This window comes from Rhodococcus sp. IEGM 1381, assembly GCF_030056795.1.
Classification (GTDB): domain Bacteria; phylum Actinomycetota; class Actinomycetes; order Mycobacteriales; family Mycobacteriaceae; genus Rhodococcoides.
Window position 1 is genome coordinate 1 of record NZ_JASHKQ010000008.1, and the last position, 180,531, is coordinate 180,531.

Annotated in this window: 165 protein-coding genes, 4 tRNA genes and 3 pseudogenes; 112 read left to right on the plus strand and 60 right to left on the minus strand. The window is 64.5% G+C overall.

Going from position 1 to position 180,531, the window contains the following annotated elements; all coding sequences use genetic code 11:
- Window positions 1-76 precede the first annotated feature (76 nt).
- Genes QM797_RS17475 through QM797_RS17490 form a run of 4 tightly spaced genes read right to left on the minus strand, consistent with a single transcriptional unit; the run spans window position 77 to window position 4,033 of the window.
- A complete protein-coding gene (locus QM797_RS17475) occupies window positions 77-1,474 on the minus strand; it encodes a DUF2252 domain-containing protein (RefSeq protein WP_283276943.1) in 1,398 nt (465 codons plus the stop codon).
- A 22-nt stretch (window positions 1,475-1,496) separates the two neighbouring features.
- Window positions 1,497-2,333: a siderophore-interacting protein gene (locus QM797_RS17480; protein WP_283276944.1), complete on the minus strand. Its 837-nt coding sequence runs from the start codon at window positions 2,331-2,333 to the stop codon at window positions 1,497-1,499.
- A 51-nt stretch (window positions 2,334-2,384) separates the two neighbouring features.
- A complete protein-coding gene (locus tag QM797_RS17485; protein ID WP_283276945.1) occupies window positions 2,385-3,449 on the minus strand; it encodes an AbrB family transcriptional regulator in 1,065 nt (354 codons plus the stop codon).
- Window positions 3,446-4,033 (minus strand): flavin reductase family protein, encoded by a 588-nt coding sequence (locus QM797_RS17490; protein ID WP_283276946.1) that lies wholly within the window; start codon window positions 4,031-4,033, stop codon window positions 3,446-3,448. The genes QM797_RS17485 and QM797_RS17490 overlap by 4 nt, the downstream gene beginning before the upstream one ends.
- A gap of 62 nt (window positions 4,034-4,095) precedes the next feature.
- Here QM797_RS17490 and menD point away from each other — a divergent pair, with 62 nt between their 5' ends.
- Both menD and QM797_RS17500 read left to right on the plus strand, forming a co-directional pair.
- Entirely contained in the window at window positions 4,096-5,706 is a 1,611-nt protein-coding gene (menD, locus tag QM797_RS17495) for a 2-succinyl-5-enolpyruvyl-6-hydroxy-3-cyclohexene-1-carboxylic-acid synthase (protein ID WP_283276947.1), read from the plus strand.
- Window positions 5,707-5,721: 15 nt separating this feature from the next.
- A complete protein-coding gene (locus tag QM797_RS17500; protein ID WP_283276948.1) occupies window positions 5,722-6,453 on the plus strand; it encodes a class I SAM-dependent methyltransferase in 732 nt (243 codons plus the stop codon).
- Here the strand turns inward: QM797_RS17500 and QM797_RS17505 are convergent.
- The 3 genes from QM797_RS17505 to QM797_RS17515 form a co-directional block, all read right to left on the minus strand.
- On the minus strand, window positions 6,429-6,662 hold the full coding sequence (locus tag QM797_RS17505) for a hypothetical protein (RefSeq protein WP_283276949.1): 234 nt from the start codon (window positions 6,660-6,662) through the stop codon (window positions 6,429-6,431). The genes QM797_RS17500 and QM797_RS17505 overlap by 25 nt on opposite strands.
- A gap of 131 nt (window positions 6,663-6,793) precedes the next feature.
- Window positions 6,794-8,182, minus strand: a complete 1,389-nt coding sequence (locus QM797_RS17510; protein ID WP_283276950.1) for an FAD-binding oxidoreductase — start codon at window positions 8,180-8,182, stop codon at window positions 6,794-6,796.
- Between the two features lie 115 nt (window positions 8,183-8,297).
- A complete protein-coding gene (locus QM797_RS17515) occupies window positions 8,298-9,206 on the minus strand; it encodes a LysR family transcriptional regulator (RefSeq protein WP_283276951.1) in 909 nt (302 codons plus the stop codon).
- A gap of 45 nt (window positions 9,207-9,251) precedes the next feature.
- On the opposite strand from QM797_RS17515, the gene QM797_RS17520 reads away from it, so the two are divergent.
- A complete protein-coding gene (locus QM797_RS17520; RefSeq protein WP_283276952.1) occupies window positions 9,252-10,145 on the plus strand; it encodes a LysR family transcriptional regulator in 894 nt (297 codons plus the stop codon).
- Window positions 10,146-10,165: 20 nt separating this feature from the next.
- Here the strand turns inward: QM797_RS17520 and QM797_RS17525 are convergent, their stop codons facing one another.
- On the minus strand, window positions 10,166-10,669 hold the full coding sequence (locus QM797_RS17525) for a DUF2505 domain-containing protein (protein WP_283276953.1): 504 nt from the start codon (window positions 10,667-10,669) through the stop codon (window positions 10,166-10,168).
- 54 nt (window positions 10,670-10,723) lie between these two features.
- On the opposite strand from QM797_RS17525, the gene QM797_RS17530 reads away from it, so the two are divergent.
- From QM797_RS17530 to QM797_RS17545, 4 genes are all read left to right on the plus strand, one after another.
- Window positions 10,724-11,185 (plus strand): DUF3592 domain-containing protein, encoded by a 462-nt coding sequence (locus tag QM797_RS17530; RefSeq protein ID WP_283276954.1) that lies wholly within the window; start codon window positions 10,724-10,726, stop codon window positions 11,183-11,185.
- Entirely contained in the window at window positions 11,178-11,603 is a 426-nt protein-coding gene (locus QM797_RS17535; protein WP_283276955.1) for a glutaredoxin domain-containing protein, read from the plus strand. Before QM797_RS17530 ends, QM797_RS17535 begins: the two co-directional genes overlap by 8 nt.
- Window positions 11,604-11,666: 63 nt before the next feature.
- Entirely contained in the window at window positions 11,667-12,806 is a 1,140-nt protein-coding gene (locus QM797_RS17540; RefSeq protein ID WP_283276956.1) for a glycosyltransferase family 4 protein, read from the plus strand.
- 14 nt (window positions 12,807-12,820) lie between these two features.
- Window positions 12,821-13,516 (plus strand): demethylmenaquinone methyltransferase, encoded by a 696-nt coding sequence (locus QM797_RS17545; protein ID WP_283276957.1) that lies wholly within the window; start codon window positions 12,821-12,823, stop codon window positions 13,514-13,516.
- A gap of 38 nt (window positions 13,517-13,554) precedes the next feature.
- On the opposite strand, the gene QM797_RS17550 is transcribed toward QM797_RS17545, so the two are convergent.
- Window positions 13,555-14,802, minus strand: a complete 1,248-nt coding sequence (locus QM797_RS17550) for a geranylgeranyl reductase family protein (RefSeq protein WP_283276958.1) — start codon at window positions 14,800-14,802, stop codon at window positions 13,555-13,557.
- A 126-nt stretch (window positions 14,803-14,928) separates the two neighbouring features.
- Between QM797_RS17550 and QM797_RS17555 the strand changes: the two genes are divergently transcribed.
- The 8 genes from QM797_RS17555 to htpX all read left to right on the plus strand — a co-directional run bounded on the left by QM797_RS17555 (window position 14,929) and on the right by htpX (window position 21,998).
- The gene (locus tag QM797_RS17555) at window positions 14,929-15,615 is read left to right on the plus strand and encodes an HAD family hydrolase (RefSeq protein ID WP_283276959.1); all 687 of its coding nucleotides are present in this window, start codon (window positions 14,929-14,931) and stop codon (window positions 15,613-15,615) included.
- Window positions 15,612-16,625 carry a phosphate/phosphite/phosphonate ABC transporter substrate-binding protein gene (gene phnD, locus QM797_RS17560; protein ID WP_283276960.1) on the plus strand — a complete coding sequence of 338 codons (1,014 nt, stop codon included), beginning with the start codon at window positions 15,612-15,614 and terminating at the stop codon, window positions 16,623-16,625. The genes QM797_RS17555 and phnD overlap by 4 nt, the downstream gene beginning before the upstream one ends.
- A gap of 5 nt (window positions 16,626-16,630) precedes the next feature.
- Complete coding sequence (gene phnC, locus QM797_RS17565) at window positions 16,631-17,419, plus strand: phosphonate ABC transporter ATP-binding protein (RefSeq protein WP_283276962.1); 789 nt, start codon at window positions 16,631-16,633, stop codon at window positions 17,417-17,419.
- Between the two features lie 53 nt (window positions 17,420-17,472).
- Window positions 17,473-18,210, plus strand: coding sequence for a phosphonate ABC transporter, permease protein PhnE (gene phnE, locus QM797_RS17570; RefSeq protein WP_283276963.1), 738 nt, complete (start codon window positions 17,473-17,475; stop codon window positions 18,208-18,210).
- Window positions 18,207-19,043, plus strand: a complete 837-nt coding sequence (gene phnE, locus QM797_RS17575; protein WP_283276964.1) for a phosphonate ABC transporter, permease protein PhnE — start codon at window positions 18,207-18,209, stop codon at window positions 19,041-19,043. Before phnE (QM797_RS17570) ends, phnE (QM797_RS17575) begins: the two co-directional genes overlap by 4 nt.
- Window positions 19,044-19,050: 7 nt before the next feature.
- Window positions 19,051-19,908, plus strand: a complete 858-nt coding sequence (locus QM797_RS17580) for a MurR/RpiR family transcriptional regulator (protein WP_283276965.1) — start codon at window positions 19,051-19,053, stop codon at window positions 19,906-19,908.
- 126 nt (window positions 19,909-20,034) lie between these two features.
- A complete protein-coding gene (locus tag QM797_RS17585; protein ID WP_283276966.1) occupies window positions 20,035-21,054 on the plus strand; it encodes a polyprenyl synthetase family protein in 1,020 nt (339 codons plus the stop codon).
- A 74-nt stretch (window positions 21,055-21,128) separates the two neighbouring features.
- Window positions 21,129-21,998 carry a zinc metalloprotease HtpX gene (htpX, locus tag QM797_RS17590; RefSeq protein WP_283276967.1) on the plus strand — a complete coding sequence of 290 codons (870 nt, stop codon included), beginning with the start codon at window positions 21,129-21,131 and terminating at the stop codon, window positions 21,996-21,998.
- A 71-nt stretch (window positions 21,999-22,069) separates the two neighbouring features.
- Here htpX and QM797_RS17595 read toward each other — a convergent pair whose 3' ends face one another.
- The gene (locus tag QM797_RS17595; protein ID WP_283276968.1) at window positions 22,070-22,570 is read right to left on the minus strand and encodes a YajQ family cyclic di-GMP-binding protein; all 501 of its coding nucleotides are present in this window, start codon (window positions 22,568-22,570) and stop codon (window positions 22,070-22,072) included.
- Window positions 22,571-22,745: 175 nt separating this feature from the next.
- On the opposite strand from QM797_RS17595, the gene QM797_RS17600 reads away from it, so the two are divergent.
- The 11 genes from QM797_RS17600 to rplA all read left to right on the plus strand — a co-directional run bounded on the left by QM797_RS17600 (window position 22,746) and on the right by rplA (window position 27,447).
- Window positions 22,746-22,828: transfer RNA gene (locus QM797_RS17600), tRNA-Tyr, on the plus strand.
- 147 nt (window positions 22,829-22,975) lie between these two features.
- Window positions 22,976-23,048, plus strand: a tRNA-Thr gene (locus tag QM797_RS17605).
- A gap of 62 nt (window positions 23,049-23,110) precedes the next feature.
- Window positions 23,111-23,183, plus strand: a tRNA-Met gene (locus QM797_RS17610).
- Between the two features lie 81 nt (window positions 23,184-23,264).
- Window positions 23,265-23,432 carry a 50S ribosomal protein L33 gene (gene rpmG / locus QM797_RS17615; RefSeq protein ID WP_027498281.1) on the plus strand — a complete coding sequence of 56 codons (168 nt, stop codon included), beginning with the start codon at window positions 23,265-23,267 and terminating at the stop codon, window positions 23,430-23,432.
- 139 nt (window positions 23,433-23,571) lie between these two features.
- On the plus strand, window positions 23,572-24,084 hold the full coding sequence (gene hadA, locus QM797_RS17620) for a (3R)-hydroxyacyl-ACP dehydratase subunit HadA (protein ID WP_283277101.1): 513 nt from the start codon (window positions 23,572-23,574) through the stop codon (window positions 24,082-24,084).
- Window positions 24,071-24,496, plus strand: a complete 426-nt coding sequence (hadB, locus tag QM797_RS17625) for a (3R)-hydroxyacyl-ACP dehydratase subunit HadB (protein WP_283276969.1) — start codon at window positions 24,071-24,073, stop codon at window positions 24,494-24,496. Before hadA ends, hadB begins: the two co-directional genes overlap by 14 nt.
- 188 nt (window positions 24,497-24,684) lie before the next feature.
- Window positions 24,685-24,757, plus strand: a tRNA-Trp gene (locus tag QM797_RS17630).
- A gap of 30 nt (window positions 24,758-24,787) precedes the next feature.
- Window positions 24,788-25,255 carry a preprotein translocase subunit SecE gene (gene secE / locus QM797_RS17635; protein WP_283276970.1) on the plus strand — a complete coding sequence of 156 codons (468 nt, stop codon included), beginning with the start codon at window positions 24,788-24,790 and terminating at the stop codon, window positions 25,253-25,255.
- Window positions 25,256-25,315: 60 nt separating this feature from the next.
- On the plus strand, window positions 25,316-26,152 hold the full coding sequence (gene nusG, locus QM797_RS17640; protein ID WP_283276971.1) for a transcription termination/antitermination protein NusG: 837 nt from the start codon (window positions 25,316-25,318) through the stop codon (window positions 26,150-26,152).
- 65 nt (window positions 26,153-26,217) lie between these two features.
- Entirely contained in the window at window positions 26,218-26,652 is a 435-nt protein-coding gene (rplK, locus tag QM797_RS17645; protein WP_075839252.1) for a 50S ribosomal protein L11, read from the plus strand.
- 75 nt (window positions 26,653-26,727) lie between these two features.
- Window positions 26,728-27,447, plus strand: coding sequence for a 50S ribosomal protein L1 (gene rplA / locus QM797_RS17650; protein ID WP_283276972.1), 720 nt, complete (start codon window positions 26,728-26,730; stop codon window positions 27,445-27,447).
- A 71-nt stretch (window positions 27,448-27,518) separates the two neighbouring features.
- Here rplA and QM797_RS17655 read toward each other — a convergent pair whose 3' ends face one another.
- Together QM797_RS17655 and QM797_RS17660 are read right to left on the minus strand one after the other, a co-directional pair.
- Window positions 27,519-28,430, minus strand: coding sequence for an alpha/beta fold hydrolase (locus QM797_RS17655; RefSeq protein WP_283276973.1), 912 nt, complete (start codon window positions 28,428-28,430; stop codon window positions 27,519-27,521).
- A gap of 10 nt (window positions 28,431-28,440) precedes the next feature.
- Window positions 28,441-30,387, minus strand: coding sequence for a CocE/NonD family hydrolase (locus tag QM797_RS17660; RefSeq protein WP_283276974.1), 1,947 nt, complete (start codon window positions 30,385-30,387; stop codon window positions 28,441-28,443).
- A 239-nt stretch (window positions 30,388-30,626) separates the two neighbouring features.
- On the opposite strand from QM797_RS17660, the gene QM797_RS17665 reads away from it, so the two are divergent.
- The 5 genes from QM797_RS17665 to QM797_RS17685 are packed head-to-tail and all read left to right on the plus strand — an operon-like array spanning window position 30,627 to window position 36,241.
- A complete protein-coding gene (locus tag QM797_RS17665; RefSeq protein WP_283276975.1) occupies window positions 30,627-31,865 on the plus strand; it encodes an SDR family oxidoreductase in 1,239 nt (412 codons plus the stop codon).
- A gap of 1 nt (window position 31,866) precedes the next feature.
- Entirely contained in the window at window positions 31,867-32,064 is a 198-nt protein-coding gene (locus QM797_RS17670) for a serine/threonine protein phosphatase (RefSeq protein ID WP_283276976.1), read from the plus strand.
- Entirely contained in the window at window positions 32,064-32,789 is a 726-nt protein-coding gene (locus QM797_RS17675; RefSeq protein ID WP_283276977.1) for a phosphatidylserine decarboxylase, read from the plus strand. Before QM797_RS17670 ends, QM797_RS17675 begins: the two co-directional genes overlap by 1 nt.
- 12 nt (window positions 32,790-32,801) lie before the next feature.
- Window positions 32,802-33,977 (plus strand): hypothetical protein, encoded by a 1,176-nt coding sequence (locus QM797_RS17680; RefSeq protein ID WP_283276978.1) that lies wholly within the window; start codon window positions 32,802-32,804, stop codon window positions 33,975-33,977.
- Window positions 33,974-36,241: an MMPL family transporter gene (locus QM797_RS17685; protein ID WP_283276979.1), complete on the plus strand. Its 2,268-nt coding sequence runs from the start codon at window positions 33,974-33,976 to the stop codon at window positions 36,239-36,241. Before QM797_RS17680 ends, QM797_RS17685 begins: the two co-directional genes overlap by 4 nt.
- On the opposite strand, the gene QM797_RS17690 is transcribed toward QM797_RS17685, so the two are convergent.
- Complete coding sequence (locus tag QM797_RS17690; RefSeq protein ID WP_283276981.1) at window positions 36,223-36,948, minus strand: hypothetical protein; 726 nt, start codon at window positions 36,946-36,948, stop codon at window positions 36,223-36,225. The two genes, QM797_RS17685 and QM797_RS17690, sit on opposite strands and share 19 nt — an antisense overlap.
- Window positions 36,945-37,514 carry an RNA polymerase sigma factor gene (locus QM797_RS17695; protein ID WP_283276982.1) on the minus strand — a complete coding sequence of 190 codons (570 nt, stop codon included), beginning with the start codon at window positions 37,512-37,514 and terminating at the stop codon, window positions 36,945-36,947. Before QM797_RS17695 ends, QM797_RS17690 begins: the two co-directional genes overlap by 4 nt.
- A gap of 107 nt (window positions 37,515-37,621) precedes the next feature.
- On the opposite strand from QM797_RS17695, the gene QM797_RS17700 reads away from it, so the two are divergent.
- The 16 genes from QM797_RS17700 to QM797_RS17775 all read left to right on the plus strand — a co-directional run bounded on the left by QM797_RS17700 (window position 37,622) and on the right by QM797_RS17775 (window position 55,312).
- Complete coding sequence (locus tag QM797_RS17700; RefSeq protein WP_283276983.1) at window positions 37,622-38,371, plus strand: CHRD domain-containing protein; 750 nt, start codon at window positions 37,622-37,624, stop codon at window positions 38,369-38,371.
- Window positions 38,372-38,448: 77 nt separating this feature from the next.
- Window positions 38,449-38,964, plus strand: coding sequence for a class F sortase (locus QM797_RS17705; protein ID WP_283276984.1), 516 nt, complete (start codon window positions 38,449-38,451; stop codon window positions 38,962-38,964).
- 339 nt (window positions 38,965-39,303) lie between these two features.
- On the plus strand, window positions 39,304-39,885 hold the full coding sequence (rplJ, locus tag QM797_RS17710) for a 50S ribosomal protein L10 (RefSeq protein ID WP_032380459.1): 582 nt from the start codon (window positions 39,304-39,306) through the stop codon (window positions 39,883-39,885).
- A 93-nt stretch (window positions 39,886-39,978) separates the two neighbouring features.
- Complete coding sequence (rplL, locus tag QM797_RS17715) at window positions 39,979-40,365, plus strand: 50S ribosomal protein L7/L12 (RefSeq protein WP_032380460.1); 387 nt, start codon at window positions 39,979-39,981, stop codon at window positions 40,363-40,365.
- Window positions 40,366-40,809: 444 nt separating this feature from the next.
- Window positions 40,810-41,985, plus strand: coding sequence for an ABC transporter ATP-binding protein (locus QM797_RS17720; protein ID WP_283276986.1), 1,176 nt, complete (start codon window positions 40,810-40,812; stop codon window positions 41,983-41,985).
- 5 nt (window positions 41,986-41,990) lie between these two features.
- Window positions 41,991-42,785, plus strand: a complete 795-nt coding sequence (locus QM797_RS17725) for an MlaE family ABC transporter permease (protein ID WP_283276987.1) — start codon at window positions 41,991-41,993, stop codon at window positions 42,783-42,785.
- Window positions 42,786-42,790: 5 nt separating this feature from the next.
- Window positions 42,791-43,651: an MlaE family ABC transporter permease gene (locus QM797_RS17730; RefSeq protein WP_027498223.1), complete on the plus strand. Its 861-nt coding sequence runs from the start codon at window positions 42,791-42,793 to the stop codon at window positions 43,649-43,651.
- Window positions 43,648-45,003 (plus strand): MCE family protein, encoded by a 1,356-nt coding sequence (locus tag QM797_RS17735; RefSeq protein ID WP_283276989.1) that lies wholly within the window; start codon window positions 43,648-43,650, stop codon window positions 45,001-45,003. The genes QM797_RS17730 and QM797_RS17735 overlap by 4 nt, the downstream gene beginning before the upstream one ends.
- A complete protein-coding gene (locus QM797_RS17740) occupies window positions 45,000-46,067 on the plus strand; it encodes an MCE family protein (RefSeq protein WP_283276992.1) in 1,068 nt (355 codons plus the stop codon). The genes QM797_RS17735 and QM797_RS17740 overlap by 4 nt, the downstream gene beginning before the upstream one ends.
- The gene (locus tag QM797_RS17745) at window positions 46,064-47,062 is read left to right on the plus strand and encodes an MCE family protein (protein ID WP_283276993.1); all 999 of its coding nucleotides are present in this window, start codon (window positions 46,064-46,066) and stop codon (window positions 47,060-47,062) included. Before QM797_RS17740 ends, QM797_RS17745 begins: the two co-directional genes overlap by 4 nt.
- Complete coding sequence (locus tag QM797_RS17750) at window positions 47,062-48,342, plus strand: MCE family protein (RefSeq protein ID WP_283276995.1); 1,281 nt, start codon at window positions 47,062-47,064, stop codon at window positions 48,340-48,342. The genes QM797_RS17745 and QM797_RS17750 overlap by 1 nt, the downstream gene beginning before the upstream one ends.
- A gap of 29 nt (window positions 48,343-48,371) precedes the next feature.
- On the plus strand, window positions 48,372-49,646 hold the full coding sequence (locus QM797_RS17755) for an MCE family protein (RefSeq protein WP_283276996.1): 1,275 nt from the start codon (window positions 48,372-48,374) through the stop codon (window positions 49,644-49,646).
- On the plus strand, window positions 49,643-50,890 hold the full coding sequence (locus QM797_RS17760) for an MCE family protein (protein WP_283276997.1): 1,248 nt from the start codon (window positions 49,643-49,645) through the stop codon (window positions 50,888-50,890). Before QM797_RS17755 ends, QM797_RS17760 begins: the two co-directional genes overlap by 4 nt.
- An 84-nt stretch (window positions 50,891-50,974) precedes the next feature.
- Window positions 50,975-51,652 (plus strand): hypothetical protein, encoded by a 678-nt coding sequence (locus tag QM797_RS17765; protein WP_283276998.1) that lies wholly within the window; start codon window positions 50,975-50,977, stop codon window positions 51,650-51,652.
- A 58-nt stretch (window positions 51,653-51,710) separates the two neighbouring features.
- On the plus strand, window positions 51,711-52,523 hold the full coding sequence (locus QM797_RS17770) for a hypothetical protein (RefSeq protein WP_283276999.1): 813 nt from the start codon (window positions 51,711-51,713) through the stop codon (window positions 52,521-52,523).
- Window positions 52,524-52,735: 212 nt separating this feature from the next.
- Window positions 52,736-55,312, plus strand: a complete 2,577-nt coding sequence (locus QM797_RS17775) for an aminotransferase class III-fold pyridoxal phosphate-dependent enzyme (RefSeq protein WP_283277000.1) — start codon at window positions 52,736-52,738, stop codon at window positions 55,310-55,312.
- A 220-nt stretch (window positions 55,313-55,532) separates the two neighbouring features.
- On the opposite strand, the pseudogene QM797_RS17780 reads toward QM797_RS17775, so the two are convergent.
- Window positions 55,533-57,191: pseudogene (locus QM797_RS17780) on the minus strand (MMPL family transporter); the annotation flags it as partial.
- A gap of 670 nt (window positions 57,192-57,861) precedes the next feature.
- On the opposite strand from QM797_RS17780, the gene rpoB reads away from it, so the two are divergent.
- From rpoB to QM797_RS17795, 3 genes are all read left to right on the plus strand, one after another.
- Window positions 57,862-61,368 carry a DNA-directed RNA polymerase subunit beta gene (gene rpoB / locus QM797_RS17785; RefSeq protein WP_283277102.1) on the plus strand — a complete coding sequence of 1,169 codons (3,507 nt, stop codon included), beginning with the start codon at window positions 57,862-57,864 and terminating at the stop codon, window positions 61,366-61,368.
- Window positions 61,369-61,464: 96 nt separating this feature from the next.
- Entirely contained in the window at window positions 61,465-65,421 is a 3,957-nt protein-coding gene (locus QM797_RS17790) for a DNA-directed RNA polymerase subunit beta' (protein WP_283277001.1), read from the plus strand.
- A gap of 137 nt (window positions 65,422-65,558) precedes the next feature.
- Window positions 65,559-65,963 carry a VOC family protein gene (locus QM797_RS17795; protein ID WP_283277002.1) on the plus strand — a complete coding sequence of 135 codons (405 nt, stop codon included), beginning with the start codon at window positions 65,559-65,561 and terminating at the stop codon, window positions 65,961-65,963.
- A gap of 4 nt (window positions 65,964-65,967) precedes the next feature.
- On the opposite strand, the gene QM797_RS17800 is transcribed toward QM797_RS17795, so the two are convergent.
- On the minus strand, window positions 65,968-66,339 hold the full coding sequence (locus QM797_RS17800; RefSeq protein ID WP_283277003.1) for a nuclear transport factor 2 family protein: 372 nt from the start codon (window positions 66,337-66,339) through the stop codon (window positions 65,968-65,970).
- A gap of 76 nt (window positions 66,340-66,415) precedes the next feature.
- On the opposite strand from QM797_RS17800, the gene QM797_RS17805 reads away from it, so the two are divergent.
- On the plus strand, window positions 66,416-66,913 hold the full coding sequence (locus QM797_RS17805; protein ID WP_283277004.1) for a MarR family winged helix-turn-helix transcriptional regulator: 498 nt from the start codon (window positions 66,416-66,418) through the stop codon (window positions 66,911-66,913).
- 67 nt (window positions 66,914-66,980) lie between these two features.
- Here QM797_RS17805 and QM797_RS17810 read toward each other — a convergent pair whose 3' ends face one another.
- Complete coding sequence (locus tag QM797_RS17810) at window positions 66,981-67,403, minus strand: VOC family protein (protein WP_283277005.1); 423 nt, start codon at window positions 67,401-67,403, stop codon at window positions 66,981-66,983.
- A 121-nt stretch (window positions 67,404-67,524) separates the two neighbouring features.
- On the opposite strand from QM797_RS17810, the gene QM797_RS17815 reads away from it, so the two are divergent.
- Window positions 67,525-69,138 carry an alkaline phosphatase D family protein gene (locus QM797_RS17815; RefSeq protein WP_283277006.1) on the plus strand — a complete coding sequence of 538 codons (1,614 nt, stop codon included), beginning with the start codon at window positions 67,525-67,527 and terminating at the stop codon, window positions 69,136-69,138.
- Window positions 69,139-69,169: 31 nt separating this feature from the next.
- Here the strand turns inward: QM797_RS17815 and QM797_RS17820 are convergent, their stop codons facing one another.
- A complete protein-coding gene (locus tag QM797_RS17820; protein ID WP_502942358.1) occupies window positions 69,170-70,810 on the minus strand; it encodes a GMC oxidoreductase in 1,641 nt (546 codons plus the stop codon).
- 133 nt (window positions 70,811-70,943) lie between these two features.
- Between QM797_RS17820 and QM797_RS17825 the strand changes: the two genes are divergently transcribed.
- Window positions 70,944-71,912 carry an endonuclease/exonuclease/phosphatase family protein gene (locus QM797_RS17825; protein ID WP_283277007.1) on the plus strand — a complete coding sequence of 323 codons (969 nt, stop codon included), beginning with the start codon at window positions 70,944-70,946 and terminating at the stop codon, window positions 71,910-71,912.
- 11 nt (window positions 71,913-71,923) lie between these two features.
- Here the strand turns inward: QM797_RS17825 and QM797_RS17830 are convergent, their stop codons facing one another.
- Entirely contained in the window at window positions 71,924-72,298 is a 375-nt protein-coding gene (locus tag QM797_RS17830) for a VOC family protein (protein ID WP_283277011.1), read from the minus strand.
- A 42-nt stretch (window positions 72,299-72,340) separates the two neighbouring features.
- Window positions 72,341-72,985, minus strand: a complete 645-nt coding sequence (locus QM797_RS17835; RefSeq protein ID WP_283277012.1) for a type 1 glutamine amidotransferase — start codon at window positions 72,983-72,985, stop codon at window positions 72,341-72,343.
- 10 nt (window positions 72,986-72,995) lie between these two features.
- On the opposite strand from QM797_RS17835, the pseudogene QM797_RS17840 reads away from it, so the two are divergent.
- A pseudogene (locus QM797_RS17840) lies at window positions 72,996-73,986 on the plus strand (MsnO8 family LLM class oxidoreductase).
- Here QM797_RS17840 and QM797_RS17845 read toward each other — a convergent pair.
- A complete protein-coding gene (locus QM797_RS17845; RefSeq protein WP_283277013.1) occupies window positions 73,962-74,870 on the minus strand; it encodes a LysR family transcriptional regulator in 909 nt (302 codons plus the stop codon). The pseudogene QM797_RS17840 and the gene QM797_RS17845 sit on opposite strands and share 25 nt — an antisense overlap.
- A 131-nt stretch (window positions 74,871-75,001) precedes the next feature.
- Between QM797_RS17845 and QM797_RS17850 the strand changes: the two genes are divergently transcribed.
- Window positions 75,002-76,324: an NAD(P)/FAD-dependent oxidoreductase gene (locus QM797_RS17850; protein WP_283277014.1), complete on the plus strand. Its 1,323-nt coding sequence runs from the start codon at window positions 75,002-75,004 to the stop codon at window positions 76,322-76,324.
- Here QM797_RS17850 and QM797_RS17855 read toward each other — a convergent pair.
- The 3 genes from QM797_RS17855 to QM797_RS17865 are packed head-to-tail and all read right to left on the minus strand — an operon-like array spanning window position 76,321 to window position 78,933.
- A complete protein-coding gene (locus tag QM797_RS17855) occupies window positions 76,321-76,983 on the minus strand; it encodes a response regulator (protein WP_283277015.1) in 663 nt (220 codons plus the stop codon). The genes QM797_RS17850 and QM797_RS17855 overlap by 4 nt on opposite strands.
- 13 nt (window positions 76,984-76,996) lie before the next feature.
- On the minus strand, window positions 76,997-78,325 hold the full coding sequence (locus QM797_RS17860; RefSeq protein ID WP_283277016.1) for a sensor histidine kinase: 1,329 nt from the start codon (window positions 78,323-78,325) through the stop codon (window positions 76,997-76,999).
- A 17-nt stretch (window positions 78,326-78,342) separates the two neighbouring features.
- The gene (locus tag QM797_RS17865) at window positions 78,343-78,933 is read right to left on the minus strand and encodes a hypothetical protein (protein ID WP_283277018.1); all 591 of its coding nucleotides are present in this window, start codon (window positions 78,931-78,933) and stop codon (window positions 78,343-78,345) included.
- Window positions 78,934-79,098: 165 nt separating this feature from the next.
- On the opposite strand from QM797_RS17865, the gene QM797_RS17870 reads away from it, so the two are divergent.
- Window positions 79,099-79,299 carry a hypothetical protein gene (locus QM797_RS17870; protein ID WP_283277019.1) on the plus strand — a complete coding sequence of 67 codons (201 nt, stop codon included), beginning with the start codon at window positions 79,099-79,101 and terminating at the stop codon, window positions 79,297-79,299.
- 17 nt (window positions 79,300-79,316) lie between these two features.
- Here QM797_RS17870 and QM797_RS17875 read toward each other — a convergent pair whose 3' ends face one another.
- The 3 genes from QM797_RS17875 to QM797_RS17885 are packed head-to-tail and all read right to left on the minus strand — an operon-like array spanning window position 79,317 to window position 81,051.
- Window positions 79,317-79,856, minus strand: coding sequence for a SixA phosphatase family protein (locus QM797_RS17875; protein WP_283277020.1), 540 nt, complete (start codon window positions 79,854-79,856; stop codon window positions 79,317-79,319).
- Complete coding sequence (locus QM797_RS17880; RefSeq protein ID WP_283277021.1) at window positions 79,843-80,385, minus strand: GtrA family protein; 543 nt, start codon at window positions 80,383-80,385, stop codon at window positions 79,843-79,845. Before QM797_RS17880 ends, QM797_RS17875 begins: the two co-directional genes overlap by 14 nt.
- A 60-nt stretch (window positions 80,386-80,445) precedes the next feature.
- Window positions 80,446-81,051, minus strand: coding sequence for a TetR/AcrR family transcriptional regulator (locus QM797_RS17885; RefSeq protein ID WP_283277022.1), 606 nt, complete (start codon window positions 81,049-81,051; stop codon window positions 80,446-80,448).
- Window positions 81,052-81,117: 66 nt separating this feature from the next.
- Here QM797_RS17885 and QM797_RS17890 point away from each other — a divergent pair, with 66 nt between their 5' ends.
- The 3 genes from QM797_RS17890 (at window position 81,118) to QM797_RS17900 (ending at window position 83,137) form a co-directional block, all read left to right on the plus strand.
- Window positions 81,118-81,774 carry a GAP family protein gene (locus QM797_RS17890; protein WP_283277023.1) on the plus strand — a complete coding sequence of 219 codons (657 nt, stop codon included), beginning with the start codon at window positions 81,118-81,120 and terminating at the stop codon, window positions 81,772-81,774.
- A gap of 35 nt (window positions 81,775-81,809) precedes the next feature.
- Entirely contained in the window at window positions 81,810-82,076 is a 267-nt protein-coding gene (locus QM797_RS17895) for a hypothetical protein (RefSeq protein WP_283277024.1), read from the plus strand.
- 113 nt (window positions 82,077-82,189) lie between these two features.
- Window positions 82,190-83,137, plus strand: coding sequence for a CPBP family intramembrane glutamic endopeptidase (locus tag QM797_RS17900; protein ID WP_283277026.1), 948 nt, complete (start codon window positions 82,190-82,192; stop codon window positions 83,135-83,137).
- Here the strand turns inward: QM797_RS17900 and QM797_RS17905 are convergent.
- Window positions 83,127-83,639 (minus strand): GNAT family N-acetyltransferase, encoded by a 513-nt coding sequence (locus QM797_RS17905; protein ID WP_283277027.1) that lies wholly within the window; start codon window positions 83,637-83,639, stop codon window positions 83,127-83,129. The genes QM797_RS17900 and QM797_RS17905 overlap by 11 nt on opposite strands.
- A 93-nt stretch (window positions 83,640-83,732) precedes the next feature.
- The gene (locus QM797_RS17910; protein ID WP_283277028.1) at window positions 83,733-84,338 is read right to left on the minus strand and encodes a TetR/AcrR family transcriptional regulator; all 606 of its coding nucleotides are present in this window, start codon (window positions 84,336-84,338) and stop codon (window positions 83,733-83,735) included.
- A gap of 76 nt (window positions 84,339-84,414) precedes the next feature.
- Here QM797_RS17910 and QM797_RS17915 point away from each other — a divergent pair, with 76 nt between their 5' ends.
- From QM797_RS17915 to QM797_RS17950, 8 genes are all read left to right on the plus strand, one after another.
- Window positions 84,415-85,266, plus strand: a complete 852-nt coding sequence (locus QM797_RS17915; protein WP_283277029.1) for an alpha/beta fold hydrolase — start codon at window positions 84,415-84,417, stop codon at window positions 85,264-85,266.
- 101 nt (window positions 85,267-85,367) lie between these two features.
- Window positions 85,368-87,518 carry an HNH endonuclease signature motif containing protein gene (locus QM797_RS17920; RefSeq protein WP_283277030.1) on the plus strand — a complete coding sequence of 717 codons (2,151 nt, stop codon included), beginning with the start codon at window positions 85,368-85,370 and terminating at the stop codon, window positions 87,516-87,518.
- A gap of 102 nt (window positions 87,519-87,620) precedes the next feature.
- Window positions 87,621-88,223 (plus strand): biotin transporter BioY, encoded by a 603-nt coding sequence (locus QM797_RS17925; protein WP_283277031.1) that lies wholly within the window; start codon window positions 87,621-87,623, stop codon window positions 88,221-88,223.
- Window positions 88,220-89,365: a class I adenylate-forming enzyme family protein gene (locus tag QM797_RS17930; protein WP_283277033.1), complete on the plus strand. Its 1,146-nt coding sequence runs from the start codon at window positions 88,220-88,222 to the stop codon at window positions 89,363-89,365. The genes QM797_RS17925 and QM797_RS17930 overlap by 4 nt, the downstream gene beginning before the upstream one ends.
- A gap of 11 nt (window positions 89,366-89,376) precedes the next feature.
- Complete coding sequence (locus QM797_RS17935; RefSeq protein ID WP_283277034.1) at window positions 89,377-90,495, plus strand: thiolase family protein; 1,119 nt, start codon at window positions 89,377-89,379, stop codon at window positions 90,493-90,495.
- 10 nt (window positions 90,496-90,505) lie between these two features.
- On the plus strand, window positions 90,506-91,186 hold the full coding sequence (locus tag QM797_RS17940; RefSeq protein WP_283277035.1) for an energy-coupling factor ABC transporter ATP-binding protein: 681 nt from the start codon (window positions 90,506-90,508) through the stop codon (window positions 91,184-91,186).
- Entirely contained in the window at window positions 91,183-91,833 is a 651-nt protein-coding gene (locus QM797_RS17945) for an energy-coupling factor transporter transmembrane component T family protein (protein WP_283277036.1), read from the plus strand. The genes QM797_RS17940 and QM797_RS17945 overlap by 4 nt, the downstream gene beginning before the upstream one ends.
- A complete protein-coding gene (locus tag QM797_RS17950; protein WP_283277037.1) occupies window positions 91,823-93,286 on the plus strand; it encodes an AMP-binding protein in 1,464 nt (487 codons plus the stop codon). Before QM797_RS17945 ends, QM797_RS17950 begins: the two co-directional genes overlap by 11 nt.
- Here QM797_RS17950 and QM797_RS17955 read toward each other — a convergent pair.
- From QM797_RS17955 to aroQ, 5 genes are all read right to left on the minus strand, one after another.
- Complete coding sequence (locus tag QM797_RS17955) at window positions 93,190-93,981, minus strand: acyl-[acyl-carrier-protein] thioesterase (RefSeq protein WP_502942359.1); 792 nt, start codon at window positions 93,979-93,981, stop codon at window positions 93,190-93,192. The genes QM797_RS17950 and QM797_RS17955 overlap by 97 nt on opposite strands.
- 21 nt (window positions 93,982-94,002) lie before the next feature.
- Complete coding sequence (locus tag QM797_RS17960) at window positions 94,003-95,547, minus strand: NlpC/P60 family protein (RefSeq protein ID WP_283277038.1); 1,545 nt, start codon at window positions 95,545-95,547, stop codon at window positions 94,003-94,005.
- A 134-nt stretch (window positions 95,548-95,681) separates the two neighbouring features.
- A complete protein-coding gene (locus QM797_RS17965; protein ID WP_283277039.1) occupies window positions 95,682-96,266 on the minus strand; it encodes a vitamin K epoxide reductase family protein in 585 nt (194 codons plus the stop codon).
- 20 nt (window positions 96,267-96,286) lie between these two features.
- Entirely contained in the window at window positions 96,287-97,039 is a 753-nt protein-coding gene (locus QM797_RS17970) for a DsbA family protein (RefSeq protein WP_283277040.1), read from the minus strand.
- Between the two features lie 111 nt (window positions 97,040-97,150).
- A complete protein-coding gene (gene aroQ, locus QM797_RS17975; protein WP_283277041.1) occupies window positions 97,151-97,585 on the minus strand; it encodes a type II 3-dehydroquinate dehydratase in 435 nt (144 codons plus the stop codon).
- Between the two features lie 88 nt (window positions 97,586-97,673).
- Between aroQ and QM797_RS17980 the strand changes: the two genes are divergently transcribed.
- The 3 genes and pseudogenes from QM797_RS17980 (at window position 97,674) to QM797_RS17990 (ending at window position 103,053) form a co-directional block, all read left to right on the plus strand.
- Complete coding sequence (locus QM797_RS17980; protein WP_283277042.1) at window positions 97,674-98,963, plus strand: MFS transporter; 1,290 nt, start codon at window positions 97,674-97,676, stop codon at window positions 98,961-98,963.
- 92 nt (window positions 98,964-99,055) lie between these two features.
- Window positions 99,056-100,750 (plus strand): annotated as a pseudogene (locus QM797_RS17985) (MDR family MFS transporter).
- Window positions 100,751-100,989: 239 nt separating this feature from the next.
- Entirely contained in the window at window positions 100,990-103,053 is a 2,064-nt protein-coding gene (locus QM797_RS17990; RefSeq protein ID WP_283277043.1) for a glycosyltransferase family 39 protein, read from the plus strand.
- A gap of 44 nt (window positions 103,054-103,097) precedes the next feature.
- On the opposite strand, the gene QM797_RS17995 is transcribed toward QM797_RS17990, so the two are convergent.
- The 3 genes from QM797_RS17995 to QM797_RS18005 all read right to left on the minus strand — a co-directional run bounded on the left by QM797_RS17995 (window position 103,098) and on the right by QM797_RS18005 (window position 106,646).
- Window positions 103,098-104,945: an HNH endonuclease signature motif containing protein gene (locus QM797_RS17995; RefSeq protein WP_283277044.1), complete on the minus strand. Its 1,848-nt coding sequence runs from the start codon at window positions 104,943-104,945 to the stop codon at window positions 103,098-103,100.
- Between the two features lie 236 nt (window positions 104,946-105,181).
- Window positions 105,182-105,586 carry an ASCH domain-containing protein gene (locus QM797_RS18000; RefSeq protein WP_283277045.1) on the minus strand — a complete coding sequence of 135 codons (405 nt, stop codon included), beginning with the start codon at window positions 105,584-105,586 and terminating at the stop codon, window positions 105,182-105,184.
- A gap of 7 nt (window positions 105,587-105,593) precedes the next feature.
- On the minus strand, window positions 105,594-106,646 hold the full coding sequence (locus tag QM797_RS18005; RefSeq protein WP_283277105.1) for an endonuclease/exonuclease/phosphatase family protein: 1,053 nt from the start codon (window positions 106,644-106,646) through the stop codon (window positions 105,594-105,596).
- A gap of 100 nt (window positions 106,647-106,746) precedes the next feature.
- Between QM797_RS18005 and QM797_RS18010 the strand changes: the two genes are divergently transcribed.
- The 17 genes from QM797_RS18010 (at window position 106,747) to QM797_RS18090 (ending at window position 127,869) form a co-directional block, all read left to right on the plus strand.
- On the plus strand, window positions 106,747-107,559 hold the full coding sequence (locus QM797_RS18010) for a TIGR03084 family metal-binding protein (protein WP_283277046.1): 813 nt from the start codon (window positions 106,747-106,749) through the stop codon (window positions 107,557-107,559).
- Window positions 107,556-109,250, plus strand: coding sequence for an acyclic terpene utilization AtuA family protein (locus QM797_RS18015; protein WP_283277047.1), 1,695 nt, complete (start codon window positions 107,556-107,558; stop codon window positions 109,248-109,250). The genes QM797_RS18010 and QM797_RS18015 overlap by 4 nt, the downstream gene beginning before the upstream one ends.
- On the plus strand, window positions 109,247-110,395 hold the full coding sequence (locus QM797_RS18020) for an acyl-CoA dehydrogenase family protein (RefSeq protein WP_283277048.1): 1,149 nt from the start codon (window positions 109,247-109,249) through the stop codon (window positions 110,393-110,395). The genes QM797_RS18015 and QM797_RS18020 overlap by 4 nt, the downstream gene beginning before the upstream one ends.
- Complete coding sequence (locus QM797_RS18025) at window positions 110,392-111,990, plus strand: acyl-CoA carboxylase subunit beta (protein WP_283277049.1); 1,599 nt, start codon at window positions 110,392-110,394, stop codon at window positions 111,988-111,990. The genes QM797_RS18020 and QM797_RS18025 overlap by 4 nt, the downstream gene beginning before the upstream one ends.
- 4 nt (window positions 111,991-111,994) lie before the next feature.
- Entirely contained in the window at window positions 111,995-113,983 is a 1,989-nt protein-coding gene (locus QM797_RS18030; RefSeq protein WP_283277050.1) for an acetyl/propionyl/methylcrotonyl-CoA carboxylase subunit alpha, read from the plus strand.
- On the plus strand, window positions 113,980-115,140 hold the full coding sequence (locus QM797_RS18035) for an acyl-CoA dehydrogenase family protein (RefSeq protein WP_283277051.1): 1,161 nt from the start codon (window positions 113,980-113,982) through the stop codon (window positions 115,138-115,140). The genes QM797_RS18030 and QM797_RS18035 overlap by 4 nt, the downstream gene beginning before the upstream one ends.
- Complete coding sequence (locus tag QM797_RS18040; RefSeq protein ID WP_283277052.1) at window positions 115,140-115,892, plus strand: enoyl-CoA hydratase family protein; 753 nt, start codon at window positions 115,140-115,142, stop codon at window positions 115,890-115,892. The genes QM797_RS18035 and QM797_RS18040 overlap by 1 nt, the downstream gene beginning before the upstream one ends.
- Before the next feature lie 26 nt (window positions 115,893-115,918).
- A complete protein-coding gene (locus QM797_RS18045) occupies window positions 115,919-116,545 on the plus strand; it encodes a TetR/AcrR family transcriptional regulator (RefSeq protein ID WP_283277053.1) in 627 nt (208 codons plus the stop codon).
- Window positions 116,546-116,605: 60 nt separating this feature from the next.
- On the plus strand, window positions 116,606-118,009 hold the full coding sequence (locus QM797_RS18050; RefSeq protein ID WP_349307210.1) for a guanine deaminase: 1,404 nt from the start codon (window positions 116,606-116,608) through the stop codon (window positions 118,007-118,009).
- A gap of 72 nt (window positions 118,010-118,081) precedes the next feature.
- Window positions 118,082-118,603: a DUF3558 domain-containing protein gene (locus tag QM797_RS18055; RefSeq protein ID WP_283277055.1), complete on the plus strand. Its 522-nt coding sequence runs from the start codon at window positions 118,082-118,084 to the stop codon at window positions 118,601-118,603.
- Complete coding sequence (locus tag QM797_RS18060; RefSeq protein WP_283277056.1) at window positions 118,600-119,127, plus strand: DUF3558 domain-containing protein; 528 nt, start codon at window positions 118,600-118,602, stop codon at window positions 119,125-119,127. The genes QM797_RS18055 and QM797_RS18060 overlap by 4 nt, the downstream gene beginning before the upstream one ends.
- Window positions 119,128-119,421: 294 nt before the next feature.
- Entirely contained in the window at window positions 119,422-119,796 is a 375-nt protein-coding gene (rpsL, locus tag QM797_RS18065) for a 30S ribosomal protein S12 (RefSeq protein WP_072805599.1), read from the plus strand.
- Window position 119,797: 1 nt separating this feature from the next.
- Window positions 119,798-120,268: a 30S ribosomal protein S7 gene (rpsG, locus tag QM797_RS18070; RefSeq protein ID WP_003941856.1), complete on the plus strand. Its 471-nt coding sequence runs from the start codon at window positions 119,798-119,800 to the stop codon at window positions 120,266-120,268.
- Between the two features lie 95 nt (window positions 120,269-120,363).
- Complete coding sequence (fusA, locus tag QM797_RS18075; RefSeq protein ID WP_283277057.1) at window positions 120,364-122,466, plus strand: elongation factor G; 2,103 nt, start codon at window positions 120,364-120,366, stop codon at window positions 122,464-122,466.
- 102 nt (window positions 122,467-122,568) lie between these two features.
- Entirely contained in the window at window positions 122,569-123,759 is a 1,191-nt protein-coding gene (tuf, locus tag QM797_RS18080; RefSeq protein ID WP_283277058.1) for an elongation factor Tu, read from the plus strand.
- Between the two features lie 277 nt (window positions 123,760-124,036).
- Window positions 124,037-125,347 carry a 3' terminal RNA ribose 2'-O-methyltransferase Hen1 gene (locus QM797_RS18085; protein WP_283277059.1) on the plus strand — a complete coding sequence of 437 codons (1,311 nt, stop codon included), beginning with the start codon at window positions 124,037-124,039 and terminating at the stop codon, window positions 125,345-125,347.
- Window positions 125,344-127,869 (plus strand): polynucleotide kinase-phosphatase, encoded by a 2,526-nt coding sequence (locus QM797_RS18090; protein ID WP_283277060.1) that lies wholly within the window; start codon window positions 125,344-125,346, stop codon window positions 127,867-127,869. Before QM797_RS18085 ends, QM797_RS18090 begins: the two co-directional genes overlap by 4 nt.
- Window positions 127,870-128,010: 141 nt before the next feature.
- On the opposite strand, the gene QM797_RS18095 is transcribed toward QM797_RS18090, so the two are convergent.
- The 3 genes from QM797_RS18095 to QM797_RS18105 are packed head-to-tail and all read right to left on the minus strand — an operon-like array spanning window position 128,011 to window position 129,917.
- A complete protein-coding gene (locus tag QM797_RS18095) occupies window positions 128,011-128,400 on the minus strand; it encodes a hypothetical protein (RefSeq protein WP_283277061.1) in 390 nt (129 codons plus the stop codon).
- 24 nt (window positions 128,401-128,424) lie between these two features.
- Window positions 128,425-128,976: a hypothetical protein gene (locus tag QM797_RS18100; RefSeq protein WP_283277062.1), complete on the minus strand. Its 552-nt coding sequence runs from the start codon at window positions 128,974-128,976 to the stop codon at window positions 128,425-128,427.
- A complete protein-coding gene (locus tag QM797_RS18105; RefSeq protein ID WP_283277063.1) occupies window positions 128,976-129,917 on the minus strand; it encodes a DUF6286 domain-containing Asp23/Gls24 family envelope stress response protein in 942 nt (313 codons plus the stop codon). Before QM797_RS18105 ends, QM797_RS18100 begins: the two co-directional genes overlap by 1 nt.
- A 182-nt stretch (window positions 129,918-130,099) precedes the next feature.
- Here QM797_RS18105 and ilvA point away from each other — a divergent pair, with 182 nt between their 5' ends.
- The 5 genes from ilvA (at window position 130,100) to QM797_RS18130 (ending at window position 137,063) form a co-directional block, all read left to right on the plus strand.
- On the plus strand, window positions 130,100-131,263 hold the full coding sequence (gene ilvA / locus QM797_RS18110; RefSeq protein WP_283277106.1) for a threonine ammonia-lyase: 1,164 nt from the start codon (window positions 130,100-130,102) through the stop codon (window positions 131,261-131,263).
- Between the two features lie 74 nt (window positions 131,264-131,337).
- Window positions 131,338-134,469 carry an arabinosyltransferase domain-containing protein gene (locus QM797_RS18115; RefSeq protein ID WP_283277065.1) on the plus strand — a complete coding sequence of 1,044 codons (3,132 nt, stop codon included), beginning with the start codon at window positions 131,338-131,340 and terminating at the stop codon, window positions 134,467-134,469.
- Between the two features lie 55 nt (window positions 134,470-134,524).
- Window positions 134,525-135,493, plus strand: coding sequence for an ATP-binding cassette domain-containing protein (locus QM797_RS18120; RefSeq protein ID WP_283277066.1), 969 nt, complete (start codon window positions 134,525-134,527; stop codon window positions 135,491-135,493).
- On the plus strand, window positions 135,490-136,284 hold the full coding sequence (locus QM797_RS18125) for an ABC transporter permease (RefSeq protein ID WP_121873348.1): 795 nt from the start codon (window positions 135,490-135,492) through the stop codon (window positions 136,282-136,284). Before QM797_RS18120 ends, QM797_RS18125 begins: the two co-directional genes overlap by 4 nt.
- Window positions 136,284-137,063, plus strand: coding sequence for an endo alpha-1,4 polygalactosaminidase (locus tag QM797_RS18130; RefSeq protein ID WP_283277067.1), 780 nt, complete (start codon window positions 136,284-136,286; stop codon window positions 137,061-137,063). Before QM797_RS18125 ends, QM797_RS18130 begins: the two co-directional genes overlap by 1 nt.
- A 64-nt stretch (window positions 137,064-137,127) precedes the next feature.
- On the opposite strand, the gene greA is transcribed toward QM797_RS18130, so the two are convergent.
- Both greA and QM797_RS18140 read right to left on the minus strand, forming a co-directional pair.
- Window positions 137,128-137,622: a transcription elongation factor GreA gene (gene greA, locus QM797_RS18135; RefSeq protein ID WP_008714076.1), complete on the minus strand. Its 495-nt coding sequence runs from the start codon at window positions 137,620-137,622 to the stop codon at window positions 137,128-137,130.
- Window positions 137,623-137,845: 223 nt separating this feature from the next.
- Window positions 137,846-138,286 (minus strand): DUF4307 domain-containing protein, encoded by a 441-nt coding sequence (locus QM797_RS18140; RefSeq protein ID WP_283277068.1) that lies wholly within the window; start codon window positions 138,284-138,286, stop codon window positions 137,846-137,848.
- A gap of 103 nt (window positions 138,287-138,389) precedes the next feature.
- On the opposite strand from QM797_RS18140, the gene mca reads away from it, so the two are divergent.
- The 4 genes from mca to QM797_RS18160 all read left to right on the plus strand — a co-directional run bounded on the left by mca (window position 138,390) and on the right by QM797_RS18160 (window position 142,591).
- Window positions 138,390-139,265: a mycothiol conjugate amidase Mca gene (gene mca, locus QM797_RS18145; protein WP_283277069.1), complete on the plus strand. Its 876-nt coding sequence runs from the start codon at window positions 138,390-138,392 to the stop codon at window positions 139,263-139,265.
- Window positions 139,262-139,531 (plus strand): hypothetical protein, encoded by a 270-nt coding sequence (locus QM797_RS18150; protein ID WP_283277070.1) that lies wholly within the window; start codon window positions 139,262-139,264, stop codon window positions 139,529-139,531. Before mca ends, QM797_RS18150 begins: the two co-directional genes overlap by 4 nt.
- A complete protein-coding gene (locus tag QM797_RS18155; protein WP_283277071.1) occupies window positions 139,531-141,555 on the plus strand; it encodes a thioredoxin domain-containing protein in 2,025 nt (674 codons plus the stop codon). The genes QM797_RS18150 and QM797_RS18155 overlap by 1 nt, the downstream gene beginning before the upstream one ends.
- A 97-nt stretch (window positions 141,556-141,652) precedes the next feature.
- Window positions 141,653-142,591: a sensor domain-containing diguanylate cyclase gene (locus QM797_RS18160; protein WP_283277072.1), complete on the plus strand. Its 939-nt coding sequence runs from the start codon at window positions 141,653-141,655 to the stop codon at window positions 142,589-142,591.
- Window positions 142,592-142,598: 7 nt separating this feature from the next.
- Here the strand turns inward: QM797_RS18160 and trhA are convergent, their stop codons facing one another.
- Window positions 142,599-143,264 carry a PAQR family membrane homeostasis protein TrhA gene (gene trhA / locus QM797_RS18165; RefSeq protein WP_283277073.1) on the minus strand — a complete coding sequence of 222 codons (666 nt, stop codon included), beginning with the start codon at window positions 143,262-143,264 and terminating at the stop codon, window positions 142,599-142,601.
- 147 nt (window positions 143,265-143,411) lie between these two features.
- Between trhA and QM797_RS18170 the strand changes: the two genes are divergently transcribed.
- Both QM797_RS18170 and QM797_RS18175 read left to right on the plus strand, forming a co-directional pair.
- Complete coding sequence (locus QM797_RS18170; protein WP_283277074.1) at window positions 143,412-144,194, plus strand: isoprenyl transferase; 783 nt, start codon at window positions 143,412-143,414, stop codon at window positions 144,192-144,194.
- Between the two features lie 127 nt (window positions 144,195-144,321).
- Window positions 144,322-145,092, plus strand: a complete 771-nt coding sequence (locus tag QM797_RS18175) for an AfsR/SARP family transcriptional regulator (RefSeq protein ID WP_283277075.1) — start codon at window positions 144,322-144,324, stop codon at window positions 145,090-145,092.
- On the opposite strand, the gene QM797_RS18180 is transcribed toward QM797_RS18175, so the two are convergent.
- Both QM797_RS18180 and coaA read right to left on the minus strand, forming a co-directional pair.
- Window positions 145,061-147,706 (minus strand): helix-turn-helix transcriptional regulator, encoded by a 2,646-nt coding sequence (locus QM797_RS18180; protein WP_283277076.1) that lies wholly within the window; start codon window positions 147,704-147,706, stop codon window positions 145,061-145,063. The genes QM797_RS18175 and QM797_RS18180 overlap by 32 nt on opposite strands.
- 14 nt (window positions 147,707-147,720) lie before the next feature.
- Window positions 147,721-148,656, minus strand: coding sequence for a type I pantothenate kinase (gene coaA, locus QM797_RS18185; protein WP_176457345.1), 936 nt, complete (start codon window positions 148,654-148,656; stop codon window positions 147,721-147,723).
- Window positions 148,657-148,779: 123 nt separating this feature from the next.
- Between coaA and QM797_RS18190 the strand changes: the two genes are divergently transcribed.
- The 3 genes from QM797_RS18190 to phoH2 all read left to right on the plus strand — a co-directional run bounded on the left by QM797_RS18190 (window position 148,780) and on the right by phoH2 (window position 153,071).
- On the plus strand, window positions 148,780-149,976 hold the full coding sequence (locus QM797_RS18190; protein ID WP_283277077.1) for a DUF885 domain-containing protein: 1,197 nt from the start codon (window positions 148,780-148,782) through the stop codon (window positions 149,974-149,976).
- A gap of 47 nt (window positions 149,977-150,023) precedes the next feature.
- The gene (gene glyA / locus QM797_RS18195; protein ID WP_283277078.1) at window positions 150,024-151,307 is read left to right on the plus strand and encodes a serine hydroxymethyltransferase; all 1,284 of its coding nucleotides are present in this window, start codon (window positions 150,024-150,026) and stop codon (window positions 151,305-151,307) included.
- 438 nt (window positions 151,308-151,745) lie between these two features.
- A complete protein-coding gene (gene phoH2, locus QM797_RS18200; protein ID WP_283277079.1) occupies window positions 151,746-153,071 on the plus strand; it encodes an RNA 5'-3' helicase PhoH2 in 1,326 nt (441 codons plus the stop codon).
- A gap of 52 nt (window positions 153,072-153,123) precedes the next feature.
- On the opposite strand, the gene QM797_RS18205 is transcribed toward phoH2, so the two are convergent.
- Window positions 153,124-153,531 (minus strand): limonene-1,2-epoxide hydrolase family protein, encoded by a 408-nt coding sequence (locus QM797_RS18205; protein ID WP_283277080.1) that lies wholly within the window; start codon window positions 153,529-153,531, stop codon window positions 153,124-153,126.
- 189 nt (window positions 153,532-153,720) lie between these two features.
- Between QM797_RS18205 and QM797_RS18210 the strand changes: the two genes are divergently transcribed.
- Window positions 153,721-154,578, plus strand: coding sequence for an acyl-ACP desaturase (locus QM797_RS18210; protein WP_283277081.1), 858 nt, complete (start codon window positions 153,721-153,723; stop codon window positions 154,576-154,578).
- Between the two features lie 105 nt (window positions 154,579-154,683).
- On the opposite strand, the gene QM797_RS18215 is transcribed toward QM797_RS18210, so the two are convergent.
- A complete protein-coding gene (locus QM797_RS18215; RefSeq protein WP_283277082.1) occupies window positions 154,684-156,087 on the minus strand; it encodes a class II fumarate hydratase in 1,404 nt (467 codons plus the stop codon).
- Window positions 156,088-156,119: 32 nt separating this feature from the next.
- Window positions 156,120-157,160: a class II fructose-bisphosphatase gene (glpX, locus tag QM797_RS18220; RefSeq protein ID WP_032402963.1), complete on the minus strand. Its 1,041-nt coding sequence runs from the start codon at window positions 157,158-157,160 to the stop codon at window positions 156,120-156,122.
- 135 nt (window positions 157,161-157,295) lie between these two features.
- On the opposite strand from glpX, the gene QM797_RS18225 reads away from it, so the two are divergent.
- Window positions 157,296-157,868: a DUF4245 domain-containing protein gene (locus QM797_RS18225; protein WP_283277083.1), complete on the plus strand. Its 573-nt coding sequence runs from the start codon at window positions 157,296-157,298 to the stop codon at window positions 157,866-157,868.
- Here QM797_RS18225 and QM797_RS18230 read toward each other — a convergent pair.
- The 3 genes from QM797_RS18230 to QM797_RS18240 all read right to left on the minus strand — a co-directional run bounded on the left by QM797_RS18230 (window position 157,865) and on the right by QM797_RS18240 (window position 159,995).
- Entirely contained in the window at window positions 157,865-158,089 is a 225-nt protein-coding gene (locus QM797_RS18230) for an exodeoxyribonuclease VII small subunit (protein ID WP_094620203.1), read from the minus strand. The two genes, QM797_RS18225 and QM797_RS18230, sit on opposite strands and share 4 nt — an antisense overlap.
- Window positions 158,090-158,121: 32 nt before the next feature.
- Window positions 158,122-159,300, minus strand: coding sequence for an exodeoxyribonuclease VII large subunit (gene xseA, locus QM797_RS18235; protein WP_502942360.1), 1,179 nt, complete (start codon window positions 159,298-159,300; stop codon window positions 158,122-158,124).
- Window positions 159,301-159,395: 95 nt separating this feature from the next.
- Window positions 159,396-159,995: a lipid droplet-associated protein gene (locus QM797_RS18240; protein WP_283277085.1), complete on the minus strand. Its 600-nt coding sequence runs from the start codon at window positions 159,993-159,995 to the stop codon at window positions 159,396-159,398.
- An 88-nt stretch (window positions 159,996-160,083) separates the two neighbouring features.
- On the opposite strand from QM797_RS18240, the gene QM797_RS18245 reads away from it, so the two are divergent.
- Window positions 160,084-161,091, plus strand: a complete 1,008-nt coding sequence (locus QM797_RS18245) for a 4-hydroxy-3-methylbut-2-enyl diphosphate reductase (protein WP_283277086.1) — start codon at window positions 160,084-160,086, stop codon at window positions 161,089-161,091.
- A gap of 38 nt (window positions 161,092-161,129) precedes the next feature.
- Here QM797_RS18245 and QM797_RS18250 read toward each other — a convergent pair whose 3' ends face one another.
- Entirely contained in the window at window positions 161,130-162,296 is a 1,167-nt protein-coding gene (locus QM797_RS18250) for a DUF6542 domain-containing protein (RefSeq protein WP_283277087.1), read from the minus strand.
- Between the two features lie 20 nt (window positions 162,297-162,316).
- Window positions 162,317-163,483, minus strand: a complete 1,167-nt coding sequence (locus QM797_RS18255; protein WP_283277088.1) for a DNA recombination protein RmuC — start codon at window positions 163,481-163,483, stop codon at window positions 162,317-162,319.
- A gap of 124 nt (window positions 163,484-163,607) precedes the next feature.
- Between QM797_RS18255 and QM797_RS18260 the strand changes: the two genes are divergently transcribed.
- Together QM797_RS18260 and QM797_RS18265 are read left to right on the plus strand one after the other, a co-directional pair.
- Window positions 163,608-164,792: an exonuclease SbcCD subunit D gene (locus QM797_RS18260; protein WP_283277089.1), complete on the plus strand. Its 1,185-nt coding sequence runs from the start codon at window positions 163,608-163,610 to the stop codon at window positions 164,790-164,792.
- The gene (locus tag QM797_RS18265; protein WP_283277090.1) at window positions 164,789-167,797 is read left to right on the plus strand and encodes an AAA family ATPase; all 3,009 of its coding nucleotides are present in this window, start codon (window positions 164,789-164,791) and stop codon (window positions 167,795-167,797) included. The genes QM797_RS18260 and QM797_RS18265 overlap by 4 nt, the downstream gene beginning before the upstream one ends.
- Here the strand turns inward: QM797_RS18265 and QM797_RS18270 are convergent.
- The 6 genes from QM797_RS18270 to QM797_RS18295 form a co-directional block, all read right to left on the minus strand.
- Window positions 167,779-169,020, minus strand: coding sequence for an AI-2E family transporter (locus QM797_RS18270; RefSeq protein ID WP_283277091.1), 1,242 nt, complete (start codon window positions 169,018-169,020; stop codon window positions 167,779-167,781). The two genes, QM797_RS18265 and QM797_RS18270, sit on opposite strands and share 19 nt — an antisense overlap.
- Before the next feature lie 95 nt (window positions 169,021-169,115).
- Entirely contained in the window at window positions 169,116-169,616 is a 501-nt protein-coding gene (locus QM797_RS18275) for a methylated-DNA--[protein]-cysteine S-methyltransferase (RefSeq protein ID WP_283277092.1), read from the minus strand.
- Window positions 169,613-171,079 carry an AlkA N-terminal domain-containing protein gene (locus QM797_RS18280; protein WP_283277093.1) on the minus strand — a complete coding sequence of 489 codons (1,467 nt, stop codon included), beginning with the start codon at window positions 171,077-171,079 and terminating at the stop codon, window positions 169,613-169,615. Before QM797_RS18280 ends, QM797_RS18275 begins: the two co-directional genes overlap by 4 nt.
- A 57-nt stretch (window positions 171,080-171,136) precedes the next feature.
- Window positions 171,137-171,307: a YbdD/YjiX family protein gene (locus tag QM797_RS18285; RefSeq protein ID WP_072692145.1), complete on the minus strand. Its 171-nt coding sequence runs from the start codon at window positions 171,305-171,307 to the stop codon at window positions 171,137-171,139.
- Window positions 171,308-173,581, minus strand: a complete 2,274-nt coding sequence (locus QM797_RS18290; RefSeq protein ID WP_283277094.1) for a carbon starvation CstA family protein — start codon at window positions 173,579-173,581, stop codon at window positions 171,308-171,310.
- A 135-nt stretch (window positions 173,582-173,716) separates the two neighbouring features.
- Entirely contained in the window at window positions 173,717-174,898 is a 1,182-nt protein-coding gene (locus QM797_RS18295; protein ID WP_032380540.1) for an ROK family transcriptional regulator, read from the minus strand.
- 142 nt (window positions 174,899-175,040) lie between these two features.
- Here QM797_RS18295 and edd point away from each other — a divergent pair, with 142 nt between their 5' ends.
- The 3 genes from edd (at window position 175,041) to QM797_RS18310 (ending at window position 177,894) form a co-directional block, all read left to right on the plus strand.
- Window positions 175,041-176,864: a phosphogluconate dehydratase gene (edd, locus tag QM797_RS18300; protein ID WP_283277095.1), complete on the plus strand. Its 1,824-nt coding sequence runs from the start codon at window positions 175,041-175,043 to the stop codon at window positions 176,862-176,864.
- A 30-nt stretch (window positions 176,865-176,894) separates the two neighbouring features.
- Window positions 176,895-177,512, plus strand: a complete 618-nt coding sequence (gene eda / locus QM797_RS18305; RefSeq protein WP_283277096.1) for a bifunctional 4-hydroxy-2-oxoglutarate aldolase/2-dehydro-3-deoxy-phosphogluconate aldolase — start codon at window positions 176,895-176,897, stop codon at window positions 177,510-177,512.
- Between the two features lie 85 nt (window positions 177,513-177,597).
- Window positions 177,598-177,894 carry a CD225/dispanin family protein gene (locus tag QM797_RS18310; RefSeq protein WP_283277097.1) on the plus strand — a complete coding sequence of 99 codons (297 nt, stop codon included), beginning with the start codon at window positions 177,598-177,600 and terminating at the stop codon, window positions 177,892-177,894.
- A 22-nt stretch (window positions 177,895-177,916) separates the two neighbouring features.
- On the opposite strand, the gene QM797_RS18315 is transcribed toward QM797_RS18310, so the two are convergent.
- Complete coding sequence (locus tag QM797_RS18315) at window positions 177,917-178,687, minus strand: SDR family NAD(P)-dependent oxidoreductase (RefSeq protein WP_283277098.1); 771 nt, start codon at window positions 178,685-178,687, stop codon at window positions 177,917-177,919.
- Between the two features lie 102 nt (window positions 178,688-178,789).
- Here QM797_RS18315 and QM797_RS18320 point away from each other — a divergent pair, with 102 nt between their 5' ends.
- The 3 genes from QM797_RS18320 to QM797_RS18330 form a co-directional block, all read left to right on the plus strand.
- The gene (locus QM797_RS18320; protein ID WP_283277099.1) at window positions 178,790-179,626 is read left to right on the plus strand and encodes a helix-turn-helix domain-containing protein; all 837 of its coding nucleotides are present in this window, start codon (window positions 178,790-178,792) and stop codon (window positions 179,624-179,626) included.
- 34 nt (window positions 179,627-179,660) lie between these two features.
- Window positions 179,661-180,455 (plus strand): TIGR03620 family F420-dependent LLM class oxidoreductase, encoded by a 795-nt coding sequence (locus QM797_RS18325; RefSeq protein WP_283277100.1) that lies wholly within the window; start codon window positions 179,661-179,663, stop codon window positions 180,453-180,455.
- Between the two features lie 12 nt (window positions 180,456-180,467).
- The coding region (locus QM797_RS18330) for a GTPase (RefSeq protein WP_283277107.1) at window positions 180,468-180,531 on the plus strand (64 nt) is incomplete at its 3' end.

The window sequence follows — 180,531 nt, forward strand, 5'->3', positions numbered from 1 at the left end:
ATTGCAAACATCCCTAATGATCAGGCACGTTGCAACCACCGCTCGAATCCGCCCGTAGCCTGCTACGAATTTCTACTCACATGCGCGTAGCGCTCAATCGCTCCCAATCGGCTTCGGTTTGATCTGCATACAGCCGCGCGAATCGGCCCAATGCGAGGTCGAGTTCATCGGAATCGCCCGTGTATCCCGAGATCATCGACGCGCCGCTCGTGCGGGCATGTCCCTTGGCCAGGAGGCGTCCAACCACTCGCGCGTAGTCGACGAGAGCAGGCGCGTCGATCGACGAGAGATCGATCGTCCCCTTCATGTTGCGGAACTGCCGCACGTAGTACTGCCGGCCGGCGATGGTGGTCCATCCGAGCAACGGATCGCTGACCGTCTGTAGATCCTGTTGATACTCGACGACACGTTGCCCCTGGTGATCGTGCCAGGCCGATTCTCCGTGCACGTACGGTGCGAGCACCGATCGTCTGGCCTGCTTGAGCTGCAGGAACACCACATCGTCCTCGCTGGTGCCCTCGAGTAGCGCGACGTACGCCCGAAGCCCGACACTGCCGACTCCGACGACGCGATGCGCGACGTCGATCAGCGTGTATCCCCCCAGCACCCGACGCCAATGCGGGGTGAGGGTGAGCAGGTATTCGTCCAGCCCGACGGCGAGGAGCTCTTCGTCCTTCGCCGAGATACGCGTCGTGATAAGCGGCTCCTCCACGATCCTGCGCTTGCCCTCGTGCTCCTCGGTGAATCGAGGTAACACGCGGTCACTGGTGCGTCGACGCGCTTTCTTGGTGGCGCGCTTGATCTCTTTGCGCAACGATCCGGCAGTGGCGTCCCGTTGCAATTTCTCCGCCGTCAGACGCTGGAACGAACGTGACATCAGCGGCTCGTCCGCCAGCCTGGCCACCTCGATCCGATACGAGGACACACAGGCGGTGACGGCATCGCGGCACTGATCCTCGCTGCGTCCGTTCTGCCGCCCGGCCACCCAGATGCTGGCGGCGAGGCGTCGTAGATCCCACTCCCAGGCTCCCGGATGCGCCTCGTCGAAATCGTTGAGGTCGATGACGAGGTCACGTTCCGGTGAGGCGTAGAAGCCGAAGTTGCCGAGGTGGGCATCGCCGCTGATCACCGGGTTGATCCCGGTCGAGGGCAGCATCGCGACGTCCCGAGCCATGACGATGGCCGTTCCGCGCAGAAATCCGTAGGGGGATTCGGCCATCCGCTCGAGGCGAGTAGGGATCAACCATTCGATTCGACCCTGGTGCGAGTACTCGATCTGTTTGACCGGGTCGGGGCGATCGTGTGGCGCTGTCCACTCCCCGAGCGAGGCGATCGGCACCTTCTCGCGCAGGCGTCGACCCAGTTCGTACCGTTCGGCCCGGGGGAGCGGCCGAGCGCGTAGCGATGCGTACGGTGCGCCGTCGACCCCTACCGAGTCGGTGACGACGGTGTGACCTTTTCCGGAGCCGGACATGTGAGATCACACTAATCGAGCGCTACGGGGCGGCTTTACCGAACTTCCAGTATCCGGTGAAGCAGATCTGCGACTTGGGCACGGAACGCTCGTTCACCAGGTACCGGCGCAGGCCCGTCGCCAGTCCCTGTTCACCCGCCACGTAGACGAAGGGATCCACGTCCGGAAGCTCGGCCTTCTGCACCGCAGCCAACGCAGCCTCGCCCGGCTTGGCAAGGTGGTGCGGGCGCACGATCCACTCGATCTCGACGCCTGCCTGCATGTCCTGCTTCGCAATGTCGGCCTCGGTGGGGACTTCGATGAACGCCTTGGCCAGTACGTCTTCCGGCAACGACCGCAGAATGCCGAGAATGGCCGGGGCCGCACTCTCGCCGCCGACGAGCAACTGCCAGCTCGATCGTCCGTCCACGGTGTGGATGCGCCCTTCGTCGAAGATCGCGACGCGATCGCCCGGAGCGGCCTTCTGGGCCCACGCCGACGCGGGGCCACTGCCACCGCCCGTCCCTCCACTCCCGTGCACCACGAAGTCCACATCCAGCTCCGGGCCGTCGCCGTGCTCGCCCTGTCCCGCAGCCCGGTACCGGCTGATGGTGTAGTTGCGGACCACTGGCCTGGTGTCCTTGGAGAACGCCAGATACTGCGCGTACCAGAGCATCGAAGTAGCGCTGGGAACGCGCGGCTCGTCCTGGCCCGGCTGCGGCAGAAACAGGCGAAACCAATGGTCGTAGCCCATGTAACGGAAGTTCGACAACGAATCGCCGCCGAGGGTGACCCGGATGAAGCTGGGGCTGAGTCGGTCGCTTTCGAGCACGGTGAGGCGGTAGAAAGCGGGCGTGTCCGGCTTGAGGTACTTGCTCATTTCGCAGAGGTTAGCCGACCCTAATCAGTGATGGGGTTGCGTCGATTTCTCTCAGTCGGTCCTGCCGCGTCGGTAGCGCTGGACCACCTTGGCTCCGACGGGTACTGCGAACAACATCATGAAGACCCGGATGACCTGTGCCGCGACGACGAACGTCACGTTTGCGCCGGTCGAGGCAGCGATGGCAAGTACCGCGTAGACCCCGCCTGGAGTGGTCGCGAGGTAGCCCTCGTATCCGCTCGTCCCCGTTGCCGACGCCAACCACAATCCGAGCATCGCGCAGCCGACCGTGACGGCGATGATCAACATCAGCGATGCAGGCAGCACCCGTGAGATCGACTTGAGGCTGGCGACGGTGAAGCGCAGTCCGGCCTGCCATCCGATGACGATGTACGCGGCCCACAGCGACAGCGTCGGGACGGACGCGTCGAAGGAGAAACCCAGGACGTCGGCGCCGGTAGCGATTATCAGCGGGCCCAACAACGCCGGGGCCGGGAATCTCAGAGCAGTCGCGAGCAGCACGCCGACCCCGCCGCAGACCAGCACGAAGGCCAGATCCACGTACAGCGGAGCTCCGGAATCGGCAAGCATCGTCGACTGCCCGGGCTGCGCACGGAACACCAACGTCGACACCAGGGGCAGGGTGGTCGTGACCAGAACGACGCGCATGTACTGCACCACCGCGACGACCCGTTCGTCGCCGCCGAGTTCCTGGGTGATCGCCACCAGGCCCGATGCGCCGCCTGCGACCAGTGCCAGCGAGCCGGTCAGCGAATCGATGTCCTTGCGTAGGCCGAGCAGCGCACCGGCGGCGATGGACAACACGAGCGTGCCCACGCACGCCAGCACCACCGGAATCCAGGCGTCGCCGAGTGAGGTCAACGTGTCGCGCTGTACGAGTGTCCCGATCTCGACGCCCAATACGGCTTGAGCGATCATGCCGAGTCGGCGCGGCAGCGGTGCGCGTTCGGTGCCGGTGGTGGGTGCCCAACCGGCAAGCGCGAAGATCACCGCCACCAGCAGAGCAACGAACAGCGCTGCCGACGGAACCCCCAGGGAGTCCGCGCCGACCGTCAGTCCGACAGTGACGGCAATCAGCAGCAGCCAGCGAATCAAGAAGGTCGCTCGATCTCACGAACCTCGGGCGGCAAGCCCCACTCGGTGCGGCCGAGACGACTGAGCGGAGCAATGGCCTCGAACTCGGGCAGGCCGTCGTCGGCGAGGAATTCGGGACGTATCGACAGCGCGACGACGGTGCCCATGACGACGAAGCAGTTGCCCACCTCGACGACGCGATGCAGCCTCGCTTCGATGGCGATCGGTGCGGCTGCCACTCGCGGCGGCGTCACGATCGCACTGGGTTCGCTCTCGATGCCGACAGCCTCGAACTCGCTGACACCGTGATCGAAGCTCGCCGAGCTGTCGTTGACCTGATCCACCAACGGTGCCGTCGCCAGATTGACGACGAACTCGCCGGTGGCCTCGATGTTGCGCAGACTGTCCTTTCGGCTCACCGACGTGAATTGCACGACCGGCGGCTCCACCGACGAGACCGTGAAGAAGCTGTAGGGCGCGAGGTTCGCCACACCGTCGGCGGACACGGTGGACACCCACGCGATGGGCCTGGGCACCACCGACGCAGTCAGGAGCTGGTAGAAGCGACGTGGGGTGACCTCATCGGGTCGGAAGACTGTACGCACCCCTCAATACTGTCAAAGCCCGGTTGCGGCGGCCGACCGGAGCATCTGACACTCTGGAAACTGTGAACCCGTCCACCGCTCAGGCCACTGCTGTCGTCGACGAACTGGCGCGCAGCGGGATCGAAGACGTCGTGCTCTGCCCCGGCTCGCGGAACGCCCCGCTGGCGTTCGCGTTGCAGGAAGCCGATTCGGCCGGACGTCTGCGGTTGCACATGCGTATCGACGAGCGGACCGCCGGATTTCTGGCCATCGGACTGAGCCTGGGCAGCGGCCAACCCGTACCGGTGGTGATGACGTCGGGAACGGCGGTGGCCAACCTCGGGCCCGCCGTACTCGAAGCGAACTACGCCCGCATCCCGTTGATCGTCATCAGCGCCAACCGGCCGTACGAGATGCTCGGTACCGGAGCCAATCAGACCATCGAGCAGCTCGGCCTGTTCGGATCCCAGGTTCGCGCGACCATCAGCCTCGGGCTCGCCGAGGAAGGTCCGAAGCAGAACAGTCAGTGGCGCAGCGCGGTCTCCCGCGTCATCGCGGCAGCCCGCGGCGCGCGGTCCGGCAACGCCGGGCCGGTGCAATTCGACATCCCCTTGCGTGAGCCCCTCGTGCCTGGAATCGGCGATTCGGCCGGCCGTCCCGAGGGTCGGCCCGGTGGGGTGCCGTGGACGTCGACCACCCAGGCGACACTCGACGTGCCGGTCGAGCTGGACCTGACAATCGACACCGTGGTCGTCTCCGGGCACGGCGGCGGCGTCCGTCCGGAGCTCGCCGGCTTGCCGACAGTCGCCGAGCCGACCGCGCCGCTGCACGGAATTGCGTTGCACCCCTTGGCGCTTGCTCAGTTGAAACCGCGTCAGGCCGTCATCACCGGTCGTCCGACACTGCACCGACAGGTCTCGGCGCTCCTGGCCGACCCCGCCGTCGACGTCATCGCGCTCACCACCGGGCCGCGTTGGCCCGACGTCTCGGGCAACGTATTGGCCACCGGCACTCGAGCGGTCACCACCGGTGCGCCCGACCCCGCCTGGATCGCCCGTTGCGCCACTCTGTCCGATAAGGCCGAACTGGCTGTGCACGAACAACTTCGAGAGCATGCCAAGCCGACGGGGTTGCACGTGGCCGACGTCGTGATGTCCGCGTTGGAGCCCGGAGACCAGCTGGTGCTCGGAGCGTCAAACCCCGTGCGCGACGCGGCCCTGGTCTCGACTCCGATCCCGGACGTGAAAGTTTTGTCCAACCGCGGCGTTGCCGGCATCGACGGCACCGTCTCGACGGCCATCGGTGCCGCGATGGCCGGAAAGCGGCGCACCATAGCGCTTCTCGGGGACCTGACGTTTCTGCACGACGCAGCGGGCATGCTCATCGGAACCGGCGAGCCGCGTCCTGACGATCTGACGATCGTGGTCGCCAACGACGACGGCGGTGGCATCTTCGAGCTGCTCGAGCAGGGGGATCCGCAGTATGCGGGCGTGTTCGAGCGAGTATTCGGTACGCCACACGGAATGGATCTCGGAGCGTTGTGCGCGGCCTACCGCGTGGAGCATCGCTTGGTCGAGTTGTCGGAGCTGGCAACCGAACTCACCGCGCATGCCGTGGGAATCAGGGTGTTGGAAGTGACCACGGAGCGATCGGGATTGCGGGATCTGCACGCGGCAATCCGCGCCCGGCTGTAGCAGCGGTCCAAGACCGTGCCCGACGACATTTTCGAGCATCCGCGGCTGACGGCCATCTACGATGTGCTCGAGGGTGATCGCTCCGACCTGGACGTGTACGTGTCGGCGGCCCTGGATACTCAGGCCCGGGATGCACTGGATATCGGCTGCGGCACAGGAAGTTTGGCGCTGCTCCTCGCCTCTCGCGGGATAGTGGTGACCGCACTCGACCCAGCGGCTGGGTCACTGGACGTGGCCCGACGCAAACCGGGTGCCGAACAGATTCGGTGGGTTCAGGGGTATGCCGAGGACATACCGGAGCTCCAGGTCGATCTGGTGACGATAACGGGCAACGTGGCGCAGGCCATCGTCGACGACGACGCGTGGTCGCGCACGCTGGCGCGAATCCACGACGTACTGCGTCCGGACGGATCTCTGGTGTTCGAGACTCGCATTCCCGCACGCACTGCCTGGACCGAGTGGAACAGGCGAGATTCTTTCTCGGTGCGCGATATTCCAGGTGTGGGCCGGGTCGAAAGCTGGGTGGAGACCACCGGGGTCGACGGGCCCCTCGTCAGCTTTCGGTGGACCTACGTCTTTGCCGGCGACGGGGAAGTTCTGACCTCGGATTCGACGGTGCGTTTCCGCGAGCGTGAGGAGCTCGAAAGCGCGCTCGTCGAGCACGGATTCACGGTCGCCGACATCCGCGATGCTCCCGACCGGCCTGGCCGCGAAATGATCTTCTACGCGCGACCGGCCATGTCCTGAGAAAGTTCCTGATTCAGTCGCTTGTGCGAGAAGTACGCCTGTACGACCCAATATGCAAAGCAGCCCATCAGGATCAGCGGTATCCAGAAATCATGACCGTAGTCGCCGTCCACCGCCGACCAGACGGCGTTGACTGCTGAAACGACCATGAGCAGCGCCAAGCCGAACAGCCGAACACCGAACGGGATGCGATTCTTCGACGACCACATGGTTACTCCTTTTCCGGTACGGGGTTCGTCCCGACCGTTGTTGTGTGGGGGCGATGACATCTTCATCGCGGAAAGATCCGGTTTCGAGCGCCGCCGTCCGCAGCGTGAAACCGTTTGCAGCGGAGGGGGTTCTATGCCCGATGTGTCCGGACGACGTGACCGACTCTAAGCACGCCGGCTGGATCGTGGTCCTCGGCGAGTGCCGCCAGTCGTTCGGTCGTGTCTTCGTCGTAGCACCGCGCCAACCCCTCGGGATCGGCTGCGGGTGAGAAGTTGGGGAGCTCTCGTCCGGTCGACCACGGTGCCATCGCGTCCATGACTGCCGCCGAGTGCACAGGCACAGCGTCGGCCACCGCCGGGGCGAGGACACCGATCAACAGCAGAGAGTAGGCCGCTGTGCGATGACAGAACGCGCTCGGCCGATCAGACCTCGACAAGGCTCCGCCCAACAGTCGCACCTCGGTGATGGCCTGGGGTGATCCCGAATCCGGTCCTGCGGCCGCCAGCAGCGTCTCGACACCGTCGACTGTCAGATCCGACAGCACGGTGTGCCGCTCGTGGGCGGGCATCGGATCGACCGGATCGGAATGGACACTTCGGATCTCGGAATACGGCGTCGGTCCGATGGTGTCGACTATCGGCTCGGCCACCGCCCGTATCGGAGCCAGGGTGCGCTCTGCGCGCTGCTGATCGGTCAGCGTTGCATAGCGGACAGCAACGGTGAATTTCCCGGCCAGCGGCGGCGGGACGTCCGGGATGTCCGGTAACTGCAAGAACGCGATGGAGGTATTCGCATCGGTCGGGAGGTTCGCGGACCACTGCTGCCACGCGCGCAGTACCGACGCTGCATCGGCACCGTCGAAATACAGTGCACCACCGTAGAAGTGCGCGATCGGCAGCAGTTCGATCTCGACCTCGGTCACGATTCCCAGAGTGCCCTTGCCGCCGCACAGCCCCCAGAACAGGTCGGGATGTTCGACGGGGGTGACGTGCAGTTGTTCACCGGTTCCGATGACCAGATCGAACGACCGGACCCGGTCCGAGGCCAGTCCGACCGACCGCGCCAAGGGTCCGACACCGCCGCCGGTGAGGAACCCGACAACGCCGACGTCGGGGGCCGATCCGACGATGGGAGCCAAGCAGTGGGGTGCGGCCAGATCGATGACCTCTTGCCAGCGGACACCCGCGCCGATCCGTGCCGTTCGAGCCTGCGCGTCCACAGTGCACCCGTTCAACGCAGACGTCAGCACCAGGATCGACGACTCGTCGATCGGCAGCGCGCCGTGGCCGGTCGAGGCAACTGCGACGGTGAACCCGTACGCGGCTGCGACGCGCATCGTCGCGCTCACATCGGCTGCCGTCGTCGCGACCACCACCGCGCGCGGCGCGACAGGAATATCCAATCGCCATGGGGTCGCCCTGTCGTAGCCCGGCTCTCCCGGACCGGCAACGATGCCGGTGACGGCGTCGCGCAGGGCAGGTGTCGGATCGGTTCCGGGTGGTGCGTCGAGAATGCTCACGATCGTCCTCGGTGTTGGGGATCAAGGTCGTTCCCGACGCTAAAGGTCCGCGTTCGGTCGAGACCACCGACTTAGCCGAACGTCCGAGAAGCCATAGCCGAAATGCACGAGCCGATCAGACAGCGCCGGAAATGTGAACGGCCGCAGCGCCGCCGCCGTGAAGTTGCTCCAGGAAGGAGGCGAGCAGTGGTGGAATGTAGGTCGCCGAATACACGAGTGTGGCGCGCGCCAGCAGTGGTGGTTCGAGCGATAGTGCCTTTCCGCCTGCGGCGACGACAGGACGGGACATCGGTTCGGTCATGACCGCAGCGCCGACTCCGCCGGCAACCAGACCTGGAAGTGCGTTCAGGGGAATTCCCGACAACACGATCCTCGGTTCGATCGCGCTGGTCTGAAGAGCCACCAGTGCCTCGTCGCCGCCGATCGTGCGAGCACTGGTGACCATCCGCAGCGGACCCGTCGAAGCCAACTCGACGAAGTCGGCTATGTGACCCAGATTCGGAGGTAAGGCAAGTACCAATACCTGATCGGACAGCCACTCTTGTTCGAGGTCGTCGGGGGCGTCGCCGTCCAGGACGATCGCCGTCTCCACCAGGCCCGTGCGGACCGCGTCGATCGCCTCGGCCGGATCGACGATGGGAACGATGTCGATACGCGCCTCCGGGCGGGATTCGGTGAACGAAAGCACGAGATCCGGCATCACCAACCCGTACGAGACACCCACCGTGACAGCGAGAGTCATCGGTCCGGACCGACCCTCCCGCAAGCCGTCGACAAGCCGCTCGAGAGTGCGATGATCGACGACTGCCTGTCGCGCGAGGGGAAGGACCGCGGCACCCTCGGGAGTCAGCGCCAGTGCGTTGCCGGTGCGGTGAAACAGGGTGATTCCCAATTCGGTTTCGAGATTCTTCAGCGTTGTCGACATCGTCGGCTGGCTGACCCCCATCGCGCGTGCCGCATTGCCCAGACCCTGCTCATCGGCGATAGCGACTAGGCACTCGAGCATCGACGTGGTTACGTTCACTGCACAATTGTGATCGGTTGTGTACGACGACGACAGGGGGACCCTATGGAGATCTCGTCTCGACTGGTGCGCCAGTGCGTGGCGATCGCCGACTTCGGAACGATCAGCGCAGCGGCTGAGCAGCTCGGGCTGACCCCGTCGACTCTCTCGCGTGCGCTCGCGCGGTTCGAGGAGCAGACGCAACTGACTGTCTTCCGGCGCAGCGGCTCACGACTGGAACCCACCGAGGTCGGCCGCGACCTTCTCCGGGCTGCTCGACGCGTAGTCCTCGATCTCGACCTCGTCGCATCCGTGGCGGCCGACGCAGCAGGGGGCCGGGCGGGCACGATCACGATCGCGGCTCCGCCCGGCGCAGCCGGGTCTCCCCTTGCCGCGCTCGTCGCCGCTGCTGTGCGGGGACGACCACAGCTCAAGGTCGATATCGAGCGGGCGCAGTCTTCTACCGAGGCAATCGAGTCGCTGCGCAACGGTCACTGCCAGCTGGCCCTCGTTCCGCGTCTGGCCACTCCGCCCGATCTCGCCGGGGTACACATCGGTCGTCACGAGCTCGCCCTGATCATCCCGTCCGCGTGGGTTCGGAAGGGACTCAACATCACCGATGACCACGAGTTGCGGTGGTTGGGGGAGTTCCCCTACGTCGAAGGCAGACCGGGTACGTCGTCGACTCATGCCATGGCACGACTGCGACGCGCGGGGGCTCGTCCGCGCGCCGTCGTCACCAACGCCCCCCTCGCTTCTCTCAACGGACTCGTCGCGGCCGGGGTCGGGGCAGCAATCATCACCAAGACTTCGGTGCTGCAATCAGATTCGCGCATTCGCGTGGTCGACCTTCGGCCATCGTTGAACTATCCCCTGACATTGATGCACCGTCCCGGTGAACAGTCGCCCGTAACTCGAGTAGTTCTCGATCAGGCGGCAGAGTTGGACACGAGTGCCTAATCCGGTATGAGCGAGGCGGGTCAACCTTTTTGCGCCGCAACCCATTCGAGAGTTTCGCCGGTTTCCTGATCGATCATGTCCTTGATCATCTTGTTGATCAGGTCCTCGATCTTGCCGCCGACGAGGGGGATTTTCACGGTCGATTCACCCGTGATGAGCAACTTCGCACCGGTGCCGTCGGGCTGCAGTGACAACGTGCCGGTGATCTTGGCCGGTAGGCCGGTGGTACTGCCGGTCAGCGTTCCTTCGGCGTGGTCGCCCTCGAGCGGTCCCCAGTGATCGGTGCGGGAGACGATCAGCTTGCCTTTGATGACCTTGGTGACGAATCCGGGGAGCTCGTTGGTGCCGACCTCTTCGGAGATGTCGACCGTCAGGCCGCCGTCGGCGTGCTTGTTCAGCTCGTACCCGTCTGTCTTCTTCGCTTTGGCGAAGCGAGCCATCCACTGGTCCTCACTGGTCAATGCTGCGTGCACTTCAGCGGGAGGATTGGACGCGCGGAGTGTGTGTTCGAAGCTGCGAGACATGAGAGCAGACGCTACCCGAGCCGAGCAGAATCGGCTGCGAAGTAATCTGTCGAAGTGACCGACACAGCCCGAGGCAGCCGAACCCTGCGCAGGACCCGGCTGATCGTGCTCGTGGTGGCCACTGCGATCTCGGTGCTGGCCGTGTTGCTGGTGGTCGGAGCCTGGCGAAACGACGTCACTATCGATTCCGACAAGGGCACCGCCACCGCCGAAGTACTGTCGGCAGGCAAGCTGCGGTCGGCCGTCAGCTTCATCACTCCGGACGGCGTGACGCACAACCCGGCGCTCGGCGTCCTGTATCCCACCAACCTCGTCGCGGGCCAACGCATCGAGGTCGAGTACTACAAGGCCGACCCCGACGACGTCGAACTGCTGGTGCGGGTCGCCGGCCGTGACGCCTCCGTCGCCATCGTTCCGGCCGGATCGGTTATCGTCGTCACCTGGTTGATCGCCGGACCCGTGTTGTTCTGGCTGCGTCGCAAGGAGACCCAGCGCAAGGAGGCAAAGTATGCGTAACGCCAAGCAGTGGGGCATCGCCGTGCTCGCCGCGGTGGCCGGGTTCGCGTTGGTGAATTTCGGCAACATCGCGTCGTCGATCGTCGTGATGGTGCTTGCCGTGGTGTTCCTTCTCGTTCTGACGACTCCGTTGCTGTATCCACGTTCTCTGTCCGACGCCGCCTCGCGGACTCTCGCGGCCGAGAAATCGGTGCCGTTGGTCTACTGGCGGCCTGGCTGCATCTTCTGCCTGCGGCTGCGGGTGGCGCTGCTGCTACGCGGCAAGAAAGCGGTGTGGACGAGCATCCGCCAGGATCCGGCTGCGGCAGCGCGGGTTCGGTCGGTCAACGACGGCAACGAGACAGTTCCGACTGTGTTCGCCGCGTCCGAGCACCGCACCAACCCCGATCCGTCGTGGGTGCTCACGCAATTCGTGTGACGTTGGCCCACACGTAACGTTGTCCATACCTTGTCGACGGCGAGGCCGCCCACACTGAGGATCGTGCGAGTAGCCATCGTTGCGGAATCGTTCTTACCCAACATGAACGGCGTCACCCACTCGGTGATCCGTGTCCTCGAACACCTCGACAAGACCGGGCATGACGCCATCGTCATCGCCCCGGACAATCCGTCCGGCCCCAAGGCTGCGACGTGGCACGACAATGTTCCGGTGCATCGGGTGCCGTCCGTGATGGTTCCGAAGGTGAGCTCGTTGCCCGTCGGAGTCCCCGGACTCGGCATGGTGTCGGCATTGCGCGAGTTCGCCCCCGACGTCGTGCATCTAGCTTCGCCGTTCCTGCTCGGTGCCGGAGGCCTGGCCGCCGCCAACCGGTTGGACGTGCCCGCAGTTGCCGTTTACCAGACCGATGTCGCCGGTTTCGCCGCGAGCTACGGACTCGGACTGACCTCGAAAGCGGCGTGGCGCTGGACCAGAAGATTGCACCGCGGGGCGGTCCGCACCCTGGCACCCTCCACCTCCGCCGTCGACGCATTGGAGCTGCACGGCATCCCGCGCGTCCATCGGTGGGCCAGGGGAGTGGACGCCGTCCGGTTTGCGCCCTCGGCGAAGTCGCAAACGCTCAGAAGCCAGTGGGGAGCGGGCGAGAAGCTGATCGTCGGATTCGTCGGCAGGCTCGCACCGGAGAAGCATGTCGAGCGGCTCGCCGTCCTGGCCGCAGACCCGTCGATCCAGCTGGTGATCGTCGGCGGCGGACCCGACACGGCAGCACTGCAGGCCCTGATGCCGAACGCCGTTTTCACCGGGCAACTCGGCGGCGACGAACTGGCCCAGGCATACGCCAGTTTCGACGTCTTCGTCCACCCAGGCGAACACGAAACCTTCTGCCAGGCAGTTCAGGAAGCACTTGCCAGCGGAGTGCCCGTCATCGGACCCGACGCCGGTGGTCCGCGCGATCTGATTTCGCATTGCCGCAACGGCTATCTGCTGCCGGTCGAGAGGTTCACCGAACTGCTACCCAGCGCCGTCGGAGCCCTGGCCGAACCCATTGCCCGCGCCCGCTTCGGCGACGCCGCCCGCAAGTCGGTTCTGCACCGCACCTGGCCGGCCATCTGCGACGAGCTGATCTCCCATTACTACGACGTGCAAGGCATCACAGCGCCGCAAGCAGCGAACGTTGCTTGAGTAGTCTGGACCTCGTGGCCCAGACATCGCGCGCAACCCTGGCAAAAGAGCCCCACGAGGTGGCGTCGATGTTCGACGGCGTCGCCCGGCGGTACGACATCACCAACACGGTTCTCTCGTTCGGGCAGGACCGTAGTTGGCGCAAGTTGACGCGTCGAGCGTTGGCTCTCGAACCCGGCGAGCGGGTACTCGACCTCGCCGCAGGCACTGGCGTTTCGACCGTCGAACTCGGCCGTAGCGGAGCCTGGTGTGTGGCCACCGACTTCTCCAAGGGCATGTTGCAGGCCGGCCTGCAACGCGGAGTTCCGATGGTCGCGGGCGACGCGATGGCACTGCCCTACGCCGACGCCAGCTTCGACGCCGCCACCATCTCGTTCGGCCTCCGCAACGTCTCGGATTTCGACGCCGGACTGCGCGAGATCGCCCGCGTCACCAAGCCCGGTGGCAGGCTGGTCGTCTCGGAGTTCTCCACCCCGGTCTTCGGCCCGTTCCGCACCGTGTACATGGAGTACCTGATGAAGGCGCTGCCCAAAGTTGCGAGCGCCGTGAGCAGTAACCCCGATGCCTACGTCTACCTCGCCGAGTCCATCCGCGCGTGGCCCACGCAGGAACAGTTGGCCCAGCGCATCGCCGACGCCGGCTGGACCGACGTGCAGTGGCGCAACCTCACCGGTGGAATCGTGGCGCTGCACAAAGCAGTTCGACCGTAGAGCAGTTCGACCGTAGAGCAATTCGACCGTAGAGCGGTTCACGAAAACGGCGGCCGGGAATCGATTTTCAGTGAACCGGTTCCCGATGCCCGCCAGGTGCGGGCGACGAGGTCGCTGTCGGCTTCGGTGATCAGGTTGCCCATGCATCGGACGGCAACTTTCATCAGGGCCCGCGAGCGCATTCCCACCGGTCCCGCTGCGGGCAGGAACCTCGGCACGGTGAGTAGCCCCGCGAGGCGTCGTGCAATGGAGAATGCCTGTCCGTAGTGCTCGCGCAGGAGGTTGGGCCAGGCGTCGGTGAGGTCGGGGTGATCGAGCAGGCCGACGACCATGCGGCCGCCCTCGAGTCCGTAGTCGATGCCCTCGCCGTTGAGTGGGTTCACACACGCTGCGGCATCGCCGATGATGGCCCAGTTGGTACCCGCGACTCCCGAGACTGCGCCGCCCATCGGCAGCAGCGCAGACGCCACCGCACGCAATTCGCCTGTCAACGCCCATTCCGGACGTCGCTGCTGGGTGTAGAGGTCGAGCAACGGGCGCAACGCGCCCGGTGCCGGTTTCTTGGCGGTGGCCAGTGTGCCGACGCCGATGTTGATGTTCCCGTCGTTCAGCGGGAAGACCCAGCCGTAACCGGGCTGCAGAGTGCCTGCGGCGTCGCGCAATTCGAGGTGCGAGCTGATCCACTCGTCGTCGCTGCGTCCCGAGGTGATGTATGCGCGAGCCGCGACGCCGAATGCGGTGTCCCGATGCCACTGCCGCCCCAGTTGCTTGCCCAGGGTGGAGCGGACGCCGTCGGCGACGATCAGCGTGCGGCAGGAGATCTCGTGGGTTCCTGCTGCGGTCTGCAGGGTCACGGACCGGACGGAGTTGCCCTCGCGGGTGACGGCAACGGCCTTCGAGCCCTCCGCCATGACCGCCCCGGATTCGACGGCAACCGCGCGAATTCGATCGTCCAATTCGGTTCGGGGTACGGCACTTCCGACGGTCGGCAGGGATTTGCTCGGCCACTCGAGCTGCAGTTCCTGACCGAATCCACTCAGCCGCAGCCCGCGATTGCGTGCTTTACCGCGCACCCACTCGCCCAGGCCGAGCTGATCGAGTTCGGCGACGGCGCGAGGCGTCAGGCCATCGCCGCAGGTCTTGTCCCGAGGGAAGACGGCTGCGTCGACGAGGACGACATCGCGGCCCGATCGTGCTGCCCACGCCGCTGCGGACGATCCTGCGGGGCCCGCGCCCACGACCAGAACGTCGGTCGAGGTGGGTGGGGCCGGGCGGGGAGTGCTCACGTACTCCAGTATCCCGATTTCTGCGAACGGTGCGTCGAGGGCCTCCGGTTAACGCCGTGTGAACGCTTGTTTCATAGATTCAGAATCTATGGACGGATCGTTCATGACGGGTCTAGCGTCTCTCACGTGCACCGACCGATCCTCCTACTCGACTTCGACGGCACCGTTTGCCTCGGCGACGACCCCGTGCGGGCTTACGCCGACGCTGTCGCCGACGACCTCGACACGGCCTCTGCCGAAACACTGCGCGCCGGGTTGACGGCTTTCCTGGCGACCGGTGCGGGGGAGTACCTCGACGGCTACTCCGCCGTCCAGCACCTGTCGATGGGCGTCGATGCGGCCACCCTTGCCGCTGCGTACGCGCACTCCCGCGAACGACTGGCGACGGGGGAGCTCGAGGTGTGGGCTCCGGCCGGGCTCGCGGAATTCCTCGGCCGTGTGTCCGCCGAGGTCGTGCTGGCCACCAATGCCCCACAGCACGGCGTGATGGAAACCCTCGAGCGTCTCGGTCTGACGGGGCACATGGACCGTGTGTTCACCGATGCAGGTAAGCCCGAGAAAATGCCCGAGCTGGTGGACTCGTTACTCAACACGCGGCCACCGCACCTACTGGCCAGCGTCGGCGACATCTGGCGCAACGATCTCGACGCGCCGCATCGACGCGGCGCCGTCACCGCCTACATCGACCGTCACGGTCATCCTCGGCCCGAGGCGACGTTCTCCGCCTCGACGTTTCCGGCCATGTACGACGAACTCCTCGAATGGTCCACCGATCCAGCAGCATTCGCACTCACCCACGAAGGACAGTCATGAGAATTCGTACGCCCTTGCTCGCGGTGGTTGCCACCGGACTGCTCACCGCCTCGTTGGCCGGATGCGGTGCCCGCGACGAGTCCACCACCGAGTCCTCGGCTGCGTCGCCCTGCACCGGGTTCAGTGCTACAGATGCAGCCGACCCGTCCGAGCTGACGCTCGCTCTCGTCCCCTCGGGGGATGCCAACAAGCTCGTCGAAACCGTCAAGCCGCTGCAGGACGCACTGACCGAGCGCCTCGGCATCCCCGTCCGCGGCGTCATCACCCAGGACTACCAGGCGGCGGTGGAGGCCATCGGTGCGAACCAGGCCCAGATCGGCATGCTGCCACCGCTGCAGATGGTGCAGGCCTGCAACAAGTACGGAGCCGAGCCGGCACTGCAGACCGTGCGCAAGGGCAAGACCACGTATGCGGCGCAGTTCTACACCAACAATCCCGACAAGTACTGCGACGACGCACCCGTCACCGGTGCCAACGGCCTGCTGTACTGCAACGGCACCGAAGGTGGCACGGGCCCAGCAGGACTCGACTCGCTGAGCAAGATGAAAGATGCCAAGACCGTCATGCTGCAGTCCGCTTCCTCGGCCGGATTCGTCTTCCCCTCCGCCGCGCTGAAGGCGGTGGGCATCGACTCGACCACCGACCTCGACCTGACGCAGGTCACCTCGCACCCGGCAGCGGTGCTGTCGGTCAACAACGGCGACGACGAGGTGGGCGTGTCGTTCTGGGACGCCCGCGAAACCGTCGTGCAGGACACCCCCGATGTGGCGAAGAATCTGGTTGTCTTCGCGCTGACCAACGAGATTCCCAACGACGGTGTCTCGATCAGTAGTTCGCTGAGTCCAGCACTGCAGCAACGTATCTCGGACGCGATGGAGGATTACGCGTCCACCTCCGAAGGCGTCGAGGCTCTGACGGCGATCTACCAGATCACCGGGCTCGACAAGGCCGATCCCGCCGCGTTGCAGCAGGCGCAGACCGAGGCGGACTCCATCGGCCTGGGGAACTGATTCAGATGAGCGGCGACAGCATCGCATTCGACAACGTCTCGGTCACCTATGCGGGCGGCCACACTGCGCTCGACGGCGTGACGCTGGAGATTTCGGCGGGCCAGATGGTTGCCGTCGTCGGATTGTCGGGCGCAGGAAAGTCCACGCTGATTCGCACCATCAACGGCCTCGTTCCGGTCACCTCCGGCACCGTGACGGTCGGTGATCGCGCCGTGAACAACCTGAGCAGCAAAGGGTTACGGGATCTGCGCGGCGACATCGGAATGATCTTCCAGGGCTTCAATCTCGCCAAGCGCACCAGCGTGTTGAACAACGTGATGATGGGCCGACTGCACAGCTCGCCGATGTGGCGAACGCTGCTCGGTGCGTGGTCGGCCGAGGACACCGAATTGGGAATGCAGGCTCTCGAACGCGTCGAGATCGTCGGCAAGGCCTACGAGAAAGCGTCGTCGCTGTCCGGTGGGCAACAGCAACGTGTTGCCATCGCACGGGCATTGGCGCAGCAGCCGCGGGTGATCCTCGCGGACGAACCGGTGGCCTCGCTCGATCCGCCGACCTCGCACGTCGTCATGCGGGATCTGCAGCGCATCAACGCAGATCTAGGCATCACCGTCGTCGTCAACCTGCACTTCCTCGATTTGGCCAGGCGCTACGGCGACCGGTTGATCGGACTGCGCGATGGCAAGGTCGTGTTCGACGGCCATGGCCGCGACGCCGACGAATCGGTGTTCGAGAGCATCTACGGCCGCTCGCTGACCGCCGAGGACGTGCTAGAGGCCAAGGCCGAACTGTGACGAGTTCGGTATCGGAGAGGCCGCAGAAACCTCGATACGCATGGAAAACTGTTGTGGCCCTTGCTGTTATCGCGATCATCACAGTCTGGGCCGGAATCGGTGTCGGTGCCGACCTGGGCGACATCATCGACAACTGGGGCAACGCGACCGGCAAGCTCGTTCAGCTGATGCAGCCCGACTACTGGTTCTTCCCCGAGACCGTCGACGCGATCCTCGAGACGCTGCAGATGGCCGTCATTGCGACGGCGATCGGAGCCGCGATCTCCTTTCCACTCAGTTTTGCGGCCTCCCATGTCACCAACCCGAATCGACCGTTGCTGACGGTCGTGCGAGGAATCATGAATGTCGTACGCGCCGTGCCGGATCTGCTGTACGCGGCGGTGTTGGTCGCGGTGGTCGGCACCGGAGCGTTGTCGGGGATTCTGGCGCTGATCGTGTTCAACGTCGGCATCATCGTCAAGCTCGTCTCCGAGGCACTCGACTCCGTCGATCGTGGTCCGCAGGAAGCGGCCCTCGCTGCCGGGGGCACCTGGATCGCGGCCGATCGCAGCGCTGTTGCGCCGCAGATCTTTCCGGCGTTCGTCTCGCAGAGTCTCTACACGTTGGAGCTGAACGTCCGCGCCTCGGCGGTCATCGGACTCGTCGGCGCAGGAGGCCTCGGCATGCTGATCGACAACGTCCGCACCTTCTACAAGTATCACCAACTCAGCCTCATCATCCTCGAGATTCTCGTCATCGTCCTGGCGCTGGAACTGATCTCGTCCTGGGCCCGTCGAAAGTTGGTCGGATGAGCGTCATCGACCGCACCACCCGCGTCACCCCGCCTCGGCCGCGGAAGCCGCGGAGCATCCTGCGCAATGTCGTGTGGGTCGGAATCGTCGCACTGCTCGCACTGTCGTTGTACGGCATCGAGATTCGCTGGGACAGGTTGCTGGATCTCCCGCAGAACCTGGTGCGTTACGCAGGACTGATGTTCGTGCCGCCGGACGTATCCGCGCTGGGCAAGGCCGTGTCGGCCACCATCGAATCGGTCCAGATGGCATGGTTCGGAACGGTGCTCGGCATCGTCGTGTCGTTTCCGTTGAGCTTCCTCGCGGCCGCGAACATCGGGCCGCTCTGGCTGCGATGGCCGCTGCGTGTGGTGTTCGCCGTCATCAGGGCGGTGCCCGAGGTCGTCATCGCGATTCTCATCCTGTCGGTCACCGGGCTCACCGCGTTCACCGGAGCGCTCGCCATTGCCATCGGCTCGGTGGGCACCCTCGGCAAATGGGGATACGAGGCCATCGAAGGTGCCGAGAAGGGTCCGATCGAAGCGGCCCGGGCTGCAGGAGGTTCGACGGCGCAGATCGTGCGGTGGGGACTGTGGACCGACGTCGCCCCCGAGGTGTTCGCGTTCTGGCTCTATCGCTTCGAGATCAATGTTCGTGCGTCGGCCATCCTGGGTTTGATCGGTGCAGGCGGTATCGGCAGCATGTTGGTCGACAACGTGCAATACCGGCAGTGGGGTGCTGTGGGCATGCTGCTGATCGTCGTTGTGGTCATTACCGTGATCATCGATCAGATCTCCGGGCGGGTGCGTCGTCGCATCATCGACGGACGCTGGGGCCGGCAGAGAAAAGTATGAGCAAGATATGAGCATGGATCTCGCGCCGGGTGGAGTCGTCCCGCACATCAGATCGGTCATTCCGTCGATGCTGCCGGCCGAGCGGGCCGTTGCCGAGGTCTTTCTCTCTCGTCCCGCCGATATCGTCGAGATGTCCTCGCAGCAGGTCGCCGACGCGGCAGGCGCATCGCGAGCCTCGGTCGTGCGTACCTGCCAGAGTCTCGGTTTCGGCGGGTATCAGCAGTTGCGGGTGTTGCTCGCGCGTGACGCGGCACGCGCGCTACCCACCCAGGAGCGCTCGGCAGACGGCCCGTTCGCGATCGTGACCGAGACGTTCGCCCACGTCGGTGACTCCATAGCGGCGATGACGGCTCTGCTCACCACCGAGGACGTCACGCGCGCCGTCGACGCGCTCGCCGGTGCAGAGTCCATCGTGGTCATCGGGAACGGACTTTCGGCTGCCTTGGCTGCCGATACCGATGCCCGGATGCGCTCGCTGGGTCTGCGCTCGCACGCGCCCACCGACTCGATCGCCCAACAGGTAGCCGTTCGGCTTCTCACCGACCATGACGTCGCCCTCATCATCAGCGGGTCAGGCGCGACGAGTGCATCGACCAAGGCCGCTCAGGCCGCGCGGGAGCGAGGGGCCACCGTGGTGTCGGTGACCTCGTTCGCTCGCTCGACTCTGGCGGCCGCGTCGGACATAGCCTTGGTGGTGGGCATGCGAGATCTCAGTTTCCAGCGTGAACTCGCTGTCACCAGCCGCATTCCGCACGTGATCCTGCTCGAGGGACTGATGGCGGCGCTGACCGACGCGTTGGGGGACAGGGCGTCGGCAGCGATGGCCGCGACCCTCGAAGTCATTTCCGGCAACCTGGGTGAGTGAAGCGTCACCTGTGGTCGGTGACACCGTCGCACCGGTGTGCACGCTAGGTTCACTACGGTAGAAGGCGAGCAGCGGCGCTGAAGCTGCTCCCGCGGGCACGTCGACGACAGGACAGGGACCAACATCGTGAGTACAGACGACGCTGCCATAGCAACGGTCGTTGCCGGAGTCGACCTGGGTGACCCGGAACTCGCGCGATCCGTCGCCGACGGCCTCGCACGCGTCGAAGAGCTGATGATCAGCGAACTCTCCGATGGAGAAGACTTCCTGACCGAGGCCGCGCTGCACCTGGCCAAGGCCGGCGGAAAGCGATTCCGGCCTCTGTTCACGGTGCTCACCGGCCAGCTGGGACCGTCACCGACCGATCCGGCGATCGTCACCGCCGCCACGGTCGTCGAACTGGTTCATCTCGCGACGCTCTATCACGACGACGTCATGGACGAGGCCTCGATGCGCCGAGGTGCGGAGAGCGCGAACTCACGCTGGGGCAACAGTGTGGCGATTCTCGCGGGCGACTACCTGTTCGCGCACGCGTCGCGGCTGGTGTCCACCCTCGGTCCCGACGCCGTGCGCATCATTGCCGAGACGTTCGCCGAGCTGGTCACGGGGCAGATGCGCGAGACGATCGGAGCCAAGGGCACCGAGGATCCCGTCGCGCACTACCTGAAGGTCGTGTGGGAGAAGACCGGTTCGTTGATTGCGTCGTGCGGACGGTTCGGCGGAACGTTCAGTGGCGGCGACGCCGAGCACGTGGGACGCCTCGAGCGCCTCGGTGACGCCGTCGGAACCGCTTTTCAGATCTCCGACGACATCATCGACATCTCCTCGGCCACCGAGCAGTCCGGCAAGACCCCCGGCACCGACCTGAGGGAGGGCGTACACACTCTCCCGGTGCTCTTCGCGCTGCGCGAGGAAGGTGCCGACGGCGACCGGCTGCGCGAGATCCTGGCCGGCCCGGTCACCGAGGACGCCCTGGTCACAGAGGCCCTCGAGCTGTTGCAGCGCTCGCCAGGAATGGTCTCGGCCAAGAAGACGCTCGGGGAGTACGCAGCTCGGGCCCATGCAGAGCTCGCGCAGCTGCCGCAGGGACCGGCCAACGATGCACTCGGACGGTTGGTGGACTACACCGTCGAACGCGTGGGCTGACGACCGGGGAACTGCTGCTCGGGGTGTGTTCGTTGATCGGGTAGCGATACCCGGTACGAGGAGGCACCCCAAAGATGAACGGTTACGCGAACGGCGCGAAGACTTTCGGCCTGCTGGTCGGAATGTCCGCACTCATCGTCTTCATCGGCTCGCTGTTCGGTAACGCGACCATCCTGATCGGCTCCGTCGTCTTGGCCGTCGGCGTGAACGGCTATGCGTATTTCAACAGCGCGAAGATGGCCTTGCGGTCGATGCACGCGGTGCCGGTGACCGAGCTGGAGCAGCCGGCGATGTATCGGATCGTCCACGAGTTGGCTACGGCCGCTCATCAACCGATGCCCGCGTTGTACGTGAGCCCCACCAACAATCCCAACGCTTTCGCCACCGGGCGAAACCCGCGTAACGCGGCCGTGTGCTGCACCGAAGGCATCCTGCGGATCCTCGACGAGCGGGAACTGCGCGCCGTGCTCGGCCACGAGCTGTCGCACGTCTACAACCGCGACATACTGATCTCGTCGGTTGCCGGTGCGATGGCTTCGGTCATCTCGGGTCTGGCGAACCTGGCCTTCTTCGCCAACGTGTTCGGCGGACGCGGCAACGGGGGAGCGAACCCGCTCGCGCTGCTGCTGGTGTCGATGCTGGGGCCCATTGCGGCCAGCCTGGTTCGCCTCGCGGTCTCTCGCTCGCGTGAGTACCAGGCCGACCAGTCGGGAGCCGAATTGACCGGTGATCCGCTGGCGCTCGCGTCGGCGCTCCGCAAGCTCGAGCAAGGTGTGCAGCTGGCACCGCTGCCGCCCGAGCCGCGGCTGGCGGCGGAGTCACATCTGATGATCGCCAATCCGTTCCGAATCGGCGACAAGGCCGGCGCGCTCTTTGCCACCCACCCGCCGATGGCCGACCGCATCGAGCGACTCGAACGGATGGCCGGCCACCGGCCCTATTGAGCGGCTGCGCCGCATGTGAACGGAACTTCGTAGCCCACTACGAACTTCCGCTCACGTGCAGCGCAGCTGCTCTACCGGTAGTTGACGAACTGCAGTGCGATGCCGAAATCCTCGTTCTTGAGCAACTGCTGGATGGCCTGGAGGTCGTCGCGCTTCTTGCTGCTCACGCGCAGCTCGTCGCCCTGGATCTGCGCTTTGACACCCTTGGGTCCGTCGTCGCGGATCTTCTTCGAGATCTTCTTGGCGTTCTCGGTGCTGATGCCCTGCACGAGCTTGCCGGTCACCTTGTAGACCTTGCCGGATGCGGCCGGGTCGTTGGCCTCGAAGGACTTGAGCGAGACGTCGCGTCGAATCAGTTTTTCCTTGAACACGTCCAGGGCGGCTTTGACCTTCTCCTCGGATTCGGACGTGATGACGATGGTCTCGGCCTCGCCGCTGCCGGACCATTCGATGCTGGTGTCGGATCCACGGAAGTCGAAGCGGGTCGCCAGCTCCTTCGCGGCTTGTCCCAGAGCGTTGTCCACTTCCTGGCGGTCGACTTTGCTCACTACGTCGAAGGACGAATCAGCCACTTCTCACACTCTCCAGTCGAATCGAAATATTTGATGTGGCGATGGTGTGGCCCACATCCTGCAGGGACTTTATCGGCCCGCTACCGACCGTATCCACCCGGTTTGCGTTCCGGGGGGACGTTCGTTGTATTCTTCTCACCGCGCCGAAGAGCAGGACGAGCTTCGATCGCAGCACGGCAGATTGCCCGAGCGGCCAATGGGAGCGGACTGTAAATCCGTCGGCTTATGCCTACGTAGGTTCGAATCCTACATCTGCCACACCTGGAACCCCGGCGAGTGTTTCTCTCGCTGGGGTTTCCATGTGAAGAGGACATGGAAGGGTCGCTGACCACGTAATTTGGTACTGGGCGCTCCGAATGTGTAACCTCTTGAAGGCTTCAGCGCACGGCAACGTGAACTGATCCCGCCCCCTTAGCTCAGTCGGTAGAGCGTTTCCATGGTAAGGAAAAGGTCAACGGTTCGATTCCGTTAGGGGGCTCGCTGGATTGGATTGCTCGACGTCGCGTTCCTTACGTGGGATGGTAGACGATGAGCACCTGAGGCGGTGTAGCTCAGTTGGTAGAGCAAACGACTCATAATCGTTGCGTCGCCGGTTCAAGTCCGGTCACCGCTACACAGTAAGCAAGCACGACCAGTAGCACCCATGAACAGTCCTGATTGACCCAGATCAGATTTACCCGAAAGTAGGCGTCCAGTGGCCTCCTCCACCGATGTGCGGCCCAAGATCACCTTGGCCTGCGAGGTTTGCAAGCACCGCAACTACATCACCAAGAAGAACCGTCGGAACGATCCCGACCGTATCGAGCTGAAGAAGTTCTGCTCCAACTGCGGAACACACCGGGCTCACCGCGAATCTCGCTAGATTGCACGGCTCGCTGGTTCGCAGTTCCGATCTCTAATCGGCGCCCGGCGTTAGGTCGCATTTTCTTTCCCTAACGGCTCTTGCGTCCAGGGTAGAAAAGGTCTCCACCGTGTCACAAGCTCCACATGACGTCCCGGCCATGGATGCATCCGCACACGCGGCGTCCATGGTCGGTTCTCATTTTCGCGTCGACGACTTCTACGAGGTCGGCCGCGAGAAGATTCGTGAGTATGCGCGTGCCGTCCAAGATTCTCATCCCGCGCACCACGACGAGGACGCAGCGAAGGGCCTCGGTTACGATGGTCTCCTCGCGCCCTTGACCTTCATTTCGCTGCTCGGCATCATGTCGCAGACCCGGATGTTGCAAGAGTTCATCACCGGTTACGACCCCAGCCAGATCCTGCAGACCGATCAGCGGCTGGAATTCCATCGCCCGATCCAGGTCGGCGACCGGATCTTCTGCGACGTCTATCTCGAGTCGTTCCGGCAGATGAGCGGCAGCGACATCATGACCACCAAGAACATCATCACCGATCAGAATGGTGACCTCGTGCAAACCACGTGGACGACCATTGTGGCTCGTACCGGTGGCGAGATCGACGAGAACATCGCGCACGCGGTCAAGGAAGTGATCAGGCATGGCGCTTCGTAACTTCGACGACGTGTCCGTCGGCGAAGAGCTACCCGAGCGCATCGTGTCTCTGACCCGTGGCGACCTGGTGAATTATGCGGGCGTATCCGGCGATCCCAACCCGATCCACTGGAGCGACGAGGTAGTCGAACTGGCCGGACTGGACAACGTGATCGCGCACGGCATGCTCACGATGGGTCTCGGCGCAGGCGTCGTCACTTCGTGGCTCGGCGATCCGGGTGCGGTCACCGAATACAACGTGCGCTTCTCCAACCCGGTGTATGTCTCGGCAGATTCCGCAGCGCAGGTCGAGTTCACCGGCAAGATCAAATCGATGGACGCCGAAGCGCGAACTGCGACCGTTGCCATCGTCGCGAAGTCCGCGGGCAAGAAGATTTTCGGGCGAGCGACCGCAACGGTACGTTTGGCCTGAGCATGTCGATCCGGCCGCGGAGGTTCGTGGGCGTGACGACGGGATTTATCTGTTCCGAAGGGTGTGCAGTACACTGAGATTTCTGGGGTAATCCGGCGCTCTGCGCTGCCCGCGTCCTCTTCCTGAGGTTGTGTGGGTGGCTCGCAGGAGTCGGATGGACACCAGAGCGGCCGAGAAGATTCGGCCGAAGGGGCGTAGCTCAATTGGTAGAGCAACGGTCTCCAAAACCGTAGGTTGCAGGTTCAAGTCCTGTCGCCCCTGCCCAAGGTGTCAGCAACTGAGAGGAACGACGTGAGCGAGGAGCGCGGTAAGCGCGACGGTCGATCGGGGGAGTTCGAGGACTCTTCGGCCCCAGACGACGTCGTACCTGGCTCCGAGGGCCGTCTCTCCGACACTGACACGTCCGCCGGTGAATCTGCTGCGGAGGCAGTTGTGCCCACCGGTAAACGATCGTCGAGCAGGTCACGCAGCGGTGCCGCGGGTGTGTCTATGACGAAGGCCCCGACCCCGCCGGCGAATGCCAAGTCCGGCAAAGCACGTTCGGGCAAGACCAAGGCAGACAAACGGCCCAACGTTTTTCTGCGGCTGCTCCAGTTCTTCCGCGAAGTCGTTGCCGAACTGCGCAAGGTCATCTGGCCGAACAAGAAGCAGATGGTCACCTACACCACCGTCGTGCTCGTCTTCCTGGCGTTCATGGTCGCGTACATCAGCGGTCTCGACGTGTTGTTCCTCAAGGGCGTCGGCTGGCTGTTCGGCTGACCGACACGGCTGACATTTCGACGATCGAACCGAGCAGGAAACTAGAGAAAGGGTGCTGACGTGAGCACGCCGCACAACGACGCCACCGAAGTGGCCGCATTCGACGCCGATGTCGAGGCGACCAAGCAGGGCCTCGAAGCGGAGCAGGCCGCTCAGGACCGCGAGACCGACGAAGCAATCAAGGCCGATGTCGCCGCTGCCGCCGGGGACGACGTTCCCGCCGAAGGCGACGAGGTGGCCGATGCCGCAGCTGACGCCGACGTCACGGCAGAGCCCGAGGATCCCGTCGCCGAGATGAAGGCGGCTCTGCGTCGCGCGCCCGGCGACTGGTACGTCATTCACTCGTACGCCGGATACGAGAACAAGGTCAAGGCCAACCTCGAGACCCGTGTTCAGAACCTCGACGTCGGCGACTACATCTTCCAGGTGGAAGTCCCCACCGAAGAGGTCACCGAGATCAAGAACGGTCAGCGCAAGCAGGTCAACCGCAAGGTTCTGCCCGGCTACATCCTGGTCCGCATGGAACTCAACGACGAGTCCTGGGGCGCGGTGCGCAACACCCCCGGCGTTACCGGATTCGTCGGCGCCACGTCACGTCCGTCACCGTTGACCATCAACGAGGTCGTCAAGTTCCTCATGCCGCAGGAAGGCGCCAAGAAGGACGCGAAAGCGACCGCAGGCGCAGGCGACCAGAGCGGCGACACCACGTCGAAGCCGACCATCGAGGTCGACTTCGAGGTCGGCGAGTCGGTCACCGTCATGGACGGCCCGTTCGCGACTCTCCCCGCCAGCATCAGCGAGGTCAACGCAGAGCAGCAGAAGCTCAAGGTGTTGGTATCGATCTTCGGCCGTGAAACCCCGGTCGAGCTCGGCTTCACCCAGGTCTCCAAGATCTAGAAGCCGCGCGCACAGACTTGCAGTAGCAACCGCAAGAAAACCCGAGCGAATACAAGGAAAAAGAAATGCCCCCGAAGAAGAAGAAGCTAGCCGGGATCATCAAGCTTCAGATCCAGGCCGGTGCCGCCAACCCGGCACCGCCCGTCGGCCCCGCATTGGGCCAGCACGGCGTCAACATCATGGAGTTCTGCAAGGCGTACAACGCCGCGACCGAGTCGCAGCGCGGCAACGTCGTGCCGGTCGAGATCTCGGTCTACGAAGACCGCACGTTCGACTTCAAGCTCAAGACTCCTCCCGCTGCCAAGCTGCTGCTCAAGGCTGCAGGCGTGGCAAAGGGCTCCGGCGAGCCGCACAAGACCAAGGTCGCCAAGGTGACCATGGATCAGGTGCGCGAGATCGCCAAGACCAAGGCCGAGGACCTCAACGCCAACGACATCGATCAGGCCGCGAAGATCATCGCCGGCACTGCTCGCTCGATGGGCATCACCGTCGAAGGCTGATTTACCCAGAAATACACGTGGGAGAGCCGGCCAGGCTCGTCAACCACACTGAACTCGAACGAAGGACAGCAAGACATGGCAAAGCGCAGCAAGGCATATCTCGAACACGCCGCCAAGATCGACCAGGACAACCTCTACTCGCCTCTCGAAGCCGCAAAGCTGGCCAAGGAGACCGCGTCGAGCAAGTTCGACCCCACCGTCGAGGTTGCAGTGCGACTCGGCGTCGATCCCCGCAAGGCCGATCAGATGGTGCGCGGCACCGTCAACCTTCCCCACGGCACCGGCAAGACCGCTCGGGTTATTGTTTTCGCCGCTGGTGAGAAGGCCGCAGAGGCCGAGGCAGCAGGAGCCGACGTCGTCGGCGCAGAAGATCTGATCGAGCGCATCCAGGGCGGATTCCTGGACTTCGACGCGGCGATCGCCACCCCGGATCAGATGGCCAAGGTCGGCCGTATCGCCCGTGTCCTCGGACCGCGTGGCCTGATGCCGAACCCGAAGACGGGCACGGTCACCAACGACGTGACCAAGGCTGTCAACGACATCAAGGGCGGCAAGATCAACTTTCGCGTCGACAAGCAGGCCAACCTGCACTTCGTCATCGGTAAGGCCTCGTTCGACGAGACCAAGCTGGTGGAGAACTACGGCGCAGCGCTGGACGAGATCCTGCGTGCAAAGCCGTCGTCGGCCAAGGGTCGTTACGTCAAGAAGGTCACCGTCTCGACCACCACTGGACCCGGCGTCCAGGTCGATCCGAACCGTACGCGCAACCTCCTCGAGGACGACGCGAACGCGTAATTCGACAGCTCCGAACGAAGGCCGGTCTCCCTGCGGGAGGCCGGCCTTCGTCGTGTGGTCCTGGCGAAAATCTAGGCCGCGTTCGCGCGAGCGAAGTTGGCCAGGATGATGCCGCTGATGCGGTCGAGCAACGCTGCGGGTAAGTCGTGTGCCATGCCGTCGATCAGCGTGAGCTCGGCACCCGGGACGGCGCGGGCGATGGCCTTGCCACAGGACGGTCGGACCAGTCTGTCGGCGGTGCCGTGAATGACCGTGGTCGGTGCGGTGATCTTCTTCGCGTAGGGCCGCAAGTTTCCGGTGCCGGTGATCGCAGCCATCTGACGCACGACGCCGGACGGGTTGTAGTTCCGCTCGTACATCACCTGCGCGATTTCGAGTTGCTCCTCGAGTGGAGTGCGGAAGCCGGGGGAGCCGATGGTTGACAGCGTCTTCGCCGAATGCGCGATGATCTCCTCTCTCGTGGCGTCCTTCCCGACGCCACCGAGCAGGGGCAGCAGGGCGCGTGGGTCCGGCGGAGGCAGGAACGGCTCGTTGGTGCTCGAGAAGAGAATGCCCACCGATTCGGTTCGTTCGGGGTAGCTACCGGCGAAGACCTGAGTGATCATCCCGCCCATCGACGCACCGACGACGTGCACGGTATCGATGCCGAGGTGATCGAGTACTCCGACGGCGTCGGAGGCCATGTCGACGATCGTGTACGGAACGTCCGAGGACATCCCGAGCTCGTGTCGGATCATTCGAAGGATCGTCGATCCCCGCACCTTCTGCCCGGTCATCTTCGTGGACAGTCCGATGTCGCGGTTGTCGATCCGGATCACTCGGTATCCCGCATCGACGAGGCGGGTACAGAAATCCATGGGCCACAACGTCAATTGCGCGGACAGGCCCATGATCAGCAGGACCGCGGGATCATCGACCGAACCCATGTCTTCGTACGCGATCTCGACGGAGTTCGCCGGCGCGATGCCTTGTTCGATTCTCATGATGTCGTTCCTACCAGCCCGGCTCGCCGAGTATCGGCACCACCAGGTAGCTCGGGCTCTCCGGGTCGATGCTGATGTCCTGTTTGCGCAGCCGAGTACGCAGTAGATCCGGCAAGATCGGGATGAACCGTGGTGTGTCGGTAGCGAATACGTCGACTCGGAGTCGGTGGCCAGTCGCGATGACGGCCTCGGTGGTGAGGATGTCTATGTCGAGAACCATGGGTTTGCCGACGGGCACCGGGAGCAGCGCCGCTTCGGTGAGCGGGTGGTACGGCCGGGTGTAGTCGCCGTTCGGGGCGAACAACGAACGCTCGTCGTCCACGGCTCGGCGCGAGGCGAGAAGTGCGCCGTTGCTGAGCACCGTCGAAGTCCCGTCCGGAGCGACGTCGCAGATCATGATGGCCCACAGCGCTTCCCGCGCGTGGCAGACCACGCGCAGGTGCAGATTCATCGGACCGGACAGAACGGCGTCCGACTCGGCCGGACCGGTGGTGAAGGTAACTGCGGCACCTTCGGCGAATCGGTTGTCGTAGGTGAATCCACCGCCCAACACGGCCGTCACGCCGGCGAGCACCTGGGTGGTGTCACGCGAGACGACGGCCCGCAACGAGGGCCGCACCGTCAGGACATCGCGGTCTGTGGCGGGTGCGGTGGTGAGGCTGCCGTCGGCGACGGCATGGGCTGCGGTGCCCGAGGGCGCAGCCGACAGGTAGAGTCTCCGGGGCTGCGCCATGGGAGCTGGAAAGCGCCCGTGCGCAGTCCAATTGCCACCCTGCTGACGCAGGGTGACGGGACCGTAGTTCTCGATTCCGTTGTCCACGTCGCGCAGCCACTTGTCGAACCAGGCCCGTTCGAGCACGTCCAGGCGAGGCGGGAAGCCCGGTTCGCCGAAGCCGATTCCCGGGTTTCCGTGGTATCCGTCGCCGACGAGCAGCTGCTTGAATCCGCGTTCGAGAGCGAGCCGATTGTAGATGTCCGGTGCGGAGCCGCCGAAGATGTCGTGCCAGCAGCCGTACAGAAATGTCGGTGCCGAGATGTCTTCGATGACGGCATCGATGGTTTCGTAGTACTCGTTGTCGTAGATTCGCGGATCTCTACCTGTGACAAAGCCTTTGGCCAGATCGAGCAGATTTGTCGCCGGGGATCGAGCGCGATCGCGGAGCCAGTCGAGCGTGTCGATTCCGCCGACCGCAGGCGCCCATTTGAGCCCGTTGACGGCCGCGAGCCACAGCGGAATGAACGCCGAGGTGGCACCTCCGGTGGCGAAGATCTCGCGCACGATGTCCACCGACCCTTCGACCGCGAACACCGCGTCGAGGCCGGCAGGCTGCTTGGCTGCGGCCTGCAGGGCGTTGATGGCGGAGTACGAGATTCCGGCCATCCCGATCCTGCCGTTGCACCACTGCCTGCGTCGGGCCCACTCGATCACCTCGAGCGAGTCGAGCTGTTCTCGGGGGCCCAGCACGTCCCAGGTGCCCGAGGAGCTGCCGGTGCCGCGGACGTCGACGATCATCTGCACGTACCCGCTGCGCACGAGATGACGGTTGACCGAGAGCAGGTCGGCCGCCCCGCCCGCCACCACTCGGGTGATCTCGGTGATGCCGTCGAATCTGGTTCCGGTCAGGTCGAATGCGGACGAGAACGCTCTGATCGCACGGCCGAGGACCGGGGTCTCGAGGACGGTGTCGATGCCCTTGATCAGCAGCTTGTTGTACGGCGTGAGGTTCAGGACGGTGGGAAACGTGCCCTCCACCGCCCGTCCCGACGCGTCCGCGGGGCGAAAGACATAAGCGCGCAATGCCGTTCCGTCGCTCATCGGAATGCGCACGTTCGCCGTGACGGACACCCGCGGGTAGCGCGGTTGCTCGCGCACGATGGCCGCCCATGCCGCCGCTGCGTCGCCGCCGCTCGGATCGCGTACGGGTTGCAGGAGGGGGTGTGGCTGTACTGCCGTCATGGGAAACGATTAGACCGTCGAAGGGCCCCGTTTGTCATGCGGAATGGAAATCACCCGTGATCCCGCCGGGTCGGTCGGTCGATCGGACTACATCTATTGGGAGTGTTCTCAACGGCGGTTGAGTGTCGCTGTGGGTCCTACCAGAGATTCTCGAAACCACGTATTTCGCCACCGACCCCGTTGCTAGCGTCTTCCTCGACGTCAGGTTGATTCGAGCTATTTGCTGCAGGGGAGCACACATGAATTTAGAGGCACTGTTCGGGGACGGATCGCTTCGACCGCTATGGCCGCATGCGGATGCGCTGATCACCAACGAATGCCCGGGGCTCCGCTTCGCCGGGAAGTACGCCGACGTCGTCGCTGTGAGCAACGGTGATCCGACCGCGCTGCGTCCGTTCATCGACGAGGACACTCGTCGGCGCGTGGCCGAAATGGCGCCACCACGCACCGACACCGCGCTCGTGCTGGGAGCCAACGGCTTTCTCGGTGCGCACCTGATCGGCCGTCTCACTCGTGATGCCGCTGTCGAGGTCGTCTATGCAATGGTGCGTCCCACCGAAGAGGAATCGGCACTCGAGCGTCTGCAGCGCACGTTCGATCTGTACGAGATCACCGTGGATGCCGACAAGATCCGCATCGTCGAGGGCACTCCGACGAAGTTCCGTTTCGGTCTCGACAAGGCGGCCTACTACGAGCTGGCTGCCGGAGCGGGGCAGATTTTCAACTGCGCCAGCTCGACCGATTACACGGAGAGCTACGCCGATCTGCGCGACGACTGGTTCGTGAGCGTGCTGCGCATCCTCGAATTCAGCATCACTTCCACCCGCAAGCACCTGACCTATGTCGGCAGCATCGGCGCTCACCTCTACCAGAAGCCGGAGGACTTCCGCCGCGCCGATTCGTGGTGGTACTCCGGGTACGCGCAGATGAAGTGGGTCAACGCGACGCTGCTCGGATGGCTGTCGATGTCGGACACCTACTCGGTCACCCTGTGCGAGGCTCCCTACATCCTCGGCAGCACCGAACTGGGGCGTGATCCGGGTCGGGTCTACAGCTTCTGGCGCATCATCGAACTGGCGATCGCCGCCGGTGCCATCTGGGACGGGCCGGGAATGAACTACGTTCCGGTCGACGTGATGTGCGACGTCATGGCGAGCAATGCGCTGCGGAGTCATCCTCTGACGCGGATGTTGCCGAGCAATCCGACCGGCTACGGCCATGACCTCTACGCCGAGCTCCTCGGCCTCGACCTGGTGAGCTGGGAGGAATTCAAGGAGCGTGTCAGTGTGCGCATCTCGCCTCGTTTCGCCGAGACGATGCTGGCCGACAACATCGACAAGCTGATGCGACTGGTGCACAAGCCCGAGGCGATTCTGCCTGTCGACCACGACATCTCCTGGTGCGATCACCGCCGGCTGTTCGAGCTCTACTTCGACAAGGCTCAGCTCAAGACGCTCACGCCCACTGCCGCCAACTGACGTGGCGGACGGATTCGAGCCAACGTCGGTACGCCTGCGAGACGTACCCATCGGCCGCGAGGTGACCAACGGCGTTCTCTCGCTGGGCTTCTACGTGGTGTGCGGGCTGATCGGGCTGCTGCCCGGCTCGCTGCGGAATCGGGCAGCCGATGCCTTCGTGACGTGGTCGGAGAGCGTCGACGAACAGCGGCACAGCTGATGTCGTGGGTTCGGTGGGCAGTCGGCCTCGGTGCGGTGCTGGCAGCTCCGTTCGCGTTGTTCGTGTACTGGCGGACTCGGTTCTTCTTCCGCGATCCGCACCGAGTACCGCCTGCCGATCCGCGGGCGGTACTAGCCCCGGCCGACGGGTTCGTCACGTACGTCAAACGCGTGGAGGCGGGCAGTACCGCGTTCGCCGTCAAGAAGGGGCGGACGATCGTCCTCGACGAGATCGCGGGAGTCAGCTCGACCGACAGCGGTTACCTGATCGGCATCTACATGTCCGAATACTCGGTGCACCGCAATCGAATTCCGGTGTCGGGCACCGTCGGCATGCGTCGCCACCGGTCCGCCGCACCGTTCAACAAGTCGATGGCCAGGGTCGGCGCGAACCTGTTGACCCGACGCACTCCCTACGACGAGGGCTGCGACTATCTGCTCACCAACGAGCGGCTCACCATCTCGATCGAGCACGAGTCCGGTGCCGTTGTCACGGTGACGCAGATTGCGGATCTGTGGGTCGACCGCATCGTCGCGCACGTCGCCGTCGGTGACAGCGTCGAACGCGGCGAGCAGTACGGGATGATCCGGTTCGGGTCGCAGTGCGACGTGTTCGTGCCGGACTCACTCGTCGATGAGATCAGCGTTCGGCCAGGGAAATACGTGTTCGCCGGGGAGACGACAGTGGCCCGTTCGCCGATCCCAGTCAACGGCAGTCAACGATAACGAAGAGGGACAATGATCACGATCGAAGAGGTCGCCGGTAAGGCTGGCTGGCGCGAGTTCGAGGCCGTCGCGGACCTGGTCTACCACGGTGATCCGTATCGTCTCCCCGACGAGTCCATGGATCTGCGTCGAGTACTGATCGCACCGCCGCCCTCAGTCGCCGCCACCCGCATCACGCAGGCATTTCTGGCGCGCGAGAACGGAATCGTCGTCGGTCGCGTCGTGGCAATCCACGATCTGTCGTTCACCGAGTACACGGGGGAGTCGATCGGCTTCTTCGGCTTCTACGAGGCCGTCGACGACCACGAGGTCGCGACAGGTCTGCTCGACGCCGCTGCGGCATGGGTCTCCGGCCGCGGCCTGGCCACGATGTCCGGACCTTTCGGACCGTCGATGTTCTACAGCGCAGGCATCGTCGTGGACGACGCACCGGCACTTCCTCTGGTGGGTATGCCGCACAATCCGCTGTACTACGCGGCCCACTTCGAGAAGTGGGGCCTCGTCGGAATCAAGGATTTCTACAGTTATCTGTTCGATGATCCGTGCGTGATCTTCAACCGTCCCGAATATGCCCGTCACATCCAGATATTCGAGAAGGTCAAGGCCCGGTCGGAGGTGACGATCCGGTCGATGAAGTATCGGACGCTGCGTCGCGACGCACGTGTCGTCCGGGACCTGTACAACAAGACGTTCGTGAATTTCTGGGGCTTCTCGCCTCTGTCGTTCGTCGAACTGTACGAGTTGCTGAAAATGATGCTCCCCGTTCTCGATCGCCGGCTGACCCTGATGGCGGAGTTGGACGGAAAGCCGGTCGGCTTCCTCATGGGAATTCCGGACGTCAACCAGGCGGCGGCGAAGGCTGCGCATCTGAAGTCTCGGTTGCTCCGTGATCTCGTGACCCTGTGGCATGTCAAGCGCTCCGGCCGAACCGACGTCATCGACGGCGTACGGGTCGACATGCTGTTCGTCGACCCCGACTGCCCGGACAAGGCGGTGTCGTCGTTGCTCATCCTGGAAATGTCCGTGCGGATGCGCGATCTCGGCTTCACCCGAGTCGAAGCTGCACCGGTACTGGACGACAGCCCTTGGATGAAGGGGTCGATTCTGACGCGGATGGATCAATCACCGCATCGGACGTATCGCATCTTCAACCGGGAACTCTCCGACTTCGGGTCACAGCCGGCATGACCGCGGACACGGCAGTTCGCGAACCCGACTTGGCTTCCCGCAGCGTCGGCTACCGCTGGGGCCGGGTGATCGCTCGGCATCGTTGGGTCGTGCTCGCGGTGTGGGTCATCCTTGCCGCGGGCTCGGCGTTCCTCTACCCAGGTCTACAGCACTCCCTCGTCGGTGCGAACTTCTCGGTTCCCGGTACCGAATCGAGCCGGGTCGACGAATTGATCGAAGAGAACTTCGACTCGTTCGGGTCCGAGCAGATGGTCGTGACGTTCACGTCGGAGACATCGACGGTTCAGAGCCCAGCGTTCCGAGATCGGGTATCGGAGGTCATCGCGTCTCTCCGGCAATCACCTGATGTGCTGCGCGTGGTGGCTCCCTACGAGACCGCAGGTCTGGTGCCACAGCTTTCCGAGGACGGCACTTCGGCACTGGCACTGATCGGAGTGGGAGGGGATGCACGCGATCGAATCGGTGTTGCCGAGCGCATTCAGGAGTTGATCGCTGGAGCATCGAGCGACGGCGTCGAGGTGTCGGTCACCGGCTACTCTCCCATGACCGTCGACTTGACCAGGGTTCAATCGGACGACGCGGCGCGCGCAGAGAGCATCGGTCTTCCGGTGGCGTTGGTGCTCCTGACTCTCGCACTCGGATCTGTTGTCGCGGGAATTGTTCCGCTGGTCACGATCGGGATCGGCGTGCTGACCGCGTTCGGTGTATTCGCGTTGCTGTCCAATGTTCTGACGTTCGACGTGCTCGTGACCACGGTCGCGGCCATGTTCGGGCTCGGACTCGGTATCGACTACGCACTGTTCATCGTGAGCCGGTTTCGGGAGGAGATGGACCGCACGGCGGGAGTGCCGCGAACGGGCAGCGAACGAGAGCGAACCGACGAGGCCGTCGGTACCGCGCTGGGGACAGCCGGCCACACGATCGTCATTTCGGGGTTGGTCATTCTCATCGCGCTGGGTGCGCTGACCATCGTCGACGTTCCCGCAGTGCGCAGCATCTCGTTGGTCGTGGCACTGACGGTCACTTGTGTGGTCGTTGTGGCGTGGACGTTGTTGCCCGCGATACTCGCCGTCCTCGGCACCCGGATCGGAAAATGGTCGCTGCCGAAGCGGTTCCAGCCGTCGTCGGTCGGCGAGCACGCAGCGGCCATCCCCACGTGGTGGTCGCGCTGGGCCCGGCACGTCATCGAGCGACCCTGGCGCTATACCGCCCTGCCTGCGGCACTGTTCTTCGTCTGCCTGATTCCGATCGGCTCGATTCAGTACGGAGTCGATCTGGGAGCCGACGCGCTGAGCGCCGAGCCCAGCGGACGTGCCAACGCCGTTCTCATGGACAAATTTGCACCAGGAACAATTTCTCCCATCAACGTTGTGTTCACCGGGGAGAACGATCAACCGCTCGATTCTGTGCAGGCGGAGACCGTCACGTCCGTCGCCGACGATATTCGAGCCGACGATCGCGTCGCGTATGCAATTGCCCAGCAGGAGGGCGGCCGCGCGCTGCTGATTGTGGTGCCGTCGGTACCGATCGACTCGACCGAGGCCACCGATCTGGTTGGTTCCATTCGAGATCAGGCGGTTCTCGCGGGCTTGCGTGACGGAACGATCGCTTCGGTCGGCGGCACAACAGCGTTGGTCGTCGACGCCTCGCACGAGATATCGAGCAAGTTCCTGTGGGTGGTCCTGGCAGTACTTGCGTTCTCCCTGGTGTATCTCGGGGTCGTCTTCCGCAGCGTGGTGATCCCGATCAAGGCGGTGGCAATGAACGTCTTGGTCACCGGTGCCGCGCTGGGAGCTACGGTCGCGGTGTTCCAATGGGGTTGGGGCTCTGCATTACTGGGCTTCGAGAGCCCCGGATACATCCAGGTCTACCTGCCGGTGACAGTGTTTGCCGTGGTGTTCGGCCTCTCGATGGACTACGAGGTGTTCCTGATCGGCCGCATGCGTGAGGTGTTCGTACGCCTGTCGAGCAGGTCCGACAGTCCCGACACCGACACCGACACCGCGAACGACACCGCCGTCGTCGACGGGCTGGAGCACACAGCGAGACCGATCACGGCTGCGGCAGCGATCATGATCGCGGTGTTCGCGAGTTTCCTCACCGCCGATGTCCTCGAACTGCAACAGTTCGGCTTTGCCCTGGCAGTAGCCGTTCTGTTCGACGCCGTACTGGTCCGCATGATGTTGGTGCCCGCGATGATGAAACTGTTCGGTGCCCGCAATTGGTGGCCCGGAGTGCGTCGGACTCAGTCGGTCGGCAACTGAGCCGACGCCAGCACGGAGCCGTCGGAACCGCGGATCTCGATCTCGGTCACGTCCTGGCGCAGCACCGCGGCGTTCATTCGGCATTCGATGGTGACGTCGCTACCGAGAAAGGTGCCGGATGGGCGCTCGACACCCGACCGGTCGACGAGAACCACCTCGTACGGGCCGCGGTCGGAGACACCGTCCATCTCCAGGACGGTCTCGGTGCCCCACGTGTGGGCCACCAGGCCTCCTTCGATGTCGACGCTCGGCGTGCTCGTCGTGAAGGCGATTTCTTCGTAGGCACCGAGGGTTCCCGGCGGTCCGGTGATCGCGGCCGGTGGATTCTCGGGCTGCTGGTGGTAGGCGTCGACTCCGAGTACGGCCCCGCTGCCGACCACCAAGCCCACGATCGCGGCCGCAGCGGCCACACCAGCTGATCGGCGCTGCATTCCGAATCGTTGTGTTCCGAATCGCTGCCGCTCGGTGTTGACCGTCGCCGCGAGGATGCGCTCGCGTAGTTCGGGTGCCGTCGGTGGTTCGAGCCAGGGCTCGGTCGGTCCACGCCGGCCCAGGATGTCCGTCATCGCGCGCAATTCGGCGATCTCGGTGTCGATCGTGAGGTCCGCCGCAGCGAGCTCGCGCAGTTCGGAGGTTTCGGCGTCGTCGAGATCGTCGCCGACTGCAGCGGCGATCAACTCGGCTCGGCGATCGTGTGATGCGCTCATGTTTCCTCCTTTCCGTCGAGGTGGTCTCGTAGGGCTCGCATTGCGTAGAAGGTGCGGGTGCGCAGTGTTCGTACGGCAACCCCGGTCGCTTCGGACAGCTCCGCGTAGGTGCTGCCGCTCAGGTGCACTGCGACGACGACCTGCCGATGCTCGGGGGAGAGCAGGGCCAGCGCGGCGATGATGCGGAGCCGTTCGTCGACATCGGGGCTGGTGTCGCGCGTGACCCCGCCCGACCCCCGATCGATGTCCTCGATCCGGTCCGAGGCCGGCATCGGCATCCTCGTCAGCGATCGCTGAACATCGACGATCACGTTGCGTTCGATGGCGAACAGCCACGTTCGCAGCGACCCGCGCCGCGGCTCGAATCGGGACCGCGCTCGCCATGCCCGAAAGAAGGTCTCCTGAACGCAATCCTCGGCCAGAGTTCTGTCGCGGAGAGCGTTGACGGCGAACCCGAGCATGGCCGACGCGTGCTCGTCGTACGCGGCAGCGACGTCGAAGTCCAGTTCGATCACGCTCCCGATGCTCATGACAGTGGATACGTCGGTGGGCCCCCGGACGTTCATATCCAGGACTGAAATATTTGTTTACCGAGCTTTGAACATTCTGGCATCGGCGCTCGTACACCTTCCACGGGCTCGCCTGCCCGATACTCCCACGGAAGGCACACGAGATGACCAGACGCTCGATCCCACGCCCGGCAATGTCGATCCGATCCACCGCCACAGCGCTCGTCGGTGGTACCGCGGCCCTGATGCTGTTCGCCGTTGCCCCGGCCGGTGCCGATACGCCTGTCGCCGAACCGGACTCCTTCACCAGCGCATTCACGGCCATGGCCACTCCCGAACAGGTGCTCAACGGTGAGGGCGTCGCCACTCCGGGGCAGCCCGGCGCGATGGGTACCTTCACGCTGCGCATCAACTCCGACCTCGACATCGTCTGCTACGACATCACTCTCGAAGGCGTGACCGGCGACTACATGAGCCCGGCCAAGACCGCCACGCACATCCACCAGGCGGCGGCAGGCGCAGCAGGACCTCCGCGTCTGGCATTCCCGAACCCGACCCCCATCGGCGACGGCCCGCGTACCAGCAGCGGCTGCATGCAGGGACCGTTCACCACCGGCCTCACTCCGGCCGGTGCCACCGCCGACAGTGGTACCGGATTCACCCTCGATCAGATCGAAGCCGATCCCGCGGCCTTCGCCGCCGACACCCACACCGTCGACTTCGCGGCGGGAGCGGTGCGCGGCCAGCTCACCCAGATTCCGGTCGGGTCCGTTGCGACCGGTGGCGGTGGGTCGGCGCTGGCGGCGTCCGACTCGGCGTCGAGCTCGGTGCTGCCCGTCGTCGGCGCGGTGGCTCTGGGTGCGATGGTCGTCGCGGGCGTGACGTTCGCGGCTCGACGCGAGGTGCGGAGCTGAGATATTCGGTCCTGATCGCGGCCGCGGCCGCGGCTTTGGTGGTGGTGGGCTGTTCCCCGCCACCACCAACGCCACCGGTGCCGGCCGCCCCCGTGTCCTCGCAGCCGTCGTCGGGCGCTGCCCCGACTGCGCCTGCCGTGGACTCGGTCAGACCGGCCCCGACGCGGGTGAGCGCCGTGGACATCGGTCTCGACGAGCCGTTGATCGGCCTGGGTCTCACCGAATCGGGGGAGATGCAGGTGCCCACCGACTACGACGACGTCGGATGGTTCACCGGAGGTGGCAGACCCGGCGCGATCGGAAGTCCGACGGTGATAGCCGGGCACGTCGACTCGACGACCGGTCCCGCGGTGTTCGATCGTCTGTCGGAACTCGGAACCGGCGATGTCGTCGCGGTCGAGGACGAGGCGGGTGGTCGAGCCGAGTACCGCATCGACGAGATCGGTGACTACGGCAAAGTCGAGTTCCCGACGGCGCTGGTCTTCGGGGCGGTGCCTGCCGACGAGATCCGGCTCATCACCTGTTCGGGTGACTTCGATGCAGCCGTGGGCAGCTACGAGCGCAACCTGGTTCTCTACGGGGTGCGCATATGACAGTGCGAACGGCGAACGTTTTGGAGTTGACGCCGAACGTGTTGTAACCTGGTCGACGGTTCGGATCACGAGTGCTTGCACTGGTGCCCTGACCGCCCAATCAAGTTCTACCCAAGACCGTTGGTCACCGCCTTCTCGAAGGATTCACTTCCGGGAGTTGCGCGGTTGAAGGTCCGAGATCGCTTCGGACGGCCCACGCAGGAGAACGAGGTAGGGAACCTGTATGCAGTCCTCGCGGCTGCCCGCTCGTTCACGCCCCGTGTGCTTCTTGCGCCGGGGCGTTCGTCGTTTTCCGGCCCTCTCGCGATCGACACAACTTCCCACGAGAGGAGGCGAAGTATGGCAAAGCCCGAAAAGGTCTCAGCAGTATCGGAGATCACCGAACAGTTCAAGGGTTCGACGGCTGCCGTCGTCACGGAATACCGTGGCCTGTCGGTGTCCGGTCTGACTCAGCTCCGGCGTGCGCTCGGCGAAGGTGCCACGTACTCCGTCGCCAAGAACACCCTGGTCAAGCGCGCAGCAGCCGAGGCCGGCATCACCGGCCTCGACGACTTGTTCGTCGGACCGACCGCCATTGCATTCATCAAGGGCGAGCCGGTCGACGCAGCGAAGGCCATCAAGGCCTTCGCGAAGGACAACAAGGCCTTGATCGTCAAGGGCGGCTACATGGACGGCGCAACGCTGTCCGTGGACGAGATCAACAAGATCGCAGACCTCGAGTCGCGCGAAATCCTGTTGGCCAAGCTCGCCGGCGCCATGAAGGGCAACTTGTCGAAGGCTGCAGGCCTGTTCAACGCTCCCGCATCGCAGTTCGCGCGTTTGGCGTTCGCGTTGCAGGAGAAGAAGGCTGCCGGCGCACCCGCCGCAGCCGAGGCACCTGCAGAAGCAGAAGCACCGGCGGAAGCTCCCGCCGAAAGCTGATCCGCTGGTATCGGCGAACAGCTCAGCTCCACACCATCACCGAACACCAGTCGCGGATCAGCGACCAGGTACTTACAGGAAGGACCCGCCACCATGGCGAAGCTCAGCACCGAAGAATTGCTCGACCAGTTCAAGGAGCTCACCCTCCTCGAGCTCAGCGAGTTCGTGAAGGCATTCGAGGAGACCTTCGAGGTCACCGCAGCCGCTCCCGTCGCAGTTGCAGCAGCAGGCGCAGCCGGTGCTCCGGCTGAGGCTGCCGAGGAGCAGGACGAGTTCGACGTCGTCCTCGAGTCGGCCGGCGACAAGAAGATCCAGGTCATCAAGGTCGTCCGTGAGGTCGTCTCCGGCCTCGGCCTGAAGGAAGCCAAGGACCTCGTCGAGAGCGCTCCGAAGGCAATCCTGGAGAAGGTCGCCAAGGATGCAGCCGAGGCTGCCAAGGAGAAGCTGGAAGCTGCCGGCGCAAAGATCTCCGTCAAGTAAGACCGCTTCGTTGCAGTCGTACTTCACGCTCTGAAATCGAGCGAGTCGAGGGGTCGTTCCCACTTCGGTGGGGACGGCCCCTTTTCGGTGTTTTCGGTGGCACCGGATGACTCGTCGTTGTGATCGGTCACGGACTCCGCCGGATCGCGTGACACTCGCTCTGCGCCACTGTTTACTCGACCTCGCCGAAGTCCGAAGCGTTCCGAAGGGTTTCGGCCGTCATTGCTTGTGGCGTGTCACAGCTTTGTCGCGCAGGGACTTGTCACAGTTCCGGCGAGTCGGCGACCGTGTCGCGTGAGATGAGCCACACTGATGCGAGCTCTACAGCCTGACTCGGGGAAGTTCTTACTGGGCGGTAAGCTCCTGTGTCGGAGCGGACACGTGCATGGGTTACAGTGACGCAACCCACATCTGGGTCGATGTGTACGAATTGTGGAGGTCAGCGTGGGAGTCGAGGTTTCGGTCGAAGGATTGACCAAGTCTTTCGGTGTACAGAAGATTTGGCAGGACGTGACATTGACGCTGCCGAAGGGTGAAGTCAGTGCTCTCCTCGGTCCGTCCGGTACCGGTAAGTCGGTCTTCCTGAAGTCGCTGATCGGTCTGCTGCGTCCCGAACAGGGCAAGATCTTCATCGACGGAACCGACATCCTGCAGTGCTCCTCGCGTGAGCTCTACGAGATCCGCAAGCTCTTCGGGGTGCTGTTCCAGGACGGTGCCCTCTTCGGGTCGATGAACCTCTACGACAATGTCGCGTTCCCGCTCCGCGAGCACACGAAGAAGTCCGAGTCCGACATCCGCAAGATCGTCATGGAGAAGTTGGAACTGACGGGTCTGCTCGGTGCCGAGGACAAGCTGCCCGGCGAGATTTCCGGCGGTATGCGCAAGCGCGCCGGACTCGCCCGCGCTCTGGTTCTCGATCCCGAGATCATCCTGGTCGACGAGCCGGACTCCGGCCTCGATCCCGTTCGTACCACCTACATTTCGCAGACCCTGATCGACATCAACGCCGAGATCGACGCCACGATCCTGATCGTGTCGCACAATATCAACCTCGCTCGGACGGTGCCCGACAACATCGGCATGCTCTTCCGTCGCCAGCTGGTCATGTTCGGCCCGCGTGAGGTGCTGCTGACGAGCGACGAGCCGGTGGTCAAGCAGTTCCTCAACGGAACGATGATCGGTCCGATCGGCATGTCGGAGGAGAAGGACGAGGCGCAGATGGCGCAGGAGCAGGCCATGGTCGACGCCGGGCACCACGCCGGTGGCGTCGACGACGTCGAAGGGATCGTCCCGCAGATGAAAGCCACCCCGGGTACTCCGGTGCGCCAAGCCGTCGGACGCAGGCAGGAACGCGTCCGCCAGATCATGCACACGCTGCCGCACAGTGCGCAGGTCGCGATCCAGGAAAGTCTCGACACCACCGACCCCGGTCAGCGGTACCCCGCGTACGCGGACCAGCAGCAGGGCTACGACCAGCAGGGCTACGACCAGCAGGGCTACGACCAGCAAGGTTACGACCAGCAGGGCTATGGCCAGCAAGGTTACGACCAGCAGGGTTACCGCGGGCAAAGTCATGACCAGCCGGGCTATCAAGCTCCGACACAGGGTCGGGGTCAATAGCAGACATGGGGGGATCGAAGAAGTCCGCGTTCGCTCCGGCGAATGCCGCGCTGGCTCAAGCCGGCAATATCGTCGAACTGTTCGTCGAGGTGGTTCGGAACACCTTCCGTAGGCCGTTCCAGTTCCGTGAATTCATCGAGCAGGCCTGGTTCATCGCCAGCGTCACGATTCTGCCGACGGCGCTCGTAGCGATTCCGTTCGGCGCGGTCGTGTCGCTGCAGACCGGATCGCTCATCAAGCAGCTCGGCGCCGAGTCGTTCACCGGCGCGGCCAGCGTGCTCGCGGTCATTCAGCAGGGCAGTCCGATCGTGACCGCGCTGCTGGTGGCCGGTGCCGCCGGTTCTGCTGTCACGGCCGACCTCGGCTCGCGCACCATTCGCGAGGAGATCGACGCCATGCGGGTGCTGGGCATCGACCCGGTGCATCGTCTCGTCGTTCCGCGAGTGCTCGCGATGATCCTCGTCGCGCTGTTGCTCAACGGTCTGGTCTCGGTCGTCGGCATCGCCGGCGGTTACTTCTTCAACGTGATCCTCCAGGGCGGTACCCCCGGTGCGTACCTGGCATCCTTCGGGGCGCTGGCGCAGCTCCCGGATCTTTATGTCGCAGAAGCCAAAGCGGCGATCTTCGGACTCATCGCGGGCATCATCGCCTCCTACAAGGGGCTCAATCCCAATCCCGGACCGAAGGGCGTCGGCGAGGCAGTGAACCAGACGGTTGTCATCACGTTCCTGCTGCTCTTCTTCGCCAACCTCATCCTGACCCTGGTGTATCTCCAGGTCGTCCCAGCGAAGGGAGCGTAACCGCGATGACGATCGCAAGAGGTCGCGGTGACCGCACGCTGATGCGCGTCAAGCGCGTCGGCAATGCCCCGCTCAACGTGCTCGACCGTGCAGGCGAGCAGATGTCGTTCTACCTGCGGGCCATCGGGTGGATTCCCAAGACCGCGGTGCACTACAAGAAGGAGGTGCTCCGCCTGCTGGCGGAGGTCACCTTCGGCAGCGGTGCGCTCGCCGTCATCGGCGGAACCATCGGAGTGATCGTGATGATGTCCGGCTTCACCGGCATCGTCGTCGGTCTGCAGGGCTACGCCGCACTCGAGCAGCTCGGTAGCTCTGTGCTCACCGGCTTCCTGTCCGCGTACGTCAACACCCGTGAAATCGCGCCGATCGTCGCAGGACTGGCACTGTCGGCCACCGTCGGCTGTGGCTTCACGGCCCAGCTCGGTGCCATGCGGATCTCGGAGGAGATCGATGCCCTCGAGGTGATGGCAGTACCCAGCGTGCCGTTCCTGGTGACCACCCGCATGATCGCCGGCTTCGTGGCCGTCATTCCGCTCTACATCGTCGGACTGCTGGCGTCGTACGTCGCGTCCCGAGGGATCAGCACCATCTTCAACGGGCAGTCCACGGGGTCCTACGACCACTACTTCAACCTCTTCCTACCTCCGGAAGACGTGCTGTATTCGTTCCTGAAGGTGCTGATATTCGCCTTCGTTCTGATCATGATCCACTGCTATTACGGCTACCACGCCTCCGGCGGACCTGCCGGCGTCGGTGTGGCCGTAGGCCGTGCCGTTCGTACCGCGATCGTCACGATCGCGGTGCTGGACTTCTTCTTGAGCCTCGCCATCTGGGGCACGACCACCACAGTGAGGGTTGCGGGATGATCGACTCGCCGTCGCGACTGAAGCGAGTACTGCTCGGTTTGGCGTTCTTCCTGGTGCTCATCCTGTTCTTGGGATGGAGCATCACGTCCTACAACAAGACGTTCAAGTCGGTGGTGAACGTCAGCCTCGAAACCGACTCGGTCGGAAACGCTCTGCCGATGAACGCGGATGTCAAGGTGCGCGGAATGATCGTCGGTGAGGTGCGCTCGGCGTCCACCGTCGACGGTGTGGTCACCTCTCGGCTCGCCATCGACCCGGACAAGGCTCCATTGATTCCGTCCAACGTGACGGCGCGGTTGCTTCCCAAGACACTGTTCGGTGAGCGCTACGTCGCGCTGATCGTGCCCGAGACCGACTCTGCGTCGCCGATCACCGAGGGCACGGTCCTTCAGCAGGACACCAGTGGGAACGCCATCGAGGTCGGGCAATTGCTCGACGGCTTGCTTCCACTGCTGCAGGCGATTCCGCCGCAGGATCTGGCGAACACCCTCGGATCTTTGGCGCAGGGCCTCAGCGGGCGCGGCGAGCAGCTCGGGACGACGATCGACAATCTGACCAACATCGTGTCGGGTCTGAACACGGAGTTGCCGAACATCCAGCAGACCCTGGTCGGGCTCGCCGACTTCTCGCAGACCTACGCTGACGCTGCGCCCGAGTTGATCTCGGCGCTGGACAACCTGCGGACGACGGGCAACACCGTGGTCGAGCGGCAGTCCAGCCTCGAAACGCTGTACGGCTCGCTGACCTCGGCGTCCTACACAACCGCGGACTTCCTACAGACCAACTCCGAGAACCTGATCGGATTGGCCGCGAACTCTCGTGAAGCGCTCGAGCTGCTTGCCGAGTTCTCCCCGACGTTCGGCTGCACGTTCAGCCAGTTCGCCGAAGGTGCCAGGCGCGGCGCGGTCGTTCTCGGCGAGGGCGACGAGTACCCCGGCATCAACGTGTCTGCATCGTTCGTCAACCCGAAGGGCCGTTACTTGCCGAACCAGGACGAGCCGCGCTTGTTCGACGACCGCGGAGCCACGTGCTTCGAGCCTGCAGCACCGGGCGAGTTCTTTCCGCAGTATCCGGGCGGTTCGATCAACGACGGTTCCTACCAGGTGCCGACCCGCAACCCGGGCCCGCAGGTGATCGAAGGACAGGGACCACCGAAGTCGGCTCAGAGCTCCATCGTTCCCGCCGTCTCCGCATCCGCGCAGCCGGCGAGCTACGAGGGCTCGGACTTCGAGCGTGACACTCTCGCCGTGATCTACGGACAGGCGAGTGGTGTTGCACCAGAAAGTATTCCGTCGTGGGCAGCCGCTATCGGCGCACCGGCACTGAGAGGAGTGGAGGTGACCGTGCCATGAGAGGCCTTCTCGCGCCGATCATCAAGTTGGTCGTGTTCGCCGTGATCACGATCATTGCTACGGCCACCCTTGCCTTCACCATCGCCAATTCCAGTGGCGGCGGGGGCACCAAGTTCTCCGCGGTGTTCACCGACGTCACCTCACTCAACGAGGGCGACGAGATTCGGATCGCGGGCGTTCGCGTCGGCCAGGTCGACAAAATCGAAATCGCCAACGAGCGCGAAGCGAAAGTGGACTTCACACTGAGCAGTCGCGAGTGGCTCCCGGCCAGCTCGACGGCGACCATCCGGTTCCGGAACCTGGTGGGCCAGCGCTACATCGCCATCGAGCAGGGCTCGGGGGACCAGGGCCAGAAGATCAACGAAGGTGCCACCATTCCGTTGGAGCGGACCAAGCCTGCGGTGAATCTGACCACGCTGTTCGACGGCTTCCGGCCGCTGTTCACCACGCTCAGCGCCGACGACGTCAACAAGCTGTCCTACCAGATCATTCAGGTGTTCCAGGGGGAGTCGGGCACCATCAACGAACTGGTCACCAACACGGCGACCCTGACGAACACCGTCGCCGACAAGGATCAGGTCATCGGCCAGGTCATCACCAACCTCAACAACGTGCTGGCGACGGTCAACCAGAACGACGGTCAGCTCGACAGCTTGATCGTCAACACGCAGCAGCTCGTCTCGGGCCTGTCGGCCGACCGCGACGTGGTCGGCTCCGCCGTCACCTCGCTAGCCGGTCTGACGAACGCCACCGCAGACCTGCTCGAGCCGACTCGGCCGTCGATCCAGGGATCGGTGACCGCGTTGAACACGCTGACCGAGACCATCAACCGCCGAAGCGACGACGTGGACAAGGTCCTCGGCATTCTGCCCGTCAAACTCGACAAGCTCATTCGCACGGCCCAGCAGGGATCTTGGTTCACGTTCTACCTCTGCGGCATCGACATCGTTGCCGGACCGGGGTATTCGCCGAACCTGAACTTGCCGACCGGGCTTCCGACCGTAAACCAGCCGCTGTACACGAACTCGGCAGAGCGTTGCAAAGCTGGGGGGATCAAACAATGAAATCTCGTCGTAGTCCGGCCACCATCGGTGCACTGGGCATTGCGATCATCCTGCTGGCCACGATGTCGGTCTTCTTTCTCGACCGGCTCCCGATCATCGGTGCTGGTTCGGTGTACACCGCCGAGTTCAGCGAGGCCGCAGGCCTCAAGCCCTCCAACGAGGTTCGCATCGCCGGCGTCAAGGTGGGCAAGGTGACCGACGTTCGTCTCGAAGGCGACCGGGTGCTCGTGGACTTCACGGTGAAGGACGCCTGGGTCGGCAACGAGTCACGGGCCGCCATCGCGATCAAGACCCTGCTGGGGCAGAAGTATCTGGCGCTCGACCCGAGCGGACCGGAGACACTGAGCCCCAAGGACCCGATCCCGCTCGAGCGCACCACGTCTCCGTACGACGTCATCGACGCGTTTTCCGATGCGGCGTCGACCATCAACGACATCGACACCGATCAGCTCGCAACCAGTATGCGGACCTTGTCCGAGGCGTTTTCCGAGACACCTGCGAACATCCGTGCCTCGCTCGACGGCGTCACCCGGTTGTCACAGACCGTGGCCAGCCGCGACGAGGAGCTCAAGAAACTGTTCGAGGCCACCGGTGAGACGTCGAAGGTGCTTGCCGACCGCAACGAGGAGTTCAACAAGCTGATCACCGACGCCGGCCCGCTGCTCGAAGAGCTCAACAATCGACAGCAGGCCATTGCACAGCTGCTCACCGGCACTCAGCGAGTGTCTCAGGAGCTGACCGGTCTGGTTCGCGACAACGAGGCGACCATCAACCCGATGTTGCAGCAGCTCAACGGCGTCATCGACATCCTGCAGCGCAACAACGACAACCTCGACCGTGCGCTGAAGCTGTACGAACCGTTCATTCGGCTGTACACGAACGTGACCGGCAACGGTCGATGGCTCGATATCGTGCTGGCCAACATCACACCTCCCGGAGTTCCGTTGATACCTGGCTACCGCCAGCCCTCGCTCGACACGTTGGCGGGGAACTGATGACTGACACGCAGGCAGCACCGAAAAACAAGAACAAGCTCGCTCTGATCGCCGTCGTCGTGATCGTGGCGCTGGTCCTGGCCGTCGCCGGCTGGTGGTTGTTCACCAGGGCCGGCACGACCAAGATCACCGCGTACTTCGACAAGTCGATCGGCATCTACTCCGGCTCCGAGGTACGGGTGCTGGGCGTCAAGGTCGGTACGGTCGAGTCCGTCACGCCACTCGGTGACGACGTCGAGGTCGTCCTTCGCGTCGACCGCGGGGTGGACATCCCGACGGACGCCAAGGCCGTGCAGGTCAGCCCGTCGCTCGTCGCCGATCGCTACGTCCAGCTCTCGCCCGTCTACACCGGCGGCGACACCATGGCCGACGGCACGACGATCGGTCGCGATCGCACCGCCACACCCGTCGAGGTCGACGAGCTGTACAAGTCCATCAACGACCTGTCGACCGCCCTCGGTCCAGACGGTGCGAACAAGGACGGCGCACTCACCGACCTCGTCAACACCGGTGCGGCGAATCTCGACGGCAATGGTGAAGCATTGGGCGACAGCATCACTGCGCTTTCGGCCGCCGGCCGCACGTTGAGCGACTCGCGCACCGACGTCTTCGACACGATCAAGAACCTGCAGACCTTCGTCAGTGCCTTGGCCGTCAACGATCAGCAGGTACGCAACTTCAACACTCAGTTGGCCGACCTGACCGGTTTCCTGTCGGGCCAGCGGGAGGATCTGGGAGCGGCGCTTCAACAGCTCTCTGTCTCGCTCGGCGACGTTGCGACGTTCGTCGCGGACAACCGGACCGAACTGACCGATGCCGCAAACGGTCTCGTGGTTCCGACTCAGACGCTCGCCGACAATCGCGAGCAGCTGGTGCAAACGCTCACGTTGTTGCCGTTGGCCATCAGCAACCTGGTGAACGCCTACGACGCCGAGTCCGGCACGCTCGCCTCGCGCGCCAATCTCCAGGATGAGACCCAGGATCCGCTCGGCACCGTCTGCCGGCTCCTCGATCTCGGCAAGCTGGTTCCCGGTGATCCGCGCTTCGAGGCCCTCGGTGCGCAGATTCAGCCGATCATCGATCAGTGCGCCAACATCACCACCATGATCCAGGCACCGATCGCCGACCAGAACCGGATCGTGCTGCCGTTCGGTGTTCTCACCAACGACATCGAGCAGAACGTATCCGTGCCGGGCACCGTGCCGGGCGTGCCGTCGGAGAGACTGGGATCCACCGACCAACCCGGTTTCGATCGGTCGATAGTCGGAGGCGGTCAGTGATGTTCTCTGCCAACAGGAATCGAGCTCGCGTGAAGCGTACGTTGGTCGTCGGAGCCGGAGCGTGTGTGGTCGCGCTGTCGGCCGGAGCGTGCTCGTCGGCCGGCATCTACGCCGTACCGCTTCCCGGCGGTGCCGATGTCGGTGACAACCCGTTCAACCTGACGGTGCAGTTCGACGACGTGCTCGACCTTGTCCCGCAGTCGACCGTCAAGGTCGACGGTGTGGCAGTAGGGCGAGTCGCGTCGATCTCCGTCCCGAACGAGGGGTGGACGGCCGATGTCGACGTCATCCTCAACTCGGAGGTGGACCTGCCTGCCAATGCGATCGCATCGGTGCAGCAGACGAACCTGCTCGGTGAGAAGTTCGTGCAGCTTTCGGCACCTCCCGGTGACGAGGCAGCAGCGCGGCTGCAGGACGGCGCCACCATCCCGCTCGATCGCACCCGCCACGCGACCGACATCGAGCAGGTACTCGGTGCGCTGTCGCTGCTGCTCAACGGTGGCGGCGTCGGGCAGCTCTCGCCGATCATCAAGGAACTGAGCACGGCGTTCGACGGTCGCGAAGGCAAGACCAAAGAGCTTCTGCAGCAGGCGAACACGTTGATCGACGGCCTCAACCAGCAGCGTGACGACATCACCCGCGCCATCGATGGTCTCGACACTCTCAGCGGCCGCGTCAACACGCAGACCGACAAGATCGACGCAGTGCTGAAGGACCTGCCGATCGCCACCGAGGTTCTCGAGCAGCAGCGTCCGCAGCTGACCGAGATGCTCGGAGCGCTCGACCGCCTCGGAGCCGTCGGCACCGACGTCATCGACCGTTCCAAGGACGATCTGATCGCGGACCTGCGGGCCCTACGCCCGACGCTCCAGGCCTTGGCAGATTCTGCGGACGACGTGGTGACTTCGCTATCGGTTATTCCCACGCTGCCCTTCGCCGACGGCACCGAGAAGGTCATCGAGGGCAACTCCGCCAACCTGTTCCTTTCACTCGACCTGTCGATCGGAACTGCCCTGCGCAACTTCGGCGTCGGTGAAGGCGATCCGGTCTACGTCCAGCCCAAGTACGGCAACACGCTGCCGGTGGTCGACCCGTCGAATCCGTACTACAACGGAAACGGACCTCGGCCGGGTTGGCCGACGATCTCACTGCTGCCGTTGCCGCCGATCATCCCGTCACCGGTTCCCGGCCCGGGTGCACCTGCGAACGAGCAGGCAGCCGCAGCCGCAGCCGCCGCGCCCGCGCCGTTCGATCCGTTGGCACCGTTGAACGATCTGCTCGAGCGATTCGGAGTTGGACAGTGAGATCGAAACTTGTTCGCTTTCAGTTGGTCGCGTTCGTCGTGGTCGCCGTCCTGGGGTTGATCTATGTCGGCGGTAAGTACGTGCGGCTGGACAACATGCTCGGCTTCGGGCAGTACCAGGTCGATCTGAACCTCGCCGATTCCGGTGGCATCTTCTCCAACGCCGAGGTCACCTACCGAGGTGTTCCGGTGGGAACCGTCGGAAATCTGGAACTGACACAGGACGGCGTCCGGGTCGCGCTCATGCTCGACAACGGTGGGCCCGACATCCCGGCCGGCACCAAGGCCGTCGTGGCCAACCGGTCTGCGATCGGTGAGCAGTACGTCGACTTGCAGCCCGAGACCGATCAGGGCCCGTTCCTGGTCGACGGTTCGCAGATCGCGCAGGCCGACACCACCACGCCCGTGCCGGTGGAGGATGTCCTCGCCAACACGAACACGCTGGTCCGGTCGGTGCCTCTCGACACGCTCACGCGGGTCGTCAACGAGCTCGGTGTTGCATTCGACGGTAAGGGCACAGATCTTGCGTCTCTCGTCGATTCGCTCGGGAACATCTCCGAGGCAGGCAACGAGGCGCTGCCGCAGACGCTTGCGCTGGTACGCGACGCGGTGCCGGTGCTCAACACGCAGTCCGAGCAATCGGATCTGATTCGTGAGTTCAGCACCAGCTTGGATGAGGTGACGGCTCAGTTGAAGTCCAGCGATCCCGACATCCGCCGCCTGATCGATACCGGTACCGCGGCGGGCGATCAGCTCGGTGGGCTCATCACCGATGCCGGTCCGGCGCTGACCACCGATATCAACAACCTTGCGCTGGTTGCGGCTCAGGCCCAACCGCGGTACGTCGCGCTTCGTCCGTTCCTGACGTTCCTGCCTGCCCTCGGTGCGGGCATCTCCACTATCGTTCCGGGCGACGGCACGATCCATCAGGGTCTGCTGCTCGAGGTCAACAACCCGCCGCCCTGCACGGTGGGCTACGAGGGCAGTCAGGCGATCCTCGACGAGGAGAAGCGGAAGAACCCGAACTTCGATCCGACTCGGGAGAACTACCCCCTGAACCTCGACGCGAACTGCGCTACACCGCAGGGCAGCGTGACGGGTGTACGTAGCGCGAACCGCATCGTGTTCGCCGATCCGGACGTGCCGCAGCCGTGGGACCTCAAGCCCAAGGTCGATCCGGAGAAGCTCAACCTCAACCCCATCGCCACCCAGTTGGCACCGCTGATCGGCGTCACGCCGAAGTAGTGGAATCGGTGGAACTGCTGCTCAGCACTATCGTCGGTCCGAGAGTGGTTCGGCCGGATATTACCGAGTAGTAGGGTGGAAAGTGTGAACTCGAGCACCGAAGCCCTGGAGTCCCCAGCGACTCCAGGGCGCAACAAGACCGCGAAAATCCTGTTGGCCGTCGTCACGGTGATAGCCGTTGCCGCTCTCGCAGCGGCAGTGTTCTTCGGGTACGGCTGGGGCAGCGCGCTACTGAGCCAGAAGCCCACTGCGGACACCAGGGACGCGGCGCTCACCGGAGCTCAGCAGGCCGCCGTCAACCTCAACACGGTCGACGCGGCAGCTATCGATCAGTCGTTCGACAACATGAAGTCGTCCATCACCGGCGACCTGATGCTCAACGACCTCGAGCAGACGCGCTCGGGCATCACCGATCAGGTTCGTCAGTCCGGTGCCAAGAGCGAGGCCGAGGTGTTGCACGGCACGCTGACGGAGCTGAGCACGGACGAGAACACTGCCACCGCTCTGGTGGTCATCGCGACAACCACCACCTGGCCCGATCGCGTCGAGCGAAGCAAGCTGACGATGCGTCTGGCCATGGAGGAGGTCGACGGGGTGTGGAGGACCAACAAGGTCGACCCCATCGGTTCACGGATCTCGCTCGACAATCCCGCCACCAACCCCGTCATCCCGACCGAACCGGGCGGCCCCGCCGACCCGAATGCGGCCGACCCCAGTGCGGAAGCGACGCCGGCTCCCCAGCCGGACACCGGCGGCAACTGAGATACCCGGCAGTGGTGCTTTCCGTCTGTACCGAAGTGAGTTTCGAAGGAGTTCTGTAGTGCCTCCCCAGCGTCGCAAGATCGTTCCACCCACCACCACCAGCAAAGTTCGCCGCAAGGTGGCCGGCACCGGGAAGCCGACTGCTGCCAGCTCCGACACGGATTCGACGGGTGCCGAGGGGTCCGCTGCGACCGAGACGCCGGCGATCACCACGACGCCGCCCACCGAGCCTGTGGCCGACAAGCCTGCGCTCGACAAGCCTGCTGTCGGCAAGCCTGTGATCGGCAAGCCTGTGCTCGACAAGCCTGCTGTCGGCAAGCCTGTGCTCGACAAGCCCGCTCCCGATTCCGCGTCGACCGACTCGTCCGCCGCGTCGGCGTCGGGGATCGGCTACAAGCACGTGATCGTCGTTGCGGTCATTGCAGTCGTGCTCGGCGCGTTTGCTGCCATTGCCGCGTTCAAGCCGTTCGCCACGATCGACAATGCGGCCTGGGTGGATTCCGCGGCGACTCAGGAAGTCACCTCGGCCGCGACCGATGCGCTGCAGACGCTGTACACGTACAAGGCCGCCACGATCGATGCCGATTTCGATGCCGCACGTGCGGTGCTCAATCAGTCGATGCTCGACGAGTTCAACTCCACCGCCGACACCACCAAATCTGCTGTGGTGCAGACGGATACGGGAACCGAAGCCATGGTCACCGATATCGGAGTCTCGCGGCTGGAGGACGGCATGGCGGAACTGATCGCCAACGTGAACATCAGCGCCACGCAGAACGGTGTCGCCTCGGGCAGTGCCGAGGGCCCGTTGACGGTGAACATGGAGAAGGTCGACGGCACCTGGAAGCTGTCGGCCATCGACGATCAGTAGTAGCCCAGCCAGCACTCGATCCGGCCCCGTTCGACGCAGACGCCCTGCTCGGACGGGGCTTTTTCGTGTGCTTTTCGGACATCTGTGACCCGCCTGCCACCGAGTTACCATCGCGATTGCGTCCTGGCTTGGGACGAGCCCTGGTTGTTCGGGACAACCATTCTCAGCTCGACAGCCAGGGGTGGATCCGATGAAAACGGAGCGTGCTGGTCATGACTGACACAACTATCGAATATTCCGTGCTGGAATCCAGGTCCGGTCGATCGGGCTTTGCCGAGCACGTCAACCCCGAGCTGTATCGGCTGTTGTCTGCGCTGAATCTGGATCGAGAGTACGTCCGGGGCGACGGGACCGTCTTGTTCGACTCGTCGGGCCGACGTTATCTCGACTTCGCGGGGGCGTACGGTGCCCTTCCGTTCGGGCACGGTCCGACGCCGATTTGGCAGGCGGTCAACGACGTTCGCTGCAGCGGGGAGGCGATTTTCGTGCAGCCGTCGGTGCTGAGCGCGGCCGGTGAACTGGCAGATCGGTTGGGGCGCATCGCACCCGACGGATTGACGCGAGCGACGTTCGTCAACAGTGGTACCGAGGCGACCGAGGTGGCGCTCAAGATCGCGCGAGCACACACCGGCCGGCTGGGTGTGTTGACCACCGGTAACAGTTTCCACGGCAAGACTCTCGGCGCTCTGTCTGCGACGGGAAACATCAAGTACCAGAGCGGTTTCGGTGCGCCGGTCGAGGGATTCGATCACATCGAGTTCGGTGATTCGGACGCGCTCGACGCGGCCCTGGCGGCGGCACCCGGGCACTACGCGGTATTTCTGGTGGAGCCGATTCAGGGTGAGGGCGGAGTGGTGTGTCCCCCCGATGGGTACCTGCGCCGCGTGCGGGAGATCTGTGATCGGCACGGGGTGCTGATGGCTCTCGACGAGGTGCAGACCGGGCTCGGCCGGACCGGCAGGATGTTCGCGGCGGAGCACGAGGGTGTGGTGCCGGACATTCTGACCGTCGCCAAGGCGCTCGGTGGCGGCATCGTGCCGGTGGGTGCGGTGTTGTGTGCGCCGAGGCTCGTGAACGAGAGTTTCGCGCTGCGCCACACGTCGACCTTCGCGGGGAACGCGTTGGCTGCACGGGTGGGTGTCGCGGTTCTCGACGAGTTGACTCGGGACGATTGCGCGGTGGTGGAGAATGCTGCCGTTCTCGGTCGGCAGTTGAAGAACGATCTGAGCGCGCTGGCCGAGAAGTATCCGTCGGTGGTCACCGAGGTGCGCGGTCGCGGACTGTTGCTGGGCATGGAACTCACCGCGGACGTGAACTTCGTCGGGCGCCAGTCGTTGCTGGGATCGATTGCCGATCAACACAATCTGGCGGTGGTGATCTGCTCGTACCTGCTCAACGTCGAGGGGATTCGAGTGGCTCCGACTCTGTTCGGTAACAGGGTGATTCGGATCGAGCCGCCGCTGACGGTCTCGGCGGTGCAGTGCTCGCGTCTGGTCGCAGCAATGGATCGGGCCTTGGGTTGTGCGGCGGTGGGGGACATGGACGGATTGTTCGGGCATCTGTTGGGCCGTCCCACCGTCGCCACTCCGCCCGCACTCGCGGCGTTGCGCCCGGGTCGGACGCCCGATATCGCTGTGCGGCCGACCGATCGACGCTTCGCGTTCATCGCGCATCCTCTCGATCTCGGGTTCTTCGCGGCGTTCGATCCGGCACTCGAGGTGTTCGACCACGGCGAGCGGCAGGATCTGCTCGAGCGGTTCGCGGCGTCGACGTCCGAGCTCGAACCCGCGTCGTTCGTCATCGGCAGTGGCCGGGTCGTCGGGGGAGGGGGCGCGACGGCACACGGTGACCTGATCGGGCTGCCCTACACCTCGGAGCAGTTGCTGCATCTGCCGACCGAGCAGGCGCTGCGGGTGGTGGGCGGTGCCGTCGAACTCGCGATCTCGCGCGGTGCGACGGTAATCGGGTTGGGCGGCTATTCCTCGGTGATCACCGGGAACGGGTTGGGTCTCGGTGCAACGTCTCGGCCGATCACCACCGGCAACACGTTCACCGCCGCGGCGAGTCTGCGAGCTGTTCGACGCGTGTGCCGCGAACGCGGAATCGACGTCGCGCAGGCCAGGGTGACGATTCTCGGTGCTGCCGGGGCCATCGGGCGGACGATCGGCAAGCAGTTGGCCGGCGAGGTCGGCAGTATCGCTCTGGTCGGTCGGCAGGGTGAGAGCTCGGTCATCGCGCCGAAGTTGTGGGCGGCGGCGCAGGAGATGGTGGCGTGTGCGACGGCCGGATGCGGCTCGGGGTATCTCGCCGGTGCTGCGCTCGAGGTGCATGGTGACGTGGATGATCTGATCAGGTCACGCCACCTCGAGTTCTTCACCGATCCCGTTGCTGCGGTGAAGGATTCGTTGATCGTGATTGCGGCCACGTCGGCACCGCACGCACTGATCGACCCGACCGATCTGATGGACGGCGCCATCGTCTGCGATGTTGCGCAGCCGCCGAATATCGGCCGCGATGTGCGGGGTGAGCGGCCGGACGTGACGGTGTTCGACGGCGGCATCGTGCGGGTGCCATCGGGTTCGGATTTCGGTTTGACCTACGGGTTGGCTCCGGGCCTGACGTATGCCTGCATGGCCGAGACGATGCTGATCGCGTTGTCGGGTGAGTTCGATCTCCGCAGCATCGGCACCACTCTGGACGGAGACAGCGTCGAACGGTTGGGAGAGCTGGCCGACGTCCACGGTTTCGCGCTCGCCGAGGCCACCCGATGGCGCGAGGGCAGTCAGTAGTCGGCTCGGTCAGTAGTCGGCTGGGGCCGGAGTTCCCGGAAGTTCGTGGACTCCGGCCCCGTCCTGCCCGGCCCCGTCCTGCCCGGTGGACGTCGATAGGGGAGGGGTGGGATGCCACCACCAGTTCGCGTTTCCCATCAGCGTGACGAGAGCGGGCACGAGCATCATCCGCACGATGGTGGCGTCGATGACGAGGCCGACGATGATGCGCCAGGCTTACCATCGCCATGGCAATTGCCTTGAGGCTGAGCACGATCGAACGAAATGCCAGTGTCGTCATCGTGAAAGTGGCCAGCACCATGATGGCCAACATCCACGGAATGGTGGAGTAGATCGCGTCGATGCCGTCCTCGCTCTGCGCGGTGCTGCCACCCACTCTCAGTGTGGTACCGGCGGGAGCGGGGATCGATCGAATCGCATCCAGTGTCGCGAGTGCGGCCGGGGTGCGATCGGCCGAGGTCATGATGGCATCGACCACGGTCAGATCGTCGGCGCTGCCACTGGGAAACGCTGCCGCGACTCCGTCCGCGCGGCCGACGGCGTCGGCGACTTCTGCGACCGCGGCAGGGCTCGGCGGTGCATCGGTGACCGATTCGACGACGACGGTGACTCCGCTGTTGGCGAGCGTGAATTCGCTGATCAGCTTCTGCGTGGCGATCCGAGCGGGCGAGTCCGGGGGCAGACCGGTGTGGTCGAGGTCGCCCAGAGCTACGCCGGAAATGGGCGCGCTGAGCACGGCCAGCACGCCGATGATGGCACCGGCGACGAGGATGGGCCTGCGCATCACGCGGTCTGCCACTGTGCCCCAGAACTTCTGCGCCCGTGCCTCGCCGCGGTCGATCGCACTCGTGCGCCAGCTCAGCGAATCGATGCGTGGGCCGAGCAGTACGAGTGCGGCGGGAAGTGCGGTCAGCGAGATCACGGCGGCAACGGCCACTGCTGCCATGCCGCCGAAGCCCAGTGAGCGGATCATCGCCTGCGGGAAGATGAGCATGCCGATGAACCCGCAGATCAACAACAGTGCCGAGAACGCCACGGTTCGGCCGGCGGTGGACATCGTGCGGCGTACCGCGTCCGCCGTTCCGCACCCGTTGCGCAACTCCTCGCGGAACCGCGTGATCACGAACAGGCTGTAGCCGACGGCCATTCCGAGTCCGACCAGGGACGCGATATTGGTAGCGAACACCGACACCTCGGAGACAGTGTTCAATGCTCGCAGCACGGCCAGCGACGCCAGCACGCTCAGTCCGCCGATCACCAACGGAGTTCCTGCGGCGACGAGTCCGCCGAAGACGATCAGGAGCAGGACCAGCAGAATCGGGAAGGTGATGGTCTCGGCTCGCACCAGATCTGCTCGCGCTTGCTCGTTGTACGCGTCGACGACGGCCGAGAATCCACCGAACTGCACGCTCACGCCATCGATCGTCAACTTCTCGCGCAGATCCTGGTAGGACTTGACGCGCCGATCCTCGTCGCCCGTCAGGGTCAGCACCGCGAGGGCAGACTTCCCGTCCGACGATCGCAGGCCCGGAGCAAAGTCGTCGGGCACCGTCCAATAGGTGACGGGATCGCGGGCCAGCACGCCCGCGTCGATACCGGCCAGGCTCGTGCCGACGGCATCGGCGATCTCGTCGACCGTTCGTCCGTCCGTCGGGGTGTAGACCACTGCGATGTCCGGAACGTCGCGGCCGAACCGGGATTCGACGAGAGCGTCGACCTGCGCCGACTCTCTGTCGGGGTCGCTGTAGCCACCGAGACTGAGTTCTTCGACGACGCCCAGGCCCCAGGTTCCGGCGATCAGAACGGTCGCAACCACGACGACCAGGACCCAGCGTGCACGGGCAATGACGAAGTCGACCACGGGCGAACCCCTGCTCACGCAGCACTACCCAAGGGTCGACACCTGCATGCAGCGTCGACCACCACCACCGTAACCATGTTGTCCCCCCGCGAGACGTGATGTGAGCGCTCCGTGAATGTGCCTGCGGCACAGAGGAGATCTGTCTCGCGGCGAACCCGATCACCTGACGACGCCACCCCCCGGTTGCGACAGAAGAAATACAAGCAGAAGCCGCGCTCGATTGCCAGAGTCGCGGCGGATTCCCTCGGACCTCTTGACGAAGGAAGACGCAGGGTTCACTCTTGTCGTGAAGGAGCACCCCCGCGGTGACCGACCGTCGCCGGTCGTTCGCCACAGCTTTCTGACGCCACAGCTTTCTGACGCCGCTGTTGATTTGCGTCCGCGGCGCGGAAGGTCGACACGCTGCTGCCGACTCGGCGCGCGAACGGACCTCGGGTGCTACTTTTGATGCCCCCGTTGCGCTGTGCGCACATTTGGGGTACCTTTGGACGTTGCGCTGGCTGCCTCCTGTCCACCTCTCGATTGCTGTTGCTCGAAGACTCGTCTTCGGGCCTCTGTAATGGGGATTCGGTCTGGTTGCGACCAGCCGAAATTCGCCCCACATATAGCAAACAGATACAGCGGCGGTCGCCATGTCGTGTCAGCTGACAGGTCCTGTCAGTCGACGGAACGGCGCGACCCGCGTGAGGTGCTGGAAGGACGCATCTTGGCAGTCTCTAGCCAGACCAAGGCAGTTGTCGGAACACCGGGAGCCCCGAGGAGGGTTTCGTTCGCGAACATTCGCGAGCCGTTGGAGGTACCCGGTCTCCTCGATGTACAGACGGATTCGTTCGAATGGCTGGTAGGTGCGCAGAGTTGGCGCGACCGTGCCGCCGCCCGCGGAGACAGCGGTGTCTCCGGCGGACTCGAGGACATCCTGACCGAGCTCTCTCCGATCGAGGACTTCTCGGGCTCGATGTCGCTTTCCTTCTCCGACCCACGATTCGACGAGGTCAAGGCCTCGACCGATGAGTGCAAGGACAAGGACATGACGTACGCAGCCCCGCTGTTCGTCACCGCCGAGTTCATCAACAACAACACCGGCGAGATCAAGAGCCAGACGGTCTTCATGGGTGATTTCCCGATGATGACCGACAAGGGCACCTTCATCATCAACGGCACCGAGCGTGTCGTCGTCTCGCAGCTGGTGCGTTCTCCGGGCGTCTACTTCGACCATTCGATCGACAAGACCACCGAGAAGGACCTGCACAGCGTCAAGGTCATTCCCGGCCGTGGTGCTTGGCTCGAGTTCGACGTCGACAAGCGCGACACCGTCGGTGTCCGCATCGACCGCAAGCGTCGCCAGCCCGTCACGGTGCTGCTGAAGGCTCTCGGCTGGTCCACCGAGCAGATCACGGAGCGCTTCGGCTTCTCCGAGATCCTCATGGCCACGCTGGAGAAGGACAACACCGCCGGTACCGACGAGGCTCTCCTCGACATCTACCGCAAGCTGCGTCCGGGCGAGCCGCCGACCAAGGAGTCGGCGCAGACCCTGCTGGAGAACCTGTTCTTCAAGGACAAGCGTTACGACCTCGCTCGCGTGGGTCGCTACAAGATCAACAAGAAGCTCGGCCTCAACTCGGGTCAGCCCATCGTGGCGTCGACCCTCACCGAGGAAGACATCGTCGCGACCATCGAGTACCTGGTGCGTCTGCACGCGGGTGAGACCTCGATGACCGCACCCGAGGGCGTCGAGGTTCCGGTCGAGGTCGACGACATCGACCACTTCGGCAACCGTCGTCTGCGTACCGTGGGCGAGCTCATCCAGAACCAGATCCGCGTGGGCCTGTCCCGCATGGAGCGCGTCGTGCGCGAACGTATGACGACTCAGGACGTCGAGGCGATCACGCCGCAGACCCTGATCAACATCCGTCCCGTCGTCGCTGCGATCAAGGAGTTCTTCGGAACCTCCCAGCTCTCGCAGTTCATGGACCAGAACAACCCGCTGTCGGGTCTGACGCACAAGCGTCGCCTGTCGGCACTGGGACCCGGCGGTCTCTCTCGTGAGCGCGCCGGCCTCGAGGTCCGCGACGTGCACCCCTCGCACTACGGCCGCATGTGCCCCATCGAGACCCCGGAAGGCCCGAACATCGGCCTGATCGGATCGCTCTCGGTCTACGCACGCGTCAACCCGTTCGGCTTCATCGAGACCCCGTACCGCAAGGTCGTGGACGGCAAGGTGACCGACGATGTCGATTACCTGACCGCCGACGAGGAGGATCGCCACACGCTCGCGCAGGCGAACTCTCCGGTCGACGATTCTGGTCACTTCATCGAGGAGAAGATTCTCGTCCGTCGTAAGGGTGGAGAGGTCGAGTTCGTCTCGTCCGACGACATCGACTACATGGACGTCTCACCTCGTCAGATGGTGTCCGTCGCCACCGCGATGATTCCGTTCCTCGAGCACGACGATGCCAACCGTGCCCTGATGGGCGCGAACATGCAGCGTCAGGCCGTCCCGCTGGTGCGTAGCGAAGCGCCGCTCGTCGGAACCGGTATGGAGCTCCGTGCTGCCGTCGACGCCGGTGATGTCGTCATCACCGAGAAGACCGGTGTCGTCGAAGAGGTCTCCGCCGATTACGTCACGGTCATGGCCGACGACGGATCACGCAAGACCTACCGGATGCGTAAGTTCGCGCGTTCCAACCAGGGCACGTGTGCCAACCAGCGTCCGATCGTGGACGAGGGACAGCGCGTCGAGTCCGGCCAGGTCCTCGCCGACGGCCCCTGCACCGAGAACGGTGAGATGGCACTCGGCAAGAACCTGCTGCTGGCGATCATGCCGTGGGAGGGCCACAACTACGAGGACGCGATCATCCTGTCGCAGCGCCTCGTGGAAGAGGACGTTCTCACCTCGATCCACATCGAGGAGCACGAGATCGATGCTCGCGACACCAAGCTCGGTGCCGAGGAGATCACTCGCGACATCCCGAACGTCTCCGACGAGGTTCTCGCGGACCTCGACGAGCGCGGCATCATCCGTATCGGTGCCGAGGTTCGTGACGGCGACGTGCTGGTCGGAAAGGTCACGCCGAAGGGCGAGACCGAGCTGACCCCGGAGGAGCGCCTGCTGCGCGCCATCTTCGGTGAGAAGGCTCGCGAAGTTCGCGACACCTCGCTCAAGGTTCCGCACGGCGAGAACGGAAAGGTCATCGGCATCCGCGTCTTCTCGCGTGATGACGACGACGATCTGCCTCCCGGCGTCAACGAGCTGGTCCGCGTCTACGTGGCTCAGAAGCGCAAGATCCAGGACGGCGACAAGCTCGCCGGTCGTCACGGCAACAAGGGCGTCATCGGCAAGATCCTCCCGCAGGAGGACATGCCGTTCATGTCCGACGGCACGCCGATCGACATCATCCTCAACACCCACGGTGTGCCGCGTCGTATGAACATCGGTCAGGTCCTCGAAACCCATTTGGGTTGGATCGGCAAGACCGGTTGGAACGTACAGATCGCCGCGGACGGCACGAAGCCCGATTGGGCCGAGCGTCTGCCCGAGGAGATGTTGGCGGCTCCGGCCGACAGCAACATCGCCACCCCGGTGTTCGACGGTGCCAAGGAGAATCAGCTCGCCGGCCTGCTGGAGAGCACGATTCCCAACCGCGACGGCGAGCAGATGGTCGGATCCGACGGAAAGGCCACGTTGTTCGACGGCCGCTCCGGCGAGCCGTTCCCGTACCCGGTGTCGGTGGGCTACATGTACATCATCAAGCTTCACCACTTGGTCGACGACAAGATCCACGCTCGTTCGACCGGGCCGTACTCGATGATCACGCAGCAGCCCCTCGGTGGTAAGGCTCAGTTCGGTGGACAGCGCTTCGGTGAGATGGAGTGCTGGGCCATGCAGGCCTACGGTGCCGCATACACGCTGCAGGAGCTTCTCACCATCAAGTCGGACGACGTTGTCGGCCGCGTGAAGGTGTACGAGGCGATCGTCAAGGGCGAGAACATTCCCGAGCCCGGTATTCCCGAGTCCTTCAAGGTGCTTCTCAAGGAGCTCCAGTCGCTGTGCCTCAACGTGGAGGTGCTGTCCTCGGACGGCGCTGCCATCACGATGGCCGACGGTGACGACGAAGACCTCGAGCGTGCCGCAGCCAACCTGGGAATCAACCTCTCCCGCAACGAAGCTGCCACGGTCGACGACCTCGCTCAGTAGTTCTGTGGTCTGCCGGATCCGCCCAGTGTGGGTCCGGCAGGCGTTCTTCTCATTTGCTCTTCCAGCACAACACCCATAACGGGGAAAGGAAGTTACGTGCTCGACGTCAACTTCTTCGATGAACTTCGCATTGGCCTTGCCACTGCGGACGACATCCGTCAGTGGTCCTACGGCGAGGTCAAGAAGCCGGAGACCATCAACTACCGCACGCTCAAGCCCGAGAAGGACGGCCTCTTCTGCGAGAAGATCTTCGGCCCCACTCGGGACTGGGAGTGCTACTGCGGCAAGTACAAGCGCGTCCGCTTCAAGGGCATCATCTGTGAGCGTTGTGGCGTCGAGGTCACTCGCGCCAAGGTTCGTCGTGAGCGCATGGGCCACATCGAACTGGCTGCTCCGGTCACGCACATCTGGTACTTCAAGGGTGTGCCGTCGCGTCTGGGCTACCTGCTCGACCTGGCTCCGAAGGATCTCGAGAAGATCATCTACTTCGCTGCCTACGTCATCACCTCGGTCGACGACGAGCTCCGTCACAACGAGCTCTCGACGCTCGAGGCCGAGATGGAGGTCGAGAAGAAGGCCGTCGCAGATCAGCGCGACTCCGATCTCGAGGCTCGTGCACAGAAGCTCGAAGCCGACATCGCCGAGCTCGAAGCCGAGGGCGCCAAGTCCGACGTGCGCCGTAAGGTCAAGGACGGCGGCGAGCGCGAGATGCGTCAGCTCCGTGACCGTGCGCAGCGTGAGCTCGATCGTCTCGAAGAGATCTGGACCACCTTCACCAAGCTGGCCAAGAAGCAGCTCATCATCGATGAGCTCATCTACCGCGAGCTCATCGACCGGTACGGCGAGTACTTCACCGGTGCCATGGGTGCAGAGTCGATCCAGAAGCTCATGCAGACCTTCGACATCGACGCCGAAGCGGAGTCTCTTCGCGAGACGATCCGCAGTGGCAAGGGTCAGAAGAAGCTGCGTGCGCTCAAGCGTCTGAAGGTCGTCGCCGCGTTCCAGGCCGGCCGGAACTCGCCGATGGGCATGGTTCTCGACGCTGTCCCGGTCATCCCGCCGGAGCTTCGTCCGATGGTGCAGCTCGACGGTGGACGTTTCGCGACGTCCGACCTCAACGATCTGTACCGCCGCGTCATCAACCGCAACAACCGCCTCAAGCGTCTGATCGACCTCGGTGCTCCCGAGATCATCGTCAACAACGAGAAGCGGATGCTGCAGGAGTCGGTCGACGCCCTGTTCGACAACGGCCGTCGTGGACGTCCGGTCACCGGACCGGGTAACCGTCCGCTCAAGTCGCTGTCCGACTTGCTCAAGGGCAAGCAGGGTCGATTCCGTCAGAACCTCCTCGGCAAGCGCGTCGACTACTCGGGCCGTTCGGTCATCGTCGTCGGCCCGCAGCTCAAGCTGCACCAGTGTGGCCTGCCCAAGCTGATGGCTCTCGAGCTGTTCAAGCCGTTCGTGATGAAGCGTCTGGTGGATCTCAACCACGCGCAGAACATCAAGTCGGCCAAGCGCATGGTCGAGCGTCAGCGTCCCCAGGTGTGGGATGTCCTCGAAGAGGTCATCGCCGAGCACCCTGTGCTGCTGAACCGTGCACCCACCCTGCACCGGTTGGGCATCCAGGCGTTCGAGCCGCAGCTCGTCGAGGGTAAGGCCATCCAGCTGCACCCGCTCGTCTGTGAGGCGTTCAACGCCGACTTCGACGGTGACCAGATGGCTGTCCACCTCCCGCTGTCCGCCGAGGCTCAGGCCGAGGCACGCGTGTTGATGCTGTCCTCGAACAACATCCTCTCGCCGGCATCGGGCCGTCCGCTCGCCATGCCGCGTCTGGACATGGTGACGGGTCTGTACCACCTGACGCGTCTGGACGCCGGTGCTGTCGGCGAGCGCGCCGATGCGAAGACCGATCATGCCGAGTTCGGGGCGTACTCCTCCCCGGCCGAGGCACAGATGGCCGTCGACCGTGGATCGCTCACGGTGCAGTCGCAGATCCGTGTTCGTCTGACGATTCAGCGCCCCCCGCGCGACATCGAGAACGAGCTGTTCCCGAACGGCTGGACTCGTGGCGAGGCGTGGACCGCGCAGACTACTCTCGGACGCGTCATCTTCAACGAGCTGCTGCCGGCGGACTATCCGTTCGTCAACGAGCAGATGCCGAAGAAGCGACAGTCGACCATCATCAACGATCTCGCCGAGCGTTACCCGATGATCGTCGTCGCGCAGACCGTCGACAAGCTCAAGGACGCAGGCTTCTACTGGGCCACGCGTTCGGGTGTCACCATCTCGATCTCCGACGTGCTCGTGCCGCCGGAGAAGCCGGCCATCATGGAGACGTTCGAGGCTCAGGCCGATCAGATCGAGAAGAAGTACCAGCGTGGCGCTCTCGACAAGGTCGAGCGCAACTCTGCACTGGTCAAGATCTGGCAGGACGCGACCGAGCAGGTCGGTAAGGCCATGGAGGCGCACTTCCCCGACGACAACCCGATCCCGATGATCGTGAAGTCCGGCGCAGCCGGAAACATGACTCAGGTTCGCTCGCTCGCCGGCATGAAGGGCCTGGTGACCAACCCGAAGGGTGAGTTCATCCCGCGTCCGATCAAGTCTTCCTTCAAGGAAGGCCTGACGGTCCTCGAGTACTTCATCAATACGCACGGTGCTCGTAAGGGTCTGGCCGACACGGCGCTTCGTACCGCCGACTCGGGCTACCTGACGCGTCGTCTGGTCGACGTCTCGCAGGATGTCATCGTTCGGGAAACCGACTGTGGCACCGAGCGCGGCATCGTCACGACGATCGCCGAGAAGACGGCCGACGGCAAGATGATCCGCGACGCTCACGTCGAGACCAGCACGTACGCCCGCACGTTGGCGAACGACGCTGTCGACGAGAACGGCACGGTCGTCGTCGCTCGCGGACACGATCTCGGTGACCCGGCCATCGACGCGCTGCTCGCTGCGGGCATCACGTCGGTCAAGGTTCGCTCGGTGCTCACCTGCACCACCGGCACCGGCGTCTGCGCCACCTGCTACGGCCGCTCGATGGCCACCGGCAAGCTGGTCGACATCGGTGAGGCCGTCGGTATCGTTGCCGCACAGTCCATCGGTGAGCCCGGTACCCAGCTGACCATGCGTACCTTCCACCAGGGTGGTGTCGCCGGAGATGACATCACCGGTGGTCTGCCTCGCGTGCAGGAGCTGTTCGAGGCCCGTGTGCCGAAGGGCAAGGCTCCGATTGCGGACGTGTCGGGACGCATCCAGCTCGAGGACGGCGATCGTTTCTACAAGATCACCATCGTCCCGGACGACGGCGGCGAAGAGGTTGTCTACGACAAGCTCTCCAAGCGTCAGCGTCTGCGTGTCTTCAAGCACGACGACGGCACCGAGCGCCTTCTGGCGGACGGTGACCACGTCGAGGTCGGCCAGCAGCTCATGGAAGGTGCTGCCGATCCGCACGAGGTCCTGCGTGTGATGGGTCCCCGTCAGGTGCAGATCCACCTCGTCAACGAGGTCCAGGAGGTGTACCGGTCGCAGGGTGTGTCCATTCACGACAAGCACATCGAAACGATCGTTCGCCAGATGCTCCGTCGCGTGACGATCATCGACAGCGGCTCCACCGAATTCCTGCCCGGTTCACTCACCGAGCGCAGCGAATTCGAGTCGAGCAACCGTCGCGTCGTCTCCGAGGGTGGCGAGCCCGCAGCCGGACGTCCGGTCCTGATGGGTATCACCAAGGCGTCGCTGGCCACCGACTCGTGGCTGTCGGCAGCGTCGTTCCAGGAGACCACTCGTGTGCTCACCGATGCGGCGATCAACTGCCGTAGCGACAAGCTCATAGGTCTCAAGGAGAACGTAATCATCGGTAAGCTCATCCCGGCTGGTACCGGCATCAACCGGTACCGGAACATCACGGTGCAGCCGACCGAAGAGGCACGTGCCGCGGCGTACGCGGTGCCGTCGTACGACGATCAGTACTACAGCCCGGACGGCTTCGGCCAGGGAACCGGCGCTGCAGTGCCGCTCGACGACTACGGTTTCTCCAACGAATACCGCTAGAGCGACTTCGTCGCACGTGCACAGAAATTCGTAGTCCACTACGAATTTCCACTCACGACGACAGGGCGTGACAAACAGAGCCCCGCATCGACTTCGGTCGGTGCGGGGCTCTCGCCGGTGATCAGGTCAGTACGCGTATGAGTAACCAGACGAACAACACACAGGCATCCAGCACCATCGTGAACATCGGCGTGGCCATGTTCTCCGTGGCCGATCAGGACGCGGCCCTCGATTTCTATTCGCGCGTGCTCGGCTTCGAGGTCCGCAGTGATTCGCGTTTCGGTCCCGAGGGCGAGTACCGGTGGCTGGAAGTGGCACCGTCCGGTTCGACCGCACGACTCGCCCTGAACCCACCGATGAGCGGTTCGCCCGGTGGCGGGTCCATCGGCGTCGAGACGCCCGATGTCGCGTCCGAGCATGCTCGCTTGAGTGCTCTCGGCGGCGTCGATCTCGACGACTTGATGGAAGAGGTGGACGGCGTGCCGCCCATGTTCGCGCTTCGGGATCCCGACGGTAATTCGGTGTGGATCGTGCAGGCCTGACGGATCAGCCGGGCTGTTTCTGATCGACGAACGTGTACAGCTCGGCGATCGTGCCGTCCTTGACGACGGCGAAGTCCTGGCCGGTGACGACGGCCGGGGCGTTGGGCGGTGAGAGTGCCCAGGAGATGCGGGCAACGTCGCCCAGTACGGCGGGTTCGACGGTGACGGAGAAGGACAAGCCGGCGGAGTCCGCGAGGAGCGCGGTGATCGCGTCGATGACGGCTTCGCGTCCGGTCGCGGTGTTCTCGGCGTCGTAGAACACCGCGTCGGGGTGGTACATAACTTCGATCAGCTCGCGTCGTCGTTCGGCGTCGGTGGCGTTGAATACCTCGACGACGTTGGCGCGTACCAACTCGGCGTGAGAAGTGCTGTGCATGGTGTGCCCCTAAGGTTGGGTTGTCGGGGTCTACTCGGCCTGCACCCCGGATCAAGCATCCCAGAAAGAACATGACATGTCACGTAATGAGTCGACGGACGACTCTCCCTCGCTGACGCCCTCCCAGGAATCGGCGTGGCGCGCCTACATGGGGTTGTCGCTGCAGATGACGTTCGAGATGAACCGTCAGCTCACTGAGGATCACGGTCTTTCCCTGGCCGACTACTCGGTGCTCGTCGCGCTGGCGGACAGTCCCGACGGGCGTCGCCGGGTGACCGACCTGGCCGCGGAGATCGGCTGGGAGCGCAGCAGGGCTTCTCACCACCTCGCCCGGATGTCCGCGCGGGGGCTCACCGATCGCACGGTCTCGACTACCGACGCGCGGGCCACGGATGCAGTGATCACCGAAGCGGGCCGGGCAGCTCTGGACGCATCGGCAGCGGGTCACGTCGATGTGGTGCGCAGATTGTTCTTCGACGGGCTCGCACCCGAGGAAGTCTCCACTCTCGAAACGATTCTCACTCGTCTGCGTGATCACATACGAACCCAAGGGACACTGCCCCAACCGCAGTGACTGCCCCAACCGCAACGACTGCCCCAACCGCAATGACGACCTCCAACTCGGATCACGGCGAGGTCGTTCATCCGTGGTGACAGACAGCCTCGAGGTCGATGCCGTTGAGGTCTCGCACGAACGATCCGTAGTACGTCGCGTGGTATTCCGGCTGTAGTCCTGGAGGCCGGAGCTCGATCGCTCCTGCCGACAGCGCTGCGGCATGGAAGGCATCGACCGTGGCGCGGTCCGGGGCACTGAACGCGAGATGGGTGTGGGGGCCGATGGTCGACCCCGGTGCGTCGACGATCCAGAAGAAGGGCTTCAGCTCCGCCCAACCGAAGGCGATCATGGCGAGCTGGTTCGCCTCGGGGGTGTGCGGTACCCGCAGGATCTCGGTGATCCCGAGCGGTGCGAGTGCAGCGCCGTAGAACTCGGCGCTGGCGGCGAGATCGGCGACGCCGATGTTGAGGTGGTCGATCTGGGATCCGGTGCGGTCGGTGTTCGTCATAGCCGTGAGCCTCCCGGAGATCGCGGACGTACTCGGTCCTCAATCGGGAAGATCGCCGGAGTTCACCTCGCCGTCGAGTCGATGACGGGCACCGTTTGCCCGGGCGCGAGAGTCTCGACCAATGGTGAGACAGGGTAATGAGATTCGGATCGGGCGGGACATTTCCTTGCGGGCGGGGGCCACGCGCCGACAGTTTCTGACGTGGAGTGCGTTGGTCGGGGCGCTCGCCTTCACTCCTGAACTCGCGGGAACCACGGCGCACGCACAGTCCGTCGTGACCCCCGACTACCCCTTCCGTCTCGGCGTGGCCTCAGGTGATCCGCTGCACGATTCGGTGGTGCTGTGGACCAGGCTCGCCACCGATCCCTTTGCGCCGCTGGGCGGAATGACTCCCGGTGTCGTGCCGGTGCAGTGGCAGATCGCAGCCGACGACAAATTCGGCCGCATCGTGGCACAGGGCATCGAGCTCGCCACGGAGTTCGACGGCTGGTCGATTCACGTCGACGTCCGCGGGCTGGAGCCGGCCCGCGAATACTTCTATCGTTTCCTCGTCGGCCCGCACGCCAGCCCGGTCGGTCGTACCAAAACTGCACCGGCAGTGGGGCAACCGCTGAGCAGGCTTGATTTCGCCTGGGCGTCGTGCCAGAAATGGGAGGACGGGTTCTTCGGCGCGTACGGGGACCTGGCGGCCTCGAATCTCGACGTGGTGTTCTTTCTGGGCGATTACATCTACGAGTACGCGATCAAGGACGAGGGTGCTCGACAGGGTGAGCCGCGCACCGAGTCGGCGGCTCGAGAAACCATGGTGCTCAGCGACTATCGCGACCGATACGCGATGTACAAGGCTGACGAGAACCTGGCTGCCGCGCATGCGTCGGCACCGTTCGTCTCGACGTTCGACGACCATGAGGTGGACAACAACTGGGCCTCGCAGATCAGCCAGGACAACGACGATCCGAAGCAGTTCTTGCTGCGCAGAGCTGATGCCTTCAAGGCGTGGTGGGAGAACACTCCGGTGCGCGCGAATCTGAAGCCTGTAGGCCCGGACATGAAGGTCTATCGACGGTTCTCGTTCGGAGATCTGGTGGATTTCTCGGTGCTCGACACCCGGCAGTATCGCAGCGATCAGGCGCACGGAGACGGTGAGCACGCGCAGGATGCCGAGACCGCCGATCCGTCGCGCACCATTACCGGTGCGGCACAGGAACAATGGATTCTCGACGGGTTCGCGTCACCGTCGAGGTGGAACTTCCTGGCGCATCAGACGGTCATCGCAGATCTCGCTCGGGGACAGGGCAACGATCGCAAGGTCGGCATGGATCCGTGGAGCGGGTACGAGGCCTCGCGTCACCGCATCCTCGACGGTGCCAGGGACCGCGGGACGAAGAACGTGGCGTCGATCGTCGGCGACATTCACCGCACGATCGTGTCGGAATTGCGCCGCGACTACCAGGATCAAGTGTCGCCGATGCAAGGTGTCGAGATCGCGACCACGTCCATCGCGTCGGGCAAGGACGGCGCCGATGTCGACTCCGCCGGAGCTGCCATCGCCGACGGTTCGCCGCACGTGAAATACGGCAACGCCCGTCGCGGCTATCTTCGCAGCACCCTCACGCCCAACGAATGGCGTTCGGAAGTAAGGGTTCTCGATGCAGTGTCGTCGCCGGGTAAGCCGGTTCGGACGGCCATGACCGTCACCGTTCCCGAAGGACGGCCCGAGATCCAGCTCGGCTAGTGCCTGCGGGTCAGCGCCCGTCGCCCGTGTCTCAGCGCCCGTCGGCGATGATCTGTGCGACGTTGCGTTCGGCCAGCGCGGTGATCGTCAGTGACGGGTTCGCCGCTCCGGTGCTTCCCGGGATCAGCGCACCGTCGACGACGTAGAGACCGGGGTGACCCTTCACCCGGCCGTAGTCGTCGGTGGCGTCGCCCAGCACTGCGCCGCCGAGTGGGTGTGCGGTGAAGGTGTCGTCCACATCGCGGGTGAACGGTTCGGCGGCGACGACGGTGCCGCCGGCCTGCGCCATCCGATTCTGCACCGCGCGTAGGGCTTCGACGGTGTCGCGGCTGCCGCCCTTGGGCCAGTTCAGGGTCAATCTGTTTGCAGCGGAATCGAATCCGAAGTTCCCGCGCAGCGGATCGATCGTCATACCCAGCGAGCCGAGGAATCCCAGATTCACGGGAACGCCTGGCACGTACCAGTTTTCGACGGTCAGCGGCAGTCCGGAGTCATCGGTGATGCGGGATGCGCACGGCGCTCCTTGCGGTCCTGCAGACATCGGGCCGAGCGACCGCGTCATCGAGGCGTCGCCGTTGGTACCCCAACCGGTGCCGACGAACTCGTTGAGGTTCGCCAGCGCTCCGGTGGTGCGGGCGCGCATCAGCAGTTCGGTGGTACCGATGGATCCGGCACCGAGGACGAGGGTGTCGCAGGTGACGGTGCGAGTCTCGACGACGTTGCCGAACGGGTCGAGGCGTTCGATCTCGACGCGGTAGCGGCCGCCGGATTCGGTGCCGATCGCCGCGACGCGGTGGCTGTGACAGACGGTCGCGCGCCCCGTGGCTTCTGCCTGAGGGATGTAGTTCTGCGTCAGGTCGTGCTTGGCGCCGTTGGAGTTGCCGAAGGTGCTCTCGCCGACGGTCGAGGACGCCCGAGAACGGCCGGCGATCTCGTCGCGCACGACGTTCCAGTTCCAGTTGCCGTCGACCGCTTCCGGGGTGAATCCTGCGCGTCGGGCGTGGTCGTCCCAGGTGCGCGAGTGCGCGAAGTTCGGGCTGTTGTACACGTCGTCGGGCATCGTCGACGGCCGGAGCATCGAACGGGCCTTGGGGTACCAGCTGGCGGCCATCTCGTCGTAGTTCAGGCGTCCGCCGAAGGAGAGGTCGAAGAATCTCTTGTTCGGTGCGATGGTCACGCCGGTGTACACGATCGAGCCGCCGCCGACGGCTGCTCCGCGCCACACCGAGAGGTTCTCGTAGCGGGTGGTGTCGAGCACTCCACCGAAGAGATCGACCGGTCCCACAGGGAGGCCGGTGATGTTGGTGAACGACGTTTGCTGCCACAGGCCGCGTCCGTCGGCGGTCATGTCGGCGGTGAAGATCTCGCGCCAAGGGTCTCGCGGCCAACGCAGTCCGCGCTCGAGCACGGTCACCGCAGTGCCGGCCTGGGCCATGCGCAGGGCTGCAGCACTGGCACCGAATCCGGAGCCGACCACGATGACGGACGAGTGGTCCGGCGGGCGCGGGGGGTCTGCGAACAGTTCGGGAACGAGTGACCGAATTCGGTCGGCACCGAGTGGGAGTGCGCCGGCGGGGGCGGAACCCGGCATGCCTGCGGCGCTCAGGACCGGAGCGGCGGCAGCGCCGAGCATTCCGGCAGCGGCCAGCCGCAGCAATTGCCTTCGGTTCACGGAAAGTCCCCCTACTTGACTCACGGACAGCGTTGTCGATTGTGTCGTGTTTGCCGCGCAAAAGCGAACAGTTCGGTCGGACTCGAGGATGCTTCCCAGCTCGGCCTCAGGTTTGCCTGTCAGACTTTCGCTCATGGTTTCGGCTTCGGTGGCTCTGTTGTTGCTTGTCGCGGCGGTGGTCGGCATCGCGGCGCACCTCATCGACTCGCGGGGACAGGGGATGCTCGTGGCCGCTGCGTTGGCACATGTCCTCATGCTCGCTGCTGTGCCCGGCACCGTGGTCGCCGGTCTCGCGTTCGGGTGGTGGGGTGTGGGGGCCGGGATGGTGGTGCTGGCGGCCGCGGCGGCGACTCAGTTTCCGCTGCACCGTCGTTTTTCACCACGCAGCCGTCTTTCACCACGCAGCCGCATTCGGGAGACCACCCGAGCCTCGGATCTGACAGTGCTGCACGCCAACATCTGGCTGGGGCAGGCCGATATCGACGCGGTGGTCGCGCTGGTCGACGAGCATCGCCCGGATGTGCTCACCCTCGTAGAGTTGACGCCCGAGGCCGACTCGGGTCTTCGCCGCAGACTGTCCGAGCGGCTGCCGCACGCCTTCGTCAGCGCTGCCGCGGGCGGCGACGGAACCGGCATCTACAGCCGCTTCCCGCTCGTGGACCAGCAGCGCCACGACGGCTTCGTGACCGAGCTGCTCTCTGCGCGGGTGGAGATGCCGGGCCGGCCGCTCGTGTTCGCGGTGCATCCCGTACCGCCGTGGCCGCGAGAACCGTCCGAATGGGTCCGCGAGCTGGGGTTGCTGCGTCAACTACTGGCCAAGATTCCCGTCGACGACGGTCCCGTGGTGGTGGCGGGCGATTTCAACGCGACGCAGGATCATCGACGCTATCGAGATCTGCAGGACGGCCGATTCGTCGACGCGGCGGTGGCGACCGGAGCCGGCATGCTCAGGACGTATCCGGCGCACACCTGGCACCCGCCGGTCATTGCCATCGATCATGTTCTGGTGGCCGACATGGCAGTCCGTTCGGTCGAGGCCGTGACGATCCCAGGGTCCGACCACCGCGGCATCATGGCTCGGCTGGCTTTCGATCCCAATTAGGGCTGCCCAGATCAGGGCTGTGCGGGCAACTGCTGCACCGACCACTTGTTTCCGTCGGGGTCGGCGAAGTACACGAACGTGCCCCAGCCCTCGTCCTTGGGCGGATCGATGGTCAGACCGGCTGCGGTGAGGTGTTCGTAGGCGTCCTGGGCGTTGTCGACGACCATCAGGATTCCGGCTCCCTTGCCCGGTTGGGCGTCGGTGATGTTCTCGCCGATCGCGATGGAACACGCCGAGCCCGGGGGAGTGAGCTGGACGTACCGGATCCCGTCCCAGGGCCGAGCATCGTGGTCGGCGTCGAAGCCGATCGAGACGTAGAAGTCCTTGGCGCGGTCGACGTCGGTGACGGCCAGGGTGACGAGTTCGATCTTCATGGTGAGGTTCATGAAGCAATGATGAGCGCCATTGCGGACACATTCGGTCCGCTATCACACCCCGTCGAAGAATGCTTCGAGAATTCTTCGCCCGTCCTCGGCGACGCGAGCGAGGACCTGTGCGCTCGGTGCCGTTCCCGCAGGCATGTGCGCATCGAGCATCGGTTGTTCTGTAGGTGTGAGCTCGACGTGGAACTGGAGGCCGAGGGCACTGCCGAACCGGAACGCCTGATTCCGGTAGAGGTTCGAGCTCGCCAGGAGCACCGCCCCCGCGGGCAGGTCGAAGGTATCGGTGTGCCAGTGCACCACCGAGACCGAATCCGCTCCGAACAGCGTTGCGCCGGCATCGGTTGCGGTGACCTCTCCGGATCCCAGCTCCGCGACCGGTCCCCGGTACACCGCACATCCCTGCGAGGCCGCGAGTAGTTGAGCACCGAGACACACCCCGAGCACGGGAACGTCACGTCGCAGACACTCGGCAATCAATTCCCGTTCGGCTCGCACGTGAGGGTGAGCGACATCGCCCCACGCGTCCATCGGTCCGCCCATCACGACCAGCCCTGTGACCGCATCGGCTGGGGGCAAGGGGTCCCCACTCGCCACCGCGACCACCGTGAACTCGATTCCGCGTTCGGTCATGATCGTCCCGATCAGCGCCGGGCCTTCGGCATCGACGTGCTTTACCACCCACCAACTCATGACGAGAAATATGCCCGATGCCTCGCCGGTTGTCCTAGCTGTGTTGTTTTCCCTTCTCGACAGATCCCGCACTCGATCCGGAATGGACGACGCCTCGGCGCTGCGTCACACCGTCGAACGGGCGGTGCACGCGGAGAAGATCGGGCTGCATCGGTTCTGGGTGGCCGAGCATCACGGCGTGCCCGGCATCGCGTCGGGCGCGCCGGCGGTACTGGCTGCGGCGGTGGCGTCGCGCACCTCACGCATCCGTGTCGGATCCGGGGGAGTGATGCTGCCCAACCATCAGCCGCTGATCGTGGCCGAACAATTCCTGATGTTGGAGTCCCTTTTTCCCGGCCGGATCGATCTCGGGGTCGGCCGTTCGCTCGGGTTCACCGAACCGGTACGCGCAGCGTTACGCAGTGAGCACGCCGATACGTTCGAGGCCGATATCGCCGAATTGAGTGCGTATCTGGATGGTTCGGCACCGGTGACGGCGCGCCCTGCCACCGCGCCTCCGCCGGTGTTCGTTCTCGCGACCGGTGCGGGCCTCGAGGTCGCTGCCCGCGCCGGGCTTCCGGTGGTCGTCGGTGGACCGGTATTGCAGAAGGCTGACCCATTGGCGATGTATCGCAAGAGTTTTCGGCCCTCGCCCGCCAATCCTGAACCGCACGTGATCATCTCGCTCGATGTGACGATCGCAGCCGATACCGCCGATGCGCAGGCTGGCCCTGCCGGAGGCGTGGGCGATGGCCAGGTCGCGGCGTGAGGGTGAATTTCCGGCCCTGGAACCGGTGTCGGTGATCGACGACTCCCGGTGGACGCCGCGGACGCGGGACCGCATCGAGGACTCGCTCGCGTCGACGATTCTCGGCACCGCCGGGCAGGTACGTCCGCGGCTGGAAGAGCTGATCGATCGCACCGGCGCGAACGAGATCATGGCGTCGACATCGACGTACGATCGCGCCGAGTTGTTCGACGCCGACGCTGCTTTCGCTCAGCTCGCCGGTGTTGTGGCTTGAACGGGCTGAACCGGTGCCGTCGCAGCCAGGGCTGCCACGAGGTCGCGTTGAATGTCGGTGACGGGCACGGTGGCGTCGACCACCGCCGAGACCGGTAGTTGCAGTCTTCGGTCGGCCTCGGTGCGGAAGACGAGCCCGGTCTTGGGGGTGCTGTCGGCGGTGCTGGCGTACAGAATCGTCCAGCATTGCGGGTGGTTGAGCAGCTCGGCGCTTGCGGTGTGATCCGATGCGACGGGCGGCCCGAACGTGAGTGGAAGCCCGCTGCGTTTCATCTCGCGTTCGATCACTCGGTGCAGCAGGATCTGTTCGCTGCGTTTGGGCAGCAGCAGCGGGTAGCCGGCGAGTTGGCTCAGGCTCGGATCGTCCTCGCCGGCCAGCGGATGACCCTCGGCGAGCGCGACGACGAGGTCCTCGGTCCACAGTTCGGTCACGTGCAGTCCCGAACGTTCGACGCTGCCGCGAATGAGCGCCACCTGGCAGTCCCCGGACGTCACCGCTTCGATCTGTTCTGCGAATCGTTTCAGCACGAAGTCGATCTCGGCGTCGGGATGGTGCTCGCGTACCGAGACGATGGCCGCGATGGCGTTCGCGGCGAAGGTCATGTTTCCGGTGAGACGTAGTTGGTTTCGGCGGCGCGCAGTCAACGCCAGGGCGGCCTGCTCGAGCTCCACCATGTGCCGCGCGATGGAGACCAATTGTGCTCCCACAACGGTCAATCGAACGACGCGTGAGGTTCGCTCGAACAGCGGCTCGCCGATCTCTCGTTCCAGCTTGCCGATCTGCAGACTGATCGCCGATTGCGAGACGTAGCAGCGCTCGGCGGCACGCGAGAAGTTCAGTTCTTCCCCGACCGCGAGGAAATACTTCAGCTGTCGCAGTTCCATGTGCGTCTCCAATCATGAGTTCTACTCATGGATGCTATTCCAACTTTCGCGTTGATAGACCAGCGAGGTCGGAGTTTCATGGAGGTAGTTCTTCGTTTGGGAAAGGACTTGGGCTCAGAAAGGGATGTGCTGTGAAAACGTACGACGTCGTCATCGTGGGATCGGGATTCGGAGCGTTGGCTGCTGCCAAGTCTCTGGGCAAGGCCGGTGTGACGTTCTCGCTCATCTCCAGCACCACCGAGCACCTGTTTCAGCCGCTGCTATACCAGGCCGCCACCGGAATGCTCTCGACGGGTGAGATCGCCCCGCCGATCCGACGCATCCTCTCGCAGTACGACTCCGCCGACGTCCGTCTGGGACGCGTCGTCGACGTCGATCCCGAGGCACACCAGGTGACCTACATCGGTGCCGGGCAGAGCCACACCATCGGCTTCGGTCGGCTCATCGTCGCAACGGGTGCCACGCAGGCGTACTTCGGCCGCGACGAGTTCAAGGACCGCACGTTCGCGCTCAAGACGGTGGACGACGCGATCGCGCTCCGTGAGCAGATTCTGAGCTGCTACGAGACCGCGCACATGACGACCGATCCGGCCGCCCGCAAGGAGCTGCTGAGCTTCGTCGTCGTCGGTGCAGGCGCGACCGGAGTCGAATTGGCAGGCCAGATCAGGGATCTCGCGCACCGCTACTTCGCCGGCTCGTTCCCCGACATCGAACCGGGCGACGTCACGGTCACCCTCGTGGACGGTGTGAAGGAAGTTCTGCCCGCGTTCGGCGGCAAGCTCAGCGCCTACGCCCGCACGAAGCTCGAGAAGTCCGGCGTCGACGTCGTCACCGGGGCCATGGTCACCGACATCGCCGACGACGTCGTCACGGTGCAGGATGTCGACACCAAGATTTCGCGTACCTACCCGGCCAAGACCGTCATCTGGTCGGCAGGCGTTCAGGCGAGCGAGCTGGCAGCCACGATCGCCGAGCGCACCGGATGCGAAACCGACCGCGCCGGACGCCTTCTAGTGCACGAGGATCTGACGGTCGGCTCGGCGAAGGACATCTACGCGATCGGCGACGTGACGTCGTTGAACAAGCTCCCCGGACAGTCGCCCGTGGCGATGCAGCAGGGCAGGCACGTCGCGAAGATGATCATCGGGAAGGTCGACGCCGGGACGCCGTTCAAGTACACCGACAAGGGCAGCATGTCGATCGTCGGCCGATTCAGTGCTGTGGCACGGTTGTTCGGCAAGGTCGACATGTCCGGGCCGATCGCCTGGCTCATGTGGCTTGCCGTGCACCTGATGTACCTGGTGGGCTTCCGGAATCGCTACGTTGCCGTGGTGTCGTGGATGACCTCGTACATCGGCGACAAGCGACCGCACTTCCAGTACACCGACCACTCTGCCTCGCTGGTCGAGCGCGCCGGTGAGACTGCGGATGACGAGGAGCGAAAGGCAGCCTAGCTGTTCTGGCTGCTCACCAGTCCGTTGCGGTAGGCCCAGATCACCACGTGAACTCGGGTGTTGACGTCGAGTTTGCGACAGATGTTCCCGACGTGAGTTTTCACCGTGCTCTGTTCGAGTTGCAGAGCCCGGGCAATGTCGTTGTTGCCCAGGCCCTGCGACAACAGTTGCACCACTTCCATTTCACGCAGACTCAGATCGTGTTGCGGTGCAACGGGAGTGGGTCGACTCGGCGCGCCCCGGCGGGCGAACTCCGTCATCAGACGTGGGGTCAGGCGGGGTGAGAGCACCGCACCTCCGCCGGCCACGGTGACCACCGCGTCGGCGAGCTCGTCCGGGTCGGTGTCCTTGAGCAAAAACCCTGATGCACCACTGTCCAGCGCCGCGAACACGTACTCGTCGAGGTCGAACGTGGTGACGACGATGACGCGGGTGGTGTCGAACCGCGCCAGAATTTCCCGTGTTGCGGTCAGCCCGTCTCCGTTCGGCATCCTGATGTCCATCAGTACGACGTCGGGGCGAAGGGCCGTAACCTGTTGTACGGCATGCTTTCCCGAGGTTGCGTGTCCGACGACGTGGATGTCGGGATGGCCGGCCAGAAACAGCTCGAATCCCTGTCGAACCACGGGCTGATCGTCAGCGATCAGGACGGTGATCATGTTGGCACCCCGATCATGCAATCAGCTCTGTGGGCCGGGAGATCTTTCCGCCGACAGGCAGTCGAGCGCGTACGGACCATGCCGTCCCGTCGGCAGACAATCCGGCGTCGAGGGTTCCGCCGAGCAGTGCGGCTCGCTCCTGCATTCCCGGGATGCCGAAACCCTGCCCCGCCGATTCGCGCCGGCCGGAGGCGTCCGAGGTGATCGTGTTGCTCACGGTCACCTCGATGACCGACGAACGATCGGACACCTGCACACGTACATCGCAGTTGGGCGCATGGCGTCGGGCATTGGACAACGCCTCCTGAACGATGCGGTAGCACGTCAGTTGCACGGCGCTGTCGGTGTCGTCCGTGTCTTCGGCGGTGTTTACCCCGATGTCTGTTTCGATGGACGCGAACGACATTCGTGACTGCTCGATCAAACCGGGGATGTCGTCGATCATCGGCTGCGGTGCGTTCTGGTTCCCAGGTTTGCCCTCGATACGTGTGCTTGGGCGCAGGATGCCGACGATCTGGCGCAGGCTGTCGAGAGTGCGCTGGCCGTGTCCGATTGCGCCGGTGAGTAGTTCGCGTGCCTGCTCGGGGTCGCTCGTGATAAGAGTCTTGGACGCCTTGGCTTGGATGAGCATTCCGGTCAGGTGGTGGGCGGCGACGTCGTGGAGTTCGCGAGCCATGGTCTTTCGTTCGTTGTCCAGTGCCGCATCCAGTTGTTGTCGGTGTTCGAGTTCGGCTCGGCCCAGTGCCGCCTCGTTCTCGAGTTCCTGGGTCCGGTTTCGCGCGATGTACTTTCCGAGGGCGATGAGCACCGTGTAGTTGATGATCAGATTCGCCACCTGCTCGGCCACGACGCCGATCGTGCCTCCGGGGCCTGCTGCGGCATCCGGGAAAGACAGGCGGGTGTGGACGCTGACGGCGATTTCGAGGACGAGCCCGAGCGCGAGGGGTGCGAACAGGCGCGGCCCGGTCACCCGAATCGCCAACGCGGCGATGGCAAACCAGTACAGCGGGGTGAACCCGAGAGTTCGGTCGGGCAGAACCAGAATCAGCGCGACACTGATCGAAACCACCGTCAGATACGACGTCACGGGAAACGACCGGCGTGCACACGTCACAACAGTCATCGCGATCAGGGCAACGACACTCACCGCGATCAGGGCTGGGCTGCCGACGAGTTCGTCTCCGGTGTCACCGATCATGCCCGTCGAGAGCTGGAACCCGGCATAGACAACGGTGGCAAGCAGCATCTCGATCGGCAGCACAATGGGATTACGCGGCCGCCACGCGGGTCTGAACCTGCGCAGTATCGTGGAACCAGCCAGCATCCGCGAACGTCCCAGCATCCGCGAACCTCTCAGCATCAGAGTCGACTCCGTTCTCCTGCAGTATCTTTCGAGCTCGCATCTTTCGATTTTGCGTTCTTGGAACCCAGCACCCACAGTGGTCCGGTGACGAACCAGAAGAATGTGATGACGCCGAGCGGTTGGATCACGGTCTTCAGCGCTGCTGCCTGCTCCGAGTCTGCCACGGTGTAGGCGAGTCCGTAGGTGATCACCAGAGCGATCGCCGCTGCGCACAGCCACTTCACGAATCCTCGGATCTCGTTGCGGTAGGCCTGCGGGCCGCTCTTGGGAGGCTTCACCGGTGCGGGGCCGCCGGCGAATCGGTGCGCGAAGCGCACATCGAGCCAAGCCACGGTGGAGTGCGCAAACATGACGGTCCAGCCGAGGTAGATGCCGGCCAAGCGGTGGGCGAATTCGACCTCGCCGCCGCGGTGTAGATCCAGTGCCACCGCGGCGACGAGGACGAGATCGAGTACCGGCAGGAGGGCGAGTGTGATCGTGCTGGCGCGTCGCGTGCGTGCCAGGTAGCGCAGGCACAGCCCGCCGATCACCAGTACCCAGAAGCCGACCTCGCAGACCGCGATCGTGAGCAGAATCGGATTGTTCATGGCCCGATTTCACCGCAGCCGACGTGCGCGCGATACCCCCGCGGAGGCGTCGTAGCTGGTGGTTCGACCGAAGGTACGACGCTGCGCTCCACCGAAAGTCGTAGCCGAACGCGCTACTGTGGAATCACGCATACAGGACACGCAGGCAATACCAGGGAGTCCGCCATGGCAGGCAAGAAGATCGACAGAGTCCACGCACAGTCCGCGTTGGAGACGGTTCGTGAGAACCCCGGCATCGCCTTGATCGCCGCCGCACCTGCGCTGGTGGTGCTGGCGGTGGTGTGGTGGCTGATCGGGTTCCCAGCCGCGTTGATTCTGTTGATCGCAGCAGGCGGTGCCGGATACCTGTACCTCAGGAACCGCTGACTTCCGAAAAGCACTGACTACTGGTCGGAGCGCGGGATGCAGAACTCGGTGATCGTGGCCGAGCCTGCAGCGAGCTCTGCCCATGATTTTTCGGTGGTGAGCACTGCTACCGCCGAAGTGGGGAAGCGGTGCCGAACCTCGCGGGCCACGTCGGTGTCGTCGTCGGCCGCCAATTCGAGTGCAGTCCAGGGGATTCCGGGCTCATGCCCGACGACCAGCAAGGTCGAGACCGTCACGTCTGCGGTGTTTGTACCTGCGAAGTACGTGTCGGCGAGCCGGATTTCGTCGATGATCTCGTCGGCGGACCCGCCGTAGATGTCGCGCTCGAATCGAGTCGGCGTGTCACCGAGGCCGGTGGCGGCGAGGGTTTCGCGAGTGCGCAGAGCCGTCGAACACAGGACTGCGTCGACGCGCCCGACGTGCTCGGCGATCCAGGCTCCGGCAAGCCCTGCCTCACGTTGACCGCGCGCAGCCAGGGGCCGCTCGTGATCGGGAACGCCGTCGGGGTAGCCGGATTTGCCGTGCCGCATCAGCACGAGGGTCCTAGAGGTCTCCATGCCGTCCACCGTAAACGGTCAGAGGCGCAGATTCGGGGACGACGTTCACCGGCTCCGGGAAGACGAACTTGCGCATTGCCCACCATCGGAACGCGGTCGCCAGCAGTGTGCCGATGATCGAGCCGCTGACGAAGTCGGCGATGTTTTCGGTGAGGAAGGACACGTTCGGAGCACGCAGATCCAGCATGTAACTGGACACCCACAGCGGTAGCTGGTTGATTGCCAGGCCGGTTCCGGCGACGGCGAAGAACAGCGCTGCCTCATGGTGGCGGCGTCGCCCGCCGCGGGCCGTGAACGACCATTCCCGGTTGAGGATGTACGACACGATCGTCGCGATCAGCACGGCCAGAACGTTCGCCGTCACGGGCTTGTCCTGCAGGATCGTCCACTTCAGGCCGAAGAACAGTACGACGGTGACGACGAAGGTGATCGCTCCGACGATGAGGAACTTGAGGGCCTCGGCGTGCTTGACGAGGGGCTCGAGCCAGCGCTCGGGAACGTGGTCGGTGAGGCGGTCGGACACATGCATCCCATCGACGTTACCTCGAGTAACGGATCGGGCCGGATTCGTCGCGGCTGCGAACACGGCCTAGACCCGTGTCGTCAGGTAGTCCCGCAGCAGTCGGCGCACCTCGTCGGATGTGAGTTGTTCCGGATACGTCACTGCCTGCAGCGTGAGTCCGTCGACGTAGGTGTGCAGTTCGGCGACGGCGTTCTCGTCTGCGTCGCTTCCGAACGAAAATCCCGGCGAGTTCGGCAGATCCAGATCGCGCAGGTGCGCCCAGGCGAGTCGGCACAGGTACCGGCTTCCGAACCAGCCCGCCGTCTTGAGGGCGGCCAACCGTTCGTCGAATCGGGCTCGGACGATCGCCTCGAGCCATACCGACGCTTCGACGCGGCGATTCTCGTCGAGTGGGAGCATTTCTTCGAGGACTCGGATAGCTCGCGCCAGGCCGTCGCCCTCGGTGGGGTGTGCTTCCAACCGATGCACGATGCGCTGCGTCATCGCCTCGGCTGCGAACAGCACCAGTTCTCCCTGGTCGGAGAAGTAGTACCGCAATGATCCGGGGGAGACGTCGGCCTCGGCGGCGACGCTGCGTACCGTCGCCCCGTTCATGCCCGCTCGCTCGATCACTCGCCAGACGGCGGCGACGATCTCTGCTCGGCGAGCTTCGTGGTCGACGATCTTCGGCATCGGTCTGTTCTAGCACGTGGAATTTTTTCCGATACAAATGTGCGGAATCACTGTTATGGTACAGCTGTGTTTTTTAATCTGGTCGGGCTGGCACTGGTGGACAGCATCGGTGTCGGCACGCTCGTCGTCCCCCTGTGGATGATGGTGCGGCCGTCGTTCCGGGTTCAAGTGGTTCTGTTGCACCTGGGCGTTCTGGGGCTGCTCTATCTCGGGGTCGGCATCACGCTGTTGACCGTGGTCGGTGATGGGAGCGCTGCTTTTATGACCCATGCCGTGCCCGGCGATGCCTGGGTGCGGTTGGCGGTGGGTGGTGTCGTTTTGCTCGCGGGGCTCGTCTGCGACCGTCGGCGTCGACGCCCGAGTGGTGCGTGGTGGATGCGGGCACCGGCAGGCGCGCAAGGGGTGGTCCTCCTCGCTGTTGCGGTGGGCGCGGTCGAGGTGGCGACGATGCTGCCTTATTTCGCCGCGATCGAGGCGGTGGCCGCGTCCGGCCGGGGGTGGACATTCTCGGTCTCGATTCTCGCGGTCTACGTGTTCACGACCCTGCTACCGGCTCTGGTTCTGCTCGCCGCCAGAGTCGCTGCATCGCAACTTGTTTCGTCACTTCTCCGGCGTCTGATGCACCGCGTCGAACGCTGGAGCCAGGACGTGGTGGGAACGGTACTGATCGTCGTGGGTGCGCTGCTTGTCGCAGACGCGGCCGTCGAGATGAACCTGGTGTGACGTCGGCCCCGGTCGACCCAACGAAAGGATGCGTCATGAGGGCAGGAAAATTTCGGACAGCCGATGCGCGCAGCATCGTCATGATTGTCGTCGGCGCAGTGTTGGCGCTGTTCTTCTGGGACGTGCGGGTGTTCTGGTTCCAAGGCGGCCCACTCGGCTGTGTCCTGATGGTCCTCGCTGTGGTGGACGTATGGGACTCGCGGCGCGCCACCGACAGGCGCGGAATTGTCGGGGAGTTACGCGATGACATTTTCGGACGCGAGGATTCGACCGACACACCGGACCGCGATGGTCGACGGTGACTGACGTCGCTGCGACGGTACTGAATTTTCGGTCCCCGCGTGATAAACAGGTCCGGGGGTCGACAGCTGTTCGATAACAGGCGATGCGGTGCTGAGTGGATGGTGGTGACCTGGTGGCGAGCAGTCTGGATGCGAAAGCCGCGGCTCACTCGCGTCGGCGTGGCCTGACTGCAGTCGGCACTGCCGTATCGATTCTGGGTCTGGTGGCCGGTTGGGGTGTCGTCTTCTTCATCGGTCTGGTTGGTGCGCTGTGGCGTTTCCGCGAGCCGAACGCGCCTGCGCCAGTACTCACACTGTCGGATCAATGGATGGACCTTACGGTCGGCCTGGTTCAGGTGGCGATAGGGGCCGCGGCGATCGCTGCGGTGTATTTCGTTCGTCGTCGCACGTTGCCCGCGGTATGGCCGATGCGTCGCGGTACTGCGCTCGATGCGGCGATCACCTGGTGCGCCGCGATCGGTGCTGCGTCCGCATTGTTGCTCGTGCTGTCTCGGATGGATGTGCTCCGCTTCAGCTTCTCGGTTCCGGCGTCGGTCGAATCCGATTGGCTTGCAGTGGTTTCCGCGCTGGCCGTGGGTCTACGCGAGGAGCCGATTCTGGTGGCACTGCCGGTCTTGCTGCTCGTGGGCAGACTACCGATTTGGGCGATCATTGCGCTGTCGGCGACGATGCGGGGCCTCCTCTATCTGTACTTCGGCGGTGGCGGTTTTCTTTGGGCTCTGTGCTGGGGTGCGGCGGCGGTGTGGGTGTTCTATCGCTACCGAAGGCTGTGGGTGTTGATCGCAGTGCATGGTCTGGTGATGAACGTTCAGGTGTTCGATCGCGTGATTCCGTCCGACAATGCCGCAACGATCATGCAATGGGTCAACATCCTGATCTTGTTCACCGCGCTGTTGTGGTGGCTGACCCCGAGGGCGCTCGAGGCGTTTCTGCCGAACACGGTGGCTGTTCGTTACGGCGATTCGACTGTCGAGACAACTCCGATGGTGGCCGAGGTCGTGCTCAATCCCGAGAAGCTCGATCCGGATACACCCAGACGAAACCCTCCCGTCAAGCCCTGACCATTCGGGCTTCGAGGCAATCCCAGTCCGGGTCGAACCGGGTGGATCCGTCCACTTCGAACCGATGCTTGCGATAGAACGCACGCGCGCGGTCGTTGCCCGCAGCGACCCACAGATACGCAGAGCCGGCTCGGTGGCCGATTACGTCGACCAGTAATTTGCCGGCGACGCCGGTCCCGTGATGTGTGGGCAGAACGTTCAGTGACCACAATTCGGTTTCTGCTGGTGGGTTTTCATCGCGTGGCGGGCCACCGGTGGCGAAGCCGACGATGCTACAACTGGCGACGTCCACTGCGCATCGGGTCCGGATCCCGCGCGCGGAGGCGTCGTCGAGATCGGCGATGATCTGCTCCCACCGTTCGATGCGGTGTTCGGGCCTCATCGCATCGAGCTTGGCGCTGTTCATCATTCCCGTGTACGTCGACTTCCAGATTGCTACGTGAGCGGTGCCGAGCGGCTCTTCATCGCCCGGTCGAACGTCGCGGATCGAGTAGCTGCCCATAGTTCGGTTGTACCGATCTGGTTCGCCGGAATCAATCCTTTTTCGACGGAACACCGCTGCGTAGAACTCCCACACGAGGCATTAGTCCCCCGACTAGGCGTTGCCAGGACGGTCGTTTGCAGCCCTCGCGTGCATAGCCGCACGCGTGCGATCCCGGACGGCCAGGCCGGCGGCGATCATCGGTTCTGTGGACCGCAAGCTGCGGCACAACACGAAAGCACCTTCGAGGCTCGTCAGGCATCCCAGAGCCAGGCTCCGACATACTTCGTTCGGCAGGTCGGTTGCGGCGAACCACTGTGTGAGGCCATCGATCCAGCCGGTGAATACGGCTTCCGTTGCGAGACGCAATCGTTCGTTGGTGCTGGCCACCTCGAGTGCGATGGTTTCGATCGAGCACGCCTCGGTGTAGTCGAGTTCGACCAATAGTGTTGCGGCCGAGGCGAAAATCTCGGGTATCCCGTCCACGACATCGGTGACGGCGGCTAGTTGTCGTCCCACCAAGAGGCCGTAGCGCACGCCCTCGGCATAGATGACCTCCTCGCTGATCTGTTCTTTTCCGCCGGGGAAGTGGTGGTAGATGGACCCGAAGGGGGCGCCGGACGCTGCGGCGATTTGCTTCAATCCGGTCGCGGTCATGCCTTGACGCCGGTACAGCTCGCCGGTTGCGTCGAGGATTCGCGCACGAGTGTCAGTGGCCATGAATATCGTCCTTGCCTCCGAGGATGACTCAGTGTAGCTTCCGATTCACTAGAACGATCTATCCAGTGGAGGATCCGTGGAGCGAATCGAGCTACCGGCCGGACCGATCGACTACCTCGACACCGGCGGTGATGGCCCGGTGCTGGTTTTCGGACATGGGCTACTCATGAACGAGACTCAGTGGCGCAAAGTGATCCCACTCCTCGGCGGATATCGCTGCATTGCTCCAACGCTGCCGTTGGGCGCACATCGGAGCCCGATGAAACCGGAGGCCGATCTCACGCAGCGCGGTATCGCACGGATCATTGCCGACTTCCTCGAGGCCCTCGACCTCACCGATGTGACGTTGGTTCTCAACGACAGCGGCGGCGGACAATTCATCGCCTCCGACGGCCGCGCCGATCGAGTCGGACGTTTGGTCCTGGCGTCGTGCGAAGCCTTCGACAACTTTCCGCCGCTGCCTGCCCGACCGGCAGCGGCGCTGTGCCGAGTTCCCGGCGGCACCTCGCTGTTTCTGCGACTGCTGGCCACGAAGTTCGTTCGACACAACAAACGCGCATGGGGCGGGCTCAGCAAGCATGGGATCCCCGACGAGGTGCTCGACGACTGGTTCGCGCCTGCAACGCGCAACGCGGAGATCCGCCGCGATCTGCGTAAGTTCGCCACCGGCACACCATCGCGAAAGACGTTGCTGACGTGGGCCTCTCGGCTCTCTACGTTCGATCGCCCGGTCCTCGTGATCTGGGCGAGGGAGGACACGATGATGCCGCTCATCCATGCCGATCGGCTGCGAGAGTTGTTTGCCGACGCACGTCAGGTGCTCATCGACGACTCGTGGACACTCATTCCGGAAGACCAGCCCGAACGGTTCGCGGCTGCCCTGCGAGAGTTCGTCCCGGCCGACCCGACACGCGTGACTTCTCGGTGACCCCATGATCGCCGAGGCCGGGGTCACGTTGTAGTCGTATCGATCCTGACGCCGAATGCGCGTGACATCTCTTGTCGGACCCCTCTCGTAAGATCGAATACATGTTCGATACCGGGGGGTGGGGAGTGGCGGAAACGCCACCGGTCGATGACTGTATTGCGGGGTTTCTCGACGTCATTGCGCTCAACCGTGTCCACGAGAACCTTGCTCGGGCAGGGACCGTACTCGCGTACTGCGACGTACTCGAGATGCGACTCGAGGCTGCCGAAGCCGCCGGTGGCGATCCGGGCGAGACGGTCCGCGGCGCGTTGTGCGACTTGGCCGTGACGATGACCGGCACGCGTCGCGATGCGTCGGTGGTGCACGACGTCGCGGAGCGTCTACATCGAATGCCGTTGACGGCCTTGCGTTTCGTGACCGGAAGCTTCGACTGGTCGACGGTGGTCACGATCACCTCGGTGTTGCATCGCGCCAGTGACGAGACCATCTCGAAAATCGAATACGAGGTCTGTGCTGCAGGGGGCCGAATGCGCCCGCAGGCCTTGCGGAACCGAATCTGGCGGTTGTGGATGAAGGCCGATCCGGACGGCGCTGCGCAGGCTCGCGAGACCGCGAAGTCAGAGGAAGTCGGAGTGCGGATCGATCGAACCGGTCCTGGCGGTATTTCGTCGCTCATCGCGAAGATCACGGATCTCGAAGCGGCCGAAGCGGATGCGCTCATCGTCGAGATCGTCGGTACGGTCTGCAAGGACGATCCGCGGTCGACGGGGATGCTGAGGGCCGCCGGCCTGATGGCGCTGCTGCACGGCGAGCATTCGCTGGTCTGTCAGTGCGATCTCGGCGACGAATGCCCGGTTGCCGGTGCCGCCGATGATCTCCCTCCTCGGCGCGGGCACCTCCTGCAGATCGTGGTGGCGGTGGAGACGCTGCTGGGACTGTCCGCGGAGCCCGCCACCTTGGCGGACGGGACCCCCATCGACCCGGAGGTAGCGCGCATCGTCGCCGCCGACGCGAAGTGGCAGGCAATGCTGACCGAGTTGGTCGACATGCTCAAGCCCGAGCAGGACAGGCGCGACGAGCGCCGCCCGAAGGGCGACGGTCCTGACATCGACGGTCCGGACGACAACGGCCCCGCCACCGACGGCCCCGCCGACCACGGCCCGAACGGGCATGGTCCGGAAGATGAAGATCCGGATGACGACACCCCGGATGACGACGGCGGCCCTGACGATGGTCCGGACAACAACGGTCCGGACAACAACGGTCCGGACAACAACGGTCCGGACAACAACGGTCCGGATGGTGATGGCGATCCCGACGACGGACGCGGCGGTCCCACCGGAGGCAACGACCCGGACGACGGTCGAGGTCCCTCGATCAAGGGCTCGGATTACTCGGCTGATCCGCGCAATCGTGACGATCCCGAAAACCCTGACGACCCGGTCGGTCAGTCTCCACCCGGCTTCCTCTTGTTGCGCAGAGTTGTGGGCATCGGCCGGGTGCGCAGTGCCGCCCAGCTTCCGCCGATACGCGGCATATGTGCCCAAGCTTGCCCGCCGGCCAATCGGATTCTGGGGGAGGAGTCTGTCCGCGATGGGCTTGTCGCACGCTGGCTCGGGTGGATTGCCGAACGGCCCGAGCGCGCGCGTGGGATTTTTCCTGACGGTCATGGCGGAGAATGTGTTCCGCCGCGAGCCGCGGTGACCTATCGGCCGAGCGCGCGCGTTGCCGCCTTCGTTCGGACGGCCTATCGCACGTGCACGTTCCCCAACTGCGACGTGCCCTCGGCCCGGTGTCAGATCGATCATATGGTCCCGTTCGACAAGGGCGATCCGGGGCGTGGCGGGTGGACGATCGTGACCAATCTTCAGCCGGTGTGCATGTTTCATCATCAGGCGAAGACCTCGAAAGCGTGGTCGGCGGTGATGCTCGCGGGAGGGGCAATTCTGTGGTCGAATTCGCTGGGTCTGCGCGCGGTCACGCTGCCGGAGTTCTCGATCGCGTCGCCTACTGGACGCCGCCGTCGCCGGAAGAAGTCGGCTGAGAATGCGCTGTCCCCGTTCGAACCCACCCGATGGGAGCTCGAGTACAACGGGTCTGCACCGCCGACACTCGCGGACTTCCGTTCTGCGTCATCGGACATTGCACGGAAGGAACTGGCAGAGAAGAGACGTGCCTACCTCGGCCACTGCCGCGTCGTACACGTGCGCATTCGAGAAGGCCACGGGCGCTGCGATCCTGCGCCCTTTTGAACAAAGACTGTCCAGGGTGTGGTCAGAACCGCACACCTGCTACCTTGAACGCCGTTCAAGTCTTTGGGGCAGGTGACCGCCCCACTCCCCGAGGAGCCACCCATGTCAGATGTCGACAGCAGTACTCGTCCGCCGAGCCGTAAGGTCAGCCGAATGAACGTCTCCGCCCGCGACATGGCGCAGATCGCAGTGTTCGCAGCGCTCATCGCTGCTCTCGGCCTGCCTGGATCGATCACGGTGGGCTTCTCCGGTGTCCCCATCACCCTGCAGACCCTCGGCATCATTCTGTCCGGCGCGATCCTCGGTGCCCGGAAAGGCACTGCCGCGGTCCTGGTGTTTCTCGCGCTGACGATGATCGGCCTCCCACTGCTGGCGGGTGGACGTACCGGGCTGTCGGCGATGGCCGGGCCCACCGTCGGTTACCTCATCGGTTGGATACCGGCGGCGTTGCTGATCGGCTGGCTCACGGCCCGCATCCTGCCGAAGTACTCGATCGCGCTCGGACTGGCGATCAATGCCGTCGGCGGCATCGTGGTGGTGTACGTCTTCGGGATCATCGGTCTGATCCTGCGTACCGACGTCGGCGTCTGGGCCGCGATCACGTCCAATGGCCCGTTCCTGCCCGGTGACATCGCGAAGGTCGTCGTCGCTACCGTCGTCGCCAAGAGTGTGCACCGCGCATACCCGGGCCTGATCAAGGCGTGACTCTCGAGCTGGGAGGTCGAGGCAGCGACAGCGTGAATGGCCGGGCCGACGACCCGGCCATCGTCTGGTCGGGTCGCACGCTCACCTACGCCGACCTCGACGAAGCCGTCGAGCAATGGCCTCACCTCCCGGTGCACGGGGCTCGATCACACGACGCATCAGCACTCGAGCTACCCGAGGCGCTGATCTGCGTTTTTGCGGCGGCGCGGCAGGGAAGTGCGGTGCGAGTCGAGGATCCGGCCACCCGTCCCGAGCGCCCTACCCACACCGATCCTGACGCTTTTCTGCTGGTCGCAACCTCCGGCTCCACCGGACGCCCCAAGCCGCTCGAGCGCACTGCCGCGTCGTGGGTCGACAGCTTCCCCGAGTTCACCGAGATCACCGACATCCGCCCCACCGATTCGGTGCTGATCACCGGACCGCTGCACGCCACGATGCACCTGTTCGCCGCTGTGCACGCACTGTGGCTGGGGGCGTGCGTCACCGATGACGCCGCGCAGGCCACTGCTGTCCACGCGGTGCCTTCGGTACTCCGTGACGTCCTTCGCCGGATGCCTCATGCGCGGGTTGCCGTAGCGGCCGGGTCTGGCCTTGATGACGCTGCCGCGCAAAGGATCTCGGCGCAGCACATCAGGCTGGTCGAGTACTACGGCTCAGCGGAACTGTCGTTGGTGGCTGCGCGGGTCGTGGGCGAGCACGCGTCACTGCGACTGCTCCGCGATGTCGAGGCGCGCACCGAGGACGGGTTGTTGTCCGTCCGCTCGCCGTACTCGGCACTCGGTGCCACTGGCTGGTGCAGCGTCGGTGATCTGGCCGACCTCAGTGGCCGTGAACTGCTCGTCCACGGTCGGGGGGACGCGGCGATCAATGTCGGCGGCACCACCGTCGTTGCAGAGGACGTCGAGCGCATCCTGACCGCACTCGACGGTGTTCGAGCCGCGGCCGCCATCGGGTCTCCCCACGCGGTGCTGGGTCAAACCGTCTCTGCCGTCATCGAACTCGACGGATCCCGTGACCTCGACCTCGTTCGCGCCGACGCCCGCGCAGTTATGACCAAGGAGGCACTGCCGCGACGATGGACGGTGGTGCAGCAGCTGCCCCGTACCGCGAGCGGCAAGATCGCCCGGAAAGCCCTGCTGTGAATGTCCCTGCTGTGAGTACTCCCGTGATCGTTGCGGCCAAACGGACCGCGATCGGCATAGCTGGTCACGGCTTCGCTGGAATCACTGCATCGGGCCTCGCTGCGCCGGTGCTCAATGCCGTTGCAGCAGAGGTCAGTTCGCTCGACTTCCCGATCGACGACGTGATCCTCGGCAACTGCCTCGGCCCCGGCGGCGACGTTGCGCGTGTGTCGGCGCTGCTCGCGGGACTCGGTGTCGACGTCCCCGGCGTCACCGTCGACCGCCAGTGTGGATCCGGACTCGACGCCGTCATGCAGGGAGCGTCGCGGATCCGCAGCGGCGACGACACGTTGATTCTGGCAGGTGGCGTCGAATCGGCGAGTACGAGTCCATGGCGGTTCTGGCCACCGGTCGACGGTGCAGAACCGGTTCGATACACCCGAGCTCCGTTCGCTCCCAAGGGTTTCGATGATCCTGACATGGGCGTTGCGGCAGACGATCTCGCGCGTAGGTGTGGAATCGACCGGCAGCGGCAGGACGAGTACGCCGCACGTTCCTTCGCACGAGCCGCGGCACACGACTTCTCCGCCGAAATCGTCCCGATCGGACAGATGAGCGCCGACGAGCGCATCCGCCCCAACATGACTGCCCAGCGCTTGGGCAGACTGCGTCCCACATTCACCTCCGACGGCACCGTCACTGCTGGCAACTCTTGCGGAATCTCCGACGGTGCAGCCGTTCTGGCGATCACCACGGCCGATCGTGCCGCCGGTTTGCCGGCACTGCGCATTCTCGGCAGCGCGGTCGCCGGGTCCGATCCGGCACTTCCCGGTCTGGGCCCGGTACCTGCGATCGAGAAGCTACTCGGGCGTACCGGGGTGTCACTCGACGACATCGGGGTCATCGAGATCACCGAGGCGTTCGCATCGGTGGTGCTCGCGGTGTCGGATGCACTGGGCATCGACGAAGAGCGCATCTGCCCGGAGGGCGGGGCCATCGCGATGGGCCATCCGTGGGGCGCGTCGGGCGCAATCCTGTTGGTGCGATTGGCGTCTCGAATGCTGCAACCGAGTGGTCCGGCACAGGGATTGGCGGCCTGCGCCATCGGCGGCGGGCAAGGAATAGCGATGTTGGTGGAGCGAGTGACATGAGCAGGGTTACATGAGCAGCATCAAGTTCGAGAACATTTCCCACTCCTTCGGGGAGCGGCAGGTGCTACATGGCATCGACCTCGAATTCGACGAGCGTCGGATCGGCATCATCGGATCCAACGGGTCGGGAAAGTCGACCCTGGCTCGGATGATCAACGGTCTGATCAAGCCCGACACCGGCCGCGTCACGGTGGACGGCGTCGACGCCGCGAAGAAGGGTGCGCAGGTTCGCAAGAAGGTCGGGTTCGTCTTCACCGACCCCGACTCGCAGATCGTCATGCCCACAGTCGCAGAGGATCTCGCGTTCTCTCTGCGTAGGTCCGGGCTGAACAAGAAAGAGGTCGCCGACCGCGTCGACGAAATCCTCGTCCGCTTTCGACTGGATCAGCATCGCGATCATCCGGCGCACCTGCTCTCCGGTGGACAGAAGCAATTGCTCGCGATCGGTGCCGTATTGATCAGGCGGCCGGAGGTGGTTGTTGCGGACGAGCCAACCACGTTGCTCGATCTGCGCAACGGACGCGTCGTCGCGCAGGCTCTGGATTCGATGGATCAGCAAGTCGTCGTCGTCACTCATCAGCTGGCTCTGCTGGACAGCTTCGAGCGTGTCATCGTCATCGACGACGGCCGCGTCGCGTTCGACGGTGCCCCCGCCGCAGCGGTTCCGGCGTATCGGGAGCTGATCGGGTGATCGGTCTCTACCGCCCCGGTACATCGCTGCTGCACCGAATGAGCCCGGGCTGGAAACTGCTGTCGCTCATATTTGCCATTTTGGCGACCGTGATCTTCGCGCGCACCCCGCTCGAGGTGGGCGTGGTGGCTCTGGCGGTCGCCGCCCTGTTCGCGGTTGCCGGAATTCCGGCGAAAGTCGCACTGGCGCAACTTCGTCCGGTGCTGTGGATGCTGCTGATCATCGGCGTGTTCCAGATACTGATCACCACGTGGCAGCGCGCGGTGGTGGTGTGCGGGGTGCTGGTGATCTCTGTTGCTCTGGCGGCATTGGTCACGCTGACCACCCGGGTGACCGACATGCTCGATACCGTCACGAGAGCACTCGGACCGACCCGGCGCTTCGGCGTCGACCCGGATCGCATCGGACTGCTGCTGGCCCTTGCCATTCGGTGTATCCCGCTGCTGGCCTCCATCGTCCAAGAGGTGTCCCAGGCCCGCAAAGCGCGCGGACTGCAGTGGTCGATGACGGCTCTGGCAACCCCGGTTCTGGTGCGCGCCCTCCGCACCGCGGATGCGATGGGCGATGCCCTCGTCGCGCGCGGTGTGGACGACGACGGTGTGGACGACGACGGTGTGGACGACGACGGTATAGACGATGACGAGTGAGCTGCTCGCCGCGCGCGTTGCTTGGCATTCCGGGCGACAGGACGCGGCGATCGTCGACGCGACCGGCGAGATCACCTACCGCGAATTGTGGGATAGGGTCGAGCGCACCGCGGGATCGTTGACGGGCATGCGGCGGGTGGCGGTGCTGCCGACGTCGGACATCGGGTCGCTGGTCGTGGTTCTGGCGGCAATGCATGCCGGTGTGAGTGTTGTTCTGCTGCATCGACATCTGTTGCCCGAGGAATTCGCTGACGCCACCGGGGTGTGCAGGCCGTCGCTGTTCGTCGCGCATCGGCGCCAGCACGCGAGACTGCACGGGTGGGGTGCAGACAGTGTTCTGGCGCCCGAACAACTCGACAGCGGCCGTGTCGCGCCGATCGATCCGCCTGCGCACACTGCCGAACTGCTCGTGGGCATCACCTCGGGAACGACCGGACCACCCAAATTGTTCGTCCGTGATCAGGCGTCGTGGGCAGCGACCCTGGATCGCTCCGATGCTCTGTTCGAGCTCGGGCCGGGCGATCGAGTGTCTGCATCGGGCACTCTCGATCACACACACTTTCTCTACGGTGCGTTGCACGGGCTCACCCGCGGTGCGACGGTGGACCTACGGAAGGCGGCGATCGCTCTCGAAGATGCTCCGACACATCTGTATTCGGTACCCACCATCGCCTGGGACATCGCTCACTCCAACGCCCGCTATCCCGGCGTCCGCGAAGTGCTCTCGTCTGCGGCGCGATGGCCGCTGTCGGGCCGTGTGGCATTGGCGACGGCGCTACCGAACGCAACCATCACGCATTTCTACGGTGCATCGGAACTGAGCTTCGTCTCGTACGACCGTCGGACTCCTGGCGGCGTGGGGGTCGAGGGGGCGGAGGTGGAAGGCGCGTTGTTCGGTGGGGTGGAGGTGGAGACCAGGAACGAACTGTTGCACGTGCGCAGCGATATGCTGTTCGCCGGCTACCTGAGCCGAGTGGGCGACCACACCACCGTGACGAGCGGCCCGGTCGACGGGTGGATGACGGTCGGCGATCGCGGCAGCGTCGATGAGGGTCGACTGACGTTGCTCGGCCGCGGCAGCGAGACGATCGTTCGAGCCGGACTCACGGTCGAGCTGCCCCCGATCGAAGCGGCACTGTTGTCGATCCCCGGTGTTCTCGATGCAAGCGTTGTCGGCGTTCCCGACGATCGCACCGGTGAGGTACCTGCGGCGGGAGTGGTTGTAGCCCAGGCGAACTCATCCACTGCGGCGCAGATACGTCGGCATGTGCGCTCGATGTTGCCGGGCCCGAGCCTGCCCGTGGTGATCGCCGTCGTGGACGCCTTGCCGCGCACACCGCGCGGCAAGCTCGACCGTCAGGCCTTGGGGGCGACCTTGGCCACGGTGCGGACCGTCGGCTCGCCCGATGCGCCGGTGACCACGAACCAGACGGTCAACGCGCCGCCTTCGTAGCGGTGGCGCAGGGTGACGTGTTCACTCGCGAGGATCGGGGTCAGGTACTCGATCACGGCGCGGTGCGCAGACGCCGCCAACTGGGGCAGCTCGACCAGCAGCTCCTCGATCGCGTGCCAGTACGCCGCATTGTTGAGGTGGTTGAACGGGTCGATATCGGTTGCGCGCAAAGGGAACTTCACGTCCGTGTGCGATTCCGCCGGTACCGGCTCGGTCAGCCATGCCTTCCACCGCAACCGGTGCTGATCGGTGGTTCTGGCCAGCATCTCGAGTGCCCCGTCGCTGATGCGGGTCGGCATGCCGGTGGCCTTGCTGATGTTGATCCAGAAGCCCTCGGTTTCGATGCGTCCACCCTTGGGGGTCGTCAGCGCCACTCGCATATTGGACCAGCGCGTCGACATCGACGAACACCACCGACGCATGTGCACGTGGTCCGGAAAGTGAATGGGCTCGAAGACGTCGATGACGGTCCGCCGGACGATCCACACCGGATCGGTCTTGCCCAGGGGAGTGGCGTCGAGGTTGTCGAAGCCGATGTCCTGCAGATAACGAGCGACTCCGTCGAACCGCAGTCGGTTGGTCGGATCGATGTCGCCCGTCCGCACCGGCCAGTTGGTCTCGAAGCCCTCACCGGGTGGCGGCTCCGGTGCCAGTTCGTCGTCGAAGCCGGCCGGTTCCACGCGTGCATTGGTCACGACCGCACTGTACGCGCGCACCTAGACGATGTGACGGGCGCGCATTCCGTCGAACACCGGTGCCACTCGAACGACGTCGCCGCGTTGGGGTGCATGCACCATCTGGCCGTTGCCCATGTAGATCGACACGTGTCCGGGGCCTGCAGGTCCGAAGTTTCCGAACAGCAGATCGCCAGGTTGCGCGAGCTCCATCGGGATCTCGGTGCCAACGTTCCACTGAGTTTCCGAGGTTCGGGGCAGGGTCACCTTGCCGCCCGAGGCCTTGAACAGGGCGTACGACGTCAGACCGGAGCAATCGAATCCACCGCCGGACGGGCCGTTGATGTTTCCGCCACCCCATACGTAGGGCAGCCCCAGGTAGTCCATCGCCAATTGCACTGCCCGGCCGCCCATTCCGGTGAGGTCGAGCCCCGCGAACGGGGTCAGTATTGCGGCGAACTGCGCCTCGGTCGCCCTGATGCGGGCCACGTACGGCTTGGTCTGTGTCTCGTAATCGACTGTGCCCGAAGGCATACCACCTGATCGGAGCACCGCGCCCGCGCCCGCGTTGTATCCGGCGAGGGTCAGGTCCAGCGTGTCACCGGAGACCTTGCCCTCTCGCTTCCAGCCGTCGACCTGCCCGTAGATATCGCACAGCATCGTGCCCGACGCCATGACCGCGTCTCCGACGCTGTTGACGTCGACCACGCCGTTGCCGTCGTAGTCCTTGCCGTAGGTTGCCCACGTGCCTGGCATGAACTGCCCCGGTCCCTGCGCGCCGGTGCTCGAAACAGGCGCAGTCGGCCCGTACCGAAAGCCGTTCTCGGCGGCATAGAGTGCGGCGATCGTGGTGCCTTTGACGCCTCCGCAGATGTTGCCTGCCTTCTGCAACCACGGCACGAAGGCGGTGATGGCTCCCACTGCACCCAAACCGATAGGGCCCACATTGATACCGGTGAACGTCACGGGCAGCCCGGGAAAGAGCGCGCGCCGAATGGCTTCGGCGGACGCCATGAACGCCGTCTGGGTGGCGATATCTGCTGCGGTGTACGTGCGGCCGGCGAACTGGACTGCACCGGCACCGAGTGCGGCTGCGGTGGACGACAGAGCAGTGGACGAGAGTGCATTGGACGAGAACACGCTGAACGGAAGTGGGGCAGACGGGGAGCCGGCGGCAGTCACAGCCGCAGCGGCGGTGGGGAGGGCGGCCAGTGCATCTTCCGGCGCGGTCGGCACCGCTGCCTCTGCGTCGGCTGCTTCTGTGCCGGCTGCTTCTGTGTCAGCTGCTTCGATGTCTTCTACGGTCGGCAGGTTCGGGAGCATCGGTTCGACGGCAGTGTGCAGGCCGTCGGCGGCGTCGGACAACGTGCGATCGGCGATGTCTGCGGCCGGCTGGGGCATGGTGCCCAGGAGTTCGGTCCACTGATCGCTCATCGTCTTCGCTTGATCCCCGGCGTTGGCGGCAATTTCTGCCGCCTGATCCGTCACCGCCTGATCGGGAATCGGAGCCGGGGCGTCAGTTCCGGCAACAACACCGGCGGCGGACACGATGACGGCAACGATGACTGCGAATGGATCGCCTGCCATGTATCGACTCCTGCTACTCGAACGATCTTCCCCGAGCCAGGAGCTGTGATCAGTCTCACTCGGGTGCTGCACCCATCATGCACGGTGCAGTCGATCGACTCATGAGTTTTGCGAAACTGTCAGAGCAGCGAAACTCAGAGCAACGAGGTCCAGTAGTCCGAGAACCGGATTCCGATGAGCGCGATGACGATTGCGTACCACACGGCGAGCAGCGTCCACCGCCATTCGAGGAAGAGACGGCCGATCGTGCCCGGGCCTTCGTCTGTGGTGCTGGAGGCGGTACTGATCATGCGGCTCAGAGCGAGCACGAACAGCGGCATCGTCACGGCCCACACCACCATGCAGTAGGGGCACAGTGCGCCGATCTCGTACAGGCTCTGGACTATCAGCCAATGCACGAACACTTCACCGAGCAGCAGGCCGCCGCTCATGCCGAGCCAGAACCAGTGCGGTAGTACGACGCGGCCGAGCAGAAGCACCCCGGCGACGAGCGCAACCGCGAACGCGGCGATGCCCAGGATGGGGTTCGGGAAGCCGAAGAGCGCAGCCTGTTTCGTCACCATCACCGAACCGCACGAGAGCACCGGATTCAGGCTGCACGACGGTACGTACGACGCGTCCTCGAGCAACTTGAATCGCTCGATCGTCAGCGTCAGTGCAGCGAGTAACCCGATCGCGCTGAAGACGGTGAATACAGCAGCGCCTGCGCGGGTTCTCATGCTCTGGTACCGGTTGCTGCTCAGTTACCGGCTGCGGCTGCGGCGGCGAGGATGTTCTCGGGAGTCGGGTTGGAGACGTCGGTTCCGTTGACGCGCACGCTCGGCGTGCCGTTGATGCCCTCGCCGATGACGGACTGCGTCTGGCTGGTGACCCAATCGGTGTAGCTGCCGTCGGTGATGCACGACGCGGTGGCGGGGGAGTCGGCACCGGCGGAGGTGGCGATCTCGACGAGCTTGTCGTCGGTCAATCCGGTGCCGTTCTCGGCAGGCTGCTCCGCGAACATGGCGTTGTGCCAGTCCATCCAGCTGTCCCGGTCGTTCTCGGCGACGCAGATGGATGCGCTCGCGGCACGCGTCGAGTACATCGTGCCGTTCGAGAAGCGGTCGAGAATGGAGATGGGTCGGTAGTCCACCGCGACGTTGCCCGCGTCGGCCACCTGCTGCAATGTCGACCCGCTGATGGACTCGAAGTTCTTGCACGCCGGGCACTGGAAGTCCTCGACGACACTGATGACGGTGGTGGCGTCGGGATTACCGAAGCGGATGGCACCGGTGTCGGTCAACGAAGTGGGCGTCAGCTGCTGGCCCGGTGACGAGCTCGCGGCGGGAGTTGCCTCACCCGACGTCGAATTCCTGTTGACGATGAACAAGGCAATTGCCGCAACGAGTGCGATGAGAACCACTGCGACGACGATCTGGATCAGCGTGCGGCGATTCTTGTCGCCGTTCTGCATTGCTCTGATGTCTTTCGATGCCTTGTTGCTGGTGTTCACGGCGACCAGTTTATGCAGGGCAACCTGAGTGTCAGATGAGAGCAGTGTCAGATAAGAGCGGTGTGACATAAGAGCGGTGTGAGATATGAGCGGTGTCAGATATGAGCAGTGTCAGATGAGAGCGGCCAGTCGTTCGATGGCGAATCGGTATCCGTCGATGCCGAGTCCGGCGATGACGCCGCTTGCAATAGGTGACACGAAGGAGTGGTGCCTGAATTCCTCGCGGGCATGCACGTTGGAAATGTGCACCTCGATGATCGGTACCTCCGGGATGACGAGTGCGTCGCGCAGTGCCACCGAGGTGTGTGTCAGTCCACCGGGGTTGATGACGATGCCCGACGCCACCCCGCGGGCCTGGTGAATCCAGTCGATTATCTGTCCCTCGTGGTTGGACTGTTCCGCTTTCACTGTGAGTCCGTGGTCGGCGGCGGTCTTCTCGCACAGGGCGACGACGTCGGCGAGGGTGGCGTGGCCGTAGACCTCGGGCTGCCGGGTGCCGAGCATGTTCAGATTCGGACCGTTGAGCACCAATAGCTGTTTGGCCATGACGTCACTCACTTTCCTGCTCTACGACTACCGCGCCTGGAAACAGACCGAGTCGATCATTCCACAGCGTGGTTGACACAATCGTCCGGTGAGTACTGGCAAGACAGTCTGGGTGGTGTGGGGCGTCGGCGTCTTCGCCTACATCGTCGGGGTGCTGCATCGGACGGCGTTCGGGGTCGCCGGTCTGAGCGCTGCAGACCGATTCTCGGTCTCGCCGTCTCTGCTGTCGTCGTTCGTGGTGTTGCAGGTGATCGTGTACGCCGCGATGCAGATCCCGGCCGGTGTGCTGTTGGATCGGATCGGTTCGCGCAGGATGATAGCCGCGGGCGCGCTCATCATGGCGTCGGCGCAGATCACCCTCGCACTCACCGAGTCGCTCCCGGTCGCGGTGGCCGCTCGCGCGTTCGTCGGCGTGGGCGACGCTCTCACGTTCATCTCGGTGTTGCGGTTGGTGCCGCGCTGGTTCTCCCCGCGGCGGGTGCCGATCGTCTCGCAGCTGACCGGTCTGCTCGGCCAACTCGGTCAGGTGCTCTCGGCGGTTCCGTTCCTGATTCTGTTGAACGGGCCGGGCTGGACGTTTGCCTTCGGCAGTGCGGCGGCCCTCGGGCTACTCGCCCTCGTGTTGGTTCTGACGCTCGTCAGAGATCGCCCCGACGCAGACACGGCACCGGAACCTGACCCCACGTCCCTGCGGCAGACTCTCGCCTCCATCGCCGAGGTGTGGCGACGCCCCGGCACCCGGCTCGGCTTTTTCTCCCACATGGGCACCCAGTTCTCGATCACGGTGTTCGCGTTGCTGTGGGGTGTGCCGTATCTGACGTCGGCGCAGGGCCTGTCGGCGTCGACGGCCGGAGCGTTGCTGACGGTGTCGGTGGCGGCCGCGGTGGCGTCGGGCATCGTGGTCGGTCTCCTCACCGGGCGTTACCCGATGCGACGGTCGTGGCTGGTGCTCGCGATCATGATCAGCAACGCCATGATGTGGGCCATCGTGCTGTCGCTTCCCGGGCCTGCGCCGCTGTGGTTGCTGGTGCTGCTCGTCGTGGTGATCTCGGTGGGTGGTCCCGGTTCGGTGATCGGTTTCGACCTCGCCCGCACGTTCAATCCGAGCGCAAATCTGGGCACGGCTCAGGGGATGGTGAACATCGGCGGGTTCCTGGCGTCGCTGTTGGTGATAGCGGCGATCGGTTGGATTCTCGACGCGATGGGCGGCTACACCTTCGACGGCTTCCGGGTTGCCTTGCTCGTTCAGTTCCCGGTGTGGATCGTCGCGATCACCGGAGTTCTGCTGACGCGCCGCAAGACCAGACGAGTGCTCGCGGCGGAGGGAATTCATCCGCACACGATGCGTGAGGTGCGTGACCGGATTCGCCGCAAATAAACCTTTGCACAGACGGCTTTCTGCGAGCATGCTGGTGGTCCGAATATTGTTGTAGGACACAAGCAAACGCTACGTAAAGGTGCACTAAAGAGATGGTAACCGAGCGAGAAGTGACTCCCGCGAGCGGCGAATATTCGCACCGCGAGATCATGACCATTCTGTCGGGCCTGATGATGGGCATGTTCCTCGCTGCCCTCGACCAGACCATCGTCTCGACGTCTGTGCGCACCATCGCCGACGATCTCAACGGGTTCTCGGTTCTGGCCTGGGTGACAACGGCCTACCTCATCACCTCGACGGTCTCGACCCCGCTCTACGGCAAGCTCTCCGATCTGTACGGGCGCAAGCCGTTCTTCATGACGGCTATCTCGATCTTTGTCGTCGGGTCCATGCTGTGCGGCATCGCGACGTCGATGTACGAGCTCGCCGCCTTCCGCGCGATCCAGGGCCTCGGTGCGGGTGGTCTGATGTCGATGGCGTTGGCCATCATCGGCGATATCGTGCCGCCGCGTGAGCGAGCCAAGTACCAGGGCTATTTCCTGGCCGTCTTCGGTACCTCCAGTGTGCTCGGGCCGGTCATCGGTGGGCTGCTCGCAGGGCAGTCGTCGATCCTCGGAATCACCGGTTGGCGTTGGGTTTTCTACATCAACGTGCCGCTGGGCATCATCGCACTCGTCGTCGTGTGGCGGGTGCTGAACCTGCCGGTGTACCGACGCGAAGCACGCGTTGACTAGTGGGGCGCAGTTCTGCTCAGTGTCGGGCTCGTGCCGCTGCTCATCATCGCCGAGCAGGGTCGTGTGTGGGGCTGGAGTTCACCACGAGCGTTGCTGTGCTTCGGAATCGGCATCGTCGGCGTCATCGCGTTCGTGCTCGCCGAGATCAAGATGGGCGACGACGCCTTGATCCCCATGCGCTTCTTCCGAAACCCGTTGTTCTCGTTGTGTATTGCCGTCAGCGTCATCGCCGGGGCCGCGATGTTCGGTGGTATCTCTCTGCTGCCGCAGTATCTGCAGGTCGTCAAGGGATCCTCGCCCACTCTGGCCGGCTATCAAACCCTGCCGCTCGTGGGTGCACTGATGGTCGCGTCGATCGTGTCGGGTCGGATGATCTCGAAGACGGGACGCTACAAGATCTTTCCGATTGTCGGCACCGCGTTGATGGCCATCGCGATGTTCACGTTCCACTACGTCCACGCCGATACTCCACTGTGGCAGACCATGGTCGTCATGGGCGTGTTCGGCCTCGGTCTCGGTTCGATGATGCAGCCGCTGACGCTCGCGATCCAGAACGCGATGCCGCCCAAGGACATGGGTGTATCGACTTCAGCCGCAACGTTTTTCCGCCAGATCGGTGCGACGGTGGGTGTGGCGGTGTTCCTGTCGATGCTCTTCACTCAGCTGACCCCGAAGACCGGCGATGCACTGATTGCCGCGAGCTCGACGCCGGCATTCCAGCAGGCGGTGCAGACTGCAGCAAGCAGTTCCGATCCCCTGGAATCCGGTTTCGCCCGCGCCATTGCGTCGGGTGACGCCTCGGTTGCCGGAAGTGCGTTGCAGGACAGCTCGTTCATCCAGAAGCTCGAACCCGCACTCGCCGAACCGTTCCGGATCGGCTTCTCGGATGCCATGGACTATGTGTTCCTGGCCGTGTCCATCCTGATGGTCATCGGTTTCGTGCTGGTGCTCTTCCTGAAAGAGGTGCCGCTGCGCACGATGTCGGGGCTGGCTGCCGCGCAGCAGCAGCGAGACGAAGAGAAGGCGAACGAGGCGGGTACGGGACTACTTTGATGCTGTGAATTCCGGGTGTCCACGCCCGAGCGTCGAGGCCACGGCCGGCCATCCGACGTCGAAGGACCCGGATTGTCCACGGCAACGACCGTTCGCGGACCGGCAAAGGTGGCGGGCTTTGCGCCGATCGCGGCTGAGCAAGCTCACTCGTTCACAGCAACCTCGCAGGCTGCTCCCAGGTCGGTCGACGGTCCATCGCACACTCTCGTAGTCGACAACTTCGACGAACAGGATGTGCGATGACCGCCCAAATCGACCGACCGGCCGCGATACTCCCGTCGCATGCCCGCCAGCCGTCCAGGCAGGACAGCTGGTGGTATCGCCGCCGCCACCTGCTCGGGCTGCTTGTTCTACTCGCGGCCACGGCAACGCTGTACCTGTGGAACCTGACGGCAAGTGGCTACGCGAACACCTTCTACGCCGCTGCAGTGCAGGCCGGGAGCAAGGACTGGACGGCGTGGTTCTTCGGTTCGCTCGACTCCGAGAACTTCATCACCGTGGACAAGCCGCCGGCCTCACTGTGGGTGATGGGCCTGTCGGCCCGTCTGTTCGGGTTCTCGAGCTTCAGTCTGCTGCTTCCGCAAGCCTTGATGGGTGTCGCCGCCGTGGCGACGGTGTATGCCGCGGTCAAGCGGGTCGCGAATCCCACTGCCGGCTTGCTCGCCGGCTTCACGCTGGCGTCGGTGCCGGCGGCGGCGTTGATGTTCGACTTCGACAATCCCGACGCGTTGCTCGTGCTGCTCATGACGCTCGGCGGCTACTTCGTCGTGCGCTCTCTGCAGACCTCGGCCGGTCGACGGGCCGCGATGTGGCTTGCTTTCGCAGGAGTAGCGCTGGGATTCGCGTTCCTCACCAAGATGCTGCAGGGCTTGCTGGTGCTACCGGCCTTCGGGCTGACGTATCTGGTTGCCGGACAGGCACAATTGCGCGCCAGACTGCTGCATCTGGTCGGTGCGTTCGCGGCGCTCTTAGCCGCCGCCGGTTGGTGGGTGGTGACGGTTCAGCTGTGGCCGGAAAGTGCTCGCCCCTACATAGGCGGGTCCACCGATAACACCGTGATGGATCTGGTGCTGGGATACAACGGACTGGGTCGCATATTCGGCAACAGCGGTGGTGGCGGTGGGATGAACTCCGGCGCTGCCGGATCGAGCTTCGGTGGGTCGACCGGATTGGATCGCTTGTTCGGCAGTGAAATGGGAATCCAGATTTCGTGGCTGATCCCTGCTGCCCTGGCGGCGCTGGTCTTCGGACTGATTGCTCGCGGCCGCGCGCCGCGGACCGACCTGCTGCGTGCGTCCCTGATTCTTTGGGGCAGTTGGTTCTTGGTAACGGCGCTGATCTTCAGCTACATGTCGGGCACGATTCACCCGTACTACACCGTGGCGCTCGCTCCTGCACTTGCGGGCATGATCGGAACCGGCGGCCATGCACTGTGGCTTCGACGCGAATCCATCTGGGGCAGAGCGGGTATGGCGACGATGATGATCACGGCAGGTGCCTGGAGTTGGGTGCTGCTGAACCGCAACACAGACTGGCTGCCGGCCTTGAAATGGATTCTGTTGGTCGGGACCGTTCTCGCTGCTGTGATGATCTTGGCGGCCGGGCGATACAAGAAGCTCACGGCTGCAGCACTGATCCTCGGCGCTGTTGCGGGATTGGGCGGCGGAGCGTCGTACGCCATTGCAACGACCACCAATGCGCACAGCGGATCCATCCCCACCGCAGGCCCGACCGGTGCAGTCACCGACGGCGGCATGGGTGGAATGCCGACCGGAGCAATGCCGACCGGAGCAATGCCGACCGGAGCAATGCCAACCGGCGAAACGTCGGACGGTGGAATGCCTGCTGGGGCGCTGCCGGCCGGTGCCGTGTCGGGGGACGCTGTGCCGGGCGATGCTGCAGACATGACGCGCGGCATGCCCAGCATGGGCGGTGGCATGGGCGGTGAGACCAACGAGGAGCTGACGGCTCTGCTCGAGTCCACGACCGCAAAATGGTCTGCTGCAGTGAACGGTTCGCAGTCTGCCGCGGGGTACGAACTGGCATCCGATACGGCAGTGATGGCGATCGGCGGTTGGAGCGGTGATCCTGCGCCCTCGCTCGACGAGTTCATCGAGTACGTCTCCAACCATGAAGTCGCCTATTACGTTTCGGGCGGAATGGGTGGCGGAATGGCGCGCGGGGGAGTGAGCGATGACTCCACGAGCACCTCTTCGCAGATCCAGGCATGGGTCGAGGCGAACTTCACCGCCAGTACCGTCGGCGGCGCGACGGTGTACGACCTCAGCACCTACACGGGCTGACACCCGCGACACCGATGACGCTGTGTGCAATCCATTCGTTCCGATCAAAAGGGTGGTGGTTCGTCGTCGGGTGCCGGCACCTGTCTTGGAGCCGGTTGCGGTTCGGCACGCTCTAGGGTGGATGTATCAGGCTCGAGCGCTTGGCCTTTGGGCCTGCGATAGATGGTAGGCAGGTGGCCGAAGTCTGCGAGTTGGGTCGTTCCGGGAACAGTGATCGCTGTGGTGCCGGCGTTCGAGACCCAGAACTCGACACCATCGGCGAGCATCACTGGAGTCCACAGGCCCATGGTCTCGAGGCTGTGGTGATAGCGGCACAGGCAGTGCAGATTGGAGTCGATGGTCCACCCGCCGTTCGCAGGATCGCGATGAAAATACGGCACGATGTGGTCGATCTCGCACTGCTGAGCCGCCGCATCGCAGCCCGGGTGCCGACATGTGCGGTCGCGGAATCGAATGCGTTCTGCGAGTGCGGCACTGGGCCGATAGACCAGCGCTCCGGGTGGCGGCAGAGCGAGACCGCCGTGACCGTCCGGGTGCAGCGCGAGCCCAAGGGCGGGATCGGCCACAATCGCCGCTTCGAGTTCGGCAACGAAGGTGTAAGTGCCGCGATATGGCGTGGCGACACAGCTGTTCCGCGGTGGACGCGGGGCATTCTGTGAGCGCGGCGGTCGAGGAACAGAACCGCCGACACGACGACGACCGCGTCCCAGCGGGTTGAACACCACATGCGACCCGCTGCCCCTGGGCCTGCTGCTCTTCGTCTTGCCTACCTTTGACGCGCTCCGCTTCGATCCGCGGCTCTTCGATCCGCTGCTGCTGCCGCTGTCGGCCCTGCTTTCGGCACCCTTGTCTGCAGTACCTGCGCCATTCTCGGTACCTGCGCCACTCTCGGAGTCGAGGTCGATCAGTGACGCCAGGTCTTCGCCGAAACCGAGTGTCTCGGCAAGGTTGCGCGCCTCGGTGAGAAGAATCTGCCAATGCGCGTTGTCGGCCAATTGGCGGGCGTACTCGGCGTCGCTGGGTCCGTGGCCGGCCAGGTGAGCAGGATTGGACAGCAGCCCGGCGAGAGTGGCGAGGTCGACGGTGATCACCGTCAGCGGCGTACGCCGATCGGGGCGCACGGTATCGGCCGTGCACGGATTGTCGTCATCGGGTTCGCACATGCATGACATCGACGACTCCTGATGCAGCAGAGCAATATACGCGGCCGCACGCTTCTGACCCTCGTTTCGCGTATCTCGTCGGCAGACGGTAGCAGCCATTTCGTTGATCAACTGCCAGGCAGCGGCGGCGTCGGCCGCAGTGAGGTCGGCTTTGAGCGTCGACAGCACATCTTTGCCTGTATAGGTGACGTTGGTGTGTCGCTCGAGGTCCTTGCGTAGAGCGGCAGCCTGCTCGGGCACGATGCGGTACATGATCGACCAAATTTCTGTCGCCAATGGACCGGGCGACAGGCGTCGGGCAGCGTGCAGAACCTCGCCTTGGACAGCCGTCGCCGCGTCCTGCGTCAGATTATGAATACAGCGGTATATCGCACGGACCCGAGGCAAATCGAGTTCGCCGGCCTCGAATGCGGCGGCGACAGCAGGAAGCCGAAGCCGAAGATCCATCCCGACCTCGGCGTACGTGTTCGCGACAGTCTTCGAGCAACCCAGAACGTGCGCAATTTCGGAAGCTGCATAGTTGCCCGCGTCCTGAATGACATCACCGACGAGCACGTTCTGATGGATGCACGAGTCCCAGATCGCGGCGGCCAGAGCGACCTTGCGAGCACACGCTTGATTCTCCAGAATCGTGACATCTCGAATCTCGGCCAACGAACCAGGCGCGATGTACGGCTTCGATTGCGGCCCGAGATAGGCCGCGAATCGACTGCACGCAGATGTGGTCACTGTGTCTTCGCCCCCCGGCAGGTGTTCCAACAAAGAATAGAACGTATGTTCGATAGTATCGAGATGTGAACCGGCTGTCAACCCCAATTATATTGGAATGAACAAGGATTGGAGATAGAAGATCTATACACCCACCCACCGACAACATTGTTTGACCCTGACACCGCGTCAGGCTTCGTGATGGTCGACGCCAATGCCCGGGCACACGGCATCGAATCCGAGGCCGCCACCTGGCCTCACTCCGGCACTAGTGTGAATCGCTCCAAGACCACCTGAGTGTCGTCGTTCACGGTGAAGTTCGGATCTTCCAGTTCCTCGCGAACCTCGGCCGACTGCCAGAATCTTTCGTGTCCGGCCCGCCACTGCGCCACATCGGCGTATCCCTCACCCTCGTCGAGCGCGTGTTGCAGTGAAACCTCACGTAGCGCAACGATATCGACGGCAATGGTTTCGATGATCCCCACCGTCAGCCCCGCCGAATCCACCACCGCGCCGCGTTCGCCGACGCTCGGCAGCTCCTCGTCGGCGTACTGAACCAACAGGCTTGCCGTGCTGGTCTTCGCACCGGACAGCACGGCCGCAACCAGCGTGTCCCGTAGTGGACCCGGGTAGGCGAACTCGACTATCGGCAGATCGGTCACTCGCGCATCATATTTCGAGATCGGCCCACACCAGTCGATGGTCCGAGGGGTGCTCGGCCTGATTCGGCCAGTACACCTGCGAATCGACCACAGTCAGATCGTCCGACGGCAGCACATAGTCGACGCGAAGGTCACCCGGCGTCGGATCTGCAAAATCGGCTGTGTCCGTTCCATGTTCACCCGAGGTCGGTGCCGGATCCTGTACTCGTGGCAGATCCAGGACCTGAGCGATGGCACCCGCAACCGAGTCCCCGTCGACCGGATCGCTGTTCTGATCACCCAGCATCACGAACGAGGCACCCTGTTCCAGCCCGCCGCGCACGCCCTTGTCGTCGTAGAGGTAGTCCGCGCCCGAGATGTAGTCGGCGCTGAGCCGGATCTCGTCGTGATTGCGCTTGCCGTTGCGGTCCTCGGGACCATCGAAGGACGGGGGAGTGGGGTGTGACGCCAACACGTGCAGGGTCTTGCCGTTCACGTCGATCGGCACGTCCCAATGCGATTTGCTGGAGAGCCGCAGAGCGTCGGACACCTCTCCGTAGTAGTCACGCGGCAGCAGGGAATCCGGCATGTCCTTCCACAGGAAGTTCTGGAACGTGCGTACCGATTCGGTGTCGATCGGAAACTTCGAGAACACGACCATTCCGTACTGACCTGGGAATTGTCCGAACCCCCAGGCATCGCCCGGGCCGCCGAGCGCGCCGTCCTTGTCCAGATCGAGCTCCGAGTCGACGCCGGTGTTCACGGGGGCAGTGAACGAATACGGGTACTGCTTGTCCAGATAGTTGTCGTTGAACAGCGTCACCGCAGCGTCACCCGAGTAGTCGAACTCGTTGATCAACAACACATCCGGTGAGTTCGCGGAGATCACATCGGCTGCCGCGCGAGCCTGCGCGTTCTCGCTCTGCAGGTCGCTCACCAACTGCCCGAGGGCGGGCCGGTTCAGGCTGGCGTTGAACGTCGCCACCCTGATGCTCGACGGTGCATCGGTGGCGGTATCTGCAGAGGAGCAACCGGCAGCCATGAAGGCCAGGGTAACGGCGACGGCTACGAGTCTCGGCATTTTCACATTCCGCACCGTAGAGACGGCAAGCGAACGTAAGGTTACGAATTAACAAGCAAGCGTGCTTGCTTTTTTATCGTGCCTTTGTGAAGCTGGACCCATGGCAGACCTCGACACACTCGTCGGCGACCTACGTGCCGAGGGCGACGACCTCGATGCGCTCGTCGCCGAACTGACACCAGAGCAGTGGGCGGCACCGACACCGGCCGAGGGCTGGACGATCGCACACCAGATCGCCCATCTGTCCTGGACCGATCACGTCGCCGAGCGCACCACATCCGGCGCATCCGGCGATAGTGCGGCCAAGGAGGAGTTCGCACTCACGCTGAAGAAAGCATGGGAGAACCCCACCGGCTTCGTCGATGAGGCTGCGGAGGAAGAAGCCCGCAATCCCGAACTGTTGAGCGCATGGCGAACCCGCCGTCGGGCCATGACCGGTGCTCTCGTGCAGGTGCCGCCCGGAACCAAGATCGACTGGTTCGGACCCCCGATGAGTGCCGCCTCCATGGCCACCGCGCGGTTGATGGAAACCTGGGCGCACGGTCAGGATGTCGCCGACGCACTGGGCGTCACCCGCGTGGCTACCGACCGAATCCGCGGCGTCGCGCATATCGGTGTGCGCACAAGAGATTTCGCCTACGCGGTCAACCAACAGGCCCCGCCCGTCGAGCAGTTTCGCATCGAACTCACCGCGCCCTCGGGTGAAGTGTGGACGTGGGGACCCGAGGACGCCGCCCAACGCGTGAGTGGATCTGCGCTCGACTTCTGCCTCCTCGTCACCCAGCGTGCTCATCGCGACAACCTCGACATCCGTGCCGAGGGACCCGACGCCGCGCACTGGCTCACCATCGCCCAAGCCTTCGCAGGCCCTCCGGGGGTCGGACGGACCCAGTCAGGGCGAGAGCAAGCATGACCGTCAGAATCGGTAACTGTTCGGGCTTCTACGGAGACCGTCTCTCCGCCATGCGCGAGATGCTGGAGGGCGGCGAACTCGACTACCTCACCGGTGATTACCTCGCCGAGCTCACGATGCTCATCCTCGGCCGCGACCGGATGAAGGACGCGACCCGTGGCTACGCCAAAACCTTTCTGCGCCAGGCCGAGGACTGCCTGGGTCTGGCACTCGACAAGGGTGTCAAGATCGTCGCCAACGCCGGTGGTCTGAATCCACGTGGCTTGGCCGAGGCGCTGGAGAAGCTCGACTCCGGTGCGAAAATCGCGTACGTCGACGGCGACGACCTTCTCGGCAGAGCGGCCGAACTCGGCCTCGGTAGCCCGTTGACCGCAAACGCCTACCTCGGCGCGTGGGGCATCGTGGAATGCCTGAACTCCGGTGCCGACGTCGTGGTCACCGGGCGCGTCACCGATGCCAGCGTGATCGTGGGACCCGCTGCGGCGCACTTCGGTTGGACGCCGACCGATTACGACGCCCTGGCCGGAGCCGTGATCGCCGGACACGTCATCGAATGTGGAACTCAGGCGACGGGCGGGAACTACTCGTTCTTCACCGAGATTGCCGATCTGTCGCGCCCGGGCTTCCCGATCGCAGAGATCAACAACGACGGGTCGAGCGTCATCACCAAGCACGAGGGCACCGGCGGCGCGGTCAGTGTCGGTACCGTGACTGCCCAGTTGCTGTACGAAATCACCGGCGGTCGCTACGCGAACCCTGACGTCACCGCACGGATCGACTCAGCGATCCTGACGCAGGAATCCAGCGATCGGGTGTCCATCGCCGGTGTGACCGGCGAAGCGCCGCCGCCCACCTACAAGGTCTCGCTCAACGCGCTCGGTGGCTTCCGCAACGAATTCACGATGGTGCTCACCGGCCTGGACATCGAGGCCAAAGCTGCACTTGCACAGAGTCAATTCGAGTCCTGGCTCACCGCACGGCCGACCGAACTGAACTGGACGCTGGTGCGCACCGACAAGCCGGACGCCGAGACGGAGGAGACGGCCAGCGCCCTGCTGCGCTGCGTGGCTCGCGACAGCAACCCCGACGCCGTCGGACGTCAGTTCTCAGCGGTGGCAGTCGAACTCGCACTGGCCAGCTACCCCGGATTCTCGGTCACCGCACCGCCGGGAAACGGAGCGCCTTACGGAGTGTTCACGGCAGGTTTTGTCGACGCGGCCCAGGTGCCGCACGTTGCGCATCTCGCCGACGGCACCGAAAGTGCCATCGCACCGTCCAAGGAAACGCGGGCATTGGAACCCCTCGATGAACCGACGCTCCCGGCACCGAGAGCAGCCGAAGCGACCATCCGGCTTCCACTCGGAACCGTCGCCGCGGCCCGAAGCGGCGACAAGGGCGGCAATGCCAACGTAGGGGTCTGGGTCCGTACCGATGACGAATTCGCTTGGCTCGCTCACGCGTTGACGGTCGAGACCCTGAAGAAGATGTTGCCCGAGGCCGAGCAACTCACTGTCACTCGGCATGTGCTGCCGAACCTGCGAGCGGTCAACTTCGTCATCGAGGGCATCCTCGGGCAAGGCGTGGCATCGCAGGCCAGGTTCGATCCACAGGCCAAGGGGCTCGGTGAATGGCTGCGGTCGCGGCACATCGACATCCCCGAAACGATTGCTTACAAAGGAGAACTCGGATGAGCATCTGGACTACGCCTGAGCGTCAGCAGCTTCGCAAGACCGTCCGTAGCTTCGTCGAGCAGGACATTGCGCCGCACATGAATCAGTGGGAGACCGACGGCGAGATCCCGCGCGATCTGCACAAGAAGGCGGCAGCTCTCGGTCTGATCGGTGCCGGCTTCCCCGAGGAGGTCGGCGGGGACGGTGGAGATCTGGCCGACGCGGTCGTGATCTGCGAGGAGATGCATCAGGCCGGTGCGTCCGGCGGGCTTTTCGCATCGCTGTTCACCAGCGGAATCTCCCTGCCGCACTTGGTGGCTGCGGGCGACGCCGACCAGATCGAGAAGTGGGTGCGGCCCACGCTGGCTGGGGAGAAGATCGGATCGCTGGCGATCACCGAGCCGGGCGGCGGCTCCGACGTCGGCCACCTGAAGACGAAGGCCGTCAAAGACGGTGAGCACTACGTCGTCAACGGTTCCAAGACGTACATCACCTCGGGGTGCCGAGCCGATTTCGTCGTCACCGCGGTCCGCACCGGTGGCGACGGTGCCGCCGGCGTCTCGCTGCTCGTCATCGAGAAGGGCACACCCGGGTTCGAGGTCACCAGCAAGCTCGACAAGATGGGCTGGCGCGCATCCGATACCGCGGAGCTCTCGTTCGTCGACGCCCGAGTGCCGGTGAGCAACCTGGTCGGTGCCGAGAACAGTGGCTTCGCGCAGATCGCGCAGGCGTTTCTCACCGAGCGCATCGCCCTTGCCGCCCAGGCCTACGCCAGCGCGCAGCGATGCCTCGATCTCACTCTGCAGTGGGTCCGCGATCGCGAGACGTTCGGAAAGCCGCTCATCGCACGGCAATCCGTGCAGAACACTGTCACCGAGATGGCTCGCAAGATCGACATCGCCCGCGTCTACACCCGCTCCCTCGTCGAGAGGTCCATGCAGGAGAAGCACGACTTCATCGCCGAGGTCTGCTTCGCGAAGAACACCGCCGTCGAATCCGGAGAGTGGGTCGCCAATGCGGCGGTGCAACTCTTCGGGGGGCTCGGCTACATGCGTGAGAGCGAAGTCGAGCGTCAGTACCGCGACATGCGCATCCTCGGTATCGGCGGCGGAACCACCGAAATCCTCACCGGACTGGCAGCAAAACGATTGGGGTACCAGGCATGAGCGTGCTGAAGTCCACCCTCGACACCGCGTCGGAACAGTATTCCGGTGCCACCGAGGCGATGCACACCAAACTCGCCGAGATCGACGCCGAACACGACAAGGCTCTCCTCGGCGGCGGTGAAAAGTACGTGGCGCGACACAAGAAGCGCGGCAAGCTCCTCGCCCGCGAACGCATCGAGCTCCTGATCGACGAGGACTCCGCGTTTCTCGAACTGTGCCCACTTGCAGCCTGGGGCAGTGACTTTCCCGTGGGGGCCAGCACCGTCATGGGCATCGGCGTCGTGTGCGGAGTCGAATGCCTCATCGTCGCCAACGATCCGACGGTCCGCGGTGGAGCCAGCAACCCGTGGACTCTCAAGAAGGGGTTCCGCGGTAACGACATTGCGACCCAGAACCGACTGCCGGTGATCTCCCTGGTCGAATCCGGCGGTGCCGATCTGCCGACCCAGAAGGAGGTGTTCATCCCCGGCGGACGCATGTTTCGCGATCTGACGCAGCTTTCGGCGGCCGGCATTCCCACGATCGCGTTGGTGTTCGGTAACTCCACTGCCGGCGGTGCGTACATTCCCGGGATGTCCGATCACGTGGTCATGATCAAGGAACAATCCAAAGTGTTCCTCGCCGGCCCGCCGCTGGTCAAGATGGCCACCGGTGAGGACTCGGACGACGAGTCGCTCGGCGGTGCCGAGATGCATGCCCGAAAGTCTGGTCTCGCAGACTATTTCGCCGTCGACGAGCAGGATGCGATCCGTATCGGACGCAGCATCGTCTCGCGGTTGAACTGGAAGAAGAAGGGCCCGGAGCCGCGCGCCGAGATCATCGAGCCGCTGGCCGACCCCGAGGATCTGCTCGGCATCGTCCCCACCGACCTGAAGATCCCGTTCGACCCCCGCGAGGTGATCGCCCGCATCGTCGACGGCTCCGATTTCGACGAGTTCAAGCCCATGTACGGCGGCTCGCTCGTCACCGGATGGGCCGAGCTGCACGGCTATCCCATCGGCATCCTGGCCAATGCACGCGGTGTGCTGTTCAGCGAGGAATCGCAGAAGGCAACGCAGTTCATCCAGCTCGCCAACCGGTCGAACACGCCACTGTTGTTCCTGCACAACACCACCGGCTACATGGTCGGCAAGGAATACGAGGAAGGCGGGATGATCAAGCACGGCTCGATGATGATCAACGCCGTCTCCAACTCGACGGTTCCGCACATCTCGATCCTGCTCGGTGCGTCCTACGGTGCCGGTCACTACGGCATGTGCGGCCGCGCCTTCGACCCGCGATTCCTGTTCGCCTGGCCGTCGAGCAAATCTGCCGTCATGGGCGGCGCGCAGCTCGCCGGCGTCATCTCCATCGTCGGCCGGGCCGCCGCCGAGGCTCGCGGCCAGGCGTTCGACGCGGAGGCCGACGCCGGAATGCGCGCGATGATCGAGGCACAGATCGAAGCCGAGTCGCTGCCCATGTTCCTCTCCGGACGCCTCTACGACGACGGCGTCATCGACCCTCGTGATACCCGCACGGTAGTGGGAATGTGCCTGTCGGCCATCGCCTCTGCCCCGATCGAAGGCACCGCCAACTTCGGTGTCTTCCGGATGTGAAGCCATGACCGTATCGTCCGTCCTCGTAGCCAACCGCGGCGAAATTGCCCGCCGTGTCTTCACTACCTGTCGCGCCGAAGGCATCGACACCGTCGCGGTGTTCTCCGACGCCGACGCCAATTCCCCGCACGTGCGCGAGGCCGACTCCGCGGTGCGCCTACCCGGCAACAGCTCGTCGGAGACCTACCTTCGCGGCGACGCGGTCATCGCAGCGGCGGTACACGCCGGTGCCGACGCAGTGCATCCGGGATACGGATTCCTCTCCGAGAACGCGGAATTCGCCCGGCAGGTCCTCGACGCCGGTTTGACGTGGATCGGACCGCCCGTCAAGGCCATCGAGTCGATGGGCTCGAAGGTCGAGTCCAAGAAGATGATGGCCGACGCCGGAGTTCCGGTACTGACGCAGCTCGATCCCGAGTCGGTCACCGAGAACGAACTCCCGGTGCTGATCAAGGCCTCCGCGGGTGGCGGCGGTCGCGGTATGCGGATCGTGCGCAGCCTCGATACGCTGCAGTCCGAAATCGAAGCAGCGGGGCGAGAAGCACTGTCGGCGTTCGGTGACGGAACGGTGTTCGTCGAGCGCTACATCGAGACCGGACGACACATCGAAGTTCAGGTCATGGCCGATCGCTTCGGCACGGTGTGGACGGTGGGCGAGCGCGAGTGCTCGATCCAACGCAGACATCAGAAGGTCGTCGAGGAAGCACCGTCACCGCTCGTCGAACGCATCGACGGCATGCGCGAGAAGCTTTTCGATGCAGCAACACTCGCCACCGAGGCCATCGGCTACGAGGGCGCGGGCACCGTCGAATTTCTCGCCGACGAGAAGGGCAACTTCTTTTTCCTCGAGATGAACACCCGTCTACAGGTGGAGCACCCGGTCACCGAATGCACGACGGGTCTGGATCTGGTGGCGCTGCAGATTCGGGTGGCGGCGGGGGAGCGGTTGCCCGCCGAGCAACCGGCGGCGCGCGGTCACTCGATCGAGGTTCGTCTGTACGCAGAGGATCCGGCTCAGGATTGGCAGCCGCAAAGCGGTGCCGTGCACCGATTCGAGATTCCCGGTGCACAGTTCGAGGTGCTGGACAAGGCCGGAATCAGAGTGGATTCCGGCGTCGAGTCCGGCAGTGTGGTGAGCACGCATTACGACCCGATGCTCGCGAAGGTCATCTCGTTCGCACCGACGCGAGACCAGGCGGCGAATCTGCTGGCGAAAGCGTTGCAGCGAGCCACGATCCACGGACTGAAGACCAACCGAGATCTACTGGTCAACATCCTGCGGCACCCGTCGTTCCTGGCCGGCGACACCGACACCGCGTTCTTCGATACCCACGGCCTCGATGTGCTGTCGCAACCGATCGCGCAGGGGCGCGGCGTGGAGCTGTCGTCGCTCGCTGCAGCGCTCGCAGACGCGGCGAACAACACGGCGCAGGCACGTGTGAACCGTGGACTACCCGGCGGCTGGCGCAACCTCCGGTCGCAGCCGCAGCGAAAAACGTACGACGACAGGACGGTCGAATACTCGATCGGACGCGGCGGACTCGCCGCTTCGGTAGACGGTGTCTCGCTGGACGGCGTCGAACTCGTCGAGCACACACCGACATCGGTGACGCTCGACGACGGTGGCATCAGGCGCATCTTCGAAGTGCACAGTTACGGATCCGATGTGTTCGTCGATTCGGCGCTCGGGCCGGTTCGTCTGGTCCGAGCCCCGCGGTTCACCGACCCCACCGACGAGGTGGCGGCGGGGTCGCTGCTGGCTCCGATGCCGGGCAGCGTCATCAGAATCGCTGCTGCGCAGGGCGATACCGTCACCGCGGGTCAACCGATCCTGTGGCTCGAGGCGATGAAGATGGAACACACGGTGACCGCACCTGCAGACGGTGTGCTCATCGAATTGAACGTAGTGGAAGGTCAACAAGTCGAAGTCGGCGCAGTTCTGGCCGTTGTCACCGAAGAAGTGGTCACCGAACAGGGAGCGGATCAATCATGAGTTTCATCGAGACCGAAGAGCAGAAGGGACTGCGCAACGCGGTCTCGTCACTGGGCAAGCGCTACAACTACATCGACTACGTCCTGCCCAAAGCGCGCAAGGGTGAGCCGCTGACCGAACTGTGGAACGAGGCGGGCAAACTCGGCTTCCTCGGCGTCAATCTGCCCGAGGAATACGGCGGTGGCGGCGCAGGCATCTACGAGCTCGCGCTCGTCCAGGAAGAGCTTGCCGCGCACGGTGCCGGTCTGTTGCTCGTCGTCGTCAGCCCGGCGATCTGCGGCACCATCATCGGCAAGTACGGCACGGCAGACCAGAAGCAGGAGTGGCTCACCGCTCTCGCCGACGGGTCCAAGATCATGGTCTTCGGGATCACCGAACCCGACGCCGGATCGAACTCGCATCAGATCACCACCACCGCGCGTCGCGACGGTGACGAATGGATCTTGAAGGGCAACAAGATCTACATCTCCGGTGTCGATCAGGCCGATGCGGTCCTGATCGTCGCACGGACCGAGGATTCCAAGACCGGCAAGCTCAAGCCGGCGCTGTTCATCGTGCCCGCCGACGCTCCGGGACTGCAGAAGACGCAGATGGAGATGGACATCGTCGAGCCCGATCACCAGTTCGTGCTGTTCCTCGACGACGTTCGGCTGCCCGCCGAGGCGCTCGTCGGTGAGGCCGACGCTGCCCTGATGCAGCTGTTCGCGGGACTGAACCCCGAGCGCATTCTCGGGGCCGCGATGGCTGTCGGTATGGGTCGCTACGCTCTGGACGCGGCGATCAAATACGCCAACGAGCGGACTGTCTGGAAGACGCCGATCGGCGCACACCAGGGCTTGGCGCACCCGTTGGCGCAGTGCAAGATCGAGCTGGAGTTGGCGAAACTGATGATGCAGAAGGCCGCGGTGCTCTACGACTCCGGCGACGATTTCGGTGCTGCGGAAGCGGCCAACATGGCGAAATACGCTGCGGCCGAAGCCAGTATCAAGGCGCTGGATCAGGCGATCCAGACCCACGGTGGTGCCGGCTTGAGCAGCGAGTACGGCTTGGCTGCGATGCTCGGGGCCGCCCGCATCGCCCGCGTCGCGCCGGTGAGTCGGGAGATGATCCTCAACTTCGTGAGCCAGCACTCGCTCGGACTGCCGAGAAGCTACTGATGGCCGTTCTCGTCGAGTCGGGCAAAGACACAGCGTATTTGACGTTGGATTCGCCGCGGAACCGAAACGCGCTGTCGTCAGTGTTGGTGGAGGAGCTGACAGCGGGCCTCATCGCTGCAGCGCACGACGACGACGTCAGAACGATCGTGCTCGGCCACACCGGCACCACGTTCTGTGCCGGTGCCGACCTCAGAGAGGCCGGGGCGTCGCCGGAACTTCGCACTCGGCAGATGCTGGATCTGATGCGGCTGATCATCGACACCCCGAAACCCGTCGTCGTGCAGATCGACGGGCATGTGCGGGCAGGTGGAATGGGGCTCGTCGCGGCCTGCGATATTGCGGTCGCCGGACCCCAGAGTTCGTTCGCGCTGACGGAGGTTCGCCTCGGCCTGGCGGCATCGGTCATCTCGGTGGCCGTGCTGCCGCGGCTTTCGTCCCGTACGGCGAGTCGCTACTTCCTCACCGGGGAGACGTTCGACGGTGCCACCGCCGAGGCGATCGGTCTGATCACCGTGGCCGACGCCGTTCCCGCGGCAGCGGTGGCCGACTACATGATCATGTTTCGGAAGTGTTCGCCGCAGGGCCTGGCCGAGTCGAAACTCCTCACCACGGCCGCGATCAGGCGCGAGATCGACGAACGCGGGACGGCCGTCGCCGAGCAATCGGCCAGGTTGTTTGCGTCCGACGAGGCCCGAGAGGGGATGATGTCCTTTCTGGAGAAGAGGCCCCCGTCCTGGGTCATCGAAAAATAGGTCGGCGGAGAAGTAGGGAGATTGTGATGGCGCGCGAACCCAAGCAGGACCGCAGCAGGGTGACGCGCCAGCGACTGCTCGAGGCGACGATCGACTCGCTCGCCGAGCAGGGCTGGGTAGCCACGACGGTCGGTGTCGTCGCCGAACGCGCCGGCGTCTCGCGCGGTGCGACCCAACACCATTTCCCGACGCGTGAGGACCTGATCACCGGGGCGCTCGAGTACATGTTCGACACTCGAATGGACCGTGCACGCCGCGAGGCGCAGGAGATTCCGGCCGGGCCTGGACGGACGAAGCTCGTCGTGGAGCGACTCGTCGAGTACTACACCGGCCCGATGTTCAAAGCAGCACTGCAGGTCTGGACTGCGGCATCGGCAGATCCCGAGTTGCGCGATCGAATCGTGCCCCTCGAAGAACGGTTCGGTCGCCGTGCCCACCAGATGGCTGTCGAGAACCTCGGAGTCGACGACAACGATCCCGTCACTCACCGCCTCGTGCAGGCGACCCTCGACCTCGCCCGCGGTCTCGGATTGGCCGACGTCCTCACCGACGACGCGCGGCGACGCGTCGAAATCGTCCGCACGTGGGCCGATGTTCTCGACGCCTCACTGAACGCGAGGCACTCCGTCGTCGCCGGTTCGGTAGCCGGGTAGAACTCGCAGGCTCTGCAGCACCGACGAACCTGTGCTTGAGTCTGGCGGGTGACTTCCGATATCGCACGCGTGCACCGCGGCCACATTTTTCACGTCGCAGGCTCGCCCACCGTGACGGACGCCGCAACCGCGCTGGTGTCGATTCCCGACGGTGCCCTTGTCGTCGGCGACGACGGCATTATCGAGTTCTGTGGTGAGTTCGATTCTCTCCCAGATCGATTCGCAGACCTCTCGGTTGCCGATCATCGACCCGGGTTTCTGCTGCCTGGATTCGTCGACACCCACATTCACTTCCCGCAGACCTATGCCGGCGATTCCTACGGCGGCGGTCAGCTTCTCGAATGGCTGAACACGTGCATCTTCCCGTCCGAGTCGCGTTTCGCCGATCCCGAGTTCGCCGCGGCGGCGGCCCGAGACTTCTGCGCCGCCCGCATCCGGGCCGGGACCACACAGGCCATGGTGTTCGGGTCGGCATTCCCGCACGCCCAGGATTCGCTGTTCGCCGAGACCGGAAAGCACGGACTGCGCATCGTCAGTGGCCGCGGTGTGCAGACCACCGGCCCGGCGTCGGCGCAGGCATTGATCACCGGTGAGGACGAGGCAATACGCCTGGTGTCCGAGGAGATCGAGAAATGGCACGCCGCCGATACCGGCGACGTCGACACGGCGATGCTGCACGTGGCAGTCGTACCGCGGTTCTCGCTTTCGGTGACGACCGAGACGCTGAGGAATCTCGGTGAGCTCTACGACTCGGTGCGCGGTCGTGGCGTCTACTTCCACACGCACCTCAACGAGAACAACCGGCCGGGCACCGGCGAGATCGATGCCACCAAGAACGCCTACGGGGTTGGGGCCTACCTCGACACCTACGACGGCAAGTTCCTGCCGGGCTCACAGGTCGGCGGCAAGAGCTTTCTCGGCAAGCGAACCATCCTGGCGCATGCAGTGCATTGCCAGGACGCCGAACTGGAGCGCATGGCCGAGACCGGAACCTCCATCGCGCACTGTCCTACCTCGCAACAGTTTCTCGGCTCGGGCACGATGCCGTGGAAGCGAACCGTCGCCGCGGGAGTGAACATCGCCATCGGCTCCGACTTCGGCGGCGGTGACGAATGGTTGCTACCGCAGGTGCTGGCCGACGCCTTCAAGGTGCACATCTCCGAGGCCGGCGACGACGGGTTGTCGCTGCACCCGGCGGAACTGCTGTTCACCGGAACCCTCGCCGGGGCCCGCGCTCTGGACATGGAGAACCGCATCGGCAATTTCGACATCGGCAAGGAAGCAGACTTCGTCGTCGTCGATCCGTCCGCATGGCCGCAGTTGGCGGCGGCGATCGACCACGGTGTTCGCGCCGACGATGCCGAACTGGCCCGCGACCAGACTCTGTTCGCCCTCCTGATGGCCATGCGCGAGCCCGCCATCGTCGGCGTGTACGTCCAGGGACGCGCTGTGCACGGCACATGACTGGAGAGCTGTCCGATTGATAGGTTCAGTGCGACGTCGAACTGCTGCATCGGACAACACGCAAAGGACGGCATGAAGCGAGTGGCCCTGGTGATCGCCGCAGTCGCAGCGCTGGTCGCCGGCTGCGGTGGTTCCGATACCGACGCCGCCGATGCCTCGACCGAGGCAGCGACGACGACCACCGGGGCGTACGAGCCCGGTCCGTTCTTCGGTGAATGCGGATCGATCACCGACGCCGAGGTGCAATCTGCGTTCGGAGCCGGCCCGTTCTCCCAGGTCACCCGCAACTCCGTCGGTTGCCAGTGGGAGACCGTGGGCTTCAGTGGTCCGAGCGTCAGCTTCTCCTGGTACCGAGGCAGCCCGATCGGACGTGAGCGTGCAGGCTCCGAGTTGATCGGCCGTCCGGCCAAGGACATCGCCATCGACGGCAACCCCGGCTTCGAGGCCGAACAGGGCCCGCTGTGCGAGATCGGCGTGCAATTCGGCGACGACTTCTTCCACTGGTCCATCACGTACTCCGACCAACCCGCGGCACGCCCGCCGTGCGACGTCGGAAACGAGCTCGCGGCGCTGACAGTCGAGCGCAAGCAATGAGAACGACAAGAGTCGCCGCCGCCGCCGCGACCCTGCTGCTCGCCGCCGGTTGCTCCCAGACGGTCGAGGGCACGCCGCGGCCGGCGAGCTTCGCCGGCTCGGGTAGCCAAGAATTCACCAAGTTGTTGACCGAGTGCGATGCCGTCTCCGACGACCAGATTCGGGAGACCACCGGAGCCGACGACATCGCGCGCGGCTTCTTCGGGGCGATCTGCCGATGGGATCTGATCGGCTCCGCGGGCATGGTGAAGGTGACGTTCAACTGGTTCGAATCCGGCACCCTGGCCGCCGAGCGGGCGGCCGACGAGAAGATGATGTACACCGTCAGCGACACAACAGTGCAGGGCCGCAAGGCAATACAGGCCCAGCGTCCCAACGATTCCGCGTCGTGCGGAGTCTCGGCCGGTGCAGATCAGGCGGGCATCTTCGGGTGGTGGGTGCAGTATCGGCCGGATGTCGCGCACCCCGATCCCTGCCAGGCCGCGGCGAAGCTGGCCGACCTCGCACTCAACCTGAGCAGATAGGTTGCGTATCAGGGCGAAGGGTGTTTTGACCCGAGGCCGCGCCGCCGGGTATCGTCATGGGTCGTGTCCGGCCTGGCCGGACCGTTTGTGTGCCTATGCGAGGTACAGCCGTGCGCACGTTCGCTCGAAGAGCGCGCAACCGGCTGGACGTGTGGGGGTATGCGACACACCCGACCGCGGGGTGCAAGAGACCCGCGATAGCAGTACTGGAGCAGCAGCAGTACCGGGTGAGGAGCAGTGTTCTCTTGCTCCAACTGCTAGATCCCTGTTGATCGACACGAAGAAAGCCGGTTCATGCCAACTATCAACCAGCTGGTCCGCAAGGGCCGCACCGACAAGGTGCGGAAGCTGAAGACCGCTGCCCTCAAGGGAAGCCCTCAGCGTCGCGGCGTGTGCACTCGCGTGTACACAACCACTCCGAAGAAGCCGAACTCTGCTCTCCGTAAGGTCGCGCGTGTGCGCTTGACCAGTGCGGTAGAGGTCACTGCCTACATCCCCGGTGAGGGTCACAACCTGCAGGAGCACTCGATGGTGCTCGTTCGCGGCGGTCGTGTGAAGGACCTCCCGGGTGTGCGTTACAAGATCATCCGCGGCTCGCTCGACACCCAGGGTGTCAAGAACCGCAAGCAGGCTCGCAGCCGCTACGGAGCCAAGAAGGAGAAGAGCTGATATGCCACGCAAGGGCCCAGCACCCAAGCGGCCGCTGATCAACGACCCGGTCTACGGATCGCCGTTGGTCACGCAGCTCGTCAACAAGATCCTCCTCGACGGCAAGAAGTCGACCGCAGAGCGCATCGTCTACCAGGCGCTCGAGCAGGCTCGCGAGAAGACCGGCACCGATCCCGTCGTCACGCTCAAGCGTGCACTCGACAACGTCAAGCCGGCCCTCGAAGTTCGCAGCCGTCGCGTCGGTGGTGCCACCTACCAGGTGCCCGTCGAGGTTCGTCCCGGCCGCTCCACCACGCTGGCACTGCGCTGGCTGGTCACGTTCTCGCGCGCTCGTCGTGAGAAGACCATGGTCGAGCGTCTGGCGAACGAGTTGCTCGACGCCAGCAACGGCCTCGGTGCCGCTGTGAAGCGTCGCGAGGACACTCACAAGATGGCCGAAGCCAACAAGGCGTTCGCTCACTACCGCTGGTGATCTCCTCGCTCGGGCGGTACTCGGAACTATCCGATACCGCCGGAGCGTTGATCAGCTCAGGCAATACCTCTTCCAACACCAAGGCGGGTTAACTCGTGGCACAGGACGTGCTGACCGACCTACTCAAGGTCCGCAACATCGGCATCATGGCCCACATCGATGCCGGCAAGACCACCACTACCGAACGCATCCTCTTCTACACCGGTATCTCCTACAAGATCGGTGAAGTTCACGATGGCGCAGCCACCATGGACTGGATGGAGCAGGAGCAGGAGCGTGGCATCACGATCACCTCTGCTGCCACGACGTGCTTCTGGAACGACAACCAGATCAACATCATCGACACCCCCGGTCACGTCGACTTCACTGTCGAGGTGGAGCGTTCGCTCCGCGTCCTCGACGGCGCGGTCGCAGTGTTCGACGGCAAAGAAGGTGTCGAGCCGCAGTCCGAGCAGGTCTGGCGTCAGGCCGACAAGTACGACGTGCCCCGCATCTGCTTCGTCAACAAGATGGACAAGCTCGGCGCGGACTTCTACTACACCGTGCAGACCATCATCGATCGTCTCGGTGCCAAGCCGCTGGTCATCCAGCTGCCCATCGGCGCAGAGAACGATTTCGAGGGCGTCATCGACCTCGTGCAGATGAAGGCTCTCGTGTGGAGTGGCGAGACCAAGCTCGGCGAGAAGTACGAGATCGAGGAGATCCCGGAAAACCTCAAGGAGCGCGCGGACGAGTACCGCACCATGCTGCTCGAGACCGTGGCCGAGTCCGACGAAGCGCTTCTGGAGAAGCACTTCGGTGGCGAAGAGCTCACGATCGAAGAGATCAAGGGCGCCATCCGCAAGATGACGGTCAACAGCGAGCTGTACCCGATCCTGTGTGGATCCGCGTTCAAGAACAAGGGTGTTCAGCCCATGCTCGACGCGGTCATCGACTACCTCCCGTCTCCCCTCGACGTTGCCGAGACCATCGGACACGCCGTCGGCGACGAGGAGAAGGAGATCACTCGCAAGCCGTCCGCAGACGAGCCGTTCGCGGCTCTCGCGTTCAAGATCGCGACGCACCCCTTCTTCGGCAAGCTGACCTACGTTCGGGTGTACTCGGGCAAGGTCGACTCCGGCGCTCAGGTCATCAACTCGACCAAGGGCAAGAAGGAGCGTCTGGGCAAGCTCTTCCAGATGCACTCCAACAAGGAGAACGCGATCGCGACCGCGTCTGCCGGTCACATCTACGCGGTCATCGGCCTCAAGGACACCACGACGGGTGACACGCTCTGCGATCCGCAGAACCAGATCATCCTCGAGTCCATGAGCTTCCCGGACCCGGTCATCCAGGTCTCGATCGAGCCGAAGACCAAGTCCGACCAGGAGAAGCTGGGAACAGCCATCCAGAAGCTCGCCGAAGAGGATCCCACCTTCTCGGTGAAGCTGGACGAGGACACCGGCCAGACCGTCATCGGCGGCATGGGCGAACTGCACCTCGACATTCTCGTCGACCGTATGCGTCGCGAGTTCAAGGTCGAGGCCAACGTCGGCAAGCCTCAGGTGGCGTACCGCGAGACCATCCGCAAGACGGTCGAGAAGCACGACTACACGCACAAGAAGCAGACCGGTGGCTCCGGCCAGTTCGCGAAGGTCATCATCAAGCTCGAGCCTTTCGAGGGCGAAGACGGCGCGACGTACGAGTTCGAGAACAAGGTCAGCGGTGGCCGCGTGCCCAGGGAGTACATCCCCTCGGTCGACGCAGGTGCTCAGGACGCCATGCAGTACGGTGTCCTGGCCGGATACCCCCTGGTCAACGTCAAGGTCACACTGCTCGACGGTGCGTACCACGACGTCGACTCGTCGGAAATGGCCTTCAAGGTCGCCGGCTCACAAGCGTTCAAGGAAGCCGCCCGCAAGGCCAGCCCCGTAATTCTCGAACCCGTCATGGCCGTCGAGGTCATCACGCCCGAGGATTACATGGGTGAGGTCATCGGCGACCTGAACTCCCGCCGTGGTCAGATTCAGGCCATGGAGGAACGCAGCGGTGCCCGTATCGTCAAGGCACTGGTTCCGCTGTCGGAGATGTTCGGCTACATCGGAGACCTTCGGTCGAAGACGCAGGGCCGCGCTAACTACTCCATGGTCTTCGATTCGTACGCAGAAGTTCCCGCGAACGTAGCGAAGGAAATCATCGCGAAGGTCAACGGAGAGTAATTCTCTTCGTTTGCTGGACCACGCTCGACCTGTAATAAGTAACAACACATACGCGTGCTTGCCCCGCAGGGGTACGCACAGATCAGTCCAGGAGGACACACAGTGGCGAAGGCGAAGTTCGATCGGACGAAGCCGCACGTCAACATCGGCACCATCGGTCACGTTGACCACGGTAAGACGACGCTGACGGCTGCAATCACCAAGGTTCTGCACGACAAGTTCCCGGACCTGAACGAGGCATCGGCTTTCGATCAGATCGACAAGGCTCCGGAGGAGAAGGCTCGTGGTATCACGATCAACATCTCCCACGTCGAGTACCAGACCGAGAAGCGCCACTACGCGCACGTCGATGCACCGGGTCACGCCGACTACATCAAGAACATGATCACCGGCGCGGCTCAGATGGACGGCGCAATCCTGGTCGTGGCAGCAACCGATGGCCCGATGCCGCAGACCCGCGAGCACGTGCTGCTCGCCCGCCAGGTCGGTGTTCCGTACATCCTGGTCGCACTGAACAAGGCCGACATGGTCGACGACGAAGAGATCATCGAGCTCGTCGAGATGGAGGTCCGCGAGCTCCTCGCTTCGCAGGAGTTCGACGAGGACGCACCGGTCATCAAGGTCTCCGCACTCAAGGCACTCGAGGGTGACGAGAAGTGGGGCGCATCTGTCCTGGAGCTCATGCAGGCCGTCGACGATTCGGTCCCGGATCCCGTCCGTGAGACCGACAAGCCGTTCCTCATGCCCGTCGAGGACGTCTTCACCATCACCGGTCGTGGCACCGTGGTCACCGGACGTATCGAGCGCGGCTCGGTCAACGTCAACGAAGAGGTCGAGATCGTCGGCATCCGCCCCGGCTCGACCAAGACCACCGTCACCGGAATCGAAATGTTCCGCAAGCTGCTCGACTCGGGTCAGGCAGGCGACAACGTCGGCCTCCTCGTTCGTGGCATCAAGCGCGAAGACGTCGAGCGTGGACAGGTCATCATCAAGCCGGGCACCACGACTCCCCACACGGAGTTCGAGGGCAACGCTTACATCCTGTCCAAGGACGAGGGCGGCCGCCACACGCCGTTCTTCAACAACTACCGCCCGCAGTTCTACTTCCGTACCACGGACGTTACGGGCGTTGTGACCCTCCCCGAGGGCACCGAGATGGTCATGCCCGGTGACAACACCGAGATGTCCGTCACGCTGATCCAGCCGGTCGCCATGGACGTCGGCCTCCGTTTCGCAATCCGTGAGGGCGGTCGTACCGTCGGAGCCGGTCGCGTCACGAAGATCGTCAAGTGATCTAGTTTCACCCAGCTCTACTGAAGCGGCACCCACCTTCTGGTGGGTGCCGCTTTTGCGTGCGTGCGGCTGCGCCGCCCGCGTCAATGGACCATTGCACCGCTCAGACGTATGCAGTGGTTCATTCACGCGGTCCGAGGTGGCCACCCACAGTGGGTGAATGGACCCTTGCAGCGGTCGGACGTATGCAGTGGTCCATTGACGCGGTCCGAGGGCCCCGAAAAGTGGGACGCATCGGACGCGGCCGTCCCGTAACGTCGCTGCGGTGCTACTGACCGTGACTGCAAATGCCACAACCGATTTCCCGGACACCTCCGACATCGGGTATCTGTTGCACAAGCACCCCGATCGCGTGCTGAGCCGTAACCTGCCCATGGGTGCCGCGACGGTGCTGTATCCCGAGGTCTCGACAGAGCGCACCACCCTTGCAATCTTGCTCGACGGGGCCGACGAGAAAAATCCAGCGGCATCCGGGCTCGCGGTGGCTCTGTCTCGACTCTTCAAACAGACTCTCACCGGCGTATGTACCACTAGACCTGAACTGGTTTCTGCCGCAATCGATCTGACTGTGTCGATGCCTGCTGTGCCGTCTCGTGGTGCGACCGACCTCGCGTCACGGTTGTTCGGTCCCCTGGGATGGATCGTCGAGGCGACGGCCATTCCGCTCGATCCGACGCAACCGGAATGGGGCAACTCCGAATACATCGGTCTCGTTCTCACCGGCACGTTCACTCTGTCGGCAGCGCTGCGGCACCTGTACGTACTCCTACCCGTGCTCGACGACGCCAAGCACTACTGGGTGGGGGAGGACGAGGCAGACAAACTCGTTCGAGCAGCAGGGGATTGGCTCGGAGATCACCCCGAGTCGTCGTTGATCGCCTCCCGCTACCTGGCGCACCGCCGCGAACTCGTGGCCTCCGCGCTGGAGCGACTCGTCCCCGACGCGCGTGAGGACGATATGACCCCGCGAGATCCGACGTTGGCAGAACGGCGGGTACGCGCCGTACTGGCGGCGCTGAACGACGTCGGCGCGAAGTCGGTGATCGACCTGGGTTGCGGCGAGGGTCGTCTGCTGCGAGAACTGCTCGTAAACAGTGCTTTCGAGCGCATTGTCGGTGCCGACGTGAGTGATCGGGCACTCGTGAAGGCGCACCGCCGGTTGCGTCTGGACGACATGGCGGATCGACAGCGAACGCGCATCGAACTGCTCCAGTCGTCGGCCACCTACCGAGACGTGCGGTTGCAGGGATTCGACGCGATGGTGCTCATGGAGGTGATCGAGCACGTCGACCTCGATCGGCTCCCGGCGTTGGTGCGCTCGGTCTTTCGCGAGGCCCGTCCCCGGACGGTGCTCGTGACCACCCCGAACTCCGAGTACAACGCGCTGTATCCAGGGCTCGAACCGGGTGCCTTCCGTCATGTCGACCACCGATTCGAGTTCACCCGCGCCGAATTCGAGCAGTGGGCGTCATCAGTGGCCGACGGCCACGCCTACTCGGTTCGTTTCGATCGCATCGGCCCTGTCGACGACCGACTCGGTAGCCCCACCCAGATCGCAGTATTCACCAGAGAGGAGCAGTCCCGATGAGTACCTTCGATATTCCGGACCTGTCCCTCGTCGTACTCGTCGGCATCAGCGGCTCCGGTAAGTCGTCGTTCGCGGCGTCTCGGTTCGGTCCGTACGAGACGGTATCGAGTGATACCTGCCGAGGGATGGTCAGCAACGATCCCAATCTGCAGAGTGCGACCAAGGACGCGTTCGCCCTCCTCGAATTCCTGGTCGCGACCAGATTGCGGGCCGGCCTGCTCACTGTCGTCGACGCCACCAACGTGCAACCGGCCGCCCGCAAGGCGTTGATCGCGCTGGCCCGCGAGCACGACGTCCTCCCGGTTGCCGTAGTGCTCGATGTGCCGGAAGCAGTGTGCGCACAGCGCAACGCCGAACGCACCGACAGGACGTTCGGCCGAGATGTGTTGCGCCGCCAGCAGTCACAGTTGCAGCGGTCCATGCGGGGTCTGGCCAAGGAAGGGTTTCGTTCGGTTCATGTGCTGGACGGCGTCGATGCGGTGGCGTCGGCGACGTTCGTTCGTACGCCTCTGCGTAGTGATCGACGTGAGCTGACCGGGCCGTTCGACGTCATCGGTGATATCCACGGCTGTCTCGCCGAGCTCGAAAGCCTGCTCGCAGCATCAGGTTACTCGGTGGAGCGTGACGTGTTCGGTCGGGCGGTCGGCGCGACACCGCCGGACGGACGCACGGCGTTGTTCCTCGGTGACTACGTCGATCGTGGGCCCGACTCGGTAGGAGTACTGCGGCTGGTGATGGGGATGGTCGGTGCCGGTGCGGCGCTGGCGGTCCCGGGCAACCACGAGAACAAGCTCGTCAAGGCACTGCGAGGTCGGAAGGTGACGGCGTCGCACGGTCTCGCCGAGACACTGGAGCAGCTCGACGCCGAGCCGGAGGAATTTCGGCGCGAGGTCCTGGAGTTCTGTGACGGTCTCGTCGCGCACCTCGTGCTCGACGGCGGAAGGCTCGTCGTCGCCCACGCCGGTTTGATCGAGAAGTACCAGAATCGGGCGTCGGGCAGGGTTCGAAGCTTTGCTCTGTACGGCGATACCACCGGGGAAACCGACGAATTCGGCCTGCCGGTTCGGTATCCGTGGGCCAAGGACTATCGCGGGTCGGCGACGGTGCTCTATGGGCACACTCCGGTTCCGGAAGTGGAGTGGGAGAACAACACTGCGTGTCTCGATACCGGTTGCGTCTTCGGTGGCAAGTTGACTGCGCTGCGATACCCGGAGCGCGAGATCGTCTCGGTGCCGGCCGAACAGGTCTGGTACGAGCCGGCCCGTCCGGTGGGTGCATTCGTGAGAGATGCGGCGTCGCTCGATCTCTCGGACGTGATCGGGCCGACGGGTGTCGAGACGTACCTGCGTGGTCGCGTATCGATTCGGCCCGAGAATGCCGCCGGCGCATTGGAGGTGATGAGTCGGTTTGCGCTCGCTCCGCAGTGGCTGCACTATCTGCCGCCGACGATGGCACCGAGTAGAACGTCGGAGCGCGACGGGTACCTCGAGTATCCGACGGAGGCGTTCGACGCGTATCGGGCGCTCGGTGCGTCGGCCGTGATCTGCGAAGAGAAGCACATGGGCTCGCGGGTCGTCGTGGTGGTGTGTCGTGATGCCGACACCGCGCGGGAGAAGTTCGACGCACCGCAGGGAGTGCTCGGTACCGCGTACACCCGCACCGGTCGTCCGGTGTTCGACGAAGCTCTGACCGGACAGCTGATCTCAGGGGTGGCCGACGCGCTCGAAAAAGCCGGCGTGTGGAACGAATTGAATTCGCGCTGGCTGATACTCGACTGTGAACTGATGCCCTGGTCTGCGAAGGCGGAGGGGCTCATCAAGACCGAGTACGCCGCAGTTGCTGCGGAGTCTCGGGCAACTCTCGAGGCCGAAGCGGGTGTGCTTGCCCAGGCCGCGTCGCGCGGCCTGGACATGCAGGAACTTCGAGACCGGAACAGAATTCGTCAGGACAATCTGGTCGAGTTCACCGCTGCCTATCGGCGCTACATCTGGCCGACCGACGGGTTGAAGGGCATTCGGATTGCGCCGTTCCAGATGTTGGCGTCGAATGTCGGAACGTATGCGGATCGTCCGCACCAGTGGCACCTCGATCGCGCCGACCGCATGGTGACGGCTGCTCCCGAGGTGTTCGCCGCGACCCGTCGAATCGAGGTGGATCTAACATCGGCCGATTCGGTTGCGGCAGGAGAGAAGTGGTGGGAGGAGTTGACGGCGCAGGGCGGTGAGGGCATGGTCGTGAAGCCGGCCGAGAACAGTCCGCGCGGAAAGATGCAGCCCGGCATGAAGGTTCGCGGCCGAGAGTATCTGCGGCTGATCTACGGTGCCGACTACACCGACCCGGATCGGCTGACCGCACTGCGGAACCGGAACGTGGGACACAAGCAGTCGATGGCTCTGCGTGAATATGCACTCGGCATGGAGGCGTTGGACCGATCGGTGCGCAATGAACCGCTCTACAGCATCCACCAAGCGGTGTTCGCGGTACTGGCACTGGAATCGGAGCCAGTGGACCCGCGGTTGTGAGCGCAGGTACTGATCATCGAAGGCGCAGCACTCTGTGAGATCTCGAGTGTTGCGCCAACCCCAGCCTGGATCAATGTGGATTTCGGTCGCTCAGAGTGCAACAAAGGCGCATTGATCCGGACCAGGGGAGCATAGCGGGCACTAATTTTTCGGTGACCAGATTGGACTGATGCCGGCACTGATCGGTGCCGCGATTGCAGCGACTACCCCGATCGACGCCCACAAAGTCTGCGAGTCCAACAGCAGACCGCCGGCGAGACCGCAGACCGCAACCACGATGCCGCATCCGATCAGCAGCGCCGAGCCGACAGCGGCGTGCAACTGGCCGCGTCGGTTGGGGGCGCGGCGCCCATTCAGCCAAATCATCGTTCCGGTCGCTGCGAATACCAAGGGGACGTAGAAGTAGACAGAACTGTCACCGAGTTTCGAGGCGAAGGCGGTAACCACCAGTACCGCCCCGAATGCCAGAGGAACGGCGAGAGGCATTCCACCGGACCATCGCTCGAACCTACTGCGCGTCGATGCAACCATGTCCATACCGTACCGCCGGGACTGTTACCGCCGCTTGTCGACGTGCAACTGAATGCGGGTAGCGACGTACGTACCAGCGAGAGATTCGGCGACGAATGCGGCTCGTGATTCGGCCAGGGAGGTGAAGGCAACTACGTCGAAGTCTGCTGCGGCATAGACCGATACAGCGATGGTGGGCATGCCGCGATCATCGATCGCTGTTCCTCTGGCTCGTCGAACACCGTGAAATTCTGCCAACTCTGCAGCCACTCCCGAAGCAATGGCACCGAGGTCCACGTGCGCCGAGAAGTGTGGCTCCTCGATGACGCTTGCCGTTCCGGTCCGACGCGGAGAGAAGTTGCCGATCAGCAATACCAGAGCCACCACGACGGTCACTGCGACGGCGATCGCCAGTGTCGGCATCCAGAAACCCTGCTCCGGCAACTCCGCAATACGCGCACGGTCGAAGCGAGACAGCGTCTCTCGCGCCCAGGGCACGTCGTAGTGCCAGGCAAGGGCGAAGCCGCCTCCGGCCACGAGTACGAGCCCGGCGACGACGGCGAGAAGCCGATCCACCCCGGCGACGAACGTCTTCATCACGAGACCCTCGTCGGCGGCGCAGACGTGTGCTTCACCGTCGATCGCCGCCCGTCCGCGGTAACGGACAGCACCGGAGCAAGCGCTTCGCGCACGGCAGCGTCGACACTGTCGACATCGAAAGCGGGATCGCGCTGCACCCGCAGCTCGATCTTCTTTCGCGTGACGACGGTATGCGCGTCCGTGACTCCGCGGGTGGACTGCGCTGCAGCACTGCACAATCGAGCGATATCGGTGGGTGTTGCCCATACGGTCGGCGTCCCGCCGCCCAGGCCGGAATGAGTTCTCGTGCGTGGTTTGACTCCAACGAACACGAGTAACGACCCGACGACGGCGGCACCGATCGCGGCGGCGATCATCCAGCTCTGCCAGTGCAATCGGGCGACCCAGCCGATCGCGTCGGCGATCCACGGACTGCCGCCGATAGTTCCGTGCGCGATGAGGAACTCGCGGCCGGCAACGAAGGCCACGCCCAGCAGCAGGAATCCGAACAGCAGCGCCACCGGCATCGCGGCCGGACCTGCGGTGGGTGGACGGGGTGAAACAGTCTGCGAAGCAACATCTGTCGTGGGCGGGCGATCCGAACGATCCAGGGTGGTGTCGGAAACGAGCACGTTCACCCGATGCACGTGCAGTCCCGTCATCGTCGCCAGTGCTTCTTCGACGGCTGCGTGCCCAGCTTGGGTGACCTCGGTGATCTGCGACGGCCACCGGACACCGATGTAGAGGTTGACGGCAATCGTGTCCGCGCCGAGGGTGATGTCGGCGCGGGGGAGCTCTCGCCCGGTCAGTCGCGAGAGACCACCGGTGGTGCGGGTGACCCGAGGGTCTTTCAAGGCCGCGGCGATGGCGGTGCGGGAGATGGCCCGGTCCTTTATTTCCACGCTGCCGCGCGAACCGGGGTCGTCGCTGACCTCGTCGGATGCAGCCTGCGTCGTCACCGAGAATCCTTTGCGCCGGTCGCGGCTCGCTCTGGTGCGGCTCGCGCTCCACAACTGTAGTGACGACCGATGCCGGATGCCGTCATAGGAGTAATTGTTCCTGGCATACTGCGACTGTGTCGGAAATTGTGCGGGTGACCGCGTCGGATATCGCCTCGGCCGAGGAGCTGCTGGAGCCGGTCATGCGCCGGACCCCAGTGGTGGCCTCGCGAATTCTGTCGGACCTGACCGGCCACGAGGTACGCCTCAAATGCGAGAACCTGCAGCGCACCGGATCCTTCAAGCCACGCGGGGCGTACAACCGCATTGCCAGGCTCGACGCTGATCAACGCGCCCTCGGGGTGGTCGCGGCCAGCGCCGGCAACCACGCTCAGGGTGTCGCGTGGGCCGCGTCGCAAGTGGGGATCACCTCGACGGTGTTCATGCCGGTAGGCGTGTCGCTGCCGAAGCTGGTGGTCACCAAGGCATACGGAGCAACGGTGCATCTGGTGGGCAACACCGTGGACGAGGCGCTGAAGTCGGCACGGGAATTCGCCGAACGTACCGGCGCCACCCTCATCCATCCGTTCGATCATCTCGACATCGTCGCCGGGCAGGCGACGCTCGGTACCGAACTGCTGCAGCAGATGCCGGACGTCGGCACCATCGTGATCCCCACCGGCGGCGGGGGACTGCTGGCCGGTGTCGCCGCGGCAGTCAAGCTGAGCAAGCCCGATATAAGAATCGTCGGAGTGCAGGCAGAAGGCGCTGCCGCCTGGCCCGCGTCGCTGAAGGCGGGACACCCGATCGCGCTGGAATCGATGTCGACGATGGCAGACGGCATCGCGATCGGCCTGCCCGGATCGGTGCCGTTCGATCATGTGCAGGGCTGGGTGGACGACGTCGTCACCGTCAGTGAAGACGCTCTGTCGCGGGCTCTGGTGCTGTGCATCGAGCGCGCCAAACTCATCGTCGAACCAGCGGGCGCGGCTGCAGTGGCGGCGCTGATGACGCACTCGGCCGACGAGCTCGGTTTGACCGGCTCGGTGTGCGCCATTCTCTCCGGCGGGAACATCGATCCGCTGCTGCTCACCCACGTCATCACCCACGGTCTCCGGGCGGGTGGACGTTATCTCGCTGTGCGCGTGACCATTTCGGACCGACCGGGCGGGCTCACGGGAGTGCTCGGGGTGGTGCGCGACGCCGGCGCAAGTGTGGTCGACGTCGTCCACTCCCGCACGGGGGGACGGCTCGGCCTCGAGGAAGTCGACGTGATGTTGACCGTCGAGACACGCGGACCCGATCACCGAGGCTCTGTGCTCGACGCCCTGGGCGCGGCCGGGTATGCGGTGCACGTCGAGAACTGACCTCCCGGGCCACACGGGTGGCACTGGTACCTTGATCAGCGACCTGGACCAGGACATCAGTGGGAGATATTTGCATGGCTCGGCTCGTCGCGATCGTCTCCGCCGTCCTGGGAATTCTGCTGACGATCTCGATACCGCTGTTGCCGATCGAGCAGCAACAGTCCTCGTTGACCTGGCCGCAGAGCGACACTGTCGGCAATGTCGAGGCTCCGCTCGTCGGCTACACGCCGATCAGCGTCGACGCGACCGTCCCGTGTGACGCCGCGGCCAGGCTTGCCAGCGGCGGGATACTGCTGTCCACCTCGCCCAAGGGATCGCCCGACGCCTATCGGTACGGTCTTGTCGCGGAAGTAACCGGCGGTGAGGCGTCGCAGCTGAAGGTGACGCTGCGTGATTCGGTTCTCCTCGAGAAGCCGGTCTCGGAACTGAGCCCATCGACTGCGGGCGACTGCTCGTTGACGATCACCTCGAACGGCACCGCGACAACTGTCGGACTGACCGACGAAGACACCGCGACGCGTGACGGCGACGTCCGGCCACAGATGGTCGGCGTGTTCAGCGATCTTCAGGGAAGCATTCCCGGTCTGCAGCTGCAGGCCGAGCTGGACAGCCGCTTCTCCTCGACGCCGAGCATCCTGAAGTGGTTCGCGATGATCGTCGGCGTGCTCGCCACCATCGTCTCGTTGGTTGCGCTGCACCGCCTGGACCTGTCCGACGGCCGGCGCGCCCGACGGTTCCTCCCGCGTCGCTGGTGGACCTTCGGGCTGGTCGACGCGGTGGTGATCGGAACGCTGTTGGTATGGCACGTCATCGGCGCGAACACCTCCGATGACGGCTATCAACTCGGGATGGCCCGCACGGCCGATCATGCCGGGTACATGGCCAACTACTTCCGGTACTTCGGTGTGCCCGAGACACCGTTCGGCACACCGTTGTACGACATGTTCACCCTCCTCTCACACGTCTCGACCGCCAGTGTCTGGATGCGGTTGCCCACGCTGATCTGCGCCGTCGTCGCGTGGCTCGTCATCAGTCGTGAGGTGATCCCGCGGTTCGGTGCCGCCGCTCGCGCGTCGAAGACTGCGCTGTGGACCGGTGGTCTGGTGCTGCTCGCGTTCTGGTTGCCGTACAACAACGGGCTGCGACCGGAACCGTTTGTGGCCATCGGTGTGCTGCTGACGTGGTGTTCGGTGGAACGATCCATAGCGACCCGCAGGTTGCTGCCCGCAGCGGCGGCAATTCTGATCGCGGCATTGACGGTCACGTGCGCCCCGTCCGGATTCATTTGCTTCGCGCCGTTGATCGCCGGAGCCCGACCGGTGCTGCAGATCGTCGTCGGTCGCGCTCGCGAGTTCGGCAACAAAGCACTGGGCGCGGTCACACTGCTGGCCCCGTTGGTGGCGTCGGGCACGGTTGTACTGGTGTTCGCTTTCGGCAACCAGACCGTGGCAGGCATGCTCGAGATGCAACGTGTGCACACTGTGGCCGGGCCGAGTCAGGCCTGGTTCGACGAGTATCTGCGCTACCAGTGGTTGATGAACATGGACATCGACGGCTCGCTCGCGCGCCGGTTCGGGGTGTTCGTCATGATCGTCTCGCTGATCGCGGTGGTCGCGGTAATGCTGCGCAAGGGCGGCAAAATCCCTGGCACCGCAACCGGTCCCGCGCGTCGAATCGTGGGTATCACCGTCGGGTCCATGGCGCTGATGATGATCACCCCGACCAAGTGGACACACCATTTCGGAGTGTTCGCCGGTCTGGCCGCCTCGGTTGCGGTCTTGGCGGCCGTGGCGACCGGTGCCGCAGTGCTGCGCTCGCGGCGCAATCGACTGTTGTTCGCCGCAGCGGTGTCGTTCCTGCTGGCCGTCGCGTTCACCGGAACGAACGGCTACTGGTACGTCTCGGCGTGGGGAGTCCCGTTCTGGGACAAGCCGATTCTCGTCGCGGGCCTGGGCATCTCGACGATGTTCCTCGGACTGACGCTACTGCTGTTGCTCGCGGCCGTGTGGTTCCACCTTCGCGCGCCGTACGTCGGCACCGACAAGCCCTTGGCGCGTTGGTGGTCGGTGCCGCCGATCGCCGTCGCGGCCGCGTTGATGGTGCTACTGGCCGTGGCATCGATGGCCAAGGGCGCTGTGGCGCAGTGGCCGTCGTACTCGATCGCGAAATCGAACCTCTCGGCGCTGGCCGGGAACACGTGCGGGCTGGCCAACGACGTACTGCTCGAAACCGACCCCAATGCCGATGTGCTGCAACCGGTCGACGGCGACGCATTCGCCGCGCTGGCTGCAGACAACGACGGGTTCACCCCCGACGGCGTGGCGGGCGACCTCACCGCGGACAAGGAGGCCTCGGCGTCGGGCACCTCGAACACCGTCGATACCGAAGAACAACAGCAGCCGACGTCGTCGACCGGAGCCGGAACCGGGGGCAGCGCGCTTCCGTTCGGCTTGGACCCGGCAACCGTTCCGGTGCTCGGCTCGTTCGGATCCGACACCCCTGCTACGTTGACCACCGGTTGGTACGCGCTGCCGACCGATCCGGGCGATTTGATCTCCATCGCCGCTGCCGGACGCATCCGCTCGGTGAACTCCGACGGCATCGTCACCTACGGGCAGAGCCTCGAGCTCGAGTACGGCGTCGACGGCCGCGCGCAGGGACGGTTGACGCCGATCGACATCGGCCCGACGCCGTCGTGGCGCAACCTGCGAGTTCCAATGGATCAGATTCCCGCCGGCATCGACATGATTCGGCTTGTGCTCGCCGATACCGACCGTGATGCCGACCAATGGCTCGCGGTCACCCCGCCGCGAGTACCTCGCACCCAGACGTTGAACGACGTCGTCGGCCAGGAGACTCCCGTGCTGCTGGACTGGGAGGTCGGCTTCAACTTCCCGTGCCAGCATCCGTTCGACCACCGCGTCGGCGTGGCCGAGGTTCCGCAGTACCGGGTGCTCCCCGACCGCAGCGGTGCCGTCATCACCAATGCGTGGCAGGACCACTATGGCGGCGGACCGCTCGGATGGATCGACATCGTGGCCTCGGCCCGCACCATTCCGTCGTATCTGAAAGACGACTGGGACCGCGACTGGGGATCGATCGAGCAGTACACGCCGTACGACGAAACGGCCCAGCCGGCGCAGATCACCGCAGAGGACGTCCAGCGTTCGGGCCTGTGGACGCCGGGTCCCATCAAAACCGGTTAATCTCTAGGCGTTCGGGAGTCCTTATACCGACCAGGAATGAAACGGGGACAGGGCCATGGCGAACGCTATAGAAGTAGAGGATCTCGTACTCCGGTACGGAAAGAACGTCGCACTGGACGGGGTCGATTTCACGGTTCCCGAAGGGACGGTGCTGGGTGTGCTCGGCCCCAACGGGGCCGGAAAGACCACGGCAGTCCGGATTCTCGCCACCTTGCTCGAGGCGACGTCCGGTTCGGCGCGAATCTTCGGGCTCGATGTGGCCAAGCAGGCCAACGAGGTGCGCAGCACGATCGGATTGACCGGCCAGTTCGCGGCCGTCGACGAATACCTGACCGGATACGAGAATCTCGAGATGGTCGGCAGGCTGTTCGGACTGCGCAAAGCAGAGGCCAAGAAACGAGCCGGCGAACTGCTCGAGCGATTCGATCTGGACTACGCGCGCGATCGCACCGCCAAGCAGTACTCCGGCGGTATGCGTCGCCGACTCGACATCGCGGCCAGCCTGATCGGACGTCCGCGCGTGGTGTTCCTCGACGAACCCACCACCGGCCTCGATCCACGAAGTCGAATCACCATGTGGGAGTTCATCGCAGACCTCGTGCGCGACGGAACGACCATTCTGTTGACCACGCAGTACCTCGAAGAGGCCGACCGGCTGGCCGACTCGATCATCGTGCTGAACAAGGGCAAGATCATCGCCCGTGGAACTGCGGACGAGCTCAAGGCCCAAACCGGCGGTGAGCGAGTGGAATTCGTGCTCACCGATCGGTCCCAGGTGGATCGAGCCAAGCAGATTCTGGCCCCGATCGGCGTCGAGCCACCCACTTTCGACGAACAGGTGGGCCGGATCGTCATGCCCGTCAATGGAGGCTCGAAAGACCTGTCCACTGCGTTGGCCCAGCTCGACGCGGCGGACATCGGCGTGGTCGACGTCGGACTGCGGCGGCCCAACCTCGACGATGTGTTCCTGAGCCTGACCGGTCAGACCACCGGCGAGCCCGAGACGACGGAGGAAGAGAAATGAGCAACGTCTTCTTGGATTCCGCGATCATCACCAAGCGAAACCTGATCAAGCTCAAGCGAGTTCCCGATCTACTGTTCTTCGCGATGCTGTCGCCGATCATGTTCGTGCTGCTGTTCGCCTACGTCTTCGGCAGTGCCATCGACGTACCCGGCATCGACTACAAGAGCTTTCTGATGGGCGGCATCTTCGTGCAGACGATGATCTTCGGCGCCTCCCTCACCGGGTCCTCCTTGGCCGAGGATCTTCAGAAGGGCGTGATGGATCGATTCCGGTCGCTGCCGATGGCGCGCTCGGCCGTCGTTATCGGGCGCACCGCGGCCGATGTGGGCAACAACCTCGTCACCATCACGATCATGTCGATCACCGGACTCATCGTGGGCTGGCGCATCACGTCGTCGTTCTTCGACGCGCTGCTCGGCTACGTGTTGCTGCTGTTGTTCGCGTATTCGATCTCGTGGGTGATGGCGCTGGTGGGACTCACGGTGCGTTCGCCCGAGATCTTCAACAACGCGTCGTTCATCGTGATCTTCCCGTTGACGTTCATCGCCAACACGTTCGTGCCGATCGACAATTTCCCGAGCGTGCTCAAGACGATCGCAGAATGGAACCCGATCTCGTCGGTGACGTTGGCCGTGCGTGAACAGTTCGGCAACACCAATCCGATGGCACCGCCACCGGAGGTGTGGCCACTACAGAATCCCGTGCTCTACACCCTGATCTGGGTCGTGTTGATGCTCGTGGTGTTCGTGCCGCTGTCGGTCCGCAAATACCAGAAGACGATGACCGCCTGATGCGCACCGCGGCGGCGAGAACATGTGCACTGGCCGCCGCGGTGGCACTCGCGGGATGCGGCGCGAACGAACAGCCGTCCCACGAGCGATTCGACTACCAACTCGGCGCGGCGTACGACGTGCCCGGCGGTCTCGACACCGTCGTACGCGATTCCACCGCCGAGCCGCTGCCAGGCGCACTGTCGATCTGCTACGTCAACGGTCTGCAGACTCAGCCCGGAGCCGAGTGGAACCAGGACCTGCTGCTGCGTGATGCGGGCGGCGAGCTCGTGGTCGATCCGGACTGGCCCGACGAGCACATCCTCGACCCGAGTACACCCGAGAAGCGTGCAGCGATCGACGCGGTGATCGGGCCCGTCATCGAAGGCTGCGCTGCTCGGGGATTCGATGCCGTCGAAATCGACAACCTCGACAGCTGGACCCGGTTCCCGGATTCGATCGACGAGGATTCGGTACTGGCAATGGCGCGCCTGTATGCAGACCGTGCCCATGCGTCGGGCATCGAGATCGCGCAGAAGAACACCCCGGACGGAGCCGGTCGGATCAGGGACGACGTCGGATTCGATTTCGCCGTCGCCGAGGAGTGTCTCGCCTACGACGAATGTGGCTCGTACACTTCGGCATACGGATCTAGGGTGTACGACATCGAGTACACCGACAACCTCCCGGAGCCGTTCGATCGGTTGTGCGCCCGACGGGATCGGCCGTCCGTCACGATTCTGCGAGATCGTGGCCTGGTGTCCCCGTCCGATCCGGCGTACGTGTACGAACAGTGTTGAGTCACCCAGACGAATGCACCCCCGGCCGCTGAGCGGCCGGGGGTGCATTCGTCTGGGTGCAGGCTTACGTGTGGTAGGGCTCCGCGCTCACGAGCGTGACCTTCATGGTCTTGCCGTTGGGCAGCGTGTACTGACGGGTGTCTCCGACCTTCGCATCGATGAGCGATCCGCCAAGCGGCGACGCGGGGGAATACACCTCGAGCTTGCTGTCGCGGGCACCCTCTTCTCGGGTGGCGATCAGGAAGGTCTCGGTGTCCGACTCGTCGCCGTCGTAGTAGACCTTGACTACCGATCCTGGCAGTGCCACGCCGGACTGGGTCGGCGCTTCGCCGACCTTCGCGTTGTTGAGCAGTTCCTGCAGTTGGCGAATGCGTGCTTCCTGCTGACCCTGATCTTCGCGAGCAGCGTGGTAACCGCCGTTCTCCTTCAGATCGCCCTCTTCGCGACGCTCGTTGATCTCAGCGGCGATGACGGGGCGATTGGAAATGAGCTGGTCGAGTTCGCTCTTGAGCCTGTCGTGTGATTCCTGGGTCAGCCAGGTCACCTGGGTCTCGGTCATCTCGATCACTCCCTCGTAGTCGGAATCTCGATATCGATTCCGTTTTCTGAGCAGGTAGGGCACGCAACGAACAGGGGACTCCAATGGTTGGATCCCCTTGGTCGGCCCACATCCTGGAGCCGTCGTCATCGTTCGCAGGTGAACCCTGCCCGCAATGCAGCAATACACGGCACCTGTTCGGCGGCCGTGTATGACCCGACCTTACCACGAACAGGCAGTTCGCCTATCGAGCTCGTAAATAATCGGGAACATCGAGGCTGCAGCCGTAGACGTCACCGACGGCAGGCGCAGACGACGTCGTCACCTCGGTGGTCAGCTCCACGGTGCCGGACGAAGACTCCGGCGGGACGTACACCTCGCGCCTGCCCGTCTCGGAACCGTCGCGGGAGCGGACGCGGACGATGCACACGGCCGGCTGCTCGGGATCCTGTCGGGTGACGCTGAATCGAATGGACATCGTGGAGTCGTCGACGATGTCGAACGACAGCTGGCTGCCCTCGATGGGTTTGACCGAGAATTTGGAGTACGCGTAGTAGGCCACGCCCAGTCCGACCAGCAGAACCAGGGCCACCACTGCGATCTTCGTCGCACGTTTCGGGGCCTGCCGAATTCCGCTGGGACCGGAACCCGACGGGTACCTACCTGCGGGAAGTGCGTTGGTCATGGCCGCTCTCGGGGTCGATTCGGGGGTGCCGCTGGGGGCCTGTCGGCGTCAGGTGGAACTATAGGGCAGGCAAGAACCAGGCGAATCCGAGGTGAGGAAGAACGTGTCCGGACTGCGGCTCATGGCAGTACATGCCCATCCCGACGACGAGTCCAGCAAAGGTGCTGCGACGACGGCTCGCTACGCGGCCGAAGGACACGACGTACTGGTCGTCACTCTCACCGGTGGCGAGCGGGGCGACATTCTCAATCCAGCGATGGACATTCCGGGAGTGCACGAGCGCATCCACGAGGTCCGGCGCGAGGAGATGGCCGAGGCCGCTCGCTTCCTCGGTGTCCAGCAAACCTGGCTCGGCTTCGAGGACTCCGGATTGCCCGAGGGTGATCCGCTACCACCACTTCCGGAGGGCTGCTTCGCTTTGGTCCCGTTGGAGGTCTCCACCGAGGCGCTGGTCAAGGTCGTTCGCGAGTTCAAGCCGCACGTCATCACCACCTACGACGAGCGTGGCGGTTACCCGCATCCCGATCACATCCGCTGCCACGAGGTCTCGATGGCCGCGTGGGAGGCCGCGGGTGATCCCGAACGCTTCCCTGATGCGGGTGAGCCCTGGACCCCGCTCAAGCTGTACTACTCCCACGGCTTCATCCGTAAGCGCATGCAGCTGTTCCACGACTGGTTCATCGACCGCGGTGAAGAGAGCCCGTTCGTCGATTGGCTGAAGCGATGGGACGGCCAGCGCGACGAGATCATCGGCCGCATCACCACCCAGGTCACCGTCGGTGACTACTTCGAGCAACGCGACGACGCTCTGCGAGCGCACGCGACGCAGATCGATCCCAACGGATCGTTCTTTGCGGTGCCGCTGGACGTGCAGCGAAAGTTGTGGCCCACCGAAGAATTCGAGCTGGCTCGCACCCGGGTGGCGACGTCGCTGCCCGAGACGGACCTGTTCGCCGGAATCGAAGAGACCGACCGGTGATCGTCTCGATTCTCGCCCAGCAGCCCACCGGCCCCGAGTTCGGTAAGTCCTCGCCGATCGGGTTGGTGATCCTGGTGGCGCTTTTGGTCGGAACAGCCCTGCTGATCTGGTCGATGAACAAGAAGATCAAGCGGCTGCCCGCCACGTTCGAGAAGGAGGATCCGACGTTGGATCAGGCGCTCGACGAGGGCACCGATCGCGGCGGAATCGCCACCATCACCCCGGAACAGAGTTCGGCAAAACCTGCCGCAACCGACGAGCCCTGATGCTCGACGCACGCGCACTCGATACGAATGCGCTGGACGAGTCCACCAGCCCGTATCTGCGGCAACATGCGGACAACCCGGTGCACTGGCAGCAGTGGGGACCGCAGGCCCTGCAGTCCGCCCGCGATCGTGACGTTCCGATCTTGCTGTCGATCGGCTACTCGGCGTGCCATTGGTGCCACGTCATGGCTCACGAGTCGTTCGAGGACGAGACCACCGCGGCGCTGATGAACGAGAATTTCGTGTGCATCAAGGTCGATCGCGAGGAAAGACCGGACCTCGATTCGGTGTACATGAACGCCACCGTCGCGATGACCGGCCAGGGCGGGTGGCCGATGACCTGCTTCCTCACCCCCGAGACCGAACCGTTCTACTGCGGCACCTACTACCCACCGACCCCGCGGCAGGGAATGCCGTCGTTCGAGCAGCTGCTCACCGCAATTGCCGACACCTGGTCGACTCGCCGACAAGACGTGTTCGACGCGTCCGCCGCGATCGTCACCGAACTGCGCAAGCAGAGTGCCGGAATTCCGGCCGGCGGCCGACCGATCGACGCCGACTTTCTGGCCGCGTCCGTTGCGGCGATCTGCGCAGACGAGGACACCACCTTCGGCGGTTTCGGCCAGGCGCCGAAGTTTCCGCCGGGCGCACTGCTCGAGGGTCTGCTTCGGCACTACGAGCGCACCGGCAACGGTGAGGTTCTCGACGTGGTTCGACGTACCGCGTCGGCGATGGCGCGCGGGGGCATCTACGACCAACTCGGCGGCGGGTTCGCGCGCTACTCCGTCGATGCCGAGTGGATCGTCCCGCATTTCGAGAAGATGCTCTACGACAACGCATTGCTGCTCAGGTTCTACGCGCACGCAGCCCGGGTCGACGACGACCCTCTGATTCGGCGGGTGGCGTCGGACACTGCGGAGTTCATGCTCCGTGAATTGCGTACGGCCAACGGCTGTTTCGCGTCGGCGCTCGATGCCGATACCCAGGGCGTCGAGGGACTGACCTACGCGTGGACGCCGGAGCAATTGATCGAGACCCTCGGCTTCGAGGACGGGGTATGGGCCACGGGGTTGTTCGCGGTGAGCTCGGCAGGCACCTTCGAGGCCGGCATGTCGGTACTGCAACTGCCCGCCGAACCCGAGGACTACGACCGGTTCGCTAGGGTACGCCGGGCGCTGTCCGAGGCTCGTGCCATCCGGCCGCAGCCCGGCCGCGACGACAAGGTGGTCACCGCGTGGAACGGGTTGGCGATCACCGCGCTGGTCGAGGCCGGAATCGGGTTGAACACGCCGAAGTGGGTGGACGCGGCGGTCGAATGCGGTGAACAACTCTTCGCCGCGCACGTCGAATCGGGGCGGGTACGTCGCGCATCTCTCGGTAGCGCCGTGGGGGACGCCACCGGAGTGCTCGAGGACTACGCGTGTCTCGCCGTTGCCGCGGCAGCACTGTTCCAAGCCACCGGAGACTCGGTGTGGATCGAGCGCACGGTCTCGCTCCTCGATGCGGCGATCGAGCACTTCGCGGATCCGGACGACTCCGGCAGTTGGTTCGACACCGCCGACGACGCGGAGACGCTCGTGACCCGGCCCCGAGATCCCATCGACGGGGCCACCCCATCGGGAGCATCCACGATGGCCGAGGCATTGCTCACAGCTGCTGCTCTGGTCGATCACACATCCTCGGCGCGATACGGCGAACTGGCGGCGGCGTCGTTGGCGCGAGCGGCGTTGATCCTCGAGCGCGCGCCCAGGTCCGGCGGGCACTGGCTGGCGGTCGCCGAAGCATCCGCATCCGGCCCGATCCAGATCGCGGTGTCGATCGCGCCGGGTGGTGACCTGATGTCCGCCGCCCGACGATTGGCGCCGGGTGGTTCGGTTGTCGTTGCGGGCGAGACGGATTCGTCCGTGTTGCTGATGGACCGTCCGCCCGTCGACGGCCTCGAAACGGCGTACGTGTGTCGCGGCTTCGTCTGCGACCGTCCTGTGACTTCCGCCGAAGATCTGTCGTACGCATTGCAGAGATGACGAAGCTCGTCGATGCTTTTGCCCGAGAACAGTATGTTTGCGGGAACTTGTTCGGCCTGGGGCGGAAACTTCTATCAGTGGATCGACGGTGCGTGTCATGAGCGAAGGCGTCACCAGGACCAGTGTCGTGAGCGACGGCACCCTCGACCATGCGATCACCGACGAGCAGCGGGCGGCCGTGGCAGATTTCGTCGTGTCTGTCCCGATGGCGGCCATGGTCCACTCCATGCAGTACGAGGTGGTCGGTGCCAACACGCTGTGCGAAGAGGTACTCGGCTGTCCGGTGGAGGGCATGCTCGGTCGACCCGTGGCCGATTTCGTACCGCTCGGGGATCGTGCGTCGGCCAAGAACATGGCGATGCAGCTCGAGCACCGTTACCCCGCTGCCGGTTCACCCGATGTCGAGCGGCCGATCGGTGCCCTGCGTCGAGTACGGCGCAGCGACGGTGAGGTTGTCTCGTGCTGGATGCACGTCGGGATCTCGACCATCGCCGGTCGGCGGTTCATCGTCGCATTGCTCGACCTGGTCAATCCCGTCGTCGACGACACCGTGCACTGGCGCGATCGCGCCGAACGCGACGATCTGACCGGCCTGCTACGGCGGGGGCCGCTGTTGGCCCACGTCGACGAATGGGCTGTGGCCGACAGTCCGGTTGCCTTGGCCTTCGTCGATGTCGATCGGTTGAAGTCGATCAACGACGCACACGGTCATGCTGCCGGGGACGCTGTGCTCGAGGCAGCAGGACGTCGACTGCAGCAGTGGTCGCCGCGAGGCAGCGTCGTCGGTCGATACGCGGGTGACGAGTTCGTGTTCGCAGTGACGGACGGGGTCGGCGGCAGTGCGTTCGACACCACACGACTCGCGGAGTCGGTGAGGGCGGCGATCTGCAGCGAGCCGGTGCCGTTCGGATCTCGATTGCTCGGGGTGTCGGTCAGCGTGGGTGTGGCGGTGCGAGAACCCAACGAATCGAGCGAGCGGCTCATCCAGCGCGCCGACGAACTGATGTACCGAGACAAGGCATCCGGGCCCGCCTGACGGGTGCTCAGAACAAGACGAGCCACACCGCGATCAGATGGCAGGTCGCCGCCAATACCGTTGCGGCATGGAAGAATTCGTGATGGCCGAACGTCGTCGGCCATGGATTCGGCCACTTGGTGGCGTAAAGCACGGCCCCGACGCTGTAGAAGACGCCGCCTACGAGTAGTAGCAGAAACGGCGCGAATCCGATGTGGTCGATCAGTGTGGGTGCGACCGGAACTACTGCCCACCCGAGTAGCAGATACAGCGGGACGCCGACCCATCGGGGAGCGGTGGGCCACAACATCTTCAGAGCGACCCCGCCGAATGCTCCGGTCCACACGACGATCAGCAGCGTGCGTCCCGTCGATTCGGGTAGCCCCAGCACAGCGAACGGGGTGAAACTGCCGGCGATGAACAGGAAGATCATCGAATGATCGGCGCGCTTCATCCAGATCTGCGACGCCGTGGTCTTCCAGTGCACGCGATGGTAGGTGGCACTGACCCCGAACACTCCGCAGACGGTGATGGCATACACGCTCACGGCCACACCCGCACTGACCGAGACCATGCTGAACGCAAGCGTGACGAGCGTGATCGCACAGACCACCGCCACGCAGAACGCGTACAGGTGAATCCAACCGCGCATGCGAGGTTTGACGGGTATCTCGTCCAGCCCGAACATCGTCATCTCGATGACCTTTCCGTACTGCTGTCGAAAGCTACGCCACCGTAGGTTCAGACGCTACTGTACCGGCGGTCGGCTCGCGGGTGTCGGCGTAAGGTGATCCCGCAGTGCCGAAGGAGCAGCGGTGATGGGAGCAGTGGTGACGAAAACGTGGTGATAATTCCGCAGAAGGTGCGCGGCGTTCTCTACAACGTCTACGAGCGGCGGCTGCTGAGCCAACTCGAGGGAGTGCAGCATCCACGGCACGTGGCGGTGATGTGCGACGGCAATCGGCGGTGGGCACGGGAGAACGGGTTCACCGACGTCGCGCACGGTCACCGCATGGGGGCATTGAAGATCGCCGAGATGCTCGGCTGGTGCGACGCTGCCGGAATCGAAATGGCAACCATCTATCTGCTGTCCACCGAGAACCTCCGACGGGAAGCCGACGAACTCGATTCGCTGCTCGAGATCATCACCGACGTCGTCGAGGAGATCTGCGGACCCGAGATGAACTGGGGCGTCAAACTCGTCGGCACCCTCGATCTGCTACCTGAGTCGACCTCACGTCGGCTCAAGGAAGCGGCCGCCCACACCGAGGGCCGGACCGGAACGCACGTCAACGTCGCCGTCGGCTACGGCGGTCGACAGGAAATCGCCGACGCAGTGCAGTCTCTGGTGAGCGAGAAGATCGCCGAGGGTGTCACCGGAGACGAGCTGATCTCCTCCATCAACGTCGACGGCATCGACAGCCACCTCTACACCTCCGGCCAGCCCGATCCCGATCTCGTCATCCGCACGTCGGGCGAGCAACGACTCTCCGGATTTCTGCTGTGGCAGAGCGCGTATTCGGAAATCTGGTTCACCGAGGCCTACTGGCCCGAATTCCGTCGCGTCGACTTCCTGCGCGCGCTACGTGACTTCGCCGCCAGGCATCGGCGCTTCGGTATCTGACGTGCACGGCACTTCGTAGCCTGCTACGAATTTCCACTCACGACCCCAGGCGACGCACTACGTACTTACCTCTGTATTGCTACGTAATCTGTGGCGCGATCGGCGCGAGGCTCGGAAAATTCCGATCGTGAACTACAACGTGCTCGGACCCATGGTGGTGCGCGACGGGATCGGCGTGAAGGCGCTCGGTGGGCTCAAGCAGCGGGCCGTGCTGGCGGTGCTGCTCGTGGAAGCGGGGAACGTCGTCGAATTCGACCGGTTGATCGATCTCGTCTGGGATCGTCGTCCGCCCGCCAAGGCGTTGACGTCGTTGCGTGCGTACGTGGCGAATCTGCGGCGAGTCCTCGGTGCGGACGACGGTGCCCGGCTCGTCACGACGTCCTGGGGTTACCGGTTGGACCTGGGCGGAGACCGACTCGATCTGCGCGAGTTCGAGATGCTCGCTGCCCGCGGTCGTGACGCTTTCGGCCGCGGCAGGTTCGCCGAAGCAGACGGGCAGTTCGGTCGCGCGCTGGCGCTGTGGAGAGGCCCCGCTTTCGTCGAGTTCGGTGATCTGAGCTTCGCTGTCGACGAGCGGGTGCATCTGGACGAGGTGCGCGCGGTGGTGCTGGAATCGGCATTCGAGGCCCGTCTACACCTCGGTCGACACGAGACGGTGATCGCCGATATCGAGCGCGCCTTACGGGTCTCGCCGTTGCGTGAACACCTGTGGGGCCAACTGATGATCGCCCTCGATCGGTCGCACCGGACGGCCGAGGCGGTGGTTGCCTTTCGTCGGGCCGAGGCGATTCTGCGGGCCGAACTCGGGGTAGCTCCATCGCGCTACCTGCTCGACATCGAGGCCTCCCTTTACACCGGCGGTTCGGTCAATCGAGCAGTGAGCCTCGTAGCGATGTGAGCTCGGCGCGGGTGCTGATGCCCAGCTTGCCGAAGATGCGATTGAGGTGGGTCTCGACGGTACGGATCGACAGCACGACGGCGTCGGCGATATCGCGGTTCGACAGGCCGGATGCGGCGAGGGTTGCGATCTGACGTTCGCGGGTGGTCAGAGCTGCGTCTCGTGTTCCGCGCAAAAGCGGGGTGCTGGGATGTCCACAACGTTCGGTGAGTACCTGGCCCTGCCTTCCTGCGGTTGCGGCTGCGCGAGGGTTGCTGCGCAACAGAAGATTTCGTGCGTGGAAGTACATCTCTGCGGCGTGCAGGTCCAGGCCGTGCTTTTCGGCGCTCGCAGCCACGGACACCGCCCGTTCGGCCACCGCCTGCTCCGATACCGGGCTGTCCGACCCGAGCGGTGCGGCGAGAACCTCGACCATGCGTACCTCGGTGCGGACCAGGTCGCCCTCGATCAGACCCGCCAGGTGGTGGACGGGGGCCAGCACCGTGGCCGCCGCGCCACAGCGGGCGGCGTCGACGTAGGAGAACAGAGCGGGCAGATGATGGTCGATGGCGGCGTGCGCCTCGGCCGAGGCGATGAGCAGCTCGCGCGCCCGGTCGACGTCGCCGCGGGCCGCCGCAGCCCAGCCCAGTGCAGCGAGCCGTGTCCCGCGAGCTCCGAACAATGCAGGCGAGGCCGGGTTGTCGAGGTCAGCTGCCTCGATGAGACCCGAAGCTTCCTCCGCTCGTCCGGCGAGTGCGAGTGCACGGACCAGATCGCACGCCACCATCGGCTCCATCGACCGCTGGCCGAGCGTGCCCGCGAGCGTGTAGGCCTCCGAGCACCAGCGGATCGCGTCGGTCGCGTGGCCCTGCGAGAGCAACACACCTCCGCGGGCCCACCCGAACCACGCCTGCTGCAACGGCGAGAACTGTTCCACCGCTTCGTCGTACCGGTACCGAGCGAGGGCTGATGCCTCTTCGAAGTTGCCGGCACAGGCGATTGTGAAGCATCGCGTCAGATCCAGGACCGTGGCCGCCGGGTTGTCGGGCACGGGCTGCACGCGGGCGAGCGCGGAGAACGCGGCCGACAACCGGCCGACGACGGTGGCCCCGGCGGCAACGGCGAAACTGGCCGAGATCAGCGTTGCACCCTCCAGGTCGTCCATCAGCGGCTCGAGTAGGGCCAGTGCACCGGCAGTATCGCCGATGGCATGCATCATCAGGCCACGCTGCGCTCGTAGTTGCGTTCGAATAGCGGGGTCGACGATGGCGAGCTCCGTACTCGCGTTCAGGGCCAGCGCCCGCGTCGGATCCGCCAGCCGCAGCACCATGTTGTCGGTACACGCGCGCACCGCCGTCGCGCGGCGGAGGTCGTTGTCGGACCCGAGTAGTAGCTCGTCGAGTCGCTGCTGGGCAGATGCGGTCAGACCGAGCTGGCTCTCTGCCGTCGCAAGAATCAGCTGAGCGTCGAACCCGCCGCCGGCTGCGGCAGCAGCCGAGGCCAGCTCGAGCGTCGTCTCGGGAGGAACGAAACGCCACGACAACCGGGCTGCCTCCACGGCCGTCTGCGCATCGAGCGTGACGCCGGCGTGGATGCGCAGCAGTGCGGCGATGACGCGCTCGCGGGGGCCCAGGCCGTCGGTGGAGGCGTCGAGGGCGTCGGCCACCGTCAGGCTCAGACGTCGTCTACGCAGCGTGGCCATGTCTCCGGTGCGTACTTGCGCGGTGATCGGCGTCGCGAACATCACCCGGTCGACGTTCTGCTCTGTGCGGACGGTGAGCACGCCGGCCGATTCGAGTTCCTCGATCAGACGCAGATCGATCACCGCGGCAGCGGCTCCGAACACCAGGGAACCGGCCAGGGCGACGATGTCGAGCGCATCGGCGATCTCGGTGCCTGCCGCATAGTCGGCGAGTGCGACCACCTCGGCCAGATGATCGCGAACCACGTCGGCCAGACCGGCGGAGACGGGCAGGGGAGAGGCGAGTCGCCACACGCGCGACGAGACGGTCAGTGCCTGCCGCTCGACCGCGGTCGTCACCAGATCACGTAGTACGACCAGATTTCCCGCGGACAATGCGGTGACCGCAAAAAGTGCCGCACTGTCCACTATCTCGTCATCCCGACGAAGCATGGACTCCATCAGGGATCGGCTCTGCTCGGGGGTGAGCGGCTCCAGATCGATGCGGTCGACCAGGCCGTCCTTCCACAGGCCGTCGAGCACCGGGGTGCGACGTCGGCCGGCACTGACACTGAGCAGAATGAACAGGTCCTTCGAGCCGATGCGGCGGGCCAGGAGCTCGATGGTCGAATCGGCGAGCCACTGGGCGTCGTCGATGACCACGACCGTGCGTCGGCCGCCGTGCGCCTCGGCCAGAGCGGCGGCCAGCGCCCGGTCGGATTCGACGGGGACGAATCCGGTGCCGGTCGGCATCACCGTCACCACTCGGTGCGGATGCCAGCCGAGCCGCACCAGCGACCGCACCGCCTCGGTCAGCAATCGGGTGCGGCCGACGCCGGGTGCGGCTTTGACGGCCATTCCGCCGTACGTGCGGGCGGCATGCAGAATTCGCGCCGACTCCTCGTCTCGACCGATCAGCGGAACGTCGCCGATCGTGCGCCTTTCCAGCGTCATTGCGCGATTATGGTCTACAACTTCCGCAGGCGCAGCCGGTTGATCGCGTGGTCGTTGTCCTTGCGCAGCACCATGGTCGCTCGCGGGCGCGTCGGCAGGATGTTCTCCACCAGATTCGGCAGGTTGATCGAATGCCACAGATCCTCGGCGGCGATCTGCGCGTGGTCGTCGGACAGGCCGGCGTAGTGGTGAAAATGCGAGGACGGATCGGTGAACGACGTCTTACGCAACGCGAGAAAACGCTTGACGTACCAGCTCTCGATGTCCTCGATCCGAGCGTCGACGTAGATCGAGAAGTCGAACAGGTCGGAGACCATCAACCGCGGCCCGGTCTGTAATACGTTGAGTCCCTCCACGATCAGGATGTCGGGCTGCCGGACCATGTGGTACTGGCCCTTGACGATGTCGTACGAGACGTGTGAATAGACCGGCGCGCCCACCTCTTCGGTTCCGGACTTGACCTCGGTGACGAACCTGAGCAGCTTGCGCCGGTCGTAGCTCTCGGGAAAACCCTTGCGGTGCAGGATTCCTCGGCGCATGAGCTCGGCCGTCGGATACAGGAATCCGTCGGTGGTGACCAGGTCGACCCGCGGATGATGGTCCCATCGGGCCAGGAGTGCCTGCAGCACACGGGCTGTCGTCGACTTGCCGACGGCGACGCTGCCCGCGACACCGATGACGAAGGGGACCTGACGATCGGGATGCTTTTCGCCGAGGAACGTTGCAGTCGCAGCGAAAAGCCGCTGCCGGGCCGCGACCTGGAGGTGGATCAAACGCGCCAAGGGCAAGTAGACCTCGGCCACCTCGTCGAGGTCGATCTGTTCACCGAGACCGCGCAGACCGATCAGTTCTTCCTCGGTGAGCACCAGGGGCGTGGATTGGCGCAGCGTGCGCCACTGCACACGGTCGAACTCGACGTACGGGCTGGACTCGCTCACGCACGGCTCCAACACATCGGAGCTGCTGAGAGTCCGGCTGAGCTCCTGTGAAGCGCGAGTCGCATGGTTTCCGATTGTGCTCGGTGCCGGTGGATCGCGCACGGGCGGGGTCGTTCGCCGTACTAGGGTTCGGGTATGGATGCTGCTTCGCTGGTACGCGAATACCTGCTGCTCGGCCTCAGTTTCGACCGCCTCGAAGACGGCTTCGTCGACGCTTACACCGGCGATCCGGAGTTGCGCAGAATCACCGAGAACGCCCCCGCGCCGGAGCCTCGCGAGCTCGTCCGTCGAGCACAGACGCTGCGCGCAGAGCTCGGCAACGTCGATCTGACGCCCGACCGAATGACGTTTCTCGATGTGCACCTCCGCGCTCTCGAGTGCTCGGCACGCAAGTTCGCCGGCGAGAACATCGGGTTCGTCGACGAGGTGGACGCCTACTTCGATGTCCGCATCGCCCCCGGCGATCAGGACCAGTACCTGCAGGCTCACCGCAAGATGGACGAGGTTCTCGCCGGTCCCGGCTCGCTGAGCGAACGGTTGATCGCCCATCGCCGCGCCGACGTGATTCCGGCCGACCGGCTGCAAGACTGTGTCGAGGCGTTCTCGTCCGCGCTGCGCGACCGCGTCCGGGCCGAGTACACACTGCCCGATACCGAGAAGGTCACCTACGAGGTCGTCGGAGACAAGCCCTGGTCGGGATTCAACTACTACCTCGGCAACTTCCAGTCCACTGTCGCGATCAACTCCGACATCGAGCAGCAGATGGCCAATCTGCCGCATCTGATCGCGCACGAGTCGTATCCCGGCCACCACACCGAGCACTGCCGCAAGGAGACGGGGCTCGTCGGCGCCGGGCAGCTCGAGCAGACGCTGTTCCTGGTCAACACTCCGCAGTGCCTGATGGCCGAGGGGCTGGCCGACCATGCTCTCGGCGCGATCGTCGGTGAAGGCTGGGGCGCGTGGGCGCAGGAGATCTACGCCGATCTGGGACTGCGCTTCGAAGGGGAGAAGGCCGAGCGGCTCTCATCCGCGTCGAGCCAGTTGTTGGGGGTGCGCCAGGACGCCGCTCTGTTGCTGCACGATCAGCACAAGAGCGAGGACGATGTGGCCGCCTACCTGGAGCGATGGTCGTTGGCATCACCTCAGCGCGCCCGGCACAGCCTGCGCTTTCTGTCCTCCCCGTTGTGGCGGGCGTACATCAGCACGTACGTCGAGGGCTACACGCTGCTGGCCGGTTGGCTGGACCAGGGCACGACCGTCAGCGACCGCGCGCAACTGTTCGGCAGGCTCCTCGACGAGCCACTGACACCGGGCGCACTACGCGTCTCGTAAACTGGCTTTTGCCCCTCTCACTCTGCTGTCCCTTGGAGACTCTCGTTATGACTGACGTCAACAACCTGTCGCTGGCCGAACTCGATCCCGAGGTCGCCGAGGCGATGGCCGGTGAACTGGGACGTCAGCGCGACACCCTGGAAATGATCGCGTCGGAGAACTTCGTTCCCCGTGCGGTTCTGCAGGCCCAGGGCAGCGTCCTGACCAACAAGTACGCCGAGGGCTACCCCGGCCGTCGCTACTACGGCGGTTGCGAGCACGTCGACATCGTCGAGGATCTCGCCCGCAATCGCGCCAAGGAACTCTTCGGTGCCGAGTTCGCCAACGTGCAGCCGCACGCCGGCGCTCAGGCCAACGCCGCCGTGCTGATGGCGCTGATCAACCCGGGCGACAAGATCATGGGCCTGGACCTGGCTCACGGCGGCCACCTCACGCACGGCATGAAGCTCAACTTCTCGGGCAAGCTCTACGAGGTCGAGTCATACGGCGTCAGCAAAGAAGATCACCGCATCGACATGGACGAGGTGCGCAAGCAGGCCATCGCCGCGAAGCCTCAGGTGCTCATCGCCGGCTGGTCCGCCTACCCGCGCCACCAGGATTTCGCGGCGTTCCGGTCCATCGCCGACGAGGTCGGTGCGCTGCTCTGGGTCGACATGGCACACTTCGCCGGACTCGTCGCAGCAGGGGTACACCCCTCGCCCGTGCCGTACGCCGACGTCGTCTCCTCGACGGTGCACAAGACCCTCGGCGGACCGCGCTCCGGCATCATCCTGGCCAAGAAGGAATGGGCCAAGAAGCTCAACTCCGCAGTGTTCCCCGGACAGCAGGGCGGGCCGCTGATGCACGCCATCGCTGCCAAGGCCGTTGCGTTCAAAATCGCGGCGACGCCGGAGTTCAAGGAGCGCCAGGAGCGCACCCTGCTCGGAGCATCTCTGCTCGCCGAGCGACTCACCGCATCCGACGTCACCGACAAGGGTGTCTCGGTCCTCACCGGCGGCACCGACGTCCACCTGGTGCTCGTCGACCTGCGCAACTCCGAGCTCGACGGCCAGCAGGCAGAAGACCTGCTGCACGAGGTCGGCATCACCGTCAACCGCAACGCAGTGCCCTTCGACCCGCGCCCGCCGATGGTCACCTCCGGCCTGCGCATCGGCACCGGTGCACTGGCAACCCGCGGATTCGGCGAGGCCGAGTTCACCGAGGTCGCCGACATCATCGGTACCGCCCTGGCCACCGGTCAGGCCACCGACGCTCTGAAGGAACGCGTCGTGAAGTTGGCACAGAGCAAGCCGCTGTACGAGGGCCTCGAAGACTGGGGATTGCTGGGCTGACCCTGGCTCCTGCCTGCCCTCACCCACCCCGGTCCGCGTCAATGGACCATTGCAGCGGTCGGACGTATGCAGTGGTTCATTCACGCAGAATCCGGATCGGCGTCAATGGACCGTTGCACCGCTCAGACGTGTGCAGTGGTCCATTGACGCATCCGGGGAGGGCACTTTCGGCACCGCTCGATTGGCGACCAGGGGCGACGTCGACGTAACGCGTTGTTCACCGACACGCCAGACTTCCAGCGAGCCCCCAAGCGATTTCGGCGGTACCGTCGGCAGTAACAGGCAGCGGGGAAGCTACCTGTGCGGGAGGTTCTGATACGTGACTGAGCTAGTGAGTGCGAGAGGGCCGGTACCCGGTCCTCGTGTCACCTGACACATCGGACCCGACCGGCCGAGCGACAGAGTGTGCGCGGTACCGCGCAGACGTAGGAGCCCCACGTGACCACTTCACGCTCCGTTTCCGCCCCTCTTCGGACATTCGTGCTCGATACCTCGGTCCTGCTCTCGGATCCATGGGCAGTCATCAGGTTCGCCGAGCACAATGTGGTACTTCCGCTGGTAGTCATCAGCGAGTTGGAGGGCAAACGCCACCATCACGAACTGGGATGGTTCGCGCGGGAATCCTTACGCATGCTCGACGACCTTCGTGTCGAATTCGGCCGACTCGACCAGCCGGTTCCCATCGGAACATCCGGTGGCACACTGCAAGTCGAGCTCAATCACACCGATCCTGCGGTGCTCCCCGTCGGGTTTCGTACCGACTCCAACGACTCCAGAATCCTCGCGTGCGCCCTGAATCTGGCGGCCGAGGGCAAGGATGTGGTGCTGGTCAGCAAAGACATCCCGCTCCGCGTCAAGGCCGGAGCCGTCGGACTCCCCGCCGACGAGTACCACGCTCACGACGTGGTGCCGTCCGGGTGGACCGGCATGACCGAGCTCGACGTGTCGTCCGACGCGGTCGACACATTGTTCAACGACGGTGTCATCGACCTGGTCGAGGCGCGAGACCTACCGTGCCACACGGGAGTTCGATTGCTTGCCGGACGGCAGAGTGCGCTTGGGCGCGTCACGCCCGACAAGCAGATCCAACTCGTACGCGGTGAGCGTGAGGCGTTCGGCCTGCACGGTCGTTCGGCAGAACAGCGAGTGGCGCTCGATCTTCTGCTCGACGAGAGCATCGGCATCGTCTCGCTCGGAGGAAAGGCCGGCACCGGTAAGTCCGCGCTGGCCCTCACTGCCGGACTCGAGGCCGTCCTCGAACGTCGCTCGCACCGGAAAGTCGTTGTGTTCCGGCCTCTTTACGCGGTCGGCGGCCAGGAGCTCGGCTATCTCCCCGGCAGTGAGAGCGAGAAGATGGGGCCGTGGGGCCAGGCGGTGTTCGACACCCTCGAAGGACTCGCGAGCCCGGAGGTCATGGAGGAGGTCATCGCCCGCGGAATGCTGGAAGTGTTGCCGCTGACGCACATTCGCGGTCGATCGCTGCACGATTCCTTCGTCATCGTCGACGAGGCGCAGTCCCTCGAGCGCAACGTGCTGCTGACGGTCCTGTCGAGGCTCGGTAGCGGCTCACGCGTCGTACTCACTCACGATGTCGCTCAGCGAGACAACCTTCGTGTCGGACGACACGACGGTGTTGCCGCTGTGATCGAAAAGCTCAAGGGTCACCCGCTTTTCGCGCACATCACCCTCACCCGCAGTGAGCGTTCACCGATCGCCGCATTGGTGACAGAAATGCTGGAAGAGTTCGGCCCCTCCGGAGCCTGACCCCATCGTGAGCGGAACTTCGTAGCCCACTACGAAGTTCCGCGCACATGGGTTACCGTCCTATCAGGGCTCGGAATGCTCCTCGCACAAGACCTTTGAGAAAGTCGATGGCGTCGAAGTAGTCTCGCCACACGGCCACTCTGCCGTCGCGCAACTCGAAGGTTCCGCACACCCAGAACTCGATTCGAAGCCGACGCCAGATCAGGACGTCGGTACGTTCGGTAAGGACGATGTTTCCATCGGCCGCGATGTTGTGCATCGTGACATCGAAGCCGAACGTCGGCTTGTCGAGCAACGCCAGGAACTTTCCGACGTTCGTGATGCCGCGCACCTTCGGTAACCCGACGTTGTGCCATACGACGCGCTCGTCCAGGAGAGACAGTGCCCGATCGGTGTCTCGATCTCTCAACGCGTCGAACAGATCTTCTACGATGTCGATTGCCTGCTGTGTGTCTTCCACTTGGTGAATCGCCCCAATCCGTCGCTCGGATGACCTGGCGTGAACGTACACCGGTGGGCAACGACAACTCGGAGGGAGTTTCGTTCGGGTGGTCTGATGGATGGACCCGCGACGACCTGGCGTTAGGAGAAATCACAGAGGTCAGGGGCGTGACGTCGGGCGCTGGAGAGCAGGCGCTACGGTTACCTCATGTCTACGAACCTGTCCGACGGTGATCTGCTGGTCCGTTTGGAGCCCGCGGTCGAAGAGAATCTACGACGCCATATCGAGGTAGCGAGCGAGTGGCACCCCCATGACCTCGTTCCGTTCGACGACGGCAAGAATTTCGCCTTCCTCGGCGGCGAGGACTGGACGCCAGAGCAGTCGACCCTCAGCGACGTCGAAATCCTGGCCGCAACGGTCGCCGTTCTGGTTGCCGACAACTTGCCCGCGTACCACCGCGAACTGGCCCACGCACTGACCGGACTCGGTGCCTGGTGGAAGTGGACGGGCCGGTGGACGTCGGAGGAGAACCGGCAGTCGATCGTGCTGCGCAACTTCCTGGTACTCACCCGCGCCGTCGATCCGGTCGCACTCGAGCGCGTCCGGATGGAGCACATGACACTCGGCTACGACGCGCCCAGCCACCATCTGCTCGATATCCTGGCCCACTTCGCCATCGAAGAAGCCGCATCTGCGCTGCGTCACCGCAACACGGTTGCCCTGTGCAAGGACCCGGTGCTGGCCACCATCCTCGGCCGGATCGCCGATGACGACGCCCTGCAGTCGGCGTTCTTCGCGACAATGCTCGACGAGGCGTTCGCTGTGGTGCCCGATCAGGCTGCTCGCGCCATCGCAGACCGCGTCAACGGGTTCAAGATCCCCGTCGTCGACCTGCCCGAGCGTGGCAACAGCACCGTCGCCCTCGCCGAGGCCGGAATCTACGACGCCGATCAGGAACGCGAGAAGGTGTTCAAGCCCCTGCTGGCAGGCTGGAAGATCTTCGATCGCACGGATCTGGGCGAGGACGGCCTGAAGGCACGCGAGGAACTCGCTCACCTGGCCTGAGGTTCGGCCCTTTCGAAAGCGTGAATGGTCCATTGCACACACGTCTCGGCGGTGCAATGGACCATTCACGCGTTCAAGGGGGTCCGGCAGGGCAAGCGCGAAAAGCTAGTCCTTGACCTTCGCCATTGCGAGGACGTCGAGGCGCTTGTCGAGTTCTGCCTCGCTGAGCTTGTCGCCGATCAGTCCGCGGTCGATGACCGTCTGACGGATCGTCTTCTTTTCCTTCAGAGCCTGCTTGGCGACCGCTGCCGCTTCCTCGTAGCCGATTGCGGAGTTCAGCGGCGTCACGATGGACGGCGAGGACTCGGCGAGGGTCTTGAGGTGATCGACGTTCGCAACCAAGCCGCTGACGCACTTGTCGGCGAAGAGCACCGAGACGTTGGCGAGCAGCTTGAACGATTCGAGAACGTTGCGCGCCATCATCGGGATGTACACGTTGAGTTCGAATGCACCCGACGCGCCACCGAATGCCACTGCGGCGTCGTTGCCGATGACCTGAGCCGCGACCTGTGTAACAGCCTCGGGCAGAACAGGATTGACCTTGCCGGGCATGATCGAACTGCCGGGCTGCAGGTCGGGGAGGGCGAGTTCGCCGAGTCCGGTGAGAGGTCCCGATCCCATCCAGCGAATGTCGTTGGCGATCTTGGTCAGTGACACCGCGATAGTGCGCAGTGCGCCCGATGCCTCGACGAGTCCGTCGCGCGCAGCCTGTGCCTCGAACGAATCCTTGGCTGCGGTGAGCGCATCGATACCGGTCGACTTGACCAGTTCAGCAACAACTTTCGGGCCGAAGCCGTCGGGTGCGTTGAGGCCGGTGCCGACGGCGGTGCCGCCGATGGGGAGCTCACCGAGTCGGGGCAGGGTGGCCTCGACTCGCTCGATGCCGGCCTCGATCTGACGGGCGTAGCCGCCGAATTCCTGGCCGAGGGTGACCGGTACGGCATCCATCAGGTGGGTGCGGCCGGACTTCACGACGGTCTTCCACTCGACAGCCTTGGCGGCGAGTGCCTCGTGTAGGTGCTTTAGCGCGGGCACCAGTGAGGTGACTGCTGCCTCGGTCGCGGCGACGTGCGTGGCCGTCGGGAACGTGTCGTTGGAGGACTGCGACATGTTCACGTGATCGTTGGGGTGCACCTCGACGCCGGCCGCCTTCGCGATCGACGCGATGACCTCGTTGGCGTTCATGTTCGAGCTGGTGCCCGAGCCGGTCTGGAAGACGTCGATCGGGAACTGATCGTCGTGCTTGCCCTCGGCGATCTCGGTGGCGGCTGCGATGATCGCGTCGGCCAATGCGCCGTCGAGCAGGCCCAGGTCCTTGTTGACCTGCGCGCAGGCTGCCTTGAGCAGACCCATCGCGCGGATCTGGGTGCGCTCGAGCGGACGTCCCGAGATGGGGAAGTTCTCCACCGCACGCTGAGTCTGGGCACGCCAGAGCGCGTCGATGGGAACGCGAACCTCTCCCATGGTGTCGTGTTCGATCCGGAACTGCTGTTCGTCTGTCTGCGTCATGAGCCTTACTTTGCCAGTCGTGGTTTCAGGGATCAGAAGGACGGTGCTTGGCCGGATTCGTCGGCGTCGAAGTCGACCGAAGAGTATTCGCGCAGCTTCTCGAGGCGGTGGTAGGCGTCGATCATGCGCACGGTGCCGGACTTCGAGCGCATGACGATGGATTGCGTGTGCGCGCCGCCGCCTGCGTAACGAACGCCGCGAAGCAGGTCACCGTCGGTGACGCCCGTGGCGGTGAAGAAGACGTTCTCGCCCGAGACGAGGTCCTTGGTGTCGAGGACGCGATCGAGGTCGTGGCCCGCGTCGATGGCCTTCTGCTTCTCGTCGTCGTCCGTGGGTGCCAGACGCCCCAGGATGGCACCGTCCATGCACCGCATCGCGGCGGCGGCGATGATGCCCTCGGGCGTGCCGCCGATTCCGATGAGCATGTCGGTGCCCGAGTCGGGACGAGCGGCAGCGATGGCACCGGCGACGTCACCGTCGGAGATCAACCGGATGCGGGATCCGGCGTCGCGCACCTGCTGGATCAGTTCGGCGTGCCGCGGGCGATCGAGGATGCACACCGTGACGTCCGACGCAGATCCCTTCTTGATCTTGGCGATCCGAGCAATGTTCTCGGCGACGGGGACGGTGATGTCGATGACGTCCGCGTAGTCCGGGCCGACGGCGATCTTCTCCATGTAGAAGACGGCGGAGGGGTCGAACATCGCGCCACGCTCGGCGACAGCGAGGACCGAGATGGCGTTGGGCATGCCCTTGGCCATCAGCGTCGTTCCGTCGACGGGGTCGACGGCGAAGTCGACGTCGGGTCCGTTGCCGTTGCCGACCTCTTCGCCGTTGTAGAGCATCGGCGCTTCGTCCTTCTCACCCTCACCGATGACGACGACGCCGCGCATCGAGACCGAGGCGACCAACTGACGCATGGCGTCGACTGCTGCCCCGTCGCCACCTTCCTTGTCGCCGCGACCGACCCAGCGGCCCGATGCGAGTGCACCGGCCTCGGTGACGCGTACGAGTTCGAGTGCGAGGTTGCGATCTGGCGCCATGGCGCGAGTGGACTCGGTGCTGGCCGTCATCGGTTTGTAGCCTCCTGGTTGGTGGGGTGTTACCCAGGCGCGATTATCTCACTTCTGTGATGCCTGCGGTGGGGTCGGGTCGACTGTGAGGTACGCGCCGACCGAGCACTGCCGCGCAGAGGGGATACTGGTGGAGTGGCGAACAGCAAACCCCGGATTCTCAACAACAACCGCGACATGGTCTGGTCGCTCATTCCGCTGGTCATTGCCTGTTTGCTGATCGCAGGCGTGGCCAGCCAGTGCTCGCTGAGCCCCGGTGGCCCCCAGCAGGGGCCCATCCCCAACTTCGACGTGAACACCGCGCTGCAATACGACGCATCCGAAATCGGCTTCCCGGTGCGTAATCCGAGTGTTCCCGAGGGCTGGACGCCCAACTCGGGCAGTCGCGCGACCATCTCCGGCGACAACGGCGGAGCGGTGTCGACTGTCGGATACATCACCGGTACCGGTGCTTACCTGCAACTGACCCAGTCTTCGGCGTCCGAGGAACAGCTGGTTCCGTTCGTGGCCGGAACTGAAACGGCGTACGCGTCGGGCGCACAGAACGTGTCGGGTCGAGATTGGGTGGTCTACGGCGAGGAAGGTTCGCGAAACTACTGGGTCTCCGATTTCGGTGCCGTCCGAATATTGCTGGGCGGCACCGCAACCACCGAGGACTTCACCACTCTCGCGGCGATCCTCGAGGCCACCGAACCGCTCGTTCCCTAGCTGTCCTTCTCGGTGCTCGCGAGCGCGGTCTCGATCCGCTTGCGAGCACCTGCAAGTTGTTCCTCACAGCGCGATGCCAGTTGCTCGCCGCGTTCCCACAGGGCCAGGGACGCATCGAGATCGAGCCCACCCTGCTCGAGAATCCTCACCACTCCCACCAGTTCGTCACGGGCTTCCTCGTAGCCCAGCTCCGATACCGGCTTGTCTTCGTTCTCGCTCATCGAATCTCTCCCTCTGTCATTTTCACCCAGCATCATTTCACTCGGCCCATCACTGCGGCGGTGACGGCGCCGTCGGCCACCCGCACTCTGATCTGTGTACCCGGCGGCGCATCCTCCACCGAACGCAGCACTTCGGGATCGGAGCCCGACACCACCCGCTGCACGACCGCATAGCCCCGAGCAAGTGTGGCAGCCGGGCCCAGCGTCGACAGCCGCGCCCGCAGATGTTCGACGAGCGTGTCCTGGGTGGTGAGTTCGCGCTGTACGTCGCGTCGTGCTGCATCGGTCAGTCGTCGAATTTCCTCGCGTCGCTGCGCGAGTGAGGCGAGCGGATCTGCCAAGACCGGTCGGTGCCGGAGCATATCGAGGCCACGTGCCTCGCGCTCGACCCAGTTGCGCAGAGCGGCAGCGCTTCTGGACTTCAGCTCCGATACCAGCGCTTGCTCGGCGACGGCGTCGGGAACCACGAGTTTGGCGGCATCGGTGGGAGTTGCGGCGCGCAGGTCTGCGACGTGATCGCTGAGCGGACTGTCGGGCTCGTGACCGATCGCGCTGACGATCGGTGTGGTGGCCCGAGAGATGGCGCGGCACAGAGCCTCGTCCGAGAACGGCAGCAGATCCTCGACGCTGCCGCCGCCGCGGGCCAGGATGATGACGTCGACGACGGGGTCGTCGTTCAGATCCTTCAGCGCATCCAGAATCGCCGGCACCGCCTGAGGTCCTTGAACCGGGGTGTTGCGGACCTCGAATCGGACCGCGGGCCAACGCCTCTGCGCGACGGTGAGCACGTCCTTCTCGGCAGCGCTGGCGCGAGCGGTGATCAGGCCGATGGTGCCCGGCAGAAACGGCAACGGTCGCTTGAGCCGTGGGTCGAACAACCCCTCGGCGGCGAGCAGAGCTCGGAGACGTTCGATGCGGGCGAGAAGTTCGCCGACGCCCACAGCGCGAATGTCGGTGGCGCGCAGCGAAATGGTTCCGCGGCCGGTGAAGAACGACAGTTTGCCGTAGAGAATGACGCGTGCGCCCTCGGTCAGCGGAACCGGCGAACGGTCGAGTAGCTGAGGTGAACATGTCACCGACAACGACATGTCGGCCGACGGATCACGCAGCGTCAGAAAAGCAGTGCGGGTGCCGGGTCTGGCGTTGATCTGGGTGAGCTGTCCCTCGACCCAGATGCTGCCGAGTTTGTCGATCCAGCCGGCGACCTTCATCGCGACGGTACGCACGGGCCATGGCTGTTCGGCGGAACTCGCGGCAGCCTGAGTGGAACCCGGCTGGGTGGGGCCGGACTGGGTTGGGGGAGTGCTCACTTGGCCTTGGCGGTGGTGATTCGGTTGGCCAGCATCGTCTGGAACGGCGCGCGGGCGAGCGTGTCGTTCTCGTAGTCGAGCAGAGCCTCGAGGTCCTCGACCGACAGGGTGCGCAGCCGCGCGCGCAGCTGCGCCAGCGCGAGGGTGTCGAAGTCGATCATCTCGACGATCTCGGGCTTGTCGACGGACGGAGCTCGCTTGGCCGAGGTGTCCTGGACGGGCTCGTCCAGGGGAGGCGTCGAGTACAGCGCGAAGCGGCCGTTGGCGGCGACCGGCTCGGCCACCGGCGCGTCGGGCACATCGACGTCATCGGTGATGACCGGGGTGTCGACGGCGTCGTCCTCGTCTTCGTCGAATGAGGCCCACTCGGGCTGCTCCTCGCGCGGAGTACCGACGACCGGCAACGTCGCGATGATCAGATCGCCCTTGATGGCCAACGCCGTCACCTGCTGCTGGAATCGCATACCGCGCGCCAGCGCTTCACTGACAACCGTCATCGGCAGCATCAGGGCGGAACCGGGAAGCTTGCGAGCCTCTTCTACCACGGTCACTGCGACGCCAGCGGCCACGCGAGCTGCAAAGGGGACTCGAGTCATGCCCACCAGACTGCCCGAAGTCGTGAACTTTGGGTAGCCGACAGGCTGGAGACGCAGCGTGGTTCCGACCTACACGTATCCTGGACGTATGTCTTCGGCCGTTCCTCTGAATCTTGGTATCACACAGTCAGCCGGCGCGGGTAAGTCCGCGTACGCCGGGGGTAAGCGAGTGCTCCTCGCGGAGCCGCGTGGCTATTGCGCTGGCGTCGATCGTGCGGTCGAAACCGTCGAGAAAGCATTGGAACAACACGGTGCGCCGGTCTACGTGCGCAAAGAGATCGTCCACAACAAGCACGTGGTCGAGACGCTGTCCGATCGCGGCGCGGTGTTCGTCGAGGAAACCGACGAGGTGCCCGAGGGTTCGTTGCTCGTGTTCTCGGCCCACGGCGTCTCACCGGCCGTGCACACTTCCGCGGCGGAGCGGAACTTGCGCACCATCGACGCCACCTGCCCGTTGGTGACCAAGGTGCACCAGGAAGCGAAGCGGTTCGCTCGCGACGACTACGACATTCTCCTGATCGGTCACGAGGGCCACGAAGAGGTCGAGGGCACCGCAGGCGAGGCTCCCGAGCACATCCAGCTGGTGGACGGCCCCGAATCGGTCGACAACGTGACCGTCCGGGACGAGAACAAGGTGATCTGGTTGTCGCAGACCACTCTGAGCGTCGACGAGACGATGCTGACGGTCGCCAAGCTGCGCGAGCGATTCCCGACGCTGCAGGACCCGCCGAGCGATGACATCTGCTACGCCACTCAGAACCGTCAGGTGGCCGTGAAGGCGATGGCTCCGGAATGCGATCTGGTGATCGTCGTCGGCTCGAAGAACTCGTCGAATTCGGTGCGTCTGGTCGAGGTTGCACTGAACGCCGGTGCGCGGGCCAGCTACCTCGTCGACTATGCCAAGGAGATCGACCTGGCCTGGCTCGACGGGGTCGAGACCATCGGCATCACCTCGGGTGCGTCGGTGCCGGAGATTCTGGTGCAGGGCGTTATCGAGCTGTTCGCCGAGCACGGATATGCAGACGTGCAGCCGGTCACCACGGCCAATGAGACGCTGGTGTTCTCACTTCCCCGCGAACTTCGTCCGGCACGGTAGGGGGGCTTCGACCGACCACCGACGCCCGCGGGACTCGTTCAGTCCGTGTGGCGGTCGCGGTAGCGAACCTGCGGCACCGGATGCGGCGGAATGTCGTCCCGATGAGCACCAGGTAGCGAGTGGTTGCCGGGAGCCTGATTCGCGTCGATCGACGAGGTGGTCTGGCTCGGTGAGGTGCTCTGAGGAGTCACGACGGGTCGGGACCCGGTGGCATACGAGCCGGGGACCTCACGAGGAGACTGCACCTGGGTCGACCGCTGGCGGCGAGGCTCCGTCGAGTACCGAGGCTCGCCCGACTGTGGCCGCGGTGATTGCCGAGCCTGAGGCTGCTGAGCCTGTGGGTATTGCGGGCGCTGGTAATCGGGCTTCTGGTGCTCCGACCTGGCGTGATCCTGCCGAGGTGAGTCGGCTCCGGAATGTCGGTTCGGCGGCGCTGGCACCGCCCCGGACGAGCGGCGTGGGCTCGCGCTCGGATCCACGACCCGTGACGTGCGCGGGGCCGGATTGGAACGAGGGTCGGTTCCTCTGCGGCCGACGTACGGCCCGGGCACGATGTCGGTGGCCTCCGCAGCGGCGTCGGTGCTGCGATCGACCGAGGGGGTGGCTCGTCTGCGGGTGCGCTCGGGACGCTCTTCCTGCGCCCGTCGCTGCGCGCGCGTGGGCTTGTCGTCGCTGGGCTTCGGAGTGCGGCGTACTGCACTCTCGGACTTCGAGCGTCGGCGAACGGTGCCCTCGGCCTTCTGGCTTCGCCGAAGGGTGGGGGCATGTGTGTTCTGCCGCTTGAGCACGATGCGCAGTGCTCCGAGTCCGACGGCCACGACGGTACCGAGCAGCATCAACGGAAAGCGATTGACCAGCGGAATCGCGACGTTGAGAATGATGTCCTTGAGGCTGGTGCCTGCGTTGTCGGTGAAGTACTGGTACGACAGCGGCACGGCGACGAACAGGATCAGCGGGGCTTGCACCATCGCGGTGAACAGTCCGCGGTAACGAACGAGCACCACGGCAGCGATGCAGCCGAGGATGTAGAAAAACGCGAACGCGCCGGTCAGCTCGGTGCCGCGGGCGGCATCGATGAGGAACCCGAGGAAAGTCAGTCCTGCGGCGATCGCGACGGCACCCCAGGCGGGAACACCGGGCAGAGTCGCAAGAATGGATCGGTGATCCAGCGGTACCCCGGATCGGGCACGTTGGGAGGTAGACACCCCTCGAGGTTAGCCGTAGTTCAGCCGACTGCATCGTCGACATGACCGAAGTCGTGCCGGTAGCGGGACGAATCGGACAGCGTGGGGCGCCCGTCCACCCGACCGATCGTCACCGGCTCGGCGTCGAACAGCTCGAGTTCGTGCAGTTTTCTCGCCGTCACGCTCACCCTGGAATCCACCGACCCGACGGTGGAGTTGAAGGAGTCCACAGCCTTGCCGAGATTGGCCCCGAGCTTGTCCAAGTGCGTCGACACGACGCCGATGCGGGTGTACAACTCGCGCCCCAACTGCTGGATGCGCGCCGCGTCCTCGGCCAACGATTCCTGCTTCCAGGTGTATGCGACCGTGCGCAACAGTGCGACCAGAGTGGTGGGGGTGGCCAGGATCACGTTCCTTCCGAAGGCGTACTCGAGCAGGCCGGTATCGGACGTCAGTGCTGCATCCAGAAACGGGTCGCCGGGCACGAACAGCACGACGAATTCCGGCGTCGGCTCGAACGCCTCCCAGTACGCCTTGTCGGCCAACTGATCGATATGGGTGCGCAGTTGTTTGGCGTGACGTCGCAGATTCTTGTCGCGAGCGCCTTGGTCCTCGTCCTGAGCGGCATCGAGGTAGGCCGCGAACGGCACCTTGGCGTCGACGACGATCTGACGACCGCCGGCGAGGCGGACGATCATGTCCGGTCTGATGCCGTCCTTGCTGACCTGGGTGTCGAAATCGCAGTGCTTGAGCATGCCCGCGAGCTCCACGACCCGCTCGAGCTGAATCTCTCCCCACCGTCCTCTGATCTGCGGCGCACGTAGCGCCGTGACCAACTGGCCGGTTTGGGTGGACAGATGCATCGACGCTCGGTGCATGCCGGTGACTTGCTCGGACAAACCTGCGTAGGCCCTGATTCGATTGTGCTCGACTTGCCGGACGTGCTCGGAAAGTGCATCGACGGCGTCGTGCAACGGCTCGACCAGGTGTGAGACCTGTTGCCCGATCACGGTGGAGTTTCGCCGAGCGGAATCCTCGTTGACTGCGCTCAGCGACTGCCGAAGCATGCTTTCGTGCTCACGCAGCGCAGCCAGTTGCGCCTCGGCCCGCACAGCTCTGTCTCCCACCCGCGAGGCGTGCAGCAACCAGCCCACTACCGCTCCGATGCCGAGGGCCACGAGCAGGCCGAACGCCGTGAGAATGTTCATGGAGCAGATGATGCAGGACGGTACCGACAGACTTCGCTGTGCGGAGTTCGTGGACCGTCCTCTCTTCCCGACAGGCCGACGCGCCTCGAATAGTTTGTCGGTGCTTGCCGATAGCGTCGAACGCATGAGAATCCTGCACACCTCGGACTGGCACATTGGTCGCACCTTTCACGGTGTCGACCTGTTGGCCGATCAAGGCGCTGTGCTCGAGTCCATCGCGGAACTGGTTGCAGCACAATCGATCGATGTGGTGGTGGTACCGGGCGATATCTACGATCGCGCTGTGCCCAGCGCCGACGCCGTGCTGGTTTGCAATCGCGGGCTGGAGGCAATTCGAGCAGCGGGTGCCGTCATCGTCGCGACGTCGGGCAACCACGACTCCCCGGCTCGGCTGGGAGCCGGTGCTGCATTCGCTTCGGCGGGAGGCCTGCACCTGATGACTCGGGTGGGCGATGTCGCCACACCGGTCGTCATCGACGACGAGCACGGCGGCGTTGCGTTCTACGGCATTCCGTATCTCGAGCCGGAGACCACCCGCCTGGAACTGGACGTTCCCTCAGCGCGTACCCACGCCGAGGTGCTCGGAGCCGCCATGGATCGCGTCCGCGACGACCTCGAGGCGAGAGCCGCTGCAGGACAACATGTTCGGTCGGTCGTGCTCGCGCATGCGTTCATCGTCGGTGGTGAGGCGACCGGTTCGGAGCGGTCCATTTCCTCCGGCGGCATCGAAACCGCACCGGCGTCGGCGTTCGACGGTGTCGACTACGTGGCGCTCGGTCATCTCCATTCTCCGCAGATTCTCACCGACCGAGTGCGGTACTCCGGGTCTCCTCTGCCGTATTCGTTCGGTGAGCGATCGCACCGCAAGGCCGTCTGGATACTCGAACTCGACGCGAACGGACTCGGCAGGGTCGAGCGGATGGACCTGCCGGTGGTGCGCGGGCTCGCCCGCATCCAAGGCACGGTCGAAGAATTGCTTTCGGACGCAACCTATTCCGATGTCGAGGATCACTACGTCTCTGCCGTGCTCACCGACGATGTCCGTCCGGTGGACGCAATGCGACTGCTGCAGCAGCGGTTTCGGCACGCGATACACCTCGAGTGGCGTCGCCCCGAGGGGTCGGGAGAGCTTCGCTACCGCGACCGGGTGCGCGGTCGCAGTGATCTCGCCATTGCCACCTCGTTCCTGACGGACATGCGTAGCGAGCCAACCGCAGCGGAGTCCGCATTACTGGCCCGCGCCCTGACGTCCGTACAGCGTGAGGACGAAGCCACCGATGGCGCTGCTGCAGACCGCGGTGCTGCGTGAGGCTGCATTCACTCGAGATCACCGCTTTCGGACCCTTCGCGGGTACCGAGACGGTCGATTTCGATGCTCTCGGAGCCGATGGGCTCTTCTTGTTGCACGGGCACACGGGGGCCGGCAAGACAACGGTTCTCGACGCTGTGGCGTTTGCCCTGTACGGAACCGTGCCCGGAGCGCGTCGAGAGGGCAAGCGACTGCTGTCCGACCACGCGGCCGTGGGAGCGGTACCGAAGGTGACCCTCGAGGCGACCCTCGGGGGTCGGCGCATCCGAATTGTGCGCAGTCCGGAGTTCCTACGCCCCAAGCTCAGAAGCACCGGAACCACCAAGCAACACGCCAAAGCCAGTCTCACCTGGCTCGACGGTCACCGGCAGAACCTCACCCGGCTGAGCGAGATCGGCGACGCCGTCAACGCGTTGCTGGGAATGAGCGCCGACCAGTTCTTTCAGGTGGTGCTGTTGCCGCAGGGTGAGTTCGCGCGATTCCTGCGAGCCGACAGTGACGAGCGCGGGAGCCTGCTCGAAAGGCTCTTCGACACAGGCCGTTTCGGTGACGTCGAAGAGTGGTTCGCGCGGCGCCGCCGAGAGTTGGCCGCCGATCTCGCCGATGCCCACCACAACATCGACATCATGTTCGGGAGGGTATCGCAGGCATCGGGAGTGCCGGAGCCCGTCGCCGACGACCGCGAACAACAGGACCCGCTCGACTGGGCGGCCGACGTCCTGGCGGACGCTCGCCAGAATCGGACTCTGGCTCAGGGGCGCGCGGTGCTGGTCGACGCGGCAGCTCGGCGTGCATCCGAGGCGCTGGCTCAGGCCACGATCGTTCTGGATCTGCAGCGCCGACGTGCTCTCGCCGAGGGGCAACTCGCGCAGCACCACGACGGGGAGTCGGCCCGAGCAGCGCGCAGAACCGAGCTGGCCGACTCCGCGGCCGCAGGACCGATCGCCGACGCAGCTGCTGACCTGTCCCTGGCACGTGCGGCGGGCGGGGCGGCTACCGCCGCGCTTGCAGCAGCCGAGCGCGAGCTACCGACGTCGCTGGCGGGGCAGCGGTTTCACGATGCACTGCATTGGCCACCCGCGCCGGGCGATCCTGCGGACGAGCGCACCGTCGTCGCGCAGTTCGTGCGCGACTGGACCACCGACGTCGCAAGAATGCAGGCGTTGCTCGGCGTCGTACGCGAAGCAGACAAGCTCGACGGTGCCCTTGTCGACTATCGAACACAACAACGCAGCATTGCAGCGCAGATCGAGCGCACCGAGCAGCGGCAGGCCTCGATGCCGGAGAAGATCGCGGCCGCCGAAGCTCGGACGGCGCGAGCAGAGGCAGCCGCGACACAGTTGCCGGGCCTCGACGAGCGCTGTGAACGGGCTCGTGCGGCCGCCGAATCCGCCATCGAATTGGTGCGCAAGCGCGCCGCGCTTCTCGAGAGCGAACGTTCTCGTGACACCGCCGCGGCCGCACACAACACCGCCTGGGAGCACCTACTCGATCTTCGTGAGCGCCGGATCGACGGGATGGCAGCAGAGCTGGCGGCCCACTTGAAAGCCGGCGAGCCGTGTCAGGTGTGTGGATCGGCCGCGCATCCTCACCCCGCTGCGGCCTCGACGTCGACGGTGACCAAAACGCAGGAAGACAAGGCGGCCGCTGCCGAACGTAAGGCAGCTGCCGCCCTCGATCAGGCGGTCGGGGCTGTCGCGGAGGCCAGACTTGCAGTGGACCTGCTGCACGATCGAACCGGGGGAGCGACTCTCGCGGAGCTGACCCAGGCCCTCGATACCGCAACGAGTTCGGTGCAGGATGCCCGTGTGAGCGCCGCGGATGCCGACCCGGCGAGGGCGGAACTGAGCCGGCTGCGCCGCGAGACGGACGAACTGACGGTCACGCTCAACAACCTCGTCGCGTCGCGAGTGGCCGTGGACGAGCGAATATCGGCCACCGAGGAATCTCTGACGCAGATGCGTGCGTCGGTGTCGCAGGAAGTGGGCGAGGGGGAGTCGCTGATCGATCGAATTGCCGAACGTGAGGCCCTGATCGACGGTGCGCGGCGAATCCAGGAGGCGCGGATCGTCTGGCTCGATGCCACCTCGCAGTCCGATGCACTACGCGCCGAGCTCGACCGACGCGTTGCCGCATCGAGTTTCGGCTCCGTCGAGGCTGCGGCCGGGGCCGTTCTCACCGCCGATCGCGTCGAGCGAATCGAGGCCGAACTCCGCGCCGCCGACGAGCGCCGGGCGCATGCCGAACACGTACTGCGTGAGCCCGCCATCGTTGCCGTCGCCGGGCATGCGCCGGTGGACCTGGATCCGCTGCGACAGGCGTGTACGGAGCTCGACCGCCAGGTCAGATCCGCGGCCGCCACGGTAGCGGAATGCCGAAGGCGCGCAGACGATCTGGAACGGCTGATCGCCGAACTGTCGACTGCGGCCGAGGCCATCGCACCGCAACGCGCGGAATTCGACGAGCTCGCCAACCTGGCGGACGTCGTGGCCGGGCGGGGTCAGAATGCCAGGAAGATGTCGCTGCGATCCTATGTCCTCGCGTCCCGGCTCGAGGACGTCGCGGAGTCGGCCTCTGCGCGACTGCGTCGGATGTCCTCGGGGCGATACGAATTCGTCCATTCCGACGACGCGGGTGCTCGCGGCAAGCGCGGTGGCCTCGGCCTCGACATCCGCGACGATTACACCGGCGTCGTGCGCTCGGCGAAGACCCTCTCCGGCGGCGAAGCGTTCCTCGCCTCGCTCGCGCTCGCATTGGGGCTCGCCGACGTCGTGGCTGCCGAATCCGGTGGCGTCGTACTCGACACCATGTTCATCGACGAGGGGTTCGGCACGCTCGATGCCGACACTCTCGAGCAGGTGATGGCCGTCCTCGACGAACTACGCGCAGGCGGACGCGTCGTCGGCGTCGTCAGTCACGTCGACGAGATGCGCCAGCGCATTCCCAGTCGCCTCTACGTCAAACGGGAGCGCACCGGTTCGACGCTTCAGGTCGTCGCGTCGTGACCTGACGCAGGTTTGTCGGACTTCGACTCCTCCTCGTCGTCCAGACCGGCCTGTTCTTCGGTCAGTCCCTCGGGCGGCGGGATTTCGTCTTCGAGTTCGTCCTGGTCCGGCTCGTTCGAGCGCGCGTCGATCTGTTCGGACAGGTACCGGATCAGCACCGCGGCAACAGCAGCGGCCGGGACGGCGAGAAATGCACCGATGATGCCGAACAACGAGCTGCCGCCCGCCACCGCGAGGAGCACGATCGCCGGATGTAGGTTCATGCTTCGACTCTGCAGAATCGGCTGCAGCACATTGCCTTCCAACTGCTGGACCGCGACGATGATGGCGAGCACGATCAGCGCCGTCGTCAACCCGTTCGCCACCAGGGCCACGAGAACTGCGAGCGCACCCGCGACGAACGCACCGATGATCGGGATGAAGCCACCGATGAACGTCAAGGTCGCCAGTACCAGTGCCAGCGGAACGCCGAGAATGACGAGTCCGACACCGATGAAGATGGCGTCGATGAAACTGACGATGGCCTGCGTTCGGATGAACCCGCCGAGCGTCGCCCACATTCGCGAGAGCACCTCGCCCAGATGGTGTCCGGCGCGGCCGCCGGAGAATCCGTGCAGCCACGGCAGGAACTTCGGTCCGTCCTTGACGAAGAAGAACGTCAGAACCAAGACCAGCGCGAGAGTGACCAGCAACGAACCGGCAGCGGATACTCCGCTGAACACGCCGGTGGCGATGACTTCCCCGCTGTCCTGCAGACGCGAGATTATGGCCGACACCGCCGAGTCGATCTGGTCGTCGCCGATGTTCAGCGGCGGACCCTTCAACCAGTCCTGAACCTGTGCGATACCGCCGGACGCCTGGTCGACCAACTCGGGAGCCTGCTCGGCGACCGAGGGAACTATCAGGGTGATCACGCCGCAGATGACGACGAAGAACACCACGAGCGATACGGACGCGGCCAAGGCGGGAGGAAATCCCAGGCGCATCATCAGCTTCGCCGGCGGCCACAACACCGTCGCGACGATCACCCCGAGCAGCACCGGCAGCAGGATCACCCAGAGATGCCCGATCAGCCAGCCCAACACCCACGCTCCGGCGGCGATCGAAACCAGGATGAGCGACCATTTGGCGAGCCACAGGCCGCCGACCCCGATGAGGTCCCCGCGGTCCTTGTCGGACTTGGCGGATGCCGTGGATTTTCCTGGCACTGCCGATTCGGTCACTGTGGCTTCCTCACATTCGGCGGATGGCGGATCGTGAAGAACCATAACGCCCGGGACCGGTCGACTGTGGAACACCGCCTCCCGACGCGAGCTGGTCAGGCTGCCTCGTGCGCCAACAGCCATTTCTTCGCGGGCAGTCCCCAGCGGAATCCGCCGAGAGCGCCGCCGATGCGGACCACTCGGTGACACGGTACGAACAGCGCGGCGGCGTTGCGCGCACAGGCTGACGCCGCACCGCGGATGGCTGCGGGTCGGCCCGAGAGCTCCGCGAAGTGGGAGTAGGTCACCGGAGCACCGGGTTCGACGGTGCGCAGTACATCCCAGGCGTGCATCAGGAATTCGCCGGACCGTTGCGCGACGGGCACATCGTCGATGCGATCGAGTTCGCCGCGGTGGTAGGCGTCGACAGCTGCAGTGACGGTACCGAGATCGGCGGCGCTACGAACGGTGTCGGGTCGCATCGTGGGGTGAATCAAGATTCGCAGTTCTTCGGTATCAGCCGTCCAGCCCGACGCGAGCACGCGCTGATCGTCGTCGACGATGGTGGTGAACGGGCCGATCGGGGTGTCCTGGGTAGCGGCAATACCGGTAGTCATGGCTGTCTTCTTTCCAGTGCGGTGATCCATAGGTGCATAGAGACGTACGAACGCCACGGAGCCCAGCGAGCCGAATTCTTCAACGAAATGTCCAGCGCAGCTGCGCCTTGGCGTACGACCAGGTCGGTGTCGAGCAGAACATCGGGATCGCCGAGTAGCCGCATCACGACGTAGCGAGCGGTCCACGGTCCGATGCCTTTGAGTGCCAGCAATTCTCGCTCCAGCTCGCGACCCTCGCGCGCGGGATGCAGTTCGACGGTTCCCGACGCGATGGCGTCGGCGACGCGGATGACGGTCTGCACGCGGGCCGCAGGGCCGGTGAGAACCTCGTGACCGCGTTCGGCGATGACGGCGGGTTCGGGAAACAACCTGGTGACGGTTCCGTCGCCCAGGTCCAGTGGTGCGCCGAGCGCGTCGACGAGCCGGGCGGTGTGGGTGGCCGCAGCCTTGAGGGAGATCTGTTGCCCGATCACGGTGCGCAGCAACATCTCTGCGCCGTCGACCACCCCGAGTGCCCGAATCCCTGGGTGGGCCTCCACACTCGGAGCCAACTGTGGGTCGGTGCGCAGGGCCTCGTCGACGGCAAGCGGATCGGCGTCGAGGTCGAGCAGGTGTCGAATTCGGGCGACGGTCGGAGCGAGGTCCCGCATATCCTGCAATGTCACTGCGGCACTGACGAATCCATCCATCACTCGCAGTGCCACCAATCCGCCGGCGTGCGGCAGGCTCAGTGATCGGACGTATTCCCCGTCGTCGGAGAACGATTCGATGCCCTCGACCACGTGACCTCGAAGGAACCACTCGATCCAGCCGCGGTCCAACGGCTGGCGGTAGGGCAGTCTCAAGGTGACCGTTCCACCGGCGGTTGTCACCGCGGTGCGGTGGGCCTCTCGGCGCAGCGTCGACGGATCGACGGCGAACACTTCCTTGACGGTGTCGTTGAACTGCCGGACGCTGGAAAAGCCTGCAGCGAAAGCGATATCGGCCATCGACATGTCGGTGGTCTGAATCAATGTGCGGGCGGTGTGCGCTCGGTGCGCGCGGGCCAACGCCAGCGGGCCGGCACCGACCTCGGCCGTCAACACCCGAGTCAATTGCCTGCTCGAGTAGCCGAGGGTACTGGCGAGGCCGTCGACGCCGCCGCGCTCGACGGCCCCGTCGGAGATCAGTCGCATCGCGCGAGAGCTGAGATCCGAGTGGATGTTCCACCGCGGGGAACCGGGGGTCGCGTCGGGCTGGCAGCGGCGGCAGGCGCGGTAGCCGGATTGTTGAGCCGCCGCTGCGGTGGCCAGGAACGAGACGTTGTCCGGCTTGGGTGTCCGAGCCGGACAGGACGGGCGGCAGTAGATGCCGGTGGTGGATACGGCGGTGAAGAACTGGCCGTCGAACCGTGCGTCACGCGAGGAGACCGCGCGATAACACCGATCGAAGTCCAATTCTTGCACCTGCCGTTCGCTGCTCATGTACCTACTGTGTCAGCGCGATGCCGCCAGTGCTAGCGGGAATCGGACGTGGCTGCGTCAGCAGCAGCGTGCCCCCGGATTTCGGTCTGCTTCTGCGTGCCGGTCCTTCCAGTACTGACGCACGGTCGGTGGTTCCTGGCCCGGATGGTGACGAGCCAGGTGGGCGACGTACCGGTCGTAATCATGGTCGCCCATCACCGAGGTGATCCACCACCACAGCCCGCGCATCTAGTGCGCCGATCCGGGTCTACGGACGGTGCCCGCGTCGATCAGCTCGTCCCACTCGGCCTGGATCTTCTTCTCGGCCGGGGTGAGGACGAATCCGGCGGGGCCGAAGATCTTCGACGGCACCTCGGGCTCTTCGTTGTCCGGTAGGTCGTCTCCGCGAACGGCCCTGATGCACACCCACACTCCGGCGATCACGACGACCAGGACGAGTACCGCGAAGATGATCGACAACGTGCCCTGGATGAAGGTGTTGCGGATGACGGCGTCGATGGCCTCGGGTGTCTTGGCACTGCCGAACTCGGTCAAACCCTGCGCCTTGGCGTCGCGGAACTGCGAGTGCTGAGTCCAGTAGCCGATGGCCGGAATCGAGGAGAAGATCTTCTGGTACGACGCCGTCATCGTGACGATCAGGTCCCAGGCGAGCGGAATACCGGGAATCCAGGCCCACTTGTAGAGGCCGCGTTTGACGACGATGACCATGACCACCGTCAGTGCGATCGCCGCGAGCAACTGGTTGGCGATACCGAACAGCGGGAACAGGGTGTTGATGCCGCCCAGTGGATCGGTGACGCCCATGAGAAGGATTGCGCCCCAGGCTGCGACGACGATCAGCGAGCAGATCCACGCGCCGGGACGCCAGGACGGGTCCTTGAACTTCTTGGCCGAGTCTCCGGGCAGGTTGCCGATGCTGTCGGAGAGCATGAAGCGTGCGACGCGGGTGCCGGCGTCGACCGTGGTGAGGATGAACAGGGCCTCGAACATGATCGCGAAGTGGTACCAGAACGACTTGAGTGATTCGCCGCCGAACACCTGGTGCAGTACCTCGGACATACCGAACGCGAGGGTCGGTGCGCCACCGGTGCGGGAGATGATCGAGTCCTCGCCCACATCGGCTGCGGCCTGGCTCAATTCGGCCGGGGTGATGTCTCCGCCGCTCAATCCAAGTCCGTTGACGTACGGCGCAGCGGCCTCAGGAGTGCCGCCGGTCAGCGTGGCCGGTGCGTTCAGTGCGAAGTAGATGTGCTGATCGAGAACGCATGCGGTGATGAGCGCCATGATGGCGACGAACGACTCGGTGAGCATGCCGCCGTAGCCGATCATCCGCATCTGCTTTTCCTTCTCGAGCAACTTCGGCGTGGTGCCGGAGGAGATCAGAGCGTGGAAACCGGAGAGTGCACCGCATGCGATGGTGATGAACAGGAACGGGAACAGTGATCCCGCGAATGCCGGGCCGTTGCCCTCGGTGGCGAAGCTCGTCATGGCGGGCATCTGAATCTCAGGGCGCGCGATGAGAATGCCGACGGCCAGCAGTGCGATGGTGCCGACCTTCATGAACGTCGACAGGTAATCGCGTGGTGCGAGCAGCAGCCAGACCGGCAGGATGCAGGCGAGCAGGCCGTAGCCGATCAGCAACCAGGCGACGGTCACCTTGGAGAGGGTGAACCAGTCGGTGCCCCACTCGGTTTCGGCAACCCAGCCGCCGGCGACGATGGCAAGCAGCAGTAGGACGACACCGATGAGCGAGACCTCGGTGACGTTGCCCGGTCGCAGGAAGCGCAGGTACACGCCCATGAACAGTGCGATCGGGATGGTCAGCGCGATGGAGAACACGCCCCACGGGCTCTCGGCCAGTGCGTTGACGACGACGAGCGCGAGCACCGCGATCAGGATGATCATGATGACGAACACCGCAACGAGAGCCGCGGTTCCGCCGACGGCCCCGAGTTCGTCGCGGGCCATCTGGCCGAGGCTGCGGCCGTTGCGTCGCGTCGAGATCCACAGCACCAGGAAGTCCTGGACGGCACCGGCGAACACGACGCCGATGATGATCCACATCGTGCCGGGCAAGTAGCCCATCTGGGCGGCGAGCACTGGTCCGACGAGGGGGCCGGCTCCGGCGATTGCGGCGAAGTGGTGGCCGAACAACACCCGACGATCGGTCGGCATGTAGTCCTTGCCGTTTTCCAGAATCTCGGCCGGTGTCGCTCTGTCGTCGCGAGGAAAGACGATCTTGCGTTCGATCAACCTGGCGTAGAAGCGAAACGCGAAGATGTAGGTGCAGACGGCGGCGATGACGAACCAGACGGCGTTGGGGTTCTCCCCGCGCACGATGGCGATGATCGTCCAGGCGACGCCGCCGAGTAGGCCGATCGCGACGAGCATCAGACGCTTTGCCGTGGTCATCGGATGTGACTCGACGACGCCGACGGGTGGTAGGTCGGGATCTGTCTTCAGCAGTTCGACGTGTGGATCGTCGGGTGCTTTCAGTGACATGTGTGGGGTCTCCATGATCGCAGGTGTGACTGCGATCACCCTATGTGGGCAGCCGGTGCCCGTCCGCGAATCGACGCATCGCGTTGCGCCCGGCGGTCGCTGGAGTGCGACGAACGGAAGATGTTGCCGGGGGCGTCAGCTACCGAGAGCGTCGTCGACGGCCCGGGCGCTGAGTACCTGATCCAACACCAGTGCTGCGCTACCGATGACCCCCGAGAGGTCGCCGTGGGTGGTGGCCTGGATGGTGAGCGCCTTGGTGGCCAGTGCGGTTGCGTTTCCATAGACGGTCTCGCGCAGTCCTGCCACGAAGATGTCGTACGCATTGGCCATGTCGCCGCCGACGATGAGAACCTCGGGGTTGAGTAGATTGACCGCTCCGGCCAGGGTTTCGCCGATGTGGCGTCCACTGTCGCGGATGAGTCTGCGTGCTTCGGGGTCACCGCTCACCGCGAGGTCGACGACACCGCGGATGTGGCCCACTTCTCGGCCCTGCTCGTTCAGTGCGCGCACCAGTGCCCAGCCGCCTGCAATGGCCTCCAGGCAGCCGCTGTCGCCGCACCGGCACGCGACCCCTGCGGCGGCTGCGGTCTTGGTGTGGCCGAATTCGCCTGCAGCGCCCAATGATCCACGCTGTAGCGCTCCGCCCGCGACGATCCCGGCACCGAGACCCGTCGAGGCCTTGACCAACAGGGCGTTCTGGAAGCGATCTCGATTGTCCCGGCGTTCGGCGAGGACCATCGCGTTGGCGTCGTTGTCGAGAAAGACCGGAGCGGAGGTGGTGTCGGCGAAGAACGGGGCCAGCGGCACTCCGTCCCAGCCGTGCATGATCGGCGAGTCCAGGCTGCAACCGCGCGCCGTATCGGCGGTGCCGGGGATGGACAGGCCGACGCCGAGAATGCGATGTTCGGTTCGGTGCGATTCGTCGAGCAATGCCTGCAAGCGCTTGGTGATCTGCGGCATCAGCTCGTCCGGCCCGATGCCGATTTCCTGATCGACGGTATCGCCGGCGAGGAACTCCCCACCGAGGGTGAAGACGCCCAGTTGCGAGCGGCTGCGTCCGATCGCAGCCGCGAGCACGACACCCGCGTCGACGTCGAAGGACAACCGCGCCGGGGGGCGTCCACCCGTCGACTGGGTGTCCTCGGTTTCGATGATCAAGCCAAGTCCGGCGAGTGCGGCGACACGGGAGGCGACGGCCGACCGGGACAGTCCGGTGATGCGGCCCAATTCGGCGCGGGTATCGGCTTCACCGTCGCGAACCAGAGCAAAGATCTCACCTGCGGTCGCAGGTGGAGCGCTCAGGCGCGGCATCGACATATACGCCATTCAACCAACTGGCAACTTTTACGGCAACACCCTAAGAATTACTACTTAGAACTTTGAAAAACATAAGTTGGGTTGCTGATGGACTTAACTGGCTTTAGGCTGAGCCGTGAGAGACCGAACATCGGAGATGCTCATGGACACACTTCATCCGGTCCTGCGTCAGGTCACCGACCGCATCGCAGACCGCAGCCAGTCCGACCGCACCACATATCTCGCTCGAATCGCTGCTGCCGGGGAGCAAGGCCCGGCCCGTGGCCGACTCGCCTGCGCCAACATCGCCCACGGCTTCGCGGCCTCCGGCAAGGCCGACAAGCAAGCGCTGCGCGGCATGGTCAAGCCCAACATCGCGATCGTCTCCGCCTACAACGACATGCTCTCGGCGCACAAGCCGTTCGAGACCTACCCGGCCGTACTGAAGAAGTCGGTCATCGACGCCGGTGGCATCGCACAGTTCGCCGGTGGCGTCCCCGCGATGTGCGACGGCATCACGCAGGGCCGCGACGGCATGCAATTGTCTTTGTTCAGTCGTGACATCATCGCGATGTCCACGGCAATTGCGTTGTCCCACGACATGTTCGACGCCACCCTGATGCTCGGCGTGTGCGACAAGATCGTCCCCGGCATGCTGATCGGCGCACTGAGTTTCGGCCATCTGCCCGCGGTGTTCGTGCCCGCCGGTCCGATGACGTCCGGACTTCCCAACGGCGAGAAGGCAAAAGCACGTCAGCTCTACGCCGAGGGCAAAGTGGGGCGTGAGGCGCTGCTGGACGCCGAGGCCGCGTCGTATCACGGCAGTGGCACGTGCACGTTCTTCGGAACGGCCAATTCCAACCAGTTGCTCATGGAGGTCATGGGTCTGCATCTGCCGGGCTCGTCGTTCGTCAACCCCGGAACCGCGATGCGCGACGCGCTCACCCGCGAGGCCGCCCACGTCGTCACCGGTCTGACATCGTTGGGCGACAACTACACCCCGGTGGGGGAGGTCGTAGACGTCAAGTCGATCGTCAACGGCTGCGTTGCACTGCTGGCCACCGGCGGCTCGACCAACCACACGATGCACCTCGTTGCCATCGCGAAAGCGGCCGGCATCACGCTGACGTGGCAGGACCTGTCCGATCTGTCGGCCGTGGTGCCGCTGATGGCCAGGATCTACCCCAACGGCAAAGCCGACGTCAACCACTTCCACGCAGCCGGTGGACTCGGGTTCGTCATCGGGTCTCTGCTCGACGCCGGGTTGATGCACGAGGATGTGAAAACCGTTGCCGGGCAGGGTCTGCGGCGCTACACGCAAGAGCCGAAGCTCGACGGCGACGGGGTGATGTGGCAGGACGGTACTCGGATGAGCCACGACGACACAGTGTTACGTGGCGCGAACGAGCCGTTCAGTGCCGACGGCGGACTGAAGATGCTGACCGGGCCGATCGGAAAGTGTGTCATCAAGACTTCTGCATTGGCACCCGAACATCGGGTGGTCACCGGACCGGCGCGAGTGTTCGACGACCAAGCGGACTTCCTCGAGGCATTCGACGCAGGGCTTCTCGACGGCGACTTCGTTGCCGTGCTGCGTTATCAGGGCCCGAAAGCCAACGGCATGCCCGAGTTGCACAAGCTCACTCCGGCTCTGGGAATCCTGCAGGACAAGGGGCGGTCCGTAGCGCTGATCACGGACGGCCGGATGTCGGGGGCCTCCGGAAAAGTGGCTGCAGCAATCCACCTGACGCCCGAGGCCGCGAGTGGCGGACCGATCGCGAAAATTCTCGATGGTGACATGATCACCCTCGACTCTCTCGACGGCACCTTGTCGATCGATGTTCCGCTCGACGAGTTCGAGGCTCGACCGGTCACCGGACGAGTCCTGGACAAGGACGAATGGTCCAGCACCGGTCGTGACCTGTTCTCGGGCATGCGTGCGCTCGTCGGCCCCGCCGACGAGGGTGCCATGTTCGTCCTGCGCTGAGCCCCGACAACTCCGAAAAAAGGTAAGAACGTGACTGCATCTCTGCTCGACCGCGTACCCGTCATCCCCGTCGTCGTCATCGAGAACCTCGACCATGCTGTTCCGATCGCTCGTGCCCTGGTGGCGGGCGGAGTGCCCGTCATCGAGCTGACCCTGCGCACTTCGGTGGCACTCGACGCCATCGAGCGCATCGCGGCGGAGGTCCCCGAGATTCTCGTCGGCGCCGGCACGATCATCACTCCCGGCCAGGCCAAGCAGGCCGCCGACGCGGGTGCTCAGTTCCTGGTCTCGCCCGGCTGCACGCCTTCCCTGACTAAGGCCATGCGAGATACCGGACTACCGCATTTGCCCGGTGCCGCAACGGTATCCGAGGTGCTCACTCTGCTCGAAGCCGGCTACACCGAGCTCAAGTTCTTCCCAGCCGAGGCATCCGGTGGCGCGAACTTCTTGAAGTCGATCCACTCGCCGATCCCGGCCGCACGGTTCTGCCCGACGGGTGGAATCTCCACCGCCAATGCCTCGGCGTACCTGGCGCTGCCGAACGTCGGATGTGTCGGGGGATCGTGGCTCACTCCGGCCGCGGCTGTAGCAGAACAAGATTGGGATGCAATCGTCGCTCTTGCGGCAGCCGCGGCCGAATTGGTCTGAGATTTCCCCCTCCACCGATGGAACCAGACGTGACGATGCGGCGTCCTACTGGTTGTCCGTCATCGAACAATCGGGGGAAATTCTCATGTCAGGTCCGTACGAGCAACCGTTCCCGGCCGCACAGCCGTATTCGCAGCCAGCTGCTCTCCCGTCCTCCAATGCAGGCTGGGCCGTCGTGGCCATCATCTTCTTTTGGCCGCTGGCCATTCCGGCGTTCAACCACGCGCTGAAAGTGCACCCGCTGTGGATGATGGGAGACGTTCAGGGAGCACAGCATTCGTCGAATCGTGCCGGGTTCTTCGGGAAGCTGTCGCTGATCATCTTCGGTGCCTTCATCGTCCTCTACCTTGCGTTCATCGGCTTGGTCGTCGCCAACATGTGACGGGTCGACGGCGGTGTACTACTCACCCGCGGGTGATCGAGATGCCGCCGTCGACGTAGAGGGTCGTTCCGTGGACCATCGCGGCGTTGTCGGAGACCAGGAACAGAACGCCCTCGGCGATGTCCTGAGGAGAGAGCACTGTGCCTGCCGGGGTGCCGGCCGTCATGGCGTCGAGTACCTGACGAGCATCCTCGTTGCCCGGGGTCAGAGTTGCTCCGGGCGCGAGGGCGTTCACTCGCACGCCGCGCGGACCGAACTCGGCGGCCCAGCTGCGGGTGAGCTGTTCGTCGGCGGCTTTGGTGGCGGAGTACATCGCGGCGAAGGGGCTGCCCATCGTGGCCATCCATGATCCGATGTTCACGATGACTCCGTTGCCGCGCTCGGCCATGGCCGGCGCGAGTTCACCGACGAGCACGTGTGGAGCTCGGACGTTGACGGCGAGCATCGCGTCGAGTTGATCATCGGGCAGGTCGGCCGTCGAGGTGGCCGGATAGATACCGGCGTTGTTGACGAGTATGTCGACGCGGCCGCCGAGAGCATCGGTGGTGCGGGCGGCAAACTCACGAAGCTCCTGGTAGCTGCCCGAGAGATCGACGTCGACGAAGGCCGCAGTGCCGCCTGTCTCGGAAATGCGGTGCGCCAGGGCCTTGCCGCGCTCGGCGTCGCGGCCGCTGACGACCACCGATGCCCCCTGGGCTGCGAGGGTGAGCGCGATGGCAGCACCGATCCCACTGGTCGATCCGGTGACGACGGCGGTGCGTCCGAGGAGCTGCGGAGAAGTAGAAGAAGTCATGACGCCATGTCTACGGTCGGTCGAGGCCGCGAGCCAGGCGTCGTTCTGCCTAGGTCTGTCATGACCAGGTTGGCAATCGACCGTGTCGCTACTGTGGAATTCGTGAACAAGGACAGGTCCGCCCTCAGCGCGTTTCTGCGTGATCGGCGCGATCGCATGACCCCGGCGGAGGCCGGGCTTCGCACGTATCCCGGTGCCCGACGAGTCCCTGGGCTTCGGCGCGAAGAGCTGGCAGCGCTGGCCGGGGTGAGTCCGGATTACTACAGCAAACTCGAGCAGGGTCGCCAGGCGAACGTGTCAACCGAGGTGCTGCGAGCAATCGCCGGTGCGTTGAAGCTCGATGAGGTCGAGTCTGCGCATTTACTCGATCTCGCGTCGCCGGCTATGCCCACCGAGGATGTTGCGCAGCAGGCAGATCCGGGGCTGCTCCAGGTCATGAAGGCGCTCGATCATGTTCCGGTGATTCTGCTCGGGCGCAGCGGGGTGATCTTGGCCAGCAACTCGCTGGTTCGATCCGTATTGAGTCTGCCGTCGACCGCCGGAGAATCGCTGTTCCACTACCTGTTCCGTAATCCCATCGCCCGCGAGCGAATCGTCAACTGGTCGCAGTTCGCGGCCGCCTCGGTCGCCGGTCTGCGCCGTGACCTCGCTCGGCGACCGGGGGACCGAGCTCTGATTGCCTTGATCGGCGAATTGCGTTCCAGTGAGCCCTCTTTCGAGCAATGGTGGAGCGATCACGAGGTCCGCGAGTTCGAGCGCGCAACCAAGATCATTCAGCATCCGGCGGCGGGGACCCTCGAATTCGGCATCGAATTTCTGACCTCGCCCATCGAGCCGGATCAGAGTCTCATCGTGTACACGGTCGAGGAAGGGTCGAGCACTGCGAAAGTCCTGCCGATCCTGGCGAGCTGGGACCCGAGTTCGGCGATCACCTCTTGACCTGAACAACGCTCGAGGTTTTAGCGTCGTAGCCATGGACACACTCGGTCTCGGCACAATCGGCATTTCCATCGACGTGTCACCGTCGTACCTCGACGACGCACGCGAGTTGGAATCACTCGGATTCACCTCGTTCTGGCTGCCGGGCGGGCAGCTCGATCGACTCGGCAGGCTGGCCGATCTGGTCCACGCGACCGAGACTGCGACCATCGTTCCGGGGATCGTGCCGGTCGACGTGTACTCAACTGCACAGACCGGCCAACTGTTCGACGAGCTCTCGGGTACCGGTCGATTCGTCCTCGGCCTCGGAGGGCCGCAGAGTGCTCGGCCTCTGGCCGGGTTGAGGAAGTACCTCGATGAGCTCGAGGTGCCCGCCGATCACCTTCTACTCGCGGCGCTCGGTCCGAAGAAGTTGGAGATGGCGCGGGACCGCGCTGCCGGCGCAATCGCGTTGCTGGTGACGCCGGAGTGGACGGCGCAGGCGCGCGGTGCACTCGGTGGGTCGACGTTGGTGGTCGACCAGTTCGTCGTGGTCGATTCCGATCCGGATCGGGCGCGTGCTGCAGCCCGGCAGCCGCTGAGCTTTCTCGCGACAGTCCCTGGCTATCGGCAGAACTTTCTGCGCATGGGCTTCACCGAGGCTGATGTCGACGATCTCAGCGACCGTCTGGTCGACGGCGTGGCGGTGTGGGGGAGCGTCGATGACATTGCCCAGAGGGTGGCCGCCCACCATTCTGCCGGCGCAGATCACGTGGTTCTCGCGCCCCTCGGTGCGTCGAGTATCGACGCTGGCCGGGCACTGTCCGAGCTGGTGGTGTCGTCAAAGTAGACTCCATAGACCGTGAGCCTCACCCTCGGAATCGTCGGACTGCCCAACGTCGGCAAGTCCACCCTCTTCAATGCAC

Coding starts and splice junctions, on each gene's coding strand:
- QM797_RS17825 (WP_283277007.1), top strand. CDS start 70,944: ATGGTTTCGGCTTCGGTGGCTCTGTTGTTGCTTGTCGCGGCGGTGGTC.
- QM797_RS17795 (WP_283277002.1), top strand. CDS start 65,559: ATGAGTAACCAGACGAACAACACACAGGCATCCAGCACCATCGTGAAC.
- QM797_RS18280 (WP_283277093.1), bottom strand. CDS start 171,079: ATGAGCAGCGAACGGCAGGTGCAAGAATTGGACTTCGATCGGTGTTAT.
- QM797_RS17860 (WP_283277016.1), bottom strand. CDS start 78,325: ATGCTGGGACGTTCGCGGATGCTGGCTGGTTCCACGATACTGCGCAGG.
- QM797_RS17815 (WP_283277006.1), top strand. CDS start 67,525: ATGGTGAGACAGGGTAATGAGATTCGGATCGGGCGGGACATTTCCTTG.
- QM797_RS17990 (WP_283277043.1), top strand. CDS start 100,990: ATGACCGCCCAAATCGACCGACCGGCCGCGATACTCCCGTCGCATGCC.
- QM797_RS17680 (WP_283276978.1), top strand. CDS start 32,802: ATGATCACGATCGAAGAGGTCGCCGGTAAGGCTGGCTGGCGCGAGTTC.
- QM797_RS17730 (WP_027498223.1), top strand. CDS start 42,791: ATGACGATCGCAAGAGGTCGCGGTGACCGCACGCTGATGCGCGTCAAG.
- QM797_RS18160 (WP_283277072.1), top strand. CDS start 141,653: ATGAGCGAAGGCGTCACCAGGACCAGTGTCGTGAGCGACGGCACCCTC.
- QM797_RS17925 (WP_283277031.1), top strand. CDS start 87,621: ATGTCAGATGTCGACAGCAGTACTCGTCCGCCGAGCCGTAAGGTCAGC.
- QM797_RS18040 (WP_283277052.1), top strand. CDS start 115,140: ATGGCCGTTCTCGTCGAGTCGGGCAAAGACACAGCGTATTTGACGTTG.
- QM797_RS17810 (WP_283277005.1), bottom strand. CDS start 67,403: ATGACGAACACCGACCGCACCGGATCCCAGATCGACCACCTCAACATC.
- QM797_RS18245 (WP_283277086.1), top strand. CDS start 160,084: ATGTCTTCGGCCGTTCCTCTGAATCTTGGTATCACACAGTCAGCCGGC.
- QM797_RS17700 (WP_283276983.1), top strand. CDS start 37,622: ATGACCAGACGCTCGATCCCACGCCCGGCAATGTCGATCCGATCCACC.
- QM797_RS17830 (WP_283277011.1), bottom strand. CDS start 72,298: ATGAACCTCACCATGAAGATCGAACTCGTCACCCTGGCCGTCACCGAC.
- QM797_RS17675 (WP_283276977.1), top strand. CDS start 32,064: ATGTCGTGGGTTCGGTGGGCAGTCGGCCTCGGTGCGGTGCTGGCAGCT.
- QM797_RS18120 (WP_283277066.1), top strand. CDS start 134,525: ATGGCGAACGCTATAGAAGTAGAGGATCTCGTACTCCGGTACGGAAAG.
- aroQ (WP_283277041.1), bottom strand. CDS start 97,585: ATGGCCAAACAGCTATTGGTGCTCAACGGTCCGAATCTGAACATGCTC.
- QM797_RS18060 (WP_283277056.1), top strand. CDS start 118,600: ATGAGAACGACAAGAGTCGCCGCCGCCGCCGCGACCCTGCTGCTCGCC.
- QM797_RS18230 (WP_094620203.1), bottom strand. CDS start 158,089: ATGAGCGAGAACGAAGACAAGCCGGTATCGGAGCTGGGCTACGAGGAA.
- hadB (WP_283276969.1), top strand. CDS start 24,071: ATGGCGCTTCGTAACTTCGACGACGTGTCCGTCGGCGAAGAGCTACCC.
- QM797_RS17950 (WP_283277037.1), top strand. CDS start 91,823: ATGACGAGTGAGCTGCTCGCCGCGCGCGTTGCTTGGCATTCCGGGCGA.
- QM797_RS18130 (WP_283277067.1), top strand. CDS start 136,284: ATGCGCACCGCGGCGGCGAGAACATGTGCACTGGCCGCCGCGGTGGCA.
- QM797_RS17800 (WP_283277003.1), bottom strand. CDS start 66,339: ATGCACAGCACTTCTCACGCCGAGTTGGTACGCGCCAACGTCGTCGAG.
- QM797_RS18210 (WP_283277081.1), top strand. CDS start 153,721: ATGTCTACGAACCTGTCCGACGGTGATCTGCTGGTCCGTTTGGAGCCC.
- QM797_RS18275 (WP_283277092.1), bottom strand. CDS start 169,616: ATGACTACCGGTATTGCCGCTACCCAGGACACCCCGATCGGCCCGTTC.
- QM797_RS17475 (WP_283276943.1), bottom strand. CDS start 1,474: ATGTCCGGCTCCGGAAAAGGTCACACCGTCGTCACCGACTCGGTAGGG.
- QM797_RS17505 (WP_283276949.1), bottom strand. CDS start 6,662: ATGTGGTCGTCGAAGAATCGCATCCCGTTCGGTGTTCGGCTGTTCGGC.
- QM797_RS18215 (WP_283277082.1), bottom strand. CDS start 156,087: ATGACGCAGACAGACGAACAGCAGTTCCGGATCGAACACGACACCATG.
- QM797_RS17885 (WP_283277022.1), bottom strand. CDS start 81,051: ATGCCGAAGATCGTCGACCACGAAGCTCGCCGAGCAGAGATCGTCGCC.
- rplL (WP_032380460.1), top strand. CDS start 39,979: ATGGCGAAGCTCAGCACCGAAGAATTGCTCGACCAGTTCAAGGAGCTC.
- phnE (WP_283276964.1), top strand. CDS start 18,207: ATGAGCGTCATCGACCGCACCACCCGCGTCACCCCGCCTCGGCCGCGG.
- QM797_RS17690 (WP_283276981.1), bottom strand. CDS start 36,948: ATGAGCGCATCACACGATCGCCGAGCCGAGTTGATCGCCGCTGCAGTC.
- QM797_RS17855 (WP_283277015.1), bottom strand. CDS start 76,983: ATGATCACCGTCCTGATCGCTGACGATCAGCCCGTGGTTCGACAGGGA.
- QM797_RS17685 (WP_283276979.1), top strand. CDS start 33,974: ATGACCGCGGACACGGCAGTTCGCGAACCCGACTTGGCTTCCCGCAGC.
- QM797_RS17750 (WP_283276995.1), top strand. CDS start 47,062: ATGACTGACACGCAGGCAGCACCGAAAAACAAGAACAAGCTCGCTCTG.
- QM797_RS17660 (WP_283276974.1), bottom strand. CDS start 30,387: ATGACGGCAGTACAGCCACACCCCCTCCTGCAACCCGTACGCGATCCG.
- QM797_RS17965 (WP_283277039.1), bottom strand. CDS start 96,266: ATGAGAACCCGCGCAGGCGCTGCTGTATTCACCGTCTTCAGCGCGATC.
- hadA (WP_283277101.1), top strand. CDS start 23,572: ATGGATGCATCCGCACACGCGGCGTCCATGGTCGGTTCTCATTTTCGC.
- QM797_RS18285 (WP_072692145.1), bottom strand. CDS start 171,307: ATGCGCGGGCTGTGGTGGTGGATCACCTCGGTGATGGGCGACCATGAT.
- QM797_RS18315 (WP_283277098.1), bottom strand. CDS start 178,687: ATGACTTCTTCTACTTCTCCGCAGCTCCTCGGACGCACCGCCGTCGTC.
- QM797_RS17525 (WP_283276953.1), bottom strand. CDS start 10,669: ATGTCTCGCAGCTTCGAACACACACTCCGCGCGTCCAATCCTCCCGCT.
- glyA (WP_283277078.1), top strand. CDS start 150,024: ATGACTGACGTCAACAACCTGTCGCTGGCCGAACTCGATCCCGAGGTC.
- ilvA (WP_283277106.1), top strand. CDS start 130,100: ATGCGCCGGACCCCAGTGGTGGCCTCGCGAATTCTGTCGGACCTGACC.
- QM797_RS18140 (WP_283277068.1), bottom strand. CDS start 138,286: ATGACCAACGCACTTCCCGCAGGTAGGTACCCGTCGGGTTCCGGTCCC.
- rpsG (WP_003941856.1), top strand. CDS start 119,798: ATGCCACGCAAGGGCCCAGCACCCAAGCGGCCGCTGATCAACGACCCG.
- QM797_RS18125 (WP_121873348.1), top strand. CDS start 135,490: ATGAGCAACGTCTTCTTGGATTCCGCGATCATCACCAAGCGAAACCTG.
- QM797_RS17910 (WP_283277028.1), bottom strand. CDS start 84,338: ATGGCCACTGACACTCGTGCGCGAATCCTCGACGCAACCGGCGAGCTG.
- QM797_RS18095 (WP_283277061.1), bottom strand. CDS start 128,400: ATGGTTGCATCGACGCGCAGTAGGTTCGAGCGATGGTCCGGTGGAATG.
- QM797_RS18290 (WP_283277094.1), bottom strand. CDS start 173,581: ATGTCACTGAAAGCACCCGACGATCCACACGTCGAACTGCTGAAGACA.
- QM797_RS17895 (WP_283277024.1), top strand. CDS start 81,810: ATGAGGGCAGGAAAATTTCGGACAGCCGATGCGCGCAGCATCGTCATG.
- rpsL (WP_072805599.1), top strand. CDS start 119,422: ATGCCAACTATCAACCAGCTGGTCCGCAAGGGCCGCACCGACAAGGTG.
- QM797_RS17535 (WP_283276955.1), top strand. CDS start 11,178: ATGCGTAACGCCAAGCAGTGGGGCATCGCCGTGCTCGCCGCGGTGGCC.
- xseA (WP_502942360.1), bottom strand. CDS start 159,300: ATGAAGGTCGCCGGCTGGATCGACAAACTCGGCAGCATCTGGGTCGAG.
- QM797_RS18100 (WP_283277062.1), bottom strand. CDS start 128,976: ATGAAGACGTTCGTCGCCGGGGTGGATCGGCTTCTCGCCGTCGTCGCC.
- QM797_RS17920 (WP_283277030.1), top strand. CDS start 85,368: ATGTTCGATACCGGGGGGTGGGGAGTGGCGGAAACGCCACCGGTCGAT.
- rplK (WP_075839252.1), top strand. CDS start 26,218: ATGCCCCCGAAGAAGAAGAAGCTAGCCGGGATCATCAAGCTTCAGATC.
- QM797_RS18005 (WP_283277105.1), bottom strand. CDS start 106,646: ATGCCGAGACTCGTAGCCGTCGCCGTTACCCTGGCCTTCATGGCTGCC.
- QM797_RS17865 (WP_283277018.1), bottom strand. CDS start 78,933: ATGAACAATCCGATTCTGCTCACGATCGCGGTCTGCGAGGTCGGCTTC.
- QM797_RS18030 (WP_283277050.1), top strand. CDS start 111,995: ATGACCGTATCGTCCGTCCTCGTAGCCAACCGCGGCGAAATTGCCCGC.
- QM797_RS18010 (WP_283277046.1), top strand. CDS start 106,747: ATGGCAGACCTCGACACACTCGTCGGCGACCTACGTGCCGAGGGCGAC.
- QM797_RS17735 (WP_283276989.1), top strand. CDS start 43,648: ATGATCGACTCGCCGTCGCGACTGAAGCGAGTACTGCTCGGTTTGGCG.
- QM797_RS17520 (WP_283276952.1), top strand. CDS start 9,252: ATGGAGATCTCGTCTCGACTGGTGCGCCAGTGCGTGGCGATCGCCGAC.
- QM797_RS18325 (WP_283277100.1), top strand. CDS start 179,661: ATGGACACACTCGGTCTCGGCACAATCGGCATTTCCATCGACGTGTCA.
- QM797_RS17665 (WP_283276975.1), top strand. CDS start 30,627: ATGAATTTAGAGGCACTGTTCGGGGACGGATCGCTTCGACCGCTATGG.
- QM797_RS17740 (WP_283276992.1), top strand. CDS start 45,000: ATGAGAGGCCTTCTCGCGCCGATCATCAAGTTGGTCGTGTTCGCCGTG.
- QM797_RS17880 (WP_283277021.1), bottom strand. CDS start 80,385: ATGCATGTGTCCGACCGCCTCACCGACCACGTTCCCGAGCGCTGGCTC.
- QM797_RS17960 (WP_283277038.1), bottom strand. CDS start 95,547: ATGGCAGGCGATCCATTCGCAGTCATCGTTGCCGTCATCGTGTCCGCC.
- QM797_RS17940 (WP_283277035.1), top strand. CDS start 90,506: ATGAGCAGCATCAAGTTCGAGAACATTTCCCACTCCTTCGGGGAGCGG.
- QM797_RS18045 (WP_283277053.1), top strand. CDS start 115,919: ATGGCGCGCGAACCCAAGCAGGACCGCAGCAGGGTGACGCGCCAGCGA.
- QM797_RS17845 (WP_283277013.1), bottom strand. CDS start 74,870: ATGGAACTGCGACAGCTGAAGTATTTCCTCGCGGTCGGGGAAGAACTG.
- QM797_RS17695 (WP_283276982.1), bottom strand. CDS start 37,514: ATGAACGTCCGGGGGCCCACCGACGTATCCACTGTCATGAGCATCGGG.
- QM797_RS18260 (WP_283277089.1), top strand. CDS start 163,608: ATGAGAATCCTGCACACCTCGGACTGGCACATTGGTCGCACCTTTCAC.
- rplA (WP_283276972.1), top strand. CDS start 26,728: ATGGCAAAGCGCAGCAAGGCATATCTCGAACACGCCGCCAAGATCGAC.
- QM797_RS18020 (WP_283277048.1), top strand. CDS start 109,247: ATGAGCATCTGGACTACGCCTGAGCGTCAGCAGCTTCGCAAGACCGTC.
- QM797_RS18180 (WP_283277076.1), bottom strand. CDS start 147,706: ATGACGCTGGAAAGGCGCACGATCGGCGACGTTCCGCTGATCGGTCGA.
- QM797_RS17580 (WP_283276965.1), top strand. CDS start 19,051: ATGAGCATGGATCTCGCGCCGGGTGGAGTCGTCCCGCACATCAGATCG.
- QM797_RS17655 (WP_283276973.1), bottom strand. CDS start 28,430: ATGAGAATCGAACAAGGCATCGCGCCGGCGAACTCCGTCGAGATCGCG.
- QM797_RS17875 (WP_283277020.1), bottom strand. CDS start 79,856: ATGGAGACCTCTAGGACCCTCGTGCTGATGCGGCACGGCAAATCCGGC.
- QM797_RS17745 (WP_283276993.1), top strand. CDS start 46,064: ATGAAATCTCGTCGTAGTCCGGCCACCATCGGTGCACTGGGCATTGCG.
- phnD (WP_283276960.1), top strand. CDS start 15,612: ATGAGAATTCGTACGCCCTTGCTCGCGGTGGTTGCCACCGGACTGCTC.
- htpX (WP_283276967.1), top strand. CDS start 21,129: ATGAACGGTTACGCGAACGGCGCGAAGACTTTCGGCCTGCTGGTCGGA.
- rplJ (WP_032380459.1), top strand. CDS start 39,304: ATGGCAAAGCCCGAAAAGGTCTCAGCAGTATCGGAGATCACCGAACAG.
- QM797_RS17870 (WP_283277019.1), top strand. CDS start 79,099: ATGGCAGGCAAGAAGATCGACAGAGTCCACGCACAGTCCGCGTTGGAG.
- QM797_RS18035 (WP_283277051.1), top strand. CDS start 113,980: ATGAGTTTCATCGAGACCGAAGAGCAGAAGGGACTGCGCAACGCGGTC.
- QM797_RS17905 (WP_283277027.1), bottom strand. CDS start 83,639: ATGGGCAGCTACTCGATCCGCGACGTTCGACCGGGCGATGAAGAGCCG.
- QM797_RS17775 (WP_283277000.1), top strand. CDS start 52,736: ATGACTGACACAACTATCGAATATTCCGTGCTGGAATCCAGGTCCGGT.
- QM797_RS18310 (WP_283277097.1), top strand. CDS start 177,598: ATGTCAGGTCCGTACGAGCAACCGTTCCCGGCCGCACAGCCGTATTCG.
- QM797_RS17480 (WP_283276944.1), bottom strand. CDS start 2,333: ATGAGCAAGTACCTCAAGCCGGACACGCCCGCTTTCTACCGCCTCACC.
- greA (WP_008714076.1), bottom strand. CDS start 137,622: ATGACCGAGACCCAGGTGACCTGGCTGACCCAGGAATCACACGACAGG.
- glpX (WP_032402963.1), bottom strand. CDS start 157,160: ATGACGGCCAGCACCGAGTCCACTCGCGCCATGGCGCCAGATCGCAAC.
- QM797_RS17835 (WP_283277012.1), bottom strand. CDS start 72,985: ATGAGTTGGTGGGTGGTAAAGCACGTCGATGCCGAAGGCCCGGCGCTG.
- QM797_RS18255 (WP_283277088.1), bottom strand. CDS start 163,483: ATGAACATTCTCACGGCGTTCGGCCTGCTCGTGGCCCTCGGCATCGGA.
- QM797_RS17805 (WP_283277004.1), top strand. CDS start 66,416: ATGTCACGTAATGAGTCGACGGACGACTCTCCCTCGCTGACGCCCTCC.
- QM797_RS18090 (WP_283277060.1), top strand. CDS start 125,344: ATGAGTACCTTCGATATTCCGGACCTGTCCCTCGTCGTACTCGTCGGC.
- QM797_RS18240 (WP_283277085.1), bottom strand. CDS start 159,995: ATGACTCGAGTCCCCTTTGCAGCTCGCGTGGCCGCTGGCGTCGCAGTG.
- QM797_RS17725 (WP_283276987.1), top strand. CDS start 41,991: ATGGGGGGATCGAAGAAGTCCGCGTTCGCTCCGGCGAATGCCGCGCTG.
- QM797_RS18190 (WP_283277077.1), top strand. CDS start 148,780: ATGGATGCTGCTTCGCTGGTACGCGAATACCTGCTGCTCGGCCTCAGT.
- phnC (WP_283276962.1), top strand. CDS start 16,631: ATGAGCGGCGACAGCATCGCATTCGACAACGTCTCGGTCACCTATGCG.
- edd (WP_283277095.1), top strand. CDS start 175,041: ATGGACACACTTCATCCGGTCCTGCGTCAGGTCACCGACCGCATCGCA.
- QM797_RS18025 (WP_283277049.1), top strand. CDS start 110,392: ATGAGCGTGCTGAAGTCCACCCTCGACACCGCGTCGGAACAGTATTCC.
- trhA (WP_283277073.1), bottom strand. CDS start 143,264: ATGACGATGTTCGGGCTGGACGAGATACCCGTCAAACCTCGCATGCGC.
- QM797_RS18155 (WP_283277071.1), top strand. CDS start 139,531: ATGCTCGACGCACGCGCACTCGATACGAATGCGCTGGACGAGTCCACC.
- QM797_RS18055 (WP_283277055.1), top strand. CDS start 118,082: ATGAAGCGAGTGGCCCTGGTGATCGCCGCAGTCGCAGCGCTGGTCGCC.
- QM797_RS18015 (WP_283277047.1), top strand. CDS start 107,556: ATGACCGTCAGAATCGGTAACTGTTCGGGCTTCTACGGAGACCGTCTC.
- QM797_RS18115 (WP_283277065.1), top strand. CDS start 131,338: ATGGCTCGGCTCGTCGCGATCGTCTCCGCCGTCCTGGGAATTCTGCTG.
- QM797_RS18295 (WP_032380540.1), bottom strand. CDS start 174,898: ATGTCGATGCCGCGCCTGAGCGCTCCACCTGCGACCGCAGGTGAGATC.